Origin of the sequence: Rhizobium sp. SRDI969, assembly GCF_025152725.1 — a bacterium.
Taxonomy (GTDB): domain Bacteria; phylum Pseudomonadota; class Alphaproteobacteria; order Rhizobiales; family Rhizobiaceae; genus Rhizobium; species Rhizobium leguminosarum_I.
Map to the genome: position 1 here is coordinate 228,618 of NZ_CP104037.1, position 230,686 is coordinate 459,303.

The 230,686-nt window shown below is 57.9% G+C and carries 192 protein-coding genes and 14 pseudogenes (2 of these 206 only partly in view); 78 read left to right on the top strand and 128 right to left on the bottom strand.

Annotated features, from left to right (window positions below):
- From N2A41_RS28220 to N2A41_RS28235, 4 genes are all read right to left on the bottom strand, one after another.
- Nucleotides 1–1,253: the 5' portion of a peptidase domain-containing ABC transporter gene (locus tag N2A41_RS28220; protein WP_018067995.1), read on the bottom strand. The gene continues 892 nt to the left of window position 1, outside the view; 1,253 of the gene's 2,145 nt are visible here — the first part of the coding sequence; its start codon is at nucleotides 1,251–1,253; the stop codon falls past the left edge of the window.
- A gap of 42 nt (nucleotides 1,254–1,295) precedes the next feature.
- Nucleotides 1,296–1,604 (bottom strand): hypothetical protein, encoded by a 309-nt coding sequence (locus tag N2A41_RS28225; protein ID WP_018067994.1) that lies wholly within the window; start codon nucleotides 1,602–1,604, stop codon nucleotides 1,296–1,298.
- Between the two features lie 68 nt (nucleotides 1,605–1,672).
- A complete protein-coding gene (locus tag N2A41_RS28230; protein WP_260111783.1) occupies nucleotides 1,673–2,893 on the bottom strand; it encodes a GTP-binding protein in 1,221 nt (406 codons plus the stop codon).
- A 22-nt stretch (nucleotides 2,894–2,915) separates the two neighbouring features.
- Nucleotides 2,916–7,850, bottom strand: coding sequence for a DUF4082 domain-containing protein (locus N2A41_RS28235; RefSeq protein WP_260111784.1), 4,935 nt, complete (start codon nucleotides 7,848–7,850; stop codon nucleotides 2,916–2,918).
- A gap of 1 nt (nucleotide 7,851) precedes the next feature.
- Here N2A41_RS28235 and N2A41_RS28240 point away from each other — a divergent pair, with 1 nt between their 5' ends.
- On the top strand, nucleotides 7,852–8,052 hold the full coding sequence (locus tag N2A41_RS28240) for a hypothetical protein (protein WP_260111785.1): 201 nt from the start codon (nucleotides 7,852–7,854) through the stop codon (nucleotides 8,050–8,052).
- 356 nt (nucleotides 8,053–8,408) lie between these two features.
- Here N2A41_RS28240 and N2A41_RS28245 read toward each other — a convergent pair.
- From N2A41_RS28245 to N2A41_RS28260, 3 genes and pseudogenes are all read right to left on the bottom strand, one after another.
- Nucleotides 8,409–9,345: pseudogene (locus N2A41_RS28245) on the bottom strand (IS481 family transposase).
- A gap of 176 nt (nucleotides 9,346–9,521) precedes the next feature.
- The gene (locus tag N2A41_RS28250) at nucleotides 9,522–10,706 is read right to left on the bottom strand and encodes a GTP-binding protein (protein WP_260111786.1); all 1,185 of its coding nucleotides are present in this window, start codon (nucleotides 10,704–10,706) and stop codon (nucleotides 9,522–9,524) included.
- A 102-nt stretch (nucleotides 10,707–10,808) separates the two neighbouring features.
- Nucleotides 10,809–17,822: a DUF4082 domain-containing protein gene (locus N2A41_RS28260; protein WP_311202893.1), complete on the bottom strand. Its 7,014-nt coding sequence runs from the start codon at nucleotides 17,820–17,822 to the stop codon at nucleotides 10,809–10,811.
- A gap of 645 nt (nucleotides 17,823–18,467) precedes the next feature.
- On the opposite strand from N2A41_RS28260, the gene N2A41_RS28265 reads away from it, so the two are divergent.
- The gene (locus tag N2A41_RS28265; RefSeq protein WP_260111805.1) at nucleotides 18,468–19,778 is read left to right on the top strand and encodes a polysaccharide biosynthesis/export family protein; all 1,311 of its coding nucleotides are present in this window, start codon (nucleotides 18,468–18,470) and stop codon (nucleotides 19,776–19,778) included.
- 148 nt (nucleotides 19,779–19,926) lie between these two features.
- Nucleotides 19,927–21,420 (top strand): O-antigen translocase, encoded by a 1,494-nt coding sequence (locus tag N2A41_RS28270; protein WP_260111787.1) that lies wholly within the window; start codon nucleotides 19,927–19,929, stop codon nucleotides 21,418–21,420.
- A 72-nt stretch (nucleotides 21,421–21,492) separates the two neighbouring features.
- Here N2A41_RS28270 and N2A41_RS28275 read toward each other — a convergent pair whose 3' ends face one another.
- Genes N2A41_RS28275 through N2A41_RS28300 form a run of 6 tightly spaced genes read right to left on the bottom strand, consistent with a single transcriptional unit; the run spans nucleotide 21,493 to nucleotide 27,024 of the window.
- Nucleotides 21,493–22,710: a DegT/DnrJ/EryC1/StrS family aminotransferase gene (locus tag N2A41_RS28275; protein ID WP_260111788.1), complete on the bottom strand. Its 1,218-nt coding sequence runs from the start codon at nucleotides 22,708–22,710 to the stop codon at nucleotides 21,493–21,495.
- Nucleotides 22,707–23,678 carry an NAD-dependent epimerase/dehydratase family protein gene (locus N2A41_RS28280; protein WP_260111789.1) on the bottom strand — a complete coding sequence of 324 codons (972 nt, stop codon included), beginning with the start codon at nucleotides 23,676–23,678 and terminating at the stop codon, nucleotides 22,707–22,709. Before N2A41_RS28280 ends, N2A41_RS28275 begins: the two co-directional genes overlap by 4 nt.
- Nucleotides 23,675–24,394 (bottom strand): acyltransferase, encoded by a 720-nt coding sequence (locus tag N2A41_RS28285; RefSeq protein WP_260111790.1) that lies wholly within the window; start codon nucleotides 24,392–24,394, stop codon nucleotides 23,675–23,677. Before N2A41_RS28285 ends, N2A41_RS28280 begins: the two co-directional genes overlap by 4 nt.
- On the bottom strand, nucleotides 24,384–25,487 hold the full coding sequence (locus N2A41_RS28290) for a DegT/DnrJ/EryC1/StrS family aminotransferase (protein ID WP_222304428.1): 1,104 nt from the start codon (nucleotides 25,485–25,487) through the stop codon (nucleotides 24,384–24,386). Before N2A41_RS28290 ends, N2A41_RS28285 begins: the two co-directional genes overlap by 11 nt.
- A complete protein-coding gene (locus tag N2A41_RS28295; protein WP_164575420.1) occupies nucleotides 25,484–26,521 on the bottom strand; it encodes a Gfo/Idh/MocA family protein in 1,038 nt (345 codons plus the stop codon). The genes N2A41_RS28290 and N2A41_RS28295 overlap by 4 nt, the downstream gene beginning before the upstream one ends.
- Nucleotides 26,518–27,024 carry an acyltransferase gene (locus N2A41_RS28300; protein WP_222252531.1) on the bottom strand — a complete coding sequence of 169 codons (507 nt, stop codon included), beginning with the start codon at nucleotides 27,022–27,024 and terminating at the stop codon, nucleotides 26,518–26,520. Before N2A41_RS28300 ends, N2A41_RS28295 begins: the two co-directional genes overlap by 4 nt.
- Nucleotides 27,025–27,561: 537 nt before the next feature.
- On the opposite strand from N2A41_RS28300, the gene N2A41_RS28305 reads away from it, so the two are divergent.
- A complete protein-coding gene (locus N2A41_RS28305) occupies nucleotides 27,562–28,341 on the top strand; it encodes a response regulator transcription factor (protein ID WP_260111791.1) in 780 nt (259 codons plus the stop codon).
- A gap of 202 nt (nucleotides 28,342–28,543) precedes the next feature.
- On the opposite strand, the gene N2A41_RS28310 is transcribed toward N2A41_RS28305, so the two are convergent.
- The 6 genes from N2A41_RS28310 to N2A41_RS28335 all read right to left on the bottom strand — a co-directional run bounded on the left by N2A41_RS28310 (nucleotide 28,544) and on the right by N2A41_RS28335 (nucleotide 38,007).
- Nucleotides 28,544–30,385 (bottom strand): glycosyltransferase family protein, encoded by a 1,842-nt coding sequence (locus N2A41_RS28310; protein ID WP_260111792.1) that lies wholly within the window; start codon nucleotides 30,383–30,385, stop codon nucleotides 28,544–28,546.
- Between the two features lie 4 nt (nucleotides 30,386–30,389).
- Nucleotides 30,390–31,433 (bottom strand): UDP-glucuronic acid decarboxylase family protein, encoded by a 1,044-nt coding sequence (locus N2A41_RS28315; RefSeq protein ID WP_260111793.1) that lies wholly within the window; start codon nucleotides 31,431–31,433, stop codon nucleotides 30,390–30,392.
- Nucleotides 31,434–31,477: 44 nt separating this feature from the next.
- Nucleotides 31,478–32,971: a sugar transferase gene (locus N2A41_RS28320; RefSeq protein WP_260111794.1), complete on the bottom strand. Its 1,494-nt coding sequence runs from the start codon at nucleotides 32,969–32,971 to the stop codon at nucleotides 31,478–31,480.
- Between the two features lie 7 nt (nucleotides 32,972–32,978).
- Nucleotides 32,979–33,845 (bottom strand): WecB/TagA/CpsF family glycosyltransferase, encoded by an 867-nt coding sequence (locus N2A41_RS28325; protein ID WP_260111795.1) that lies wholly within the window; start codon nucleotides 33,843–33,845, stop codon nucleotides 32,979–32,981.
- 719 nt (nucleotides 33,846–34,564) lie between these two features.
- On the bottom strand, nucleotides 34,565–36,691 hold the full coding sequence (locus tag N2A41_RS28330; RefSeq protein ID WP_260111796.1) for a right-handed parallel beta-helix repeat-containing protein: 2,127 nt from the start codon (nucleotides 36,689–36,691) through the stop codon (nucleotides 34,565–34,567).
- The gene (locus N2A41_RS28335) at nucleotides 36,688–38,007 is read right to left on the bottom strand and encodes an O-antigen ligase family protein (protein ID WP_260111797.1); all 1,320 of its coding nucleotides are present in this window, start codon (nucleotides 38,005–38,007) and stop codon (nucleotides 36,688–36,690) included. The genes N2A41_RS28330 and N2A41_RS28335 overlap by 4 nt, the downstream gene beginning before the upstream one ends.
- A gap of 619 nt (nucleotides 38,008–38,626) precedes the next feature.
- Here N2A41_RS28335 and N2A41_RS28340 point away from each other — a divergent pair.
- The 6 genes from N2A41_RS28340 to fcl all read left to right on the top strand — a co-directional run bounded on the left by N2A41_RS28340 (nucleotide 38,627) and on the right by fcl (nucleotide 46,298).
- Entirely contained in the window at nucleotides 38,627–39,580 is a 954-nt protein-coding gene (locus tag N2A41_RS28340; protein ID WP_260111798.1) for a glycosyltransferase family 2 protein, read from the top strand.
- Entirely contained in the window at nucleotides 39,577–40,677 is a 1,101-nt protein-coding gene (locus N2A41_RS28345; protein ID WP_260111799.1) for a glycosyltransferase family 4 protein, read from the top strand. The genes N2A41_RS28340 and N2A41_RS28345 overlap by 4 nt, the downstream gene beginning before the upstream one ends.
- The gene (locus N2A41_RS28350; protein WP_260111800.1) at nucleotides 40,671–41,813 is read left to right on the top strand and encodes a glycosyltransferase family 4 protein; all 1,143 of its coding nucleotides are present in this window, start codon (nucleotides 40,671–40,673) and stop codon (nucleotides 41,811–41,813) included. The genes N2A41_RS28345 and N2A41_RS28350 overlap by 7 nt, the downstream gene beginning before the upstream one ends.
- Nucleotides 41,810–44,011: a GumC family protein gene (locus N2A41_RS28355; protein ID WP_260111801.1), complete on the top strand. Its 2,202-nt coding sequence runs from the start codon at nucleotides 41,810–41,812 to the stop codon at nucleotides 44,009–44,011. Before N2A41_RS28350 ends, N2A41_RS28355 begins: the two co-directional genes overlap by 4 nt.
- Before the next feature lie 99 nt (nucleotides 44,012–44,110).
- Nucleotides 44,111–45,214 carry a GDP-mannose 4,6-dehydratase gene (gmd, locus tag N2A41_RS28360; RefSeq protein ID WP_260111802.1) on the top strand — a complete coding sequence of 368 codons (1,104 nt, stop codon included), beginning with the start codon at nucleotides 44,111–44,113 and terminating at the stop codon, nucleotides 45,212–45,214.
- Entirely contained in the window at nucleotides 45,207–46,298 is a 1,092-nt protein-coding gene (gene fcl, locus N2A41_RS28365; protein ID WP_260111803.1) for a GDP-L-fucose synthase, read from the top strand. The genes gmd and fcl overlap by 8 nt, the downstream gene beginning before the upstream one ends.
- A 600-nt stretch (nucleotides 46,299–46,898) precedes the next feature.
- Here the strand turns inward: fcl and N2A41_RS28370 are convergent.
- The 3 genes and pseudogenes from N2A41_RS28370 to N2A41_RS28380 form a co-directional block, all read right to left on the bottom strand.
- Nucleotides 46,899–47,165, bottom strand: coding sequence for a DUF2277 domain-containing protein (locus tag N2A41_RS28370; protein WP_260111455.1), 267 nt, complete (start codon nucleotides 47,163–47,165; stop codon nucleotides 46,899–46,901).
- Nucleotides 47,166–47,403: 238 nt separating this feature from the next.
- Nucleotides 47,404–47,632 (bottom strand): annotated as a pseudogene (locus tag N2A41_RS28375) (helix-turn-helix domain-containing protein); the annotation flags it as partial.
- Nucleotides 47,633–47,716: 84 nt separating this feature from the next.
- A pseudogene (locus tag N2A41_RS28380) lies at nucleotides 47,717–48,696 on the bottom strand (NAD-dependent epimerase/dehydratase family protein).
- Between the two features lie 82 nt (nucleotides 48,697–48,778).
- On the opposite strand from N2A41_RS28380, the gene N2A41_RS28385 reads away from it, so the two are divergent.
- A complete protein-coding gene (locus N2A41_RS28385; protein WP_260111456.1) occupies nucleotides 48,779–49,174 on the top strand; it encodes a hypothetical protein in 396 nt (131 codons plus the stop codon).
- On the opposite strand, the gene N2A41_RS28390 is transcribed toward N2A41_RS28385, so the two are convergent.
- The 12 genes from N2A41_RS28390 to N2A41_RS28445 all read right to left on the bottom strand — a co-directional run bounded on the left by N2A41_RS28390 (nucleotide 49,156) and on the right by N2A41_RS28445 (nucleotide 61,913).
- Nucleotides 49,156–49,803 (bottom strand): hypothetical protein, encoded by a 648-nt coding sequence (locus N2A41_RS28390; RefSeq protein ID WP_260111457.1) that lies wholly within the window; start codon nucleotides 49,801–49,803, stop codon nucleotides 49,156–49,158. The genes N2A41_RS28385 and N2A41_RS28390 overlap by 19 nt on opposite strands.
- Before the next feature lie 117 nt (nucleotides 49,804–49,920).
- Nucleotides 49,921–50,712: a hypothetical protein gene (locus N2A41_RS28395; RefSeq protein ID WP_260111458.1), complete on the bottom strand. Its 792-nt coding sequence runs from the start codon at nucleotides 50,710–50,712 to the stop codon at nucleotides 49,921–49,923.
- 17 nt (nucleotides 50,713–50,729) lie between these two features.
- Nucleotides 50,730–52,289, bottom strand: coding sequence for a hypothetical protein (locus N2A41_RS28400; protein ID WP_260111459.1), 1,560 nt, complete (start codon nucleotides 52,287–52,289; stop codon nucleotides 50,730–50,732).
- Nucleotides 52,290–52,416: 127 nt separating this feature from the next.
- Nucleotides 52,417–53,166, bottom strand: a complete 750-nt coding sequence (locus N2A41_RS28405) for an SDR family oxidoreductase (RefSeq protein WP_017967220.1) — start codon at nucleotides 53,164–53,166, stop codon at nucleotides 52,417–52,419.
- On the bottom strand, nucleotides 53,163–54,485 hold the full coding sequence (locus N2A41_RS28410) for an FAD-binding oxidoreductase (protein ID WP_017967219.1): 1,323 nt from the start codon (nucleotides 54,483–54,485) through the stop codon (nucleotides 53,163–53,165). The genes N2A41_RS28405 and N2A41_RS28410 overlap by 4 nt, the downstream gene beginning before the upstream one ends.
- Before the next feature lie 7 nt (nucleotides 54,486–54,492).
- A complete protein-coding gene (locus N2A41_RS28415) occupies nucleotides 54,493–54,924 on the bottom strand; it encodes a GtrA family protein (protein WP_017967218.1) in 432 nt (143 codons plus the stop codon).
- Between the two features lie 10 nt (nucleotides 54,925–54,934).
- The gene (locus tag N2A41_RS28420; protein WP_432416653.1) at nucleotides 54,935–56,389 is read right to left on the bottom strand and encodes a UbiA family prenyltransferase; all 1,455 of its coding nucleotides are present in this window, start codon (nucleotides 56,387–56,389) and stop codon (nucleotides 54,935–54,937) included.
- Between the two features lie 734 nt (nucleotides 56,390–57,123).
- Nucleotides 57,124–57,465, bottom strand: coding sequence for a hypothetical protein (locus N2A41_RS28425; protein WP_170258906.1), 342 nt, complete (start codon nucleotides 57,463–57,465; stop codon nucleotides 57,124–57,126).
- Nucleotides 57,466–58,095: 630 nt separating this feature from the next.
- A complete protein-coding gene (locus tag N2A41_RS28430) occupies nucleotides 58,096–59,622 on the bottom strand; it encodes a SulP family inorganic anion transporter (RefSeq protein WP_260111460.1) in 1,527 nt (508 codons plus the stop codon).
- Between the two features lie 4 nt (nucleotides 59,623–59,626).
- On the bottom strand, nucleotides 59,627–60,331 hold the full coding sequence (locus N2A41_RS28435) for a carbonic anhydrase (RefSeq protein WP_260111806.1): 705 nt from the start codon (nucleotides 60,329–60,331) through the stop codon (nucleotides 59,627–59,629).
- Nucleotides 60,332–60,521: 190 nt separating this feature from the next.
- A complete protein-coding gene (locus N2A41_RS28440; protein WP_162116181.1) occupies nucleotides 60,522–60,824 on the bottom strand; it encodes a putative quinol monooxygenase in 303 nt (100 codons plus the stop codon).
- A gap of 72 nt (nucleotides 60,825–60,896) precedes the next feature.
- Nucleotides 60,897–61,913, bottom strand: coding sequence for an NADP-dependent oxidoreductase (locus N2A41_RS28445; protein WP_260111807.1), 1,017 nt, complete (start codon nucleotides 61,911–61,913; stop codon nucleotides 60,897–60,899).
- A gap of 91 nt (nucleotides 61,914–62,004) precedes the next feature.
- Between N2A41_RS28445 and N2A41_RS28450 the strand changes: the two genes are divergently transcribed.
- Together N2A41_RS28450 and N2A41_RS28455 are read left to right on the top strand one after the other, a co-directional pair.
- Nucleotides 62,005–62,907 (top strand): LysR family transcriptional regulator, encoded by a 903-nt coding sequence (locus tag N2A41_RS28450; RefSeq protein ID WP_170258912.1) that lies wholly within the window; start codon nucleotides 62,005–62,007, stop codon nucleotides 62,905–62,907.
- 437 nt (nucleotides 62,908–63,344) lie between these two features.
- A pseudogene (locus N2A41_RS28455) lies at nucleotides 63,345–63,648 on the top strand (DUF982 domain-containing protein).
- Between the two features lie 503 nt (nucleotides 63,649–64,151).
- Here the strand turns inward: N2A41_RS28455 and N2A41_RS28460 are convergent.
- Nucleotides 64,152–64,430: a hypothetical protein gene (locus N2A41_RS28460; RefSeq protein WP_260111824.1), complete on the bottom strand. Its 279-nt coding sequence runs from the start codon at nucleotides 64,428–64,430 to the stop codon at nucleotides 64,152–64,154.
- A gap of 714 nt (nucleotides 64,431–65,144) precedes the next feature.
- Here N2A41_RS28460 and N2A41_RS28465 point away from each other — a divergent pair.
- The 5 genes from N2A41_RS28465 to N2A41_RS28485 all read left to right on the top strand — a co-directional run bounded on the left by N2A41_RS28465 (nucleotide 65,145) and on the right by N2A41_RS28485 (nucleotide 69,762).
- A complete protein-coding gene (locus N2A41_RS28465; protein WP_260111461.1) occupies nucleotides 65,145–66,092 on the top strand; it encodes an N-acetylglucosamine kinase in 948 nt (315 codons plus the stop codon).
- On the top strand, nucleotides 66,089–66,952 hold the full coding sequence (locus N2A41_RS28470; RefSeq protein WP_222275571.1) for an amino acid ABC transporter permease: 864 nt from the start codon (nucleotides 66,089–66,091) through the stop codon (nucleotides 66,950–66,952). Before N2A41_RS28465 ends, N2A41_RS28470 begins: the two co-directional genes overlap by 4 nt.
- Complete coding sequence (locus N2A41_RS28475) at nucleotides 66,949–67,737, top strand: amino acid ABC transporter ATP-binding protein (RefSeq protein ID WP_261316396.1); 789 nt, start codon at nucleotides 66,949–66,951, stop codon at nucleotides 67,735–67,737. The genes N2A41_RS28470 and N2A41_RS28475 overlap by 4 nt, the downstream gene beginning before the upstream one ends.
- Before the next feature lie 60 nt (nucleotides 67,738–67,797).
- Nucleotides 67,798–68,691, top strand: a complete 894-nt coding sequence (locus tag N2A41_RS28480) for an ABC transporter substrate-binding protein (RefSeq protein WP_260111462.1) — start codon at nucleotides 67,798–67,800, stop codon at nucleotides 68,689–68,691.
- Nucleotides 68,692–68,754: 63 nt separating this feature from the next.
- Nucleotides 68,755–69,762: an SIS domain-containing protein gene (locus tag N2A41_RS28485; protein WP_260111463.1), complete on the top strand. Its 1,008-nt coding sequence runs from the start codon at nucleotides 68,755–68,757 to the stop codon at nucleotides 69,760–69,762.
- Nucleotides 69,763–69,769: 7 nt separating this feature from the next.
- Here the strand turns inward: N2A41_RS28485 and N2A41_RS28490 are convergent, their stop codons facing one another.
- The 6 genes and pseudogenes from N2A41_RS28490 to N2A41_RS28515 form a co-directional block, all read right to left on the bottom strand.
- Nucleotides 69,770–70,831 (bottom strand): ROK family protein, encoded by a 1,062-nt coding sequence (locus N2A41_RS28490; protein ID WP_260111464.1) that lies wholly within the window; start codon nucleotides 70,829–70,831, stop codon nucleotides 69,770–69,772.
- 15 nt (nucleotides 70,832–70,846) lie between these two features.
- A pseudogene (locus N2A41_RS33510) lies at nucleotides 70,847–70,969 on the bottom strand (hypothetical protein); the annotation flags it as partial.
- 861 nt (nucleotides 70,970–71,830) lie between these two features.
- Nucleotides 71,831–72,769 carry an ornithine cyclodeaminase gene (locus N2A41_RS28500; RefSeq protein ID WP_260111465.1) on the bottom strand — a complete coding sequence of 313 codons (939 nt, stop codon included), beginning with the start codon at nucleotides 72,767–72,769 and terminating at the stop codon, nucleotides 71,831–71,833.
- A 12-nt stretch (nucleotides 72,770–72,781) separates the two neighbouring features.
- Complete coding sequence (locus N2A41_RS28505) at nucleotides 72,782–73,558, bottom strand: amino acid ABC transporter ATP-binding protein (RefSeq protein ID WP_311202889.1); 777 nt, start codon at nucleotides 73,556–73,558, stop codon at nucleotides 72,782–72,784.
- Nucleotides 73,555–74,496, bottom strand: a complete 942-nt coding sequence (locus tag N2A41_RS28510; protein WP_260111466.1) for an amino acid ABC transporter permease — start codon at nucleotides 74,494–74,496, stop codon at nucleotides 73,555–73,557. Before N2A41_RS28510 ends, N2A41_RS28505 begins: the two co-directional genes overlap by 4 nt.
- A 58-nt stretch (nucleotides 74,497–74,554) precedes the next feature.
- Entirely contained in the window at nucleotides 74,555–75,436 is an 882-nt protein-coding gene (locus N2A41_RS28515; RefSeq protein ID WP_260111467.1) for an ABC transporter substrate-binding protein, read from the bottom strand.
- A 197-nt stretch (nucleotides 75,437–75,633) separates the two neighbouring features.
- On the opposite strand from N2A41_RS28515, the gene N2A41_RS28520 reads away from it, so the two are divergent.
- The gene (locus N2A41_RS28520) at nucleotides 75,634–76,734 is read left to right on the top strand and encodes a LacI family DNA-binding transcriptional regulator (protein ID WP_260111468.1); all 1,101 of its coding nucleotides are present in this window, start codon (nucleotides 75,634–75,636) and stop codon (nucleotides 76,732–76,734) included.
- Here the strand turns inward: N2A41_RS28520 and N2A41_RS28525 are convergent.
- Nucleotides 76,729–77,577, bottom strand: a complete 849-nt coding sequence (locus tag N2A41_RS28525) for a PfkB family carbohydrate kinase (RefSeq protein ID WP_222341211.1) — start codon at nucleotides 77,575–77,577, stop codon at nucleotides 76,729–76,731. The genes N2A41_RS28520 and N2A41_RS28525 overlap by 6 nt on opposite strands.
- An 84-nt stretch (nucleotides 77,578–77,661) precedes the next feature.
- On the opposite strand from N2A41_RS28525, the gene N2A41_RS28530 reads away from it, so the two are divergent.
- From N2A41_RS28530 to N2A41_RS28560, 6 genes and pseudogenes are all read left to right on the top strand, one after another.
- A complete protein-coding gene (locus N2A41_RS28530) occupies nucleotides 77,662–78,663 on the top strand; it encodes an SIS domain-containing protein (RefSeq protein WP_260111469.1) in 1,002 nt (333 codons plus the stop codon).
- Between the two features lie 64 nt (nucleotides 78,664–78,727).
- Nucleotides 78,728–78,889: pseudogene (locus N2A41_RS28535) on the top strand (EAL domain-containing protein); the annotation flags it as partial.
- A 519-nt stretch (nucleotides 78,890–79,408) separates the two neighbouring features.
- A pseudogene (locus N2A41_RS28545) lies at nucleotides 79,409–79,608 on the top strand (cupin); the annotation flags it as partial.
- Between the two features lie 191 nt (nucleotides 79,609–79,799).
- Complete coding sequence (locus N2A41_RS28550; RefSeq protein ID WP_260111470.1) at nucleotides 79,800–80,147, top strand: RT0821/Lpp0805 family surface protein; 348 nt, start codon at nucleotides 79,800–79,802, stop codon at nucleotides 80,145–80,147.
- Nucleotides 80,148–80,473: 326 nt separating this feature from the next.
- Nucleotides 80,474–80,920: a DNA-binding protein gene (locus N2A41_RS28555; RefSeq protein WP_260111471.1), complete on the top strand. Its 447-nt coding sequence runs from the start codon at nucleotides 80,474–80,476 to the stop codon at nucleotides 80,918–80,920.
- Nucleotides 80,910–81,491 carry a PIN domain-containing protein gene (locus N2A41_RS28560; RefSeq protein WP_260111472.1) on the top strand — a complete coding sequence of 194 codons (582 nt, stop codon included), beginning with the start codon at nucleotides 80,910–80,912 and terminating at the stop codon, nucleotides 81,489–81,491. The genes N2A41_RS28555 and N2A41_RS28560 overlap by 11 nt, the downstream gene beginning before the upstream one ends.
- Nucleotides 81,492–81,667: 176 nt before the next feature.
- Here the strand turns inward: N2A41_RS28560 and acs are convergent, their stop codons facing one another.
- From acs to N2A41_RS28590, 6 genes are all read right to left on the bottom strand, one after another.
- Nucleotides 81,668–83,614, bottom strand: a complete 1,947-nt coding sequence (gene acs, locus N2A41_RS28565; RefSeq protein WP_260111473.1) for an acetate--CoA ligase — start codon at nucleotides 83,612–83,614, stop codon at nucleotides 81,668–81,670.
- Nucleotides 83,615–83,761: 147 nt separating this feature from the next.
- Nucleotides 83,762–85,096: an NAD(P)/FAD-dependent oxidoreductase gene (locus N2A41_RS28570; RefSeq protein WP_260111474.1), complete on the bottom strand. Its 1,335-nt coding sequence runs from the start codon at nucleotides 85,094–85,096 to the stop codon at nucleotides 83,762–83,764.
- 225 nt (nucleotides 85,097–85,321) lie between these two features.
- Complete coding sequence (locus tag N2A41_RS28575) at nucleotides 85,322–86,200, bottom strand: ABC transporter permease (RefSeq protein ID WP_024323559.1); 879 nt, start codon at nucleotides 86,198–86,200, stop codon at nucleotides 85,322–85,324.
- Between the two features lie 32 nt (nucleotides 86,201–86,232).
- The gene (locus N2A41_RS28580; protein ID WP_260111475.1) at nucleotides 86,233–87,183 is read right to left on the bottom strand and encodes an ABC transporter permease; all 951 of its coding nucleotides are present in this window, start codon (nucleotides 87,181–87,183) and stop codon (nucleotides 86,233–86,235) included.
- A gap of 69 nt (nucleotides 87,184–87,252) precedes the next feature.
- On the bottom strand, nucleotides 87,253–88,923 hold the full coding sequence (locus N2A41_RS28585) for a peptide ABC transporter substrate-binding protein (RefSeq protein ID WP_260111476.1): 1,671 nt from the start codon (nucleotides 88,921–88,923) through the stop codon (nucleotides 87,253–87,255).
- A gap of 57 nt (nucleotides 88,924–88,980) precedes the next feature.
- Entirely contained in the window at nucleotides 88,981–90,624 is a 1,644-nt protein-coding gene (locus N2A41_RS28590) for an ABC transporter ATP-binding protein (protein ID WP_260111477.1), read from the bottom strand.
- Between the two features lie 212 nt (nucleotides 90,625–90,836).
- On the opposite strand from N2A41_RS28590, the gene N2A41_RS28595 reads away from it, so the two are divergent.
- Nucleotides 90,837–91,505, top strand: coding sequence for a FadR/GntR family transcriptional regulator (locus N2A41_RS28595; RefSeq protein ID WP_222281999.1), 669 nt, complete (start codon nucleotides 90,837–90,839; stop codon nucleotides 91,503–91,505).
- Nucleotides 91,506–91,652: 147 nt separating this feature from the next.
- On the opposite strand, the gene N2A41_RS28600 is transcribed toward N2A41_RS28595, so the two are convergent.
- Nucleotides 91,653–92,522, bottom strand: a complete 870-nt coding sequence (locus N2A41_RS28600) for a LysR substrate-binding domain-containing protein (RefSeq protein ID WP_168293054.1) — start codon at nucleotides 92,520–92,522, stop codon at nucleotides 91,653–91,655.
- Between the two features lie 107 nt (nucleotides 92,523–92,629).
- Here N2A41_RS28600 and N2A41_RS28605 point away from each other — a divergent pair, with 107 nt between their 5' ends.
- The 6 genes from N2A41_RS28605 (at nucleotide 92,630) to N2A41_RS28630 (ending at nucleotide 98,576) form a co-directional block, all read left to right on the top strand.
- The gene (locus N2A41_RS28605) at nucleotides 92,630–93,841 is read left to right on the top strand and encodes a four-carbon acid sugar kinase family protein (RefSeq protein ID WP_260111478.1); all 1,212 of its coding nucleotides are present in this window, start codon (nucleotides 92,630–92,632) and stop codon (nucleotides 93,839–93,841) included.
- On the top strand, nucleotides 93,838–94,812 hold the full coding sequence (gene pdxA, locus N2A41_RS28610) for a 4-hydroxythreonine-4-phosphate dehydrogenase PdxA (protein ID WP_260111479.1): 975 nt from the start codon (nucleotides 93,838–93,840) through the stop codon (nucleotides 94,810–94,812). Before N2A41_RS28605 ends, pdxA begins: the two co-directional genes overlap by 4 nt.
- Nucleotides 94,813–94,823: 11 nt before the next feature.
- Nucleotides 94,824–95,552, top strand: a complete 729-nt coding sequence (locus N2A41_RS28615) for a 4-hydroxythreonine-4-phosphate dehydrogenase (RefSeq protein WP_260111480.1) — start codon at nucleotides 94,824–94,826, stop codon at nucleotides 95,550–95,552.
- A gap of 78 nt (nucleotides 95,553–95,630) precedes the next feature.
- Nucleotides 95,631–96,809, top strand: a complete 1,179-nt coding sequence (locus tag N2A41_RS28620) for an alanine racemase (protein ID WP_260111809.1) — start codon at nucleotides 95,631–95,633, stop codon at nucleotides 96,807–96,809.
- Complete coding sequence (locus tag N2A41_RS28625; protein WP_260111481.1) at nucleotides 96,809–97,234, top strand: RidA family protein; 426 nt, start codon at nucleotides 96,809–96,811, stop codon at nucleotides 97,232–97,234. The genes N2A41_RS28620 and N2A41_RS28625 overlap by 1 nt, the downstream gene beginning before the upstream one ends.
- A gap of 19 nt (nucleotides 97,235–97,253) precedes the next feature.
- Entirely contained in the window at nucleotides 97,254–98,576 is a 1,323-nt protein-coding gene (locus N2A41_RS28630; RefSeq protein ID WP_260111810.1) for an NAD(P)/FAD-dependent oxidoreductase, read from the top strand.
- A 34-nt stretch (nucleotides 98,577–98,610) separates the two neighbouring features.
- Here N2A41_RS28630 and N2A41_RS28635 read toward each other — a convergent pair whose 3' ends face one another.
- From N2A41_RS28635 to N2A41_RS28655, 5 genes are all read right to left on the bottom strand, one after another.
- Nucleotides 98,611–99,885, bottom strand: coding sequence for an NAD(P)/FAD-dependent oxidoreductase (locus tag N2A41_RS28635; protein WP_260111482.1), 1,275 nt, complete (start codon nucleotides 99,883–99,885; stop codon nucleotides 98,611–98,613).
- 63 nt (nucleotides 99,886–99,948) lie between these two features.
- On the bottom strand, nucleotides 99,949–100,425 hold the full coding sequence (locus N2A41_RS28640; RefSeq protein WP_260111483.1) for an Lrp/AsnC family transcriptional regulator: 477 nt from the start codon (nucleotides 100,423–100,425) through the stop codon (nucleotides 99,949–99,951).
- A 64-nt stretch (nucleotides 100,426–100,489) separates the two neighbouring features.
- Nucleotides 100,490–101,818, bottom strand: coding sequence for an aspartate aminotransferase family protein (locus N2A41_RS28645; protein WP_260111484.1), 1,329 nt, complete (start codon nucleotides 101,816–101,818; stop codon nucleotides 100,490–100,492).
- 94 nt (nucleotides 101,819–101,912) lie between these two features.
- Complete coding sequence (locus N2A41_RS28650; RefSeq protein ID WP_260111485.1) at nucleotides 101,913–103,154, bottom strand: phosphotransferase enzyme family protein; 1,242 nt, start codon at nucleotides 103,152–103,154, stop codon at nucleotides 101,913–101,915.
- A gap of 160 nt (nucleotides 103,155–103,314) precedes the next feature.
- Nucleotides 103,315–103,983: a haloacid dehalogenase type II gene (locus tag N2A41_RS28655; protein WP_260111486.1), complete on the bottom strand. Its 669-nt coding sequence runs from the start codon at nucleotides 103,981–103,983 to the stop codon at nucleotides 103,315–103,317.
- Between the two features lie 358 nt (nucleotides 103,984–104,341).
- Here N2A41_RS28655 and N2A41_RS28660 point away from each other — a divergent pair, with 358 nt between their 5' ends.
- Both N2A41_RS28660 and N2A41_RS28665 read left to right on the top strand, forming a co-directional pair.
- Nucleotides 104,342–105,334, top strand: coding sequence for an ornithine cyclodeaminase family protein (locus N2A41_RS28660; protein ID WP_260111487.1), 993 nt, complete (start codon nucleotides 104,342–104,344; stop codon nucleotides 105,332–105,334).
- On the top strand, nucleotides 105,334–106,311 hold the full coding sequence (locus N2A41_RS28665; RefSeq protein ID WP_260111488.1) for a threonine/serine dehydratase: 978 nt from the start codon (nucleotides 105,334–105,336) through the stop codon (nucleotides 106,309–106,311). Before N2A41_RS28660 ends, N2A41_RS28665 begins: the two co-directional genes overlap by 1 nt.
- Before the next feature lie 95 nt (nucleotides 106,312–106,406).
- On the opposite strand, the gene N2A41_RS28670 is transcribed toward N2A41_RS28665, so the two are convergent.
- The 11 genes from N2A41_RS28670 to N2A41_RS28720 form a co-directional block, all read right to left on the bottom strand.
- Nucleotides 106,407–107,243, bottom strand: coding sequence for a GNAT family N-acetyltransferase (locus N2A41_RS28670; RefSeq protein WP_441005727.1), 837 nt, complete (start codon nucleotides 107,241–107,243; stop codon nucleotides 106,407–106,409).
- A gap of 235 nt (nucleotides 107,244–107,478) precedes the next feature.
- The gene (locus tag N2A41_RS28675) at nucleotides 107,479–107,832 is read right to left on the bottom strand and encodes a cupin domain-containing protein (protein WP_260111490.1); all 354 of its coding nucleotides are present in this window, start codon (nucleotides 107,830–107,832) and stop codon (nucleotides 107,479–107,481) included.
- Nucleotides 107,833–107,948: 116 nt separating this feature from the next.
- On the bottom strand, nucleotides 107,949–109,457 hold the full coding sequence (locus tag N2A41_RS28680; protein WP_260111491.1) for an NAD-dependent succinate-semialdehyde dehydrogenase: 1,509 nt from the start codon (nucleotides 109,455–109,457) through the stop codon (nucleotides 107,949–107,951).
- Nucleotides 109,458–109,941: 484 nt separating this feature from the next.
- Nucleotides 109,942–110,937: an ectoine utilization protein EutC gene (gene eutC / locus N2A41_RS28685; RefSeq protein ID WP_260111492.1), complete on the bottom strand. Its 996-nt coding sequence runs from the start codon at nucleotides 110,935–110,937 to the stop codon at nucleotides 109,942–109,944.
- Nucleotides 110,937–111,920 (bottom strand): hydroxyectoine utilization dehydratase EutB, encoded by a 984-nt coding sequence (eutB, locus tag N2A41_RS28690; RefSeq protein WP_260111493.1) that lies wholly within the window; start codon nucleotides 111,918–111,920, stop codon nucleotides 110,937–110,939. The genes eutC and eutB overlap by 1 nt, the downstream gene beginning before the upstream one ends.
- 59 nt (nucleotides 111,921–111,979) lie before the next feature.
- Entirely contained in the window at nucleotides 111,980–113,197 is a 1,218-nt protein-coding gene (locus tag N2A41_RS28695; RefSeq protein WP_260111494.1) for an NAD(P)/FAD-dependent oxidoreductase, read from the bottom strand.
- A 144-nt stretch (nucleotides 113,198–113,341) separates the two neighbouring features.
- Nucleotides 113,342–113,695, bottom strand: a complete 354-nt coding sequence (locus N2A41_RS28700) for a cupin domain-containing protein (RefSeq protein ID WP_221964651.1) — start codon at nucleotides 113,693–113,695, stop codon at nucleotides 113,342–113,344.
- 22 nt (nucleotides 113,696–113,717) lie between these two features.
- A complete protein-coding gene (locus tag N2A41_RS28705) occupies nucleotides 113,718–114,398 on the bottom strand; it encodes an ABC transporter permease (protein ID WP_260111495.1) in 681 nt (226 codons plus the stop codon).
- Between the two features lies 1 nt (nucleotide 114,399).
- Nucleotides 114,400–115,113, bottom strand: coding sequence for an ABC transporter permease subunit (locus N2A41_RS28710; protein ID WP_260111496.1), 714 nt, complete (start codon nucleotides 115,111–115,113; stop codon nucleotides 114,400–114,402).
- Nucleotides 115,114–115,171: 58 nt separating this feature from the next.
- Nucleotides 115,172–115,990, bottom strand: a complete 819-nt coding sequence (locus tag N2A41_RS28715; RefSeq protein WP_260111497.1) for a transporter substrate-binding domain-containing protein — start codon at nucleotides 115,988–115,990, stop codon at nucleotides 115,172–115,174.
- Nucleotides 115,991–116,032: 42 nt separating this feature from the next.
- Nucleotides 116,033–116,809 carry an amino acid ABC transporter ATP-binding protein gene (locus N2A41_RS28720; RefSeq protein ID WP_260111498.1) on the bottom strand — a complete coding sequence of 259 codons (777 nt, stop codon included), beginning with the start codon at nucleotides 116,807–116,809 and terminating at the stop codon, nucleotides 116,033–116,035.
- 1,075 nt (nucleotides 116,810–117,884) lie between these two features.
- Between N2A41_RS28720 and N2A41_RS28725 the strand changes: the two genes are divergently transcribed.
- The 6 genes from N2A41_RS28725 to N2A41_RS28750 are packed head-to-tail and all read left to right on the top strand — an operon-like array spanning nucleotide 117,885 to nucleotide 123,980.
- Nucleotides 117,885–118,946 carry a homoserine dehydrogenase gene (locus tag N2A41_RS28725; protein WP_260111499.1) on the top strand — a complete coding sequence of 354 codons (1,062 nt, stop codon included), beginning with the start codon at nucleotides 117,885–117,887 and terminating at the stop codon, nucleotides 118,944–118,946.
- Complete coding sequence (locus N2A41_RS28730) at nucleotides 118,946–120,361, top strand: aldehyde dehydrogenase family protein (RefSeq protein ID WP_260111500.1); 1,416 nt, start codon at nucleotides 118,946–118,948, stop codon at nucleotides 120,359–120,361. Before N2A41_RS28725 ends, N2A41_RS28730 begins: the two co-directional genes overlap by 1 nt.
- 51 nt (nucleotides 120,362–120,412) lie before the next feature.
- Nucleotides 120,413–121,315, top strand: coding sequence for a 4-hydroxy-tetrahydrodipicolinate synthase (dapA, locus tag N2A41_RS28735; RefSeq protein ID WP_260111501.1), 903 nt, complete (start codon nucleotides 120,413–120,415; stop codon nucleotides 121,313–121,315).
- The gene (locus N2A41_RS28740) at nucleotides 121,305–122,702 is read left to right on the top strand and encodes an aspartate ammonia-lyase (protein WP_260111502.1); all 1,398 of its coding nucleotides are present in this window, start codon (nucleotides 121,305–121,307) and stop codon (nucleotides 122,700–122,702) included. Before dapA ends, N2A41_RS28740 begins: the two co-directional genes overlap by 11 nt.
- 30 nt (nucleotides 122,703–122,732) lie before the next feature.
- Nucleotides 122,733–123,518 (top strand): homoserine kinase, encoded by a 786-nt coding sequence (locus tag N2A41_RS28745; RefSeq protein ID WP_260111503.1) that lies wholly within the window; start codon nucleotides 122,733–122,735, stop codon nucleotides 123,516–123,518.
- 18 nt (nucleotides 123,519–123,536) lie between these two features.
- Nucleotides 123,537–123,980 (top strand): Lrp/AsnC family transcriptional regulator, encoded by a 444-nt coding sequence (locus N2A41_RS28750; protein ID WP_260111504.1) that lies wholly within the window; start codon nucleotides 123,537–123,539, stop codon nucleotides 123,978–123,980.
- A gap of 344 nt (nucleotides 123,981–124,324) precedes the next feature.
- On the opposite strand, the gene N2A41_RS28755 is transcribed toward N2A41_RS28750, so the two are convergent.
- From N2A41_RS28755 to argE, 3 genes are read right to left on the bottom strand one after another with little or no spacing between them, the layout of a single operon-like run.
- Nucleotides 124,325–124,678: a cupin domain-containing protein gene (locus tag N2A41_RS28755; protein ID WP_260111505.1), complete on the bottom strand. Its 354-nt coding sequence runs from the start codon at nucleotides 124,676–124,678 to the stop codon at nucleotides 124,325–124,327.
- A gap of 28 nt (nucleotides 124,679–124,706) precedes the next feature.
- Nucleotides 124,707–125,630 (bottom strand): 2-hydroxyacid dehydrogenase, encoded by a 924-nt coding sequence (locus N2A41_RS28760; protein ID WP_260111506.1) that lies wholly within the window; start codon nucleotides 125,628–125,630, stop codon nucleotides 124,707–124,709.
- Nucleotides 125,631–125,639: 9 nt separating this feature from the next.
- Nucleotides 125,640–126,764, bottom strand: coding sequence for an acetylornithine deacetylase (argE, locus tag N2A41_RS28765; protein ID WP_260111507.1), 1,125 nt, complete (start codon nucleotides 126,762–126,764; stop codon nucleotides 125,640–125,642).
- Between the two features lie 304 nt (nucleotides 126,765–127,068).
- Here argE and N2A41_RS28770 point away from each other — a divergent pair, with 304 nt between their 5' ends.
- Complete coding sequence (locus N2A41_RS28770) at nucleotides 127,069–127,998, top strand: LysR family transcriptional regulator (RefSeq protein ID WP_260111508.1); 930 nt, start codon at nucleotides 127,069–127,071, stop codon at nucleotides 127,996–127,998.
- Here N2A41_RS28770 and N2A41_RS28775 read toward each other — a convergent pair.
- Nucleotides 127,992–129,419, bottom strand: coding sequence for an aldehyde dehydrogenase family protein (locus tag N2A41_RS28775; protein ID WP_260111509.1), 1,428 nt, complete (start codon nucleotides 129,417–129,419; stop codon nucleotides 127,992–127,994). The genes N2A41_RS28770 and N2A41_RS28775 overlap by 7 nt on opposite strands.
- A 418-nt stretch (nucleotides 129,420–129,837) precedes the next feature.
- Between N2A41_RS28775 and N2A41_RS28780 the strand changes: the two genes are divergently transcribed.
- Nucleotides 129,838–131,118: a DUF3422 domain-containing protein gene (locus tag N2A41_RS28780; RefSeq protein WP_260111510.1), complete on the top strand. Its 1,281-nt coding sequence runs from the start codon at nucleotides 129,838–129,840 to the stop codon at nucleotides 131,116–131,118.
- Between the two features lie 541 nt (nucleotides 131,119–131,659).
- Here the strand turns inward: N2A41_RS28780 and N2A41_RS28790 are convergent.
- From N2A41_RS28790 to N2A41_RS28825, 8 genes and pseudogenes are all read right to left on the bottom strand, one after another.
- Nucleotides 131,660–131,903, bottom strand: a pseudogene (locus N2A41_RS28790) (Glu/Leu/Phe/Val dehydrogenase dimerization domain-containing protein); the annotation flags it as partial.
- Between the two features lie 113 nt (nucleotides 131,904–132,016).
- On the bottom strand, nucleotides 132,017–132,682 hold the full coding sequence (locus N2A41_RS28795) for an SDR family NAD(P)-dependent oxidoreductase (RefSeq protein ID WP_260111512.1): 666 nt from the start codon (nucleotides 132,680–132,682) through the stop codon (nucleotides 132,017–132,019).
- Nucleotides 132,683–132,743: 61 nt separating this feature from the next.
- Nucleotides 132,744–134,441: a hydantoinase B/oxoprolinase family protein gene (locus N2A41_RS28800; protein ID WP_245521165.1), complete on the bottom strand. Its 1,698-nt coding sequence runs from the start codon at nucleotides 134,439–134,441 to the stop codon at nucleotides 132,744–132,746.
- Nucleotide 134,442: 1 nt separating this feature from the next.
- On the bottom strand, nucleotides 134,443–134,646 hold the full coding sequence (locus tag N2A41_RS28805) for a hypothetical protein (protein WP_113541613.1): 204 nt from the start codon (nucleotides 134,644–134,646) through the stop codon (nucleotides 134,443–134,445).
- On the bottom strand, nucleotides 134,643–136,679 hold the full coding sequence (locus N2A41_RS28810; protein WP_113541614.1) for a hydantoinase/oxoprolinase family protein: 2,037 nt from the start codon (nucleotides 136,677–136,679) through the stop codon (nucleotides 134,643–134,645). The genes N2A41_RS28805 and N2A41_RS28810 overlap by 4 nt, the downstream gene beginning before the upstream one ends.
- 61 nt (nucleotides 136,680–136,740) lie before the next feature.
- Nucleotides 136,741–137,511 (bottom strand): ATP-binding cassette domain-containing protein, encoded by a 771-nt coding sequence (locus N2A41_RS28815; RefSeq protein ID WP_260111513.1) that lies wholly within the window; start codon nucleotides 137,509–137,511, stop codon nucleotides 136,741–136,743.
- Between the two features lies 1 nt (nucleotide 137,512).
- Nucleotides 137,513–138,706 carry a sugar ABC transporter permease gene (locus tag N2A41_RS28820; protein WP_260111514.1) on the bottom strand — a complete coding sequence of 398 codons (1,194 nt, stop codon included), beginning with the start codon at nucleotides 138,704–138,706 and terminating at the stop codon, nucleotides 137,513–137,515.
- A gap of 374 nt (nucleotides 138,707–139,080) precedes the next feature.
- Nucleotides 139,081–140,172: a sugar ABC transporter substrate-binding protein gene (locus N2A41_RS28825; protein WP_260111515.1), complete on the bottom strand. Its 1,092-nt coding sequence runs from the start codon at nucleotides 140,170–140,172 to the stop codon at nucleotides 139,081–139,083.
- 304 nt (nucleotides 140,173–140,476) lie between these two features.
- On the opposite strand from N2A41_RS28825, the gene N2A41_RS28830 reads away from it, so the two are divergent.
- Nucleotides 140,477–141,502: a LacI family DNA-binding transcriptional regulator gene (locus tag N2A41_RS28830; RefSeq protein ID WP_260111516.1), complete on the top strand. Its 1,026-nt coding sequence runs from the start codon at nucleotides 140,477–140,479 to the stop codon at nucleotides 141,500–141,502.
- Between the two features lie 40 nt (nucleotides 141,503–141,542).
- Here N2A41_RS28830 and N2A41_RS28835 read toward each other — a convergent pair whose 3' ends face one another.
- Both N2A41_RS28835 and N2A41_RS28840 read right to left on the bottom strand, forming a co-directional pair.
- Entirely contained in the window at nucleotides 141,543–142,511 is a 969-nt protein-coding gene (locus N2A41_RS28835) for a GntR family transcriptional regulator (RefSeq protein WP_260111517.1), read from the bottom strand.
- A gap of 15 nt (nucleotides 142,512–142,526) precedes the next feature.
- On the bottom strand, nucleotides 142,527–144,056 hold the full coding sequence (locus N2A41_RS28840) for a UxaA family hydrolase (protein ID WP_260111518.1): 1,530 nt from the start codon (nucleotides 144,054–144,056) through the stop codon (nucleotides 142,527–142,529).
- A gap of 114 nt (nucleotides 144,057–144,170) precedes the next feature.
- Between N2A41_RS28840 and N2A41_RS28845 the strand changes: the two genes are divergently transcribed.
- The 5 genes and pseudogenes from N2A41_RS28845 to N2A41_RS28870 all read left to right on the top strand — a co-directional run bounded on the left by N2A41_RS28845 (nucleotide 144,171) and on the right by N2A41_RS28870 (nucleotide 150,187).
- Complete coding sequence (locus N2A41_RS28845; protein ID WP_260111519.1) at nucleotides 144,171–145,094, top strand: dihydrodipicolinate synthase family protein; 924 nt, start codon at nucleotides 144,171–144,173, stop codon at nucleotides 145,092–145,094.
- Nucleotides 145,095–145,104: 10 nt separating this feature from the next.
- The gene (locus N2A41_RS28850; protein WP_260111520.1) at nucleotides 145,105–145,920 is read left to right on the top strand and encodes a shikimate dehydrogenase family protein; all 816 of its coding nucleotides are present in this window, start codon (nucleotides 145,105–145,107) and stop codon (nucleotides 145,918–145,920) included.
- 40 nt (nucleotides 145,921–145,960) lie between these two features.
- Complete coding sequence (locus N2A41_RS28855; protein ID WP_260111521.1) at nucleotides 145,961–147,220, top strand: DegT/DnrJ/EryC1/StrS family aminotransferase; 1,260 nt, start codon at nucleotides 145,961–145,963, stop codon at nucleotides 147,218–147,220.
- Between the two features lie 4 nt (nucleotides 147,221–147,224).
- The gene (locus tag N2A41_RS28860; protein WP_260111811.1) at nucleotides 147,225–148,661 is read left to right on the top strand and encodes an aldehyde dehydrogenase family protein; all 1,437 of its coding nucleotides are present in this window, start codon (nucleotides 147,225–147,227) and stop codon (nucleotides 148,659–148,661) included.
- Nucleotides 148,662–148,991: 330 nt separating this feature from the next.
- Nucleotides 148,992–150,187: pseudogene (locus tag N2A41_RS28870) on the top strand (IS256 family transposase).
- A 253-nt stretch (nucleotides 150,188–150,440) separates the two neighbouring features.
- On the opposite strand, the gene N2A41_RS28875 reads toward N2A41_RS28870, so the two are convergent.
- The 6 genes from N2A41_RS28875 to N2A41_RS28905 form a co-directional block, all read right to left on the bottom strand.
- The gene (locus N2A41_RS28875) at nucleotides 150,441–151,499 is read right to left on the bottom strand and encodes a shikimate dehydrogenase family protein (protein WP_311202890.1); all 1,059 of its coding nucleotides are present in this window, start codon (nucleotides 151,497–151,499) and stop codon (nucleotides 150,441–150,443) included.
- A 229-nt stretch (nucleotides 151,500–151,728) separates the two neighbouring features.
- Nucleotides 151,729–152,391, bottom strand: a complete 663-nt coding sequence (locus N2A41_RS28885; protein ID WP_260111522.1) for a helix-turn-helix domain-containing protein — start codon at nucleotides 152,389–152,391, stop codon at nucleotides 151,729–151,731.
- 46 nt (nucleotides 152,392–152,437) lie between these two features.
- On the bottom strand, nucleotides 152,438–153,232 hold the full coding sequence (locus tag N2A41_RS28890) for an ABC transporter permease (protein ID WP_260111523.1): 795 nt from the start codon (nucleotides 153,230–153,232) through the stop codon (nucleotides 152,438–152,440).
- The gene (locus tag N2A41_RS28895; RefSeq protein ID WP_260111524.1) at nucleotides 153,229–154,200 is read right to left on the bottom strand and encodes an ABC transporter permease; all 972 of its coding nucleotides are present in this window, start codon (nucleotides 154,198–154,200) and stop codon (nucleotides 153,229–153,231) included. Before N2A41_RS28895 ends, N2A41_RS28890 begins: the two co-directional genes overlap by 4 nt.
- Nucleotides 154,133–155,236 carry an ABC transporter ATP-binding protein gene (locus N2A41_RS28900; protein WP_260111525.1) on the bottom strand — a complete coding sequence of 368 codons (1,104 nt, stop codon included), beginning with the start codon at nucleotides 155,234–155,236 and terminating at the stop codon, nucleotides 154,133–154,135. Before N2A41_RS28900 ends, N2A41_RS28895 begins: the two co-directional genes overlap by 68 nt.
- Nucleotides 155,233–156,270 carry an ABC transporter substrate-binding protein gene (locus N2A41_RS28905; RefSeq protein ID WP_260111526.1) on the bottom strand — a complete coding sequence of 346 codons (1,038 nt, stop codon included), beginning with the start codon at nucleotides 156,268–156,270 and terminating at the stop codon, nucleotides 155,233–155,235. The genes N2A41_RS28900 and N2A41_RS28905 overlap by 4 nt, the downstream gene beginning before the upstream one ends.
- Nucleotides 156,271–156,560: 290 nt before the next feature.
- Here N2A41_RS28905 and N2A41_RS28910 point away from each other — a divergent pair, with 290 nt between their 5' ends.
- From N2A41_RS28910 to N2A41_RS28930, 5 genes are all read left to right on the top strand, one after another.
- The gene (locus N2A41_RS28910; protein WP_260111527.1) at nucleotides 156,561–157,547 is read left to right on the top strand and encodes an aldo/keto reductase; all 987 of its coding nucleotides are present in this window, start codon (nucleotides 156,561–156,563) and stop codon (nucleotides 157,545–157,547) included.
- Nucleotides 157,544–158,404, top strand: coding sequence for an amidohydrolase family protein (locus N2A41_RS28915; protein ID WP_260111528.1), 861 nt, complete (start codon nucleotides 157,544–157,546; stop codon nucleotides 158,402–158,404). Before N2A41_RS28910 ends, N2A41_RS28915 begins: the two co-directional genes overlap by 4 nt.
- Nucleotides 158,404–158,988: a DUF1349 domain-containing protein gene (locus N2A41_RS28920; RefSeq protein WP_260111529.1), complete on the top strand. Its 585-nt coding sequence runs from the start codon at nucleotides 158,404–158,406 to the stop codon at nucleotides 158,986–158,988. Before N2A41_RS28915 ends, N2A41_RS28920 begins: the two co-directional genes overlap by 1 nt.
- 9 nt (nucleotides 158,989–158,997) lie before the next feature.
- Nucleotides 158,998–159,438: an RbsD/FucU family protein gene (locus N2A41_RS28925; RefSeq protein WP_260111530.1), complete on the top strand. Its 441-nt coding sequence runs from the start codon at nucleotides 158,998–159,000 to the stop codon at nucleotides 159,436–159,438.
- Nucleotides 159,439–160,074: 636 nt separating this feature from the next.
- Nucleotides 160,075–160,521, top strand: a complete 447-nt coding sequence (locus N2A41_RS28930; protein WP_260111531.1) for a DoxX family protein — start codon at nucleotides 160,075–160,077, stop codon at nucleotides 160,519–160,521.
- A 179-nt stretch (nucleotides 160,522–160,700) separates the two neighbouring features.
- On the opposite strand, the gene N2A41_RS28935 is transcribed toward N2A41_RS28930, so the two are convergent.
- The 8 genes and pseudogenes from N2A41_RS28935 to N2A41_RS28970 form a co-directional block, all read right to left on the bottom strand.
- Nucleotides 160,701–161,897, bottom strand: a complete 1,197-nt coding sequence (locus tag N2A41_RS28935) for an MFS transporter (RefSeq protein WP_260111532.1) — start codon at nucleotides 161,895–161,897, stop codon at nucleotides 160,701–160,703.
- A 322-nt stretch (nucleotides 161,898–162,219) separates the two neighbouring features.
- Nucleotides 162,220–162,714: pseudogene (locus tag N2A41_RS28940) on the bottom strand (IS6 family transposase); the annotation flags it as partial.
- 472 nt (nucleotides 162,715–163,186) lie between these two features.
- Nucleotides 163,187–163,456: a hypothetical protein gene (locus tag N2A41_RS28945; protein ID WP_260111533.1), complete on the bottom strand. Its 270-nt coding sequence runs from the start codon at nucleotides 163,454–163,456 to the stop codon at nucleotides 163,187–163,189.
- Between the two features lie 273 nt (nucleotides 163,457–163,729).
- Nucleotides 163,730–164,518 (bottom strand): enoyl-CoA hydratase-related protein, encoded by a 789-nt coding sequence (locus N2A41_RS28950; protein WP_260111534.1) that lies wholly within the window; start codon nucleotides 164,516–164,518, stop codon nucleotides 163,730–163,732.
- Between the two features lie 56 nt (nucleotides 164,519–164,574).
- The gene (locus tag N2A41_RS28955; protein WP_260111535.1) at nucleotides 164,575–166,233 is read right to left on the bottom strand and encodes an FAD-dependent oxidoreductase; all 1,659 of its coding nucleotides are present in this window, start codon (nucleotides 166,231–166,233) and stop codon (nucleotides 164,575–164,577) included.
- 26 nt (nucleotides 166,234–166,259) lie between these two features.
- Nucleotides 166,260–167,027, bottom strand: a complete 768-nt coding sequence (locus N2A41_RS28960) for an alpha/beta fold hydrolase (RefSeq protein ID WP_260111536.1) — start codon at nucleotides 167,025–167,027, stop codon at nucleotides 166,260–166,262.
- A 46-nt stretch (nucleotides 167,028–167,073) separates the two neighbouring features.
- Complete coding sequence (locus N2A41_RS28965; RefSeq protein WP_260111537.1) at nucleotides 167,074–168,261, bottom strand: CaiB/BaiF CoA transferase family protein; 1,188 nt, start codon at nucleotides 168,259–168,261, stop codon at nucleotides 167,074–167,076.
- 45 nt (nucleotides 168,262–168,306) lie between these two features.
- A complete protein-coding gene (locus N2A41_RS28970; protein ID WP_260111538.1) occupies nucleotides 168,307–169,275 on the bottom strand; it encodes a cupin domain-containing protein in 969 nt (322 codons plus the stop codon).
- Between the two features lie 233 nt (nucleotides 169,276–169,508).
- Here N2A41_RS28970 and N2A41_RS28975 point away from each other — a divergent pair, with 233 nt between their 5' ends.
- Nucleotides 169,509–170,483, top strand: coding sequence for a helix-turn-helix transcriptional regulator (locus N2A41_RS28975; protein WP_260111539.1), 975 nt, complete (start codon nucleotides 169,509–169,511; stop codon nucleotides 170,481–170,483).
- Nucleotides 170,484–170,528: 45 nt separating this feature from the next.
- On the opposite strand, the gene N2A41_RS28980 is transcribed toward N2A41_RS28975, so the two are convergent.
- The 13 genes from N2A41_RS28980 to N2A41_RS29040 all read right to left on the bottom strand — a co-directional run bounded on the left by N2A41_RS28980 (nucleotide 170,529) and on the right by N2A41_RS29040 (nucleotide 186,477).
- Nucleotides 170,529–172,169 (bottom strand): electron transfer flavoprotein-ubiquinone oxidoreductase, encoded by a 1,641-nt coding sequence (locus N2A41_RS28980; protein ID WP_260111540.1) that lies wholly within the window; start codon nucleotides 172,167–172,169, stop codon nucleotides 170,529–170,531.
- 72 nt (nucleotides 172,170–172,241) lie between these two features.
- Nucleotides 172,242–172,736 carry a hypothetical protein gene (locus tag N2A41_RS28985; RefSeq protein ID WP_113544607.1) on the bottom strand — a complete coding sequence of 165 codons (495 nt, stop codon included), beginning with the start codon at nucleotides 172,734–172,736 and terminating at the stop codon, nucleotides 172,242–172,244.
- A gap of 3 nt (nucleotides 172,737–172,739) precedes the next feature.
- Nucleotides 172,740–174,359 (bottom strand): GMC family oxidoreductase, encoded by a 1,620-nt coding sequence (locus tag N2A41_RS28990; protein ID WP_260111541.1) that lies wholly within the window; start codon nucleotides 174,357–174,359, stop codon nucleotides 172,740–172,742.
- A gap of 80 nt (nucleotides 174,360–174,439) precedes the next feature.
- Nucleotides 174,440–175,372 carry an electron transfer flavoprotein subunit alpha/FixB family protein gene (locus N2A41_RS28995; RefSeq protein ID WP_260111542.1) on the bottom strand — a complete coding sequence of 311 codons (933 nt, stop codon included), beginning with the start codon at nucleotides 175,370–175,372 and terminating at the stop codon, nucleotides 174,440–174,442.
- 25 nt (nucleotides 175,373–175,397) lie between these two features.
- On the bottom strand, nucleotides 175,398–176,159 hold the full coding sequence (locus tag N2A41_RS29000; protein ID WP_260111543.1) for an electron transfer flavoprotein subunit beta/FixA family protein: 762 nt from the start codon (nucleotides 176,157–176,159) through the stop codon (nucleotides 175,398–175,400).
- 77 nt (nucleotides 176,160–176,236) lie between these two features.
- On the bottom strand, nucleotides 176,237–177,046 hold the full coding sequence (locus N2A41_RS29005) for an aspartate dehydrogenase (RefSeq protein WP_260111544.1): 810 nt from the start codon (nucleotides 177,044–177,046) through the stop codon (nucleotides 176,237–176,239).
- 18 nt (nucleotides 177,047–177,064) lie between these two features.
- Complete coding sequence (locus N2A41_RS29010; protein ID WP_260111545.1) at nucleotides 177,065–178,582, bottom strand: aldehyde dehydrogenase family protein; 1,518 nt, start codon at nucleotides 178,580–178,582, stop codon at nucleotides 177,065–177,067.
- An 88-nt stretch (nucleotides 178,583–178,670) separates the two neighbouring features.
- A complete protein-coding gene (locus tag N2A41_RS29015) occupies nucleotides 178,671–179,735 on the bottom strand; it encodes an ABC transporter ATP-binding protein (RefSeq protein WP_311202891.1) in 1,065 nt (354 codons plus the stop codon).
- An 11-nt stretch (nucleotides 179,736–179,746) separates the two neighbouring features.
- On the bottom strand, nucleotides 179,747–180,592 hold the full coding sequence (locus N2A41_RS29020) for a carbohydrate ABC transporter permease (RefSeq protein ID WP_260111546.1): 846 nt from the start codon (nucleotides 180,590–180,592) through the stop codon (nucleotides 179,747–179,749).
- Nucleotides 180,593–180,601: 9 nt separating this feature from the next.
- Nucleotides 180,602–181,546: a carbohydrate ABC transporter permease gene (locus N2A41_RS29025; protein WP_260111547.1), complete on the bottom strand. Its 945-nt coding sequence runs from the start codon at nucleotides 181,544–181,546 to the stop codon at nucleotides 180,602–180,604.
- Nucleotides 181,547–181,611: 65 nt separating this feature from the next.
- Nucleotides 181,612–182,913, bottom strand: coding sequence for an ABC transporter substrate-binding protein (locus N2A41_RS29030; protein ID WP_260111548.1), 1,302 nt, complete (start codon nucleotides 182,911–182,913; stop codon nucleotides 181,612–181,614).
- 310 nt (nucleotides 182,914–183,223) lie between these two features.
- Nucleotides 183,224–184,549 (bottom strand): NAD(P)/FAD-dependent oxidoreductase, encoded by a 1,326-nt coding sequence (locus N2A41_RS29035; protein WP_260111549.1) that lies wholly within the window; start codon nucleotides 184,547–184,549, stop codon nucleotides 183,224–183,226.
- Nucleotides 184,550–184,860: 311 nt separating this feature from the next.
- On the bottom strand, nucleotides 184,861–186,477 hold the full coding sequence (locus N2A41_RS29040) for a GMC family oxidoreductase (RefSeq protein ID WP_260111550.1): 1,617 nt from the start codon (nucleotides 186,475–186,477) through the stop codon (nucleotides 184,861–184,863).
- Nucleotides 186,478–187,308: 831 nt separating this feature from the next.
- Here N2A41_RS29040 and N2A41_RS29045 point away from each other — a divergent pair.
- The 4 genes and pseudogenes from N2A41_RS29045 to gtdA form a co-directional block, all read left to right on the top strand.
- Nucleotides 187,309–188,216, top strand: a pseudogene (locus N2A41_RS29045) (zinc-binding dehydrogenase); the annotation flags it as partial.
- Nucleotides 188,217–188,554: 338 nt separating this feature from the next.
- Nucleotides 188,555–189,292 carry a GntR family transcriptional regulator gene (locus tag N2A41_RS29050; RefSeq protein WP_260111551.1) on the top strand — a complete coding sequence of 246 codons (738 nt, stop codon included), beginning with the start codon at nucleotides 188,555–188,557 and terminating at the stop codon, nucleotides 189,290–189,292.
- A gap of 9 nt (nucleotides 189,293–189,301) precedes the next feature.
- Nucleotides 189,302–190,159 (top strand): fumarylacetoacetate hydrolase family protein, encoded by an 858-nt coding sequence (locus N2A41_RS29055; RefSeq protein WP_260111814.1) that lies wholly within the window; start codon nucleotides 189,302–189,304, stop codon nucleotides 190,157–190,159.
- A gap of 119 nt (nucleotides 190,160–190,278) precedes the next feature.
- Nucleotides 190,279–191,313 carry a gentisate 1,2-dioxygenase gene (gtdA, locus tag N2A41_RS29060; protein WP_260111552.1) on the top strand — a complete coding sequence of 345 codons (1,035 nt, stop codon included), beginning with the start codon at nucleotides 190,279–190,281 and terminating at the stop codon, nucleotides 191,311–191,313.
- 416 nt (nucleotides 191,314–191,729) lie between these two features.
- Here gtdA and N2A41_RS33515 read toward each other — a convergent pair.
- From N2A41_RS33515 to N2A41_RS29075, 4 genes and pseudogenes are all read right to left on the bottom strand, one after another.
- Nucleotides 191,730–191,822, bottom strand: a pseudogene (locus N2A41_RS33515) (hypothetical protein); the annotation flags it as partial.
- Nucleotides 191,823–192,064: 242 nt separating this feature from the next.
- Complete coding sequence (locus N2A41_RS29065) at nucleotides 192,065–193,213, bottom strand: NAD(P)/FAD-dependent oxidoreductase (protein ID WP_260111553.1); 1,149 nt, start codon at nucleotides 193,211–193,213, stop codon at nucleotides 192,065–192,067.
- A gap of 4 nt (nucleotides 193,214–193,217) precedes the next feature.
- Nucleotides 193,218–193,538 carry a 2Fe-2S iron-sulfur cluster-binding protein gene (locus N2A41_RS29070; protein ID WP_113543188.1) on the bottom strand — a complete coding sequence of 107 codons (321 nt, stop codon included), beginning with the start codon at nucleotides 193,536–193,538 and terminating at the stop codon, nucleotides 193,218–193,220.
- Nucleotides 193,539–193,550: 12 nt separating this feature from the next.
- The gene (locus N2A41_RS29075; protein WP_260111554.1) at nucleotides 193,551–194,759 is read right to left on the bottom strand and encodes a cytochrome P450; all 1,209 of its coding nucleotides are present in this window, start codon (nucleotides 194,757–194,759) and stop codon (nucleotides 193,551–193,553) included.
- 112 nt (nucleotides 194,760–194,871) lie between these two features.
- Here N2A41_RS29075 and N2A41_RS29080 point away from each other — a divergent pair, with 112 nt between their 5' ends.
- A complete protein-coding gene (locus N2A41_RS29080) occupies nucleotides 194,872–195,816 on the top strand; it encodes a LysR family transcriptional regulator (protein WP_260111555.1) in 945 nt (314 codons plus the stop codon).
- 76 nt (nucleotides 195,817–195,892) lie between these two features.
- On the opposite strand, the gene N2A41_RS29085 is transcribed toward N2A41_RS29080, so the two are convergent.
- From N2A41_RS29085 to N2A41_RS29095, 3 genes are all read right to left on the bottom strand, one after another.
- A complete protein-coding gene (locus tag N2A41_RS29085; protein WP_260111556.1) occupies nucleotides 195,893–196,432 on the bottom strand; it encodes a cupin domain-containing protein in 540 nt (179 codons plus the stop codon).
- A gap of 73 nt (nucleotides 196,433–196,505) precedes the next feature.
- Nucleotides 196,506–197,621: an alcohol dehydrogenase catalytic domain-containing protein gene (locus N2A41_RS29090; protein ID WP_260111557.1), complete on the bottom strand. Its 1,116-nt coding sequence runs from the start codon at nucleotides 197,619–197,621 to the stop codon at nucleotides 196,506–196,508.
- Between the two features lie 264 nt (nucleotides 197,622–197,885).
- Nucleotides 197,886–198,566: an FCD domain-containing protein gene (locus N2A41_RS29095; RefSeq protein ID WP_441005728.1), complete on the bottom strand. Its 681-nt coding sequence runs from the start codon at nucleotides 198,564–198,566 to the stop codon at nucleotides 197,886–197,888.
- A 249-nt stretch (nucleotides 198,567–198,815) separates the two neighbouring features.
- Here N2A41_RS29095 and N2A41_RS29100 point away from each other — a divergent pair, with 249 nt between their 5' ends.
- From N2A41_RS29100 to N2A41_RS29115, 4 genes are all read left to right on the top strand, one after another.
- Nucleotides 198,816–199,658 (top strand): fumarylacetoacetate hydrolase family protein, encoded by an 843-nt coding sequence (locus N2A41_RS29100; RefSeq protein ID WP_260111816.1) that lies wholly within the window; start codon nucleotides 198,816–198,818, stop codon nucleotides 199,656–199,658.
- 110 nt (nucleotides 199,659–199,768) lie between these two features.
- Nucleotides 199,769–200,674 (top strand): VOC family protein, encoded by a 906-nt coding sequence (locus N2A41_RS29105; protein ID WP_260111558.1) that lies wholly within the window; start codon nucleotides 199,769–199,771, stop codon nucleotides 200,672–200,674.
- 20 nt (nucleotides 200,675–200,694) lie between these two features.
- Nucleotides 200,695–201,582, top strand: coding sequence for an alpha/beta hydrolase (locus tag N2A41_RS29110; protein WP_260111559.1), 888 nt, complete (start codon nucleotides 200,695–200,697; stop codon nucleotides 201,580–201,582).
- Nucleotides 201,579–202,634 carry an Ldh family oxidoreductase gene (locus N2A41_RS29115; protein WP_260111560.1) on the top strand — a complete coding sequence of 352 codons (1,056 nt, stop codon included), beginning with the start codon at nucleotides 201,579–201,581 and terminating at the stop codon, nucleotides 202,632–202,634. Before N2A41_RS29110 ends, N2A41_RS29115 begins: the two co-directional genes overlap by 4 nt.
- Before the next feature lie 143 nt (nucleotides 202,635–202,777).
- Here N2A41_RS29115 and N2A41_RS29120 read toward each other — a convergent pair whose 3' ends face one another.
- Complete coding sequence (locus tag N2A41_RS29120) at nucleotides 202,778–203,653, bottom strand: LysR family transcriptional regulator (RefSeq protein ID WP_260111561.1); 876 nt, start codon at nucleotides 203,651–203,653, stop codon at nucleotides 202,778–202,780.
- A gap of 218 nt (nucleotides 203,654–203,871) precedes the next feature.
- On the opposite strand from N2A41_RS29120, the gene N2A41_RS29125 reads away from it, so the two are divergent.
- The 6 genes from N2A41_RS29125 to N2A41_RS29150 all read left to right on the top strand — a co-directional run bounded on the left by N2A41_RS29125 (nucleotide 203,872) and on the right by N2A41_RS29150 (nucleotide 209,531).
- Nucleotides 203,872–204,987: an acyl-CoA dehydrogenase gene (locus N2A41_RS29125; RefSeq protein WP_260111817.1), complete on the top strand. Its 1,116-nt coding sequence runs from the start codon at nucleotides 203,872–203,874 to the stop codon at nucleotides 204,985–204,987.
- Nucleotides 204,987–206,162 (top strand): CaiB/BaiF CoA transferase family protein, encoded by a 1,176-nt coding sequence (locus tag N2A41_RS29130; RefSeq protein ID WP_260111562.1) that lies wholly within the window; start codon nucleotides 204,987–204,989, stop codon nucleotides 206,160–206,162. The genes N2A41_RS29125 and N2A41_RS29130 overlap by 1 nt, the downstream gene beginning before the upstream one ends.
- Complete coding sequence (locus tag N2A41_RS29135; RefSeq protein ID WP_260111563.1) at nucleotides 206,156–207,031, top strand: 3-hydroxybutyryl-CoA dehydrogenase; 876 nt, start codon at nucleotides 206,156–206,158, stop codon at nucleotides 207,029–207,031. Before N2A41_RS29130 ends, N2A41_RS29135 begins: the two co-directional genes overlap by 7 nt.
- Nucleotides 207,032–207,062: 31 nt before the next feature.
- Nucleotides 207,063–207,824, top strand: a complete 762-nt coding sequence (locus tag N2A41_RS29140; RefSeq protein ID WP_260111564.1) for an electron transfer flavoprotein subunit beta/FixA family protein — start codon at nucleotides 207,063–207,065, stop codon at nucleotides 207,822–207,824.
- Between the two features lie 25 nt (nucleotides 207,825–207,849).
- Nucleotides 207,850–208,794, top strand: a complete 945-nt coding sequence (locus N2A41_RS29145) for an electron transfer flavoprotein subunit alpha/FixB family protein (protein WP_260111565.1) — start codon at nucleotides 207,850–207,852, stop codon at nucleotides 208,792–208,794.
- A gap of 431 nt (nucleotides 208,795–209,225) precedes the next feature.
- Nucleotides 209,226–209,531, top strand: coding sequence for a DUF982 domain-containing protein (locus tag N2A41_RS29150; protein WP_162116178.1), 306 nt, complete (start codon nucleotides 209,226–209,228; stop codon nucleotides 209,529–209,531).
- A 468-nt stretch (nucleotides 209,532–209,999) separates the two neighbouring features.
- Here the strand turns inward: N2A41_RS29150 and N2A41_RS29155 are convergent, their stop codons facing one another.
- Entirely contained in the window at nucleotides 210,000–210,404 is a 405-nt protein-coding gene (locus N2A41_RS29155) for a hypothetical protein (RefSeq protein WP_260111825.1), read from the bottom strand.
- 78 nt (nucleotides 210,405–210,482) lie between these two features.
- Here N2A41_RS29155 and N2A41_RS29160 point away from each other — a divergent pair, with 78 nt between their 5' ends.
- Entirely contained in the window at nucleotides 210,483–211,184 is a 702-nt protein-coding gene (locus tag N2A41_RS29160) for an acid phosphatase (protein ID WP_222387173.1), read from the top strand.
- A 334-nt stretch (nucleotides 211,185–211,518) separates the two neighbouring features.
- On the opposite strand, the gene N2A41_RS29165 is transcribed toward N2A41_RS29160, so the two are convergent.
- The 3 genes and pseudogenes from N2A41_RS29165 to N2A41_RS29175 form a co-directional block, all read right to left on the bottom strand.
- Entirely contained in the window at nucleotides 211,519–212,073 is a 555-nt protein-coding gene (locus tag N2A41_RS29165) for a hypothetical protein (protein ID WP_260111566.1), read from the bottom strand.
- Nucleotides 212,074–212,202: 129 nt separating this feature from the next.
- Nucleotides 212,203–212,877 (bottom strand): transcriptional regulator, encoded by a 675-nt coding sequence (locus tag N2A41_RS29170; RefSeq protein WP_260111567.1) that lies wholly within the window; start codon nucleotides 212,875–212,877, stop codon nucleotides 212,203–212,205.
- Between the two features lie 432 nt (nucleotides 212,878–213,309).
- A pseudogene (locus N2A41_RS29175) lies at nucleotides 213,310–213,489 on the bottom strand (cytochrome-c oxidase, cbb3-type subunit I); the annotation flags it as partial.
- A gap of 234 nt (nucleotides 213,490–213,723) precedes the next feature.
- Between N2A41_RS29175 and N2A41_RS29180 the strand changes: the two are divergent.
- From N2A41_RS29180 to N2A41_RS29205, 6 genes are all read left to right on the top strand, one after another.
- Nucleotides 213,724–214,452 carry a Crp/Fnr family transcriptional regulator gene (locus tag N2A41_RS29180; protein WP_113548489.1) on the top strand — a complete coding sequence of 243 codons (729 nt, stop codon included), beginning with the start codon at nucleotides 213,724–213,726 and terminating at the stop codon, nucleotides 214,450–214,452.
- A gap of 24 nt (nucleotides 214,453–214,476) precedes the next feature.
- Nucleotides 214,477–216,402, top strand: a complete 1,926-nt coding sequence (locus N2A41_RS29185; protein WP_260111568.1) for a hybrid sensor histidine kinase/response regulator — start codon at nucleotides 214,477–214,479, stop codon at nucleotides 216,400–216,402.
- A gap of 600 nt (nucleotides 216,403–217,002) precedes the next feature.
- The gene (locus tag N2A41_RS29190) at nucleotides 217,003–217,446 is read left to right on the top strand and encodes a pseudoazurin (RefSeq protein WP_260111569.1); all 444 of its coding nucleotides are present in this window, start codon (nucleotides 217,003–217,005) and stop codon (nucleotides 217,444–217,446) included.
- Between the two features lie 55 nt (nucleotides 217,447–217,501).
- Nucleotides 217,502–218,029, top strand: coding sequence for a YcnI family copper-binding membrane protein (locus tag N2A41_RS29195; RefSeq protein ID WP_260111570.1), 528 nt, complete (start codon nucleotides 217,502–217,504; stop codon nucleotides 218,027–218,029).
- 15 nt (nucleotides 218,030–218,044) lie between these two features.
- Entirely contained in the window at nucleotides 218,045–219,691 is a 1,647-nt protein-coding gene (locus N2A41_RS29200) for a copper resistance CopC/CopD family protein (protein WP_260111571.1), read from the top strand.
- Nucleotides 219,692–219,903: 212 nt separating this feature from the next.
- The gene (locus N2A41_RS29205) at nucleotides 219,904–220,605 is read left to right on the top strand and encodes a YoaK family protein (RefSeq protein ID WP_260111572.1); all 702 of its coding nucleotides are present in this window, start codon (nucleotides 219,904–219,906) and stop codon (nucleotides 220,603–220,605) included.
- 236 nt (nucleotides 220,606–220,841) lie between these two features.
- On the opposite strand, the gene N2A41_RS29210 is transcribed toward N2A41_RS29205, so the two are convergent.
- The 6 genes from N2A41_RS29210 to napE are packed head-to-tail and all read right to left on the bottom strand — an operon-like array spanning nucleotide 220,842 to nucleotide 225,482.
- On the bottom strand, nucleotides 220,842–221,549 hold the full coding sequence (locus N2A41_RS29210; protein ID WP_260111573.1) for a NapC/NirT family cytochrome c: 708 nt from the start codon (nucleotides 221,547–221,549) through the stop codon (nucleotides 220,842–220,844).
- Nucleotides 221,546–221,968, bottom strand: a complete 423-nt coding sequence (locus N2A41_RS29215) for a nitrate reductase cytochrome c-type subunit (RefSeq protein ID WP_113548485.1) — start codon at nucleotides 221,966–221,968, stop codon at nucleotides 221,546–221,548. The genes N2A41_RS29210 and N2A41_RS29215 overlap by 4 nt, the downstream gene beginning before the upstream one ends.
- Before the next feature lie 41 nt (nucleotides 221,969–222,009).
- Nucleotides 222,010–224,514, bottom strand: coding sequence for a periplasmic nitrate reductase subunit alpha (napA, locus tag N2A41_RS29220; RefSeq protein WP_260111574.1), 2,505 nt, complete (start codon nucleotides 224,512–224,514; stop codon nucleotides 222,010–222,012).
- Nucleotides 224,489–224,770, bottom strand: a complete 282-nt coding sequence (locus N2A41_RS29225) for a chaperone NapD (protein WP_064683066.1) — start codon at nucleotides 224,768–224,770, stop codon at nucleotides 224,489–224,491. Before N2A41_RS29225 ends, napA begins: the two co-directional genes overlap by 26 nt.
- The gene (gene napF / locus N2A41_RS29230; RefSeq protein ID WP_260111575.1) at nucleotides 224,763–225,263 is read right to left on the bottom strand and encodes a ferredoxin-type protein NapF; all 501 of its coding nucleotides are present in this window, start codon (nucleotides 225,261–225,263) and stop codon (nucleotides 224,763–224,765) included. The genes N2A41_RS29225 and napF overlap by 8 nt, the downstream gene beginning before the upstream one ends.
- A gap of 9 nt (nucleotides 225,264–225,272) precedes the next feature.
- A complete protein-coding gene (napE, locus tag N2A41_RS29235) occupies nucleotides 225,273–225,482 on the bottom strand; it encodes a periplasmic nitrate reductase, NapE protein (protein WP_064697124.1) in 210 nt (69 codons plus the stop codon).
- An 876-nt stretch (nucleotides 225,483–226,358) separates the two neighbouring features.
- On the opposite strand from napE, the gene N2A41_RS29240 reads away from it, so the two are divergent.
- Nucleotides 226,359–226,586 (top strand): DUF6894 family protein, encoded by a 228-nt coding sequence (locus tag N2A41_RS29240; RefSeq protein ID WP_260111576.1) that lies wholly within the window; start codon nucleotides 226,359–226,361, stop codon nucleotides 226,584–226,586.
- Nucleotides 226,587–226,673: 87 nt separating this feature from the next.
- Here the strand turns inward: N2A41_RS29240 and N2A41_RS29245 are convergent, their stop codons facing one another.
- From N2A41_RS29245 to N2A41_RS29260, 4 genes and pseudogenes are all read right to left on the bottom strand, one after another.
- A complete protein-coding gene (locus tag N2A41_RS29245) occupies nucleotides 226,674–227,132 on the bottom strand; it encodes a pyridoxamine 5'-phosphate oxidase family protein (RefSeq protein ID WP_260111577.1) in 459 nt (152 codons plus the stop codon).
- Between the two features lie 252 nt (nucleotides 227,133–227,384).
- A pseudogene (locus N2A41_RS29250) lies at nucleotides 227,385–228,176 on the bottom strand (c-type cytochrome).
- 96 nt (nucleotides 228,177–228,272) lie between these two features.
- Complete coding sequence (locus N2A41_RS29255; protein WP_311202892.1) at nucleotides 228,273–228,857, bottom strand: BON domain-containing protein; 585 nt, start codon at nucleotides 228,855–228,857, stop codon at nucleotides 228,273–228,275.
- A gap of 201 nt (nucleotides 228,858–229,058) precedes the next feature.
- Nucleotides 229,059–229,931 carry a ferritin-like domain-containing protein gene (locus N2A41_RS29260; protein ID WP_260111579.1) on the bottom strand — a complete coding sequence of 291 codons (873 nt, stop codon included), beginning with the start codon at nucleotides 229,929–229,931 and terminating at the stop codon, nucleotides 229,059–229,061.
- 165 nt (nucleotides 229,932–230,096) lie between these two features.
- On the opposite strand from N2A41_RS29260, the gene N2A41_RS29265 reads away from it, so the two are divergent.
- Nucleotides 230,097–230,686 carry the 5' portion of a NosR/NirI family protein gene (locus tag N2A41_RS29265; protein WP_260111580.1) on the top strand. Its footprint extends 1,648 nt past the window's final position, so 590 of the gene's 2,238 nt are visible here — the first part of the coding sequence; its start codon is at nucleotides 230,097–230,099; its stop codon lies beyond the right edge, outside the window.

The window sequence follows — 230,686 nt, forward strand, 5'->3', positions numbered from 1 at the left end:
TTGAAGGCAACCAGCGCGCCGATCGTCATCGCGCCGCTGAAGACATCGAGCGCGCCGAGGCCGATGATCGCGACGCTCATCAGCTTCTCCAGCAGTCCGGTCATCGCCTGGGCGATGGTCGAGATCTTGTCGACCCGGAAACGCACGGAGATCGACTGGGCCGAATAATCGTCCCACACCTTGCGCTGGCGCGGCTCCAGCGCCAGAGATTTGACGGTGCGCATGCCGTGCACGGTTTCCACCAGCAATGCCTGCCGGTCGCCTTCGGCCTGATAGAGCGCCTGCAACCGGCGCTGGAACGGCCCGACGAGCATCATCACCACGAGCCCGACGAGGGCGGCAAAACCGAGCACGACAAGCGTCAGCTTGACGCTGTAGAGAAGAAGGATCGGCACGAAGACCAGGAGCGAAACGCCGTCCAACAGTGTGAGAAACAGCCGGCCGGTCAGGAATTCGCGGATGCGCCCCGTCTGCTGCATATGCTTGACGAGAACGCCGGCCGAGGCCTGCTCGAAGAGCGCGATCGGCAGGTTGAGCAGATGGCCGAAGGTGCGGGTCGCGACACGGATGTCGATCCTGTTCGTTGCATAGAGCAGCAGATAGCGGCGCAGGAAGGTGAAGGTCGCGTCGAAGACGAGCGCGATCGCAATGCCCACTGTCAGAACCGTCAGCGTCGCATAGCTCTGATGCACCAGCACCTTGTCGATGACGAGCTGAAAGAAGATCGGCGTCGTTAGCCCCAGCCCGTAGAGCACGAAGGCGGCGAGCGCGACATCGCGGAAGAAGCTGCGCTGCTTGATGATCTCGGGGACGAACCAGCGGAAGCCGAAGGGCCGGTCCTCATCGGACATGCGATAGTTGCGCTTCAGCAGGATCACCGATCCGAGCCAGGCCTTGGTGAACTGCTCTTCGCTGAGCATCATCACTTCGGCGCGTGATGCCAGCGGGTCGAGAACGCGGATTCTCTCATCCTCCCCGCTCCCGATAGCGCCGGCGATGACCACCCAGTTGCCGTTCGTCAGCTCGGCGAGCACCGGGAATGCCTCGCCAAGTTGGAACAGGGATCGCCAGTCGAGCGTCAGATGCCTTGCCCTAAGGCCGGCATCCTTGGCCATGCGCAGCAGCTGCCGCACGGCAACAGGATCGTTGCCGACGGCATAATCATGCTGCAATCGTTCAGGAGCAAGATCGACGCCGTGATGACGCGCGACCAGCGCAAGACAGTGCAGGTTGGTATGCAGAAAACCACTCATGGCCCACCCGAAACAGTACGAGACCGAGGCAATATTTGTTTATCAGTTGAAGTTCGGCGAGGCGTTCGAAGCGCCGGCCTGCACCGACTGGATATCGGCAGCCGCCGCAGTCGACATATCGCCGATGCGACGGACCGCACCCGCTTCGACCAAACCGCCAAGCGCCTTCTGCATGAGATCGACCGCATTGGCGAAGGCATCGACCGGCATGATGATGCGCTGGCGGAAAACCGGCTTCGGATTGTTGTTGGCGTCACGATCGGTTGCCGAGAGCGACATCAGGTCGATCCGCACAATGGTTCCCGTGATGGTGATTTCGCCGATGCCATCTGCGTAAAGTTCGTTGCTCATTGTTCTCTCCTCCGGTTGATAATCAAAACGTCTTCATCTCAGGGCGTCTTACGTCCATTAGGGATGCCCTAACTATTTGAATGTGCGTGCTGCCAGACCGGGAACGGGTCCCGAAGCCCGGCGGCGGTCTGCGGATCGAAGCCCGTCTCCTCACCGGTCAGGCAGTCGTCGAGCGCGGTGCGGATTGCGTCTTCGTCGAGGTCGGCGCCGATGAAAACGAGTTCCTGGCGGCGGTCGCCCCAGACCTCATCCCAATGCCGGTTCATGAGCTGGTGGAACTGCGGATAACGCGGCCATTGCGCCTTCGGCACGGATGCCCACCAGAAGCCCTTGGTGTCGATGCGGCACTGCGTCCCGGTAATCGACAGCAGGCCGATCTCGTCGGGCCTTGTCGCCAGCCAGAAATGGCCTTTCGCGCGGATGAGGCCCGACCATTTCCTGTCGAGAAAATCCCGCAGCCTGGAGGGATCGAACGGCCGGCGGCTGCGGTAGACGAAGCTCGAAATGCCGAATTCTTCCGTCTCCGGCACATGGTCGCCCCAACCGAAGAGTTCCTTGTGCCACAGCGGATGGCGGGCAGCTCTCGCCTCGCTGAAGAGGCCGGTATTCAGGATGGCATCGAGCTTCAGCCGGCCGAAACCGGTCTCGATGACGCGGGCATCAGGGTTGAGTGCGGCAACGATGCGGCGAACCTCGGCAAGCGCTGCAGGCGGCACATCCTGCGCCTTGTTGATGACCAAGACATCGGCAAATTCGATCTGCTCGACGAGCAGTTCCACCAGCTTGCGCTCGTCGTCTCCGTCCCGGCTCTCGCCGCGATCCCTCAGGAACTCCGCGCTCGCATAATCGGCCAGAAGATTGACCGCATCGACGACGGAAACCATCGTGTCGAGCCGCGCGACGTCGCAGAGGGCAGCCCCGCTCTCGTCGCGGAAGGAGAAGGTCGCTGCGACCGGCAGCGGTTCGGCGATCCCGGTGCCCTCGATCAGCAGATAGTCGAAACGGTCGGCAGCGGCGAGGCGGCGCACTTCGCTCAGGAGATCGTCGCGCAATGTGCAGCAGATGCAGCCATTGGTGAGCTCCACCAGTGTCTCGTCCGTCCGCGACAGGTTTGCTCCCCCGTCGCGCACGAGATCGGCATCGATATTCACCTCGCTCATGTCGTTGACGATGACGGCAACCCGGCGCCCCTCGCGGTTGCGCAGGACATGGTTGAGGATCGTCGTCTTGCCGGCGCCGAGAAAACCGGCAAGGACCGTCACCGGAAGTCTGTTGTCTGCACTCATCATCGGTACTCCCCGCTCGCTTATTTTACGCCGCGAGCTGCGGTCTGAATGCTACGTCCACATAGTAGTTTGTGCTGTTATAGCTGGCACTTGGGAACAAGCCGCTCGACCCATAGGCATAGACGCCGTTGGTGCCGCTGAGCGCCGTCAGGTCGCCGTTCGTCACATCGGTGCTGAAGTAATTGCCGGTCGCCGAATAATTGCCGTTGGTGCTGTAGGAAACGACATAGGTCGTATCCGCGGCGACCGCGACCTGCTGGGTGAGCGTTGCGGTCTGCCAGCCGCTTGCCGTTTCGTTGCTGAAGCTGACACCGCCGAGCAATGTGCCCGAGGCGGTCCAGAGATAGCCGTTGTGCGGGCCTGTATTGTCTGTCCCCTTGTAGAAGCGGATGCCGGTGACCCAGCCTGCCGTATCGGCCTGGAATTTCATGCCGAGATTGACCGGCTGGTTATCGTTGACGGAGATGATTGAAGGCGTCGCAATGGCGGCAAAGAGATTCTGCTCCGGCCCTGCCGTCTGGCCGCCGTTGATCGTGAGTGCCACCTGCGCCGACGCCGTGCCGCCCTTGCCGTCTGCAACTGCGTAGCTGAAGCTCGCCGGTCCCGAATAGCCTGCCGTCGGGGTGAAGGTCACCGTCTGGGCCTGGGCATTGTAGGCGACCGAGCCGTTGACCGCACCGCTGACGCCAGTGATCGTAAGCGAATCGCCATCGCCATCGCTATCGTTCGAAAGCAGCGCCGAGGCCTGGATGGTGATCGGCGTGCCTGTGTTGGTCGAGAAGCCGCTGTCATTCGCCGGAATGGGAACCGTATTCTGCGCGACGCCCTGCTGATAGAGGACATCCACCCAGTAATTCGTGGCATTGTAGGAGGCGGTTGGGAAGAGGCTGCCGGTGCCATAAGCATAGACGCCGTTGCCGCCGCTGAGAGAACTTGCCGGCGCTGTCAGCGCCCCGCTCGTATGGTCCGTCGTGAAGTAGTTCGCCGTCGCGGAATAGAAGCCGCTCGAATGGTAGCTCGCCACATAGGTGACGCCGGCCGTAACATTGATAGGCTGGATGAAGGAAACCGTCTGCCAGCCGCTCGCCGTCTCGTTGATGAAGGTCGCCTGGGTCAGAACCTGGCCGCTCGCCGTCCAGAGCGAGCCGACATGAGTGCCGGTGTCCTGGGCGCTCCTGTAATAGGTGAGCCCGGTGATCTGGCCGCTGGCGGAAGCGATGAACTTGACGCCGAGTTCGACCGAGTTGGCGTCATTAGCGGCGGTAACGCCCGAGGTGTCGGCGCCGGCGAACAGGCTCGACGTCGTGCCTCCCGGCGTGCCGACAGTGAGGCTGACCGTGGCCGAGGCGGTTCCGCCGTACCCATCCGAGATCGAATAGGAGAAGCTTGCCGCACCCGTATAACCCGCCGTTGGTGTGAAAGTGACAGACTTGGTCTGGCTGTTGAAGGTCACCGTTCCGTTGATCGCACCGTTGACGCCGGTGATGCTGAGCGGGTCGCCATCGGCATCGGTGTCGTTTGCAAGCAGGCTGGCTGCGGCAATCGACAGTGCGGTGTTGGAATAGGTCGTGTAGCCGTTGTCATTGGCAGCGACCGGCACCGCGTTGCCCGTCGACTGATTGTAGACGACATCCACCCAGTAGTTCGACGACTGGTAACTGGAGGTCGGGAATGCTGAGCCCCCGACCGCGTACACGCCATTGCTGCCGGCCAGCGCCGTCAGCGCGCCGTTGGTATGGGCTGTCGTGAAATAGTTTGCCGTCGCCGCATAAGAGCCTGTCGTGTGGTAGGAGGCGACATAGGTCGTGCCGGCCGCGATATGCACCGGGTTGGTGAATGTCGCAGTCTGCCAGCCGTTCACCGATCCGCTGTCGGCGAAGCTGACGGTCGCGACTAGAGTGCCGTCGGCCGTCCACAGGGAGCCGGTATGGGCGCCGGTATCGCCGGCCGCCTTGTAGTAGCGGATACCTGTAATCATGCCGCCGGACGAAGCGACGAACTTTATGCCGAGTTCCATCGACTGGCCGTCGTTGAAGCTTGCGCCCGTCGGCCCTTCGCTCGATGTAAAAAGCGTTTCCCCGGCGGGACCCGGATTTACGGTGAGGCTGACGCTGCCCTGATCCGTGCCGCCGCGCCCGTCCGACAGCGTATAGGTGAAGCTTGCCGGCCCCGAATAGTTGTGGGTCGGCGTGAAGATGACGGTGCCGTTTTGCCTATTCAGGCTCACCGTACCGTTGACGGCATTGCCGACGGCCGAAATCGTCAGCGCGTCGCCATTGGGGTCCGTATCGTTTCCGACAAGCGAGGCGATCGAGATGACGACGGTATCGTTGCTGGTGATCGTTAGCCCCGTATCATCGGTCGCAACGGGGACGCTGTTCAGGCCGGCATCGAAGACCACGTCGACCCAGTAATTGGTGCCGGTGCCGGGGCTTTGGCCGGGGAACGTCCCGGCAGCGGTGCCGTAGGCGAAGACACCGCCGCCATCGACAGCCTTTACCGCGCCGCTGGCATAGGTGCCGCCGGTGAAATAATTGTTCGTCACCGAGTAGAAACCGCTGCTGTGATAGGAGGCCACATAGGTCGTGCCCGCCGCGATCTGGATCGGGCTGGAGAACATCACCGTCTGCCAGCCGGAGAGCGACTCGCCGACCGACACGCCGGTCGCCAGCAACGTTCCGTCGGCCTTCCAGAGGCTGACGACATGGTCGCCGATGTTATAGAAGCCCTTGTAGAAGCGGATGCCCTCCACGGAGCCTGCGGTGGTCGCCTGGAAGCGCAGGCCGAGCTCGACCGGATCGCGATCGATCGCCACTTCGGTCGCCGGCTTTTCCGCCAGCGTCCAGAGGCCTGTTGTGCCCGGCAGGGTGACGGTCACCTGCTTGCCCGTTGATGGCGCCTCCATATTGACGCTGTCGTCGACGGCCCGTGACGTGATCGTGTAGGTTCCGCTCGCCTGGACGACCCAGTTATAGCTCCAGCTCTCGCGGCCGGTGGCCTTGAACCAGTGCTGGCCGCCATCGGTCGAGACTTCCACGCCGGCAATGATGCCGCCGCCGAAATCCTGCGCCGTACCCGTGATCGTCACGTGCTGGCCTTCGAAGAAGCTTGCTCCAATGATTGGCGATGTGATCGACGAGGTCGGCTTCAGTATGTCGGTCGATTTGGTCGCGAGGATCAGGCTGGCATCGAGCGTGTTCGGCTGGATACCCATGTCCGCGAACATGTTGACCATCGCCTGCTGCACGTTGCGATCGGTTGAGGTCGCGGGGCCAAGATGGTTGTCGCTCAGGCCCCAGGACCAGAAGACGGTGCCGGCGCCGAAGACGAGCGCGCCGCTTTCGGCCCGATACATGGTGAGACTATGGGTGGCGGCGGCCGAACCAATCGTTGCTCCGTAATCGCGCAGATAGGTATCGACCGAGATCGAGGAGAGCGATAGGTCGATGAGACCATCCGGGCGGAAGCCGTTCTCGACATCGGAATCCCATTCGTAGCCGAGCAAGTTCTGCACCAGATTGTAGGTGCCGCCCTCCTGGGTCTGCGAGACATCCGTGTTGCGCCAGAAGCGCAGTTGCGAATAGTCGTAGGGGATGGAGATCGTGTCCTGGCGGTAGCTGTCCACCTGGAACATCGTGCCCGTCAGCGCATTTTCCGGCTGCTGGCCCGGATCGGCATAACGCGGATCGCGCCATGTGCCGGTGCCGACATTGCTCGGGTCCGTGCTCGTGCCCCAGGTCTCCTTGTAGCAGACCATAGTGCGGTAGGCCTGGCCGCTGCCGTCGATGCTGCTTTCCCAGCGCACCTTCCAGTAGCACTCGTTGCCGCTCCAGAAGGCGAGGTTGACGCCGGCATCGCGCGCCGCCTCGACATTGGCGCGCTGTTCGGCTGACCAGTATTCGTCATGGCCGACGGAGAGATAGGCATCGTGGTTGAGCAGCAGCGCGCCGCTGCGCGTCGCATCGACTCCGGAAATATAGGAAACGTCGTAGCCGTTCTGCTCCAGCCACGAGATGGCGGAGGATTCGACGCCGAAGATGTAATCGTGCGAACCGCCGACCGGGCTCGTATTGGTGATGATCGGGCGGTTATAGCTGACCGCCGAGGCCCGGCCGATGGCCTGCAGGCCGCAGCTGCAGTTTGGCGGCAGGTAGCCGATCATGTTTGCGGGATCGACCGGCACTTCGCCGTAATAGAGGCTGGCGCCGCCCCAGGCATTATAGGCCTGCCAGGTCGTATCCGACGTCTGGAAGACGATATTGCTGGTCGAGGCGTCGTCGCGCACGACGAAGGGGACGATGCTTGCATCCTCGGTGCCGTCTTCGCGCACCAGCTTGGCGAAATAGACGCCCGAGACGGCGTCAGCAGGGATCTGCCAGCTGGCCGACACCGACCAATTGCCGCAATCGATGAGACCGAGCGACATGTCGACGATCGGATGCGGCTGGATCTGCGCCGTGGTCAGCGATTTCTCAATCGAGTCGACCTTGCGCGCGCCGGCCCCGCCATAATAGCCCATACGGTAGATATCGATGCGGTAATGGGTGGAATCCGTGGCGATCTTGAAATCGACCGTCTGGCCTATATTGGTGCTGATTTCGGTAGCGAAGCCCTGGATGGTGCCGCCGCCGTCGCCCTGCAGACCCCACTCGCTGATCGGGTTGCCCTGCTTCATATTCTCGACCGCGATCTTGTTGGGCGTCGCCGCAGCCGTAACCGCCGTCACCGGTGCCGTCAGCGCCGTCGGGGCCGCAGCCGTCTCAGCCGAGCCGTCCTGGCTCGGCTCCAGCGAGATCGATGCTATCGATGGCTGAAGGCGCAACGAAGCCGTATCGAGACTGCTGGAAGAGCTGGCCGCCGCCGTCTTGGCGCTGCCGGCATCGGCGTCGCTGGTAACACCCGTAAGCGTGGGAGCGGCAGGCAGTGTCGCAGCCTCCTCGGACGGATCTGGACCAAGCACGGTGCGTTGCGATGTCGATGAAGGTGTCTGCAAAACCATCGCAGCCGACGCCGTCTTCGTGGACGTGTCCTGCGCGCCGCCATCGGCCGCAGGCGCCGGCATCGCGGTTGACGATGCAGGGGACGATTGCATGTCGCCTGATGACATCAAGGAAGATGTGACCGGGCCGGTGAAGGAGGATTGGATGGTTGCGCTGCTCTGATTGGCAAAGCTTGGGGAACCATCGGTACTCGTCGAAGATGCGACCGTCGCGGATCCAAGGACTGCGCTCCATGCAGAGGATACTCGACAGATACTCAACGCTCCACCAAATGTACTCAGATACTCACGATTACTGACATGAATTCTCCGCATCAGCGGCGCCCCCTTCCCATCGGCCGGCCCTCGACCGCATTAGCAAGAGCTTCATTCTGGCACCTTTACTACGCGAGTGTACGTCAGCAATCCGGGGTATATGGGTGGTACCCTCATACGCCGATATGATGACCCTAAGCGCAACCACCCAAGGAGCCCCAAAGCTGCCTACGGCTACTGCCGGCGCATGGTGTTGGAGCGTCCTTAGCTGTTTAGTCCCGGCATTTGATGGATAGGATCGATGATCTGGCTCGGAAGTCCACCTTTGGCAGATGAACTCGTAGGGGGTGAGTCCCTTTAATGTCTTGAGCCTGCGCCCAAAATTGTAGGCGTCGATGAAGTCGGCGAGATGCTTTTCCAGTTGTGCGTGATCGTCGTAGTGGGAGCGCTTGACAGTAGCTTCCTTGATCGTTCGGTTCATCCGCTCGACCTGCCCATTGGTCCATGGGTGCTTAACCTTTGTCAGGCGATGCTCGATCTCGTATTCCTCACAGACCCGGTCGAAGATGTGCTGGAAAGCATTTTGGTCACACGCCCGGTTGGTGAACTGGATGCCGTTATCGGTCAGGATAGTATGGATGGTGTAGGGCACCGCCGCGATCAGGTTGCGCAGGAACTGGGCAGCATTCATCTTGCCAGCTTTGGCATAGAGCTCAGCGAAAGCGAACTTGGAAGTGCGGTCAATTGCCACGAAGAGATAAAGCTTGCCCTCAGCCGTCTGCACCTCGGCAATATCGACGTGGAAGTAGCCGATCGGGTAGCTTTTGAACTTTTTCTTCGGTTCTTTGTCGCCTTCCACTTCCGGCAGGCGTGAAATGCCGTGGCGCTGCAGACATCTGTGCAGGGACGAACGCGTCAGATGCGGGATCGTCGGTTGAAGGGCATAGAGGCAGTCATCAAGAGGCAGCAATGTATGCCTGCGAAAGGCGACAATAACAGCCTCTTAGGAAAGGATTGTCGAGTGTGGGTCCTTCGGGCCTGTCGGGAGGTCGGCCAATGACGTCCGCTTTTTCCATTTGGCGACCGTCTTCTGGTTGATCCCATACCGCTTCGAAAGCGCTCTCAGGCTCTCTTCACTATTTTGTGTTGCTCGACGGACTGCCTCTGTCGTCGTGGCGCTCCCATGTAAAACCTGGCCCATAGTGCTTCCCTCCATTCTAAGGAAAATAATGCACCATCAAATGCCGGGACTAAACACTTTAGCGTCTGAAAGACGCGCGGCGATCTAAAGTGGCTGACGCTGGTAGAAAAGGAATTTATGGTCCGGTCTGGCTGGTCGAGCCGGTTAACGCGAGGGTTGCCCTGCGCCGCCCCGTGCTACCACCCCGGAAACGGATCTTCGAGGGTGGCCCAGTCGCCCGGATCGGCGCTGGCGAGGCATCCGTCCAGTGCGGTCCGCACACCTGCCTCGTCCATGTCCACGCCGATAAAGACGAGTTCCTGCCGACGATCGCCCCAAGCGTTATCCCATCGGCTCTCGAGCTGCTGACGAAATTGCTGATGGCTCGGCCAGTCTTGTCGAGGAACGGCCGCCCACCAAAGCCCCATGGGCTCACAGCGCCTTTGGATGCCGGCAGCCGACATCAGGCCCACATGACGCGGGCGCGTGGCAATCCAGAAATGGCCTTTGGCGCGGATTACCCCCGGCCAGGGCTCGTCCAGGAATGATCGAAACCGCATGGGGTCGAAGGGGCGCCTGGTGCGATAGACAAAGCTCGATACCCCGTATTCCTCCGTTTCCGGAACATGCTCATCCGGGCTGTACAATTCCTTGTGCCACAGGGGATGCGCCGCGGCCTTTGCTTCATCGAAGAGGCCCGTATTGAGGACAGCTGAAAGAGAAATCTTGCCGAAATCCGTCTCCACCTGGCGCGCATCCGGATTGAGCGCAGCAACTATCTTGCGGACATCCGCGCGGATCTCTTCGGTAGCGTCCGAGATCTTGTTGATCACGACAACATCGGCAAACTCGATCTGATCCACCAGCAGGTCGATGAGTGTGCGCCGGTCCTCACCGTCGCGTTGCAGGCCGCGGTCGGCAAGCAGATCGGCACTGCTGTAGTCGGCTAACAGGTTTGCAGCGTCGACCACGGTGACCATTGTGTCGAGCCTAGCAAAGTCTGAGAGCGAAACACCATTCTCATCGCGGAAGGAAAAGGTTGCCGCAATGGGGCGTGGCTCGGCAATACCGGTACCTTCGATCAACAGATAGTCGTATCGCCGCTCTTCGGCCAGTCGCCGCACTTCCGTCAGGAGGTCGTTGCGCAGGGTGCAGCATATGCAGCCATTGCTGAGTTCGATCAATGTCTCCGTCGTATGCGACAGGTTGTAACCGCCCTCTCGAATGAGACTGGCGTCTATGTTCACTTCGCTCATATCGTTGACAATGACGGCGACCCGCAGGCCCTGACGGTTATTCAAGACGTGGCTGAGGAGCGTCGTCTTGCCAGCGCCGAGGAAGCCAGCCAGCACGGTTACCGGGAGCCGCTCGATCCTGTTCATCGGCATTCCTTGAATGCGGGCGGTCGAAGCGCCCTTCGCCGCGACCAGCATTTGTGTCGTATAAGCCTCATTCGAAATCGATCCCTAACCTTATACTTTGCGTCACGCGACGAGCTGCGGCCGGAAGACGACGTCAGCGTAGTAATTGGTTGAATTGAAGGTGTTGGTCGGGAAAAGACCTGTGGTGGCGGAACCTCCATAGGCAAAGACGCCGTTGCCGGTGGCTGGCGCTGTCAGCGGACCGTTGGTGACGGCGGTCGTATAGAAATTGCCGGTCGCCACGTAGGCGCCGGTCGTGTGATAGGACGCGACATAGGTGGTATTGGCGGCGATGGTGAAGGGTGTTGTGAAGTTCGCCGTCTGCCAACCGCTTGCCGTGGTGTTGGTGAAGGTTGCGGTGGCAAGTTTGGTGCCCGTGGAATTCCACAGGTCGACGACGTTCTGGCCATTGTCGTTGGCGCTGCGGTAGAACCTGATGCCGGTAATGTCGCCGGCGACGTTCGACGTGAACTTGACGCCGAGTTCGAGCTGCTGGCCGTCGTTGAGGTTGGTCTGCGCCGGCGTGCTGGAGGCAGAAAACAGGCTGTAGGTCGTTGCCCCTGCTGCGGCAGCAATGTTGAAGGTCTCGTTGGCGGCAAGGCCGCCGAGATCGGTTGCCGTCACCTTGACACCATAGGTTCCTGCTGTCGTCGGCGTGCCGGAGAAGGTCCTCGTCGAGGCGTTGAAGCTCAGCCAGGAAGGCAGTGCCGTGCCGTCGGCTGCCGTTGCCGCGTAAGTCAGCGTTTCGCCGCTGTCGACATCGGTAAAGGTCGTCGTCGGCAGCACGAAGGAGAAGGCGGAGCCGGTGGTGGCATTCTGGGTCGCCGTCTGGACGGCGAGCACCGGCGCATCGTTGGCGCCATGGATGGTGACCGTCAGGTTTGCCGTGGCCGTGGCGCCGGCGCTATCGCGCATCGTGTAGCTGAAGACATCGCTCAGCGTGTTGGTCGACTGCCGCAGTCCCTGGACGGCGGTATTGCTCTCGTTGATCGCATAGCTATAGGCGCCAGATGCATTGAGAACGAGACTGCCATAGGTGCCGTTCAGCGCCGAGCCGAGCGTGCCTGATGTCGCACCAAAGACCACTGCCGTGACCGTCTTGGTATCACCGGCATCCGGATCGGTGTCGTTGGTCAGCACGTTGCCGCTCGCAACCACGCCACCCGAACCATTGGCCACCCCGCCCTTCTCCGTCGCATCCCCCGTATCGGCAACCGCCGTCGGCGTCGTGTTTCCGGGAACCGATACGGCAATGTTGAAGCTCTCGTTGGCGGCAAGGCCGCCGAGATCGGTTGCCGTCACCTTGACACCGTAGGTGCCGCCTGCCGTCGGCGTGCCGGAGAAGGTCCTCGTCGAGGCGTTGAAGCTCAGCCAGGAAGGCAGTGCCGTGCCGTCGGCTGCCGTTGCCGCGTAAGTCAGCGTTTCGCCGCTGTCGACATCGGTAAAGGTCGTCGTCGGCAGCACGAAGGAGAAGGCGGAGCCGGTGGTGGCATTCTGGGTCGCCGTCTGGACGGCGAGCACCGGCGCATCGTTGGCGCCATGGATGGTGACCGTCAGGTTTGCCGTGGCCGTGGCGCCGGCGCTATCGCGCATCGTGTAGCTGAAGACATCGCTCAGCGTGTTGGTCGACTGCCGCAGTCCCTGGACGGCGGTATTGCTCTCGTTGATCGCATAGCTATAGGCGCCAGATGCATTGAGAACGAGACTGCCATAGGTGCCGTTCAGCGCCGAGCCGAGCGTGCCTGATGTCGCACCAAAGACCACTGCCGTGACCGTCTTGGTATCACCGGCATCCGGATCGGTGTCGTTGGTCAGCACGTTGCCGCTCGCAACCACGCCACCCGAACCATTGGCCACCCCGCCCTTCTCCGTCGCATCCCCCGTATCGGCAACCGCCGTCGGCGTCGTGTTGTTCGCATTCGAGGGGCGGAAGACCACATCGGCCCAATAATTGGCAGCACCGAAAGTGGCATTTGGGAAAATGCCGGCGGTGGCAGAGCCCCCATAGCGGTAGACGCCGTTGCCGGTGGCTGGCGCTGTCAGCGGACCGTTGGTGACGGCGGTCGTATAGAAATTGCCGGTCGCCACGTAGGCGCCGGTCGTGTGATAGGACGCGACATAGGTGGTATTGGCGGCGATGGTGAAGGGTGTTGTGAAGTTCGCCGTCTGCCAACCGCTTGCCGTGGTGTTGGTGAAGGTTGCGGTGGCAAGTTTGGTGCCCGTGGAATTCCACAGGTCGACGACGTTCTGGCCATTGTCGTTGGCGCTGCGGTAGAACCTGATGCCGGTAATGTCGCCGGCGACGTTCGACGTGAACTTGACGCCGAGTTCGAGCTGCTGGCCGTCGTTGAGGTTGGTCTGCGCCGGCGTGCTGGAGGCGGAAAACAGGCTGTAGGTCGTTGCCCCTGCTGCGGCAGCAATGTTGAAGGTCTCGTTGGCGGCAAGGCCGCCGAGATCGGTTGCCGTCACCTTGACACCATAGGTTCCTGCTGTCGTCGGCGTGCCGGAGAAGGTCCTCGTCGAGGCGTTGAAGCTCAGCCAGGAAGGCAGTGCCGTGCCGTCGGCTGCCGTTGCCGCGTAAGTCAGCGTTTCGCCGCTGTCGACATCGGTAAAGGTCGTCGTCGGCAGCACGAAGGAGAAGGCGGAGCCGGTGGTGGCATTCTGGGTCGCCGTCTGGACGGCGAGCACCGGCGCATCGTTGGCGCCATGGATGGTGACCGTCAGGTTTGCCGTGGCCGTGGCGCCGGCGCTATCGCGCATCGTGTAGCTGAAGACATCGCTCAGCGTGTTGGTCGACTGCCGCAGTCCCTGGACGGCGGTATTGCTCTCGTTGATCGCATAGCTATAGGCGCCAGATGCATTGAGAACGAGACTGCCATAGGTGCCGTTCAGCGCCGAGCCGAGCGTGCCTGATGTCGCACCAAAGACCACTGCCGTGACCGTCTTGGTATCACCGGCATCCGGATCGGTGTCGTTGGTCAGCACGTTGCCGCTCGCAACCACGCCACCCGAACCATTGGCCACCCCGCCCTTCTCCGTCGCATCCCCCGTATCGGCAACCGCCGTCGGCGTCGTGTTTCCGGGAACCGATACGGCAATGTTGAAGCTCTCGTTGGCGGCAAGGCCGCCGAGATCGGTTGCCGTCACCTTGACACCGTAGGTGCCGCCTGCCGTCGGCGTGCCGGAGAAGGTCCTCGTCGAGGCGTTGAAGCTCAGCCAGGAAGGCAGTGCCGTGCCGTCGGCTGCCGTTGCCGCGTAAGTCAGCGTTTCGCCGCTGTCGACATCGGTAAAGGTCGTCGTCGGCAGCACGAAGGAGAAGGCGGAGCCGGTGGTGGCATTCTGGGTCGCCGTCTGGACGGCGAGCACCGGCGCATCGTTGGCGCCATGGATGGTGACCGTCAGGTTTGCCGTGGCCGTGGCGCCGGCGCTATCGCGCATCGTGTAGCTGAAGACATCGCTCAGCGTGTTGGTCGACTGCCGCAGTCCCTGGACGGCGGTATTGCTCTCGTTGATCGCATAGCTATAGGCGCCAGATGCATTGAGAACGAGACTGCCATAGGTGCCGTTCAGCGCCGAGCCGAGCGTGCCTGATGTCGCACCAAAGACCACTGCCGTGACCGTCTTGGTATCACCGGCATCCGGATCGGTGTCGTTGGTCAGCACGTTGCCGCTCGCAACCACGCCACCCGAACCATTGGCCACCCCGCCCTTCTCCGTCGCATCCCCCGTATCGGCAACCGCCGTCGGCGTCGTGTTGTTCGCATTCGAGGGGTTGAACATCACATCGACCCAATAGTTTGTCTGGTCGAAGCTGCTCGCCGGGAATACGCTTGCGCCATAGTTATAGACGCCGTTGCCGCTTGCCGGCGCCGTCAGCGGGCCACTCGTCACATTGGAGAGGAAGTAGTTGGCGGTCGTCGAATAGTTGCCGACATTCGTATGATAAGATGCGGTATAGGTCTGTCCGGGTGTCAACGTCACCGGGCTCGAGAAAGAAGCGGACTGCCAGCCGCTGGCAGTCTCGTTGGAGAAGGTGAGGGTCGCAAGTCGCGTACCTGTGCTCGACCAAAGTGACCCGGTATGTGTGCCCGTATCCAGGCTGCTCTTGTAAAACCGGATACCGCTCACCGTGCCCGCCGCGGAGGATTGGAATTTGACCCCGAGTTCGACGGCTGCAGTATCGTTGGTGTTGACGACCGCGGGCGTCGCGCCACCAAAGAGTGATGTAAAAGTCGGCCCGGTGACGGTGACAGTGCGCCCCGCCGAGGGTGTCTCGAGGTTGATGTTGTCATCCACTGCCCGCGACCGGATCGTATAGGTGCCGGCGATCGACGGCGTCCAGGTGTAGGTCCAGTTCTCATCGCCCGTGGCCGGATGCCAGCTCGCACCATTGTCGGTCGAAACCTCGACGCTGGCGATGACCCCGCCGCCCGTATCGGCAGCGGTGCCTGAAATCGTCACGGTTGAATTCGCGGCCACCGTAGCGGGTACCGTGATGACGGAGGTCGGCGCAGTATGGTCCGACGAAGCAGTCGCGGCGGTAAGCCCGGATTGCAGCGTGCCTGGCTGAACGCCCATGTCGGCAAGCAGATTGACCATTGCCTGCTGCACGCGAGGATCGGTGGGGGTCGCCTCGTTATCGTGATTGTTGCTCAGACCCCATGTCCAATAAACCGTGCCGGCGCCGAAAACGAGAGCACCGCTGGGCGCGCGATAGAGGGTCAGATTGTGGGTCGCGGTCGCATCGCCGGTCGTATTTCCGTAGTCTAGCAAGTAAGTGCTGACTGGCAGGGTCGTCGACGAGAGTTTTACCAGCCCGGCCGGGTCGAAGCCATTGTCGGGCGCTTCATCCCATTCGTAACCAAGATAATTCTTGGTGAGCGTTGCCGTCTGGCCTGGCTGGAGGTTTGCGACAGTCGTATTCCGCCAGAAGCGCAGGTTGGCATCATCATAGCCGACCGTGATCGCGCCAAGATTGCCGCCGACATCGTCGACCTTGAAGAGCTGGCCGGTCAGCGAGTTCTCAGGGTTGCCGCCGCCGATAGCAGGCGGGCTGAGGCGCGGGTCGCGAAAGGTGCCTGTCCATTCGTTGGAAGGATCAAGGCTCGTACCGGGCGGTCCCCATGTCTCCTTGTAGGAGATCAGGGTGCGATATGGCGTTCCGTCGGCGCTGTATGCATTACCCCAACGGGTACGCCAGTAGACCTCGTTGCCACTCCAGAACATAAGGTTGACGCCCGCATCGCGTGCGGCTTCGACATTGGTCCTCTGCTGTCCCGACCAGTATTCGTCGTGGCCGGCATCGATATAGGTCTTGTGATTGAGCAGTAGACTGCCATAGCGGTCGGCGTCGACGCCCGACATATAGGAGACGTCATAACCGTTCTGTTCCAGCCAGTAGATGCCTGCATATTCGGCGCCGAACAGATAGTCCTGCGGTCCGGCATAGGTGCCGACCCCACCGCGGGTCGCAATTGGCCTGTTGTAACTGACCGCATAAGCGCGACCAGCGCCCTGGCCCGTCGCGGGGCCGTTGCCGCCATAGAAGTTTGCGCCACCCCAGCCGTTGTAAGCTTGCCAAGTCTCGTCTGCGGTCTGGAAGACGACGTCGCTGTGGCTGGCATCGTCGCGCACGATGAACGGGATTTGATTTTCGCCAGCGGTGCCATCCTGACGCACGAGCTTGGCAATATAGACGCCTGAGACGGCATCATCAGGTACGGTCCACGAAGCCGAGACCGCCCAGTTGCCAGCATCAACCGTGCCGGTGGTAGCGTTGCGCAACGGGTTGGGCTGGGTCTGCAATCCGGTATGCTGCATTGTCGCGACCTTGCGCGCGCCCATGCCGCCATAATAGCCGAGCCGATAGATATCGATCCGGTAGTTGGTGGAATTCGTGTTGATTTTGAAGCTCACCGTGTTGCCGTTGTCGACGCTGATGTCGGTCGCAAACCCTTCGATGTTGGTGCTGCCGGCACCGTCGATGCCCCACTCGCTCTCCGGATTGCCCTGCTTCTGGTTTTCCAGCACGATCGCGTTGCTGGCCGCCGCAGCGGCCGCCAGATTTTGCGTGGTCAACGAGCGCTGGGCAGAAGGTTGAGGCGGCGTCGTCACCGCGCCGGAAAGGATGCCGACACCCTTGGTGGTGGTGCCCTTTCCAGTTTCGCCGCCGCCGGGCAACGATCCGTTCAAGATTGTCGAATCTGTCCACGTTGCGGTCCCGCGCCAGCCCGAGAGCGGGGACAAGTCGCGATCGACAAGCGGGTCGCTGATCGAGGCGCCGATGGCCTTCTTGATCGTCGCCACATAATCCGGCCCTTCAGTCAGCCTTGTTCCCGGCAACTGACCATCTTGCTGAAGCAAGGCACCGCCATGGGCCCAATCGAGAATCCGTGTGGGGGACGTATAATAGCCGCACCCGCACACACCAAAGGGCATGCCAACCGCCAGCGCATTTGCTCCAGCATGCTGCCCGGTCGACTGCGCCGACGGCGTCGATTCGAGAATGACGACTTTGCCCGAGGGCGTGCGCTCAGCCGCCACCGCAGCAGAACCTTGCCCCGAAGTTGTCGGTGCAGGGCTTTGCGGCAGATACGGAGCCAAAGGATCATCGCCGATGAGGCTCATTCCAGCGTAGGTGCGATTGAGGGACGATTGAGCCCCGAACGCAATTCCTTTCGCGTTCCGCTGGAAGCTTGCAAAACCGGGCGTGTGGGCGGGCAACACAGACGCGGCAGTATCATCGTTTCGCCGCCCCGCCTGGCGACTTGTTGCCAAAGCTTCGAGCAACGGCGGCGATTCGCGAGTAATATTGGCTCGACCGTCCGGGTCGTCGATCACGCTCACTCTATGTTCAGAATCACGTTCGATGAGCGCCCCGTTCTTGTCTGGATTGTCGACAAGCGTACCATACTTGAACCCGTCCGCGATTTGCACCGATGCCGCGAGTTGAGCACTGTCCTCGTGCATTTCGTCAGGCTTGCGCTGCCTTCCCTTGCCACCGATGGTCAGCCACCCGGGAATCAGCGAATCCAACAGAAGTGAGCGCGAGGTCCACCGACGAGCGTTGCGATACATGGCAGGCACCTCCCGCGAATTATCAAGATCGAATCTATGAGAACCGCTCAATGGGCGGCCCTGAATTGTAGTCGAAAAATGAGTGAGTATATGCTACGCCTTTCGCTCTACAGGCGGCATCCTTTGGGCAATCAGCCGTGCTGCACGCTCACGTGATGAGTGAGACGCGCGAAGATTCGCCGCTTGCTGTGCAAGGCTTGACGACGCATAGGCGGCTGAGATGGCGGCATCTCCCGTAGTCAAGATGTGGCCCGAGAACAGCATTGTGCGGCACCGCTCGCGCTGCGTCGAGCTGTCGAATGACAGGCGACGCCGCCGGTCAATATCGTCATTTGGCAAAATTGGCGAGGCGAGCAAAAAGGCTCTGCCACGGGCGATTGCGGTTCTTCGAGGCAAGCGCGCCCGGCGATGCCTATGTGTCGTGCCTAAGAGCCGAAGATATGTGTTTTTGCTCGATTTAGGGCTTAAACACTCTCCCCACCTCATCAATTGTGATTAGGCAAAGTAACCCGCCTCCACCTTCCTCAAGGCTTCGTCGGACTGCACACTAACAATCTGGTTTGGGGCTTGGCGTCCGGCGTTTGAACAGCGCTTAGGCATTGGACCAGCGTCCGTTGAAGGATGTTTTGAAGGCGAGACATGTATATGAAACTATCGCACCGTGCCCCTCACCTGTTCTTTCGCGCCACGTTTGTGATCAGCGCACTCGTTTTTCTTGCCGGAGCCGTGTCGCCGGCTCTCGCCGATAGCGCCCCATTGGCCCCACATACGAAAATCCGCCTGACGGTCGTCCAATGGATGCCGTCCAAGGGCCAGTTTGAGAGATGGGATGCGATTGGCGGCGAATATACGGTTTCAGATGCAGGTGAAGTCTCCTTACCCTTTATGGGGTCGCAGTCTGTTGGAAGTCTGGATAATACGAGCCTCACCAACGAGATTGCCAAGCGCCTTCAGGCAAAGATGGGTTTGGCCCAGACACCTGCGGTGACCATCGAAGTTCTCGAATACCCACCAATCTATGTCGTGGGAGACGTAACCACGCCTGGACAATACAGTTTCCGCCCCGGAGTGACCGTCCTGCAATCCCTGGCAATGAGCGGCGGGCCGCGGCGCGCCAAAGACCAGCAGCAAACGCATTCGACCCAATTGGTAGGAGAATTGCGCGAAATCAATCACTCGATTCTGCGCAGCACCGCGAGATTGGCGCGGCTCCAGGCGGAGATGGATGGAGCAAAGGAGATTACCTTCGATCAGATGACCGGCGCCGATCAGCAATTTGCTGCCGGGATATACAATGAGGAAAGGATTATCTTTCGGGCTCGCGCCAATGCGTTGGAGAGGCAGGCAAGGGCGTTCACCGAATTACGCGATCTTTTGACCACTGAGATATCGACGTTGGAAGAAAAACTGACGGGCGCAGACGACAATATCAAATCCGTTAATGACCAATTGGTCAGCGTCAAGTCCCTGGTCCAGAAAGGCCTCACGATCTCTTCAAGGCAGATGGATCTAGAACGGTTGCTCACGACTTACCGCTCCGACAAGCTCGACCTTGTCACCGCCGTCATGCGGGGCCGTCAGGCGATCAGTGAGACGACGCGCAACCTTGAGGGACTTTACGACGCACGCCGGAGCGAAGTGGCGACCGAAGCGCAGTCCGAACGGGCAAGTCTCGATCAAATGAAGATGAAGCGCGAGACAACACAGAAACTCCTCATCGAAGACCTTGGGAGCAACGACGGCATCAAAAGCCTCGCCGAGGACCTCCCGCTTACCTATAGCGTGACCCGTCGGAGTGGAGGAAAAATCGATCAGTTTCAAGCCTCGGAAACGACGACGCTGGAGCCGGGCGATGTGGTGAGAGTGGTTCAGCCTCGCGTTTTGGATAGTTCGCTTCAGACCGACTCAGGCCGATCTTTCGAGGCCCAAACGCTCGCAGATGGAGCCGACCAGTGACCCGCAACGTGCACCTATTCTCAGCACAGCTGGAGCGGACGTTTGAGCGCCACCAAGGCGCTAAGGCCGCCTGCCTGGAAGAAATCGCTTTTGATCTGGACCGCCCACAAACCAGCCTGACGGCTAGGGTCGCGCTGAGACTTTGCGTATGATCCCACCCAGCGGTCAGACTTATACCCAAATCCTGAAGTCGACGATGCTGATGGGCGGCTCCTCGCTGGTAAATGTCGCCCTTAGCATCATTCGCAATAAGGCGCTCGCCCTTCTGCTCGGTCCCGAAGGCGTGGGGCTTCTCGGCCTTTACGGGGCAATTCTCGATATCGCACAAGCGATAGCTGGTCTTGGCGTCAGCAGCAGCGCTGTGCGCCGCGTCGCTGAGGCGGCGGGCGCCGGCGACGGAGAGAGGATCGCGCGGTCGGCGACAGCGCTCAGACGCATCTCGCTGGTGCTCGGGTTGCTTGGCGGGCTTTTGCTTGCGGCCCTGGCGTTTCCGGTCTCAAAATTCACCTTCGGCGACTACCAGCACGCCGGTGGCATTGTGCTGCTCTCCCTAGCCGTATTCTTTCGGCTCGTGTCTGCCGGACAAGCTGCCTTGATCCAGGGCTTGCGGGGCATCGCAAATCTTGCCCGCATCAATGTGCTTTCAGGGCTCTTCGGCACGATAGTCAGCATCCCGCTCATCTATCTGTTCGGCGAGCAGGCGATTGTACCCTCTCTCGTGGCGATCGCGGCCGTCTCAGTCCTTCCCACGTGGTGGTACAGCAAACAGATACCCACGCGCCCACCGCCAATGTCGGCGCGCCAGTTCGGCCGGGAAGCGAAATCCCTGTTCAGGCTCGGTGTTGCTTTTATGGCAAGCGGACTCCTGACCTTCGGCGCGGCCTATGCCATTCGCATTATCGTGCTGAATGATGGAGGCGTCGTAGCGGCGGGATTGTATCAGGCGGCCTGGGCGCTTGGCGGTCTCTACGCCGGCTTCATCCTGCAGGCGATGGGAACGGACTTCTATCCGCGCTTGACTGCAATTGCGCACAATAATGCCGAGTGCAACCGACTGGTCAATGAGCAGGCGGAAATCAGCTTGTTGCTGGCCGGCCCTGGTCTGCTCGCCACTCTGACCCTGGCACCGCTCGTGATGAGTTTGTTCTATTCGGCGGAGTTTCACGGGGCCGTGGAGCTTCTGCGCTGGATCTGCCTTGGAATGATGCTCAGGATCGTCGCCTGGCCGATGGGTTTCATCGTCCTGGCGAAGGGTGCCCAGACGATCTTCTTTTGGACGGAGGTCGCAGCAACGCTGGTGCATGTGGGGCTGGCTTGGCTCTTAGTATCGGAATTCGGCACGCCAGGGGCCGGCATGGCATTCTTCGGCCTCTACGTCTGGCATAGTATTCTGATTTACGTGATCGTGCGTCGACTGACTGGCTTTCGCTGGTCGCCAGCCAATCGCAGGCACGCACTTCTGTTCCTGCCTGCATCGGGATTGGTCGTCTCAGTCTTTTTGCTTTTGCCGCTATGGCCGGCGACTGTGATTGGCCTCGCTGCCGTCGCTCTCTGCGGGCTCTATTCGCTGCGCATGCTGATCGACCTGCTTCCGGAGTCCGTGCAAGCAACCATGCGTGGATGGATCACGAAATCAGCATGATGAACAATGCGCGCATCCGGAGATACGCGCATCGTTTCGTTATGCAGATTGTTCCATCAGGCAAATGCGGGTTCAGGCGACAGCAACATCCATGGCACGTTGCACGCTGGAGGCTCCAGCGGTTGCGTCTGCAAGGGCGGCGCGAAGTGCCTCGACGACCCGGTCCATGTCAGACACGGTCATCTGGGCATAAAGCGGCAGGATTATCGTTTGCTGCTGCGCAGATACGCTTCGCATCAGGCTCGTGGCAGCGCGGTGGGAGCTCTCATCAGAATAGGCTTTCTCCAGATGAATGTTCATCACCCCGCGCCTGGTCGAGATCCCCTGATCGAGCAGGGTCTGCATGACGGCGCGCTGGTTGATCGTATCGCACAGTCTCACACAGAAGCTCTGCCAGTTGCTGCGAGCCCAACCTGGTTCGACCGGCAGCGACAATCCGGGAATCGTCGACAGACGTTCGCAATATTGCTCGGCAAGCAGCCTGCGCTGAGCAATCAGCTCCGGCAGGCGCCGCAACTGCTCGCGTCCGACGGCCGCCTGAAGATCGGTCATCCGGTAATTGTAACCCAACTCGTCATAGTCTTCAAAGATGACCTGTTTCGAGCCGTGACGAACGGCATCGGTGACGCTCATGCCATGCTGGCGCCAGAGCCGGAACTTCCGGTCATATTCGGGATTGGCCGTCGTCAACATGCCGCCATCGCCTGTCGTGACGACCTTCCTGGGGTGGAAGGAGAAGCAGGCAATGTCACCATGCGCTTTGCCGATCTTTTCCCAACGGCCGTCCCATTGGATTTCGCTTCCCGTCGCACAGGCTGCATCCTCGATGACCGGTATCCGGTGGCGCTTGCCGATCTCCACGACGGCGCGGAGATCGCAGGGCATGCCGAGTTGATGCACGCAAAGAATTGCCTTGGTGCGGGGCGTGATTGCCCTTTCGATAAGACTGGCGTCGATGTTGTAACCATATTCTTCAATATCGACGAAAACAGGCACCGCGTCGCAGTAGCGAACCGAGTTTGCGGTCGCGATGAAAGAATGGCTGACCGTAACGACTTCGTCACCGGCGGATACGCCGACAGCCTTCAGGGCCAGATGCAACGCGGTCGTGCAATTGGACATGGCGCAAGCATGCGCCGCGCCCACAAAGGCAGCGAATTCACGCTCGAAAGCTGCGACTTCCGGCCCTTGCGTCACCCATCCCGACAGAATGACGCGGCGCGCAGCCTCAGCCTCCTCCTCCCCGAGGACGGGTTTGGCGACCGGAATTGTCAATTGAGATGAGCTCATGCAGCCGCCCCCCCTGCGTTGGTCTGCATTTGCCACCAGGCAACGAGATCACGAAGCCCTTGCTCCATAGAGATCTCCGCCTTGAATCCAAGGAGTCGTTCGGCCTTGCTGATGTCGGCAAGGCGACGGGTCACACCGTTGACCGTGCGGGCCTCTTTGTGCTGCGGTTCGAGTGAGGAGCCCATAATGTCGCTCAGCATCTTCGCCAGTTCCAGCAGGCTTATTTCCTTGCCGCTCGCGACGTTGAACACTTCGTCCGTCACATCGCTTTTGGCGGCCAGAATGTTTGCGCGGGCGATGTCGCGTGCATCGACGAAATCCATCGTCTGGCTACCATCCCCATAGATGAGGGGTGGCATCCCGGCCATCAGGCGTTCCATCCAACGGATCAGAACTTCCGTATAGGCGCCGTAAACGTCCATGCGCGGCCCATAGACGTTGAAATAACGAAGCGCGACATAGCGCAGGCCGTACATCTCAGCAAAGCTACGCATCAGCCCTTCATTGAACGTTTTCGCCGCGCCGTAGATCGTCCGGTTATTGTACGGATGATGCTCTTCGGTCGTTGGAAAATTCTCGGCAAGCCCCAGAACGGAGGCGGAAGAGGCAGCAACTACCTTCGATACGCCCGCCGTGACGGCGGCTTCGAGAACGTTGAACGTGCCCTCCGCAAGGACATCGAAAGCCAATCGTGGCTCTTCGGCGCATTGCGTGATGCGGATCGCGGCCTGATGAAAGACGATGTCGACGCCTTCGAAGACTTTTGCCAGAAGCGCTCTGTCGCGGATATCTCCGTCGATGATCTTAAGCGGCGCGCCTGATATCGCCGAGCTGAGATTGTCCCGGCGCCCGCGCACGAAATTGTCGAGGACGATGATCTCGCGAGGTTTTTCCAAAGCGACAAGATCGGCAATATGCGAGCCAATCAGACCGGCACCGCCGGTAATGAGCACCCGTTTGTCTCTCATGATCTTCCCTCACGCGACATGTTCGTCATCCGATCATTATCCGAACGCCAACGTATGAATTTCGCAGGGACACCTGCGGCGACCGAGAAAGGCTCGACGTCGGAAACGACGACTGCCCCCGCTCCAACGATCGCCCCCTTCCCGATGGTCACGCCGGGAAGAATGGTCGCATTCGTTCCGATATCGGCCTCTGCACAGATTCGTACCGGCTTGATTTCAAGATCCGTGCGAATGATCGGCACATCCAAGGGCAGTGCCGTGTGGGTCGAGCCAAGCACCTTGGCGCCAGGTCCCCACCCGACAGAATCCTCGATCACGAGATCGCGAGCGTCGAAATAGGCCATCGGTCCGATCCAGACATTATCGCCGATCTTGCATCGGCCGTCGAAGCGGCCCTGGATATAGGCCTGCGCCCCGACGAACACCCCATTACCGATGTCGAACGTCTCGGGATGTTTGAAGCCGGCGCCGCCTGCAACCTGCAATCCTGTGCCACAACTCCGCGTGATGGCTTGCCAGATGGCTTTTCGCATCAGAGTATCGATGGCACCGTCACCGATCGCGAAACGACCGTATAGTTCGATCAGGCCAGCGCGCCCGTATGACTGCCTGAGTTCTTCGGCCAGCCCGGCCTGGTAGGCAGGGTCCGCCGGCCTTTCATGACGGCCATGGACCGCTTGCACGATCCGGGCCTCGCCCGCACGATCAGCTGACATAGGTGTTCTCCAGCGCGGCGGCCACCTGGTCGACGTGCCACGCCGGCATCTCGGGATAGATCGGCAGCGAGAGGACCTCCCGTGCGGCAGCTTCCGATATTGGGAAATCGCCAGTCTTGTAACCAAGGTCGGCATGGGCCTTCTGCAGATGAACTGGGATCGGATAGTGCAGCCCGGACTGAATGCCCTCTTCGCTCAGTACGCGCTGAAGCTGGTCGCGATCGCGGCTTCTGATGGCATAGACGTGATAGACGTGGCGCCGGTCGGCGATTTCGACAGGCGTCCTGAGATTCGCCGAACCGCCAAGCAGCAACGAGTAGCGGCGTCCGTGGGCGCGCCGCGCTTCGGTCCAGACTTCGAGATGCCGGAGCTTGATGCTCAGGATCGCACCCTGAATGGCATCCATGCGGTAGTTGAAGCCCTTCAGCAGATGGTGATAACGCTGTTCCTGACCCCAGTCGCGCAACATGCGCATCGTCTTGGCCTGATCGTCGCTGTTCGTGACGACGATACCCCCCTCGCCGCAGGCGCCAAGATTTTTGCCGGGGTAGAAGCTGAAGCAACCGGATGTGCCGATGCTGCCGGCGCGCGCGCCTTTGTATTGCGCTCCGTGCGCCTGGCAGGCGTCCTCGATGACCGGTATCCGGTAGTGGTCAGCAATCGCTTTGATCGCGTCCATATCGGCCATCTGACCGTAGAGATGGACGGGAACAATGGCCTTGGTTCGGGGTGTAATCTTTGCCTCGAGTTTCGCCGGATCCATCGTCAGCGTCACGGGCTCGACATCGACGAATACCGGTCGCGCACCGGCGTAGCAGATCGCCGATACGGTTGCGACGAAGGTAAACGGCACGGTGATGACTTCATCGCCGGGGCCGACGCCTGCCGCGAGCAGCGACAGATGCAGGGCACTCGTCCCGGTATTGACCGCTATCGCATGTTTGACTTTGCAATAATCCGCGAATTCCTGCTCGAGGCGGGCGACTTCCTCGCCGAGTATGTATTGCCCCGAGGCGAGCACACCGAGCACGGCTGCGTCGATTTCGCTCTTGATCGATTGATATTGGGCTTTGAGGTCCAGGAACGGGATCATGCAATGCGCCTCGCCTCTTCGAGCTCGATGATACGACCGCGCTGGGCGAGCGACCGGCTTGCGGCTTCCAGAATGCGAACGACACGGAGCCCGGCTTGGCCATCCGTAATGGGCCGCAAATTTTGCTCAATGCAATCGACGAACTGATCCAGTTCGCGTTTCAACGCCTCGGTCATATCGAGCTTGGGCGCCCACATGTCGCCGCTGCGGTAGCCGACCATCATCTGATGCACCTTCTCGCCATATGCATCGGAATTGGGGCACATGGTGATGCCCTTGTCATAGACCTTGATCTTTTCGCTGGGCTCCAGATCGTCATAGACGATCATCTTGCTGCTGCCGCCGATCAGCGTGCGGCGGACCTTGACCGGGGCCAGCCAATTGACGTGGATATGTGCGATGAGCTTGCTCTCGAAGAAAAGCGTCAGATAGGCGATGTTCTCCGGCTCGCCGAGCACATGGCTCATGCCCGTCGCAGAAACTGCGACCGGCCTTTCCTGCACAACATGGTCCAAGATGGAGAGATCATGCACCGCGAGGTCCCAGATGACGCTGACATCGTGCTGGAAGAGCCCCAGATTGACCCGAACCGAGTCGTAGTAATACATGTCGCCGAGGCCGCTTTCGACTAGTTCGCGCATCTTGCGGACGGCGCCGGTATGCACGAAAGTATGATCCACGGCCAGCACGAGGCGTCTGCGCGCGGCTTCTTCGACCATCCGCGAGGCTTCGTCCGTCGTCGAAGCCATCGGCTTTTCGACGAAGACATGCTTTCCGGCCATCATAGCCTGCATAGCGAGCTTGAAATGGGTGAAGACCGGCGTCGCGATAGCGATGGCATCCACTCTCGGATCGCGCAGGACTTCCTCGAAATCATCGGTGATCGTCACTGCGGGGTAGCGGCTTTTGACAGCCGCCAACCGTTCGACATTGAGATCACAGACTGAAATGAGCTGCGCGCCGGCCGCTTCCGAGATGTTACGAACCAGATTCGGACCCCAATACCCATACCCAACAACGGCGATACCGATCATTGCACTTCTCCCAACGCTTGCATGTTGACTGATCGGTCATGAACGCGACCGATGATCCTGGCCGGAACGCCGACAACAATGGCGCCGTCGGGCACATCCTTGGTTACAACCGAGCCGGCGCCGACCTGTGCGGCTTCTCCGATGATGACGCCAGGCAGAATGGTGGCGTTGCTGCCAATCGACGCGTGGCGCTTGACCAGAGTAGGGATGACCGCCCAGTCGGTTTCGGTCTGCAGGCTGCCATCCGGATTGACGGCGCGCGGGTACATGTCGTTCGTAAACATGACCCCGTGGCCTATGAACACGCCGTCTTCCAGCGTCACGCCCTCACAGAGGAAGGAATGGCTAGAGATCTTACAGTCTTCTCCGACGATGACATTCTTCTGAATCTCGACGAAGGTGCCGATGCGGGTTCCTGCGCCGATCGTGCAGCCGTAGAGATTCACAAGATCTCGATGGTGAATGACACTGCCGTCACCCAGCTTGACGTTTGATGCAATCATCCCTGCAAACTCCTAACTCATAACAGGCCCGATTTTCAGTTAAACAAAGGTCGATTGCGCCCAATGTTACCCAGGACAAATACTTCCCTCCATTCCAAAGAGAATTGTTTTCTTCATCTGAGTAAAGAAACAAATCGTTTAAGCTTATCCGCCGAAAGGCGTACCTACTTACGACGACTTACGCCCTGGTTTATGCCCCTGTCCAACATTGGTGGCGGGGCACCTCTCGCACTCGTCGGCTGGCGTACGCCGGAGACAGCGATTGTTTCCATGCATTTAGGGGTTCATTGCCAAACGGCGGCGCAGCAACAGAGACTATCTCGCAATCGTTCTAGTAAGACCTAGGTCTATACTCAGGCTTATCTTCAATTTCTTATCAATTATAGAAGTCGTGTAGTACTTAACCTATATTAGCTACTGCAACGCCCGTCGAATTGTGGTAATCGATTCCTACTTTAGAGTTTTCTAAACCCCCGTATTGAGAGGGGTTGGTACTCGGGCCGTAGTGGCGTAATGTGTTAAAGGGAGGGTGAAGCTGTGAATTCAGCACTTATACCGAATCTAGACTGCAGGCAGGAAAACATCTCTCTTCCCCTTAAGATAGACAATAACGCGCACACGCCTGTCTTGTCGGCAAGGCAAACGCATTCGCTTCTCATTCTCGACAATCGTGAACTCGATAGGCAATGCCTGGCGCAGTGCATGGCTGCTCAAAAGGCGGATTTGCAGATACTGGCATTTGGATCGATTGATGAGTGGAAGCCGAAGCGCGACGAACATCCGCCGCTTTCGGCAATACTCTTGAACGTCGGCGGCAAAAAGATCGATGAACCGGCCGTTTCAGAGCAAATCCGGAAGCTTTCGTCGGAATTCGCATCAACGCCACTCATCGTATTGGCCGATAGCGACGATTTCGGCCAAATCGTCAGGGCACTTGAGTACGGCGCCAAAGGGTTTATACCCGCCTCAGTCAGCGTCAGTGTGTGTATGGAGCTGATCGCACTGTCAGTGGCAGGAGGAATTTTTGTGCCTGCAAGCGCCCTGTTCGCCATGCGTCACTTGCTGGACTCGAGCAATTCGACCGCACGCCCGCTCGCCGGGATATTCACGGATCGTCAGGTCGAAGTCGTGGAGGCGCTCCGTCGCGGAAAGGCGAATAAAATTATCGCTTATGAGCTCAACCTGCGCGAAAGCACGGTAAAGGTGCATGTTCGCAATATAATGAAAAAGGTCAAGGCGACGAACAGAACGGAAGTCGTGTTCAAGCTTAACGATCTTTTTCTTTCGGGCGGCTCAGCGGTGAACAGCCTTTGCTGATACGCTCCGCCGATCAAATCATGCATCCCATGACGAGCACATTATCGCTCCAAACATCATCGGTGGCGGCGCGGCAAATACGCCACCGATTCCGCAATTTGACGCCAGAATCCTTCGGTGGGAGACCTTCAGTCTCAGCTGGCACGTTCGTCATCCGCGCCTCTCCAGATGAGGCTGTCTGAAACGTGTAATACCCCCACAGCTAATTGCCGCTGCCCTCAGGAGGCCTGGACAGCGCCATTCGGATCCTTCGCAACGGGGCTCTCTGCGAATGGGGGACCAGCCTCCGCGCAAGATGCCAGAGATACTGAAACTCCGGCAGAGGCGGTACATTCGGCCTCAGGCCATTCAGGCGCAGCTTGACTATGAGGCCATCGACGCCTGAATAAAGTCGCAAGCGCCAACCAGCATCAGATTTGAGATATGGAGATGCTACTTTCTTGCCAGTCGCGGTCCCGCCAACAACAGCGTGGCGAAGAACATTTGCAAGATCTGGCTGCTGACACCGCTCAAGAATATCGGAGAACCATGCAAGCCACTCGGAATCGCTCCGATCGGGAATCTGGTGAATGCTTTTTCGATCCCTGCTATACCGTCCCGAGACGACCCCATCGGCTGAGCGACCGAGTTGCGCGATGACGAGGCGCGCGCGCCTGAATTCGTCGTGGGATAGAGATGGATAGAAATCTTGCAGCCTCCGCGCCCGCTCAAACTGGCCTCTGCAGATCAAAGAGAGAAGAAAATACGCCCACTCCACCGGATCCGGTTTGAGTGCCCCATATTCGGTCATGGTCACCTTAACCAAGCCCACCAGAAGGTCATAGGCGCGATCGGCGTCGCCCTCCTGCAACGCACAGATGGCCAGGCGGAATTTCGCTTCGGGCAGGTAGGATACATAGTCAAGGCAGCGGGCGTAACACTGCTTGGCTTCCTTCACCCTGCCCTGCTCGAGAAGCAAGTCGCCCTGCTTCAGCAAAACGCGATCGCTCGCTTCCCCCACGATATGAACGCTCTCTTGCTTGGAGATACGCTTGACCTTTGTAAGATCCCCAAAGGGGCCGGACTGGATGATCTTTTCGCCGAACTGCAGGTCCTTGTTCAGCATAAACCACTGATAAATTTGCGGCCTGTGGCTTAGTGTATGACACGAATGGATCAAACTGTAACCGGCTGACGTAATACGCTCTATTTCGTCGGGATGGGCAAAAAGGTAATCCAGTCGCTCGACCACATTGTGGCCGTCAACAAAGACACAGTTCTCCATGTCGACAAAGCCGGCTGCTTCTACTGCTGCCGTGCGTTCGGTCACGAGACAGGCCTTTGCGCCCGGAATCTCGAAGTGCTTGCGTACGACCTCGCCGCCCATAGTGCCGCATGTGGGGACGACGAGGCTCGCGTTGAGTGCGCGCGCATAAGCCTCGCCAGACAGGAGCTGGGAAGCTAGCTTGCTCTCATAGGCGTGTTGCGGTGAGACCAGGCAGGGGTAACGGTCGCGGATGATCGGAAAGACTGTCTGTCGCCAGGGATAAAGGCCGTAGGCTTGACCTGTGAGCGTGGCCGGGATGACCTTTTGCTGACCATGGTCGTGGTAGACTTCGGGATCGATGAAATTGGGCCAGACGAACAGATTCTCCTTCACGGCTGGCATATATTCCGGAGTCATAGTTGCGATCGCGAAATACGTCTCGATGCCCCACTGTTCCATATCGGAAAGGAAGCCCGAGCGTCGATCGCACCATGGGTCGGCGTTATGAAGGCCAAGCTTTGGAACGGCGATATGAGTATTGGTGTTGGTAATTTTTATCCGATGTGAGCCGTGCGACCGATAACCACTTTCAAACAGCGTCAGATCCGGCTCGTACCTGCCGCATATCTCTGCATAATCGCAGTCGCGGTTAATGACGACGACATCGAATTGTGTTGCGAGGCATTTGACCTGCTGCTGCATATGCAGCAGCAGGTAACCGGCCGCGTTCGCATTGGGCTGATGGTCCCATTGAAAAAAAACCAGCCGCGGTTTTCGATGATCAACGTTGCTATTCATGTCCCTATCGAATGGCTTCAGGAGCAGTGAGCTCGACGTTGGCAGACGCCAGATGCGGATAAGGCTCTTGCGAGGACTTAACGCTAAACCTGTTCTTTACCCCGCCGGAAAGCTTCCACTCGAAATAAGCAATCGTTCTCTCAAGCCCCTCACGAAGGTTCACCTTCGGCTGCCAGCCCAGGTCGTGCTTTGCGCGGCTGATATCGGGCTTGCGCTGCGTCGGATCGTCAATCGGCAGAGGCTTGTAAACGATGCTTGATTTCGATCCCGTCATCTCGACGACCATTTCGGCAAGCTCCCGGACCTGGAATTCTCCTGGATTACCGAGATTGATCGGCCCCGTAACACCAGCCGGCGCCCCCATTAGGCGGATGAAGCCCTCAATCAGATCGTCTACATAGCAGAAGGAGCGCGTTTGCGTGCCATTGCCGAAGATGGTGATCGGCTCGTTTTGAAGCGCCTGAACGATGAAATTGGAGACGACGCGGCCGTCATTGGCCTGCATGCGCGGCCCGTAAGTATTGAAGATACGCGCTACCCGGATTTCCACGCCATATTGACGATGGTAATCGAAGAACAATGTTTCGGCACACCGCTTGCCTTCGTCATAACATGCCCGCGGCCCGATGGGATTGACGCTGCCTCGATATTCCTCGGGCTGAGGGTGGACTGCCGGATCGCCATAAACTTCACTCGTCGACGCCTGGAAGATCTTCGCCCTGGTGCGTTTTGCCAAGCCGAGCATATTAATGGCTCCGTGCACATTGGTCTTCACGGTCTGTACGGGGTCGTGCTGATAGTGGACCGGAGACGCCGGACAGGCGAGGTTGTAGATCTCGTCGACCTCCACATAGAGCGGGAAGGTAATGTCATGGCGGAGCACCTCAAAGCGAGGATCGTCAAGAAGATGCAGCACATTGTCGCGCGAACCGGTGTAGTAATTGTCCACGCAGAGGACGTCATTGCCCTCGCGCAAAAGCCTTTCGCACAGGAATGATCCCAGAAAGCCGGTGCCGCCGGTTACCATAATTCGCTTTTGTCCGTGCATTGGTGTGCTCCGTTGTTGACGGTTGCCTCGCGAAAGCGAGGTGGTCAGTAGGCTCCCCTGCGCTTGAAAACCGCAGGGATTGTGCTGAGAAGAATTTGGCAGTCAAACCACAGCGACCGGTTGTCGATGTAGAACTCGTCGAGTTGCTGCTGCAGCTCGATATCCGCATTGCTTCGTTCGGATATTTGCCAAAGGCCCGTGAGCCCCGGCGTGACGGAACGGCGCTTGTTTCGAAATTCGCCGTCCATAGCCAGGAGGTGATATTCCGGGAACGGACGCGGCCCGACGATGGCCATCTGCCCGGAAATGATGTTTGCCAATTGCGGGAGCTCGTCGATGCTCGAAGAGCGCAGCATATGTCCTATAACCGGAAGGATACGCGGATCGTCCTTGAGCTTGAAGTGGCTCAACCACTCGGCGCGCATAGTAGGATTGTCTCGGAACAGTGCTTCTAGGCGCTGTTCTGCATCTTGGTACATCGTCCTCAATTTCAGAACGTGCACCGGCTTGCCGGATCGCCCTTCCCTAGTATGCCGGAAGAAGACGGGACCTGGATCGATGGCATAGATTGCGGCCGCTGCAAAAGCGATGAATGGCGCGACCACGATCATTGCAGGGATGGCGATTGCGAGGTCGAGGATTCGGCGAACCGGATCCGAGTTGACCCAACTCCCACCGGTGGTGAGGCGAATGCCGATCTCTCCGCCGACATCCGCAGGTCGCAATCCACTTACCTTGAGGTTCGGCGTGTCGGACAGCAAAATGACTTCGGCGAACTTCCGACGCAGCGCCGCCAAGTCGGGTACAAGCGAGCCTGTGTCACCCGCAATCACGGCAATGGATGGCGCGCCATCGGGCAATGCTTCCAAAGTATCAGGGGAAAAGGGCTCCGGCCTGATGCCATACTGCCAGTGGTTCTCGAAATGGGCCACGAGTGCGGGAGTAAGGTTGCACCCCCCCATGACAACCGCACGCTCGCCCCACATTCCAAGTTTCCAGCACAGGCCTCGTGCCAGCCAATGCACAAATGGCTGAACAATCAGCCCGAGAGCGAGGAACCCAATAACGGCAAGCAGCAGTCGTTCCCCCTCGGGCAGGACAATTGCTCCGAATGCCGCCAGAACAGCCACCTTGGCGGCAGCCATGGTGCGCCGCCGTAGATGTTCGTGATCATGTACCCGATATCCAGGATAGAGGCCGGCCGATGCGTAGAGAACAATCGCAGCAAGTGCCGCGATCGTGAAGGTGCGCTCCACTATCGCACCCTGCGAACCACTAGGAAGAAAGGACAGGAGAGCAAAATAGGCAATCAAATAGCTTGCGATGTCGCCGCCGATCAGGAAGGACGAGGTTGCAAACCGAGGAACCCCGCGCCATAGTGCGACGGGCATACTCGGCCCTGCCCGTACAAAGGGATCGGTGGGCTTAGCTGCTATGGGTGGCACGGAACCTGCCGGAATCGCCCGCGCCGCCATGTCATTCGATGTGGCTGCCTTCGACGGACCCGGTCTCATTGCTGGCGACGCAAATAAGGACATGATGGCTTTACACCTTTGCAGCTGCTGCTTTTGGCGCGCTTGATCCAGAAACTCCGTATTCGATCGGAAACTTCCGAAGCCCCAGTCTCTGGAATGCCGTCAGTGAGATGAAGGTCGGCACGACGAGCGCATAACGCCGCCATAGCCGTCGCGGCTCGCATAAAAGACGAAACACCCATTCGAAGCCGCTTCTTTGAATGAACCTTGGAGCCTGCCGCTTGAGCCCGGCGTGGAAGTCGAATGCGGCTCCGACACCGATGAGCATCGATGCTTCCAGACTATCGCGCATGCGCGCCATCCAGAGTTCCTGCTTGGGACTGCTCAGCCCGACCCAGATGATATCGGCGCCCGACCGATTAAGCCGGTCAGCAATATCCGTTTCCTCCTGCGTCGACAGTTTGCGAAAAGGCGGTGCATAGGAGCCGACGATCCGTGCTTGCGGAAATTTTGCCAGAAGGCGAGCCTGCAGTTGTTCGAGCGTTTCGGCCGTTGCGCCATAGAGGAAGTGGCGCAAGCCCCTGGAGCTGCCGGAATCGAAAACGGATAACATGAGATCCGGTCCATAGACCCTGTCGCTTTCGGCATAACCAGCACGCTTCAATGCCCAAACAAGCGGCATGCCGTCGGGAGTTACGAGGAAAGCCCGGTTATGTATCGACCGAAGCTCCGGATCATCTTGGCAGCGGACGATGCCGTGTGCGTCTCGAACGCACACATACTCCTTCCTGCCGTCTTCGATCGCTTTTTGAATAAATCCAGTCGCGCTTTTGAGATTGACTGCCGAAATGCGAACACCAAGGACATTCGTCCATTCTAAGGGACCCTTTGAATGAAGAGCTGAAGTTTGGCTGATGCCTGCTGTTTGCTTTCCCATGACCTACGCTTTCGCGATCGAAACTGTCATTAGAATATCCCGGCAGGCCGATTGCCTCCATACTTGCATCTCCAGCTATTGGACGTAGAAGAGATTTCATATTTACGTCTTATGCCGCGATGACGTACAATATTCGAAGTAAGTCTATGTACCCCACAGCTTACCCTGTTGCTCTTTTTGATGACCGTTGGCCCGAAATGGCGCTTCGACCAGTGCAGAGCCGCAGAAGCTACTCATTCTAGTGCGATCAAAGCTGGTGAGGTTTGAGTGCGAACAAAGCCGGGGAGATCGACATGGCCGATCCAATAGGCGAGATGAAGGCCCCGGCTGGCGAGCGTTCACATATGTCCGACAGAACCAACCACCTGCGGAACGAACGTTCCAGCGGCTATGTGTCATATAGTCATCAGGGCTGAGCAAGTGAAACGCCTGAGCCTGGCAGGATCTGCGAACGGATCTGGCCGCGGCTTCACCTGGACGCTCAAAGGGCCTTCACCTTGACCCGATCGATCATCCGACGGCTCGGCTCCTCGCGCAGGATGCGAGTTGGGCAAGGGTTGGAATTTCGCTTTGAAATCGGCGCGCCACACTCATCTCGTCACTATCCGCGCGTGCGGCAGTTACCAGCAGCGCGTGTACGCCATGATTGAAGGGCGTTATGAGTCGCCATAGCTGCGGACCTTATCGCAGCAGAACACCCTTCGTCGCGGCGCCTTTTGTTACTCGGGCGGCGTGACTACGCTTCCGGTGTCCTCCCCAGACTTCTGAAGATCTGCTAGACTGCCAAATTCTCCCGGACCCATGATCTCCGGATGTACCCTGAAGCTCTTGTCGTTCAAGTTGCCGCTGTAGCGGTTGCGCGCGAATTGCACAAATCCAAGCCCAAGATCGGGAGCGTTGACATACGCTACAACGCCGCTGTCACTGTCAACCGATACAACATTCTCCTCAATACGATTAGGGCGTGCCCATGGCGGACGCCAACCCCTGCCGGTACCGTCATCAACGCGAAAAGCCGCGCCCGATCCGTGTGTGATGACGTTTCCTGCCACCAAGTTGCTCCAACCGCCGTTGATACCGATCGCCGCGACATTGCCCGAGAGCGTATTTCCCTCGATACGCAGCCCGCTCGCCTTCCCATCCGTATAGATCGCCCAGCTGATAGGCGACGGCCATTCACTGGTATTCTCATATCCGGGAGGCCAGAACGTCCCATCGACCCTGTTCATGAGATGACCGGTCCCGGTCACCAGATTGGAGCGGATGGTGCTGTTGAGAGGATCGGCCTGCTCGCCCATCATCTTGATGGCGCCGCCGTCTGCGGTCTGCTGATTGGCGTTATGGATCTCGTTATGCTCGATGACAGCGTTATAGACGGCGTCGTTAGAACCCCATAGCGAACCGCCGGCGATTCCGAACTGCGCCGTGTTTTCGATCAGGTTGTCGGCGATCCTGACATTGTCCGCCGCCTGGAACCATATTCCTGCGGTTTCAATGTAAACCTTTCCGATGTCATGAATATGGTTTGAAAGGATCCTGGAGCCGCTTGACTTGCCGAACGTGCCATAATTTGTGCCGACGTAAATCCCGTTGCCAGCGACGTCGGCAACCACATTGCCGGCAATCAACGAATCCTTGCTTTCCGTCACATGGACCCCGACGCCGACATTTTCGATGCTGTTGCCGAGAATCTTAACGCCATCAGCGTGTTCAATCCGTATGGCGCCAAAGCCTCTGGTTTCCGTATAGAACTTGCCGCTGCCTTCAGGAGCTCCATCTCTAAACTCGACCCCTGATATGACCATCCTATCGGCCCCATCCAATTTGAAGAATGTCGGCAGAATGCCAGCAACGACGACGGAATTGGGTAACGACTGATCGACAGGGATATACTGAAGCTGGCCCGCGACAAGGTCGTACCACCACTCTCCGGGAGTATCGAGCAAGGCCTTGGCTCCGGTTAGGAAATAGCGGCTGCCTTCTGCGGTAAAGAAATAGCCTGTGCCTTTCGTATGGACAGTCCGGCCTGCGCCATCGATGGATACAACTGGGAGCGTGTCATTGCCCCACTGGCTTCCCGGTTGAAACCCCCCGACGATGTCCACGACCAGCCCACTTGTATCAGCCATTGCCGGAAGATCGCTGGCATGGAAACAAAAGCGCGTGTTTCCTTCCCACACGTCGATGGCAGGCTCGCACTTTGCGGCAAACAACCATCCCTTGCGTGAATCGCCATCAGCAGGAGCGTTGGGATATCGTGCCCGAGTTTGGCGTTTCCCATTGACGAAAAGGTCGCCGATTCCTTCATCCGGTGGCAATTTCAGCGGGGCCGTCCAGCGACCGTCGGCCTGCTGCGCCCAGTTACGCACGCGCAGCCCCCCGTGCAAAATCGGCGCTTCATTGCACCTTGCCGTGAGCATCAAGCCTGTATCGCGGGAGTCAAAGACGATTGGCTGAGTAAGGTAGTAATCGCCTTCACCCAGCGCGATTGTGTTGGTGCCGCCCTTCTCACGGGCAGCATCACGGGCTCTTTCAATGCTGGCGAAAGGGCCGTCGCCGCCCTGCTGATTTGCTGTCGGAAGGAGGCCACTCCAGGTGTCTTTGCCATCGGGAGAAACGTAGAATATCGTCCGCGCCCCAGCGCTGCTGCTCAATATGTCGCTTAAAGAAGTCCCATTCAACTTGGCTGAGACAGTCGCGGGAGCTTCCGCACAAGTCGCCTCCCTGACGAGCATCTGCAAGCGCTCAGGCGCATCTATCTCTGTCCCGACTGGAGCCGGATTGCCGGACTGCGGATAGAGCATGACAGGCAAAATGCTCAGGATCAGTCCAAAATGCCGCCTCATGATATCTGCAACCCGTTCGCAAGGCCACGCGAGGGCGCCTGCCGAGGTGGCGAACGGCTGAGCGAAACGACGGGCGCGTACAGCGAAAACATGATGATGGCTGCGGTAAACAGGATGAAGATGGCGTCATTCTGAACGAAAAAAATGCTTTCGGTCAGGTTCATCACCAGAACCATGATCGTAAGGACATTGAGCCAGAGCCAACCGTATTGCGGATCATGACATTGAAGGAACGCGCCCTGACGGATTGCATAAGGAAGCATCATAACGAACGGAACCACTCCCATGATGCCAAAGCTCAACAAGATATCGCGGTACCCATTGTGCGCGTGGGGCGCCGCCCATCCGAGCATTAACCAGATATGAGTCGCTTCTGGGTTCGCGACTGTCCAAAAAGCCTGGTAACCATAGCCTAACATCCAACGGTCGGATATTTCGCGATCAACCAGTTCCCACAATGGCACCCGCCCCGTCAAAGTCGCATCCTTTCCGAGCGCTTCAAGGGCCGGAACCAGGAATTCGTGAAGGGAAATTAGGATACCGAGAGACAGCTGAACGAAAAACAGGACTATGACGACGCGGCCAATGCTGCTGCTTTTTTGCAGCAGGGAATAAAAACCGATCAGGCAATATGCCACTGATGTTGCAATAATCGCAGTCATCGATCCCGAGCTTGCAAGACAGATCACACCCGCCGCCAACAAGATGAACGCTGTTCGCCGCAGGCCGAGCGTCCCGTCGATCAGCACGGCCGTCGCCACCAAGATCATCAACGACGCGTACCAGCCCAGGACGTTCTTGTGAATGAAGACGCCCCGCATTGCACCATCCGGCATACTGGCGAGGCTAGGTGACACGACTGACATTACCACACTGAGGGAGATACAGGCTCCAAGGGTTACAAACAGCAGGAACAGCAGCTGCTTAGGCGTGAAACGTATCGCCAGGACATAGGAAAGAAGCAAGCAAAACAAAAGGCCGGTTGCCCGCCTCAAGGTCGTTGAAGGTCCTATTGACCAAAGTGCAGACAGGAACGGCAGGACAAGGATCAGGGGAACAATCAGATTTCGCCTGAGCGCCACTAAAAATTGCGGAAAATTGCGCACCAGAATCACGATTGTAAATGCATACACAGGAAAGCAAGGAAGACGCAGTATAGACTTGGCAGATTCGCTGAGCGTTCCGTCCGCATCGGCCAGGATCAGTGGCAGAAAGGCGCCTGCCTGAATGAAAAGGGATATGCCGGCGCCCCAGCATTCTATGGCCCGCCAACTGATAGTAGGTCCGCTGGCACTTCCGAGGCTATCCACTCTCATTATCCGTTCCGACTGACTTGAAAAGACAAGCGACTTTGATCGCGGCAGATCAAAAAAACAGGTGTCGGCCTTCGTGCTGCGCTGCTCTCAAGCAATCATCCGGCCACATCCTCAGTCAACCTGTCCTAGCGAAGGGCGGGCTACGCCTAATGCACCTTCGCTCCACCCAAAGACGGTGTTGTGCGTAAGCTTTCAGCCGGTATTTACCCAAAAGGCGGGTCTTCATGTCCGCCGATTGCCCATAAGAGCAGATGTTGCGCATGTCCGTTCACCGCTACCGTGGCGATGAGTGTCTTGTGAAGCGTGGTGGGTAAGCCGCGGTTCCACTGGAATGAGGCAACAATTCTGACAGAGGCTCTCTCTGCAGGCGAAGCCTGGAAGGTTTAGGATTATTATGTTTCTGCGTCACGATCCTAGTTCTCTATGCAAGACGACGGGCGCTCTCCTTGTCGTGGCGATCTCATGGGCTCTGCGTGAGATGCTGTTTGGCCGACAAGGTCTTTTGGATATCGCCGTCACCGAGGCTCCGAACCTCGATGGCTGCGTAGAGGTCGACGTCCTAAGCAACTTTGCGCTGCTGTACAGCGGTGCATCGCCGCAACTCGCCTGAGAGCGCGTCATGGAGCAGCAGCCGGCCCTCAGTGTTCTCGTCAATAATTACAACTACGCTCGCTTCGTCGGGCGGGCCATAGACAGCGTGTTGAGCCAAGACGCGCCCAACGTCGAGATAATCGTCGTCGATGACGGCTCGACTGACCAGTCGCCGTCCGTTCTGGAAGCGTATAACAGCCGAGTGAAGGTGATCTTTCAGGAGAACGCAGGACAGGCCGCTGCGATCAACACCGCTGTGGGTTCAAGCGTGGGCGAGATCCTCTGTTTTCTGGATGCCGACGACTGGTGGGCGCCGAGCAAGCTGTCGGCGACGGCTGCAGCGTTCCGCGCAAACCCCCAAGCATCCCTCGTCTATCACCGACTGCAGCCAACGCTTGTCGATGGCAGGCCGACCTCCAAGCCGATCCCGCGAAGCCTTTGTTCGGGCGCTTTGTCGCCGCTACTCACCAGATCGGCTGGTTGGTGGCCTTTTCCGATGACGTCAGCCATCGCGGTACGACGTAGCGCGTGGAATGCCGCGGGCAGCATTCCCGAACAATTCCGCATATCAGCCGACGCCTGGCTCGTGGGGATCTATCCGTTTCTGGGGGACGTCATTGCGATGCCGGATCCGCTTGGATTCTACCGCATCCACAATAACAACTGGTATCGCGCGACCGAGGATGCGACCACACTAAGGAGGCGGATGAAACACTGGCAGCAAACCGTTGAAGCAACGAACCTGTTTCTTTCAGCCCATAAGCTGCCGGCAAGACTACATCTGACGGATCACTATCCCTATCGCATCGCGTCGGCAAAGCTGCAGGGAGCTGATGCACGCACCCGGTTCAAGCTTGCCCTCGAAGGCCTCTTCTTTGCCGGCGAGCCGAACCTGCTCAGGCGGACGCGCGATAGTTTGCGCTCGGCGCGCGGCCTGTCGCGGCTCGGTCTGGACGTCGGCTTGTCGGAGGCAACGAAATGAAGGCGCTGTTATTGGTTTCCGAACTGGAAGACTATACCATCTCATTTGCCAGCGGCGTTGCCCAACACCTGAACGTTGTGCTTGCCGTGCCACGCCGGCGCTATGCACATCTCGCCTCTTCCATCGATCCGGCTGTCGATCTGCACCTTCTGGACTGGCCGAGACACCGTTCTCTCTCCAATCCCTGGTTTCTGTACCAGCTTACGCGTCTGATCCGGCGGGAACGGCCGAACCTCATTCATCTCCTCAGCAATTCTACACTTTGGCTGAACCTCGCCGTGCCGTTCTGGCGCCCGATCCCGCTTGTGACGACCATTCATGACGTGGAAATCCATCCCGGCGATTCCGACACGCGTACGCTGCCCGGCTGGGCCCCCGAATTGATGGTGAAGCAATCCGGACATCTGGTCGTCCATGGCGAGGGACTGAAGCGGCTGGTCCTAAATCGATATGCAAAATCGGCGGACTGTGTCCATGTCCTGTCGCATCCCTCCATCCTTCGCTATGCGGAGCTCGCCCGGCGACAGAAGATGGCGCCGCGCGGAGCGGATGGAACCATACGCGTCCTGCTCTTCGGACGGATTTTTGCCTATAAGGGCCTGGAACAACTGGTCCGGGCCGAGGCCATGCTCAAGGACGTACTTCCTAACCTGCGCATCACGGTCGCAGGCCGCGGCGACAATCCGCTCATCTTCCAGCCGCTCATGGGGGATGCGGGCCGCTACGATATTCGTAATCGTTTTATCGCCGATGCAGAGGTCGCCCAGCTTTTCCTGGATACCGACATCGTCGTGCTTCCCTATATGGAAGCATCCCAAAGCGGTGTGCTCAACCTTGCCGCCGCATTTGGCAAACCTGTTATCGTTACTGATGTCGGCGAGTTGCGGGGCACCGTTCAGCCCAACGGGTTGGGAATGGTGGTCCCTCCCGGAGATGCCAACGAGCTCGCGGCGGCGATCAGGACATTGGCAGACAACGTCGAGCTTAGAAAACATTTCGGTGCCAATGCGCTCGAATGGGCCAAAGGACCGAATTCGCCTGAACGGGTCGGCGCCCAGGCCGCGGCCGTTTATCGGGAGGTGGTCGGGTCATGCTGACGGAGGCCCTCACGGACAGAAGTCAAATGGCAGCACGGAGCGCGGCCAGCGTCCGCCACTATGTTCCGGGGGGCTGCGAGAACGGCGGCGGCATTGGCAGGCTGGTCGGCTATATAACAGAGACAGCGAAAGAGACCGGCACGAAACACTTCGTCACCGATACCAGAGGGGCTCGATGGTCCAAGGTGACGTCACCCGCACGCCTGCTCGGCGCCATTCTGACGATGGCAAAGGATCGGATTGTCGCGCCAGCCCGCATTCACCATTTCCATATCGCTGGCCGCGGCAGCACCTACCGAAAACTGATCCTGACCGAGGCTGCCCGAATGTTCGGGTGCTGCCACATATTGCACCTGCACGACTACGACTACGCCGGCGACTTTGCGAAACGCTCGCCGCACCAACAACGGCTCATACGTCGGATGTTTCAGAATGCCGATCGCGTTGTGGCGCTCGGCCGGCGTGATTGCATGACGCTGACGACACTTTTGGCTGTAGACGAGCGCCGCACGGTCGTTGCCCATAATTGCGTCCCCGATCCTGGGGCGCACAATATTCGTGTCGGTCAGACACCGTTGATCGTATTCCTTGGCCGGTTGAGCGAACGCAAGGGGGTCACGGAGCTTCTGTTGGCCCTCAGCCACCCGCTCATGAAACAACTCCAATGGCGGGCCGTGCTGGCAGGCGATGGGCCTGTCGAGGATTATCGCCGCCAAGCTGACTCCATGGCGCTTTCAAATCTTGTAGAGATGCCCGGCTGGCTTGACGCCGTTGAGGCGCGAGCTCTGTGTGCGCGTGCAGATATCCTGGTCTTGCCTTCGCACGCCGAAGGTCTGGCCATGGCGGTGCTCGAAGGGCTGTCCCACGGCCTCGCCGTCGTCACCACGCGTGTCGGGGCGCATGACGAAGTCATTACCGATGGTGAAACCGGCATCTTCGTCCCAGTCGGAGACCAGGATGCCTTGGCTGCAGCCTTGGCGAAGCTGGTGTCCGATCCAGAAATCTGCATCCGCCTTTCGGTCCAGGGGCGCGCACACTATCTCAACCATTTCAGTATGACGGCCTATACGCGGTCGCTCGACAAACTTTACGAAACCATTTCCGCGAAACCCCAAGCAATGGTTGACGCCCGATGACGATTTCCACTGTTCCGCCGGACCGCAACCTTCCCATTTCACAGATGCGCTACGATCCTCGCTTTCAGGTGGAGACCAAGGCAGACAACTTTGATTTGGCAGCCGCCTTCCGTCTCCTCCGGCGAAGAATGATCATGATCATCGCGATAACCGCGCTTTTGATGGCGCCCACAGTACTTATTATCTCAGGGTTGAAGCCCGCCTATCAGGCCTGGGCCCGAATAATTGTCCACCAGCCTCTCGCAACATCACTTGGTGCCGACGATAGCCACAGTGATCTACTTGACGCGAAATCGGAGACTGAGCGGCTTCTATCCAGAACCATCGCAGAGCGGGTCGTCCATGAACTGCGGTTCAACCTGCGGCCGGAATTCAATCCAGCGCTGCGCGACATCTCATTCATTGAGAGGATCCGGGCAAAATTGCGCGGCCTGCTCGACACAGAAAAACCCACCTCGCCTGTACGCGACAACATCGACGCCATCATTCCGGAATATTTTAGGGCTCTCGGCGTATGGCACGAAGACAAGAGTGACGTTATCCAGATCAGCTTCACGTCGAATGATCCTGAACTCGCAGCCGCGGTCCCGAACCGGATCATCAGCCTCTACCTCGATGAACGGAAGGACAATCTCGGTGGCCGCCTGGATTCAGCGCAAAAATGGATCCGACAGCGCATTACCGAACAGCAGGCGCGCGCGGATGCTGCTCGCGACGCTGCCCGCAATTATCAAGAATCGATGGACGTCGTCTCGAAAGAAGATGCTCAGGATGAACGGATCAAATCAATCATAGAAGTCACTGGCCGTGAAGGGAAAATCGAAGAAAGTCGCCTCGAAGTCAAGGCCACGATATCCACGTTGGAAGCAACGGATAACGCTTCGGTCGCTGCGGAGAATATCGCCGTCCCCGACAACATTGCCACAAAGCAACGCGATCTTCGCGCACAGGAGCAAGATCTCGGCCGCCTTCTTCAGACATATGATGGCAATGCCGAGGCCGTGGTGGATTTACGTGGGAAGATCAAGGAGTCCCGTGCCGATCTCAACCTTGCGACCAAACAATATCTCCAAACAATGCGCGCCAAGCTCGCCGCACTTGATCACGAAGCTAATTCAATACAATCCATCTTGGCTGAAGCTCATGAAAAACGCACACGCGATGCGGTGGTGCAGACGGAATTGACCCGACTGCAGCATATCGCCGACTTAGAACAAGCGGCACTGGACAAGCTTGAGGATCAGCGCCGTGACCTTGCCGCCAAGGCCATGCTGCCAGGGGCGGAATTGGAAGTTTTATCACCTGCTTCAGTGCCTATCGCGTCACAGGGACGTGGACGGCTTTTCTATCTGATGGGTGCGCTCCTGGCTGCAATCTCGGGAGCCGTAACGGCTGCTTTCGTGATCGAAATGTCGGACCGGACTGTCCGGAGTTTCGACCAAATAGCTGCAATGGCGCGCACGATCCCGGCTGGACTTATCCCGCGTCTGGCGCGGTGGGAAAATTCGAAAACGATGTTCGAACATATGCCGGTCCCCATGTTTGACGAAGCAATCCGTACTGTGGTGCTTTCACTCAAACAGTCCAATGGCGGCAAATTACCGAACAGTATCGTCGTTACCTCGGCCCACAGCGGGGAAGGCAAGTCGCTTGTCGCGAGATCGCTGGCTATCGAACTTGCCGCCGCCGCAATTCCGGTGCTGCTGGTCGATGGCGATCTTCGGCGGGGAAGACTCAATTCGTTTTTCAGGTCGGGTTTAATGCACGGATTGAACGAATTCCTGAATGGTCACGCCGATCTCCGCGACATCGTCTACCGCCATCCAAGCGGTATCGACTTCATTCCGTCTGGAAAATTCAGTCTCCAGCGGCGCACCCGTTCGAACGGCCTGTCAGAAATCATCGAGATGGCGAGCGCGGGCGGCCAGATTGTCATCTTCGACAGCGCGCCGGTGCTCGCCTCGGCGGATACCGTACATTTGACTGCCCTGGCGGAAAGAACACTGGCAGTTGTCAGGTGGGGAAAGACGAGCCGCCGCGCGGTCGAGTTCAGCTTGCAGCAAATGAAAACCTCGCGAAATTCGGAAATTGTTGTGGCGATCAACAATGTAAATCCGGAAAGGCATGCGTTGTATAATTTCAGTGACTCGGAGTTATTTTCGAAATCCTTGATGAAATACTACAAGTTAAAATCGTAGATACACCTAATATAAGCCGCAATAAGTCACGTTTATGAAACTGTACGCACTAAACATGAGAATATACTGCTGCATTAGTATTCGAGTTAGAGGGCAATCATGGATGCGGGAATGACAAAGAACGGAAAAGTCGCGCTGATTACGGGTATAACAGGTCAGGACGGTGCGTATTTGGCCGAATTGCTCCTGGAGAAGGGCTATATTGTTCATGGCCTCAAGCGACGCTCATCATCCTTCAACACCAGTCGCATCGAACATCTATACGAGGATCCCCATGTCGAAAATCCTCGCTTTATTCTGCATTACGGGGACATGACCGATTCAACGAACCTCATCCGCGTCGTTCAGGAAACGCAGCCGGACGAGATCTACAATCTCGCCGCACAGAGCCACGTTCAAGTCTCTTTCGAAACGCCGGAATATACGGCTAACGCCGATGGAACCGGCACCCTTCGGCTCCTTGAAGCAATTCGCCTCCTGGGGCTGACCAGGAAGACCCGCTTCTATCAAGCCTCCACTTCAGAGCTCTACGGCAAAGTTCAGGAAGTCCCGCAGAACGAAACGACGCCGTTCTACCCCCGATCCCCCTATGCGGCGGCCAAGCTCTACGCTTATTGGATTGTGGTCAATTATCGCGAGGCATATGGCATGCACGCCTCGAACGGCATTTTGTTCAATCATGAAAGCCCGATCCGCGGCGAGACATTCGTGACACGTAAAATCACCCGGGCGGCGGCTGCGATCCATCTTGGGCTGCAGGAAAGGCTCTATCTCGGCAATTTGGATGCCAAGCGCGACTGGGGACATGCACGAGAATATGTCCGCGGCATGTGGCTGATGCTGCAACAGGACGAACCGGAGGACTATGTCCTTGCGACCGGCGAAACGCACTCGGTTCGTTCCTTTGTTGACAAGGCCTTTGCCAACGTGGGCATGCCGATTGATTGGCGCGGGAACGGGGTTGAGGAAAAGGGATACGATAAGACATCCGGTCAGTGTGTGGTGGAAATCGATCCAGCTTACTTCCGTCCGACTGAAGTTGATCTCCTGATTGGCGATCCGGCGAAGGCGCACACGAAGCTTGGCTGGAAACATGAGACCAGTCTCGATCAGCTGGTTGCGGAGATGGTTCGCGAGGATCTGAAAGTCATGGAACGAAGTGTTCCGTCGGTCGGTGTAACCAGAGGTTTTGCCCATGCCTGAGGTGATCTACAGCCTTGCCGGAAAAAGGGTCTATGTTGCGGGCCACCGCGGCATGGTGGGCTCTGCGATCGTGCGGCGTCTCGCTTCCGAGGGCTGCGAGATTTTGACGGCCACTCGCGCCGAGGTCGATCTCAGACGGCAGGACCAGGTGGAGGCCTGGATGATTAGGAATCGTCCCGACGCTGTCTTCCTAGCTGCTGCGAGGGTCGGTGGTATTCTCGCGAACGCTACCTATCCAGCCGACTTCCTTTACGACAACTTGATTCTGCAAGCGAACGTCATACACGCGGCCCATAGAGCTCACGTCGAAAAACTGATGTTTCTGGGCTCGTCCTGCATCTATCCGAAATTCGCCGATCAGCCGATCATCGAGGACTCACTTCTGACTGGATCACTTGAGCCCACGAACGAATGGTATGCGATCGCCAAAATTGCCGGATTAAAGCTCTGCCATGCCTACCGCAAACAGCACGGTAGAGATTTCATCTCGGCCATGCCTACCAATCTTTATGGTCCAGGGGATAATTTTGACCTCGGGTCGAGCCATGTCATGCCGGCGCTCATACGCAAGGCGCATGAGGCCAAGATCAATCAGCAGCAAGAGATATGCATCTGGGGGACTGGCACGCCGCGGCGCGAATTCCTGCATGTTGACGATTGCGCCGACGCCTGCCTCCATCTCATGAAGACCTATTCCGCCGAAAATCATGTGAACGTAGGTTCGGGCGAAGACATTACCATCCTTGATTTGGGATACCTCGTCTCCAAGGTCGTAGGTTTCGAAGGCAAGATCACGCGCGACCTCACCAAGCCAGATGGCACGCCACGTAAACTCTTGAGCGTCGACAAGCTTCGCACTCTCGGCTGGGCGCCTAAGATAGGTCTGAAGGAGGGTATCGCGGACGCCTACCGCTCCTTCCTGGATGGGCATTATCTCGAACGCAGCAACAAGGCTTTGTCGGGCGACTTGATCGGTCAAAGCGATATCAATTTTGAAAGAGCCAAAACTTCGGCGCTGCACACGCCCACGCTCTCCGCGGTCGCACATCATCCCTTGCGCACAGCGAATTTGCACGAGGGATAATCGGGTTTTGTCTCGGCGGGCCGCATATGGGGGGGAGCAAATAATGCAACGAGTTGAAATTAAGTTGCAGCACTAATTTTCCGATAACCGTGTGGGTGATGATTATCAGAGCGGCAATGGATTTTTTCACAGTCCAGATCCCGATATCGCTTGTCGCGTTCTTACACGGATAGTCCAATCCATGTCGGATGGCTCCGCGAGATTACCTTCGAGCCGCGGTGGGCACTCTTTCCTGAAGCAGGCATTCAGTTTCTGCTCGCCGATCTTTTGGTGCCCGTGGGTCATCGACGAGCCGGTGAACCCGCTCAATCTGCTGAGCGATCTATCCTCCTGGCGCAGTCCGCCCGGCCTTGATGCCGACTGTCGGCAGGTAAAGCCTCAAGAACGCGGTACACCTAATTGACGGTAAGCGCGAAAAGCAAGATGCGTGTGCTCGAGCCAATCTTGCCGACGGTCGAACGGGTCGACGTCTCCTTGAGACGCCTCAGCCCGCTACACCTTGTCCAAGGCGGGCAAAGCGGCGACATCAGGTACGGTCTTCGGCAGATCATAACTCTCTGAAGCTATGGTAACTGTTTCAGTGACGCGACGCCCTACAAATCATGCGAACCTGGCCAGGTTTTTCGCGCGCGCTTTTGCAGCTTCTTCCTCGCGACTGTGCGGCGGATGTGAAGTCTCAAGCGAATTGAGCAGTTCGCGCGCGCATGCCGCGATGGAAACGATTGCGTGTTCGAACGCTGCCTCATTGCGTTTCGAAGGTTTGGTCGTTCCACTCAGCTTTCTTACGAACTGCAATGCGGCATCATGGATTTCCTGATCGGTCGCCGGCGGATCGAAATTGAATAGCGTCTTTATGTTTCGGCACATGACTCGCTCCTAGTCATCTTCATCTCCTTTCGACCTTAAGACGACCTGCCCACTCACCGGGCAGCGCAGGTGCTGCGGTCCTTTGCAAGATCTTATGGCCATCCATCAGACCGTATCCTAGGCCGCTCCACCTCGGTTGTGAACAAAGATACCGTTACCGCCGTTGTCGGACCGGATGAAGCCAACCTTTGTTGCATTAATCACCTCACGGTACCCGTCGCCGTAGCGGCTACCCTTGATAATCCCGAACACCATCGCTGATTCGGTTGTTCGAGGGCCGGCCGATCGCCTTATGCCGGATCGACGCCGCACCGGCCGTTCTGATCCGCTCAAACGGCCGTCGCGCTTGGCGCTCGCTGAGATCAAGCACATGCGCCGCCGACACCAGCGTCATGCGGCCGGCGATCACCTTCTATCGAGTCTCGATCCCGTTGCAGGTCGCGCTCGCTCATCGCTATCGGTCCCATCCGCAATCGCCACTGTCATCAAACCCGGGACGATCTGAGGATGCGCTCCGGCAAAGGACCCGACCGGACTCCAAGCTGCCCGAATCAGCGCCGCGCGGTCCGCAGTTGCGGTGATTGCTTGTCCGTCTTCAGCTTGTCCCTGAACCAGTCGAGCGTTAGGGCCACACCCTGTTCGTAACTGATCTTGCACAACCACTCGGGCATGACGTAATGCGCATTGGTCAGGTCCGGCCGCCGGTTGGTGGGGTCCTGCGGTGGTGACGGCTCGAAGACGATCGGTACGCCGCCGACAAGCTTAGAGACATATTGCGCGACCTCGAGAACGGTAATCTCGCGATCATTGCCGACGTTCAGAGGGCCCTTGTAGTCGGTTTCGTTGATCCAGAAATAGCGCGAGAAACCGTCGACGATGTCATCGACATAGCCCCAGCTGCGGGACCGCTTGCCGTCGCCGAATACGGTAATCGGGCGACCCGAGAGCGTCTGGGTGACGAAGTTGGAAACGGCGCGTCCATCGTCGGGCCGCGTTCGCGGGCCGTATATATTGAAGGGTCGGACAACCTTGACGTTCAGTCCCAGGGTGCGCTGCATTTCGAACAACAGCGATTCCGTGCAGCGCTTGCTCTCGTCGTAGGACGAGCGTGGCCCGGTACAGTCGACCTGGCCTTTGTAGGATTCCGGCTGCGGCGAGACCAGCGGGTCGCCATAAACCTCTGAAGACGAGGTGAACCCGAAACGACCGCCCTTCTTCAGGAGATCGAGAAGCCGCATTGCCCCGAGAAGATTGGCAGAAATCGTCCGCTTCGGCTCCTTCATGTACCAGGGCGGCGACGCGGAGAGGCAAGATGGTAGATTTCATCGAATTTGTCGGAGGTCTGCAGCGTTTCGACATCCGATTTCACGAAGTGGAAACGCGGGTCCTTGATGTGCTCGATATTCTCGAGAAGTCCGGTCCAGAGGCTATCGACGACGACAAGTTTCTGAATGTCCGTCCTGAGCAGAAGGCGGTCGCACAGATGCGATCCGATGAAACCAGCTCCGCCGGAAACCAATACGGTTTTCATTTGCATTGCCCCTCGTGATATCAAGAAAGGTAATTGTTTATTGGCGGTCCCTGCATGACTGTAATTGCTGCAAAATTCTACGATGTACTCGTACGACAAACTTGCGGCAAGGCGAATAGTCCTGCTATCGATCCTTGGCAATTGCGGCTACAGCATGGCGTTCGATGAGGAAAGCATCTTGGCGGTGGCCACGCTCGAATCCTCCGAGAGCCGGGCAATGGCGTCGCCGCTTGGCTGGATCCACTATACGCTCTTCCTCCTGCCGGTTCTTTTGCATCATTGGCAGCGGCCGTGGGCATGGCTGACGGCCGCAGCTCTGGTGATACCCGTCCCAGTCATACTTGGTTACTTCGGTGCTCCCCGTCTAGCGCAATTAGGGCCCGGTTCGGTCTACGCCTGGGCCCTCTTACTGCTCCTCATCGGCCTGATCGCTGCTGAGCGGAAAAGGCAATCTGCTGCTCATGCTTTCCTGCGGTAGATGCGCCAATTCGTTGTCTCCCGCACCTTCTCGTAATGGCGGGCGATATAGTGAGCAAAAACGTCGCGCATGCCATTTGCCGTCCAGATTTCTATCGGCCATTTGGGATCGAGGATCAGGTCGATGTCTGAAAACATCTCCTCCGCGGGTGGATGATATTCGGGACCGAGAGTCCGTCCCCAGTGATACCAGGCGCTGTCGCCAACGGGCGGTGGGAGCGCCAGGCCGGCCGAGAACGGGTTGACGAAGTCCAGTACGGCGACAGTCTCTTGGCCTGCGCTTAACTGAGACAGCACGTCCGATGCCTCAGCCAGAGTGAGATTATACCGCACAAAATAGTCGTACTGACCAACACTCCACGTCTCGACAAGCCGAATCCTGGAAAACGCCGGCAGCGGCATGGGCTCGCCGCGCCCGGCAAAGGCGTAACGGGCATGAATGGCGACAGCCGCGGCATTGCTTATCGCCGCCGGCACAAGCAGAAAGGCCAGCAGGAGCGGCAAGACGAGGCGAGCCTTCCGGTGCAGTCGGGAAAGCTCGGCCTTCAGAAGAGATTGAGTGATGACAGCTGCGCTCGGCCCCAGCGTCAGGATGCCCGCGCGTTGAAAGTTTTGTTCAATCAGCAGCACACCGGTTAAGACGCAAAAAACGATAAAAAAAAGATGGCGGTAGCTTGGTGCGAGGACAAGAAAGATGCCGGCGGCAATCGCGTAGACAGTGAGGCCAGCGAAATTGTTCAGGAAAACTTACCCCAGAGCGCCGAGGGCCGGCAGCCCGCCGCTATTCTCGCCCGCAAGGCGCAGATCGGCGAGGTAATTGAGGCTGCCGCGCCAGAGAAGTTCGATTGCCAGGACGCTTATCGCGATCATCCCGAACGCCAGCGCCGTCCACCCGATTTGACGTCGGTCGGTTGCCAGGAAGACCAGAAATGCGAGCTCTACAACGCTATAGGTGATCTTCGTGTAGAGCATGAACAATACGAGGAAGCTTGCACAGGCGGCATCCATGGCCCTGCTCTCAGCGCTGGATAAGCGGGGCAGGTACATGACCAAAAGAAGACCGAGCGAAGCCCAGCCCAGCCGATTGTAGAACATCGCAAATGTGAGATCGCCGATCCGTTCTCCAGGATTGGCAGGAGCCGCGACGAGCAAAAGCAGAAAAGCTGCCAACGGCAAACCGAGCGCCTTGTGCATGCGGCTGCCGAGGATCGCCGCGGCAACGGCCGCGAACAGAAGGATGACTATGGCCATTCCCACTGGCATCGCACCACCCATACTTCCCGAAAGGCCATAGCCGACAGCGGGAATATAGAAGGTGAGCGCTCCAAGCGACGTATGGAAATCCACGTTCGGAACTTGTCCCGACCAGATGCGATGCGCACCATCGAGAAAAACAAACAGATCGTTGACGTATTTGGAGGTGATCGTCTGGTTAGGCAGAGCGAGAAGACCTGAAAGCACCAGAGCAAATGGGACGATGGCGGTCCACCAGACGTATTGGCAGCCCGCCCCTGGCGATGCGCATTCCCTCTCCGGCATCGACCTCACCGCCTGCGTCACCGCGCCTCGCTTTCCAACGCGGCCTGGCGTCGCTGATAAATCGTCCACTCCGGCGTTTTCTGCACCATGTCGAAATTCTTAGAAATGAACGGCCCATACAGCTCCTGTAACGGCAGACTATTGATGCCGGTCTTCGGCACCATCACAATCTTCACGTCGGCGAACAGTGCTTCTGGTGGAATATAGGCCTTCTCATTGATATTGCGGTTCCAGTGGAACCAGGCGGTGTCACCTGTCGGAGGGCGTATCCCGAGTCCCGCGGAAAAGGGATTGACGAAATCGAGTACGAAAACCCGCTCGGGCGGAATTGGCAGGGCTTGAAGTAAAGCCCCACCGCTTTCGATACTGTCGAGGTAGCGCCGAATAAAATCTGGCTCCCCACCGGGCGGGTCGATTTCCCGGACGTCCTCAAATTGCGGAGGACCGAGAGGTTTGCCCACATTCTCCGCGGCAAGTGCGGTGTGGAGAGCGATCGCCGCTCCGTGATGGACGATGGGCGGCAACAGAAAGAAGATTAGAAGCAGTGGCAGCGCAGCTGCAAGACGAGCGGACCGCTCCATCTTCGCGCTTTGGTCGACAGATCGGAAGCGCCGTGCTTTTTCCGCCAGGACGGCCGCTCCGCAATAAAGGGTAATAATACCCCAGCTGTGGGCGTTCTGGTTGATAATTGCCAATCCTGCGACCGCGCAAAACCCACAGTAGAGGAGGTCTCGAAGACTGCGGGTCTGCCACAAGGCAATCAATGAAAAGGCAGTGAAGACGACCAGATCCGAGGAATTCTCACGGATATTTTTCAGTACGCTGAAGACGTCATGATCACCACTGACCCGTGCGGCCGCCCGCAGATCCTCTAAGTGCTGAAGCGTGCCGCGCCAGAAGAACTCGATGATGATCATTGCGAGCGCGGTCAGAAGCAGGCTGAGCAGGATCCAGAAACGCTGCTGCCGGTCCAACAACAGGAAGATCAGAAACATTACGCCGCAGAGACCATAGGTCGCCTTCGTATAGAATTGGACAAGCAGAAGAAAGGCCGTCGCCAGACTGTCTGCAACGTCGTTGCGGGCGGCTTTCGATCTCGGCTCCACGTACATCACCAGGATGAGGCCGAGAGCGACCCACCCGATGCGATTATAGAACATCGCGAAAGAAAGAAGCCGGACTGGACTTCCGAGATTGATCGGGACAGCCAGAATCAGGATCAGGAATATGCCCAAAGCGATGGCTAACGGCGAGCTGAGGCGCGAAAGAAGGATACGTATCATTGCAGGCATGAACGCGACGATCAGGAGCGCCATTCCCATCGGTATCGCGGCGCCGAAATTTCCGGACAGGAAGTAGCCCAGGGCAGGGATATAGAAGACCAACGGTCCGAGCGCCGTATGAAAATCACGGTTCGGCACCTGTCCAACAGCGATACGATGCGCTCCATCGATGAATATCAAAACGTCGTTGATGAAGGCTGTGTTGATGGTCCGTCCAGGCAGGGCAAGCATGGCGGCACAGATTGCCGCGACCACCAGGAGCGTAACTTTTGCAGAAAAAAGGCGGCGCCTCATCTAAACCCCGCCCTTTCCCAGGACAGATCTTGATCCGCATCGGCGCGAGGAAAAAGCCGTTTAAAACAATGGAACATGCCGACGAAACGGACAAGGCAATCTCTAGCTCTTATTCCCCAGGTATCGATCACAGCCGCAACCTCTTGAAGATCGGTTCCGGGATGCCTCGGACTAACGTCATGAGCGGATACCAAATCCGCCTGACATAGACGACGTCCCCTCCCTTGCCGCCCTCGGCAACGGCGAAAATCCTGTCAGCGACCTCTGCAGGCTCGGCTGTCAGCAGTGGCGGAAGCTTCATTCCGTCAGTCATTCGCGTTCGGACAAAGCCGGGTTTAACGGTGAGGACGCGTACACCGGCGTTAGATAGTCTGTTTCTGAGGCCGGACAGAAACGCCGTCAGGCCAGCTTTCGCGGCGCCATAGACATAGTTTGATCCTCTCCCGCGATCACCGGCGACCGAACTTATGCCGACGATGGTGCCAGACCCGCGCGCGGCAAAGCGGCTAGCCAGGAGGCCGAGCATCAAAGCCGGTCCTTCGAAGTTTGTCCGCATTACCATGGCGGCGTGTTCGAGGTCCCTTTCGGCGCGGGCCTGCTCGCCGAGTTCGCCGACGACGCAAATGGCCGTGTCAAGCAATGGCGATACGGTGCTCAGAAATTCTTCGAAGCGGCCGGTATCAAGGATATCCAGCTCATGGACTGCGACGGCGGCGCCGGTGCGCGTGACGATGTCATCGGCTTCTCGTTGGACAAGCTCACGCCTGCGTCCGGCCAAATGAACATCCCAGCCCGCCTCAGCATAGACCAGGGCAGTCGCACGGCCAATATCCGACGTCGCGCCAATCAGGAGCAGTGTCTTGCCGATGGCTTTCATATGCCAAGCCTTTTTCCCAGCTGGGAACTAAAGTGACCGTCGGCTCCCGTTGTTCGCCGCACCTCTTTGAACGCCTGTAGTCGGGGGTAACCGGCTTCGAACGTATGACGGGATTGCCTTGCATCTTTGGCGAGATAGAGCCGCCCTCCCGCCGCGACAACCAGCTTATCAATTTCGTCTAACAACTGGAACACGTCGGGCGCGACCGGCAGGTCGAGCGCGAGGGTATACCCTGGCGCCGGAAATGACAGAAGGCCTGCGCCGCCCTTCAGCCTTTTCAGAACGGCCAGGAATGAGGCTTTTCCAGAACGAGCGAAACGATCCAGTATGCTGCTCAAAACCGGGAGCGCGTTTTCGTCAGGCACCACGCATTGATGCTGCAGGAAGCCGCGCTTGCCGTAGAGCCGATTCCATTCGAGAAAACCGTCAAGGGGGAAGAAGTAGCTGTCCCAGTGGACCAACGAGGTTCGGGCTGCTTTGCGGGCACCCGCCCGATAGTAAAGATGGTTGAATGCAGAAACGCTGGCTCGGTTGAGCGTCCAACCAGGCAGGTCGACCGGTACTGAAAAACGAGCCGCCTTGAAGGGAGGCAATAGCGCTGCTTTCGGCATTTGAGCAATGTCACTCGGACTGGCGTGCTCGCCGGCAAAAATCAGCGAGCGGCCGAGCGAAGGGCCCCGCGAGAGGCAATCAATCCAGGCAACGGAATAGGTCGCGTCGTCAGTTTGCTTCAAGGCTTTTAGTGTATCGCCGAGATTTTCTGTAGAGACGGTCTTTTGAACAATCCACCCGGTACTGATGTGCCTCAGCTTAAAAGTAGCTTCAGCGATGATGCCCGTCAGACCCATACCGCCGAGCGTCGCGAAAAAAAGCTCAGAATTCTGGCTTCTGCTGCAGATGAGGATCTCACCACTGGCAATAACCAGCTTGATTTCGCTAACGTGTTCGCCGAACCCACCGTCGCGATGATGGTTCTTCCCGTGCACGTCGGAGGCGATCATTCCCCCGACAGTGACGAACTTCGTTCCTGGGACCACGGGGGGAAAATAGCCTCGGGGGATGAACGACCTGAGAATGTCCGACAGCATGACGCCACCTTCGACCGTCAGGGAGGCGTTCACCTCGTCGAACCTTTTCATCCGGCTCAATGCACCGCAGTTCAAAGTGAGATGCTCACCGATCGCGGCATCGCCATACGAGCGGCCGCTGCCGCGAGCAATCAGACCCGCGCACGATGACACCGTTCCAGGCAAAGCTTCCGGCAGCTTGCAATCAAGCACTTCAATATCGTGGCGCGGATAACGTCCCCATCCCTCCATCAGCCTGTCACGCCCCCTGCAACTTGAAAACGAATTTTCGGTCGAGCGCGAATTTCGAGACGTAGCCAATCGCCAGGCCGATTGCCCCGCCTGCGTACTTCGCAAGATCCGTTCTCCAGACTGCCCAGAAGGCAGTTTCGAACCCCCAGAATATGATCGTCGTCACGACGCTGAACAGGCCGTAGAGGACGATCTTGAGCAATTCGTCACCATGCGAGTCGTATCGGTCAAAGAAGATCCACCTTTTGTCGAGGAAGTACTTGAGCCCGAACCCAGCGGCGGTGCCTGCCAGCATTGACGGCACCAGGCTCTGCGACGGGTATATCTTCACGACGGCCGCCTGCACCGCAAAATTTGTCAAAGTCGAGAGGATCGCGAACGCGATGTAGCGAACTGCGATACGGGTCGACTTCCCTTCACGCGCGTAATGGGAACGCATCTCGCTCACCTCATAACGCGGCGATCACAAAGGCGCCGGCAACGAGCAGGGTTGCGAGACTCACTTTGTCTTTGATCGCAAATACGATCGGATCGTCGTGCATCAGTCCCCGATGGGCCAGCAACAGGATACGCGCAATCCAGCAAGCCAGGATTGGTCCCACCAACCATAAAATCCCTGGCCGGGTGTAGAGATCCTGCACGCCGTCGCTTGCAGCGTAGAGAGCATACAATGTGAGCGCGTTCATCCCGGCCCCCGCCGCCAATGCGCCGATCATGCCCACGTCTCCATTCTTGTAATCGCGGCTCTTGGAGTCGGGTAGATTCGCGGCTCGGCGAGAAATGAGCTCCGTATATCGCTTGACGAGTGCAAGCGAGAGGAACCAGCTCATCATGAAGGCGAGCAGCCAAGGAGAGGGCCAAACTGAAATCGCCGCCGACCCTCCTACCACGCGTGCTGTATAAAGGGCTGCAAGGGTCACAACGTCGAGGATCATTTTTCGCTTCAGAAAGAACGAATAGGCGGTGGTCAACGCAAAGTATCCGGCGAGCACCAAAATGAAGGCGGGTGAAATCGTGAGGGCAACCATAAACGACAACAGAAGGAGAATGGGGATTACCACGAGCGCGTGTGAGAGCGGGATATCGCCGCAACCCAGCGGCCTGCGGCATTTGCTGCGATGTGCGCGATCGTCCTGAAGGTCGACCAGGTCATTCAGCACATAGACGCTCGAAGCGCAAAGCGAGAAGGCGGCAAAAGCTAGAGCGGCATTGGCGAGACTTTGAACATCGAAGAGCTGATTTGTCAGCAGCGGGATAAAGACCAGTGCATTCTTGACGTATTGATGCACCCTCAGCAACCGCGCCCAAGTCCGCCAGGTCGGCTTGTCGTGCGCAAGATGCTCGACATTGTCGCATTGGCGCGATAGTTGCCGAGCAACCCTGGCCGACGTCCGAATCGCGTATGATTTTCCAGCGTGACGCCATACAGGCAGATCTGCGGCGTCGTTGCCAACATAGTCGAAGCCACCATGGCCAAAGGCCGCAACGAGCTTTTCCGCCTTCACCTCGGCGGCGCAGTTAGTCATCTCGTCCGTTGCAAACCAACCGTTGAGTACACCTAAATGGTCGGAAACGCGGGAGACGAGGCGCTCGTGCGTCGCGGATGCGAGATAGACCTGACGTCCCTCTTCCCGCGCCGTCCGGATCAAGTTCAGAACCTCGAGATCAAAGGGCAGGATAGCCGGATCGAAATCCGCCGGTGCGGAAAGACGGTGCTTGAGGCATGCCTTTCCCCGGCACGTTGCCAGGAAAAGGTCAACGATGGAAAAAGGGCGGCGCCTGAGTTCAGAGAACGCGGCCTCAATCAGGAGGTCGGATCGGACCAAGGTGCCATCGAGGTCGATGACCAGCGGTCGCGACGACTCCGAATATTGCGGCGTCGACGAGCCGCCGAGCGATGATATCGTTCGACGAGGTGCAATCCACTCGTTCTCCTGGCCCGTCGGCAGAAAATCTCTTCGAAGCTCAAACTCCTGGCGCAATTCGCTCAAAGGATTTCCCTTTTTACTGCGGGTCGGTGGAAATCGCCGAACAACGGCCACGCCACTTAGTTCCATGACGCCCCAAACGCTGGCGTCCTAACGGTGCTCGACGTTCCTGCACCTCCAGTTTCATACAGGCTGCGGATCTTCCTGCGCGAAAGGAATTATCAATGCTCAACCTCGCACCTGCTCGTTGCCGTGGTATGACCTGGTTGCGCTGAGCGACGTACTCTGCCGGACGGAGTTTCGACGGCAGGAACAAACCGCTGATGTGCCGGTTTGGTGCCCTATACGCAAAGACCGGACGAACGAAGCGATGAACTTGGCACTTGTTCTTGGGACATTGACACTGACCTGCTGGATGGTCGGCGGGGCTATTGCCGTCTTCGGAAATGCCGAGCAATGTCACCCCCACCGTCAGCGGATCAGCGAGTTCGTCACTCTCGGCTTGAACATCCTTGGACTCGTTTGCGCAATCCTTATGGGAGCCGTTCTGGTCGCGTAGAAATGCCGAAACAGTTGAACGCTTGTTAGGTTACTGGAAGCTTCTCTTGGCGCAGCCAGCTTTGCCCACTGTGTCGTTAAGCTTGGTGCCTGTGGGGTCGCCTTCGCCATCTTTGAGACTACGTGCGTTGGCACATCCTACATCTAGGTTGTCAGCTGTAGATCCAGCTGGCGATCGCCACTGCCAGCGCAACAAGAGCCAGCGTGGTGATGAAGATGCGCAAAGGGTTAGAGCGCGTCGTCTGGGGTATGGTCCCTGCACTCCCGGGTTCACGCATGGCGACATCGTAGTTGCTTTGGCGATCGGCCGCTCCCCAGTTCTGAGTATGCAGCGCCGTCTCGATCTCTTCGTGGCTCATCGGCTGACCTGCGGCCTCAGCATCTGTTTCCAGGGGTGCGGCTGCAGGGTCAAATCCCGATCTGATGTCTCCACTGTCTCCTGATTGGATTCGACCGCGTACTTCGGCAGCGGTCTTGCCATCCTTCTTGATCATCGCGGTTCTCCGAGTTCGCTTGAAGTTGGTGCCGCGCCGTCGCCCCCGCTCAACCTCCAGATCGAGATCGAGCCCGCGGTGATGATGAGGCCGACAATGATGACAGCAGCCACATAGGACGAAAGCAGCCATCTGGGTGAACCTTGGTCCATTGTCGATTCTGCGCTTCCTACTGCTTGTAAGCTTTCAAAGCGTCCGCTCGCTGGGCGCCTGTCCGCCAAGACCTGGGTGACAGCACTCCCATGGATGACGGGCGCTGCGTTGGCTTGCGTGCTGTGACATCGCCGTTCCGATCCACTCCGCCAACATCAGGATGCCTGCGAGGCAAATCAGCGGCAGTGGAGCACTCTTGCCGTGCAGATGCCGCTAACATTCAAGCTCGGCAAAGGTTCCACTTGTTTCGGCTCCGGAGGCCAATTCGAGTGTTGCGGCCTCCGCGGATCGGCTCCGAGACTCGGCAACACATATCGAGTCGAGGACGAGGTAGGGGAATTCGAGGACTGAGCAAAGACGCTCGTGGCCATTCCAGCTGCAAGCAACCGTCTAATTACCCTCCAATTCGTCCGGCTGACGACGTCTGCGTTTAGAGACGAGCGACGGGAGAGCAATGGAGCTGCTCTCCCTTGCAGGTCAGGCGGCTTCGGCTGAGAATCGGTCAAACAGCGGCTTAAGGCGGGGATGACGGGCGGTCCGGGGCGGATGGATCTCAACGATTCGCCCAGATTTCGTCTCGCGCCGGAGCCATTCGCTAATCGTCTCAGCGCTGGTGTGATCCATGTAAAACAGATGTTTGCCGATGATATTGACTTTGCGGCCGTCGGGTAGCCCTTCGAAAGTGCTGAGTAGCGCCGGCACGTCTTTGCAGGTGACCGCTCCGCGCAAACGGACGTGAATTTCGTCGTCGATCTCAGCATGCCTGATTACAAGCTTTCGGCGCAGATAAGGGAGAATTTCCAGTATCGACAGCGCAAGGCCGAGCGCCACGCCAACCAGCAAATCCTGAAGGACAACCATTGCCACCGTCACTGCCCAGATTCCGACCGGTACAAAACCATGGTGCTGGAACAAGTGACGCACATGGTGTAGACTGATCAGCCTCCAGCCAGTGACGAGGAGTACGGCGGCAAGCGCCGTCAATGGCACCATTCCCAACACTCCCGGCAAAAGCGCCACCAACGCCAGAATCCAAAGTCCATGTAAAATCGCCGAGGTGCGCGTGCGAGCTCCGGCCTGGATATTGGCCGATGATCGAACAATGACACCCGTGATCGGCAATGCCCCGAGCAATCCACAAAGGCCATTACCGACGCCTTGGGCGAATAGTTCCTTGTTGAAACGGGTACGTTCTCCATCGTGCATTCGGTCGACGGCGGCCGCGGAAAGAAGCGTTTCGGCGCTTGCAATGACGGCAATCATCAACGTCGCTAAAATAATGCCGGGCTGCACTAGCTGGGCGAAATTCCCGGCCGTCGGAAAGGATATGCTGTCAATCAGAGAGGCGGGCACGTCCACGCGGGCGATCGGGAGTTCAAGCGTGATTGTCAAGATTGTAGCGGCAGCAACACCGACAAGAGCTCCCGGGACGAGCGACAGTGATTTCGGGCGGAATTTCTCCCAACACACCATTGCAAGGAGAGCGATAAGGCCGACCAACAGTGCAATGGCCTCGTTGGTGACACTGGTGCCCGTTAACCGGCTGACGCTCTCGTCGATGGCGGTGACATTCTCTATGCCGTCTGCGGCGGGTTTGGCACCCATGAGAACATGGATCTGTCCCAGGATGATCAAAATGCCGATGCCGGCGAGCATGCCATGAACCACCGCCGGAGAAATCGCTCTGAACCACGAGCCAATTCTCAGGAAACCCGCCACGATCTGCAGAAGTCCGACAACGAGGAGCACAGGACCGAGCATGGCAATGCCATGCTGTTCGACGAAGCCGAAGACGATCACGGCAAGACCGGCGGCAGGCCCGGAGACCTGTAGAGGCGACCCCGCGAGCAGGCCGACAACGATGCCACCTACGATACCGGAGATCAGCCCCATGGCCGCGGGCACCCCCGATGCGATCGCAATGCCGAGGCAAAGTGGAATAGCAACAAGGAAAACCACGAGAGACGAAGCGAGGTCGCGTGAAACAGAGCCGGTGTTTGTCATGGCACTACTCCCCTGCAAGCGCTGCGGCAATCCGCGGCATGACATGGGGATGGCCTCGTCCTGTGAAGGCCACCGGCAGCGGCTCCCCCTCCTGTACCTCCGTAAACCTTGCCAGAACCCCGTCATACACCTGGACCTCACCCGTCTCGATGTCGAAGAACCAGCCGTTGAGTGTGATTTCGTTGGTCGCGAGCTTTGCCGCCACTGATGGATGGGTCTTCAGGTGGTCAATCTGCACGACAACATTTTCCATCGCTACCGCACGTACACGCTCAGCGTCGGAAAGGTCGTCGGGATAGGCTTGGCAAACAATCGAATAGGCCGCGTGGCTGTGCCGCAACCAGGCCGAGACGTTTGGCATTGGTTCCAGCATTTGTGGGTGGCACAGCCCTTTCATCGCCCCGCAATCGGAGTGACCGCAGACGACAATGTCACTGACGCCGAGCGCCAGGATGGCGTATTCGATTGCGGACGAGACGCCGCCGTTGAGGGTCGAGAAGGGGGGAACGATATTGCCCGCATTGCGGCAAACGAAGAGATCGCCGGGGCCGGACTGCGTTATCGTTTCCGGCATCACGCGGCTGTCGGCGCAAGATATCATCAGCGCATGGGGCTGCTGGCCTTCGCGCGCGAGTTTGCGGTAGAGCGCCGAGTGGGTCGGGAACACGGCGCCGCGAAAACTGGAGATGCCTTTCAGGAGATCACCCATATCTGGATCCTCTTTCTGGCCGGACTTTGGAATATCTCTCGTCCGGCGGGTTGCAGAAGCGATCTGTTCGCACGTGCACAATAAGGGTTGGTGAGAACCCAATGAAAGAGGCTCTGCCATTTTTGCACCGCAACAATTTTTGAATGAGAAGTGATCCGGTTGCCCGCTAGGGTGACTATAGAAGCGAGGCTTAACTGTCCATCAGCCCACGTTCGTTCGAAGCGTCGAACTTGCGGACATCCCCTTGCATGCGGCCCTGCCACCGACCAACAAACGAGACGGTATCGGCGGCATCGAGATGAGCGCTGAGCGCTGTCTGGTCTGCCCATCGTTCCGATATGAGCAACGTTCCGGCCTGTAGATCGTCCACCGCGGCGTCATAAGCAATGTTGCCGGGACGCTTTCGCGTGGTAATCGCAAGCTGCTTTAGGTCGGCGAGAAATTGCACCACGTCAGCGGGATCGACGTGTATGTGTCCGGCTATAATGAGCATGACGCCTCCTTCTGCTGCCGCCGCCCTCCGACAGCCGACTGATGTGGATTTGACCGGCGGGACTTGCGGTCGTTAAACAACCGAGAGCACAATTTTTCCCTGAATTCTTCCGTGAGACGCGCGCTGATGCGCAGCTGACGCTTCCGCTAACGGATAGACGCTGTCGATCACGACGCGAATGGTGCCGTCGTCGAGCAATCGACCGGCCTCGGCCAGATGCGCGCCGTTCGAGCGAACCTGTGTCGACGACACCGTTATCTCGCGCCTTGCCGCTTCCTCATGACCGGAAAAGCCCAGAGGGTTGACGAGATATAGCGCTCCGCCCCGCTTCAGGACCCTCAAAAAGCGCTCCATGTTAGGGCCGCCGACAGCGTCGATCACGAGATCCACATCCTGTACGGCCGCCTCAACGGACGTCGTGGTGTAGTCGATGAACTGATCAGCGCCCAGCTCGCGCAGAAGCGCCTCGTGCTTGCCGGAGGCGACAGCGATCACGCGCGCCCCTTTCCACTTCGCGACCTGAACCGCCAGGTGCCCGACGCCGCCACCGGCACCGTTGATCACAACGATCTTGCGATCGAGCGGGATTGGCGCATGAGGGAACGACTGGAACGGGTTCGGGGCATCGTGACCGAGTTCGACCAGAAACTGCCAGGCGGTGAGCAGGGACATCGGCGCACCGGCTGCCTGGATGTGTTCGATGCCCGACGGCTTGATTGCCACTTCCGATGCGGACACGCGGACATACTCAGCATAGGCGCCGCTGCCTTTCATGACGTCTTCCGGGAAACGCACCATCGCAAAGACCTCGTCGCCGACTTTGAATCCCGAGACGTCTTCGCCAACTGCCGCGACCACCCCTGACACATCGGTACCAAGGATCAAAGGAAACACAGGATCGGGTTGCCATTCAGGCGGCAGCGCGCGATACCCTTCACGCAGGTAGAGATCCGGTGGATTGAGGCTTGCCGCATGAACACGAACCAGGACCTCACCCCTTGCCGGTGTGGGTCGCGGCGCATTCTGGTAGCGCAAGACTTCCGGGCCACCAAACTCGTGCAGCTGAATTGCTTTCATCGTCTCGGTCATCATAGCCTCACTTTAGGGTTCACTGTTCAATCAGAAGATAACCCCGCCCCGCACTGTTGATAATCGCGGTGTTATTCGCTTTAATAGTGCCATGAAGGAACAAATGGGTTTGGAGAGGCTGGCCGGCCTTATTGCGTTCGCGAAAGCAGGGTCTCTGGGAAGCTACACAGCGGCCGCTCGATCGCTTTCTATCTCTCCCTCGGCGATCAGCAAGAGCGTTCAGCGGCTTGAGCAGCATCTCGGCGTCTCGCTGTTCATGCGGACGACGCGCTCGCTGACCTTGACCGCCGAGGGGCGCGACCTGCATGAGCGCGCCTTGCGCCTGTTGCGCGATGCGGAAGAGATCGAGCAGGTGGCCAAGGCGGCGCGGGCAGAGCCCTCCGGCACACTGCGAATTGCAGCGTCGCTGCCGATCGGCCTGCATGTCATTGCGCCTGCGCTTGCCGCATTCCGGAAGCTGCACCCCAAGGTGATGATCGATTTGCGGCTGAGCGACCAAATGGTCGACCTCACCGAAGAGGGTATCGATCTGGCTGTCCGTATCGGTGAGCTCGGTGACTCGCGCCTTCTGTCACGCCGGCTTTCGCCGCATCGGCTCTGTTGCTACGCGTCGCCCGAGTATCTCGCTACGCGCGGCACCCCGGAGCATCCCGATGACCTTGAGGGGCACGAGACGGTCAATATGCGCTACCAAAGCACGGGCCAACTGTTTCGGTGGCCTTTCCGGATTGGCGAACGGGAGATCGAGATCGTGCCTTCTTCCGGTGTTGTCGTCGATGCAAGCGAAGCTGTTATTGCTGCAATTGCCGCTGGCGCAGGCGTCGGAATGGGCACGAGTTTTACGGCTACGCCGTGGATCAAGCGCGGCGAGTTGATCCCGGTTCTGTCCGAGTTTGCAGTGGACCGCCATAACATTACGGCCGTCTGGCCGGAGAGCCGCCGAACCAACCCGTCCGTTCGCGCCTTCCTGAACATGTTGATCGAACTGGCCTAGCTGCGGGTGCTCGTCTGAAGCCCCTACCCTTCAGGACTGGTCCATCGCCTTTCGACGGCGAGCAGCATTGTACCAACTCACTGGGGCCTTGTGTCCGATATAGGACAATTTCGGGAGGACGGCGTTAGCGATTGCGGGCAATGCCTTTCGTCGCCGCACGCGGCCGTCTTAGCCGTATGCCCGCTGCACGGCGTCAGATGCAGGACATAATCACGGCGACCACCCACGAGCAATGGGGGCGTTGGCATCGCTGCTCCGCTGAATTTGCGATAGCGGAGGCAGATATTATGGCGATCTCGCGTGAGACGCAGTCATCCCCCGGCGCCTACCTTCACATCCGGTCACGCCGGGTAACCAATCGTCAATTACGGTTTTGGAATACACGCGTATATTAGAACTTCGACGATTACGATCGCTGCCCGGAGGGATCGAGGACAATGGATTGGGACGCAACCTCTGCTTTCACACCCGTCGGGCTCTCTGCGCGGCCAGCCAGTTCACAGGATCATCCGAACCCTCGGCGACGCTGCATATATGCTGCTCAAGGACTGGCCTTCCGATGACGGCGAAGAATATGTCACTGCGGTGAAGGCTTGCGTCGATGCGATCAGCGGTCAGATCGCTCCGGAGCAATTTCGGGATGCGTTTCTGCGTGCGGCCGATGAAGCGGGCATCGCAGCGATAACTATCGTCACCAAGACAACAATGAAAACCGACTCGCAACTACATATTAGTGCATAATTTTTGCATGGCACGCACACGCAGGCAGATCGACATCCCGGAATCAGATCATTGTCCGCATGCGAGCTGAATGGAGGTTGCCGCTCGCCCACAGTAACCGGAGGTTCACCATCTAACCAAAGTATCTGTGAAGCAGCATTCCCTCCCTGTTGATTTCAAAGAGATTTCAGGCTGATGTAGGCGCATCCAAATCTATGGCTTGAGAATGCAGCGCTACCAGATACAAGCACTCGAGAACGGGTCGTGGGCGGTCATAGATCACCAGACCGGCAAGCCAATAGTTGACCAGCAATGGTCAAGCGAGAGAACGAGGCTGGAGGCTCAGGCCTTGGCTGATTTTCGCAATGGAATATCTGCCCCTCCACCGCAGCAGATTTCCTCGCGGCTTCAGAAGATACGTCGTGCTTGGGCACTCCTCTCTGCGAAGCGGTAGACGAGATAGCCGCTTCGCGCTTCCTTGTGGGCAAGGTCAAGGGCGATCGAGAAAGCAATCGTCGTAGCCATCAGTGGCACATGGAAGTTGTCGACCAGACCAGTGCGACCGCCAGAATGAAGCGCAGCCGGGAATGCCCGTCGAGGCTTTCGTCAAACCAGAAGAGCGTACGCCGCCGTCCTTTCTCGTCAAGCCGTTTACAGACCAGGTCATGCGCATATTCCGCCCAGAGTAATGTCCGCATTGCGAGATGAATCAGGGCTCCGTTGACCGGAATGAGGAAATGCAGCGCGCAGTGGCGTGAGAGCGAGAAGGCTCGGAGGTTTGCGCCACCCTGTATCCATTTCATACGACTAGAAATCCGGCGGTTCTATGCTTTCAGGCGTGGTCGCCCTTGGATGACCTCGCGTTAGGGTTTACTGCCGTCAATTAACGTTTCCGGCAATTTATGCCGAACGGCAGCTAGACCCCGCGGAGGTTACCTTTGGTGGCTTCAGCGCAGTCGTCGTTGGGTACCTAGCGACTTTGATACATTTCAGTCGCTGCCGACCATTGTCGGCATCCCTCGCCTTGAACGGACTCGAACCGACAACCACGTGGTTCGATGACTTCAAAGTATCGAATAATTGTTCCGATTCCTGGGTGTAATGAATCTGATGCGTACGCTACCAGCCGTCGTAACAACTTCGACGCGCACGGCCTTTTGTCGATTTGACTGACACGCTTGCTGTTCTCGCCTCGTAGTTCCTTCTGCCTCAGCATCGCGCTGTCGACAGGACATTCGCCAAACGCAACCTCCCCGACGGTCGCGCCTCCCAGCTGAAAATCGAATATCGTGTCCTCGACCGAGTCAGACGACGATCGCGCAAAATCTATTGTCCTCGAGCGCGTGGAGGAAAAACAATCGTTCCATGAAGCTGCTTGTGTCCACATACGGATATGTCAACCGCGGGGGGCCGGCGGCCGCCGCCGTCCAACAGCGACCACGTCAAAAAATTCCTATGATGCGCCCCTTGCATGTTGCGATTAATTAGGTAGGTTACCTAACAAATGGATGTGGGATATGATCGCAGGCATCGATATTGGCGGTACAAAAACGCATGTGCGTTTTGAGTTGGATGGTCGCGCGGTATTCGACCGAACCATCCTGACGAACGAATGGCGCGGACGCAACGACGTGTTGCAGGACGTACGCAACCTCGCGTCGCTCATCCTCAACGATGTGTGCCCGACGATAACGGTCATCGGTGCGCACGGATGCGATAGCGATGACGATCGTTTGGCGCTGCAGGTCCGGCTCTCGGCCTTGCTGCCCGGCACACTGCTGGTGTTAAACGACTCAGAACTTCTCCTGCCGGCATGCGGCAAGGAAACTGGTATCGCGGTGATCAGCGGGACAGGATCAATCGCCGTTTCGCGCGACGTCGACCGTTCTATGATCGCTGCGGGAGGCTGGGGCTGGTTTCTCGGCGACGAAGGCAGCGCAAGCGGCCTGGTGCGCGATGCAGCTCGGGCCGTGCGGCTGGCGCTCGACGGCGGAGAAGCGATCGACATCCTCGGGCTCCGGCTGTTGGAGGGGCTCGGCATCGCCTCTCCGATCGATCTGGGACGGGCTATTGCCGCGATCGGAACGGCTGCCGGAATAGGACAATTGGCTCCTCTCGTTTTTCACTCGGCCGACGACGGGTCTGCCATTGCTCGGAACGTGATTGAGAAAGCCGGGACTTCGCTGTCGTTCCTAACAGAACAACTCATCAAGCGGGGAGCCTTCGGTGCTGATGTCGTCACCGGCGGCGGCGTGATCACTAGACAACCGCGTCTCTTCGACGCTTTCCGTTTGGCCCTCGCCAGACGCGCCCCCGCGGCGACTTTGACTTTGGTGGAGCAGCCACCCGTTCTCGGCGCATTGGAATTGGCTCGTAGCATCGGCGCTGGAAATTATCCGCCGCGTCTGCCGATGCCGCACGTAAATGGCCGACCTTCGCCAAGCAAGGACGGGAGGGCCGCATGACCCAAAAAATCATTCCGGCACGAAATTGGGGACAGCGATTTGCCGCAGCTTTGCTTGTCCTTGGCGTCGCCGGACTTCTCTTCATGGTCGGCACAAGCCGCCACATCGCCTGGTCTGCAATCCCGCAATATCTCTTCGACGAGACGATCATCGACGGCATCCGATTGACCATCTTGTTCACCGTCCTGTCGATGGTGATCAGCATCGTTGCCGGAGCGGTGCTGGCGTCGATGCGCCTTGCTTCGAACCCGGTTCTTTCGGGCTTTGCAAGTCTTTATATCTGGTTTTTTCGCGGCACTCCGCTCCTCGTTCAGATCATTTTCTGGTTCAACATCCAGCTCTTCATTCCAAGCATCGACATCGGGTCCTTCCATCTCGATACCAACGCCATAGTCACCGCCTTTATCGCCGCTCTGCTGGCGTTGAGCCTCAATGAGGCAGCCTACATGGCAGAGATCATTCGTGGCGGCCTGTTGGCCGTCGACAACGGTCAGCACGAAGCAGCAAGGGCGCTTGGTTACACCCCGGTCCAATCGATGCTTCGCATCATCTTCCCGCAGGCGCTCCGTGTCATCATTCCGCCAATTGGCAACCAGACGATCTCGATGCTGAAGACAACCTCCCTGGTGTCGGTCGTTGCCGCACAGGATCTGTTGACCCGCGCCCAGAACATCTATGCCAGGAACTTCCTCATCATCGAGCTGCTGATCGTCGCAAGCATTTGGTATCTCGTGATGACGACCATCGCCTCGGGCGCTCAGTATCTGATCGAGCGGCGCCTCGGAAAATCAACCCAGCAGTCGGCCGGCCTCTTTCGCAACGTCTTGCGTCTGATGCGCGCCGAAGGGAGAAACGGATGAGTTCCTCCGCCCTGTCGTCCACCACGCCGCTGATCGTCGAGGCCGTCGAGGTGCACAAGTCCTTCGGCCCGCTCGACGTACTCAAAGGCATCAATCTTACGGTCAGAAAGGGGGAGGTTGTTTGCCTCCTTGGGCCTTCGGGGAGTGGAAAGTCGACATTCCTGCGCTGCATCAACCATCTCGAACGGATGACGAGCGGACGCATTCTGGTCGATGGCCAACTCATCGGTTATCACCAGCACGACGGGGTGCTGCATGAGATGAGCGGCAAGGAGCTTGCACTGCAACGCCGCGACATCGGCATGGTGTTCCAGCGCTTCAATCTCTTTGCCCATCAGGATGTCCTAACAAACATTTCCCAAGCACCAATCCTCAATCGCGGCAAAACCCGCGACGAGGCGAGAGCCCGCGCTCGCGAACTGCTGAAGATGGTCGATCTCGAGGGCCGCGAGCAATCCTACCCTTACCAGCTGTCCGGAGGCCAGCAGCAGAGGGTCGCAATCGCCCGGGCACTCGCCATGGATCCGAAGCTCATGCTCTTCGACGAGCCCACCTCCGCACTCGACCCGGAGCTCGTCGGCGAGGTCCTCGCCGTCATGCGCAAGCTCGCATCTGGCGGTATGACCATGATCGTCGTCACCCATGAACTCTCCTTTGCGCGCGAGGTTGCCGATCGCGTGATGTTCATGGACCAGGGCGTCGTGGTCGAAGAGGGGCCTGCACGCGAGGTCCTCGACAATCCGAGACAGGAACGAACGCAAGCATTCTTGCGGCGGATGCACTGAGGCAGGCACCGGAGCAAAAGGCCGCACGTCCTCCACGTGCATCAAGAAAAGGGGAATGACATGATAGGGAAGACCAATGTGACGAGCATGCTCGCGCTCGCAGCCATGCTTGCCAGCAGCAGCGCTGCCTTTGCAGCCGGCGTCGATCAAAAACTGTATGATATGTTGCCGGAGAAGATCAAATCGGCAGGCGAGATCAAAAACGGCACCGAGCCGCAGACGCCGCCCTATGACTTTTACGGCGAGGACAACAAAACCATCATCGGTCTGGAGCGTGAGCTTCGCGACGAGATGGGCTCACGGCTCGGCGTCAAGTTCACCGATGTGCCGGCCCAGTTCGCCAGCATCATTCCGGGCATCCAGGCAGGTCGCTTCGACATGGGCATGTCGGCTTTCGGTGATTTCGTCGAACGCGAAAAGATTGTCGATGTCGTCAATTATATGCTCGAAGGCACCAGCATCATCGTTCTGGACGGCAATCCCAAGGGCGTGCACCAGTTGAAGGACGCCTGTGGCCTCAATGCCGGCGCCGTTCAGGGCTCCATCCCGCTGCAGCTTCTCGACAAGCAGAAGGGCCTGTGCCCTGCCGACAAGCCGCTCAACGTCATGCAGTTCCCGTCGAACGACCAGATCAAGATCGCGCTCCAAAGCGGCCGCGTCGATCTTTCCATGGATACGACGGGTGTGGCTGCCTACAGCCTGCAACATCAGCCGGAAGGCAATAAGAAGCTGAAACTCGTCACCGGCGCTCAATACGCCGTCGGCTATCAGGCCATGCTGGTCAGCAAGGAAAGCCCGCAGCTTCGCGATGCGCTTGCCGCAACCATGCAGTCGATGATCGACGATGGAACCTACGCAAAGATCTTCGAGAAGTGGGGCCTCGGCGAGAACAAGCTCGACAAGGTCACCATCAACGATGCGGCTCGCTTTGCCGATTACATGAAGCTCGACTGAGACACGCATAACCAAGGTGACCGGCCAGCTTCCGGTCACCTCTTTCAAACATATGGAATGACAATGACAGACAGAGTGCCCTATCGCGAGGCGATCGCGCTGCAGCCGGATGCCTTGAATACTTGCTTCAAGGCCGTCTCCAAACGCCTGGAAACGCTAGATGTCGAGCCGATCAAGACCGGACCGTCAGTTCTGGTCGGCATCGGCGCAAGCCTTTATGCCGCTGTCGCGGCCGCCGCTCAGATGCGTTCACAAGGCCTGCGGGCTTTCGCCCTGCCGGGCACCGATCTCTACGATCGGTCGATTGACGCAGGCGGCGCTTATATTGCGTTTTCCGCCTCCGGTCGCAGCGAGGAACCCGCGCGCGCGATGGAGCTTCGCCCTTCTGCTCATACCTATGGGATCGCCAAGGCGGACGGCACGCCGATCTCGCGCGTGGTTAAGCATATGATCGCGACGGAAAGTGGCAATGACAGCGGCCCCAACACGACGAGCTATCTTGGCTCATTGCTGAGCGCGGCGCTCCTCGCCGACAAGGCTGGCAATTTCTCAGGTACCCAGTGGAGCGAGATCTCCGCCCGAGCAGCGGCAGTTATCGCTGGAAGCCGTGCCCAGGCCGATAAGGCGGCGAGATTGCTGGCGGGCAAAACGTCGATTGATTGTGTGGGCGCCGGCACTGCACTCGGCACCGCAGGATATGCAGCGCTTCTCATCCGCGAGGCGGCGCGCGTCGCTGCCCAGGATTGGGATACCTTGAACTTCCTGCATGGACCGATGGAACCCAACGACAGAAGCACCGGTGTTTTCCTCTTCGGCAACGGACGTGAGGTGAAGCTCGCACGGGATTTGGCGGACCTTGGCATCCCTTCCGTCCTGATCACGGGACGGAATGATGTCGATGATGCCGATAATCTGGTGGTAATCCACGTCGCACCGTTCTCGGACGGAATTGGGGACGCCATTCTTCAGGCCATCCCTGCGCAGCTTCTGATCGCGACGCTATCGGAGGAGGCGGGGCTGCCCATCTGCGAATTCCGGTACCGTCAGACCGACACCAAGCGCGACGTCTGAGCGCGGTTCAAGGATCAGTGGAAGAGCTGGTCTGGTAAAGGAAGGCCGACTTGCCTTCCTCGCCAAGCAGTCTTGCCATCGCAAAGTCGATGGCAAGACGCACGGCACCGCGCACGGTCGCCTGATTGGCCAATTGGCCATTTACCACGTGAACTGGCCAGCAGAGTTTTTCAACAACGCTTCTTACCCCGGACAGAAGCCTGGGATTCTGACCGACGCCGCCGCCGAGGATGATGAGCTCAGGATCGAGCACGCTGACACAGGCAGCGGCGAGGTTGCCGATGTCTTGAGCATGCTGCTCGACGATCTTAAGGGCGACCGGCGAGTGATCGGCGCGCGCAAATAATTCGCTGGCGCTCTCAGGAGGCTTTCCTTCGCTTGGCGGCCAGATTGCTGCCGCACGTTCCAGCAAAGCGGCAGATCCCATATAGGTTTCAACATGCTGCCAGGTCGGCTGCGCGGTCTCGGACCAGGGAAAGGGAAGATGGCCAATCTCGCCCGCTCCGCCCCTGAAGCCGCGGAACAATTTGCCATCAAGGACGATCCCCATCCCCGTCTTGACCCCAATCTGCATGTACATCGCAAAGGAATAATCCTTTGCCGCGCCTTCGTGATACTCTGCGAGGGCCGCGCAATTGACGTTGTTCTCGAGCAGAAGCGGAGCGCCGTAGACCGAGTCCAGGCGGGCCAGTACGGCAAGCAGGACATCGCGACCGAGCATTCGATCGAGTGATTGAGAGATGATGTTGGGAAGCGCGACGACCACTGCGCGCAATGGCGCCGCAAGCGCGTCGAACTGACCAAGCAGGTCCGCCACGAGCTGCTCAATCATCAGAAAGCGGTTTTCCGCTGATGTATCGGGAAGCGCGCGCTCAAGGGTTGCGTGCGACTCCCCGTCGAGGCCCTCAACGACACCACTGATATGAGTGGTGCCGCAGTCGACCCCAATGACGTATCCCGCTGCCCGCCCCAATCCGTAGGTGACGGATGTTCTCCCGACGGAGCCGCGGTTGACCCCTGCGGGAGCGAGAAGTCCGAGACGCTCGAGTTCGTTCACGGCAGCGGACATGGTTGGTTTGGAAAACGCCAATGCTGCGCTGAGCTGTGGCCTGGTCGCCGGCCCGCCGCCGGCAATAGTTCTAAGGACAGCGCGCGCGCTTTCGGTGAGCGCCGGCGTCTCCGTGGCCTTCGACCATAAGGTGTTCAATACGCCCTCAAACTCATTCGCTCCATTCGTCAGCCTGCTTTACCATTGCGCTTGGAGCTGCAAAAGCCCTAAAGTTTGAAGGCGCTAGCAGCGACTGGGAGGCGCTCCCGGCGACCATAGTCTCGTCTAGCTGCGCGTGTTGTGGTTCACTTCTGAGGCAGCCGTCCGTTCAGGAACGCATCGAAGGCTGTCCGCCGTGATTGAGGTTCATCAACTAACTCGGAGAATACAGTGGCAAGCGGGACAGTTGAGAGATCTGCTCCATCTGGCGGCTCAGTAAATATCCCCACCTTCAAGCAAGGCTCTTATCAACCCATTGCCCTGAACCCAATGTTATTGACGCAGCGCCATCCTTCGCCATTGAGGATCGCACCGCTATTCCAGAAGGTCAGGACGCCCTGAGGATCCTGAAGCCATCGATTTCCTTGACGAGCGGCAAATGCGACCAACGATCATTGTCGGGCATCATGATTAATCGCGACATGTCCCCTGCGATTTCGTCTTTGATGCGATCCATGATCACCAACTGTTTCCAGATGCTGGCAATCCCGTTGTTCAAGGGCGCAAAGACCCCCGTTGTGCCTATGTCCGGTCAGGCTGAGCTTCGAATCATCCTGAACTGGTTGGTCTCGGCCGGATCACGCTGTGGCAGAGCTTTCGCTGCGTAGGCTCACGCTCTGGGATGAGAGAAATGCTCAGCTTGTCTCGTTCAAGGAAGCAGCGCAGCGGTGATCGTCGGCCCTGAGGATTTGCTCGGGGCTCAAAGATTGTCGCCTGAAAAAGATTCACGCAGCAATCTTCAGATCGTTAATCTCGTATGGCTTTGTCCCGATAAGCAAGACCACCTTCGGGAGAGACGTTTTAGGAACGCATCAGATGGCGCGCCGTGAACATGTCGAGATGACCCCCGCCGACATTCTTGTACATGGTGATCTGATCGGCACTTTCACGTCCGGCGTGGCGGCCGGAGCAGAGATCGAATAGATCGGCGACGATATCCTCGCGCGTCACGACGCCAGCGGCCAGCGGCCCGGCAATGTCGCCCGAGCCTTCCTCATTGTTGTGGGTATCGACAAAGATCCTGCCGGCGCGCCGGGCAACGTCGTCGTCGGCTTCGCGCATACTGGGCATATAGGCGCCGATCAGGTCGACATGGGTGCCGCGCTTCAGCAGCGCGCCGCGGACCATCGCCTCGGTCGCCATGGTCACGCAGGAGACGATGTCGGCCTGCGGCAGGGCCTCGTCCAATGAGGTGATCGCCTCGACGGATGCGGAAACGTGGTTCATCCTCGCCGCCAGCGCCCTGGCTTTTTCAGGGTTGCGGTTCCAGATCAGCACTCGCTTGATCGATGGGCGCACGCTGGTATGCGCCTCAATCACATGCGGTGCCAGACCGCCGGCGCCGACCACCAGCAAGGTCTCGGCATCCTTGCGCGCGAGCAGATCGACCCCGAGGGCGGAATCCGCCGCTGTCTTGCGGAACGTCAGCGCCGCGCCGTCGCAGGTGGCGATCGGGGCGCCCGTCGTAGCGTCCAGCAGCGCGACCAGTCCCTGCACGGAGGGCTGTGGTGGCATGAGCGCAGTATTGCCCGGAAAGACGCCGACAAGCTTGACGGCGATCACATCACCGGACGCCCAGGCAATCAGGGAGACGAACATGTTGGCGGCATTGCCACGGTCGCTGAGCACGGTGACATCGAGCTGCGGCATGGTGCCGGAGGCGTGGGCGGTGCGCAGCGCTTCGACAAGGCTTGGATAATCCAGCAGCGTGTTGACCTGTTCGGCATCGTAATGGCGCATGGTGGAAGTCTTTCAGAGGACGCGGGCGAGGAACGAGCGGGTGCGGGCGTGTTGCGGATTTGAGAGGACATCGCCCGGATTGCCAGCCTCGACGACGACACCGCCATCCATGAAGACCAGGTGGTCGGCGACATCGTGGGCGAAATTCATTTCGTGGGTGACGACGACCATGGTCATGCCCTCCTCGGCCAGCTGTCGCATCACCGAAAGAACTTCTCCGACCAGTTCCGGATCGAGCGCCGAGGTCGGTTCGTCAAACAGCATCAGCGCCGGCTGCATGGCCAGCGAACGGGCAATGGCGACGCGCTGCTGCTGGCCGCCTGAAAGCTGCCTGGGGTAGTGATTGGCGTGGTCGCCGAGCCCGACCTTGTGCAGCAGCGCCATGGCCTGTTCGATCGCATCGGCTTTCCGCATGCCCTTGACGACGATCGGCGCCTCGGTGACGTTTTCCAGTGCCGTCTTGTGGGGAAACAGGTGGAAGCCCTGGAAGACCATGCCCATGCGCTGGCGTTGCACGGCCAGTTCGTTGAAGGACATGCGGTAGAGCCGGTCACCCTTCCAGCGCATGCCCACCGGCTCGCCCTCGAGGTAGACGACGCCGGAGGTCGGCACTTCGAGATAGTTCAGACAACGCAGCAATGTGCTCTTGCCGGAGCCGGACGGGCCGACGATGCAGGTCACGTCGCCGGCTTCGACCGTCAGGTCGATCGATTTCAGCACCTGATGAGTGCCGAAGCTCTTGGAGATGCGCTCGGCATTCAGAAGAGGCATGGCTGAAGTCTGGCTCATTGCATCGCCTCGCCGCGGCGCAGGCCCCAGAACTTGCTTTTGAACAGCGAGGCGAGGATCTTGCGATAATCCACCGGCGTCTCCTCTTTGAGGCGATGCTCGATATGGTGCTCGATCAGGGTGAGGATGGTGGACAGCACGAGATACCAGATAGTGGCGACGATCAGCAGCGGAATGGTCTGGTAGGTGCGCGAATAGATCATCTGGGCGGAATAGAGCAGATCGGGCAAAGCCAGCACACTGACCAGCGAGGTGAATTTCAGCATCGAGATCGTATCATTGCCGATCGGCGGAATGATGATCCGCAGCGCCTGCGGCAGCACGATGCGGCGCAGCGTTTGCGCCTGTGTCATGCCGAGCGTGGCTGCGGCTTCGGTCTGGCCTGTGCTGACCGCCTGGATGCCGGCGCGGATCATCTCTGCCGCATAAGCGCTTTCGGTAAAGGCAAGGCCCAGCAGCGCCGCACTCATCGGCGTGATCAGCTGGTTGGTCGATGCCGACCAGAGTTCCGGGCCGAACGGGATGCCGATCGAAACGGTCGGGATCAACAGTCCGAGATTATACCAGAACACCAGTTGTACCAGCGGCGGCACGCCACGGAAGAACCAGATCCATGCCCAGCTCGTGGCCTGGAACACCGGATTGCGCGACAGCCGCATGATGGCCACGACAGTGCCGATGGCTAGGCCGAGGATCATCGACACGAAGGTCAGGAACAGCGTGCGGCCAAGGCCAGCGAGGATTTCGGCGCTCAACAGATATTGCCAGACCACTCCCCATTGGAGATTTTCATTGGTGATCAGCAGCCGGACGAAAAGCAGGACCAGGACCAGAAGCACGGCGCCGCCGATCCACCATGAGGGGTGAAAGAGGTCGGCGGGCTTGGTGGCGTGGATATCGGGTCGATCGGCTGGCGTCTTGGATGGGGAGTCAGCCATATGTCAGTCTTTCGAGAAGAGTGCCCGGCGCACCCTTTGCTCCGGGCCATTGTCACTATCAGGGGTTCGGATCGGCCTTGGTCGCCAGCACAGCCTTGTCGAGCGTGCCGGTGCTGCCGACGCCCCACTTGTCCAAGATTTCCTTGTAGGAGCCGTCCGCCATCATCGCCTGCAGGGCACCCTTCAACGCCGGTCCGAGCGGGTCGCCCTTGCGGACACCGATGCCGTTGTAGACCGCATTGCTGACTAGGCTCGCCATGTCGTACTTGCCGGTCTGCTTGGCAACATAGGCGAGCTTGGCCGAACCTGCAGCAACAATTTCGACCCGGCCGGAGGAAACCGCCAGTTCAGCGGCGTTCTGGGTGGTGAACTGCTGCAGATCGATCGGCTTGAGGCCGGCCTTGTCGCACTGTTCGGCGCTGACCTTGGTCAGGTACTGGAAGTCCCAGGCGCCGGTAAGCAAGGCGACGCTATGGCCGCACAGATCCTTTTCAGCTTCGATCTTGAAGCCCTTGCCCTTGAGGAAGGCGTAACCGGTGCCTTCCTTACGCTGTGGAATGAAGTCGAGCACTTCCAGGCGTTCCGCCGTCACACCGAAAGACGAGAAACCTGCATCGAAACGCTTGCTGGCGAGGCCCGGAATGATGATCTCGAAGCTCGTCGGCTCGAACTTAAAGGGCACGCCGAGGCGCTCGGACATGGCCTTGGCCATATCGACGCTCCAGCCCTTGAGCTCGCCATTCTCGACGAATTCATCCGGCGGCCAATCGTTGAACACGGCGACGTTGACGCCGTCCTTCTGGTAATTCTCCGGCAGCGCATTGTGCAGCGCCTTGTCGACGCCGGCGGCGCCTGCCGTCACCGTCGCCAGTGCCGTCATGACTGCGGTGCCCGCGAGCATCGCCGCCAGGCGGACAGTCCTTCCCAATGTTGTGGTCATTGCCATTTCCTTCCCCGTTCTCGGAACGATTTCATTCCCGGCGCTCGACCTCAGCTTTCACGGTTCTTGACTACCGGATAAATTGTGCGAACGTTCTCACATTATAGGCATTGCTTTTTCCTGTTCGTCAAGTGAGAAATTCCGCATAGAGATCTGGCCGCCTGAAATGCCGGCCTGCATGCAAAGTGAATGAGAAAATGGCCGACAAGCGACCGGACAAAATCACCATTGCCGAGGTGGCAAAGCTCGCCGGCGTCAGCACCGCCACGGCCGGTCGCGTTCTCGGCGGTTACGGCTATTCCCGGCAGGAGATCAAGGACAAGGTCCGCCAAGCCTCCGAACAGTTGGGCTACCGGCCCAATCTGCTGGCGCGCGGGCTGATCACCGGCAAGACCATGACCATCGGCGTCGTCGCGGGCGATATCCAGAGCCCGTTCTATGCCAGCATCCTGCGCGGCGTTGCCGACGTCGCCCGTGCCTCGGGTTTCGGCGTGCTGCTGACCAATAGCGACGAACGGCTGGACCGGGAACTTGAGGCAGTGCAGCTGCTGCGTGAGAAACAGGTCGATGGGCTGATCATCGCCCCCTCGGATATTCTCGGTTCACTGCATCTGCATTCGGCAATCAGAGATGGTTGCCCGGTCGTAACGATCGACCGCGCCGTCATCAACCTTGCGGCGGATTCGGTTACCGTCGACAACCGCGCTGCCTCCCGCGAATGCATCTCCCGGCTCATCGATGCCGGCCATCGACGCATCGGCATGGTCGCCGAGCTGGAGCGCTGGGAACATGGCGATGTCGATGCCTTCATCCGCTCGGTAGAGCGGAATGCCGTCGACCCTACCAACCTGTTTCCGAGCTGGCAGCGCCTGTTTGGCTATATGGAAGCGCATCGATCCGCTGGTCTCTCGGTTGATCGCGTGCTGGTCGGCCGAGTCGGGGTTTACTCGGCCGAGGGTGCGCGCAAGGAAACCCAGAGACTGCTGCATTTGCCCGACCGGCCGACGGCGCTGTTTACCACCGACGGCCTGATGTCGGCTGCGGCGATGGAAGTGATCACCACGCTTGATCTCCGCATTCCCACCGACCTGTCGCTGATCTGCTTCGACGACCTGGACTGGATGAGCTTTTTGAAGCCAGGCATTTCCGCCGTCGTCCAGCCGCTGATCGACATGGGCGAGGCCGCTGCACGGCTGATCCTTGCCCGCATCAACGGCGAAGACGGCGAGCCACAGCGGGTAGCGTTGAAGCCCGCATTTGCCGAACGCGGCTCGATTGCCCCGCCGCGGTCGCTATAGGTCTGGATAGGCTATTCTCAGCGCCTCGACATCGACAGAGATATCGATCGGTGCGCCATGTCCGACCGCGCCATAATAGCCGCAGGTCTCCGCCGCCGCCTTTGCCGCCGCTTCCAGCAGGGCATTGGGCGTCTCGCCCTTGATTAGTCCATAGAGCGTGCGGGCGATGAACGTATCGCCGGCGCCGAGCGTATCGACCACTGTGGTGCGGTAGGCCGGCACTTCAAAGATGTCATCGCCGTGACCGAGAATGGCGCCCTGTGCGCCGCGCGTCACCAGCACCCATTCGGCGCCGGCTGCGAGAACCTGGTGCATCAGCGCAAGAGCGTTGTCGTTGGCGTCATCCTTGGCCGAGACCGACGCTAGGAAGCAGAGCGGAGCGATCTCGGCTATCCGCTGGTCGGTGAATTTGTCGGAGAAATCATAGGAGAGCCTGTTTTCCCCTGCGACCCGGGCAAGCCTCGAATCGAGACCGCTCGATTGGCCGATATGCACCGCATCGTATCCCCCGATGAAGGCATGATCGGCCTCGGCCGGCTCGAACATCGAGATGCCGAGATCGTAGTTGACGAACACCCGGTCGGCGTTGCGGTGCCCGATCACGCAATAGGCTGTGGGACCGTCGAGACGACGCAAATGGGTGATATCCACGCCCTCGTCGGCAAGGGCGGTGGCGATGATATCGCTCGCCCTATCCCTGCCGATCGCGCCGACATAGGCGGACTCACCGCCGAATTTTCGAATGAAAACAGAGACATTGAGACAGCTGCCGCCGGGGAACATGGTATTCTTGGACAGGTAGCAATCCACGACGTTATCGCCCATCGCGGCAATCTTCACCATCGGGAATCTTTCTGATTGACAAGATGTGAGAACGTTCGCACATTGGGGAAAACCTGTCAACGCTCTCTTGAAAAGACCTCGACCATGAAGACTGAACTGAATGTCGATATCGCAACCGCCCTCGCAGCCATGGCTGGCAAGACAATCACTAACGTCTTCCTGGTGGCCTGCGGCGGCTCGCTGTCGATCATGCATCCCGGTAAATATTTCCTCGACCGGTACGCCGATACGCTGAATTCGGATGTTTACAACGGCGACGAATTCGTCACCCGCGACCCCCGCCGTCTCGGCGCCGAATCGCTGGTCATTCTCTGCTCGCAGACCGGCACGACCAAGGAAACGGTGGGCGCCGCCAAGCATGCGCGCGAACGCGGCGCGACCACGATCGGCATGACACTCGATCCGAAATCGCCGCTCGCCGAAGCCGTCGATCACATCGTCGCCTACCAGGCCCCCTATACCACAGGCATCCCGATCGACGCAGCCGACAGCAATTATGGCGTGCTCTACATGATCCTCGCCGGCTTGTTGAAACAGGTCGAAAAAAACGACGTCGTGCCTTCGCTGCTCAAAAGCCTCAACTGCCTGCAGCCAGCAATCGAGAAGGCACATGTGCAGTATGCGTCGATGTTCGACGCGTTTGCAGAACGTTTCAAGGATCGCAGCGTTATCTATACGACAGCCAGCGGCGCCAATTACGGTGCGTCCTATTCGTTCTCGATCTGCGTGCTGATGGAAATGCTGTGGATCAATTCACAGGCGATCCACGCCGACGAATTCTTCCACGGACCGTTTGAAGTGGTCGACCAAAATGCCAGCTTCATCAGCTTCATCGGCATGGACGAAACCCGCCGGCTGGAGGAGCGCACCCGCGACTTCCTGTTCACCTATTGCGACGAGAAGAACGTTTTGGTGCTCGACGCCAAGAATCTCGATCTCGATGGTATCGACGCGGCATTCCAGGGCTATCTCGTGCCGCTGATCTTCTTCGACGCGCTGTGGAAGTTTGCCTACAAGCTGGCCGCTAAACGCGAGACCGTGATGCTCGACGGCCGGCGTTATATGAAGAAGATTACTAATTATTGAGACACAAAAGTGTTCAGTCCCGGCATTCGATGGATTGGATCGATGATTATCGGATATCATTTCGATGCTGAAGGAGCTCGAGTTCGATCCCAGGCGCCTGAACCTCGAGATTACTGAAGGGGTATTGATGTCGAATCCAGATCAAGCACGTCGTGCGATGGACGCACTGAAGGCGGTCGGCATTGGTTTCGCTTTGGATGACTTTGGCTGCGGCTATGCGAGTATAAGACCGATGACCACCGCCTTCGCGGCGTGTTCATTGATCACGAAGACGACGGCGGGTCATCGCGACCTTTCGGATCGAGCACGGGCATACCGTGAAAAAGAGCGGCCAGTGAATGGTCATTAGCCGCAGCGGAAGTTTACAACCGGTTATGCCTTTTAGGATACCAATTCTAGTTGTGACGGGACGAAGCAGCTCCACGTTGTGTTCTGTCATCTAACCGGGTGAATCCTGAATGTGGCAACCAAACGACCGGACTTCACTTATTGCCTATAACGAGTTCCGGCCACATAGCGCGATTGGCAACAAGGTACCGATTTCGCTTATGAACGGCTCATCGGCACCCCCGCCGAGCTGAGCCATAACCACGGAAAATTCCAGCTCCTGCTGGCCCAAAATCGGGGAGCACCTCAAAAACCGCTGGAGCGAACTCAAAACTGGATAAAACTTGGGGCAAGGTCACGCGCATGCGCTGGCGCGGGTAAGAGCGCGCGATACTGTATAATGGGCCGCCTGATGCTATTTCCAGCCGGGACAGGGCACCGAAATCTCGGCTGCACGTCGGACTTCCAAGTGATAGGCGCCTATCCTAAGGAACAGCGTGCCGACATTCAGACGTCCGCTCCTTCAAGCGAAATGCTGGCAAAAATCTCGTCAATGCCCCTGCCCCACACGACCCCGTCCACGGATCGTCAGGATTTCTCACGGAGAAATGGCGGTAGTCATTGGCGCACCGCGACCGGTTTCTTGAAGATGCGCAATTTGCGAGCCCAGCCTATTGGGTCTTTGAGAATCCCACGGCATTTTTCTTAAGAGTTTCGTTGTTGTCCGGCGAAATGAGCAGTCCACGGTGCCCGCATCTGGTCACAATGCGATGTCATATGCAGCGTCCGAAAGGCTGGCTTGTCACTCTATGCTTTCAAAGCTGATCGTGATTGCCATCGTGGCCCCTGCGCTGGTGCTCACCTCTTGCTCGCATCCCGAGCCGCTTCAGACGTCCACAGTTGCTCCGGTCGCTGCGACGGCAGTTCCGATCACTGACCAAACGGTGATTGCGGAAACCGTGGGACGGGCCACGGTCGGTTCTGATCCGCTAGCGTGGGCCAACCCGTCAACTGGCAGCGCCGGGGTGATCGAGCAGGTCCGGCCGGGTACAAACAATCCAAACGGATGCCGCGACTTCGTCACAAGCAGGCAAAGTCTTGAGGGCGTGACTCGGTTCAATGCGTCGCTTGTCCAGCAGATGGGTCTTGGAAGATAAACGGCTCGTCGGGCTTGCACTAGGTATTGCTACCTGCCCACTGAAGCGGCTCTTCCACTTCGCCGGTGAGATCGACCCGACGGTCCGGAAGGGTCTGCCAATCAGTCGTCCACCAATCAGCAAGGGCCCGGGCCTGTATCGCGCTTTTGGCTGCGTACAGCTAACCTGTGGCGACGCGGTCCATAGATTAGAGATCTGATTTAGAGAGGAATTCTCAGCGGCTTCGATCAGACGCCAAATCCACTAACTCAATCTCATTTCGCAAACTTTCAGTTATTGCAGTTAACGGCGAGGGGTACTATGTTGGCGATCCAGGAGATATTGCCATGGCCAGCCAAATCGTTCACTTCGCCGGGCTGTCCGATCGCGATCGTAAGGCAGCTTCACCTCTGCCGAAACTGGGCGCGGGCGACAGGCTGGAACTTCATGTTCGCCATGAAGGCGGGAAGGACCAGACGCTCTCGATACCGCCGTCGGCCGCCGCAGCAGTTCAGGTGCTTTTGGCGCACATGCTACGCGGCGAACGTGTTGCCGTGCTGGCCGAAGACCAAGAACTGAGCCCGACCAAGGTGGCGGCTATTCTCGGCATCTCTCGTCCCCTTGTTGTGCTTCGCATGGATCGGGGCGATCTGCCATTCCGCTACGTGGGCAAACATCGCCGAGCTCTTCTAAAGGATGTACTCGGGCTGAAATCCAGGCTCGACGTGCGTCAAGCGGCGGTCGACGCGCTTGCCGAAGATACCGAGGACTTGATCCAGACCCATGGCCTCTAAACCGCCTGTCGCGGTCTATGATGCCTGCGTCCTTTATCCATTTCATCTTCGGAATGTCCTGATCCAGTGCGCCTTTGATGGCCTTGTCGAGGCGCGGTGGACCGACGATATCCATGGCGAATGGATGCGGAATCTCGCTGCCAACACGCCGGGTTTGTCCACGGAACGCCTGGAACTCACGCGTGACCGCATGAAGGCGGTCCCCCCGGAGGCGGACGTGGTGAACTATCGTCCGTTGATCGAAGATCTTAAACTGCCTGACCGCGACGATCGGCATGTACTCGCCGCTGCCATTGCGGGAAAAGCTTTTGTCATCGTCACCTTGAACCTCAAGGATTTCCCGAGACGAGACCTGCGTCCTTACGGCATAACGAGCAAGTCGCCAGATGATTTCCTGGCTGACCTTAATATCGCGTTTCCCGAGGCGCTTCTTTCGAGTGCCAGACTTGCGCGGCTTAATCTGCGCAAGACAACTCCGACGATTGAGGGGTTCATCAACGTGCTTCAGCAAAATGGGCTGAAGAAATTCGCAACGTTACTCCGCCAGAACGTCAACGGGCTGGACCGATAAGGATGAACCCGATCAACTTGCCGCAGTCGTCGCTTTCAGTGCTTGAAGCAGTTCTCTCGATGCCATAGCAGGAACTGGGAATGCGGCCGATCATGCGAACCGCACCCATAATGTCGTCGTGTCGGTGCGGCGTAACCCTTATTTATGGAACTAGCGGCGCTATACCTAAACATAGGCTACGTATTCTGGCGGCTAGCGATCAAGCCCTCCACCACGGCCGGATCGGCAAGTGTCGAAGTGTCGCCGAGCGCACCGAAATCATCTTCGGCGATCTTGCGCAGGATGCGGCGCATGATCTTGCCGGAGCGGGTCTTCGGCAGGCCGGGCGCAAACTGGATTTTGTCGGGTGCGGCGATCGGGCCGATTTCGCCCCGCACGTGTTTTACCAGTTCCTGGCGAAGCGTATCCGATCCCTCGTGACCGGCCATCAGCGTCACGTAGCAATAAATGCCCTGGCCCTTGATCGGATGCGGATAACCGACGACCGCGGCTTCCGAAACCAGGTTGTGCGAGACGAGCGCGGATTCCACCTCCGCCGTGCCGAGCCGGTGGCCGGAGACGTTCAGCACATCGTCGACGCGGCCGGTGATCCAATAATAACCGTCCGCATCGCGCCGGCAGCCATCGCCGGTGAAATACTTGCCCTTGTAGGTGGCGAAATAGGTCTGGATGAAGCGCTCGTGATCGCCATAGACCGTGCGCATCTGGCCCGGCCAGCTGTCGGTGATGCAGAGATTGCCGTCGGCCGGGCCTTCGAGCACCGTGCCTTCATTGTCGACGATCTCAGGCTTGACGCCGAAGAACGGCGTCGTCGCCGAACCGGGCTTCAGATCGGTGGCGCCGGGCAGCGGCGTGATCATATGGCCGCCGGTTTCCGTCTGCCACCACGTATCGATGACCGGGCAGCGCTTGTCGCCGACGACATTGTAATACCACTCCCAGGCTTCCGGATTGATCGTTTCGCCGACCGTGCCGAGCAGCCGCAGCGAAGAGCGCGAGGAGCGCGTGACGAAGTCGTCGCCGGCACCCATCAGCGAGCGGATCGCCGTCGGCGCCGTATAGAAGATGTTGACCTTGTGCTTGTCGATGACTTCCCAGAAACGGCCCTGATCCGGGAAGTTCGGCACGCCCTCGAACATCAGCGTCGTCGCGCAATTCGCAAGCGGCCCATAGACGATATAGGAGTGGCCGGTGACCCAGCCGACATCGGCCGTACACCAGTAGACGTCGCCGTCGTGATAATCGAAGACATATTCATGCGTCATCGCGGCATAGACGAGGTAACCGCCGGTCGTATGCAGCACGCCCTTCGGCTTGCCGGTCGAGCCTGACGTATAAAGAATGAAGAGCGGGTCCTCCGCCTTCATCTTCACCGGCGGGCATTCCGCCTTCACTGTGGCAATTTCCTGGTGATACCAGAGATCGCGGCCGGACGCCCAACCGGTCTTGCCACCGGTGCGGCGAACGACCAGCACCTTGCTGACATTGACATGCTGGCGGGCGGCGATATGGATCGCCGTATCGGTATTGTCCTTCAGCGGCACCGGCTTGCCGCCACGCAGGCCTTCGTCGCAGGTGATGACGAAGGTGGATTCGCAGTCGACGATGCGCCCGGCCAGCGCCTCGGGCGAGAAACCGCCGAAGACGACCGAATGCACCGCGCCAATACGGGCGCAGGCGAGCATCGCATAGGCGGCTTCGGGGATCATCGGCATATAGATGGTGACGCGATCGCCCTTCTTGACGCCGTGCTTCTTCAACACGTTCGCCATCCGGCAGACATGCTCGTAAAGCTCGTTATAGGTGACCTTCTTGTCGATATAGGGGTTGTCGCCCTCCCAGATGATCGCCACCTGGTCGCCATTCGTTTTCAGATGACGGTCGATGCAGTTGTAGGAGACGTTTGTCTGACCGTCCTCGAACCACTTGATCGACACCTTGCCGGTAAAGGAGGTGTTCTTGACCTTGGTATAGGGCTTGAACCAGTCGATCCGCTTGCCGTGCTTGCCCCAGAACTTGTTCGGGTTCTCGACGCTTTCCTCGTACCATTTCAGGTACTTTTCCCGATCTATGAATGCTCGCTGCCGGACAAGGCGCGGCACGGTGTAGCGCTCGAGGACCACTGTTTTGCTCCCTATGACTGGCTCCCAAAAACGATCCTGCTCGACAAGAATCTGGAACCTGTTTTGTCTGACTGATGTTTCGCCCCATGTCGGTCCGCGGCCCGTTTTGGCACACGGACAGCAGCAGTTTGGACTGCAAATCAACCGTTACATCATTTCCGGTCGTCTGATCGCCGAGCCGTCGCTGAACCGGCTCAACCTGTAGGGTGAGATGTCGGTGATCGGGGTTTCGTTCATCACGATCTCGCTGACCAACCGACCGGCACCCGGTCCTATGGCAAAACCGTGCCCGCTGAACCCCGCAGCAATCACGTAACCCGGCAATTGCTCCACTCGTGAAATAACGGGGACGAGATCTGGCGAAGTATCGATGAGCCCTCCCCACGCGCGTTCGACCCCGATTCCCTTAAGTGCAGGGTATTCGCTTTCAAGGTTCTTCAACGCGAGCTTCACGAGTTCCCCGTCGGGGGCAGGATCCAAAATGCGGTTTTTTTCAAAAGGCGAGATTTCATCGTTCTCCCAGCTACTGAAAGCATCGGGCCCATTCCAGAAGCTGCTGTTCAGACGGTATTTCAGCTTCTTCCCAATCTTGCTGCGGTACATCTGATAGAATTTGAACGCGTATCGCATCCCCCTCGGAGTGAGGTCGAGCGTACCACGTCCGGGTACGGCGATCGTGTAGGCGCCGTCTGTCCGACGTCGCAACACGAAGTTTGAAGTCGAGAGGCACCCCGCTTGAATGATTTCGGGCGCGGGAGTCGTCTTAATTGCGGTGCCGGAGATGTTTGCTACCGGTAGCTCGATCCCGTATCGATGAGAAAACCGGGAGGCCCATGCGCCACCAGCGCAAACGACGGTGCCGGCATTCACAAGTCCTCGCTCTGTCCACACACCGGTTACCCGGCCCTGGGTAATGTCAAGGCCCCGAACGGCGCAGTTTTGATGGAGCGATACGCCGATTTCCTTGGCGGCCTCCGCGATTGCAGGCACAGCAAGACTTGGCTCAGCTCTCCCATCGGTCGGAGACCAAACGCCGCCAACCCACGAGGAGGTGCCACCCGAAGCACGATTGTTGGCCTCGGACGCACTCAGTATTTGGCTGTGGAATCCTTGAACGCGCGCAGTCTTACCCCACGTTTCCCACCGAGCAACATCAGCCTCGTTCTTCGTGCAGTAAAGTATCCCGCTTCGACGAAACCCAAGATCGCGACCGATCTCGGTGCTCAGTTCCTCCCAACGGCGCAGACTATACATGGCAAGCGCAAGTTCATGAAGGTCGCGGTTCTGCTGTCGGACCCATCCCCAATTGCGGCTTGACTGCTCGCCGCCAACGATGCCCTTTTCGAGCAGAGCAACGGACACCCCCTTGCGGGCGAGCTCATAGGCCGTGCAGGTACCGACGATCCCCGCCCCGATGACAACGACGTCGACCTCGGTTGGAAACGAAAAGCTGTCACTTACTTTCTGAACTTCGACTGGCATAGACCTATTCCTCTGGCATCGTGCGCGGCATCTCCGACAGGCACGTTTGACGCCTCAACAATCATCCGTGGCAACACGCAAGGTTTCCAACCCATCAGCGATAGCGATGAGGTGAATTCTGTTGCGCCGTCCTTACGCCTATGTGATCGGCAGAAGCCTATTCGGCATCCTAGTGCCGATGGCTTTGCGTTCGACCCTCGTCATCTCTCCCGAGATGGTGTTCGCTCAGCTGTGATCACCGCGAACATCGAGCGCGTCGCGCAGCCCGTCGCCGATGAAATTGAAGCTGGTTACAGCGATCGTGATGGCGGCTCCGGGAATGATCGCCAGCCACGGTGCGGTCCCCAGATACTGCTGCGCACCATTCAGCATGTTGCCCCAACTGGGAAGAGGCGGCTGAATTCCATAACCGAGGAAGCTGATATAGGCCTCCATCAGGATCGCCCGGGCGATGGTCAGGGTGGCCGCGACGATGATCGGACCTATGGCATTGGGAAGGATTTCTCGGAACATGATGTGCGTTGCGCTCAGTCCCAGCATGCGGCCAGCCAGTACGAATTCGCGCTCGCGCAGGGAGCGCACTTCGGCCTCGACAATGCGGGCAACTTCCATCCAGCTCGTAGCAGCAATAACGACGGTAATCATGATCGGGCTTGGCTTCAGCGCAGCTGCAAGAGCAAGCACGAGGAAGATGGATGGGAAGGAAAGGAAGCCATCCACGGCACGCATCAGCACCGTGCCGACCAGGCCACCCCTATATCCCGCCACCACGCCGACAAGGGTCCCGATCAGCGTCGACAGCAGCATTGCCGAGAAACCGACCAGCAGCGAAATCCGGCCCGCCATGAACAACCGGGCGGCCAGATCCCTTCCTAGCGGGTCGGTGCCGAGATAATGCCGGCCGGTCAGCGGCGGAGCGAAGCGGGCGCGCAGATCGATATAGAGTGAATCGTACGGCAACAAGTGTGGTCCCAAGACGCATGCCAGCGTCAGGAGGGCGATCATCACCATGCCTATGAGGGCCAGATGGTGGTTCATGAAACGGTGCGCAGATCGGCTGTTCCACCAGCGCTCCCGGGGCGAATTTGCGGCAATGGCAGTCATGATGGCTGACTCCTGATGAGCGTTCAAGGCGCTTAACTCAGACGGATCCGGGGATCGATGATGGCGACAACGATGTCGGCGGCGAGGTTGCTCACCACGACAAGGATCGCCGAGAACATGAGCAATCCCATTACCACCGGGTAGTCACTGTAGCCGAGGCTGTCGAGGAACAGGCGGCCCATTCCCGGCCAGGTGAATACCGTCTCCGTGACCAAAGCACCTGTCAGGACGCTGGGAAGCTGCATTCCCGCGAGCGTGATCATCGGCAGAAGCGCGTTTCCGATGACGTGTTTCATCAGGATGCGGCGCTCGCTCAGTCCTTTGGCGCGGGCCGTCTTGATGAATTCCTGATTGATCACGTCGAGAGTAGCCGCTCGCATGTAGCGGCTCCAGATGGCCACATGCACCAGCGCAAGCACGACGCTGGGCAGGATGAGATGGTGGAGATAGTTCAGAACGGATTCGTCGCCGATCGTGTACATGTTGCCGGCTGGAAGCCAGCCAAGTTTGAGCGAGAAGACGTAGATCCCGATCAGGCCGAACCAGAAAGTCGGGATCGAAAGGGCCACCATCGCACCGACGGTCGCCATGTAGTCGAAAACCGAATAGCGCTTTACGGCGCCGCGAACGCCGATCCACGTACCGATAGCGATCGCGATCACCGTGGACGATCCCATCAGCAACAACGTTGCCATGAGGTGTCGTCCAATCACCTCGAGAACTGGCGCCCCGTCGCGGAAGGAGTGGCCCCAGTCTCCTGTCAACAGGCGCCAGGCCCAATCCAGATACTGCACCCACAGAGGACGGTTCAGGCCCAACTGCTCCGCCAGTCGCTTCAAGTCGTCCTGAGTCATGCTCGCATCGAGCCCGAATTGTGCCAGCGGGCCGCCCGGAATCAGATTGAGGACCACGAAGCCGATGACGGAAACGATCAGGAGCAGTACGAGGCTCTGAGCGAACCGGTTAAGTAGGAAGCTACGCATTCAGGCTCTCCCTTTGCTAGCGCCAATAGAGGTCGCCGCCGCGACGCGCGGCGGCGACGGGAGGTTAACTCAGCTCTTCCAGTGCCAGCCGGCAGCATGCCAGGATGCCGTGCGAGTGTTCGTATTCGGTTCCCAGCCTTCAAGGCCTTCCTTGGTGCCAACCACATAGGTGGCGGCAAACAGCGGAAGAAAGGGAAGGTCCTGACGCACGATTTCCTGGATACGGTGGTAGATTTCACGACGTGATTCCGGATCGAAGGTCTGGGCACCCTTCTTGAGCAGCGCGTCCACTTCCGGATTGGAATACTGGCCGACGTTCGATCCCTTTCCACCCTTCGCGGCAATCGCGCTGCTGGCAAGACGGTTGGTGGCGTCGGGATCCGCGGCAATCAGATGCGTAACGCCCGAGATCGCCGTGTCGAACTGTGACTTCAGCCAGAATTCGCCAAACATCACGGCAGCCGGCAAATTAGAAATGGTCATCTGGACGCCAATTTCGGCGAATGTCTGCTGCAGGAACTGCTGCACCTGCTCACGGAGATTGTTGCCGGATGTCGTCGAGTTGTTGAACGCCAGCTTCACTCCATTCTTCTCACGGATCCCATCCGACCCGGGCACCCAGCCGGCGTCGTCGAGGAGCTTGCGTGCGGCGTCGGGATTGTATTCCTGCGCAGGAAGGTTCGGATTGAAATAATACGACTCCTTCGGCATGAAGGTTTCCGTCGTTGTCACCACGCCGAAATAGAGGGCGTCGATGATCGCCTTTCTGTCCATTGCAGCATAGAGTGCCTGACGCACCGCAAGTTCCTTGAACTGCGGCCGCTCAAGATTGAGATAGAACGACTCGACAGAGGCACCAGGCACCAGGCTCACCACCCGACCCGGCAACTTGCTGGCCTCGTCGTAGTGGTCGGACGTGATGTACGCCTGGTCTGTGAGGTCGATATCGCCGCTCTTGAACTGGGTGTAGAGCACCGTCTGGTCAGGAATGTATTTGAATATGACCTGTTCGACATACGGACCGTCCCCAAAATAATCCGGGTTCGCCGCCAGTTCGAGGTGGTCCCCAGCGACACGCTGGCTCCACTTGAAGGCGCCGGTGCCAACGGGTGCCTGATTGAAGGCTGCTGCGTTCGGATCAGGCTCCTTCTCGAGAAGGTGCTTCGGCACGATGAAGGTTTCGGTGAGAAACGACAGGTAGGGAGCGAAAACCTGCTCCATGCGCCAGGTGATTTCAGTTGGCGAGACCACAGTGAGGTCGCGCACCAGCGAATGGCCGCCCGTACGCCAGGCGCGGAATTTCGGATTGGTGATCAGTTCAAGGGTAAACTTCACGTCCTCAGCCGTGAAGGGATTACCGTCATGCCAGTGCACATCGTCACGTAGCCGGACGCGCCAGTTCAGGCCATCCGCCGAGATGCCGCCGTTCTTTTGCGTGGGAACTTCTAGCGCAAGATTGGGCTGGAGAACACCGGCTGGATCGATGCGGAAGAGGGCGTCGAAAAGTGAGAAGTGGACCGCATCGTCCGTTTCGATATGGGCCATCAGCGGATTGAAGACGGTCGGTTCCTGCGAAAGCCCGACCACGACGCGACCCGCAGGCTTCTTGTCGGCGGCCCGGGCAATGTCAGGCTTGCCGATCAGGTTGGGAGCGGCAAAGCATGCAATGCCGCCGGCTGCCATCAGACGCAGTGCGTCGCGCCGAGAAATGTTGCTTTTGGTCGTAGAGTCTTTTGTCATTTTATTCCCTCTCTTTTGCTCATTAGGCAGCGATTGCCAGCGGTGAATTGAACCTTCTCAAGTGCCTCTCCGTCGTTCTCCCGGAATTGCAGCGACAAGTTCACGGGTGTAGTCCGATTGCGGTTTCAGGAAGATCTGAGACGGCGGGCCGCGCTCGACAACCCTGCCCTTCTGCATCACTGCGATTTCGTCACAGATCTGACTGGCGACACGAAGGTCATGGGTGATGAAGATCATTGATACGCCCGTCTCGCGCTGGATTTGGTCAAGCAGCTTGAGGATCTGGGCTTGGATCGACACGTCAAGCGCGGAGACGGCTTCGTCGGCAATCAGTAGCTTAGGCTTGAACATGAGGGCCCTGGCGATGCCGATGCGCTGGCGCTGCCCACCCGAGAATTCGTGCGGGTAGCGGCCGAAGGCGCCGGCATCGAGACCGACGTGGGAAAGCAACGCCCGGGCCTCTTCGCGCGCCTGCGCGTAGGACATACCATGTGCGACAGGCCCGACGGTCAGTATTTGACCAATCGTGGATCGCGGGTTGAGCGAGGCAAAAGGATCCTGAAAGATCATCTGAATCCGAGGGCGCAACGGCCGGAACTCGGATTCCGAAAGCTTGACAATGTCCTTGCCCTCGAACAAGATCTGACCGCTATCGCTGTCCTGAAGCTTGATCAGAAGCCGGCCCAACGACGATTTTCCGGAGCCGCTTTCGCCAACAATGCCGAGGGTGCGGCCCGCAGCCAACGTGAATGAGGCGTCCCTCACCGCAGGCACGACACGCTGGCTGCCGAACAGCGCGCTGCCGCTGCGATAGGTCTTGCACAAGCCATTGACAGTCAGGATTGTCTCGTCGCCCGTCTGCGCCTTGAGCTTTCTATCCTCGCCGGTGAGGCGCGGAACCGCTGCGATCAAGCGTTTGGTGTAGGGGTGGCTGGGTGATTTGAGAACCTGATCGGCGGTGCCCTGCTCGACAATCCGCCCTTTCTCCATAACCACGACGCTGTCGGCAATTTCTGCGACGACGCCGAAGTCGTGGGTGATGAACATGACGCTCATATCCTTGCGGCGCTGAATGTCACGGATGAGCTTCAGGATCTGCGCCTGGGTGGTGACGTCGAGGGCTGTCGTTGGTTCGTCTGCGATCAGAATGGTCGGCTCGAGGGCCAGCGCCATCGCGATCATGACGCGCTGGCGCTGACCACCAGAAAGCCGGAACGGATACTGGTGGTACATCAGATGCGGATCGGGTAGGCCCACCTCGGTCAGCAACTCGAGTGCGCGGTCACGCCGCGAGGCCTTGGTGCCCACGCCATGGGCCGCCATCACTTCAGCAACCTGCTCGCCGACCGTCATCAACGGATTGAGCGCCGAAAGCGGATCCTGAAAGATCATGGACACGACACGGCCACGCAGCTGCCGCAGCCTTTTTGCCGGTGCGCCGACTATGGTGGCTCCATCGAGATTGATCGCGCCCGACGAGACTGGAATGATCTTGGGCAACAGCCCCATGATCGTGTTTGCCGTAACCGACTTGCCGGAACCAGACTCACCGATAATGCAAAGGATCTGACCACGCTTGAGGTCGAACGAGACATTTTCGACGGCATGAGCCCGTTCCATGCCTTTCGGCAGGTCGACTGTGAGGCCGCGCACCGAAAGCGCTGCGTCGCCCGCTGTAACAGCCTCTGTCATAACGGCCATCGGTCTAACTCCTCTGCGCAGCTTCTCGTTTGAAGTTTTTCGCCGATTTATGCATGCTGCCGCATAATCTGTTCGAGCAGGTGCACAGCTCCTGAACTTGGCACCATTCGCTACCAATCGGCCTTGGTTCGATGATCAATATAAGATTGGTATTGCCATTGGTGTCAATATAGATCAAATTGGTTTCGCAAAATAATTGTTGTGGAGGTCACATGAGCGTGGTTTTGAAGGATTTCATTGAGGCGGAAGGTCTGGAACCAGGCGATCGCCTGCCCCCCGAGCGTGACTTGGCGCTGAAACTCGGGCTGCCGCGTACCGCCCTCAGAAGGATGCTCAGTTCATTGGAGAAGGAAGGCCGCCTGATCAGGCACGTCGGCAGAGGCACCTTTATCGCCGGCAGCGGCGTAGGCTCCAGCGCCCTTCGCCGGCCGGCAACCAATGAAGGGGACACATTGCGCACCTATCCGGCGGAAGTTTTCGAGGCGCGGCTGATCATTGAACCCAAGATCGCTGCCTTGGCAGCGTTGCGGGCGACAAGGCAGGAAGTCGAAGAAATGCAGAAATCAATCGCGCGAGGCAGCACGTCGGAATCCCTAGTTGAATTCGAGAAATGGGACGCCGTCTTTCATCGCATCATCGTCCAAGCCGCTCGTAACGGTCTTCTTGCCTCGCTCTATGAAGGCATTCACGCGGTACGGGCGGGAAACCTCTGGGGAAAAATGAAAGAACAGTCGCTGACCTCTGAGCGCATGGCGACCTATATCGTCAGCCATCAGGCGATTCTCGACGCAATCAAAGACCGCGACAGCAGAGAGGCTGAGCGAAACATGTACGACCATATTATCGAAGCCAGAGCAAACATACTGGGCCCCAGCATCTGAACTTGGGCTGAGCGATTGGTATGTTAAGCACGCCGTCGCGTTGTCCGCTGCGGCCGTCCGCGGCTGCGATCTCCACGATTCGCTCATTAGCCCCACTATCTCTCGTAGCGGAACATCAGCCTCAAGGTTCTGACTAGACTGCGCGCTTCAGGGACCAAACTGCCGCCGAAGCCAGGAGAGGAAGTTTCGTTTCCTAGCATCGCCTTCGAACGGGAGGCGGCTCAAAAGAATGTAGCTGTATCCGTTGCCGGAGTATCCCCGCGGCGCCACCAGTTGCCCGCTTTCTACAGCATCGGCTACCAACGGCTCTGGGCCGATTGCTGCACCTAAGCCAGCGATTGCCGCCTCAATGCTCAGATAAAAATGTTCGAATACCTGGTTCCCGGTTGGATTTGGATCTGCGAGTTGATTATCGGCGATGTATCGCGCCCACGCATCTCGCCGGGTGGCCGAATGAATGCGAGGCAAGGAAAGAATATCATCGCTGCCGGAAGCCAACAGACGTGGCGCGCATACGGGGCCGACACGTTCTTCGACGACCGTTTCCACAAAGAGCTCCGGCGACCAGCTGAAATCGCTTCTCCGTAGCGCTAAATCAATATGATTCCTGTCGAAGCTCACCGGACCACCAGCGGCCAATACATGAACCTCGACATCCGGATGAAGTGCATTGAATTGTGGGAGGCGAGGGATCAGCCACCGCTGCGTGAATGTCGGCTCGCATGAGACCACCAGCGGCGCCGAACCGCCAACTCTTATTTCCTCGCAACAATCGCTGATCTGGCGAAGCACCTCACTCATCGTGACAAGGAGGCGACGCCCCGCGTCGGTGAGGAAAACGGCCCTGTTTCTTCGTTCGAAAAGATCTACGCCAAGGTCTTCCTCAAGCAAGCGGACTTGCTTGCTGATGGCGCTGTGCGTCACAAACAATTCATCGCCGGCGCGTCCGAAATTCAAGTGACGTGCAGCGGATTCAAAGGCTCTCAGTGCGGATAATGCAGGGACTCGCGCGGCCATATCTGTGACTTGAAGTTACGGATTTCTGTCAGAATTCATCGTTTTTTTGGCAGAAGCAATAGCGCTAATAGTATCTCGTCACATTGATCACCGACGGGAGAGAAATTTTGAAGGTAGGAATTCTCGCCGACGATCTGACGAGCGCAACGGATGGCGCCGCACCATTCGTGAGCATGGGGCACAGATGCTTGGTCTTCAACAACTATCAGCGATCGTCTCTGGAAAATGCTGCGGTCATCTCGGTGAACAAGGCAAGCCGCGCAGTATCCATTGAGGACGCTGTCGATCGGGCGACGCTGGCGGCAAAAAGCCTGGCGTCGGCGGAGATCCTTTACAACACTGTCGATTCCACCATTCGAGGCCACGTTGGAGCTGAAGTATCTGCTGCACGTGCGTCATCCGGTCGGGCCGTTGCAATCGTCGCTCCGGCCTTCCCAGCGGGCGGGCGAACGACTGAAGGAGGGCGTCAGCTTCTGCGTGGCGTGCCGTTGGAAAAGACCGAATTTGCGAGGGACCCGCTCCATCCTATAACAGACTCTCATCTTCGGGCGCTGTTCCGGGATATTCCGGACGCGGAAGTGCGTTTTCTTGGGCTTGCGGAAGTTCGTGCATTAAAGTCCGGCGAACTTGTCGCGGATGACAGCAAGTTACTGATAGCCGATGCAGAAACTCAGGACGACCTGGCCGTGCTGGTGAAATCGGCGGCCGATCCTAGGTCCATTCTTTGGTGTGGTTCTCCGGGATTGGCGACTGCCTTGGCGGACTATGTTGGCCCCGCTGACCACATCGCACCGTCGACCACCAAGGCGGCGCTCAATCTCTTCGTCATCGGCAGCGTCAACCCTCTGAGCCGCGAGCAATGCTTAAGGCTGATGAGGACTGGCAACGTGCGGCAGATCGTGGTCGACGCCGAGCAGGCGTCTCACTCCCCCGTTCTCGCCGCCGAAAGCGCCGTTGCGCAATATAGCCAATCTGGGTCTACCGGAGATGTCATTCTAACAACGTCTGAGCGCGGCACCTCGGCCGAGCCTCGGTTCATCGCAATCGCTCTTGGCCAGGCGGTGCGCATGCTCCTGGAGCGTAATCCCGTGACCGGGCTCTTCGTGACCGGCGGCGACACTGCCGAATCCGTGTTGGGCGTACTTGAGATTGGTTCGCTCGAACTTTTGGGCGAGATCGAGCCAGGAATTCCGGTTGGGCGCACGAGCGGATCGCATCCCATTCACATCATCACAAAAGCGGGCGGCTTCGGTTCGTCGAATGTCCTGCTGAAATCAGCGGAATTGCTTCGGGGCCTCTGGCTTGGAGATAAGAAATGAAGAAGCCTATCGGAATAACCATGGGTGATCCTTGCGGGATCGGCCCGGAAATCGTCGCACGCATTTTTGCGGATGGACTGCCTGAGCACGCGGTGGTGATCGGCGATTCCAAGGTGATGAAGCGTGCTGTCCGACTCCTCGGTCTCCCGCTCCAGGTGCAACCCGTCACTTCGGTCGATGAGGCTGTTCCAGACGGCAAGCTCATGGCCGTACTCAACGTTTCGGATCTACCTGACGATTTGCCGATCGGTCAGGTGGACGCGCGCGCTGGCCGCGCCAGCTACGAGTATGTTGTGAGGGCTATCGACGAAGCGCTGGCAGGCAACATCAAGGGCATCGTCACCGCGCCGATCAACAAGGAAGCGATGAAAATGGGGGGGCTCAATTATCCCGGCCATACTGAAATCCTTGCAGAACGGTCGGGGACCGGCAAGTTCGCGATGATGCTGGCAAACGACGAGCTGCGTGTCATCCTGGTCACGATCCACGTCTCGTTGCGCGACGCCATCGACCTTGTGACGAAGGATTCTGTGCTCAGAACGATCGAATTGGCGCACCGGGCAGGCAAGGCTTATGGCATTTCGTCGCCACGCGTTGCCGTCGCCGGCCTCAATCCCCATGCCGGTGAAAACGGCATGTTCGGACGCGAAGATCTCGACGTTATCGCGCCGGCAATCAGCCGGGCTCAGGAACTTGGAATAAACGCGTCTGGTCCATGGCCAGGAGACACGATTTTCATGCGGGCCCGCAGGGGCGAGTTCGATATCGTCGTTGCGCAATATCACGACCAGGGCCTCATTCCGGTCAAGTATCTCGGCATCGACAAAGGCGTCAACGTCACCATCGGCTTGCCCTTCATCCGGACCAGCGTCGATCACGGCACTGCATTCGACATCGCCGGCCAAGGTACAGCCGACCATTCCTCACTACGCTACGCCTTCGATCAGGCGCTGCTTCTCAACGCAATCTAGGAGCGCTTTCGATGCCCCAGACTTCTCTCGACTTCATATTTATGTTGACCAACCAGGACCGCACCGTTGCCGACGCGGCCGAGCGCCTCCAGGATGTGCTTGCCGCCGGCATCAGACATGTGGGGTTCAAGGATATTGGCCTGCCATTCGATAAACTCTTGGGCCTTGCTTCGGCAATCAAGACGGCGGGTGCCACGCTCTACCTCGAAGTGGTCAGCCTCGATGAGGAGAGCGAGCGACGATCCGCGCAGGCCGCGGTCGACCTTGGCGTCGATATCTTGATGGGTGGCACCCGACCACATGTCGTTCTCCCAGTTATTGCTGGGCGAAACATCCGATACTATCCGTTCCCCGGCAAGATCGTCGGTCATCCGAGCAAGCTCGAAGGGACGATCGACACAATTGTGGAAAGTGCCCGGCATTTGACGGCGATCAACGGCGTCAGCGGTCTCGATCTGCTCGCCTATCGCTTCGGCGGCGATGTCGAAGCGCTGATGACGCGGGTGTGCGAGGCCGTGGCCAAGCCTGTGGTTGTTGCCGGATCGATAGACAGCCCTGAAAGGATGGCGGCGGTCGTACGGTCTGGTGCTGCAGGCTTTACCATCGGAACGGCGGCTTTCAATGGCGCTTTTTCCGGCAGTGCCGATCTGCGATTGGAGATCGAGGCGGAGATCAACGTTCTCGAGCGGATTCAAGCTGACGCGGATGGTATTGCACCATCGGTATTAAGGCGCACCTGAATCGCAGCTTCACCGATCATTAATTGCCGTCTTTACGATTTGGCGACAAGGTGAGTTTCGAATTTGGAGACCCGACAAATGGATCTAGCGACGTTCGCCCCCTCCCCTGGCTTGGCAGCCACGACCACGCTTGAGACGTTGGAAACGCCCTGTCTGGTTCTGGATGCGGACCGGATGGACCGCAATATCAAGCGGCTCAGGAACCCGCTCGATGACCTCGGCGTGTCGCTGCGACCGCATCTGAAGACGGCGAAGTCGATTGACGTTGCCCGGCGGTTCATGAGTGCGCCAGAGGGACCGGCGACCGTCTCGACGCTGAAGGAAGCGGAGCAGTTCGCGGCCGCTGGCGTTCGCGACATGATCTATGCCGTCGGCATCGCTCCTTCAAAGCTCGCGCGTGTCGCCGAGCTGCGCGCCAAGGGCGTCGATCTCGTGGTGGTACTGGATACCGTCGAACAGGCGCAGGCGGTTGCCGAGGCGTCCCGAGACGCCGGAATGCGGATCCCAGCCATGATCGAGATCGATTGCGATGGCCACCGCTCGGGTGTAGTGCCTGGCAATCACGCGCAGTTGCTGGAGATTGGGCAGACGCTGGCGGCAGGCGCGGAGCTGCGTGGCGTTTTGACCCATGCCGGCGATAGCTACAAAGGTGGAGGCGACCACGCGCAGCAGCGCTATGCGGAGGCGGAGCGGTTGGCCGTTGTTAAAGCCGCGCAGCTTCTTCGTGGCGCGGGTCTGCCGTGCCCGGTCGTCAGCGTCGGTTCGACGCCGACGGCCCATCATGCGAAGGATCTAACAGGCGTGACCGAAGTCCGCGCCGGGGTGTTCGTGTTCTTCGATCTGGTGATGGCAGGCATCGGAATTTGCCAGGTCGATGACATCGCGCTCAGCGTTCTTGCGACGGTTATCGGACACCAGCGCGAGAAGGGTTGGATCATAACCGATGGCGGATGGATGTCTTTGTCGCGGGACCGCGGCACAAGCAGGCAGGCCATCGACCAGGGATATGGCCTCGTCAGTGACATCGACGGCAATGCCTACCAGGACATCATCGTTGCCGATGCGAACCAGGAGCATGGCATCATCGCGGTGCGGCCCGGCTCGGACGCTCGACTTCCCGATCTGGCGATCGGAGACCGGGTGCGGATCCTGCCGAACCACGCATGCGCAACCGCTGCGCAGCACCCCGTCTATCATGTTGTCCGCAGTGGCTCGCATGCCGTTGAGGCTTGTTGGCCGCGTTTCGGAGGCTGGTGATGTCGAACCTCATAACCGTAAATACCGATCGCGCGCCCAGCCCGGCCGGTCATTATGTCCAGGCAAAACTGGCGGGCCAGCACCTTTATGTATCAGGGCAGCTCCCGATCCGGCCGGATGGGGCGCCGCTTTCCGACGATAGCTTCGAGACGCAGGCGGGGCAGGCCATCGACAACATGCTGGCGGTCCTGGAAGCCTCAGGCGGAACCCCGGACGATCTCATCAGGGTGACTGCCTACATCGTCGGCGTCAGCAACTGGCCGCGCTTCAACCAGGTTTATGCAGCGCGGCTGGGAGAGGCGCGCCCGGCGCGCACCGTGGTTCCGGTGCCCGAACTCCACTACGGCTATCTCGTCGAGATCGACGCGATCGCCGTGCTCGCGCAAGACGCTCCTGCGCGGCAGGCAGAAAACAGCTCCGACTAATCAATTCAGGTCAGCCACGATGTCACCACTCCTCAAATGCATACAGAGCGATCAAGAGCTTCCCGCGAAGGCCGACGTCGTCGTCATCGGTGGCGGCATTATCGGTGCGTCGGCGACATTTTTTCTCGCAGAGCGAGGGCTCTCCGTTGCCCTGGTCGAGAAGGGTTATATCGGCGGTGAGCAGTCCAGCCGAAACTGGGGCTGGTGCCGCCGGCAGAACCGTGATGAGCGCGAACTGCCGCTCTCGGGAATTTCCATGCAGGCGTGGGATCAGTTTGCAACCAAAATCGAGGAAGACGTCGGGTTCCGCCAATGCGGTCTGTTCTATGCGACAGACAACCCACAGCAACTGGCGGAATGGGAACAATGGCTTGATCTTGCACGGCAATTCAACGTCAATACCAAGATGCTAACTGCCCGGGAGGCGCATGACAGAATTCCCGCGCAAGGCCGCCGCTGGCTCGGCGGCGTCCATTCAGTCGATGATGGCAAGGGAGAACCCGCCATTGCGGCGCCGACCATCGCGAATGGTGCCCGTAAATTCGGAGCGACTATCCACCAGGAATGCGCGGCACGGGGTCTCGATATCGTCAATGGTGCAGTTGCTGGCATCATCACCGAAAAAGGGATCATCAGGTCGCAGGCCGTTCTGAACGCCGGCGGTGCGTGGACCTCCTTGTTCTGTCGCCAGTACGGCGTGCAGTTTCCGCAGGCAAGCGTGCGCCAGACTGCAATTCGTACACGACCCACAATCAATCTCGGCGAGGCGATCTATACGCCTGAGTGCTCGCTGACCCGCAGGTTGGACGGCAGTTACACGCTCGCTATCAGCGGTAGAGCGACCTTGGATATTACGCCACAGGGCCTGCGCTACGCGCGCTGGTTCATGCCGATGTTTCTGAAGCGACTGAAAGCGGTCCAGATTGGTGTTGGCAAGTCCATGTTCCATGGACCGGAAGCATTGGCGAGCTGGACCAACGATACGCTTTCGCCTTTCGAGCAAATCCGTGTTCTCGATCCAAGACCGAGCCGCCGGACGATCGCCGCTATCCTGAAGGGCGTCACCGAGCAGTTCCCGGCGCTTGCGGGTATCGAAATCGCTGACAGTTGGGGCGCCTATGTGGATTGCACACCGGACGCGGTGCCCGTTATCTCGGCGTCTGATCATGTGAAAGGCCTTTATTTGGCCGCTGGCGGTTCCGGCCATGGCTTCGGCATTGGCCCGGGCATCGGCCGCCTCGCCGCTGATCTGATTGCTAACGATAGGCCTTGCGTTGATCCCACGCCCTTCCGGCTGTCGCGCTTCTTTGACGGCTCCAGAGTCGAGGTCGGCGGGCTCTGATCATGGCGGACGACGAGGCTAGGACAAGAAGTCCCTAGCCGACGCTGTCCAGCATCTTGTAATACATGCCGACCAGCGGCAGGAACCAGGGGGTTCCGAAGTGCCCCGGGACGGCTGGCCATTGGAGCCCCTTCATCGGATTGCAGTCGGGCCGGCCGAGGATCGCGTCGGCGATCAGCATTCCGAGATGGGTCGAAAGCTGGGCGCCATGGCCGGAGTAACCCATGGCGTACCAGACGCCGTCATGACAGCCGGCGCGCGGGAACCGGTCCTTGGTTATGTCGACGAGCCCGCCCCAGCAATAGTCGATCTCGACACTGGCGAGTTGCGGGAAGATCTCAGCGAGGCTTGCCTTTAGGGTCGCGCCGATCTTGGGGTCCGACCCGTGGTCGGAAGTTGCCGAGAAGCGCGCGCGGCCTCCGAAGATCAGCCGGTTATCGGGCGAGAGCCGAAAATAGTTGCCGATATTCTTCGACGTGACGCAGGTGCGGTTGCCGGGCATCGTCGCCGCGATCTCCGCTTCGGTCAGCGGCCGCGTGGCAATGATGAAGCTGCCTACCGCAATGATCCGGCGCCGAAAATAGCCGAAGGTCGAGGGGGTATAGGCGCCGGTGGCAACAAGCACCGCATCGGCGGTGACGCTGCCGCGGCCGGTTTTCAGATGATGACGGCGGTCCGCCTGCCGATGGCCCGTGACGGCCGCGTTCTCGAAGATCGTCGCGCCGTGACGCTTCGCTGCCTCGGCGAGCCCTATGACGTAGCGACCCATATGCATCATCGCGCTCTTCTTCGATAGCATCGCTCCGTGGAAGGGCGAGCCGATTTCCTGCTTCAGGTCGTCTGCGCTAAGCAACGCCGTGTCCGGATCGACTTCGGCGTGCACGGCTTCGAAGTTGCGGGCGATCGCTTGGAAATGCTGGGGCTTTGAAGCGAGCTTCAGCTTACCGGTGCGGCGGAAGCTGCAATCAATTCTCTCCTCTTCGATTAGAGCCTCGATGGTGTCGATCGAGTCGTCCAGCGCCTTGTAAAGCGCAATCGCGCGCTCCTTGCCAAGCTCCGCCTTTGCCGCCAGATAGCTATGCGCAAGCCCGTTGTTCAAGTGACCGCCATTGCGGCCGGAGGCGCCCCAGCCCACCGTCTCGGCTTCCAGCACGACGACTTTGGCACCCGCCTTTGCGAGTTGCCGGGCGGCGCCAAGACCGGTGAAGCCTCCGCCGACCACCGCGACGTCGTAATGGCCATCGATCGGACCCTCTTCGGCCTCGGCAAAAGCCGGAGCAGTGTCGTGCCAGTAGGATAAAAACTTCATGGTGGCGCGCCTTGTCTCTAGAGATTGGATCGCCCGGAGAAAGGGCGAGGAGTTTATCGGAGCCTATGGTTGAAACAGTTTCGTCAGCGGCAGTTGCGCCCTGCGGATCGGCGATTTCAGCACCACGTAGCTGAAATACTTGTCGATACCGACGTCCAACTCGACCAACCGCTCCATGATCTCCTGATATTCGCCTATGCCGGTAGCCACGAATTTCAAGAGATAGTCGTAGCCGCCCGAGATCACATGGCACTCGATGAGTTGCTCGATCTTTTCGATAGCAGTGAGGAAGCGTGCAAAGTCGGTCTGCCGGTGGTTCTTCAGCGTGACCTCAGTAAACACCAATAGCGCCGGCCCCAACTTGGCGACATTGATCTGCGCCGTGTAGCCTTCGATATAGCCCTCCGACTGCAGCTTCTTGACGCGCATGAGGCAGGGGCTCGGCGATAGGTTGACAACCTCAGCAAGCTCCACATTGGTCATTCGACCATTCTGCTGCAGCACGTGCAGGATCTTGATGTCTGTCCGATCGAGTTTCATGGCCTTAGCTTTCGGTGATAAATGGCACGATCCTGGTCGGCTGCCGAGGCAGCCGATGTTACACCTACGCAACGGCCTTCCTGAGCGCGGACGCCATGGCTTCGAGAAACCGATCCACATGCTCCGCCTGGCAAATAAGTGGGGGCCGAACTTTCAGCGTATCCTCGTTGGCGCCAGTCGTGCTGATAAGAACGCCATCGTCACGCACCAGGTTTACAATCTCCAATGCCATGGCACGCCGGCTGGCCTCTCCCGTTCCATCCAGCCCGATGTCGATGCCGAAGAACAGACCGGCATTTCGAATGCCGCGGATACCGCCGTGCAGCTTAGCAAGATGCTCCAACCCCATTTTCAGGCGTTCACCCATGGCATGCGCATGCTCGGGGATGCGATCTCTGTGCAAAATGGTCAGGACGGCGTCAGCGGCCGCGATCCCGACGGTATTGCCGCCGAAAGTGTTTGAGTACCGGGCAGTTGCTCCAAAGCGATCCATCGGTGCCTTGCGGCCAACAACCGCGCCGATTGGAAATCCATTGCCCATAGGCTTGCCGAGAGTGACGAGGTCAGGCACAACTTCGTGACGCCCAAAACCCCACATGTGTGTGCCCGTCCGTCCAAATCCTGGTTGAACTTCATCGGCAATCACGAGGCCACCTGCTTCCCGCACCGCTTTAACTCCACCGGCGATGAAGCCAGGAGGGTCAACCCAGACGCCGTCGCTGGAGAAAATCGTGTCGATGAGAAGGGCCGCGATGCCAATCCCACGCCGGTTCAAATCAGCGATTGCGGAGCGAACCTGTTCTTCAAAGAATGCCGCAGCTTGCCGCTCGGGTATGCCCGAGGGACCGTGCAACGACACCATGCGCACGGCAGGGCTGAGCTTGATGGCATCGCCCAGATTGGGCGACACCATCGCGGTGGCCGCACTGGTGCCGTGATAGGCATGGGAAGAGACGATCACACCTTCGCTGCCGCTGGCCAGCCTTGCAATCCGGAGCGCCAGGTCGTTCGATTCGCTACCCGTGCAGGTAAAGACAACGCGATTCAGTTCCTGGGGAAAGGTGGCCACGAGCCGTTCGGCATAATCGACCAGCCTCGGTTCAAGATAGCGCGTGTTTGCGCTAATCCGGCTGGCTTGTTCTGCCATGGCAGCGTTGATCTCTGGGTGACAATGCCCGAGAGAGGGCACGTTGTTATAGAAATCGAGATAGGGATGTCCGTCCGGATCGAAGAGCCACATGCCCTCGCCCCGAACGAAATGAACCGGCCGGCGGTATTGGAGCCTGTAGGACGCTCCCAATACGCTGTCGCGCCGGGCGATCAGCTCAGACTCCCGGGGGGAAATTGTGGCTTCCCCGGGTGTGAAGCGGTTGGGCATGAGATCTGTGGACATAGCTTTGATCCTGCTTAGATTTCCATCCGCGAGTAGGTCGCGGCTTACCGTCCTGATACCAAGGCGAGCGACGCGACGTTTAAGTGCGGCCGGGCTAAGCACCTGCGCGACGCACAGCCATATCGGCCTCCCCCACGCTTAACGCCGATAGGATAGAGAGCCCGCGTTCGGCCCTGGCCACGTTTTTCTTGATATATGCCGCCTCGGCCGGAAACAGCTCGGCTCGCCAGTAGTTGATGAGGATGAGGGCGCTTTGGCGCGCCTTCATCAATCCGACCAGCAGTTTCGCCTCAAGCGTGGAAAGCGGAGTCACCGAAGCATAACCGGCGATGAGATTTTCTGAGCCGCCGAGAGCCAAAGATGGGTCAGTTACCAAGTGGCTTGCAGCAACCACGAGATCCTGAATCCGAGGACCCCAGCAGCCATCGCCGAAATCGATGAACGCGATACCCTGACCGGCCAGGAGCGTGTTAAAGGGGCTGGGGTCATTGTGCGTGACCTGCCATGCTACCTCGCGCAGTTGCGGCTTGATGAGCTCGACATAATTGCTCATGGCAAGACGCACTGAAGTCGCGACAGGCTCTGATTGCAGATGCTCCTCCAGTTCCATTAGCCTCGGCCAGCATCCGACATGCCAAAGTACCGGGCGATGCATGGCGGGCAGCTTCAGAGGCTCTAGCGCCAAACTGAGCCTGCCAAGCGCCTGGCCGACCCGGTAGCGGACGTCCGGAGTTGCGTTCACCTGGTGCAGCGGCACCCCTGAAAGTCGGGTCTGCAGGTAGCCGCAAATCTCCTCCTCTTCGAACATCAGCGCACCGGCGCCGGTTCGCACCAGATGAGGTGCTGCGAAACCGGAAGCGTCTTCCAGCCCTGCAAGGGCCGCAACCTGGAAGCGGAAACTGTCTCGTCCTTCCGGCCGCGCTGACGTTTTGAGGATCAACCGATCGCCGCTCAACAAAGTGACCTCGGCGGTACACTCCACTTCCGAGGACAGAACCCTGATCGCTCCCGTCAAACCGTAGTGGCGCAGCAGCAGCTCACCGGACACCTGCGCCTCGGCAGGGCTCGGCTTAGTCGCCAGAATAGCGGCAGCGCCCCTGAAATATGCTTCGGTGAATGGCTCGCCGACCGACTGGTTGCCGTCGAGATGACCCGCGCCGTCGTCTGGAAACGCATCGTTACAAGCACCCACGATTGAGACCCTCGCACTGTTTGGAGCCGGACGGCAATGGTCAAAAACGACCGTCGTTATGGCATCCAGTCCGCTGCGGCCAACCTCCGCGAAGGATGGCGATGTTACTGAAGGCGCTTGAACCACTGTCCCCACCTTCAGCACGATTGTCCTGGCCCCAGCATTGTTACCTCGCCCGTGCCGGGATCCATGATCGCGCCGCCGAACACGGCGGCACCGCAATCCCCTCGGCCCTTTACCTCCGGCAACCGAGGTTCGCAGTCGGACCGGTGGAAGAGAGATTTTCAGATGTATTCGGGCTTCCTTAAAGCCCGACAACGCCCGGCAAGTCCGAGATGCCGGCTATCTCGGTGTAGCCGTAATAGGAATTGGCCGGCTCGTGACCGCGATTGACCCAGACCTTGTTCTTGATCCCAAGGTCGTGCGCGGACATAAGATCGTAACGGAACGAAGAAGAGCAATGCAGTATGTCCTCCGGTCCGCAGCCAAGCATATCGAGCATATATTCGAAGGCCCGGAAGTGCGGCTTATAGGCCTGAGCCTCTTCGGCGGTGTAAACCGCGTGGAAAGGCGCGCCGAGCTTCTCGACGTTAGACATGATCTGGGAGTTCATTGCATTCGACAGGATGACCAACGGAATTTCCTTTGCCACCTTGGCAAGACCGGCCGGAACGTCTGGATGCGGCCCCCAAGTGGGAACGCGTTCGTAAACCATCTGCGCGTCTTCGTTCTTGAACTGGATGCCATTGCGTTTGCAGGTCCTCGCCAATGCGTTATGCACGACCTCCGCATAGGGTTTCCAGTCGGCCATGACTTCATCAAGCCGGTACGCAGAGAAGTCGGCGATGAACTGCAGCATTTTCTGCTCGCTCATGCGCTCGGCGTAGAGATCGCGTGCCGCCTCCGCCATCTGAAAGTTGATCAGCGTGCCGTGGCAATCGAACGTGATGTATTTCGGGCGGAAAATGGTCATGCGCTTCGTCCTTGCTTTGCGGGGAGCTGTTTAAGTTATGACCAATCATAGCCCGGCGCTCGCATCCGAATTGCCCGGAGATTTCGGAACATCAGCACAAAATGCTGGAGAGAAACATCATTTCCCCTTGTGAGTGCCGGGTCACAGTGATCCGCGGTGGCGGGTTAGTTCCAACACACCGCCCAAGCTTCGAAAGCGCCTGCCGGTACTCTCTGCCAAAATCGCCATGCGATATAAAACAATCTGCTTGAGGCCCGGCGGATACGGCCAATAGAAATACAGCGGGCCCAATATGATTAGTGCGGGTCAAGTCGTGATGCGCCGATGCATCCGATGAATTGAAATAGAGAGGTCACGCATGAAAACGCTGCTACTCAAGAAGAATGACGTAGGACGGCTTATCGGCATGACAGAGGTCATTGGCGCGGTCGAAGAGGCTTACAAGGCCTTCAGCAGCGCTCAGGTGGAACAGCCCGACTATATCGGGATTCATCTGCCCTCCCGGCGTGGCGAGATCGACTTCAAGCTTGGCTATTATAAGGTCGCTGAAATCATCTCTATGAAGGCGCATTCCGGAGGGTTCACCAACAACCCGGTAGAACACGGCGTGCCGAACAGCATGGGCACCATTCTCCTGTTTGATGCCAGGAGCTGTGCGTTGATTTGTATCATGGATGGTAGCTTGATCACTGGCCTCAGAACCGGGGCGGCGGGAGCCGTCTCCGTCAAAGCACTGGCGAGAAAGAACGCCAGGACGATCGCGTCGATCGGCACAGGCAATCAGGCAAGAATGCAAATCCGTGCGATCAACGAGATCCTGAAGATCGAAGAGATCCACGCCTGGGACAGCACCTACGAAACAAGTTCCAAATACAAGGCGGACATCGAGCGCGAATTCGGCATTCCCGTCACCGTCGCAAGCTCGAAGAAGGAGGCGGTCGAGCGGGCCGACATCTTGATCACAACGACCCGAGGGAAAGGGTCGCTTGTGGAAGCGGAATGGGTAAAACCCGGTACACACATCGTTGCGATCGGCACGGATCAACGCGGCAAACAGGAGCTGGATCCGGAGCTTTTCCGAAATGCCAAAATAATCGTCGACTCGCTTTCGCAATGCACGGAAAAGGGCGAGACTTGGCACCCGCTGAATAAAAACATCATTACCAAGGACGACATCCACGGCGAAATCGGCGAGGTATTGTTGGGGAGGAAGCCGGGACGAGAGAGTGATGACGAAATCACCATTTTCGACTCCACCGGGATGGCCATACAAGACAATACGACAGCCAACAAAATCTATCAGAACGCAATAGCCAACAACGTCGGCGCTTTCTTTCAGTTTTTTGAGTGATGACCATGCGCAACTACCCCACCATTCAAGACATTCGTGAAGCTCAGGAGCGGCTGAAACCGTACATCAGGCACACGCCGCTATTGCGCGCGGAAAAAATGGAAAGCGCCGCTGGTTGTCAGCTCTATCTCAAGCCGGAAACCCTGCAGATTACGGGTGCATTCAAAATTCGCGGCGCCCTGAACAAGGCTCTCTCGCTATCGCGGGAAGAGATCGCGAACGGTATCATCGCAACGTCGTCGGGCAATCATGCCCAAGGGATTGCCTATGCTGCCAGGTTGCTCGGCGTAAAAGCAATTTTGGTGCTTCCGGTCACCACGCCCAAAATCAAAATTGAAAACACAAAGGCACTTGGGGCAGAGGTTATTCTTTTCGATGGCGACACCGCCGCCAGGTGGAAAAGGGTGTATGAAATCGCTGGAGAAAACAAATACGCAGCTGTTCACGCTTTTGAGGACCCTGTCGTGATGGCCGGTCAGGGCACAATTGGCTGTGAAATTCTGCAGGATCTCGCCGATGTAGATTCAGTCATTGTTCCCATCGGCGGCGGCGGGCTAATCTCGGGAATCGCGACTGCCATCAAAGAATCAAAGCCATCAGTGCGCGTCATTGGGGCGGAACCTGCCCTGACGCCGAAGTATTTTCAGAGCCGCATAAACAAGGAGCGCACATCGCTTCCCTTGAAGAACACTATTGCGGATGGCTTGAGGATAAGCGTTCCGGGTCAAAACCCCTACCCGATTATCGAAAAGTATGTGGACGAAATTATTCTTGTTGAAGACGAGCATATCATTGCCGGGATGCGCGCTCTTGCCAAGGACGCGAAACTCATTGCTGAACCCGCTGCATCCATCGGTGTGGGAGCGCTGTTGGCGGGCGCCATAGATGTCGAGCCCGACGAAAAAGTTTGTGTCGTGTTGTCTGGCGGAAACTGGGATCTATGCGACCTTGCCGAGATATACCATGCGGAGAGGTGATCGCCACTCGCGATCACCTCAGAGTACAGACATGATTATTAATGTTTCGCCCAGAGACAATGGACGTGCAATCAACGGACTTCCGCCCGACCAAGTCAGCCGATAGCCTGGCTGGCCAGGCAGAAAGTCTGAACCGCTGGTGTTTGAGGGTGGCCCGCAGCACCTCGAACCATCGCAACGACTCCACCCTCTTGAGGCAGCCCCCAGCCTTTGAGCGACGACGAAAGGCCCGTCTCTTCAGGAATGTCGATCCGGACGAAATGACCTTCCTTGCCGGAGAGGATGAATGCGAACAAGTCCCTCGCCTGTTCAAAGTTTTCCGCAACGACCGGCCCGACCACTTCGCCCTTTCCGAACAACCGCGTCGACGCGAATGCGACGATACGATCATCGTTCCGAATGACCGCGAACCTTCCCTCCTTCGACAGGACATCGTTTAATGCCTCGCGGGAGGCGCCGAACGCCGCACGATCGAGCGCTTTGATTGCCGGCAGGGCGTCGGGCCCGACCCACTCAACATTTTCAGAAGCATTGATGCGATTGACGATGCCTTGGTGGCGGACGATCTGATGTGTCGCAACAAAGCCCAGCTTTTCGTAAAGCGGCAAGCCGTCATTCGTCGCCGTCAAACGGCATTGGCGATCGCCGGCGAGTTCCAACACGGCGGTGGTCAATTTTCTTCCCAATCCCCGGCCGCGCTGGCTTTCGTCGACAATGATCATGTTGATGGCTGAGCAAGTGTCGCCGAAGGGAGTCATGAGAGCTGTTCCCACGACCCGGTCGCCAACGAGTGCAACGCGCCCCTGGCTCAGCGACCATATCATTTCCCAGTCTTCTCTCCTGTGAGCCCAGCCCGCCGCACGCGAAAGCGCCACCGCATCATCCAGATGGTGAGCCTCGAAAGGCGCAAGAACGACGGATTCCGTTTGCATGAGTTCATCCATTTCGTGGGTCTCTGCGCTCACCTCGAAACAACAGCGGCGGGTTTTGGTGAAAGAGGGGCATAAGATTGATGTCTAGGCCGAACCGCGACAAGCTTGGTTTATAAGCCTTCGAGTTTGGAAGTCGGATGGGCGGATAACCGCCCATCCAGTTTCGGGTGGAAGCATCTGAAGGCCTTGCCTGCCGGATTGCTCCGTTTCCGCCCCGTCGTCGAGAGTCCCGTGATCAGGTTACGGTGACGAAGATTTTTCGCACCGTCTCTATGGTCTTCCAAACGCCGACATAGCCGGGCTTCATCACGAAGCTGTCGCCCGCACGATAAGTGATAGGCTCCTTTCCCTTCTCGGTCAGTTCGATGACACCGTGGACGAGATGGCAAAACTCAAAAGTCTCACCCTTGATGGAGTGCGTTTCGCCGGGCGTGGCCTCGAAGACGCCGGTATTGACTGTGCCGTCCTTGGCGGTGTCCTGCAACCATGTCTTGAAGGCGGGGCTGCCCGCGATGAGGCGATCCGGCTCCGCAGTTTTATGCTTCGGCTCGAACAATGGATTCGGGTCGATGGTTTTTAGTAGCGACATTTATCTCTCCTGGTTCTGGCTTCAGCCACCCGCGTCACCTTTGGACGGCTTGAGCCGGCTTGACTTCCCCACGCCATTACGTGGCATAGCGAAACGCACCTGCGTTGATCGCGCCCCTACCAAGCGGCGGCGATGTATTTCGTTTCGAGATATTCGAGCATGCCGTGGTGGCTGCCTTCGCGTCCGAGGCCGCTCTGTTTCATGCCGCCGAACGGCGCAGCAGCGTCGGAAACGACACCTCGGTTGATTCCCACCATGCCGCTTTCCAGCCTGCCCGCGACTGCGAGCGCGCGCTTGAGGTCCCGGCTAAAGACATAGGATACCAATCCATACTCGGTGTCGTTGGCTAGTTCGACGACCTCGTCTTCAGTATCGAACGCGATGATCGGCGCGACCGGACCGAAGATTTCCTCTCGAAGTATCTCAGCATCGGCAGAGACATTGGCGAGGACGGTCGGTAGATAATAGAAGCCCTCGCCGCTCAATCTGCTGCCACCGGTAACCAGGTTGGCTCCCTTGGCGACAGCGTCTTCTACCAGGCGCTCGACCTTGGCCACCGCGGCTTCGGTGATCAGTGGGCCAAGCTGCTTATCCGCGGCCAGGCCTGGTCCTACTTCGAGTGCGGCCATCTCTTGCGCGAAACGACGCGTGAAGTCAGCCAGAATGCTCTTTTGCACGTAGAAGCGGTTCGCGGCTGTACAAGCCTCACCGCCGTTGCGCATCTTGGCGACCATTGCGCCGGCGACAGCGGTTTCCAGATCGGCATCATCGAAAACGATGAAAGGCGCATTGCCGCCCAGTTCCATTGAACAACTGACGACTTGGTCCGCCGCCTCGCGCAGCAGGATCCTGCCAACGCCTGTCGAGCCGGTGAACGACAGCTTCCGTACCCGCTTGTCATGCAGCATCGCGCTGACCACAGGGCCTGCTTTCTTCGTGGTAACGATGTTGACCACTCCGGCGGGAACACCTGCCTGTCGCATGAGTTCTCCGATCGCCAGCGCCGTAAGAGGGGTCTCGGCTGCGGGTTTCAGGATGCAGGTGCAGCCCGCGGCCAAAGCGGGAGCAATTTTGCGCGTAGCCATTGCTGCCGGAAAGTTCCAAGGCGTTACCAATACGGCAATACCAATCGGCTCATGGCTCACGATGATCTGGTTCGCGCCGGAAGGTGCAGGTCCGAATTCACCGGGAGATCTTACCGCCTCTTCGGCATACCAGCGGAAAAACTCGGCCGCGTAGGCGACTTCCGATCTTGCGTCGGCAAGTGCCTTGCCATTTTCAACTGTGATCAGTCGTGCCAGCCATTCTGCCTGTTCGAGAAGAAGGTGAAAACACTTCATCAGAACATCCGAGCGCCGGCGCGGCGGAGTTGCTTTCCAGGCCGCAGCCGCCTTTTCTGCCGCGTCGACGGCCGCCATTGCGTCCGGGATGTCGGCGTCACAGACGGTGGCGATTGCATCAGCGGTCGAGGGATCGATCACATCAAAGGTCCGGCCGCCTTTTGCGGCGACCCATTGGCCGCCGATGAACAGTTGGCTGGGAGCATCGCATGCTATAGCAGCCGCCTGCGAAGGAGCAACACGGGTTGTTTCAAGTGTTGGAGTTGTTTTCACGTTCACCACCATTCGCTACCAATCAAGATCGTCATGCGATCAATATACAATTGGTTTCGCGATTGGTGTCAATATAGATCAAATTGGTTGCGCAGATTATTTTCGATGCTCCAAGACTGGGGATGCGGTGATAGGACTAGGTTCGTTGACGGAACCGCGAGCGCACCAGCATTTCATGGTCGGTGGCAGCATTAATGCGACAAAGCCACAGCTGTTATAGGTCGGTGACAACACAGACGTCATGCCGACATTGTTTTGCAGTCGGTTGATAATTCCAATGTCAGTAAGGGCCGGGCCGCATACAGAGACGCTAGTAACGCGTTGCATCAATTTTGCGAGCCGACATCCTCAAGCGTATCCAACCGAGAAACTGCGGATGCCGCTCGAAAAAAACGGCCGGGCACGAACAAAGAACGCTCGCCAACACGTTGTGTCGCCGGACTGCATTTCTCAACGCACCCATCAGGGGCGCTCGGCTGGCAAAGATCGCCTGCCATCAACTTTCGAAAAGCGTCCCCGCGCCGTGCGCTTCGGCGCGCGCAAACGCAAGCGTGGCAATGGCCGTGTCTTGAACACCGGTTCCCGTAAGATCGGCAATCGTGATCTCCGAGACACTTTTGCGACCCTTCTTGGTGCCTGTGACAATCTGGCCCAGTTCCGCAAACTCCGCATCGCGCGAGACTAGGCCGGCTTCAATGGCATGGTGGAGTTCACCCAGTCTCCGCGTTTGTTTGAGGCTGTCGGCCACATAAACATCTGCGCGGGCGATGGCCATTGGGTCGATTTCATTCTTATGTTCCGCATCCGAACCCATAGCTGTCAGATGCTGCCCGGGTTCAAGCCAAGAAGCATCAACAATTGGCCGGTTGGCTGGTGTGGTCGTGACGATGATCTGGGACCCGGCGATTGCCTTTTTAGGATCGTCAAACGCGGAAATTGAAAGGTTTCGTTTGCCGGCGAATTGTTCGACGAGTGACTGCGCCTTGCGAGGATCACGCGCCCAAACACGGATCTCTCGAACCGGCCGAACCAACGTGAGGGCTTCAAGTTGCAGCCTCGCCTGAACGCCTGCTCCGAAGACCGTCACGATCGACGCATCCTTCTGCGCCAGATGGTTTGCCGCAACAGCGCCGGCGGCAGCCGTGCGAACATCGGTGAGATAGCCATTATCCAGCAAAAGAGCCTGTACCAGGCCGGTTTTACTTGAAAGCAAAACCATCATCCCATTGGTGCTCGGCAGCCCGATCTTTGGATTGTCGAAGAAGCCGGGACTGATCTTGATGGCAAAGCCGCTTACGCCGCGAATATACGCAGTCTTCACATCGACTTCGCCCCTGCTGTCAGGGACGTCGAGACGCAAAATCGCTGGCATTTTAACTGCATTCTCAGTCGCCAGAGCGCGGAAGGCATTTTCAACACAATTCACCGCATCGATGCCGAGCGGTACGATCGACCTGAGCTCCGACTCAGTCAATATTCTTATTGTCGGCATTAGCTTCCCTCACCAATCGTATTGAGCCCGTTGACGACGTTCCTGTGCAACGCCATGTCGATGTTTCCGCCCGAAACGACTGCCGCGATCGGGCCTTCAACGTGCGCCAATTTCCCTGAGAGCAGCGCAGCAATACCGACCGCACCCGCACCCTCGACTATCTGGCGCTCATATTCATAAGCGTGGCGGATGCCGGCCGCTATTTCACCCTCGTCGACCAGCACCACGTCATCGAGAAGGATTTTGCACATCTGGAATGTCCAGGCGTTAGCCAATCCGATGCCGCCACCGAGCGAATCGGCGAAGCTTCGATGCTCTTCGACCTGGACCGGGTGGCCCGCGTCGATGCTGGCCTTCATCGCCGCTCCCCGCTCCATGGTAATGCCGATCACCTTGGCCTCCGGCCGCAACGCCTTGACGGCCGCCGCGACACCTGCTGCCAAACCGCCGCCCGATAGGGGAACAAGAACCGCCGCGACTTGAGGCATCGCCTGGACGATTTCAAGACCGAGGGTACCCTGGCCGGCGATGATCCGGGGGTGGTCGAAGGGCGGGATCATGCTGAGGCCTTCCTCCGCGACCAGCCGATCAGCCTCCTCTTGTGCATCATCTTGTGAAGACCCGACGATCCGCACGGATGCCCCTAGCTGGCTGATTTCAGACACCTTGTTTTCAGGCACAAGTCGCGACATGCAAATGGTCGCGCGGGAGCCCATCGCCCGAGCGGCGTAGGACAGCGCACGTCCGTGATTGCCCGTGGAAGCCGCGATAACGCCTCGATCCCGCTCGGATTGGCTAAGCTGCAGAACGGCATTGGTCGCCCCTCGAAGCTTGAAGCTTCCGGTCAGCTGGTGATGCTCCAGCTTCAGGCTGACCTGCGTCCCGACCAGTTCGGACAGCGCCGCCGAACTCACAAAGGGCGTACTGCGGATGTGCTTGGCAATGCGCTCACGCGCTTGCTCGATTGCTTCCAGGCTAATCATGTTTTTTCACTTGAAACACGGCCTCACTATCCGTGATCCGTTGGGCTACGCTCTGCACCTCAACTTTTCTGGCGACGGCGCAGCGTCTTTCTGTCGTGCCGCTCATACATCGAGTAAACAATGGGAATGAACCAGGGTTTGCCGTTAAAGAATGGCACCGCCCTGGGAGCCGCGTCGAAATCGAATGCGGAGCGCGACTGTTCCGCGTCGCCCAGGATCTTGAACGCCGCCTTCTTGCCTAGCCATCTGGCCCATACGACGCCGGAGCCGCAATAGCCGGTCGCATAGACCGTATTCCCCCGCGAGAACATGCGAGGGATCATGTCGCGGTTCATGGCCACATAGCCGAACCAGCTATGCGTAATGCTTATCCCGGCGAGTTCCGGGAAAAGCCTTGCAAGTTCGGTTTGCAGATGCCTGGTCGGAGCCGCCGGATCTCCCTCGGTCGTGCCATCGCGTCCGCCAAACAAGATTCGGGAACCATCGTGCGACGGCCGATAATAGTAGCTGAGCTTACGCAGATCGCCATACATCATGCGTGGCGGCATCAGCAGATCCATCATCTCTTTATCCAGCGCTTCAGTTGCAATGATCCTGCTGCGGACAGGAACAAGGCGTCGACGCAGCCACGGGTCGAAACCGTCGGTGTAGCCGTCGGTGCAGACAAGAAGCTTGCTGGCGAAGACATCGCCACGCTCGGTTTGAACTCGCACGCCACCAGCCTCGTTGACCGAGCCAAGGACTGCGGTATTTTCATGAATGACCGCGTTCGATGAGCTTACCAGGGCGATCATGGCCGCGAGCAGTTTTGCCGGCTGCAGACCACCGACATCCTTACGTACAAGCCCTCCGATATAAAGGTCTGTCCCGATGAACTTCCGGACGTCGGCCCTTTCCACCGGATATGCCTCGACACCGAGGTTCTGTTGCAGGAAGTCTGCCTGACGACGGAGTTCTTCGGCCTCGTCAGTCGTCATAGCGCCGCTGAAGACCCCAGACAGGGAGAAATCGCATTCTATATTTTCCTCTCTCAGGAAGCGCCAAAGATCCTCTCGCGCCGCCTTGCCTTCCCGGAGAATGGCTTGTGCTCTCTCCTGCCCGAACCGCTTGATGAGATCCTTGCGCCCCGGGCGGATACTTCCGCTGGCCATGCCTCCATTTCGGCTGGATGCCGCCTGGCCAAGAGCCTGGCGGTCGAACAGCTGGACATGCTTGCCGGCACGGGCAAGTTCGAGTGCGGCCGACAAACCGGTATACCCGCCGCCAACGATCGCCACATCGCATGTCTTTTCCACGTCTCGAGCTGGTAGGGACGGCAAGCGGCAGTCCTCCCACCAGTAGGGCGTTGACTTGATTGGATGTCGTTGAGCTTGGGTCATGAGCGGGCAGGTTCCGGAAAGATGACTTGAGTTGATGATGACTTAGTCTCGGGAGACCCAGAGCTTGCGCGTCGTTTCGATGACCCGCCAGGTTCCGACGAAACCCGGATGCATGGCGAAAGCGTCGCCGGCCACGATGCGCCGCGGCTCAAAGCCGTCCTCGATCAGTTCGGAAACACCCGAAAGAATGACGCAAAATTCGAAGGTTTCGCCCTTGATCGACCGGTAGGCGCCGGGTGTTGCTTCCCATACGCCGGAGCGAACAACACCATCAGTTGTCTGTGCGATGTCCCAGCTCAGGAACTGCGGGTTGCCCTCGACAAGTCTGTCAGGCGCTGGCTGACCCTTGCGCGGTTCAGGAAGATTGTTCTGATCGACGAAGGTGAGATTGGACATGCTATTTCCTTTCTGAAGGTGATTATCGGACGAGCAACAAGCGTCGTTCGAGAAGTTTCAATGCGGTGAGAGCAACGACGTTCATGGCGAGATAGAGGGCAGCGGTGATGATGAAGATGTCCATGATCGCGAAGGTCTCGCTCATCAATCTCTTGGCATATCCAGTGACTTCCAGGACAGTGATCGTCGATGCGAGGCTCGATTCCTTGACAATAATGGCCGCCTCGCTGCTGTAGGCAGGCAAAGCCTGGCGCAATGCCAACGGAAATTTCACTCGTGTGAAGACATGCCAGGGGGACATGCCGCAGGCTTCGGCCGCCTCGATAAGCCCCTTGGGAAGAGAGAGGAAACCCGTGCGGAAAATTTCACCGGTGTAGGCGCCGGTATTCAGCACGACGGCAAGGATCGCCGCGTGCAATCCATCACCAATCATCCACCACAGCACCGGGTTGTGACGGATGAAGCTTACCTGCGCCAGTCCGTAGTAAATGACGAATATCTGCACCAGCATCGGCGTCCCGCGGAAGATCGCGCAGTAGGTGTCGCAGCTGTTGCGTAACATCCTGTTCTTCGAGCCGCGGCCAAGACCGACAGCGATACCAAACGGGAATCCGAAGCCAATTCCGCAAAGGGCGATCAGCAATGTCGTCTTGGCGCCGACAAGCAGAAAGGGCACGGCATATTTGACAATCTCGAGATCCATGTCATCGCCCTCCGAAGCCGCGGTTCAGCGCACGTTCCGCCCTGGAGAACAGGCTTTGGCTGACCGCTGTCATACCGAAGAACAACGCCGCGGCGATGCAATAAAAGAGGAGGGGAGAGCGCGTGATCCCGGCCGCGATCGCCGCCGTTCTCATCAGTTCCTGCAGCCCGACAACCGAGATCAGCGACGTGTCCTTGATCGTCATCTGCCAGACGTTGTTGATCCCTCCGAGCGCCAGACGCAAAGCCAATGGAAACGTGATGTGGAAGAACGTGACCGTGCCTGGCAAGGCAAGCGACCGCGCGGCTTCAAGCAGACCATGCGGCACCGCCTGAAGTGCACCGCGGATCACCTCGATGGAATAGGCACACGAGATTGCGGCTATGGCGATCACGCCGATGATATACGGGTAGGCATTGTCAACCGAGTCCTGATAGCCGAAAGCGGTCGTGATGGTTTTGACCCAGTCGACGGAGCCGAAAAACAGCAGGTAGATGACGAGCAGCCCCGGCACACCACGAACGACGATGCTATATGCATCGACCAATTGCGAAACCACGGTGACTTTCTGCCAGCGCAAGACAGCCAATGGGGTGGCAATAACGAAACCCAAAGACATTCCGAGAAGGCCGATCACGATCGTGATGGCACTTCCCCGCAGCAGAGCAAGCGCCCAGCCTCGCTCCACCATCAATATCCAGAAATCAGCTAGCATGGACACCATCCCAACGACCTGCCTTGGACCAAGCCAAGACAGGTCTCATCGTCAAAGATCACTTCTTGCAGGGAATGGTGTAGTCGTCCTGGAACCAGTGCATCGAGGCTTCCTTGACTTTGCCATCATTGACCATCTTGCAAAGTGCGGTGTCCACCTTCGCCTTAAGATCGGCGTTGCCCTTGCGCATGCCAACGCCCATGCCATGCCCAAGGACGTCAGGGTCATCCAAGGACATGATCTTCACGTCGATCTTCGTGAAATTGGCGCCGTCGGGCGTTGCAAAGAAGTCCATCCAGGTCGGCGAGTCGCCAAAAGCAACATCGATCCGACCGCTGGCCAGGTCGGCGGTCTGTTGGGTGGTCGCGTCGTATGTCTTCAGATCGACGCCGGGCATCCGCTTCTCGATGAACTTGGCGTAGGTCGTGCCGGTGACGACGCCGACACTTTTGCCTTCAATAGCCTTTTCAATTTCCGCCAAGCTCTTGAGACCGGCGAGTGGAGAATCCTTCGCAACGACGAAATAGAGAGGGGTTGTTGCGTAGGGGATGGAGTAGTCGATCTTTTTCTGGCGCTCGGCGGTAATCCCGAGGCCGGAGATAATGACGTCGAACCGATCGCTGTCCATCGACGGGACAAGCGAACTGAACGTCTGCACAACAAACTCACACTTTAACTTGAGCTCGGCGCAGATGCCATTGGCGATGTCTGCATCAAAACCGGTGACGTTTCCGTTCGGATCAGCCATGCTGAATTTCGGCGCATCGCCCTCCGTGCCGATACGCAGGACCCCGTCCTTAGCCGAAGCGGCCGTGGCCAGCGCGGAGACGAGCAGGCTGGTTGCCAGCGCTGACTTGATGATTTTGCTGATGGTCATGTCTGTTACCCTTTTATCGTTGTTGTTGTGGCCTGATGCCCTCTAGGCGCAGGCCGGCATGACGCCTGACAGGAACCGCTTGACCCCTTCTGTCGCAGGATTGCGAAGCAGTTCTGTCGGCGTGTCGTCCTGCTCAAGGCGGCCCTCTTGCAGGAATATCATCCGGTTCGACACGTCGCGTGCAAACCGCATCTCGTGTGTGACGAGGAGGATCGTGGCACCCTCTTCGGCTAGTGTTCTGATAACCTTCAGTACTTCCCCGACGAGTTCGGGGTCGAGGGCGGAGGTTGGCTCATCGCACAACATCAATTTCGGTCGCATCGCCAGCACTCGTGCGAAAGCGACCCGTTGCTGCTGCCCACCAGATAACTGATGTGGGTAGCGCTCGCGGAAATTGGCCATGCCAACCTTCGACAAAGCGGACAACGCAACCTCTTCGGCCTCCTTTTTGCTCAACATCAGCACATAGACCAGGGCCTCTGTCACGTTGCCGAGCACGGTACGGTGGGGCCAGAGGTTGAAGTTCTGAAACACCATGCCGATCCGCTGGCGAAACGCTCTGATATTGGAAGCGTTGACGATCTCGCTTTCGCCACCTTTTTTGCGATTGACAGAGATCGCCTGACCCATGAACTCGATCTGCCCGGAGGTCGGCGTCTCCAGGAAGTTGATGCAGCGAAGGGCGGTGCTTTTTCCACACCCAGATGATCCGATCAGAGAAATGACCTCACCTTCGCACATGCGGAAGCTGATGCCATCCAACACCTTCGTGGATCCGAATGTCTTGGTGAGTTCGTGGACCTTCAGAACCTCGCTCATGCGTGAAAACTTTCCAGCCAAATGATCATCCACTATCCCGCCACTGCGCCTTGAGCGTCCAATTCCTTCGTCATCAGGCCGCAGCCGCCTTTTGCGGCGACCCATTGGCCGCCGATGAACAGTTGGCTGGGAGATCGCATGCGACGGCAACCGCCTGCGAAGGAGCAACACGGGTTGTTTCAAGCGTTGGAGTTGTTTTCACGTTCACCACCGTTCGCTACCAATCAGGATCGTCGTGCGATCAATATACAATTGGTTTCACGATTGGTGTCAATATAGATCAAATTGGTTGCGCAGATTATTTTCCATACTCCAAGACTGGGGGATGCGGTGATAGGGCTAGGTTCATTGACGGAACCGCGAGCGCAACAGCAATTCATGGTCGATGGCAGCATTAATGCGACAAAGCCACGGTGTTCTCGGTCGGTGACAACAGCCGGACGCAGACGTCATCCCGACATTGGTTTGCAGTCGGTTGATAGTTCCGGTGTCAGTAAGGGGTCGGGCCGCATACAGCGACGCTAGCAACGCGTTGCATCATTCTCCGAGCCGACACCCTCAAGCGTATCCAACCGAGAAACTGCCGATGCCGCTCGAAAAAACGGCCCGGGACGAACAAAGGACGCTCGGCCAAAACGTTCCTGTCGCCGGACTGCATTTGTCAACGCCCCCAATCAGGCGCGTTCGGCTGGCAAAGAGCGCCTGCCATCAACTTTCGAAAAACGTCCCAGCGCCGCGTGTACAATGGTGGTCATGGACGGGGTCAAGGCGGGCTTTTCAGTTCCGATCGACTTTGATCAATTCTCCTGATGTTGTTTGATTCGCACGGAGATCGGGCCCAGATGCGTCACTCTGGCTGAAACACGATAGCCATTTTAACGGATTGCGCCTGAATCAAATCGGCGTTCCTCGGATCATGTTATCCGTTCGAGTTCTCGAGCGGGATGGGACGGCACACGGCAAGACGGCGGCTGAATGAGCGAAATGCACGGCAGATTGGTCTGTTTGTGCCGTTCCGACTGAGCGATCCGCATCTGATGATGTGCGCACAGATCGCTTCACCGGAGGGTACCACATGAAAATCTACAACATTGCTCTGATCGGATTTGGTGGCGTCAACCGCGCGTTGGCCGAACTCATCGCGACGAAGAACACACTATGGGAACGGGATCTCGGTTTCCGCCTGAACATCGTTGCTGTCAGCGACCTTTATCTCGGTTCCGTAATTTCGCCGAACGGACTTGACGCCAAGACACTCGTTGAAGCGAATTTCGCAAAGGGCGGTTTTGGCCGGCTTTCTGGGGGCAGCGCGGAAGCCAACAATGAGATCATCATCAAGACAGCGCCCGTCGACATCGTCGTGGAAGCGACATTTACAAACCCTACGGACGGTGAGCCGGCTGTTTCGCACTGCCGCTGGGCTCTCAATTCCGGCAAGCACGTCGTCACCACCAACAAGGGGCCCGTCGCAATCGCCGCTCAGGAACTAAAGGCACTTGCCAAGGCAAACGGCGTTCATTTCGAATATGAGGGCTCCGTCATGAGCGGAACCCCTGTCATACGTATGGCAGAGAAGACCCTTTCAGGCGCAGAGATAAAAGGGTTCGAAGGAATCCTGAATGGCACATCAAACTTCGTCCTCGGCCGCATGGAGAATGGTCTCGACTTCGCCAGCGCCGTCGCGGAAGCGCAGGCACTCGGCTTTGCCGAAGCCGATCCGACCGCGGACGTCGAAGGTTTCGATGTTCGCCTCAAGGTGGTGATCCTCGCAAACGAGCTGCTGGGAGCAAACCTCAAGCCGGAGGAAGTCTGCTGTGAAGGCATTTCCAAGCTTTCTCCTTCCGACATCGAAGCAGCGGCAAAGGCCAACAGCCGTTGGAAGTTGATCGGATCGGCGCTTCGCAATGCCGACGGGACGATAACCGGCAGCGTGGCTCCCAAGCAGCTGCCGCTCGAGCATCCGCTCGCGGGGGTCAACGGCGCTACAAATGCAGTCTCCCTGAACACCGAACTGCTGGGCTCTGTCACTGTCACAGGTCCAGGCGCCGGCCGGACCGAGACCGCCTATGCGCTGCTGTCCGACATTGTCGCCATCCATAATGCCCGGTCTGGCAGCCTCGCGAAGGAGGCTGCGTGATGGCAAGCTTCGCCCTGAGCAAAAAGACATCTTCAGCCGAGATCATGGTCAGCAATCCATTCGATGGCAGCTTGGTCGGTGTGGTCTCCGAGACGAGTGCGAGCGCGATGAACGTGCTGCTTGAGCGCGCCAATCGAGGCGCGCAGATCGCCCGATTGCTTCCCCGCCACCAGCGCTCCGCAATTCTCGAAAAGGCTGCAGCGACAGTTGAAGCCCGCAATGAGGAATTTGCGCTCCTGATCGTGCGGGAAGCCGGGAAGACAATCATTCAGGCGCACAAGGAGGTGACACGCTGTGTCAACACTTTGAAGCTCTCGGCGGAGGAGGCCAAGCGAAACGCCGGCGAAGTCATTCCATTTGACGCCTATGCCGGATCGGAATCGCGTCAAGGCTGGTATACCCGAGAGCCACTGGGCATCATCGCGGCGATCACGCCCTACAATGATCCGCTTAATCTCGTTGCCCACAAGCTTGGCCCCGCCATCGCCGGCGGCAACGCGATACTTCTGAAGCCCTCCGAGCTTACCCCTCTCTCGGCCATCAAGCTGGCGGACGTGCTGATCGAAAGCGGTCTGCCGGGCGAAGTCATAACGGTTGCTGTCGGCGGTGCGGACTTGGGCAGGGCGCTCGTTTCGGCAAATGACGTTCGAATGATCTCCTTCACAGGCGGTTTTGCGACTGGCGAGGCAATCGCAAAATCCGCCGGCATCAAGAAACTCGCGATGGATCTCGGTGGTAATGCACCAGTTATTGTGATGGAAAACAGCGATGTTGACGCTGCCGTGAAAGATTGCGTTTCAGGCGCCTTCTGGGCGGCTGGCCAGAACTGCATCGGAACGCAGCGTATACTGGTCCAGCGCCCTATCTATGAACGGTTCAAGACCGAGTTTGTTGCTCAGACCATCAAGATGAAAATCGGCGACCCGATGAACGCTGACACGGACATGGGCCCGATGATCTCCGAACACGCGGTGAAACGCGCCGCCACTATGGTGGAGCGCGCAATCGCTGCTGGTGCGACGGTGCTTTGCGGTCACAAGCCGTCAGGCGCACTCTATCCCCCGACCGTCCTGGAAAATGTGCCGGCGACTTGCGATCTGTTGAACGACGAGGTCTTCGCCCCGGTCGTCATCCTGCAGCCGTTCGATGGACTTGATGAGGCCATACGGCTGGCTAACAAGCCGGAATACAGCCTCCATGCCGGGATATTTACCAACGATCTTGCCGATGCCCTCGAGGCCGCCAGGCGGATCGATGCCGGCGGAGTCATGATCAACCAGTCGTCCGACTATCGGTTCGACGCAATGCCGTTTGGGGGGTTCAAATATGGCAGCATGGGACGCGAAGGCGTTCGCTTTGCTTATGAGGACATGACCCAGCCGAAGGTCGTTTGCATCACCTCGCTGCAGCGCTGATCGGCGCCGCCGGCGCCCATCTGAACCCTTCGCCGCTATTTGGAAGTTGAGATGTTCAAAGGATCCATCACCGCGCTTGTCACCCCATTTGCCCGTGGGAAAGTCGATGAGGCTGCACTTCGTAGCCTGATTGAATGGCAGATTGCCGAGGGTACGTCAGGGTTTGTCCCCTGCGGAACAACGGGGGAAAGCCCGACCCTCAGCCATCGCGAACACAATCGGGTCGTGGAAATCGCGATTGAGGCCGCGAATGGTCGCGTTCCGGTGATTGCCGGCGCAGGCTCCAATAGCACCGAGGAAGCAATCGGCTTCGTGCGGCACGCTCAGCAGGTCGGCGCGGATGGTGTTCTGATCGTCGCACCGTACTACAATAAACCCACGCAAGAGGGGATCTATCAGCATTTTAAGGCCATCGACGCGGAAGCTTCAGTTCCAATAATCGTCTACAATATCCCGGGTCGGAGCGTGATCGATATTCAAGTCGAAACGCTCGCCCGCATTTTCACGGATTGCCCGAACGTCAAGGGCGTCAAGGACGCGACGGGCAACCTCTTGCGCCCGTCGCTGGAGCGGATGGCCTGCGGCAACGAGTTCAATCTTCTCACCGGCGAAGACGGCACTGCGCTGGGTTACATGGCCCATGGCGGCCACGGTTGCATTTCGGTGACCGCGAATGTTGCTCCCCGGCTGTGTGCAGACTTCCAGCGGGCATGCCTGAAACTTGACTTCACGGCGGCACTGGCTCTTCAAGATAGACTGATGCCCCTACACCGCGCGCTGTTCCTCGAGACCAGTCCCGCTGGCGTGAAATTCGCATTGGCGCAACTCTCAAAGATCAGCGGCGACCTGCGTCTTCCTCTCGTGGAGGTGAGCCCGCCGGTTAAGGAGGCAATCGCTCATGCGATGCGCTACGCCGGAATTCTGGACCGGGGGAGCGGAGAGAATGGCAATTGAACGCGTAGAGTCCGACTTGATCGGCGCCCTTCCTATCCCCGGTGACGTTCTGTACGGCGTCCATACGCGTCGCGCTGAGCTCAATTTCAACGTTTCGGGCCTTCGCCTGAAAGACTTTCCCGAGCTCATTCAATCTATGGCTATGGTCAAGAAAGCAGCCGCTTGCGCAAACGCTGACCTTGGGCTTCTTCCCGCGGAAAAAGCCTCTGCGATCTCAGAGGCTTGCGATAATCTCATCGAGCTGAAGGGCGTTGATGAAAACTTCCCCATCGATATGATGCAGGGTGGCGCGGGCACGTCTACCAACATGAACTTGAATGAGGTTGTCGCAAACCTGGCGCTCCTGAAGCTTGGGGCGAATGTCGGCGACTACGACAAGGTTCATCCAAATGATGATGTGAACCTTTCCCAATCGACAAACGATGTTTATCCGACCGCTCTGCGTCTGACCATTCTTCGCTCTTGCGAAGGGCTACTAGCGTCCCAGGAAGGGCTGCGTGATGCATTCCGTGCGAAGGCGCGCGAGTATGCGACCGCGCTGAAGGTCGGACGTACTCAGTTGCAGGATGCCGTCCCAATGACAGCCGGGCAGGAATTTGATGCTTTCGCCGAACTGATCGATGAAGATATCAACCAGCTGCAGTCCGCTTCCAGATTGTTGCGAGAGGTTAATCTCGGCGGATCTGCAATCGGAACCTCAATTAACGTTCCGCGCGGCTTTCCCAGCGCGGCCTGCGGCTACCTCATCCAGATTTCCGGCATCCAGCTAATCCCCGCTCGAGATTTCATTGAGGCGACATCCGACACCGGCGGCTTCGTTTCGTTCTCCAGCGTTCTTAAGCGAATTGCCGTGAAACTGACAAAAATCTGCAACGATCTGCGGCTCTTGAGCAGCGGACCGAGGGGCGGCCTGGGTGAAATCCGACTTCCGCCGGTGCAAGCTGGATCATCAATCATGCCCGGTAAAGTCAATGCCGTCATTCCGGAAATGATGAACCAGGTCGGATTCCAGGTTGTTGGAAATGATCTCACTGTCACGCTGGCGGCAAGCGCGGGGCAGTTGCAGCTCAATGCGATGGAGCCAGTGATCATTCTCAACATCCTTCAGTCCATGCGGATGTTGACGCGGGGAATGGAGATTTTCAAGCAGCGCTGCGTCGACGGAATTGAAGTTGATGTCGACCGGTGCAAGGAACTCCTCGACCAGTCTCTCGTCCTCGCGACGCCGTTGGCAATGCTTATAGGGTACAGCAAGGCAGCGCACCTTTCCAAGAAGGCGCTGGCCGAGAAGAGGGGGCTGCGGCAGGTCGTGGAAGAGGAAGGCGTATTAGCGCCCTTTCAAATTGAACAGCTCTTTGAAGGCAGCGCCGAGTTTGCAAATTTCTGATGAGTTTATCGGTCTGATAGGGGTAGGAAAATGGCTGTTTTTACCGAGCTTTCTGACGAAGATCGCAGAATCATTACCGCAGCCTACGGCTTGACGTCGCTTCTTTCAGTGATTGGGATTGCGGACGGCGATTCCGAGACGACCTACCTGTTTCGGACCAGGCAAGGCGAATACATCGTTACGCTTTTCGAGAACGGAGCCCAGCCTTTAGATCTGGAAAGGGCCTTCGAGACCATGGAGGCGCTCTATCGACATGGCGTCCCCTGCCCCAAACCGCTGCGCACCATAGATGGCCAAGCCACGTCTCTGGCCGCAGGTCGACTGGTTGCCGTCGTCAGTTTCGTGCCAGGCGCCTCACCCACGTTGGCGGGCCCGGCAAAATGCCTAAGCCTAGGTCGTGTGATGGCTCAAATTCACACTATTTTGGAACGAAGGGTGAAGTGCGCGTCAAGGGATCTTCCCACTGGAGCAATTCATGGCGCATTGGTCCAGGCGAACGTCTTTTTCCTCGGCGAGGAAGTGAGCGGCGTCATCAACTTCAGACTAAGGCACGAGGATGCGCTCGTGTCGGAGCTTGCTGACGTGCTTGTCGGTTGGGCGGGCGAAACCAACGGCGAGCTAAACAAAGAGCGGGCGCAAGCGCTACTGCAGGGTTATCAGGGAATTCGGTGCCTGACGGATGCGGAAAAGGAGGCGCTGCCAGGTTTCATAATGGCTTCGACATCGAAGCGATTTGCGAGCCGGAAGGAAAGAGCCTTACTACCGGAGATCGCCGTGTTAGCCTATCAGTCGGTAACGCCCGACATTTTAGGCTAGCGACCCGGCTCAAGTCCCATGAAATATCTTCTCGATCGAACTGACGAACAAATACTTGCGGAATTGAGGGCCAATGCCCGAGTCTCGCATGCGGAGTTGTCGGCGAAGGTGAACCTTTCTCGCAATGCCGTGCGAGTGCGGGTCGAACGGCTCGAGCGAGAAGGCTTCATCAAGGGATATACGATCGTCACCGGCGACGGAGGGAACGGCCAACACGTCACAACCGCACTGATTTTCGTCTATCGTCACGATCGCATGAGGGGTAGTGACGTCATTCAAGCATTGCGGAAGATCCCGGAAGTCGTGGCGTGCGACGTAATGACGGGTGATTTCGACCTCCTCGTTAGGGTCGAGTCGACGGAGGCTGACCGCATCCGGCAGATTTGGCAGCTGATTGCGGAGATGCCCAGTGTGCGCGATACACTGACTGCGTTCGCTCTCTCCTCCGTTATCCGAAAATAGTACAGTGTGATCAGTCCGGGCGTGTAGTCGAGCAGTCACCCTGGGGGCCAAGCTTGATTGCTGGGGCAAGCGGGCACCTCCACGACTGGCCGCATTGTCGCGAAGTTACTCAGCGCTACCATGTTTGGATGAGCGGATTTGACCATTCCGAAGGCATTCTGAAGCGGGCTCGAGGCTCGTTAAGCTGACCTGTTCTTGCGGAGCCTATGTCCAGGGCTACATGGTTGTCTCCGAGTTTGCGTCGTCACGCTCTCAACGGCGGAGAAAAGACATTTCCCCGCCGTTTTGTGGCTCACTGTTTGTCCAGGCCCATCCGTCCTGCCCACGCATGCTGCCGCGGCTGGCTACATGACGGTGACGTAGATCTTCCGGACAGTTTCCACGGTCCGCCAGGTGCCGATAAATCCGGGTTTCATCACGAAACTATCGCCTGCTTTGTAGGTAACCGCTTCACCACCGTCGGGGGTGACTTCGACAACACCTTCGATGATGTGGCAGAATTCGAATGTCTCGCCCTTGACGGAGCGCGTGAGGCCAGGAGTCGCTTCCCAGACGCCGGTATGAATCAATTCGTCTCGCGCCACGTCCTGGGCCCAGGTCTTGAACGAAGGATCGCCGGAGATCAGGCGTTCCGGCCCGGGCCTCGACTCACGCGGCGCTTCGGTGCTGTTGGGTACGATGGTCTTGAGGAGGGACATGTTTTCTCCTTGCTCTCCTGGTTGCAGCTCAATAACCGCGGTCGCGATCGACGAGCCCGATCGGGTCGAGGCCGTCACGATAGCGCTTGATGTTGTCGATGACGGCGCGGGCCGCCGTTTCTGGTTGCGTAACGCTTGCGATATGCGGCGTCAGAATAATCTTTGGATGTCGCCAGAAACCATGTTCGGGAGGCAAGGGCTCAGGTTCGGTAACGTCGATGACCGCTCCCGACAGATGCCCCGCATCGAGAGCCGCAACGAGCGCGTCGTGATCGAGTTGGGCGCCGCGTCCCACGTGGATGAGCGCCGCGCCGGCTGGAAGCTTCGCTAACAGCGAGGCGTCGAGCAGTCCTTCCGTGTCTTGCGTCAGCGGCAAGAGACAGATCAGGATGTCGGTACGCGCCAGAAATGGCGTGAGGCCGTCCGGATCGTGATAGCAGTCAACATCCTCCACCTGTCGCTCCGAGCGGCTCCAGGCGGCAAGCGGAAAGCCGAAGGGTTTCAGTCGCTCGATGACGGCCGCGGCGAGCGTGCCGAGGCCTAGGATGCCGATCCGCTGCTGGGTCGCCTGGCGCACCGGAAGCGAAAGCCAGGTGGCCCCGGCCTGCTGTTCAATATATGCCTTCAGCTTTCGGTGCACAGCCAGCACGGCGAGCGTCACATATTCTTGCATCATCCGGACGATGCCGTCCTCGACCATGCGGACGAGCATGACGTTTGGGGGGAGCGTTTGCGGCTTGAATTGGTCGACGCCGGCGCCGATTGAGAAGACGACCTCCAGGTTCTTGAAGCGATGAAGATCGGGCGGCGCCGTCCAGGTCAGGATGTAGCGGATGTCGTCTGGATTGCGTTCCGAGATATCCATGACGAAAGGCAGATCGGGCAGATCGCGCGCGAAAGCATCCGCGAAGACGCGACCTCTTTCTCGATCCGAATTGAACCAGAAAACCATAATTCCCTCTCAGTCTCGCAGGGTTTCGGCAAGCCGCAAGATCATTTCCTCGCAGGCAATAAGTTCGTCGAGGCGGATGAATTCGTCGGCGCAATGGGCCCGGGCAATGTCCCCCGGCCCGCAGATGATCGCGTCGATGCCAGCGGCCTGATAGAGGCCGGCTTCCGTGCCGTAGCTGACGGCGGCCAAGGCCGGCGTGCGGGTCACCCCCTCGACCAGCCGGGCGAGCGGCGCGTCGGCATCAAGCGAGAGTGCGGGGTAGGTGCTGCTGGTCTCCCAGGTGGTGCGGAAGCCGTCTTTCTCCAACGCCTCGGCAGCTGCCTTGATAGGTTCCAGCAGAACCGTTGGCGACACGCCGGGCACGGCGCGGGCTTCCAGCTCAACGATGCAGAGATCCGGGATGATGTTGACGCTGCGTCCGCCTGAGATCGTTCCGATCTGCAGCGTAGAATAAGGCGGCTCAAAGTTATGATCTAAGGCGCAGTTGCGGAGGGCATCAACCGTTTGCAGCGCCACATTCATCACCGCAGTCATGGCATGAATGGCGTTGAGGCCCCTGTCGGGACTCGACGAATGGCCGGTCGTGCCATTGATCTCGACGCGGGCAGCCGCCTTTCCCTTGTGGCCGCGGATCGCCACCATGCTGCTCGGCTCGCCGATAATTGCGCCCAAGGGCGGGGCGCATAGGTTCCCGATCTGCCGTAGCATGTGCGGCACGCCGCGGCATCCGGCTTCCTCATCATAGGAAAAGGCGAAGTGGATCGGACGGCTCAATGGCATCTTTGCCATGGCTGGAAGCCCGGCAAGCGCAGCGGCAAGAAAGCCCTTCATGTCGCACGCCCCCCTGCCGAAGAGCCGATCGCCCTCTGCCCGCAGGCGGAAGGGATCCGACGTCCAGGTGGGTTCGGACGCGGAAACCACATCCATATGCCCGGAAAGAATGTAGCCGGGCTTGTCTTTAGGGCCGATGGTGGCAAAAAGATTTGCTCGATCTCCTTCCGGTCCCGGCAAGACAGTCACGGTGGCGCCATGGCTTTCGAGGTAGCCCTTGACCCATGTCACGATGTCGCCGTTCGGAGTCCCGACGACGGATGGAAAGCCGACAAGCTGCTCGAGTATGTCTTTAGCATTCATCCCAGGTTCTCCTTCGTGTCTTGGGTACAACACGGTATTGGCGACCACTGACCCCATGGCAGGCTCTGAGCAGCGATCGCGCATTCACCATTGGAGGATCCGTCCCCGCGTTCCTGCCCATCCAGTTTCCACATCCAGAAACGCCGGTTTGCAGCACCTCAAACCGCTCGGGCCAGCCAATCACATGGATAAATCAAAATCCGCTGGATACATGAATCCGATATCCGACTTGAATCTGACCTTGTAGCCATATGCTAAAGATGACAATTAATGCTGAGTGAATGATCGCTTCAGGTGCCGCTTAATGCTTACGTCCGACGATCTTGCCTTCTTTACGGTCCTCACGGGCTCGAAATCTCTCGCGGAAAGCGCGAGAAAGCTGAACGTGACGCCTCCTGCGGTGACCCAGCGCCTGCGCGCGCTTGAAGAGAAGGTAGGGGTAAGGCTGATCGACCGGTCCGGACGCCACCTGCGCCTTACCGAAGAGGGCTCGTTGGTCGCTTCTCACAGCGTCATTGTCAGCGATGCCATAGACTCGCTTGCCGAAGCCTTGGCTGATCGCGAGGGTGCGGTTCGCGGGCACCTCAGGGTCGCAGCGCCCCACGGATTTGGAAGGATCTACGTAGCTCCGGTCGTGGAGGCGTTTGCTCGAGAGCATCGTAGTGCCACCGCCACCCTGCAACTGTCCGACCATCCCACGGCCCTGGTCGTTGATAGCTATGAGGTCGTTGTACACATCGGGGCATCAGCGCATCTGGATCAAGTCGTGACGACACTGGCGCCGAACCGTCGTATTCTTTGCGCAAGTCCAGAATACCTGGCTTCGGCTGAACCCATTTCTACGCCGGCCGATCTGGCGCGACATCGCTGCCTCGTCGTTCGCGAGAACGAGGAGGACGTAACGCTCTGGCGGTTCAAGGGATCACGGCAGGAAAGCGCGACAGTGCGGGTAAATCCCGCTATGTCGAGTAACGATGGTGGCGTCATTCGGGATTGGGCGTTGGCGGGTCAGGGCATCATGATGCGCTCTGAATGGGCCGTTGCAGAAGACCTCGCCGAGGGACGGTTGAGGCAGGTACTTCCCCATTGGCTGTTGCCGTCGGCTGATATAGTCGCCATCCTCGGATCGCGGCACGGGCGAAGTGCCCGGACTGCCGCTTTCCTGACGATGCTTCGTCTGTCGCTGAAACCACTGCCCTGGCGAGCCCGACTCGCGCAGACGCCTGGTCAATAGCCAAGGATCGACTTCGTCTCGAGATACTCTTCGAGCCCGTATACCCCATACTCGCGGCCGTTACCTGATCGCTTGTAGCCACCGAAGGCTGCCGCTCCGTCCCAAGCGGGATAGTTGATATGAACTTGGCCGGCACGGATGCGCAGTGCGACACGCCGTGCCCGCTCCGGATCTGAAGACTGGACATGGGCGCCCAATCCATAGACGGTGTCATTAGCAATGGCGATTGCCTCTTCCTCGTTCTTGTAGGGCATAATCGAAAGTACGGGACCGAAGATCTCCTCACGAGCAATCCGCATGTCGGACTTCACCTCGGAAAAGATCGTTGGCTGCGTGAAAAAGCCCCGCTCGATGCCGGCCGGCCGGCCCAGACCGCCACACAGCAGCTTGGCGCCATCGTCGATACCGGCTTGGATCATGGCTTGTATCCGCTCGAACTGGGGAAGATTAGCGATGGGACCCATGTCCGTCGCAGGATCAAGCGGAGCGCCGACTCGGATCGCACGCGCAGTGGCGCTTGCCAATTCCTCCACTTCGCCGAGGCGGTGTGCGGGTACCAGCATACGCGTCGGGGCGCTGCACGACTGGCCGACATTGCGCATTCCGGCGAGCACGCCCTTGGATATGGCCTCGCTGAAGTCGGCATCATCGAGCAAAATGTTCGGCGACTTGCCGCCGAGTTCCTGAACCACTCGCTTCACCGTCGGTGCGGCCGCCTGCGCGACGAGTACTCCCGCGCGGGTAGAACCTGTGATCGAGATCATGTCGACCTCGGGATGACTGGCGAGCGCTGCGCCAACGCTCTCGCCAGTTCCGTTGACCAGATTGAATACGCCGGCCGGAACCCCGGCATCGTGCATCAACTGGGCGAAGAGCAAAGCGCTGTAAGGTGACAGTTCACTGGGCTTGAGGACGACGGTACAGCCTGCCGCGATCGCGGGAGCGACTTTGGCGGTGATCTGGTAAAGTGGCCAGTTCCAGGGGGTGATCAGCGCACAAACCCCGATCGCCTCCTTGGCGGTCGCGGTACGCCCATCAATCGTTACGAAGCGGTACTTCTCAAGAGTTTCCATCTGGACACGGATGTGCTCGGAAGCAAAGGGAACCTGGGAAGCCCGCGCGAAGCTGATCGCCGCTCCCATCTCTATTGCGAGCGCCTCCGCGAACGTCTCCGCTCTTTCTTTCAGGAGAGAATGCATCCTGCCGAGCAGACCGATCCGTTCAGCCACAGTTGTTTGAGAGAAGGCCGGGAACGCGTTGCGCGCAGCGGCAACCGCGAGAGCGACGTGATGAGCACCGCCCGCAGCAATATGCCCGACAACACGTTCCGACGCGGGATTCACAACAGGCAGACGGTTTACGTCCCCGGATTCCTGCCATTTCCCACCAATATAAAACTGGTCCTCGCGTTCGGTCAGCATAAATTCACCTCGCAACGTTGCGGCCATTCTGAGCTGCTTGAGCAAGATGCCTGGAAAGACTGGAAGATGACAATTCACGTCGTGTGAATGGTTGCTTAAGAAGCGCGTTAACAAAGAACACGCATCGTCGGGACCTGACATAGGTGATACGGCCTTACCTCCTGTATGTCCGTCCAGAAGCTCCTGATGGGAGGTGGTCATCGGCGGCACACTCGGCGTTGACGTCAGCCGACCGTGTCTCGATAGTCCTCTCATCAGGAAAGCAACACCCTGGCTTGACGCACAAATCGACCGCAGCCGCTCGGACCTCGACGAGGTCGCCAAATTCTTTGCACCCAGGCGGGGCTTTTCAAGTTGACTGCATTGGCTTCATATAGGCTTGCCGATTGGTGTGCTTTCGGAAATGGGGAAGACAGACATGATTTCAAAGGGCGCAGAGGAAGCATTCTTCCCAACGGTGTCTCCTTCCGCACAACAGGTCTCTCGTCCAGCTGCTTTTGAACAGAAGACCGTAGACTTCAACTCGGAGCTTCACGCTCGACCGTCGATTTATTTCACCGGTCCGGCGATCGTCGAACACTTTGCTTTCATGCCGTCGGATGGCGTGATCAAGGAGTTCCACGATAGTCTCCAAGCTGATGGTGGAATTTCCGTCAGAGTGGAACGGCACACTGAGTTCGTGACTGTCACGCGGGTCCGAAAATTGGCCAGCGAGCCCGAGGGTTGGCCGGAAACTGACCTTTGTGAAGGTGATTTTGCGCGGCTAGCAGGGTTGAGCTCTCCTCTGCTCGTTTGCCACGTGAGTATCCTTGTCCTCGGAAACCCTCCTGACCAACTGGGAACGGTTCTAAAATCGCTCGACTTCGGCGATACCGCCGCGTCATCAATCGGCGGCGGGGCGGCGCAGATTTGCTCCGATTTTCGCGTGAGAGGGGACAATTCAAGCAGGATCATCCTGTTCAACAAGGACCTGAATGCACATCGGCTGGGGCGCATGGTACGGCGGATCTTTGAGATCGAAACCTATAGGTCAATGGCGCTGCTCGGATTGCCGGAGGCGCGTCGTCTTGCCCCGCTTCTGGGCGGATATGACGCGGAACTCGTTCGGCTGACCAATCGCAACCTGAGTACGCCTGCACATCAGCACAAGCAATTGCTTGAGGAGATTACGGTTCTCTCCTCGCATATCATTTCAGCCACCGCGGAGATCAGAAACAGGTTTGGCGCAACCGCTGCCTATGCCAAAATCGTTGAAGAGAGGATCGCCCTTTTACGAGAAACCCATGTCCCCGGCTTTCAACGTTTCGGTACGTTCGTGGAGCGCCGGTTCAAGCCTGCGGTGCGTACCTGCGAAGCAACCGCGTTGAGGCTTGAGCACCTGTCAAGGGCTGCGATGCACCTGCTCGACCTGCTACAAACCCGCATCCAGGTCGAGATTGAGTTCCAGAACTCTACACAGATCCAGGCGATGGCTGATCGGGCCGCGACGCAGGTCAAGATCCAACGCGCGGTCGAAGGCTTTTCGATGATCGCGATTAGCTACTACTTGCTGAGCTTGCTGAAACTTATATATGAGACAGCAGACCACGCAGGCTTCCATTTCGATCCGATGATTATGCTTGTCGCTGTTCCGGTGGTTGTGGGATCTGTTGTGATCACCATACTCCGCGTCAAGCATGCCCTAAAAACAGAGAGCTAGAGGTAGCGCAGCTCGACCCGGGAATGCTTGATCAATCAACGCGAATCTACCGTCTCTCCAGCCAGCGCTTCGGCAGGCGGTAGCGCGGGATCCGCGGACGCCGACCTTGATGCGCGGATCGTTGATCGCCTTGGCGTAGGAATAATGGTTTCTTGCACCTATGCCTTTCGAGCACATATGGGCCTATTCACAGATCAATGGCCGTGCCCCAGCCGAGGCAGACTTCCAGCGATACTTCAAAGTCACCCCACCCTCGGTCCACCAGATGCTAGGGACACTTGAGAAAATCGGATTGATCCAAAAGCAACCAGGTGTCGCGCGCAGCATCCAACTGCTCGTCCCTCCCCCCGCAAGACCTGCTAATTCTGGGCATAGAACAACCCGTCATAATCTCTGAGACGTCACACTAGCCACCCACCTAACAGTACTGATCAAGCGCCCGCGATGGTCTTATTGCTCTTGAGGCGATAGTAACTGCGGAATCCGATTTGAAGCCGGCCACCGTTCCGATCAAAGACCGGCCGGTTACGGGGCAAGGTCAGGCCAATGCCGCCACTTCCCCGATATCGACGTTGGCGCAAATCGCGTCCCACCCTTTGTGGGGCCGAGCGTCAAATGATGTTGGACGCGGTAGCCCTGAAACACCGCGACTTCGCCGCTGTCGAGATGGATAGGACAAGAGATCGCTATCGCCCTTTTCGGATAGAGAAGGCGATTGCGCTGACCGTCTGGGAGATCCAGACATCCAGACGGTCAGTAATACGATTGAACTGGGTCCTCGCCATCTAAAAGACGGGACCGGAATAGATGTCTGTCATTCTGAAAACCCAACAGCGGGCGGTCGTGGGTGGATGAAGGGCCAGGGGCTCGCTTCGGATCCCTCGAAAGTGCCGAATTGCTAATACGGGATCGTCTCACCCAGGTAGTTGCAGAAGGTGAAGGAAGAACCTGGGGATTTTGAACCGATCAGCGCACTCAGCCCTGCCGCGGAGACCTCGACTTCAATATCGGCCTCTTCTCCACCCATATCGGTCTTCACCCACCCTGGATGAGCGACGGTAACTCTTACGTTCGGGTTTCGAACGGACAGGCTGCGCGCGGCCGAGGTCAATGCTGCCTTGCTCGCCCGGTAGAGCCAGTGATCGCCAACCGAGTTTAGCTCGACCGATCCCATGACCGAACCCAAAAACATGAGATGCTTGAGTGAAAAATGATGCATACCGGCCAGCTCTTGCCCCAAGGCGACAGGCGACGCGGTGTTGGTTAAAAATAAATCGACAATCGCCTGCTTGTTGAGCTTCTCGTCGACATCTTTGGGCATTACACCCGCGGATACGACGACACTCTCCACGCCAGCTAAGTGGACGCTCGATACGAGTGATTGGCGCGACTGAGGATCATTGAGCTCGAGCGGAAGCCACAAGGCATCACCGCTACGTTGGGTACCATCGCGGCTAGTCGCTATAACGTTGTAACCCTGCGTTGAGAGTGCGTGAACGAGAGCCAAGCCAATACCTCTGGACGCCCCGACAACCAAAACTGTGGGAGATGTCAGACTATTCATGAATTATTTCCGCGCTACGCTGGCTCTGAAGACATCGTCAGAGGCCAGCGGGTTCAGTTTTCTAACGATAGGCTGCAGCACCTTTTTCGGTGACCCAACCAGCGGCAATATCTTTTGCCAGTGCTTGGCGGTCGCGCTTGCGCGCATCACCGTAGCCCCCGCCACCTGGGGCGACTACGATAACTTGGTCCCCTTCATAAACTACCGCATTGGAGAATTTCGAAGGAGAGACCTTGCCGCTATCTTCCCCAAAATCCTTCCAGGCCTCTGAGCCACTGCGGCGAATATGCAGACTACCGCAACCTCCAGATTGGCCTTTGAATAGCCCCCAAGGCGCAAGCTCCTGTCGATCGGACATGAAGGACAGTTTGAGTTCATCAGCAAGGCACGTCATCTTCTTGCGTAAGGCAAGTCCGCCACGAAACTCACCGGGACCACCCGTGTCCGGGACAAACTCATGTGCATCAATGCGCCAGGGAAAACGAGTTTCAAATACCTCGACCGGATTGAGTCGCGAGTTGCCATTAATGGCGTTGCAAGCACTATTCCCGTCCGCATGGCTACGCCCTCCCCAACCGGGTGTCGACAAATCATAGCAGACGACGTACTCATCCGTCCGGGAGTTTTGACCCCCAAACAGGAAGTTCGAATGCGTGCCGCCATCCGTTGCAAACGCCCGCTCCGGAACAGCGACCGCCAAAGCACCAATAACAGTGTAGCAGATCCGGATATGCGTCTCGGTGTTACCTCCAACTTCAGGTGCCGGGTAGTTGGCATTGACCACGAGGCCAGGAGGAGCGACGACTCGTATAGGTCTGAAGCAGCCGGAATTCTTCGGGATGCTTGGATCTGTTAGGTGTAGGATCGCGTTATAGGACGCCGATAGCGCAACAGACAGCACGCCGTTGATTGGCCCTTTCGCCTGCTTGTCGGATCGACGAAAGTCCACCACGATTTCATCGTCCTGGACAAAGACATCGACCGCGATTTTGTATCGGCGCTTCTCGATCCCGTCGTCTTCCATATAGTCTTCGAAGCTGTAGACACCATTGGGAAACTCACGCAGTTCAGCGCGCATCCGGGCCTCCGAATAGTCCAGAAGGCTGTCAGTCAGCTCGGTAAACCGTTCGAGGCCAAACTCTTCGACAAGGCCCCTCAGACGCTGTTCACCCAGTTCGACGGCGCTGATCATAGCCCGGAAATCGCCGAAGTTCTGGCGCGGAGTGCGGTAGTTCGCGAGCATCAGGCGCCATACATCCTCAACGTCCTTTCCCTTGCGCCGAATTTTGATCGGCGGTACGCGTAAACCCTCGTGGAAAATCTCAGTAGCTTCGCCTGCGAACGCACCGGGAACCATGCCTCCGACTTCCGCAACGTGACCGATCGCGACGGAGTAACCGACAAAAACCTTGTCGACAAATACCGGCTGGATGAAGGTGTGCTCGGGAGTATGCATGCCGCCGCGGTAGGGGTCGTTATGCACGATCACGTCCCCTTCCTCGAGGGTTTCGACCGGAATTTCCTGCGTTATCGTTTGAATAACGAGAGGTAGTCCACCGATCATGGACGGCTGAAAGTCGCCGGTTCCAATCAGGTTACCCTTGGCATCAGCAAGACCGCAAGTGAAGTCGAGGCCTTCGTTGAAAATCGTCGAATACGACGTCATCATCAGCGTAATGCCCATTTCCTTCGCGATCTGCACGAGACGCCCATCCAGGATACTCATTTGAACCATATGCTTGGCAGCGTTCTTTTCCATATTACTTCCCCCCGCTTTCTGCCTGGCGCTTGTGCGACGCGACTTCCGATTCCCGCTTCATGTCCCAATCGACGCACCAGTCGGAGCAATACCGTTTGTTCGCGCCGTCGGTGGTAATACTGATAGGGGAGCGATAAAGCAGAACACCGCAGTTATCGCATTTGATGTATTCTTCGAGATAATAACCATTGTCGGAGAATTTCATCGCGCTTGCCTTTCTGAAACATGGAGATTGCCGTAGTCGTCTACGTGCATTTCTTGATCTGGATGGAGCACAACAACGGAGACGGCTTCTTCAATTACAGCCGGTCCCTGAATAGCGTCGCCCGCGAAAAGCTCTTCCCGTCGGTAGACTGGTGTATCGTGACGACCTTCATCATAACCAACCGAACGCATCGATACAGGCTTTGGGGCACTCGTGCTTTGAGTGAGCTTCGGCACCTGCGGTTTCCCGAGCGTCTCATATGCGGTTACATTGAAGTTGACGATTTCTATGAACTCACCGGGAATGCTAAAACCAAAGCGGTCTTCGTGGGCTTTGTCAAAACTTGCCCAAAGCTCCTTCGCTGTCGCCTCGTCAAACGATGTAAAGCGCAGCGGAAGGGAGAGCTCGTAGTTCTGGCCGTGATACCGCATTTCCACACGACGTTCGATATCGATACTGCCTGTAAAGCCCTGGGCGTGCATCTGCGCGAGGCAATCGTCCTCGAGCTCCTTGAGCAGTTGAGTTGCACGTGCGAAATCCATGCGGTTTGATGTCATTTGAACCGTACGTTGCCGATCCACGCGCGCGTCCGTCGCGGTGAACCCGAACGCGGAGAACTGACCGGGATGGACTGGAACAATCGCCCTGGACATCGACAAATCTTTCAACAAGTCACAGGCATGGACCGGACCCGCTCCGCCGAAGAACATCAGTGAGAACTTATCGGGAGATTCACCCTTCTCGATCAAGACGCTTCGAACGGCGCCGACCATATTGTTGTTGACGATCTTGATCACCGCCAAAGCCGCCTCGTCGACGGTCATGCGTAGTTTCTCGGCAAGCCGGGCGATACCTGCGAGTGCACCGTCCATGTCAAGGTTGACCGTGCCGCCGAGGAAGTTGTCCGGGTTGATACGGCCAAGCACAAGGTTGGCATCGGTGACAGTCGGTTCAGTGCCACCACGGCCGTAGCATATGGGACCAGGACGGGAACGCGCACTCTCTGGTCCTACGCGCAAGAGACCACCTTTGTCGATCCAAGCGATCGAGCCGCCGCCGGCACCAATCGTGCGGACATCGAGCATCGGCACCTGGATCGGAATGCCCCATTCGACTTCGAAATCTGTCGTGATCGAAGCAGCCCCGTTCACAATCAGTGAGCAATCGGTAGATGTACCGCCCATATCAATAGTAACGAAATTCTTCTCGCCAATGAGGCTGCCGATGAACTGGGCGGCAACGACACCACCCGTCGGCCCGGACAGAGTCATCTGCACTGGCGCGTCACAGGCCCCTTTTACGGTCGTCTGCCCCCCGTTTGACTTGGTAACAACAACGCGCGCGGCGCCAACGGCATCCGCGATGCGGCTTTCAAGCTCCCCTAGCTGATCCGTCACGATTGGCTTCACGTACGCATCGGCGATCGTTGTCGATGCACGCTCGTACTCCTTCCATTTGGGAAGGACGTCATAAGAAATCGAGATCGGGAGATGGGGGAAACGCGATGCGAGATAGTCGCGCGCGGCGATTTCATGCTCTGGATTTATGTAGGAAAAAAGAAAGCAAAGGGAGATCGCCTTAATTTCCGGTTTCGCCGCAATCGCATCGGCGACGTTAGCGACGCTGGCCATATCGAGAGGAGTAACGACATTACCGTCACAATCAATCCGCTCAAGCACCTCGAATGCATTCGACCGCTCAATCAGTGGCTCGGGTTTGACCCAGCGCGAATTGAAGTGGAAGCGGCGATTGCCTCGTTGAATGAAGGGCACATCGCGAAAACCCTGGGTCGTTACGAAGGCAACTTTCGCTCCATTTCTTTCAAGAATTGCGTTGGTTGCGATGGTGGTTCCAAGCCGGATCCCGGAGATCTCTTTACCTGCTGGAAACTGCTTGAGGCCATTGAGAATCCCGTCAGACGGGTCACCGGGCGTAGAAAAGTCTTTCCATACCGTTACTTCACGACTTTGCTCGTTATAAGCTACGAAGTCAGTGAAGGTACCACCGACGTCAATTCCAAGAATATATGTCATTGCTCTTCCTACTTTCTAGGTCTTGGCGATGCTCTTTCGAGCCTGCGCGCTGGTGCGTGGATCAGTCCTCATTCGGTGAGTTGATCCCAGCCATGAGATGAAGAAGTTCGCCTTCGCTGGTGTCACTTGCCTTGACGGTGGCCCCGATCTTCCCGCGCCGAAGCACGAGAATTCGGTCGGCCGTGGTCAACACGTCGCTCAGACGGTGACTGATCAAGAGAACCGCAACACCTTGCTCGGGTAAGCGCCGGATAAGATCAAGAACCGGTTGGCCCGCCGACACTGAAAGTGCCGCGGTCGGCTCGTCCATGATCACAAGCTTGGGATCGTAAGCGACGGACCGAGCTATCGCGACCATCTGTCTTTGCCCGCCCGAGAGCGCGGTGACAGGCTCCCTCAAGTTCGGCAACTTGACGTCGAGCATCTTCAGCAGGCTCTCGGCCTTTCGATGCATTTCGTCGTGCGCCAGGCGCCGAAAGCCCAAAGGCGATCGCTGGACGATTTCCCTTCCAAGGAAAATATTGGCACAGATATCAAGATTGTCGCAAAGGGCGAGATCCTGGTAAACCATCTCGACCCCGTGATCGCGCGCCCACGTCGTTGACGAGCTTTGTACCTGGGAACCCCCAATCCGGATTTCGCCGGAGGATGGCGCGACGTCACCCGCAATCATCTTCGTCAATGTTGACTTGCCCGCGCCGTTGTCACCGACAAGTCCAATGATTTCGCCTGGCATGATGTCGAAACTGACCCCACGCGTGGCCTCGACTGCGTCGTAATTTTTGCGCAGGTCTTTTACCGAAACTGCGGGATTGTTTGGTGTCTGGATCATCTCACTTCGCCTTCTTTTGTGCGGCATGGTCGGCGGTGACCGCGACGATGAGCAATGCGCCGGTGATGATCATCTGGTAGAACGTATCGACGCCCGCCAGGCTGAGCCCGTTCGTGATGCTTGCCATCAGAAGGGCCCCCAGAACTGCGCCAACGACGCGACCTTCACCCCCGAACAGGCTCGTGCCTCCGATGATCGCCGCACTGATGGCGCTCATGTTCACGAAGAGGCCGACGCCAGGAGGGCCGGCATCAAGCCTGGAAGTTTGGACGATGGCTGCTAGCGCAGACAGTGCACCCATCAGGCCAAAGAGCGCCAAAATCATGGTGTTCACTTTGATACCGGCGCGCTTTGCCGAAACCGGGTTTCCGCCAATGGCATACACATATCGGCCGAAGCGAGTATTCTTTGCGGAAAATTCCATACAGAAGACGATGATCAGCAGCAGTGCCAATGGATAGGGGATCCCTTGGTTCCACGCAAATACCCAGATGGACATGCCGGCCGCGGAAAGCGTCAAGCAGAGAACCGCTATGCTAACCGGGCGCAAAGTGCGCCTCTGCGGCCCAAGGAAACTTGTGTATGTCCGCAGCCAGATGAATAGATAAAGCGCGCTAAGTGCTAAGATGGCGGTCAGACTGATCCAGCTGGGAAATTCGCCATTACCGATCTCATAAAAAGTGTCGCCGGCGCCTGACCTGGTTTCTGCCCCTGAGACAACGTAGGCCAAGCCCCTCAGCCAAGAGAACCCGGCCAATGTGATAATGAACGACGGAATGCCAAGTTTTACGCGCAAGGAACCCTGAAGAAGGCCAATGGCGATACCTACAAAGATAACCAGCAAGATGGTTGTGATCGCATCTAGTCCGTAAGTCTGCATCAATTGCATGGACAAGACACCACATAGAGCGAGCAATGACCCGACAGACAGATCAATCTCCCGCGCGACAAGAAGCCATGTCAGGCCTGCGGCCATCAAAGCGGTGATCGTAGCCTGGACGGCTAGATTAGAAAGATTACGCGGGCTTATGAAGACACCGGTCCACGCGTGGAAACCAATCCAAATCGCCACGGTGGCAGCGACAAGGACGATAAGCCGCCACTCAGCGCGCTCGGCTTCTCTGGATTGCTTTTGTACTTCGGGTAGAGCCGATGAGGGCGCGACGACCACGCCAGCTTTAGAATTCGTTCCCATATGATCCTGTCTCCGGTCAAAGTACAGGCAAACAGCCGCCATCGCCGCAAGCGAAGGCTATGCAGCAGCACGATTGATTGCGATTTCCAGTCGGAAAGGTCGAAACGGCTTATGCCGCGTTCCCTTTATTTTTTTTGTAACGTTAAAGTAAATGACAATACGTCGGTTTGTCAATATGCGACAGAGGAATTGCCACTAGGTATAGTGATTATGAATCAATGACTTAGATAAATCCTTTGGTTTTTCCAGCAAAACAGGCTTACGGCGAAAGCAAAATACTTTAACGTTACAAGTTTTTCAGTCTCTAGCGATCCCCATGACAAAAAAGCCACCTCGTTTTTCAACGGGTGGCTTTTTCGGGGAGGCAACTTTCGTTAAAGAAGAGACTCTGCGCCCTGGGGCCATTTTTCCTTGGGAACGCCTTCCAAGACGGACTTGGCGTCCACATAGACCGGACTGTACTGCTTCAAGTACTCAACGATATTTTCGCGAGTGATGTCGCGGTCCTCGACCGGCATATAAGGGATAGCTAATCCATTGCCGGCGTCGTAGGTCTGGGTAATCCCTAGATCCTCGCCCTTGGCTAGTTTGACGGCAAGTTCGCCGGCGATCGTGCCCATCTTGTCGAAAAGAGTAAAGCTCGATAGCGCCATGTTACCCAGTAGAATATGTCGGCAACCCTCGACGGTGGCATCCTGGCCGGTCACAAAGACCTTCCCTGCTAGTCCCGCCTTCTGCAGCGCACCAATAACACCTCCCGCCATGCCGTCATTGTTGCAAAGGAAACCTGCGACATTATTGTTGGTTGACGTAAGAGAATCTTCCGCCTGACGGCGCGCAGCATCCGGATCCCACCCATCGTGGAAAAGGTGGCTGACAATCTTCAGCTCACCCTTGTCGATCAGGGGCTGCATGATATCGTAGTAACCCTTGGTGATTTCCTCTGCCACCGTGTTACCAGCCTGGCCGGATGCAATGATCCAGTTGCCCTTCAGCACGCCGGCCGCCAACGCGGCATTAGCAGCTTTCTGACCTACTCCACGGTTGTTTCTGGCTACATACACATCGACATCCTTCGATGGAATCGCGGTGTTATAAGCGATCACAGGTACCCCAGCGCGCTTTGCTTTGCGCGCCATGTTGACGCCCGCTTCAGCCACAACGGCAACAATCGCAAGTGCGTCTACGCCCACGGTTAAAAGGTTTTCAACATCGGATAGCTGCTGTTCGACTTTGAAATCCGCCTGATTGGTGATCGGTTTGAAGCCACCAGCTGACACCGCTTTTTCAAAGCTCGGGCGGTCCAGATTCTTCCACCGCGGAACCGTATATGTCTCCATGGCAAAACCGATGTTTCCGCTTCCCTTGGCGAAAACGACGCCGGCGCTTCCAAATGCCGTTACAGCAGCAATTCCCGCAGTAACTCCCATAAACCCACGCCTAGTTGTCTTAAATTTGTTTTCCATGCTCGTTCCCCTTTCTTGAGTTATATGTAACGTTAAAATTAAGATCGGCAAAGGCAATCTGTCAAGAGCAGCAGTGGATTTCTGCTGAAGATATTTATTAGTTGTGTTATTTCAATACGATAATGACTTATTGCCCATCCAATACGGACGACACGACGGTTGCATCAACGCAAACAGACCATTTAACGTTACAATTGCTTGGAGGGTTGACTCCGGCACGATCTTCTTAATGCCAAGCGTTGCATTGCAGCGCGCCCGGATTTTTGTGTAAAGATAAATGTAGAAAACCATTCAGGATCCAGCAGTGCCCCGTCGCAAAAAACAAGAAGTAACGCTGAAGGATGTAGCGGCCGCGGCCGGTGTTTCCGTGATGAGCGTCTCAAACGTCGTGAACGAGCGCTGGGATCTTGTGAGCGATCGAACGCGTGCAGTGATAGAAAAGGAGATCAAGCGCCTCCAATATCAGCCCCAAATGGCAGGCCGCTCCCTCAGAACCGGAAAAACCAACACATTTGGCTTGGTTGTTCTTCAAGGAGCAGACGGCGTGCGACCCAACCGGCGAGCGCAAGCGATCATCGCTGGTTTTTTAGAATCGACGGCAGGGCACGGATACACCGTAAGCCATATCTTCAGACGGCACAGCACAATTGAGACGGCTATCGGATCCCTATCCCAACGGGTCGATGGAATCGCGATGCTGATCGACGAGAGTATCGAAGTGCGCAAGAAGGATGTGGCGATACTTTCATCCTTTGGCATTCCAATCGTCGAATTGGAGGGCTTAAGACTAGTGGAATTGGAGGATGCTTGCTCCGTTCATGAACGGGCGGATATGCAGATAAATGCATTGGCAACATCGCTCTCTAAATCATTGCCAGGCAATGTGTACTTTCTAAATGGCAAAGAGCACAACGAGCACGCCGTGCGCCGTTATAGGTTGTTGAAAGCGAACCCGAGTTTACGCCACTTCCATTTTCATAATAAGACGGAGCTCAGATCCCATTCTGATGTTGATTTGGACAAAACGGCAGCGATTTTCGTCTCGAACGAAACAGATTACTGCGACCTTGTCGTGGCGTTCTCGTCAAGCGCACAACGCCGACTGATATCAAAGATAATATGTCTCGATGCAGACGAAAATTCAGCTGGCGCCGATCGCCAGTCAACCATTCCCGGCTTTCACAGTGTGGCATTTCGCGTCGGAAACGTTGGGGGGAACGCCCTAATCGCGCGGCTACCATCGACGACATTCACATATCGCCAAATCGGTGTCGATTGCGGGGTCATCTTGCCCGCCCCTAACAAACGTGACAATCAGACCAGTACTTGATCGAGCGCCATCGACGCTTGAAAGTGAGGACGTTAAGGCATCAATCTAAGACATATTCAATTGGAGAAACCTGGTGGGACTGAATGTAGGCTGCCAATCTCTCGTTTGCTTTCCGGCTAGAGATCGCCAAATGGTCTATAAGCGCGGCCTCAGCGGTCTTGAAATCCAGCGCGGCCGCAGCGTCCATGATCTCGAGATGTTCGTGCATAAAAGCATCGATGGGCATAGCGCCCCGCACTGCTCGCTGAATGTGCTTGCCGGCAACCAATACGCAGCGTGTGCGCTTTAATGCCTCGAGAATTTCGCTGTTGGCGCTAAATTGCATAAGCCCGATGTGGAGATCTTCTTCAAGAGCATCGAGTTCCGCCGGTTCAATCCTCGGGAAATGATTACTCGTCTCAATCAAACGATTTCTCATGACATCAAGAGACGTCGGTAGGATACGAGTAATGGCAGTCTTCAGCGCAGCGGGTTCGAGTAGGATTCGCAACTCGTACAGATTATGAAATCGTTCTTCGTCGAGTGAGTTGATCCACCACCGAGATTTTTCATCTTTTATAACGATACCGGTTTTGGCCGCATAATTGAGAATGTCGCCGGCAACCGTGCGACCAACATTATAGTATCTGGCAAGTGCAAGCTCGTTTATCCGTGCCGGACCGAAAACAGCACGCAGGATAACAGTCTTTTCAAAGTCATAGTAGAAGTTCTGCCACGCAAAAACTTTCGGATTTCCAGTTGGGTCAGCCTCCAAAGATAGCATTTCTGGGGTAACCTTCAGACGCAGTGGTCCACCCGTTATCCCGACAAGAACGCCTCTTCCGTCGAACCTGCGCACCAAACCTTCCGATTCAAGCTTCGCCAGTGCCTGTTTGACCGGTGACCGGCTCGAATCGAAAATCGCCGCTATGGGCCCCTCGAGCAAAACTGTGCCCTCCGGCAGAGTCTTCATTTCGATTGCCTTGCGCAGGGTCTCGCAGATCGCTTCGTAGGCCAGGGTTCGCCGCATTCTCTGCCTTTTTGATCAGGTCACAGCACCTATTTGCCAAGGTACGAACTCGTTGTCACCATAATTGTAACCCTCGCTCAAAGTACGGTCGCCGGATGCGATGGCAATAATCTTCTCAAAGATGCGTGTCCCAGCCGCTTCAATGCTGTCCGATCCGTCGATTATCTTGCCGCAATTGATATCCATGTCCTCGATCATGTGTTCATACATTTCATTATTCGTGGCGACCTTAATACATGGCGCAGGCTTGAAGCCTGAGACGGAGCCACGTCCCGTCGTGAACACGATCATGTTGCAGCCGCCCGCGACTTGCCCGGTCACAGCTACGGGATCGTAGCCAGGCGTATCCATGAACACAAAGCCAGGCGTTGTGACCAGTTCCGCATATTCATAGACCTCCATCAACGGCATGGAGCCGCCCTTTGCGACAGCTCCGAGCGACTTTTCGAGAATCGTCGTCAGCCCCCCCTCTTTGTTGCCGTGGGAAGGATTGTTGTTCAGCTCTGCGTCATTCCTCGTTGTATAATTTCGCCACCACTCGATGCGCGCCATCAACTTTTCTGCGATTGCTGGGGTCGTGGCACGACGGGTAAGGAGGTGTTCGGCACCATAAATCTCGGGCGTCTCACTCAGGACCGCGGTACCGCCATGCCGAACGACTAAATCAGCGGCAAAGCCGAGGGCTGGGTTTGCCGTAATTCCGGAATAAGCGTCGGACCCCCCACACTGCAAAGCTACCTTGAGACCCGAAAGCGGTTGAGGCGTACGCTTTATCGCGTTTATTTCGGGAAGCAGATCTTCAATAATGGATATTGCTTCCTCAATCGTCTTGCGGGTGCCACCAAGTTTTTGAATGGTCATCGTCCGCAAAAGAGGGCCCTCCTCAAGCTCAAAGGCTTTCACGAGATCGCTCACTTGGTTTGTCTCGCAACCAAGGCCAATCATCAGCACAGCAGCGAAATTGGGATTCTTGGCATAGCCGCTCAATACGCGTCTAAGATACTGATACCCTTCCGTGTTCATCGGGATTGCGCAGCCGGTGCCATGAGTGAGCGCCACGACCCCATCGATATTGGAATAGTTGCCAAAACCATTTGTTTTGAAGTGATCCGCTACGGCGCGCGATACAGTCGCCGAACAGTTAACGGAAGTGATGATTCCGATGTAGTTGCGCGTTCCAACGAGCCCATCAGGGCGCAAATATCCCTGGAACATACGTCGCTCATTTTCCGGGAGGAGCGGGGTTGGTCCACCATCGACCGCGAATTCATGTGAGACGGCGCTGTCCAACATTGCCAAGTTCTGCAGATGCACATGTTCGCCAGCCTGAATGTCGCAGCTCGCCGTACCAATGACCTGCCCGTACTTCAGAACGGCATCGCCCTTTTTGATGGGCCGAACAGCGATCTTATGGCCGCTTGGTATGAAGTGTGCCGTTAGAACCTCACCCACATCCTGGCCAGCCTCAATTGCTCGTGTGGCGACCACGACATTGTCAAGTGGATGAAGCCTGATGACCGCGGGCGCGGCGGAATGGTCAGACATTGAAGTCACTCCCGAGATTGCGAATGGCTATTGCGTGCAAAAATCATTCATGATATCGCTCAACAAGTCAAGAGCTGACTTCAGTTAAGCCTGAAACGTTGGGGAAATTTTCTAATGGCAAACAAACAACGGTATTCCGGACTCTACCCCGTGGCGCCAACGCCTTTCACGTCGACCGGCGAAATTGACTTCGACGGGCAGCGCCGAGTCCTCGACTGCATGATCGACCAAGGCGTCGATGGCATTTGCGTTCTTGCCAACTACTCCGAGCAGTTCCTGCTATCGGACGAAGAACGCCGACAGTTGACGGAACTCAGCCTCGTACATGTTGCGGGCCGTGTTCCTGTCATGGTGACCTGTAGCCACTTCAGCACTCAAGTGGCTGTATCGCGAGCACGCCACGCAGCCGAGCACGGCGCGAAGCTGCTCATGTTGATGCCGCCTTATCATGGCGCGGGCATTAAGCTCGATGAAGCTTCAATTTACGAACACTTTGCCCGCGTGGCGGATGCTGCCGGCATACCGATCATGATCCAGGACGCTCCCCTCAGCGGAGTTACCCTCTCTACCGATTTTATGGTGCGAATAGCCCGGCAATTGCCACTCGTTCGTTACTTCAAGATCGAGGTGGCGGGCACAGCAGCGAAGCTGCGCAAATTGATCGAACTCGGCGGCGAGGCAATTGAGGGGCCTTTTGATGGCGAAGAGGCCATTACCTTGATGGCAGACCTTGATGCCGGCGCGACTGGTGTCATGTCGAGCGCAATGCTGCCCGACTTAATTTATCCCGTCATCGAACATCACAAGGCCGGCGACCGGCAGCAAGCCGCAAAAGCCTATGAACAGATTCTGCCGCTCATCAACTACGAGAACCGGCAATGCGGCCTTCGCGCGGCTAAAACCGTGATGATGAAGGGCGGCGTCATCAAATCCGACCATGTTCGTCATCCATTGGAGCCGCTGCACCCAGCCACACGCACGGGACTGCTGGAGCTCGCCAAAAGCGTCAATCCCTTGGCACTTTCCTGGGGTATATGAGGCCGTGAGCGTGTCCATTTCTCAAGAGCCACAGAGAACCGAGATTACTGGAAAAACCCGTGTTCTCGGAATCCTTGCTCACCCGACGGAACATGTGAAAGCCCCACCCGGAATAAACCGCATTGCCAGACAACGTGGCAAAGATGCCGTGATGGTCCCACTCAACGTGGCACCAGATGATCTTAGTGCTGTCGTCAGTGCCTTGCGTTCGGTGCGAAGTTTCGATGGCTCAATAATAACGGTGCCTCATAAACAGGCTATCCTCTCACTCTGCGATGAAATTAGCGCGCAAGCCCGTGCGGTCGGTGCGGCAAACGTCATTAGACGAGAATCTGACGGTCGTCTTGTAGCAGCGCAGCTAGACGGGATTGGTTTTGTTGCCGGTCTGCGTGGTCAGGCCATCACCGTCAGCGACCGCAGTGTCCATTTAACGGGTGCCGGGGGCGCAGCAAGTGCAATCGCTTTCGCATTGGCTGAGGAAAAAGTCGCCGCACTTACGCTAAACAACAGATCACGGGAGAAAGCGCGTGCCCTGCGGGATCAGCTTATTGAAGCCTATCCGTCGCTGGACGTGCGCCTCGGCGGTCGCGATCCTTCAGGTCACGACATCGTCATCAACGGGACAACCCTCGGGATGGAGCCCGGGGACGCACTTCCCGTGGACGTGACCACGCTTCGCCCCGGCATGGTGGTCGCGGAGGTAATCATGGAACCCGAGATCACCCCCCTCTTGGCCGCGGCCGAAGCCGCTGGCTGCAGAACCCATCTCGGCCACCACATGTTGGATCATCAACTGCAACTCATGGCAGACTTTATTGGTCTCTGAAGCACATCATTGAAACTCATTTCTATAGGGAGCGAACACAATGCAAAATCTAGCAATCAATGGCGGGCCGCGGTCAATAGAAGGCACCCTGCCAAGTTTCCGCGATGCTTCCGGGCGAACATTCGGTCAAGAGGAGCTCGACGCACTCAACGAAGTCATAAAATCGGGGAAACTGTCGTTCCTGACGGGAACTAAAACCGCAGAGTTCGAGCGGGCCTTCGCCGAGCGATACGGTGTCAAGCACGCGGTTGCGGTAGCGAATGGAACCGCAGCATTGCATACTGCGGTAACCTACCTTAATCCCGAACCGGGCGACGAGATCATCCTCTCACCTGTCACGGATGTTGGCACGGTTATCCCAATCATTGCTCAACTTGCCATCCCCGTCTTTGCCGATGTCGATCCAATCACTCAAAATATCGACGCTGCGTCGATTGAAATGAACATTACGTCGCGTACCAGGGCAATTATGGTCACCCATGTCTATGGTCATCCGGCCGATATGGATGCGATTATGGCTGTGGCGCGCAAGCACGACCTTTTTGTTATCGAAGACTGTGCGCAGGCGCATCTGGCGTGCTACAAGGGGAAGCTCTGCGGTACGATTGGCGACATTGCCTGCTTTAGTTTTCAGCAATCTAAACACATGACAACCGGCGACGGTGGCATGGTCATCAGCAATGAAGATGGGCGGTTCGGGCGCGGCATTCGACATTGCAGCGACAAGGGATGGCCCCGGGAACGTGGTGGGCGTGATCATCTCTTTCTTGCCACGAATTATCACATGACAGAACTGCAAGCCGCTGTCGGTGTCGAGCAGTTGAAAAAGCTCGATCAGTTTGTTTCCGACCGTATCACTGCGGCAGACCGTCTAACCGACTTACTCTCAGATGTTGCCATTTCACCTGTCCTACCGCTCGCCGATACGGTGGGTGTTTATTTCTTTTACAGCTTTCGTCTCGACCCCTCGAAGTTGAGTGTCCCAATCAACGATGTTATGAAAGCGCTTGTCGCCGAAGGGATCGACGGTTTCATCGGATATCCCGGGCAAACCCCACTCTATAGATATCCCGTCGTTCGCGAACACAAGACGTTTGGCCAATCAGGTTACCCCTTCACGCTTCCGAACGTTCGTCAAATCGACTACTCAAGCAATCTTTGCCCGGACGCAGAGCAAGCATGCCGCGAAACTGTTTGCATGTGGTGGACGGATCGAATGAAGGAGCACCATCTTCAACAAATTGCTTCGGCCATTCGCAAGGTTGTATCCGCGTATCTGAAATCGCCGGTCGTAGGTTGAGGAGATCACAGTGTTTAAAAACCTCATCGGCGGAGAATGGGTCGGCGTTGATGGTGCGGATAATATTAATCCGTCCGACACCAACGAGATTGTAGGGACATATGCACGAGCAACGAGCCCGGACGTCCTGAATGCAATTGCAGCGGCCAAGGCCGCTTTCCCGGCCTGGTCGCGGTCGGGCATCTGGGAGCGCCACGTCATCCTGAAGAAGGCCGGCGACGAGATCATGGCGCGCAAAGACGAGCTCGGTGCGTTGCTTGCCCGCGAAGAGGGCAAGACGCTGCCGGAAGCCACCGGTGAGGTGATTCGCGCGTCGCAGATTTTCGAATTCTTCGCCGGTGAGGCGCTGAGGCTGGCCGGCGAGGTCCTCCCGTCGGTTCGTCCGAATATCGGCATCGAGATCACTCGCGAGGCTCTCGGCGTCATCGGCATCATCACACCGTGGAACTTCCCGATCGCCATTCCCGCCTGGAAGATCGCGCCGGCGCTCTGCTACGGCAACACCGTCGTTTTCAAGCCGGCCGAACTGGTGCCCGCCTGTTCCTGGGCGATTGTCGATATCCTGCACCGCGCCGGCCTGCCGAAGGGCGTGCTGAACCTCGTCATGGGCAAGGGCTCGGTGGTCGGTCAGGCCATGCTCGAAAGCCCCGACGTTCACGGCATCACCTTCACCGGTTCCACCGGCACCGGCAGGCGTGTCGCCGCCGCCTCCATCGAGCATAACCGCAAGTTCCAGCTGGAAATGGGCGGCAAGAACCCGATGGTCGTGCTTGACGATGCCGATCTCAACGTCGCCGTCGAGGCGGCCGCCAATTCCGGCTTCTTCTCGACCGGCCAGCGCTGCACCGCCTCCTCGCGGCTGATCGTCACCGAAGGCATTCACGACAAGTTCGTCGCAGCACTCACCGACAAGCTGAAGACGCTGGTGGTCGACAACGCCCTGAAGGCCGGCACTCATATCGGCCCCGTCGTCGATGAGCGGCAGTTGAAGACCGATACCGACTATATCGAGATCGGCAAGTCGGAAGGCGCCAAACTCGCCTTTGGCGGCGAGGTGATCTCCCGCGACACGCCCGGCTTCTATCTGCAGCCGACGCTGTTCACCGAAGCGACCAACCAGATGCGGATTTCGCGCGAGGAGATCTTCGGGCCTGTGGTCTCGGTGATCCGGGCGAAGGATTACGACGAGGCGCTTGCTATCGCCAACGACACGCCGTTTGGGCTCTCCGCCGGCATCGCCACGACCAGCCTGAAACATGCGACGCACTTCAAGCGCAATTCCGAGGCCGGCATGGTGATGGTCAACCTGCCGACGGCAGGCGTCGATTTCCACGTGCCGTTCGGCGGCCGCAAGGGTTCGTCCTACGGCCCGCGAGAGCAGGGCAAGTACGCCGCCGAGTTCTTTACGACGATCAAGACAAGCTACGCCTTTGCGGGCTGAAGAGAGAGGTCTGACGGTTCATAAGCCAAAGACCTATTGGTCCGCCAGATGACGATGTCAATCGATGCGCTGCGAGCATATCTTGCCGAGTTCGGAACTTTAGCTGCCCGAGGTCCCAGCGGCATTAACTCGGCACGCGAGATCTTGCACGCGATACAGGACGATCTGCCCGTGCGGCCGCCCAAGTTCTGAAAAGCCTGGTAGGTCGCCCGGCTATAGAATAGGGCTGCTGTGGTAGTGTGCGGAAGGTTCTGCAAATTCACTAAGAGGGGCGGTCATGGCAGGCTGGTGATGTTCAACGTCACCTGATTCCCTGGAAGGAACGCCACCATGACCAAGACTGAAGATAAGACTGCTGTTGCCGCCGTCAAAGATATTCTGCTTTCGAATCCCGATGGGCTGCACGAGGTGCTGCGCGCGGTGATGCAGGAGGTCCTTGAAGCCGAGATGGACGAGGCTTTAGGAGCCGCGAAAGGCGAACGAACACCCGAACGGCTCGGCTACCGCTCCGGCCATTACGGCCGCACGCTGATGACGCGGGTGGGTAAATTGGAGCTCAGGGTGCCGCAGGACCGCTCGGGGCACTTCTCCACCGAGCTGTTCGAACGCTACCAGCGCTCGGAGCGGGCGCTGGTCGCCACGCTGGCCGAGATGTATGTGCAGGGGGTGTCGACGCGCAAGGTCAAGGCGATCACCGAAGAACTGTGTGGGCATGCGTTCTCGGCCTCATCGATCTCGGCGATCAACAAGCGGCTCGATGAAAGCCTGAAGGCCTTTGCCTGCCGCCCGCTTCAAGAGCCCTTTCCCTACCTCATCCTCGATGCCCGTTATGAGAAGGTCAGAGAGGCCGGCGTCGTCAGGAGCCAGGCGGTGCTGATCGCCGTCGGCATCGATTGGGATGGCCGGCGGCAAATCCTGTCCGTCGAGATGGCCAGCCGCGAGAGCCGCTCGGCCTGGAAGGACTTCCTGCTGGGATTGAAAGCCCGCGGCCTCAAGGGTGTCGAATTCGTCGTCTCCGACGATCATGCCGGCCTCGTCGCGGCCATCGGCGAGGTCATTCCGGAAGCCGCCTGGCAGCGCTGCTATGTGCACTTCCTGCGCAATGCGCTCGACCATCTGCCGCGCAAGCACGGCGACGATTGCCTGCAGGAACTGCGATGGATCTACGACCGGCGCGACCTCGCAGAGGCGAAGGCCGATCTGTCCGCCTGGCTTGGTAAATGGTCGGGAAATATCCACGGCTGACCGGCTGGGTCGAGGAAGCCATCGAGCAGACGCTGACCTTCTTCCGCCTGCCGCGCACCCACCACAAGCATCTCAAGAGCACCAACATGCTCGAGCGCCTCAACGAGGAGATTCGCCGCAGAACCTACGTCGTGCGGATCTTTCCCAACACCGAAAGCTGCCTGCGCCTGGTCAGGGCGCTGGCCGTCGAAACCCACGAAAACTGGATGGAGGCCAATCGATACATCAACATGGACGATCTCAGAGAGCATAAGAAACTCGCTCTCCGCAACGCCGCATGACCAGTCTCATGACCGCCCATTTTGCTGAACTTGACGCACATAACCGCTGCTGTGCCATTAGCAACGGCAGCCGCCCTCTTGACGCCGTAACGTTCGGCGGAAGGAAAGGCTGCCAACTCCATTACCTGGACCACCTCCTCTCCAGCCAGCGCACGGCCGGAGGCGCTACGGAAGCTCGCCGTCGATCGCCGGTGGTCCACCGTCGATTGCCAGTTTTTGCATGTCGTGCTTCTCAAAAAAATGCGGTGTCGGGCTAGAGGCCCAGGAAATCGGCCATGAGTTGAAGCTGGTGCTCCAGCATAGGATGGCCTAGGTGAATGCTGCAGCCTTTTGCCTGTGCGATGGCGAGCAGTGGTGTTATTTCCGGCTCCATGACCACTTCGGCCACGACCATGCCAGGCATCAATTTCGAGGCATCGAAGGGTAGCGGATCAGACGGGTTCATCCCAAGAGTCGTCGCATTTACGACCAGGTGATGGCCGGACGGATTGGAATTACCCAGCGTGACCGTAACGTTTGGATAGCTTGTACATAGTTTATTGCGCAAGACTTCGATTTTCTCACGCGTTCGATTGTAAAGCGTCAGCCGCAACACGCCGGCCTCCGCCAACGCAAAGGCGATGGCATTGGCCGCTCCGCCGGCACCGGCTAAATACACCGCCTTATCGGAAACCGTAATCCCCGCCTGGGTTACGCCGGCCAGAAAGCCAATGCCATCGAGCTGGTCGCCGACCAATTGTCCATCCGGCTCGCGGCGCAGCACATTGGCTGCTCCGACCGCCCGGGCGCGGGCGCTGACTCTATCGCAAAGCGGCAAGATTGCCTGCTTGTGCGGCACGGTGACGATGGCTCCGTCAAAGCTTTCAAGCACACGAAGGGCGCCAATCACGCAGGCAAGATCGGCGGGTGCAACGTTCATCGGCACCATCACCGCGTCTCGACCGCGATAGCGTGCGATCCGGTTAATGGCTGGAGGCGCCTTCACGTGTTCGGTCGGATGAGCAAGAATTCCGAGTACGCGCGTGCGGCCTGTTATGTCGGAGGCGCCGGGTTGAACAAGGTTCATTTCATTTACCCCAGCGCAGCGCCAGCGGAGCGAGGTCCCCGCTCCGTGATAGGGCGGCATCATCATGACCAGTTTTGCACCGCGTTCTGCGGCGTGGTCTGCGCGCGCACTTGCTATCTGCGTGCTGATATGACTGCAGCTCACCATCATGGGCACGGATTCGGCGCCATGATGGAGGCGGCGCTCGGTCAGCTCGCGACGTGTCGGAAAGCATGAACTGTTCCGAATAGTTGGCAAGGATGCCATCGACACCCTGATCGATAATGCAATCGAGCACGCGGCGCTCACCGTCGAAATCGACGTCGCCGTTGTCCGTAAATGCTGTGGGCGCCACAGGAAATAGTCCGGAATAAGGTCTCGTCATTGTCATGTCGTGAATTGCTCCCTTAAATTCTGCTTATCAAAAAGACACAGCTGTCCCGCCGTCCCAGTCGCCTCGGACAACCAGTCTCCCTCTGTCTCAGTGTCGAATGCGCTAGCCGGCTGTCTCGTCCGGGTCCCGTTTTTCCGAAATGATTTGTTCCTTGATGATTTCGCGCAGCGTCTGGGCGAGGTTCGGCGTCGCGCTCGAGCAGCAAACCATGATCGAACTGCTTGGAACTTCGAGAGACATGTAACCGTGCTTCATCGTGCTATCCAGATAGACGCTGTCGCCTTCGTCAAGATCTGTGGGCTCGTAATACTCGCTGTAAAGCCTGACCTTGCCCTTCAGCACGAGAATGAACTCCTCGCCCACATGCGCCGTCAGCGGTCCCATCTGATCCGGCGTCAACGCCCTGACCTCGATGTGGATCGGAATAATGCGCTTATGAGCCACGTCGGACGAAAGATAGCTGTAGCTGTAATATTGCCTGTCAAGCGCCTGACCTTCAAAATTGCGGCTGATGCTGCGGCGCGCGACGACCAACGGAGGCGTCGGCTCGCTCGGAGACGAGTTCAATAGATCACCAATCTCAACGCCCAACCCGTGGGACAACTTCAGGATCGTGTCGAAGTTCGGCGAAATATGTCCGTTTTCGACCTTCGACAATGTCGACATCGCGATGCCTGTCATCGAACTCACTTCAGAAAGGGTCCAGCCATGGTAGGCACGGCGCTCTCGCAGGAGCTTTCCGAGGTTTTTTGCTTTCTCGTTCATGCCTTGCTGTCGTTCCAATTGGGTCTGCTAGATTCTGGTTGAATAGTCATTTCCGTTCGATACTCCCGCGCAGCGACATCGCACCGGCTGCCGCGAATACCAGTGTAACGCAAAGCACGACAGAGACGAGTGCATTAATTTCGGGGGTGAAACCCGTCCGCATCATCGCCCAAAGCCGCATGGGGAGTGTCGTTTCGCCGCCGACGAGAAAGAATGTTACTAACGTTTCATCAAACGAAAGCGCGAATGCAAGCAGCGAACTCGTCACCAGCGCCGATCTGATTTGTGGAAGCACCACATACAAGAAAGTTTCGAAGCCGTTGGCGCCGAGATCGAGCGATGCCTCGATTTGCGAGTTCTCCAGGCTGTTTAGCCTGATCATCACCATGCGGTAGATCACGGCGAGGATCAGGACAACGTGTCCAGCCGTCACGGTGATCAGGCTACGCTCGATGCCAACCTCTCGGAAAGCAATTAGCAGCGAAATGCCGGTAATGATGGCGGGCAATACGAAGGGAAGGAAAATCACAAACTCGACATAAGCCTGACCGCTTCGCGCCCCGGTCTTCATGTAATAGGCAAGACCGAGCGAGATGACGGTGGCGATTACCACAGCGAAAGCGCCGACGATCAAGGAGTTTGACAAAGCGTCTATGAGCTGGGCATTCGCCGTGAACTTGCCGTACCATTCGAGGCTTGCATGCGACCAGTCGATCTTGCGCCCTTTCATGCCGAAGAACGAGAGCAGGATGATGATGGCTGCCGGCGCGTAGAGCACGACAAAGACGAGGGTGCCGATGAGCCACAGGAAGGCGATTGTGATCCTCTCGGAGCGGGTCATTTGATCCTCCCGGCCTTGGAAATCAGGGAGGCGATTCCAATCAATGTCACGACGGCGATCAGCAGAACGACGGCGAGCGCCGCGCCAAACGGCCAGTTGAATGCCATGCCGAACTGGCTCCAGACCGCCCGTCCGAACGTGAAGCCTTCGCTGCCGCCGACCATCTGCGGTGTAAGGTAGTCTCCAAGGGCGATGACCATGACGAACAGCGCACCGGCGATCGAGCCCGGCAGGCTGAGCGGCAGCACGACGGTGAAAAAGATCTGTCCGGGCCTCGCGCCGAGATCAGCCGCCGCGCTGACCAAGGATTGCGGAATACGTTCAAGCGCCAGGAAAATCGGCAATATGCCAAATGGCAGGTAGATCACCGCCATCGCAATCATCACGGCAGTCTGGTTGAAGATGAAGAGCTTGCTTGGCTGCTCCAGGATACCGGCGGACATCAGGATCGAATTGAGAAAACCGTTGAAACCCAGAATGCTGCGGATAGCATAGATCTTGACGACGTAATTCATGACAAGCGGAAGAGCGCTGAGCAACAGCAGGAAATACCGGAGGGAGCCTTCCATTCGCCAGATCAGGTAAGAGATGATGTAGCCAAAAATCAGAGCAACAAGCGCTACGACGAAGGCAAGCTTCAGGGTTCCGAAGAACACGTAGAGATAACTGCTGCTCGCGAAGAAGGCGGAATAGTTCTGCAGGGTGAGGCTTCCCGTGATCTTGCCATTATCCTGCTCCAGGAAACTGTACGCCAGGAAAGACAGGAGCGGGACCATGATCATGACCGTCGGCAGGCCGTAAACCAGCAGGCGAGCGATGACACCCCACATCGCCGGACGAGAGCCGCCTTCCGCGCGAGGAATGATTCCTAATGTTGTCATCGACGCTACAGCCATCATCTTAACCCTTTGGAAGGAAGCTGACATCTGCCTCCCGCCATTGCAGCAGCACATCGCTACCGGGATCAAGATTGACGCCGGTCAATGCAGTTGGAATGCGCACCCTCAGCCGGCTTTCGCCCGGCAGCGATAGCGAAAGCTGGGTGGTTGCGCCGAGGAAAGTGACGCTGTCCAGTCGGGCTTTGGAGCTCTGACGATCCTGCCGAAGATCGCCGCCGTCGTGCAGGCTGAAGCTTTCGGGCCGAATTGCGATAAGGCAGTCACGGCTCTCGCCTGTGGCGGCGTGCCTTCCGAGCGGGCTTTCGACGATCGACGCATCGCCGGGACTTCTTACCGCCGGCAGCAGGTTGTTCTCTCCGAAGAACTTCGCGACGAATTCCGTTTTCGGACGATAGTAAATATCCTGCGGCGTGCCGACCTGAACCAGTTCTCCATGATCCATGACCGCAATGCGATCGGACATGGAGATGGCCTCTTCCTGATCATGGGTAATGAATACGAATGTCGTTTGAATCCGGCGCTGCAAATCTTTTAAGAATTCCTGCATGGAGCGGCGCAGTCCGGCATCGAGCGCTGCGAGCGGCTCGTCGAGCAGGATGACCTGTGGTTCGCAAACGATAGCGCGCGCCAGGGCAACCCGCTGACGCTGGCCGCCCGACAACTCCGCCGGATATCGGCCGGCCTTGTCGGATAGGTTGACGGTTTCCAATACCGCAGCGACCTTGCGATCGATCTCGGCCCTCGGTGCACGGCGGATGCGCAAGCCATAACCGACATTCTTCGCCACCGTCATGTGCGGGAAGAGCGCATAGTCCTGGAACACGGTGTTGAAGGGACGCTTGAAGATCGGCACCCGGGCAATATCGGTGCCTCGTAGCAGAATGCGTCCGGTGGAGGGAGGCGTGAAGCCCCCGATCATCCTCAGGATCGTCGTTTTTCCTGACCCCGAAGGACCAAGGATGGTGAGGAATTCGCCATCCTTGATATCCAGGTTCACCGGTTTTAGGACATTCACCGCCCGGTAGGACTTTGTCACCTCTACCAGGCGGATGACGTCGGAGCGCCCTCCGCCCATCCTCTCGCTATCGCCAGGTTTCATCGTCATTGTTGAACCGGTGTCGCCTTGATCTCGTTCCAGACTTCGATACGACGCGCGAAATCCTCGGGGGCCCGCAGGAAGACCAGTTTGTCGGAATAGGTAAGCCCGATCTTCTCGTTGGCAACAGCATCGGTGGTGTTGCCGTAGCCCGTCTTCTCGCTGATGTAGGTGCCGACTTCCTTCTCCAGCATGGCGTCGATCCAGGCATGGGCGAGATCGATATCGCGGGCACCCTTGCTGATGGTCCAGCAGTCGATCCATCCGATCGCACCTTCCTTGGGAACTGTCAGGCCGACATTGACGCCCTGTTTCGTCAGCATCGGCGCCTGCGGTTCGCCCATTGACATCATCAAATCGATGCCGCCTTGGGCAAAGATGCTGACGCCATCGTCGAAGCCCGCATAATAGCTGGCGACATTGGCCTTCTGTGCCAGAAGCTTCGCCTTGATTGCAGCGAAATCAGCCTCGCTCAGATTGAAGGGATCCTTGATACCGAGCGTCAGCGCCGCGGTGACAATGGCGTTGTTGGCATCGTCCATTACGATGATCTTACCCTTGTAGCGCGGATCCCAGAGGATCTCCCAACTGTCTGGCGCCGCCTTGAATGTGTCGGCATTGTAAATCAGCGGGATCGAGCCCCAGGCGAACGGCGCAGCATAGGTCTTGCCATCGAAAACAATCGCCGCGACGGATTTGAACGCGGGCATCAGATTGCTGGCGGATGGAAGCTTGGCAAGGTCGAGCGGCTGAATCAGCGCTTCCTGCGTCAGGCGCTTGTAGGAAGACGTCTCTATCGCGACCACGTCGAAGTCCGCACCATCGGAAGCGGTCATCTTCGCGAATATCTCATCGACACTTCCGGTATAGCTGACGCTCACCGTCGATCCTGTCTTGGCTTCGAAAGCCTTGACCCACTGTTCGTCGGCATAGCCTTCCCAGGTCAACAGCCTGAGTTCCTTGCTGGCGGCGCTGGCATTTCTGATAAAGGCCGGTGCGGCGAGCGTGCCTGCGGCCAGGGCGATAAACTCACGTCTTTTCATGGCGAACCCCTTTTATGTTGTGTGTTGACTATCTGCCGCGACCGGTTTTCCCGAACAGGGCGCATTCTCCCACCGGTCCTTACAGTGCATTGTACATCCCTGAAGCCGCGCTTTCGGCCTCGTTCACCGGCGTGGCCGGTTGGGTTACTCTCTACAACTCGACTTTCCGAAGCTTGCAAGAATTTCACCAAAGCGCAAGATAATTTTCCTAAAAGAAATTTATTGACTTAAATGAAACGCCGTGAAAATTAATTGGGAGCCAAAGCGGGCCATTTTTGGGGCAGAACATCATGACAGCAATCCACGAACAGCGGCGGCTTGGCCGGACTTCCCTGAGTGCGACGACCTTGGGTCTCGGCACGACTGCTATCGGCGGGCTGTATACGGCGACGAGCGAGGAATCGGCGGCGGAGACGATGCAGACCGCCTGGGATCTCGGTGTTCGCTTCTTCGACACCGCGCCCCAATATGGGAACGGCATGGCCGAACAGCGTCTTGGTGACTTTCTGCGAAAAAAGCCGCGCGATCGTTACGTTCTGTGCACGAAAGTTGGCCGACTGCTCCGCCTCCCCGAAAACCCGCAAGGCGAAGACGCATATTACAAAGGCACGCCACCGGAGCGGCCGGTGTTTGACTTCAGCTATGACGGTGTCATGCGCTCCGTCGAGGACAGCTTGACGCGTCTCGGTCTCGAGCGGATCGATGTGCTGCATATCCACGATCCCGACATGCATTACGGGGAGGCGCTCGACGGTGCCTATAAGGCACTCGACACATTGAGGCGTGAAAAATCGATCGGCGCGGTCGGCGTCGGCATGAACCAGTCGGAAATGCTGGCCGAATTCGCCCGCAACGGCAATTTCGACTGCTTCCTTCTCGCTGGGCGGTATACTCTGCTTGAACAGGGTGCGCTCAAGGAATTGCTGCCGCTCTGCGTCGAGAAAAACATCTCGATCATAATCGGCGGCGTCTACAACAGCGGCCTGCTTGCCGATCCGCGCGCCGGTGCCAAATTCAACTACGAGGATGCCGACAAGGCGCTGGTCGATCGGGCAATCGAGCTTGAGACCGTCTGCCTTCGCCACGGCGTGCCGCTCAAGGCCGCAGCGATCCAGTTTCCGCTGGCCCACCCTGCCGTCACCAGCATCCTGACCGGCGCGCGCAGCCACGAGGAAATGATCGAGAACGACGCGCTGTTCCGCCAACCGATCCCATCGTCTCTTTGGGAGGAACTGCGCGCCAAGGGCATGATCGCCGAAGGGGCGCCGACGACATGATCATCGACGCGCACCAGCATTTCTGGGATCTGGAGACCGGCAAATATGACTGGATGACCGGCACCGCCATGGCACCCATTCGCCGCAACTTCGGACCCCACGATCTGCAGCCGCTCATGGCCGAGGCCGACGTCGACAAGACCATCGTCGTCCAGTGCCGCCACGACCTCGAAGAAACGCGGGATTTCCTTGCCATCGCTGCGAAATATGATTTCGTGGTGGGTGTAGTCGGCTGGGTCGACCTACAGGCGGACGATGTCGCCCAAGAGATTGCCGCCCTGCGCGCGCTGCCGGGTGGCGAGTATCTCGTCGGTATCCGTCATATCGTTCATGATGAACCGGATGCGAGTTGGCTGCTTCGGCCCGCCGTCCAGCGCGGCATCGGGGCCGTCATCGAGGCCGGGCTCACCTACGACCTGCTCGCCCGAACACGGGAACTAGCCGCAGCAACCGCGCTGGCCAAGACCTTTCCGAAGGGGCGTTTTGTCCTCGACCATCTCGCCAAGCCGCCGATCGCCTCCGGTTCAACCGATGCCTGGCAGGCGGAATTCGAAAAGATCGCCGCACTCGACAACGTCTGGTGCAAGATTTCCGGCATGGTGACCGAAGCCGATTGGGCCAGTTGGCGGCCGGCAGTTTTTGACACCTATACCCAGCTGGCGCTGGAGATGTTCGGGCCAGATCGCATCATCTTCGGCTCCGACTGGCCGGTCTGCAACCTGGCAGCAGCCTACAAAGATGTGAAGGCGATTGCACATCGGCTGGCGGAGATCGATCCCGGCATCGCAGAGCGCTTCTATCACTTCAACGCCGTCGCCGCCTACAGATTGAGCGACCAGAAAACGGGAACACCCTGATGAGCATCGATTTTAATGATGGTATCTGGCTCAACGAACCGCAAGCTTGGAAGGCCGACGAAAGCGGCTTGACCATGACGACGGACGCCAAAACCGACTTCTGGCGCGAGACCTATTACGGTTTCAAACGCGACAGCGGGCATTTCCTCGGCTTTACCGCTGGCGCCAGCTTCACCGCCACGATGCGTATTCGCGGTGAATTTCGCACGCTTTACGATCAGGCCGGTCTGATGGTTCGGATCGACGACACGAAGTGGGTCAAGACCGGTGTGGAGTTCACTGACGGCGAGCTTTTCCTCTCGACCGTCATCACCGATGGAAAGTCAGACTGGTCGGTATCTCAGCCTTTCAGGGAACTTGAGGATTTCTATATCCGTGTCACCGTCAACAATGGCGCCATGCGCATCCAGGCGTCGCGAGACGGAAAATTTTGGCCGCTGCTGCGTTTGGCGCCATTTCCGATTGCGGCAGAATACCAAGTGGGGCCGACCGCCTGCACGCCGGAGCGCAGCGGGCTGTCGGTCAATTTCTCCGAGTTTTCGATCGGGCCGGCAATAACCACCGATCTCCACGATCTGAGCTGAGGTTTCCCGATGTTGATAGGTATCGACCCCATTTTGAACGCCGATATCCTTTTTATCCTGCGAGCCATGGGCCATGGTGACGAGATCGTCATCGCCGATGGCAGCTTTCCCGCCCAGACGGTCGCAAAACGACTCGTCCGCATGGAGGCCGCCGACCTGCAGCGCATGCTGAAAGCCGTGCTCTCGGTGATGCCGGTCGACGAATCCGAGCCCGATCCGGTCATCGGTATGGAAGTCATCGCCGAGCCTGACACCATCGTACCGGCGCATACCCTGATTCAAAAGGAACTCGATATGTTGGAGGGGGAAAAGGTGACCCTAAAGCGCGTTGAACGATTTTCGTTCTACGAACGCACCAAGGAAGCCTTTGCGGTGATCGCCACCGGTGAAACGCTCTTCTACGGCAATGTCATCATCCGCAAGGGCACGGTGAACCTCGGCAATAATTGACCAAGCGATTGACCGGAGCCCCTTAATTTCCTCGAGAATTTGGTAGAACGCATCATCAAAAAACTGAAGGAAAGTTGGGGCTCAGGTCGATCAGGCTGTTATGGCGGGCGCTGGCGTATCTTATCTCGAGTGGCTGATCTTGCCACTCAATTCCATGACGTGTAGGCCGTACTCATGCGTTCCTCGATTTCCGTGCTTCTGCTTGTAGTTATTTCTCTTGGCCTAGTCGTCACTGTGGAAGGCGTGTTTAAAGCCACCAGTAGCACCGAGGTAACAACAGGATTCTGTCCCGAACAGGTAATAATTAACGCATGTATCTATAACACACAGCCTGATGCTGTCGTTGCGAGAGGTACAGCTTCGATCGATACGATCTGCCTCGCGAAGGCAATAGTGGGCGAATCGACGTCACTTAGCGTTCCAACAACTTGCCGTGCCATTGTCTTCGAATCCGCTTCGTTGTACTGGTCCAGTTGGACGCCGCCCCTCCCTGTTCGCCCTCCGAGATCTTTAGGCTAAACGCGCGCCGCGCGGAAGAATACCTAAAAACCCAGCCCATTTGGTCGTAACCCGCGCCAGAAGCAATTGGCGGGCCGGTCTGTGCGCCTGAAAGGCGCTTTATTATCAGGATTATCAATGTGCAACCTCACCCCCCGCAACTCGCTTTTTCTTCCGATGCTCGGAGGTCTCTACTCTCGCCTTGATGCAAGCGCCGAGACGTTACTGCGTATCATCTGCGGCCTCTTACTCGTCACCCATGGCTTTCCCAAGATAATGAACCCGTTCGGTACCATCGGCATGGTCGAAAGCTTAGGCTTTTACCCAGGTGCCCTATGTTCGCCTCTGCTCGCCGCCACCGAGTTCTTCGGCGGCTTGTTCCTAGCGCTGGGTCTTCTCACCCGCCCTGCCGCATTGGCCACTACCACAGTCCTTCTCGTCACCGTCTGGTTTAACTGGGTGGCTCAAAGCGGAGGATACTCCAACTCCGAGACATCGATTCTTTGGGCCGCTATGACTCTGTTTTTTGTAATCCGTGGCGGCAATAAATACTCGGTGGATGCCTGGATCGGCCGCAGTTTCTAGACCAAGGTAACTTTCCACCGCCGTCCTACGTCTTTCCGGCGGCGGTGGAATGAGTATTTAGGCGGATCCTGGCTGAGCAGAAGGTTACTCTGTCGGGTGTGTCATGCGACGATCCTATGGGTGGACCGCTCGAAACCGATGAACATGGCGAATCTATAAATGGACCGATGCTGCATGGTCTAAAGATTCTTGCGACCAAGTTCAGCATCTCCAACGACCCGCTTTCTCGTGAAAAGTTGATAAAGCACGAACAACAGCAACGTTGCTGCAAACACCACGACGCCGATGATTTCGAGGCCGAAAGAGCGGGTCATTAGGCCCGTGAGTGCTGTGATCACAGCGCCGCCGAGGCCGGCGGCTGCGATCTGGAAGCCGATAGCGCTGTTGGCATGTTCGCGCCCGACGCGTTCGGGCGTTAAACTGATCAGCGAGGCGAAGACGGGCGCGAGGAAGAAGCCGATCATCATCAGGCCGAGCACGCCGAGCGCAGGGTGAGGAGCGAGCCATAACAGGAGCGCGCCGAGCGCCGCCATGAGAATGCAGATCCGCAGCGTCTTGAGAAGCGGCACCCGGTTTGCCATGAAGCCGAAGCCGATGCGCCCGATGGTGAGGCTGCCCCAGAATAGCCCAACCACCAGCGCGGCATTCGTTTCCGAAAAGCCACGCCCGAGCGTCAGCAGCGTATAGCTCCATTGCGCCGCCGTCACCTCGATGCCGGAATAGAAAAAGAAAACGAGCATGCCGAACCAGACGACCGGCTTGCACAGTGTTTCGGACACAGGTGCCGCGGCCAGTTCCTCCTCGACGTCATGGCCGATCTCGGGCACCTCCTCCCACCGCGAGCGGGTGAGGAAGAACGTCGCGGCCAGCGCCAGCTGCGCGCTGGCGACGATGGCATAGCTCATCTGCCAGACGAGCCCCGACCCCAGCACGCCGGAAACGAGCAGTGGACCGATGGTGGTGCCGAGGCCGAAGAAGGCATGCAGCCAGTTGAGGATCTGCGGGCTGAAGTGCCGCGCGCCATAGGCGTTCAGGCCCGCATCGACAGCCCCGCCGCCAAGCCCGGCGAGAAAACCGAGCGCGATCATCAGCGGCCAGACCGGCGTCAGTGCGAAACCGATGAGGCCGATGGCGGCGGCGAGCGTCGACAGCGCCAGCACCATGCCGATCGGCACGCGCCGCAGAACCGCGCCGCTCATGAAACTTGCCGCCAGATAACCGGCCGTCGTAGCCGCGACGAGCAGGCCGAGCCTGTCCAGCGGCAGCGAGAAATCCGCGCGGATGGACGGCCAGGATACGCCGAGAAGCCCGTCTGGAAGCCCGAGGCTGATGAAGGCAAGGAAGGCGAGCGTCGTGAGGATAGTTCGTTTCGACATTTTGAGAAACTTGCTGATGTTCAAAGCGCGCGGATGACGCGCGCGGGGTTGCCGAAAGCGAGAACATTGCTGGCAGATCTTTTGCCGTGAGGCTTTCTGCGCCTACCACAGTGTTCTTGCCGATGGTGATGCCTGGACAATTGGTACCTCTGCCACCAAGCCAGACTCCGACCTCCACACGGACCGGCAAAGCTCGTTCCGCCCCAGAGCGGCTCGTTTGAGCATCGAGAGGATGACTTTCGTGTAGATGTGCACGCCCCGGCCAATTTGGGAGTTGTCACGTTGCCCAGTGTTAAACGGCCGCCGCGCTTTTTCATTTAGATCAGGCAATTGCGCCGGTGACGGCCTTCCAATGAGCCATAGCGCGGATGCCATGAACATGAGTTGGCAGCGCGGATCGTTTGCGGCGTGGGGTGACGAAGATATTTCGAAGTGCCGAGAAGATCGGGATGAACCGCTGCAAGCCTCCGATTGATCGGGAAGCTCGCATGGTCCTCTCCAGTTTCCGCAGAGAGGCAAATGGGAATTTTCGCTCGATCGTTAAGGCCCTCATGGGATCATATCCGGCTACGTCCCGCTTGGCGGCGCCATACGAGCGCGGCTTGTTGATAATGATCCTCTTGGGCGGCATGTCTGCTTTCCTCAGCAGCCTGATGAGCAACCGCTTAGCGGCCTTGGTGTCGCGTCGGCTCTACACAATCTCGTCGAGTACATAATCATCTTGATCGACGGCACGCCATAGCAAGTGTTTTCCGCCCGCGGTGGAGATCACGGCCTCATCGAGGTGCCAGACATCCTGGCCCGAAGGTCGCTTGCGGGCGAAACAGCATGCTGTGTCAAATCAGTCCTCAAGCCGAGCGCTCTCGCTCCTTCGGATATCGCGCAAATAGCTCTGTAAGCTCTGCAAAAGGGAAAGAATGACGTTTGCGATATCGGTTGTATAAATTAACGTATTCATGAGAGACTGTCCTCAAGCAAGTTCCTACAACGAGATTGATAGGACAGTCCAACCGAGACAATGGACAGAAATGCCAGGTTGCTGGACTTTCTTTGCCAGAAGTTTGGCGAGTGCGGACCTCCGGAGGCTTCCAGGTTGTGTTGTGCACGCTTAACTTCTCCCGGGGACGCAGTGTCTTCCAGGTATAGATTCTAGCAATTTCTTGACGTTAGGCGTTTGTCGATGGGGAACACCGCGGATATTGCATCAGTTTCTATTATTTTCAGCCCATCGTGCGACGAATTCCAATCCGCCGCGAGTATGCCCACGTAACCATCGTAGGTTCGATCAATCAGAGGTTCGACGATTTGCCGCTGATTGCGTAGACGGCGATGGATGCGCGCAGAGCTGGCTTGAATACCCGCTGCTCTGTCATCATATGGATTATTGCCGTGCCGCCGCGCTTGGGCTCTTCGGCTCGCGCCGTAAACGCCGCAGACATACCAAGTGCTGACAAGGTGGTGAGCCGATGGCGAATACACTGTCTGTGAGTTTCAACATTTCCCTGTTTTTGTGTTGCAAGAAGCCGCCCCAAAGCCAAACGATGTGTTGATTTTTTCAACTGGTTATGTGGTTATGTGTCGTTTCGTACCCGCCGGATCATATGGCTTGGCTGGCGAGTCCCATTCATTGCTGCGAGTTGTTAGTGCGACCTGAACGAAATTGCGTTCGCTCTTGATGCTCGCAAGCATCAGAGGCTGTGCAACTAAACGGAAGGGAAAACGGGGCCGCGCTAATTGTTAACAGCGCTTCGAAGCCACCAGTCTGCTCGACACCCTCTCAAATGGAGCCTCGATGCTGGCGACGGAGACGCAGACGAGATCGTCGATTATCATCAACGGCCCTTGAAGACTGGGGCTCGTTTCTCACTGAATGCGAGCATTCCCTCACGTGAATCTTCGGTCAAGGCAAGTTTGCTGATCGCCTCACGTTCAAACGTCAAGCCGTTCTCAACCGTTGCCGCGATCGCCACGGCCACACATGCCTTTAGCGCTTGTATGGCGGCGGGCGCACGCTGTGCGATTTTGCTGGCAATTTCCAGCGCTCGTCCTACCGCCGCGGAAGGCTCGCATATTTCGGCAATCATTCCGAGTTCCTTCGCGCGATACGCATCGATCGGCTCGCCGGTCATTAACATGAAAGTTGCGACGTTCGGCCCCAGCTTTCGCGGCAGACGTTGAGTGCCACCATCACCTGGAATGCCCCCCAGTAAGATCTCCGGTTGGCCAAATTTTGCGTCGGCTCCGCCGATGATAAAGTCACATAGCATGGCCAATTCACATCCGCCTCCAAACGCCATGCCATTAACGGCGGCAATGAGCGGTTTTTTGAACGACTCGATGACCTTCCAAGCCCGAATACGCTTAGGATTGTTAGCGACATTCACGGGACCAAATGTGACCATTTCCTTGATGTCGGCGCCGGCCGAGAAGTACTGATCTGTACCTGTCAACACAACGCAGCGTACCTCGTTATTGCCTTCCAATTCTACCAGAATACGGCCGAGTTCAATAACCATCGAACTGTGCAGGGCGTTCTTTTTGTCTGGACGGATAATCCGGATCAAGGCCACATGCAGTTCAGGAAACTCCACCCGCAGCTTGTCTGAAAGATTTTCATCCATGATCAATCCTTACTCGGGCTCGAACACCCATTCATCTGGTTGTTGATTTGGTCTTCTTAGCGCCTGTTGTCACGCAGGATACTTTGCGCGCAGATATATCCCCATGTCATATAAGGACCAATTGTCGTGCCGACTTGGCTAGGTGCGCGTGCCCCAATGGGACCTGCCATTACATTGCCGGCGCAATACAGCCCTACAATAACGCTTCCGTCGCTTCGCAGAGCCTGTCCGAGTTCGTTGGTTCGAACTCCACCTTTGGTTCCAAGTAGCGAAGGACGGAACCTGTATGCTACGAAGGGCGCTCGGTTGATCTCTTTCATGAGGCCTAGGCTGGCAGCCAGTTTCTTCTCGTAGAAGCTCGAGGTTCCGCGGGCGAAATCGAGATCCTTGCCTTCTCGAGCAAACCCATTGAACCGCTGGACCGTCGATTTCAGGTTTTCGGCGGGCAGCTTCGTCAATGCCGCGAGTTCATCCAATGACGAAGCTTTTAAAAGCCAACCTGGCTTGTACCTGCGGTACCACCAAATCAGGGGCGTCCGCTTGACCATCGGCCAATGGCTGATCACCCATGCCGGTTGATGGATCAGTTGACCGTCTTCCCCACGATCCATCGTGCGAGCATAGATCCAGTACTCGTACTCACTTGCGAATCGTTTAGCGGAGTGGTCGACGATGATTGCATCGGGCTCCGCATGGATCCTCAGAGGTAGCCCGTGTAGTTCTCCCTCATACTCTATTGGCGGCTGAATGACGATATTGCCCTCGTCCATGTGGGCAAACGCCGCCCCTAACGCCTGCGCCATTTTATGGCCGTCGCCCTCGTTACTGCTGGGGCCGCTTTTAAAGTCCACTTCGCTCGGAAAATATTTGCGCAGCATGTCGGGGTCCCATTCGAACCCACCCGATGCAAGAACCACACCGTTACGCGCTTTGAACGTAACTTGAGATCCGCCTCGTTCAACCTTGACACCGTCTACGACGCCCTCTTCGCTTACGGTGAATTCGACAGCACGGCTTTCCAGCTCAATTAGGCATCCTAGGCTTAGACACCCTTTGAGCAAACCAACAATGAGCCCATTACCCTGTGTAACGGAATCCGTCAGCCAACGCCCAATAATTGTAGGCGCAAACTTCAGGGTGCCTCGGATCGGCTGTCGATCGAGCTTCGCTGCAACGGTTTCATGGTAAGTCAGCCTTTGTGGGATCGTCGATCGTCTAATTTTTTTTCTGAACGGCCCCAGGATTCTACGACTGATTGGTTCGACGGAAAGAATTCGACTTGATTTGGCTCCTTCAGCTTCCTGGAATGGATCGGGCACACCGGTGAGCTTGAAGCGGACGGGAGAATGCGTTTCAACAAGCTTCAGCATGGCCGGGCCGTTTTCGACTTGGGTTTTCCAGAGAGCGTCCTCCGTTTCCCGCCACCCGGCGGGAGCGGTTTCACGGATATATTGAAGTGCCTCCGCCGGAGTATCGAAGAAGCCGGCTGCTTGCGCATAGTGGTTTGCCGGAAGCCATGTCATCCCTCCAGACATGGCGCTCGTTCCACCGATCTTCGCAGTCTTCTCGATTATCCTCACGGTTCTACCGTTAGATGCCGCCGTTAAAGCAGCCGTCAATGCCGCAGCGCCGGACCCGACAACAATGAAATCTGTGATATAGCCATCATCGACGACGTATTGCTCGACGTCGGGCACTTTTCCGATGCGGTCCACCCATGCCTCCTATCGCTAAGCCACCTCTAGACCTGAACTTGCTCGGCTAGAAAGGGCTGGATCACTTCGAAATAGCGCTCAGGCCGTGTCACCGGGAAAAAATGGCCCCCGTCCAGCATTTCCAGCCGCGCACCTGGAATTAGCTCGGCGATGTTGCGAGATTGATATGGAGGAGCAAGCATGTCATCCGTGGCTCCCACGACCAAGCTCGGCAAACTCACCTGGCGGAGCTCGTCACGGCGATCGAATGAGTAAACCGCTTTCTGCCGCAACTGCATCACATGGTCCGTGGCTTTTGGCCCACCGTCCAACCGCGCCTTCAGATCATAACTTGGATCGAGGACATTCGCCCCGGGCATAGCCAAGAGGGCGGAGAGATGGCCAAAGGCAGCGGATCCGGCGGTCTCTAGTACCTTCTGGCGTAGATTGCCGATGGTCATCATGTACCAATCAAACGCACAGAACGTTCCGCTGAATACTGCCGATCTCACGCGTGACGGATGGTCGAGGACAATGCATTGAGTGATGACGCCGCCCATGGAATGCCCGATGATACTTGCTTTCGCTACGCCTGCGTCGTCTAGTATGCTGATCGCATCGCTCACGATCTCATCAAGCGTATGCCGCCCGGTAACCTCTCGATTGGCACCCATTCCTCGTTGGTCGAAGCTTAAAACGGTGAACTGTTCTGCTAGGCGTGGCCGCTGCTTGTCCCAAAAGTTTGCGTGACCGCCCAGTCCAGTAATGAGCAGCAATGCGCGCTCGCCGGATCCTTCTTTATTATATGCCAGCATTTTCGTAGCCTTTCTGGAAACGGTTGTGGATCGGCAATTCACGTGGTCATTTGTTGATGACATTACTCTGTTTGAACACTTCGATCTCACCCGTCGAATATCCAAACTCGAGGAGAACTTCTTCGGAATGCTGGCCGAGCAACGGCGGAGGCACGAGTGAAATTTGGTCCACTTCCGAAGATTTGATTGCGTTACCTACCGTTCGGAACTTTCCTTGTTTCGGATGGGAAATTTCGACGAGAATTCCATTCTCTTCCACCTGAGGATGCTTGAGTGTCTCGCCGAGAGGCAGGACGGGACTACAGAGAATATCAACTGCGTCTAGACGACGCTCACACTCTGCTGTCGTAAATTTCGCGAATCCCTCAGCCATCCGCCGCCGATACTCCTCCCGGTTCGCCATCTGCTTTGCCAGCGTCGAAAGCGCAGGGTCCGCTGTGATGTCCGGAATTTCCAAAGCGTTGCAAATATCTGAAATTGGATTGGCCCGAAGGACGGCAATGACGGCAATGTGACCATCGGCAGTGGCAAAAACATCCATTGGATCTTGTTGAAGTGGATTGAAATCTTTGCCGGTAAGAAGCTTTTGCGTAACCTCTTGCTGCTGCATCACAAGAAATACATCGAGAAGATTGATCTCGATTTTTTGGCCACGGCCTGTGCGCTCTCGATGGAAAAGAGCAAGCAGAACGCCTTGTGCCAATATCATTCCCGACGAAAAATCTGATGCTGAAATCGGAAAAAGCTGAGGCTTGCCGCTTGGATCCTTGTTTCCATGGGCGACCCCGGCAATCGCCTGGGCAACAAAATCCATACCGCCCTTTCCAGCCAGTGGCCCTTTCACGCCAAAGCCCGAGCCTTCCACATAGATGAGTTTCTCGTTCTCGGCGCGAAGGTCGTCATACCCAAGCCCAAGCCGTTCAATTACTCCAGGACGGTAGTTATGGACGAAGACGTCCGAATTTTTCGCAATGCGCTTCACGATCGCGAGGCCCTCGGGGCTTTTGACGTCCAAGGCAAGGCTGCGCTTGTTCCGATTCATGCCCAGGAAGTTTGCGCTTTCGTCATTTCGATCGGCACGATACCTGTCGATCGTCCGGCTGATATCGCCGATTCCGGGCCGCTCGATCTTGATCACATCCGCGCCAAAATCGCCAAGAACCTGGGTGCCGCACGGTCCAAACATAATTTGTGACAGATCGCAAATGCGAATTCCTTCTAACGGCAGAGCCATCGGTTTCTCCCAATTGTTTGTCTGAATTGAAAAGCAGGAAATCCATCATGAGATGCCGTTGATGATGAATCCATATCTTTCGACAAGCATTCGCTCCGTCTCAGGATTCCTTGGGATATCGGTGGGACGGGGAACACCGGGCAGTTTCCGAACGCCGGTCGCGCGAAGGGCGCTTTCTACGCTCGGCGGCAAAAATACGCCGCCATACCGGAATGGTTCGTCTGTGTTGTTCTCGAAATGGTGCATGACTTTCGGGGGAAGCACGATGAGGTCGCCTTCGGCGATGTTATGTCGCTCTTCCTCGATGACAACCACTCCGCTCCCCTGAGTAACGATTACAATTTCCTCGGAGACCTGATGCCCGTGGCTTCGAACCTTTGCACCAGCCTCAAGGAGCTGCGAAGCAGCGCAAAAATAATTGAGCGGAATTGTCGGCGGCGCTAGCTTAATGCTGACAAAACCGACGCTCGGGGCTGCCTGCCAATATTCCTCCCCCTCGTCGTCCTGAACGACAATAAAGTCATCCTGTGATGGCTCCGCAGGCCTTTCGTCCAACTTGACGCCGAGTATGGCAGCGATATTTGCTGGAAATTCCTGCGCGGCGCCAGCGGGAAAGAGATCGAAGCGCGCTTCCGGTCCGGGAGGAAACGAGATTATTGACAGTCGAAGATTTTCATCCCCCTGCTGCTCGAACTGGACTTCGACACCACGTCCGCAAAAGACAAACGTTCCTCGCGAGACAGGATGCCTCCGTCCGGCACTCTGTACCGTTCCGCTGCCGCCAAAACATATAATCACTCTCTCATTTAGTTCATGGATGTGTGATCTCACGCGGCCGCGAGCGTGTAGGTCTACCCCGACAATCGAAAAATTCGAGTGGGCGTGGCTCAGTGGCGAGACTTTCACCCGAGCTGTGCACGCGACCCCCGCCGAAAGGTTCGTCGTTATCCCATCGTCCGCCGAAATGACGATTGCTTCGCGCAGATCTTGCTCGCGCTTAAATTCTTTATGCATGGCGTATCAACCTCAACTCTTCGATTAGAACTCTTGGAATGTTGACATCGGTATCGATCGCTCCTCACAGCAAAAAATGCCCTTGAGAGGCTGAGGGATAACGTCGTCCCCGGATCCATGCCCCGAGTGAAAGAAATCACTTTCGCTGTGAGCGGACAATGGTAATATCCAACAATAAACTGGACATTCTACTCATCTCTGCAGTGCGAGCGTGGGGAATTGGGAGGCGGTCTGTGACGCAGAAAACAACCAAGCGACTTGTTAAGAGCCCGACTCGAGCGCCAGCTTACTCGCTTTACGGGGAGAGTCCGGAATTTGGTCAATCGATCTTTTCGAACGCCGAGTCGATTCTCGTTCGAAGTAATAATTTGACGTCAAATATCGATCTTCACGTACATCTGGATTTGTATCAGTTTGTCTACATTTCCGAGGGAAGGTCCACTTTGATATCCCCAAGCGGGAAGTATAATTTTGGCACAAATAGCCTGGTTATGATTCCACCGAACATCGAGCATGGTTTTTATTCTTACATTGAAACAAAAACGTTCGGCCACGTGATAACGATCAGTGACGCATATTTTGATCGTCTTGCACAGAGGGGCGTTCTGGCCAGCGACCTGGTCAAATACATAACAATCATCGAGCAACTCGACAGAGACAGAAACCCAGAGGTTTTCACGGCAATAGAGCGAGTAATATACGAGCACAATTCAGAACATTATCCGTTCATTCTCGCAAGAGAGGCTGCTGTTCTTTCTTTCATCGTCGAATTTCTTAGAATTGTTGCGGAACGAAACGTTCTGCAATTTGGTGTTAAAACCAGTGATATCGGTGATCTGTCGGGAAAAAGTAAAATTGAAATATTGTCTCAGCTTATCGAGAGATATTACAAGACAGAGAAGAATGTACAATTTTACGCCGACAGAATGAACATGTCGATATCAAACCTTAATAAGATCTCTGTAAAGGCTACCGGAAAGACCTTGCACAGCAATATAAAGGCTCGGAACCTGGAGCAAGCTCGATCCTACCTGGCAAATACGAATTTGAGCGTAAAGGAAATTTCATTTTCACTTGGCTACGATGACGCTGCCTACTTCACTCGGTTTTTCACGACTAACACGGGTCTATCGCCAATCGCGTTTCGTCGGCTGTCCGTAAGAGCTACGCGCGATGGTGAGCATGTGCTCCCTCTTGATCCAGCCTAGCGTCGCATGCGGGCGGAAGTTCGTCGTCATTTTGTGTTTGAGAATTTACATATTCGGATAGACCGGCCCCTCGCCGCCCTGCGGCGGCACCCAGTTGATGTTCTGGTTGGGGTCCTTGATGTCGCAGGTCTTGCAGTGCACGCAGTTCTGGGCGTTGATGACGAAGACGTCCTTGCCGTCCTTTTCCACCCATTCATAGACGCCGGCCGGACAGTAACGCGTCGACGGGCCGGCATAGATGTCGTGTTCCGAACTCTTCTGCAGCGCCATGTCCTTGACCTGCAGATGAACCGGCTGGTTTTCCTCGTGATTGGTGTTCGACAGGAACACCGAGGACAGGCGATCGAAGGTCAAGACGCCATCGGGCTTCGGATAGGCGATCGGCTTGTGCTGCGAGGCCGGCTCAAGCGATTGGGCATCGGTCTTGCCGTGCTTCAGCGTGCCGAAGAAGGAGAAACCGAGGAGCTGGTTCGTCCACATGTCGAGCCCGCCGAGCGCTACGCCGAGTGCCGTGCCGAACTTCGACCACAGCGGCTTGACGTTGCGTACACGCTTCAAATCCTTGCCGATGTCGCCCTTGCGCCATTCATTCTCGATCTCGATCACTTCGTCATGGCTGCGGCCTGATACGATCGCCGCGGCGATCTTTTCGGCCGCCAGCATGCCCGACAGCACCGCATTGTGGCTGCCCTTGATGCGCGGCACGTTGACCAGACCGGCCGAACAGCCGATCAGCGCCCCGCCGGGGAAGGAGAGCTTCGGCACCGACTGGTAGCCGCCCTCGGTGATGGCACGCGACCCATAGGACAGCCGCTTGCCGCCCTCGAAGGTGGTGCGGATCGCCGGATGGGTCTTGAAGCGCTGGAATTCCTCGAAGGGATAGAGATAGGGGTTCTTGTAATTGAGGTGGACGACGAAGCCGACGGCCACCAGATTGTCTTCCAGGTGATAGAGGAAGGAGCCGCCGCCGGTCTTCATGCCGAGCGGCCAGCCGAAGGAGTGTTGCACCAGGCCCGGCCTGTGGTTCTCCGGCTTGACCTGCCAGAGCTCCTTGATGCCGATGCCGAATTTTTGCGGCTCACGGTCTTTCTGCAGATCGAACTTGGCAATCAACTGCTTGGCGAGCGAGCCGCGCACCCCCTCACCGATCAGCACGTACTTGCCGAGCAGTTCCATGCCGCGGGTATAGTTCGGGCCGGGCTCGCCGTTCTTCTCGATGCCCATGTCGCCGGTGGCGACACCGATGACGGCGCCCTCGTCGTTGTAGAGCACTTCGGTTGCAGCAAAGCCCGGATAGATCTCGACGCCGAGTTCTTCGGCCTTGGTCGCCAGCCAGCGACAGACGAGCCCAAGCGAGACGATGTAGTTGCCGTGATTGTTCATCAGCGGCGGCATCAGCACATTCGGCAGGCGAACGGAGCCGGCCGGGCCGAGCAGCAGGAAGTGATCGGCGCTTACCTCGGTCTTAAAGGGATGATCGGCCTCGTCGCGCCAGCCGGGCAGCAGCCGATCGATACCGATCGGATCGACGACGGCGCCAGAAAGGATATGCGCGCCGACTTCCGCGCCCTTCTCCAGCACGACGACGGAGAGCTCCGGATTGACCTGCTTCAGCCGGATCGCCGCCGCAAGACCGGCAGGACCGGCGCCGACGATCACAACGTCGAATTCCATGCTCTCGCGCATCGTTTACTCAAAGCTCGGTGGGCAGACGGGTTAGAAGAGTGACGCAGTTGATCACGCTGCGATCACAACGCATCACTCTACAGCTAGATAAATCGGCCCGCGCTCTATCACCGGATCTAGAATTCCGCTCGAAAGCTCGTCGGCCGCATCAAACAATCCGGGAGGATTGCGATGAGGCGTAGGATAATTTAGCTCTGATTTCATCTCATCGGAGTAAATGTACGCGCCGACGATCAGCGTCGACAGAATGTAAAACGCTTCCCCATTCTCTGCCTCAAGTTTTTTGAGCCTGTCCCACATTTCCGTCCCGGGGGTGACGCGCAACTCCTCAAGAACACCGGTCAGGAGGTCGAAATGCTTATCAAGGATTGCGGCAGCATTTGTAACAAGCTGATCGAACTTCGAAACCGCGCTGCCGGATCGAAAATCGTCCTGAGGCGGGATCAGGGCATCGGCTACGGTGCGTAGCGTTTGCAACTCCATGTCCGTGAAAGGCCGCGGCGGAGCTGCGCTGGGCCTCGAGACGGACAAGCGCTTCTCGCCGGATACTCTCAAATTGTTCGTCATCTCTTAAGCGCCTTTCTTCAGGGTTCGGGTAAGCTCTTTCGCATTTCGAAGCGCGAGCGCGGTTATCGTGCTGGTCGGATTTGCGGAACCTCCTGTAACAAAAATGCTGCCGTCGGAAATAATCAGATTGGGTACGTCGTGCGCACGACCGAATTCATCGACTACCGAACTATTGGCATCTTTTCCCATTCTTGCAGTACCCAACAAATGTCCCGGTTCGCCCTGTAAATCAGTGATTTCGATGATTTTCCTTGCTCCACCGGCCTTATGAATTTCCACCATGCGGGCAACAGTGAAATCACGGATTTTCAACGTGTTTTCGCTATAGCGATAACGAATTTTAGGGGCCGCAATCCCGTCTGCGTCCGTCAGATGTGGATCGAGGGTGACGCAGTTGCTCTCTTCCGGCAGATCGTCGATGTTCGCGGCCCACATGAGTGAATTGCGTGCCTCTCTAACGACCTTGTGAAAGTTTTGTCCCCACAGAGCATCAAATTTCAGGAGTCGATGAGGGTCGATACCAGTCATAATGAGTCCAGGGGTCGGGCAAGCGTGAAGTTTGGCACCACGGACAAAGCCTCGGCGTCGATCGGTTTCGAAAAATTGCATCGAGCTTACGGCAGATCCTGCGGGTCCGCGCCAGGACTCAAGATCTTCATCGTAGTAGCCAAAGACAGCACAATTCGGATGAAGCATCAGGTTTTTGCCAACCAAGCCTGACGAATTTGCGAGGCCGTGGGGATGCTTTTCCGAAGCCGATAGAAGAAGAAGCCGCGGCGTCCCAATGCCGTTAGCGCAGAGAACCACAGTTCGTGCTCGGCTATGATATTCAGTGCCTTCCTTAATCCAAGCTGCACCCGTTGCTGCACCCTTTTCATCGACTGTGATTTTCGAAACGCGAGCACCGGTGATTAGTTTTGCGCCTGCCTTGATCGCTGCTGGCCAATAAGCCAGGTCAAATGAAGCCTTTGCTCCTTCTGGACAGCCTTGAGTACATGTAGCCCATCGTGCGCATGCTGCGAGCGAACCGATCTTTTGGCTCGGTATCGCATTCGAGTGGGGCCACCAATGCCACCCAAGGACGTTCATCGTTTGCGCGGCCTTCATGCCATGCTTGCCGAGAGGCATCGGAGGCATTTTTGGGGCATATCCCTCAGGGTAGGCTGGATCACCTTCTAAACCGGACACACCGATGAAGTCATCGATCTCGTCATAAAAGGAGGACAGTTCCGCGTAATTGAGCGGCCAGTCGTCAGCAACTCCATCCAAAGTTCGCACCCGAAAATCGGATGGCGCTAACCGAGACCACAGAGCACTGAAATGTATCGTTGATCCTCCGACCGCGCTGTACATCGAAGGCGCCAGATCAGTCTCCGAGACCTCCAATGGGTAATCCGCAGGATTGCGCCTGTGATTGGGTTCAGCTTGCCAGTGACCTCGTGCTACCAACTCCCACATGTCGAAATTCGCTGCGTAGTCCGATGGAAGTGCGTAGTCGCCTTGTTCTAAGCACAAGACGCGAAGTCCGGCCAGCGCAAGGGTATGGGCAGTGACGGCCCCTGACGGACCCGAACCTATAATCACCGCATCGTAGATATCTTCGTGTCCTGTGTTGCCATCCATGTCCTGTGATCCATTCAATTTGTGTAGAGTCTGGCGGTTTGGCTTGGCTCTCGAATTTCGTTTGGCTCTATGCGTGACGATCAAACAGCGTTTTGAAGTTGGGGGAGGACTTCGAAGAGATCGGCGACCAATCCGTAGTCGGCGACCTGGAAGATCGGCGCCTCTTCGTCCTTGTTGATGGCGACGATCACCTTCGAATCCTTCATGCCGGCCAGATGCTGGATGGCGCCCGAAATGCCGCAGGCGATATAGAGCTGCGGCGCCACCACCTTGCCGGTCTGGCCGACCTGCCAGTCGTTTGGCGCATAGCCGGCATCGACGGCGGCTCTGGATGCACCGACGGCAGCTCCCAGCTTGTCGGCGAGCGGCAGGATGACTTCCCTGAATTTCTCGGCCGAGCCGAGTGCCCGGCCGCCGGAGATGACAATCTTGGCCGAGGTCAATTCCGGACGATCTGACTTTGAGACATGGTCCGACACAAACGAAGACAGCTGAGACGAAAGAGCTGCCGTTGAGATACCCTCAACGGCAGCAAAGGGGCCTTGGGAGGCCGCGGAAAAGGATGCGGTGCGCACGGTGATCACCTTCTTCGCGTCGCTCGCCTGCACCGTCTGGATGGCATTGCCGGCATAGATCGGCCGCTTGAAGGTATCTGACGAGATCACCTCGATGATCTCGGAGACCTGGGCGACATCGAGAAGAGCCGCCACCCGCGGCAGAACATTCTTGCCGACCGAGGTCGCGGCAGACAGGATCGTGTCGTAGCTGCCCGCCAGCGAAACGATCAGGTCGCCGAGCGGTTCGGCAAGGTTGTTGGCGAATTCGTCGCTTTCGGCGAGCAGCACTTTCGAGACGCCGGCAAGCTTGGCAGCGGCATCGGCAGCGGGCTTGGCAGCCTTGCCGGCAACGAGAATATGAATATCGCCGCCGATCTCGGTGGCGGCCGTCACCGCCTTGGCGGTCTGATCGGACAGGCTGGCATTGTCGTGGTCAGCCAGAAGAAGAATGGTCATGATGATGGCTCCTGTTCCCAGCTGATTACAGCACGCCGGCTTCGTTTTTGAGCTTGTCGATCAGTTCGGCGACCGACTTGACCTTGACGCCGGCCTTGCGGCCCGACGGCTCCTCGGTTTTCAAGACCCTGAGGCGCGGCGTGGTGTCGACGCCGAAGTCAGAGGGGCTCTTCTTGTCGAGCGGCTTCTTCTTCGCCTTCATGATGTTCGGCAGCGAGGCATAACGCGGTTCGTTCAAACGCAGGTCTGATGTGACGACCGCCGGCAGTTTGATCTCGATCGTCTGCAGGCCGCCATCGACTTCGCGGGTGACGGTTGCTTTGCCCCCAGAACCAAAGGCTTCGATCTCGATCTTCGAGGCGAAGGTCGCTTGGGCAATTCCCATCAGTGCCGCCAGCATCTGGCCGGTCTGGTTCGAATCGTCGTCGATCGCCTGCTTGCCGACGATGATCAGCCCCGGCTGTTCGGCATCGGCGACAGCCTTCAAGATCTTGGCCACCGTGAGCGGCTCTACAGCATCGTCGGTCTCGACCAGGATCGCCCGGTCGGCGCCCATCGCAAGTGCGGTCCGCAGCGTCTCCTCGGCCTTGGCAGGACCGATCGACACCACCACCACTTCCTCGCACCTGCCGGCTTCCTTCAGCCGCAGCGCCTCTTCCACCGAGATCTCGTCGAACGGGTTCATCGACATCTTCACATTGGCAAGCTCGACACCCGTGCCGTCCGGCTTCACCCGGATCTTCACGTTGTAGTCGACAACCCGTTTGACTGGGACGAGAATTTTCAATCGATTTCCCTCGATTCTTCCTGTGGACAGCGTCTGTTTGGTGGAATTGCCAGCCCATTGCCGATCAACTGAAACGGCTACACATCAATGGCCCGAAAGTGTCGAACAATGGCTTCTTCGACGCTTAATGCCGCCAACCATGACGTTTTTGGATTGTCGGGCAAAGGTTTGTTCTGGAGCTCAATCTTGAAACTGCCAAAAGCTCCTTGTGCCTCCACCCGATGACTATTTGCAGTCGCACTAGGGTCCGCAATCAACACGACTTGAGTAGCCTCAAAACCGATACCTGCGAGCGCTACTGCGGCGGTTACATTGGCATTTTTTGGATAAAGTCGTGCGGCCTGCTCTGCATTGCCTTGAAATATTGCAGTCGCCTGGCTGAGGGACGCAAGGTCCACGATGTCTGCCGCCGGCGTTCCCGTCCAAGCACTGGGCGGTTTCGTTCCGGTATATGCGACAGAGCTTAGTCCTGCACTTCTTGCCGATCTTAGGACGTCGAGCCCCCCAATGGCGCCTGACACTGCGGTTAGGCGACTACGGCCCTCTGTCGCCGCAGCTTCGAGGCTGTCAAGCAGCCTCTTTTCACTCAAACTGCCCACAGAAACGATGATTGTGTCGATACCCTTTCGCAACAATGCGGGAACGTAGTCACGGACCGCGTCGTGGCTTGCACATTCAACGACGAGTGAAGGACGCCAGTCGATCAGGTCCGAAACGTCGTTGAAGAGTTTCACGGCACCCAGTTCGCTCGGCGTCGGCGCGAACTCCTCAGGGACCAACGTCGCTGCAACTCCGAACTGGTCTCCAGCTCGACGAAACGACGCTTGCAAGCTCCGCGCCATCGCTCCAAATCCTATAACCGCAATGCGCTGTTTATCGTTCTGCAAAACAGTTCCCCCGAAGAATCAGCCGATTGTGTGAGCAAGGATTGGACGACGGGTACCCAGCTTCACGTAAGTTTGCTTGGTCTCCATGTATTCATGAAGGGCATCCAAACCGTTCTCCCGGCCGAATCCGCTTTGTTTGACACCGCCCTGTGGCAGCTGCACAGCTGCCTCTAGATAAGTGTTGGCAAAAACAGTCCCGGATCTCAGCCTGCGCGCGGTCAGAAGAATCCTGTCGATGTCCTTGCTCCAAACGCCGTTTGCCAACCCGTATTCCGTAAGATTAGCGAGAAGTATCGCCTCTTCCTGGCTTTTGAATCTAGTGACGCATAGAACTGGTCCGAATATTTCCTCTTGGAATACCCTCATTTCCATTGTGACTTCAGTTAAGATCGTCGGAGCAACGAAATAGCCATCGTCGTATTCCTGACCGCGAAGACGCTGCCCGCCACAAATTAGGACCGCTCCTTCTTTTTCGCCTTCTGCGACATAAGCAAGAACCTTATTCATGTGTTCTTCATGAATAAGCGCGCTCATGTCCGCCTGCTCGTCGGTCGGATTGCCGACATTGACGCGCTTCGCACGTTCGGCGAGTTTCGACACGAACTCATCCGCTATACTGTCCTCAATAATCAAACGCGCTCCGGCCGCGCATACCTCGCCTTGATTAAATACAAAACCAAAGAGGATTCCATCGAGTGCAGCATCGAGGTCTGCATCGGCAAACACGATGTTCGCACCTTTTCCTCCCAGTTCTAACGCCACACGCTTTATGCTCTCGCCGCATTTAGCACCGATCCGCCGACCGACTGCGGTGGATCCCGTGAACGAGATCATCGAAACATCTGGGTGGCCGGTAAGAGCTTCGCCAACGACGGAGCCTTTGCCTGTTACGACGTTGATGACACCCGCAGGAATACCAGCTTTCGCTCCCAGTCTCGCAATCTCAAGGGTAGTACTGGAAGTGAGTTCCGATGGTTTGATAACAACGGTACAGCCTGCGGCGAGGGCGTAGGGGAGTTTCTGGAAAAGGCAGACTAGCGGAAAGTTCCATGGCACGATCAAGCCAACGACCCCGCATGGTTCCTTCGTGACGAGACCCAGTGCATCGGGACCCAGCTGCGTGTGCGCTTCGCCTTTCGCAGTGAGGGCAAGTGAAGCCGCAAAACGGGTCATTTCAACGACCATTGTCAGTTCGTGAGCAGACATCTTCATTGCCTTAGAAGCCTCTTCCGCTTCCAGCCGCACCAGATGTTCTGCATGATCAGCAATCAGGTCGGCAAATTTATTCAGCAATTTTGCCCGCGCGGCGCCCGTGAGGTTTGCCCAGTCCTCGCGATGGAATGCTCTGACTGCTGCCGTCACAGCCTCATCCACATCTTCCGATGTGCCGGCCGAAAAGCGTGCAAGCAGTGATCCATTCACCGGCGAATGCCGATCAATCAAATCATGCGCCGGATCGGACAGGACGCCGTCGATAAAGTGGCCGTAAACACGGGGCGATATGTAGGATTGGGACTGTAACAAATTGGCCTCCATCGGAAATTCTGCCGTTCAGTCGCCATCAATGTCCGGCGGTCTCGGCTACGTGGTTCAGGTGCGTCCTGTAAAGGACGCAAACAGTCTGCTAATTTGCAACCACACGTACGAATTCCGGCGGAGCGTATACTCCAACCGCATCGCCAACATGGTAATGGCACCGATCAGTGACCGCGATGAAACTGGTTTCTCCGGCTGTCAGATATACGTTGGTTGTCTGGCCCAATGGTTCGACAAAATCCACGACCGCACGCGCGGAGCCGGCAGAACCGACCTCTACAAGCTTCAAATGTTCAGGTCGAATGCCGGCGCTGAACTGCCCAGTCGAATCTAGCCTATCGGCAATCAAAGCCCGCTCCTCGTCAGGAATTGAGTCTATGAATTCCTGCACCTCACAGGTCGGGCGAGCAGGCGTCTTCAGACATGCAGGAAAAAGGTTCATGGGCGGCGAGCCCATGAAGTCAGCCACGAAGCGTGTGAGAGGCCTATCGTATATTTCTAGCGGCGACGCGACCTGCACCATGTCGCCTCGTCGCATAACTGCTATTCGATCGGCCATGGACATAGCCTCTATCTGGTCATGGGTAACATAAATCGTCGTGATCCCCAGGTCGGAGACGAGCTTCTTGATCTCTGTCCTCATGACCGCACGAAGCTTGGCGTCGAGGTTCGATAGGGGCTCATCCATTAAGAAGACTTTGGGGTTTCTCACGAGTGCTCGCGCAAGCGACACACGCTGCCGCTGACCACCGGATAGTTGAAAGGGCTTGCGGCCAAGGTAATCGGCGATTCCGAGTTTGCCAGCCGTTTCCTCGACCTTCCTGCGGCGGTCGGTCGGAGACACCTTGCGAATCTTCAACGGAAACGCAATGTTCTCGAAAACCGTCATGTTTGGGTAGAGACCATAGTCTTGAAATGCCATCGCGATGTCGCGATGTCTGGGCTCGGCAAAAGTTACGTCTTTGCCATTTATATGGATGGAGCCCGATGTTGGTAATTCCAGCCCCGCCACCATTCGCAGGGTGGTCGTCTTGCCGCAGCCTGACTCTCCGAGCATCACGAAAAACTCGCCCTCGGCAATGTCAACCGATACTCCGTTGACGACGGTAATTGCGCCAAAACGCTTCTGTACGTTTCTGATCTGAATGCCCACGATAGCCTCCTTTAGCCCTTTACCGCGCCCAACGTCAGGCCGCGAACAAGATAGCGTTGCATAAGTAGAACAAGCACAACGACGGGCAGTGACATCACCACCCCCGCCGCTGAGGCCATGCCCCAGGCAATGGATTTTGCGTTCAGGGTGTTTGCCGCGATGACCGGCAACGTTTTTGCGGCATTTGATGTTAGCATCGACGCCAAGAGAAATTCGTTCCAAGCAAACATAAAAACAATGACCATCGTCGCGGCTAGTCCGGGCATCAGCAGAGGCAACGTCACCCGCCAAAAGGTTTCCAATCTTGAACAGCCATCAATCAGCGCGGCCTCTTCGATTGACTGCGGGATGTCCTGAATAAAGACGCGCATAACCCAAACCACGAACGGGAGACCTGAGAGAGCATACGCGGCTGTTAACAACCAATACGTGTCAAACACGCCTAGCCAACGGGCCAGGATGAACATCGGGACAACGCTGACGATCGGTGGCAACATGCGGATTGACAAGACCTCGAAGGCGATCAGCTGCTTGTTTTTTATATCAAATCGCGCGAGCGCATAGGCTGCAAGCGTACCGCAAGCCATTGCCAGACACGTGGACAAGCCCACAATAACCGCGCTGTTGATGAACATCTTGACGATGCCGAGTTCTTCGACCAGCTTGACGTAGTTTTGCAGGCTCGGAGTAAAGAAGATCCATACCGGCGGATAGGCTGTGATGTTGTGATCGCTCTTCAACGATGCAGTGACCATCCAAAAAATCGGAAAAGCAAAAAACGCTGTGGCGAGAAGCGCGAGGGCGTAAACGAAGACGATCTTGGAACCGCGTTGAACAGAGACATGATTCAGTGACATTGCCAGCTCCTATCGGTCTTCTTTTTCGGAAATGATGCGCGTGAAGCCAGAGAGCCTCGTGAAAATCAGAATAATAACCGACACGATCAAGAGTGTGATCCAGGACAACGCCGATCCATAGCCAAGATCAAAAAAGCGGAAGTTTACCCTCTGCAGATAAACGCTCACGAGATCGGTTGCGAAATCGGGACCTCCACGCGTCATGATGAATGCAGTATCGTATGTCCGGAAAGCATCCACGATGCGCAGGAGGGTCGCGATAACAATAACCGGCTTGAGGAGCGGCAAAGTGATCGAGAAAAAAACCCGTATTGGACCTGCCCCGTCGATTGCGGCAGCCTCAAAGGGACTCTTCGGCAACGACGAGATACCGGCAAAGACGATGAGGAACATAAAGGGCGTCCACTGCCAAATATCCACGAGAACAATCGACAACAGCGCGCTGCCTGCAGAGGAAGTCCACAGTTGCGGCTGCAAGCCGACCACGGTCAGGATGTAGTTGAGCACTCCAAGATCCGGCATCATCATGACGCGCCACACGATCCCGACCGCGATTGGGGTGATCAACATCGGGATCAATATAATTGTTCGTAAAAGGAAAAATCCCGGATAGCGCAAATTAAAGAGCAGCGACAGCAGCACGGCGAGAATGAGTGACGAGAGCACGCTCAGTGTAACAAAAAAACAGGTCAATCCGACAGCATGCCAAAACTGCAGATCGAGGAGTGCGGTAGCGTAGTTTTTCAGGCCCACAAAGCGAGCAATGCCGCCATGAGTGGGGTTGTAGTCCGTCAGCGAGATGTAAAGCGAATACACCATCGGGAAAAACCCGACGACGTTCATGAGAACGAAAGCTGGGGTGAGAAGCAACAGCCCAGTGCGGCGCTCTCCCGCCCTTTGCGCCTTGTCAGCGACACCAACTTTTGCGGTTGAAATCGAATGTGTCATGCTCATTATGATTCCCCGTACATGAGAGGAATGGCTTGAGAGGCCATTCTCCAAATGCGTTCCGTGCGGCGTTAGCGAATGACACCAGCGACACGAACTTCAGCGTCTTTCATTGCTTGTTCAGGTGTCTTCCGACTGAGGACAGCGGCCAAGATTTCTTCGTATAACACGCGCTGAACTTCGACCGAATTCGGTACACGGTACGGGGGCAACGCTATCGTCGTGGTCCCACGTTTTTTAAAATCCTCGTACACATTCAGAGAGGGAATTTTTGCCCGCACTGCCGCATCTTCAAGTTGCGACTTGAACACGAGGTTTGTCTCGCCGTTTTCCAGAAAGAGCTTGTAGCCCTCGCCATTGAGCATCCAATCCAGGAATTTGTAGGCCTCGCTTGGATTCTGCGAATAGCTGCTGACACCCATTGAGATGCCGCCTGTCATTTGCTGCTGGTATTTCTCGCTTGGAACGGCGGCATATCCAAATTCGCCCTTCAACGGGCCGCTTTCCAAGCCGGCGAATACATCCGACCAGCTGATAAACATCGCAGCTTTTCCCTGCGAGAAAAGTGAGACGCCATCAGGGTAGTCCAGACCTTCAGCTCCCTTCGGAGCAAACGGGAGCACTTCCTTGATCCGTTCGATCGCCCTCACACCCTGGCCTTCTGAATTGAAGACCGGCCGGTTCGCGCTGTCCAACACGCCGTCGTCGTCCGGGCCGAGCTTTGTCATGCCCATCAGTCGGGTCGCCCAGTCGCCTGACATGTGTGCGTCCTGGCCACCCAGTAGCAGGATATTGCCAGCGACTTCATCGGTATGGAGCGCCTCGGCACATTTTCGATAATCGTCCCAGTTCGTCGGAACCGAAAGCCCCTTTGCCTCGAACAGGTCCTTTCTGTAAACGAAGATCGGCGTCGAAAGCGTGAGCGGGATTCCGAAATGTTTTCCGTCGAATTGTACGAATTTCAGGGATTCCGGGATAACATTTTCATACTTCAACGGCGGCAGCGATGAATCGTCCGCCCTGATGTCATCGACCGCTTTCACCCATTGGTTGGCAAGAACCTGATGGATGAACAAAGCATCCAAAGCCAAAAGATCGTAGGTCGAGGAACCCTGCGACATCTCAACAAGGAGCTTTTCATAGTGCTCATTTTGCGGAATAGGGTCGGCGATGATTTCCGCCTCGGTATAAACCTTCGGAATCTTACTCGCCAACACTTCACCAAAGAGCAGGTTCATGCTGAGAATGTTAAGGCTTTTACCGCTAGCGGCACGTACGCCGAACGAACTGGAAGTATAGGCGGCGAGCAGTGCAGCAGCAGCTTTCAAGGCTGTTCGACGGCTCATTTCCCGGTGATTTATACCTTTGATCATGCTGGCCTCCATCATTATTCCCCTTAGTTTGTTGACTGCTGTTACTTGCTTTCGCGAGTCAGATGGCGCCGTCTTCCGCAGCTACCACTTGAACTGCAGCACCGCATTAGCGGTTTATTTCAGTCTCCTACGTACTGACTGTGTCAGACGCTTTTGCGCCGGATGGATGTCGAAGCTAACCATGTAACAAACTGCCCGACAATGGTAAAATCCAATGAAACATTGGACAAAATGCTCAAATCGGCGAGTTTGGAACGAGGTCCATCAATGGTCGCTGCCGATGGGGCCGATTCTCGTTGAGGAATGGGACCTAAGACAGGCCAAAACGATCTTGTGCTTGAAACCATGGAAACGCATACCGCGCAGCGCACGATTTAAAGAGCCAGAAAGCAATATCGCGCCGACCCTCCACGACCTCGACTGGCATGTCATCCAATGCTGCCTTGCCGGCTGCGAACTCGCCGAGAAGCCGACCCAAGTTTTGAGCAAGATTAAGACCACGGGTGGAAAATCCGCCGAGAGAAAATACATTGGCTCCAAGCCGCAATAGAATTGGTAGCTTCGATTTGGATACTGCGCAAAACCCCTCCCAGTAAGTCTCCAACGCGATGTCTTGCTCTGACAGTTGCGGGTACAGCAGTTTCAATCGCGCGCGAGAATGGTTCTCACCATAACGCCGGCTGTTGCCAAGAGCGAATACAGCCCCTCCGGTGATTAACCGCCCGTCGTTATCGAGCCTGCCGAAACCGCCAGACTTTCGGCAATCTGAAAAGCACATCTGTGTTTTTAGGATCGATGCCCGAAGCTCTTTACGCAGAGGCGTAGTCGCGACTTGGTAGAGATGAACCGGGATTGCCGAACGCTGTACGTCTTCGAAGGCACCATCGGTATAGCCGCCGGTGGTGACAAGGATAATGCGAGCCTTGATGCGCAGATCGCCGCAAACCAAGACTGGCGAGGTAGCCGTTCCTTCAATTTTCTGAACTGCGGTATTCTCGAAAATACGAACACCGGCCTTTTTCGCCACCCTGGCGAGCCCCAAGGCCAGACCGTAAGGGTTAAGAGATCCACCGGTCGGGTTCGACCACCCACCGACATAGCCAGCCGTGCCAAGGAGGTCGTGTGTGTCAGCAGCGGAGTGCCATTGGACCGGCGCGCCGAAAGCCTTCCATTCTTCAAAGGCTCTCCGGACGTTCAGGAGGGAGTGGCTCGAGTGCGCCGGCTGCATCCATCCACTTTGCATAGGGGAGCATTCAATTTGAAGTTCAGTGGCTTGGCGAAAAACTAGGTCCGAGCCAGCTACCACTAGTTCCGAAAGTAGACGTGCCTTCTTTTTCCCCAGAATCGAGGCGACATGTGAAGGTGTCATCGTTCCGGGAAAATGCGGTATGCTGTTACCGCCGTTTCTTCCGGATGCACCACTACCGACTGTTCGTGCATCGACAAGAACGACGCTTGCACCATGTCGAGCTGCATGGATGGCCGCGTTCAAACCAGAAAACCCAGCTCCGACCACCGCAACGTCGGCGGTTTCGTCTGCCTCTAGTTTGGCGAAGTGAATGACGGGCTCAAGGACGGTTTTGCTCCAAAGAACAGTAGGCCTCGGGGTATCTCGTAGGTGTGCGACGGCCATCATAAAATCCTCTAACCGTTTCATTACAGAACCTATCGCTTTGCACCGCTCGACAAACAGCGGAGACCACTCCATCGAGATCGTAGAGAGCAGCCAGCCATTTGAGCGATGAGTTGGGTCATTTCACAGCCGAAGAAGCCCTTGTTAGATGCGAAGCTTCTGTCTTGACGTCACTGCCCGGGTGACGAGTATCGATTTTGCCGGGCGAGACCGGAGTGATGTTCGTCAGTGGACATATCGACGCGTCGGCAACCCGCGGAGCTGGCGATACTACTCAAGTAAAGTCGCTAGGTGGCCGCGAAATAGTGACCACCTCAATTTGTCGTATGCAGCGTTTCGACAAGTTTTTTTGCATTGCGAAGCGCAAGCGCAGTTATGGTGCTAGTCGGGTTCGCAGCTCCGCCGGTCACGAATATGCTGCCGTCGGAAATAACCAGATTGGGTACATCATGCGCTCGGCCATGCTCGTCAACCACCGAGGTGTTCGGGTCATGCCCCATCCTGGCGGTTCCAAGCAAGTGCCCGGGTTCCCCTTTTAGGTCAGGAATCTCAACGAGCTTCTTTGCCCCTGCCGCCTTGTGGATGTCACAAAGCTTTTCCATGACGTAGCTTCGCATCCTCAAGGTATTTTCGCTGTACCGATACTTGATCTTGGGCGCGGGAATGCCGTCACTGTCGCGAAGATCGGAATCCAGGGTCACCCGATTGCTCTCTTCTGGCAGGTCGTCGATGTTTGCTCCCCAGAAGATTGCGTTCCGCGCAAGCCGGAGGACCCGATGGAAGTTCGCGCCCCAAAGCGCATCGAATGGCAATAGTCTGTGGGGATCGACGCCGTTAAAAAGCAGCCCTGGCGTGGGACAGGCATGCAATTTTGGCCCGCGCACGAAGCCGCGAGCACGATCGGTTTCAAAAAACTGCATTGAGCTGATTACGGATCCTACCGGACCCCGCCAGGATTCTAAATCTTCGTCGTAATAGCCGATAACAGTACAGTTCGGGTGCAACATCAAATTCTTGCCCATCAGACCGGATGAGTTCGCCAGACCGTGGGGATGCCGCTCGTTTGCGGAAAGCAGAAGCAATCTTGGCGTGCCGATGCCATTGGCGCAAACGACGACCTGTTTTGCCCGGGTGTGATACTTCCTCCCCTTGCTGATCCACTCGGCACCAGTTGCCGTTCCGTTCCCATCGACTGTGATCCGGGAAACGCGGGCGCCGGTAATTAACTTAGCACCCGCCTTAATAGCCGAGGGCCAATATGCCATGTCGAACGATGCTTTGGCACCTTCGGGACAACCTTGTATGCAAGTGCCCCAACGTGCGCATGCTGCAAGCGAGCCGATCTTCTGACTCGGGATCGCATTTGCGTGCGGCCACCAGTGCCAGCCCAGTTTGTTCATGGCCTCTGCGGCCTTGACGCCGACCCTGCCGAGAGGCATCGGCGGAAGCTTAGGCGAGAGGCCCTCAGGATAAGCTGGATCGCCTTCAACGCCCGATACACCAATAAAATCGTCGATCTCATCATAGAACGGAGCAAGCTTGTCGTAGCTAATTGGCCAATCGTCAGCTACGCCATCAAGAGTACGCACTCGAAAATCAGATGGTGCAAGGCGGGACCAAAGCGCGCTATAGTGAATGGTGGAACCGCCAACAGCATTGTACATCGATGGCGCTAGGTCGGTCTCAGACACATTTAAGGGATAGTCAGCCGGATTTCCTCGGCGATTGGGCTCAGTCTGCCAATGACCACGGGCAACGAGTTCCCACATGTCGTGGTTCGCCGCGTAGTCCGACGATAGCGCGTAGTCGCCCTGCTCCAGACAGATGACCCTAAAACCTGCGACCGCGAGTGTATGTGCGGTTATAGCACCGGAAGGCCCTGAGCCGACAATTACCGCATCATAGACGTCTTCTTCTGGAGCAGCGTCCATTTTTTCCTGCCTGTATACTGTTCACGGCCGCCCGTGGCTGTGCTTTCCAGCAGCGCCAAGATGGGACGGGCGAATTGCAACTTGGTGTCATTCAGAGCGTGTTTGAGCTTCATGAGAAACAGACGGCAGCACTTGAGACAATGGGAAATTCCATTTATCTCTTGGACATTTCTGCGCGGCAACGCTTTTGCGTCGAATTGTTCTGCGTCACTGCCGATGAGCGCACTCGTAATGGAAGCCTGCGGCCACCTTCAAACTCTGGGTATTAACTTGTCTTGTGCAACGCTGCCTTGCCCCAATAACGTGTCAATGTTCCATGCTTTCGGGGATTCTTGAACTGCCACCCGACCCTCTGCAAAGAATTTTGAGAATCTCTCAATTGGATTCAGCCGCACCCCGTGTGATGCCATTTTGCTCTTGCGAGCGGAAGCCGATGTCGATCACAGCAAAGTCGGCCGTGGCAATTCCCAGGCGGAAATGGCCGACGTTTGACAATTGTTATTCAGAGCCCCGTATTTGGCCCCGTTCGTGTGGGGCTAGACTTTCCTCTGATGTCGCAAACAAGTATCGAGGCGTTACCGAGAGCCCTGGGCCATCTGTCTTTGCATCGAGCCCGCGGCAATTATTCCCAGTCTTGCCACGCCATCAGATGACACTCCGATTTTGTTAAATCAAACCGGCCCAAACAGGGGCGAAAATGGATCGGATGTGGGATCGCGGTTCAAAACGTGTGCCGCGACCTGACCTCGAAACCAAATGACTGCCAGGTCGTTATTCGCTCGTCGATGCCAAAATTGTTTGAGCTCGATGGGCGGTATTTCGAAGGGTGGCTCCAGCACCTCGCTGAAGAAGGGCGACCACGTCATTCCGCTCTACAACCCGGAATGCCGCGAATGCTATTCCTGCCTGTCGCGCAAGACCAATCTCTGCACCTCGGCCCGCGACACGCCGGGGCAGGGCTTGATGCCGGGCGGAACGAGCCGCTTTTCCAGTGGCAAGGACAAGATCTTCCACTACATGAGCTGCTCGACCTTTGCCAATTTCACGGTCCTGCCTGAGATCGCGCTTGCCAAGGTCAATCCCGAGCTCCCTTCGACAAGATCGGCTACATCGGCTGCGGCGTGACGACCGGCATCGGCGCGGTTATCAGTAGGGCCAAGGTGGAAGTCGGCTCGACGGCGATCGTCTTCGGTCTCGGCGGCATCGGCCTCAACGTGCTGCAGGGCCTGCGCCTTGCCGGTGCCGACATGATCATCGGCGTCGATATCAACAACGACCGCAAGGCTTGGGGCGAAAAGTTCGGCATGACGCACTTCGTCAATCCGAAGGAGGTCGGCGCCGACATCGTGCCTTACCTCGTCAACCTGACCAAGCGCCACGGCGACCTGATCGGTGGCGCCGACTACACGTTCGGCTGCACCGGCAACACCAAGGTGATGCGCCAGGCGCTGGAAGCATCGCACCGTGGCTGGGGCAAGTCCCCTATCATCGGCGTTTCCGGCGCCGGCCAGGAAATCTCCACCCGTCCGTTCCAGCTGGTCACCGGCCGCATCTGGATGGGCATCGCCTTTGGCGGCGCGCGGCCGCACGGATGTGCCGATGATCGTCGAATGGTATATGGAACGCAAGATCCAGATCGACCCGATGATCACCCACACCATGCCGCTCGAAGACATCACAAGGGTTTTGACCTGATGATGCATGCCGGCGAAAGTATTCGCAGCGTGGTATTGTACTGAACGAGAAAACGGTGGCCTGGTTGGGTGGATACCTGCGCTTATGACCTCGCGGGTAACTTTGGAACTTGACGCTGGATTCACCGCCGCTTTTCTCCGAGAGGCGCTGCGCGACCGTCCCATCCGCAGGACCTGCCGAGCGCGAGTACCCTGTCTTTCCCTCAGCTAAACGCGGTCAGGCACATGGTCGACGTTACCAAAAGTTCTCGTCGCCATATTCCATAATATCGATAATTACAGAGCACATCGTTTTATCGATAAAACATATTTTATCGATATTATGTTGACGGGTGCCAAAATTTTATGTTGAATGCTTTGACTCACGCGACGAAGGAAATGCCGTGCCTCAGACGTCAACGACTCAGAAGGAGAAGGGTAGGCCGGTTTCACAAACCACCGCCGTGGTTGAAGCAATTAGGAGCGATATCCTCCATGGCGTCTTAGCTCCCGGTTTGAAGCTCAAGATCGAACTTCTTCAAGAGCGCTACAATTCCGGAGCCACTCCTATCCGCGAAGCGCTATCGCTCTTATCGGCGACTGGACTTGTTGAACGCATCGAAAACCGTGGATTCCGAGTGGCTTTGATCAGTATCGAGCACTGTATGGAGGTAATCGGGACGCGATGCTTCGTCGAGGAGCGAGCAATTCGAGAGGCCATCCTTCATGGCAGTGTCGATTGGGAAGAAAAGATTGTCGTTGCCCAGTATCACTTATTACGCGAGTCGGATCGCCAAGACGCTGACGATGAGGCGTTCAGGCAGTGGGAAAAAGCGCATGAGGAATTTCATGTCGCATTGATATCCGCATGTCCATCGAAGTCTCTGCTCCGCTTCTGTGCGCAGCTCTACAACGAAAGCAATCGGTACCGCTATATCGGTCGTCTGGGACGTATGTCGCGCGCCGGAGCCTATGAAGAACATATGAAAATTGCAGATGCTGCGCTGAAACGGGATGGTGAACTTGCCGCCGCACTTCTTGTCGAGCACTACCGGCGCACCGGCGAACTGTTGAAGGCTCATCTCGAGGGGGCTGCCCAAAAACCTGCAGCGCGGCCGCCGGTGAACTCGATCAAGGCATGAGGATTGAAGATGCGAATTTGCCGTTTTAACGACAACCGGGTGGGGCTGGTCGAAGGAAATGAAATTGTCGATATATCAGGTGTCTTGGATCGCCTCGCCCCTGTTAAATGGCCATACCCGCGCGGCGACGCCTTCATTGCTGCCTTACCGGAACTTTTACCCGAAATAAAAACGCTTAGGAATACCGGAAAACGGTTCATGGTGGCAGATGTTAAATTGCTGAGCCCGGTGGCTCAGCCGGGAAAAATCATCGCCGCGCCTGTGAATTACAAACTTCATCTCGAGGAGGCGCGCGCCGATACCGGCATTCATTTCGGATCAAAGGTCAAGACTATTGAGGAATGTGGCTTGTTTCTCAAAGCGACCAGTTCAATGATCGGAGCCGGGGAGACAATGGTCTCTGATCGCAGCGATCGTCGTACCGATCACGAGATCGAGCTGTGTTTTGTGATTGGCGCCAAAGCCCGTCACGTAAAAGAAGACAATGCCCTCGGATACATTGCAGGCTTTATGATCGGCCTTGACATGACGATCCGCGGTCCAGAGGAACGAAGCTTCCGCAAATCTCGCGACACCTTTACGGTCTTTGGGCCATGGCTTGTTACCCCGGACGAGTTTGGGGATCCGTCTGCGGTTGATTTTGAGCTGAAGATAGCCGGCAAGACGCGCCAAAAGGCAAATACGCGCGACCTGATTTTCGATTGTAAGAAGTTGATCGCTTACGCATCGGAAGCCTACACGCTCGAACCGGGCGATGTCTTCATGACAGGGACGCCGGCTGGCGTGGCACCAGTAGAGCCGGGAGACATTCTGAACTGCCGCATCGACGGTATCGGTGAAATGAATGTCGCCGTGCGCGCGGCATAGCACGAAGTTTGCGAATCCTAAAATCTAAATCAACCCAATGGTCACTGCGAGATACGACGTGATCTCCCCGAATGCGCTGGTTGCAAAAAGGGGCCTGCGTCCGAGCGAAAGGAGCCACCATGACTGCCGCCGCTGCAAACAAACTCGAGGATTATTACGAAACCCTCAAGCCGTTGAACCTCGCCCCTTTGTGGGTCAGGCTGAAGGGCCTCGTGCCGAGCGAACCGATGCCGAAGGCCATCCCCTTCCGTTGGGCATGGTCGCCCACGCGTGGCGCTCTTATCACATCTGGGTCGTTGATCTCCGCAAAGGAGGCCGAGCGTCGCGTGCTGGTCCTAGAGAACCCAGGCTTGGCCGGCCAGTCGAGGATTACGGACACCCTCTATGCCGGTCTGCAATTGATCTTGCCTGGCGAGTTGGCACCGGCGCATCGTCACACGCAGTCGGCATTGCGGTTTTGTCTCGAAGGCGAGGGTGCGGTCACGTCTGTTGATGGCGAACGCACGACCATGCATCGAGGAGACTTCATCATAACACCATTTTGGACGTGGCATGATCACAAGCATGAAGGCGATGAGCCGGTGATTTGGCTCGACGGCCTCGACGTTCCGCTCGTAACGGCTTTATGCGCTGGATTTCGCGAAGAGCATACAGACGAAGATCAGGAAATTACTCGGCCGGAAGGCAACGCCCTCGCGCGGTACGGGAACAATCTTTTGCCGCTCGATCATCCGGTCAGCCGGACATCACCTGTGTTCAGCTATCCCTACGGCCGCACCCGCGAATCGCTTGACTCGCTCGCACGCACTGGGCCGGTCGATCCGCACCACGGGATCACGCTCCGCTACATCAATCCAACCAATGGTGATTGGGCGATTCCGACGATTGGTACAATGATGAGATTGATCCCGGCGGGTTTTGAAACGCGCCCGTATCGTGCGACAAACAGCGAGGTCGTTGTGGTCCTGGAAGGGGAACTTGATGTAGCTGTTGGCCAGGACCCCTACGTTCGCCTTTCGCGGAATGACATCATGTCCATCCCCGGTTGGTCGCGCGTCAGATATCGCGCTGTTGACGGTGATGCGATTGCCTTCTGCTTCTCCGACCGGCCAGTCCACGAAAAGCTCGGGCTTTTCCGCGAAGATCGAGGATGAGCTCCATCGTTGCCACCGCGCCTCACCCACGCCGACGCCCAGGTGTTCGTCGAGATCGAACGGATTAAGTCAGGTCCGATCAGAAGAGGACGATCTGCTCTATCCCAAGGTGTCTGCGTGAACTTTAACTGAAACGACCTATCCAGCTGTGCTAGGAAATTGTCGGATCTCCGAAAACCGGATGGGCTTATTGTGAAAGATGGTGCGGACCCACGGAGTTGTCGCGAGTCACGAGCGTAGGAGCTATGATGAAATGCTCGGATTGCGTACGGCCACCGATGCGATCCAGCAGAAGCTGCGTCGCTTTTTGACCAAGAAAGACTCCCGATTGATCCACGCTGGTCAGGGAGTGCTGCGGCAAGGCATGGTAGGGGAGTGTTGTCGTAGCTAATAACGGCAAGGTCTTCAGGAATGCGCAACCCCAAATCACGCGCCACTCCGATTACCTCGAAACCAACATAGTCCGTCCAGCAGAATATTGCCTCTGCACGACCTTTACCAGTCAGCAATCGGAGTGCCGTGTGACGTTGCCCCGTTGAAATAATCCATTTTGAAGTAAGCTCTGGCCCATTGAGAGGACCAGAGGATGAAGCGCAATCGTTTCACCTCCTCGGGGTGGTTGGGATGCGATGGTCGGCTGCTAACGCCTTTAGAACAATAATAGCGACAGCTCAACGCAATTTCGTAAATAATAGAGTTTGCGAAAATATCCTATTGGGCGGAGCTCCACCACTTGATCTGGGCTCGAGTATCAGAGGCCAAGCTGACGTTTTGCCAGCATGAAGCTGCGCGCATCGTTAAGGCAGTCGACCGCAATCAGCCGTTCTTCCCGAAAGTAGGAAACGGTCATGCTGCCTTCGGCTATGCCCTGCGAGACTGTCGCGCGATCATAGCCGCGGTTGAAGCCGGCAATCTGCAATTTGGTCGAATATTGATGCGACCAGAACCAGGGCCGGGGACGATAGGGCAGTTCGGCGCCGAGGATGTTGCGGGCGACATGTTCGGCCTGGTCGATGGCATGCGGCACGGATTCGATGCGGGTCATTTCGCCCTGATAGGAAAATGATGCGCAGTCGCCGGCGGCCCAGATCGAGGGATCGGAGGTCCTGCCAAATTCGTCCACGAGGATACCGCCGTCGGTTGCCAGCCCTACGGCCTCGGCAAGTCCCACATTCGGGCGGACGCCGATACCGACCACGACCGCATCGATCGTGAGCGTGGACTCATCCGCCAATGTGGCCGTGATGGCTGCACCGTCCGGCTTGAGCCCGGTCAGCCCGATGCCTTCGCGAATGTCGACGCCCTGGGAGCTATGCAATCGGCGAAAATACGACGCCGTCGGCTCGGCTGCGACGCGGTTCAGAATACGCGGGGCCATTTCGACAAGCGTCACTTGCGCTCCGACCTGCCGGGAGGCGGCTGCAACCTCAAGACCGATATAGCCGCCGCCGACCACAAGAAGCTGCGCGCCTTCTCTCAGGATTGGACGCAAGCGATCCGCATCGGCCTTGTTGCGGAGGTAGAAGATATTGTCGATACCCTCGGCCATAGAGGCAGGCAGCTTGATCGGGCCGGCACCTGTCGCGAGGATGAGGTGGTCGTAGAGATGCCGGCCATGTGCCGTCACAACGCCCTTTGTAACCCTGTCGATCTCCAACGCAGGCTCGTTCTGACAAATGCCAATGTTCCGCAGGTAGAAGAAATCGCTGTTGCGAAAAGACAGGCGCTCTGCCTCAAGCTTTCCCAGGAGATAGGCCTTGCTGAGCGGCGGGCGCTGATAAGGCATCGCACCCTCGTCGCCAAGCATGGTGATTGCGCCTTGAAAACCTTCCTGGCGCAACTTTGTCGCTGCGGCCAGGCCTGCCTGCCCTGCCCCGACAATGACTATCCTCTTGATCATCACCTTACATCTCGGCTGGAATGCGGATCGCAGCACCGTCCAGGCGCCCGTCCACCTTGATTTGACAGCTCAGACGGCTGCCGGGTGCACGTGGGGCGGCGGTGAAGTCCAGCATGTCGTTTTCGTGCTCGCTGATCGGATCAAGCGTGGATGCCAGTGCATCGTCGACGATGATGTGACAGGTGGCGCAGGCTGCCGAACCGTTGCATTCTGCAATGATGCCGGGCACCGCATTCTGGAGCGCGACTTCCATGAGGCTCAGGCCTTCTCTGGCCGTGCAGGTTTGTTCCTTCCCGGCGGGAAGGATGAACGTGATCTCGGGCATTATATCCTCCTGTTAGAAGTCCCAGACGACCGGGAGCGTGGTCGGGCCGCGGAAAACCCAGCCCTGGATACGCACATCGGTGCGGTCGCGTAGGCGCAGGTTCTTCAGCCGCTCGAACAATCTCGGCACGACGAGGCGGCCGACCATGTGGCGCGCGACCCATGTTCCGGCGCAAAAATGCGGCCCGGCCCCGAAGGCGAGATGCGACTTCTTTTCGCGGAAGACGTTGAAACGGTCCGGATCCTCGAAACGGCTGTCGTCGCGGTTGGCGGCACCAACGCAAAGGCCGATCTGGTCACCGGCCCGCAGTTGCACGCCGGACAAGACGACGTCACGCGTCACGCGGCGCGGATACATGCCGATCGGCGAGATCCAGCGAACGGATTCCTCGAACGCCACCGGCCAGAGATTGGGGTCGGCCTTGACCCTCTCGAGTTGGTCGGGATTTTCCAGCAGACCGAGAACAAGGGTCAGGATGGAATCGCGCGGCTCGTTCAGGCCGCCCCCGACCGCCACCTTGATGTTGGCGTAGATCTGATCGAGCGTATGCGGATCATCCGCATGGATCATCGACGAAAGAACCGACATGTTCGGATTTTCCCGATGATAGGCAAGAGCGAGGTCGATCGCTTCTTCTACACCTCTGGCGGCCTCGGTAGCCTTGCGGGAAATCTCCGGATCGCCGGAATAGTTGCCCGCGCCGTCGATAAGCGACTGCGACCAGAGCGCCATGGTCTGCCAATCGACATCGAGAAAACCTAGGACGTCCGCCAGCGCCCGGCCTGCCATGGGTGCTGCAAGCGCCGTGAACAGGTCGGCCTCTCCATTTGTCTCGAAGCCGGCCATCACGTCGTCAAAAATGGCGTCAAGCTTCGGTGCCCAGCAGGATTTGACTGCTCCGGGGCGCAAAGCCGGTTCGACCGCCTTGCGTTCGCGGGCATGCGCCTCGCCATCCTTGCGCATCATCGTATGGCCCATAACCCTGTTGACCAGCGACTGCGGATTGACCGAGGAGAATGTTTCTGCGTCGCGCTCCATCGCCATGATGTCCTCATAGCGGGTAGCGATTATGATATTGGCGGCCGCGATCCGGACGACTGCTGCCAATTCGCGTGCACGCTTGAAGGTGGGATAGGGGTCGCTCAACAACTCGGCAAACGTCACGTCCGAAATGACCGGTACGGCTGACGAGCTCTCTTCAATGGTGGCTTGCACTCCCATATTGCCCTCCCAAGCAATGAACTTTCATGAACCGTAATACCGCACTTCCATTCTGACAATTGGATGGATACGATTGAGGTCATCGATTATTTCGATAACCTAGGAGGGCAACGTGATCCCCGAAGAGCTGGCGCAGATTGATATCAGATCGCTGCAACTGCTTGTCACCGTGCACGACACGGGGTCCTTCTCCGCCGCAGCGTCGGCTCTCGGCGTTAGCCAGTCAACCGTCAGCTACACGATCGAGCGGCTGCGGAAGGCATTCGGCGACGCCTTGTTCGTGCGCCAGGGCAACCAGATCACAGGAACCGAAAAATGCGGCGAACTCGTTTCGCAGGCGCGTGAGATCGTCAACCGCATGCTGGCGATTGCCGTCCCTTCCGAATTCGATCCCAAGACGGCGGAAGGCTCGGTGACGCTGTCCTGCAATCACCATGAACGTTTTCTTCTGGTGCCGGTCTTCCTGAAAGCCATGCGCCAGGCGGCGCCCAACGTGCTTCTCAACATTCTGGAATCGGCCGTAAACGGAAAACAGCAGCTCAAGGAAAATATCGCCGATATCGTGCTCGGGCCTGTGCGCATCCTGGGCGAAGGCTATTTCCGTCGGCGGTTGTTTGTCGACCACTATTCCTGCGTCATGGACCGGAAGAATCCGTTGGCAAACGGAGAATTGACGCTCGCACGCTACCGGCAGGCCGCTCATGTGGCCATCACGCACAACGGCCAATGGCAGGCGCTCTATTTCGAAGCCCTGAGGGCTCGCGATATTGCGTTGAAACCGCAGTTGACGCTTCCGAGCCACGACAGTCTGGAACTGATGATTGTCGGAACGGATCTGGTTGCAACAATTCCGAACCGGCTCGCCAGCGCCTATCAGGATACGCTCGCCGTCCGCAGCTTCCCGATCCATACGCCGATCGAGATCGACATCTATTGGACGGAGCGCACCCACCGCTCCGGGCTGCATCGCTGGGCCCGGCAGCTTTTGGTCGACGTCGCCCGCGAAGTTGTGTCCGACCGGACCAATGACGCAGAAACGCTTCCTGACCGCGGTTGATCTTCGAGAAGGTTAGCCGTGCTGCATTGGCCGACATCCGGCTTGGCCCAGTGCCCTGCATGGCAAATGTGGGCGTTTACCCGGTCTGGGCGCCCATCAGCACAAAGGCGACCGTTGCGGACTCGCTGCTTGGATTGCGCCAGGCGTGGCGCGCGCCGTGCTGGACGAATGTATCTCCCGCATTCAGATGAACGGTCGCGCCATCATCGAGTTCCAGGGTCACCTTGCCACCGAGGACAATGCCGTAGTCCAAGGTCGGCGTGGTGTGCATGCCGGGATTTTCCATTTCGAACGTTTCCGCAATACCCGGAGCCGCGGCAAGATGTTCCGGGCCCGCAAGGTCAGGCCGGAAGTCTGTCGACATCATCACCGAGTCCGGCGGGAACGTGACGACGAAAAAGGTCGAGCCGCCGGCCGGCTGGAGCAAGGTTCCGTTGCTTGCCATCGGGTCCTTGCCGTCATACGGCAAGGACGGAACACCGGCAGTCGTCCAGATCGGCGCCGAAATAAAGCCAGGCGTGTGCTGGAGAGCCATCTCGCGGGGTGACACCCCATCGCTGATAACAATGGATTTTCCGGCAGAATTTTTTGCGGTTACCACGCGTCTGAAAGTCATGACATCCTCCCACGTCATCGGTCATTTGGATGGGGTTGCCCACCGAAGGCAACCCCGACGAGTTTATTGAAACTCAGGGGCAGATGACGTAGTTCGAGAAGCCGCCGTGACGCTGGGCGATACCAGAAATCGCCGTGTTGACATCTGAAAGCGGATAGCTCTGCGTTTCCAAAATCGACAGATCGACAATGCCGGAAGCAACCATGTCAGCCATCTCCTGGCCTTCAGCTGTGGTAAGCCAGGCCGAGCCGTAAAGGCGTTGATTGCGATCCATCAAGCGGTGAACGTCGATGCTCACGGGGCCAGCGATTGCGCCGATATCGACGGCGATACCGCCACGGCGCAGACTATGAAGGCCCTGCAGGAATGTTTCGTGCAGCCCACCCGGACCGAGGCAGTCAAGAAAGGCGTCAACGCCTTCGCCGTCCGTGTGCGCCATTCCGAAATCAGTGACACTACCGTCATCGATGGAGAAGACCTTGATGCGATTTGGCGCCAGTGCCCTGATCTCTTCCAGAAGCTTCCTGTCGCGCCCGGTACCAAGGATCTTGTTGACGCCCATGGCCAGGCCGAAGATTGCAGCCCCGATACCAAGTGTTCCGCTCAGGCCGTTGACAAGAATTGTATCCCCCGGTCCGGCATTGACCTTCCGGAGCGCCGAATAGGCGGTGCCGAGATAGCCGAGGCGTGCGGCCTGCTCGTAGGCCATGTTTTCCGGGATCTTCACGATCGCGGAAACGGGGGCGACCATATATTCGCTCAGACCGCCTATCGGATAGTCCGCAAAGGTCTGCATGGCATGTTCGGAGAAGCCGAAATATCCCTGAAACGCATAGTGCCTGCAGGAGATGGAGTCTCCACGACGGCAGTGACGGCATGATCCGCAGCTTCTGCCCGGGTTCACATAGACCCGGTCCCCGGGCTTCAGTCCGTGCACTTGCCGGCCGACGGCCGCAACTTCACCCGCCGGATCGAGGCCGAAGACGGCAGGAAGCGGCGGCAGCGGCATGTGCGGGAACCATGTCGTCCAGTTGGCCAGGATATTGCCGAGATTGGGCACGATGCCGCAGGCCTTAACCCGGACCAGCACATCCATGTCGCCGGGTTTCGGGGTCTCGAGCGTTTCGAGTTTCAACTCGCCGCCGACGCTGTGCATACGCGCAGCGGTCATTGTCTGCGGAATGAACATGAATTCCTCCTCCTATACGAAAACCAACCATGAGATTGGATCTGGCGCTCCTCCGCCGTTGCAATTTCGTAATCCCATATTTTCGAAATTTCAACTGTTTTCGTAAAAAATATCATTTGTCAGACGAAGTGGCTTCGCCGGATTTATCTCCGGCGAGCAATATTAAATAATTATTTCAATGGAATATGGCACAGAAAGAGACGGCGGATAAAGATGCTCCTTTACCCGCCGCATTTCCAATCATTCTCAGCACGCTTAACACCGTCATTCAGCGGCAGCGGTCAAAACTCTTTTCCGGCCCGAAGCAACCGTGTCCGTGGCCGGGAACAGGTGACCGGCATGCTCGATCACATTTTCGCTCGTCTCACGAATATGGCGGTCGATGAGCCGAAGCGCCTCTTCAGCGTTGCGCTCCACAGCTGCATCGCCAATCATCTTGTGTTCCGCGCCTTTTTCGCGCCACTGCGGACGAAATTGTGATGACATTCGGCGATAGCGGTGCGCCCGCTCGAACAATTTTCCGCGGATTTCGAGCAGGACTGGCGACCCGCATGCCGATACCAGCGCGGAATGAAACTCGCTATGGACGGCGCTCCACTCCTCCGACAGATAGTACTCGCGGCCGAGCCTTTGCTGCAGCTTGTCCATACGGTGGAAGGTCGAAAGGATATTGGCTTCCCACCGGTCGTCGCCGTTGCGAATCGCCATGCCAAGTGCCTCGCGTTCAATGAGGACACGGACATTGGTAAGATCGTTAAGGTCGGCGATCGAAACCGGGGCGACCACGAAGCCGCGCTGTCCTTCGGAAATGACGAGATTCTCCGCAGCGAGCCGGGACAAAGCCTCGCGCAAGGTCGAAAAGCTCACGGCATACAGAGTCTTGAGCGTTTCGAAACGCAGCTTCTCGCCAGGCTTCAACACGCAATTGATGATATCCAGCCGCATACGCTGCAGTACGTCACCGGCTCTGGTTTCCCCGCCCGCCTTTTGGTTTTCCAAGATATTTCTCCCGCTGCTCTTCCTCTGCCGCTGCGCAGGAGAGGAAAGTCAATCATCAATTGATACGAAAAATTTCGAAATAAATCAATGTTGTTGAAATTTTCGCAGCCCCTTTGGTTCTCCGGGGGGGTGCAAGCCGCTGGTCATCGATGTTTACGATATTCCATATATTTTCGAAAATACGTGGAGGAACCGATGCGGTACATCAGTTTTGGTTGCCAACGATATGCAAGTTACGGCTGCGTTATCGATGGGTCTGTCACCGATCTTGGCAAGGCGAGCGGTCTTCCGGATCTTGCCAGCTATATTGCGGCCAATTTTGAAAGCCTGGGCACCGAGACAGGTCTCGCGGCTGACCATGCGCTTTGCGACATTCACTATCTTCCCGTCATCCCCAATCCCGGCAAGGTGCTCTGCGTTGCGACCAACTACCGGGAGCCCGGTGACGACACGACAGAACGCCCGGACTATCCCCTGCTCTTTTCCCGGTTCGCCGGATCGCAGACCGGCCATAACGAACCACTTCCCAAGCCGAAGGTTTCGGACAAATTCGATTATGAGGGCGAGCTGGCGGTGATTATTGGCAAGGCCGGTCGCAGGATTGCCGAGGCGGATGCACTTGCCCATGTCGCAGGCTATACCTGCTTCAACGATGGAAGCGTGCGCGACTGGCAGAAACACTCCAGCCAATTTACGCCCGGAAAGAATTTCGCCAGAACCGCAGGCTTCGGGCCATGGATGGTTCCCAGGGACGAATTGCCCGACCCATTCAATCTCGCTCTGGAAACGAGGGTCAACGGTGAGCTCCGGCAACGCAACAACACGAGCCGGATGATTTTCACCATTCCCTGGCTGATCTCCTATGTCAGCCAGTTTGCCGTCTTGGAGCCCGGGGATGTTATCGTCACCGGCACACCGTCCGGCTTTGGCTCCTCTCGCAAACCACCAGTTTTCCTGCAAGTCGGGGACATTGTTGAAATCGAAATCGAAAAAATCGGCACCTTACGGAACATTGTCGCCACCGAACCCGACCATTGAGCATATTTTCGATATTTCATGGTATTTCGAAAAGTGTTGCGAACATCTGATAATTGGCGTATCAGAAACTCAATGGACGCAGGTTCAAGCGGATTTCAAGGGAGGAACTCATGACGCACATTGTGCATGCAGTCGGACACATGAAGGTCAACGTCACCGATCCGAAGGCTGTCATTCGCGATGCGACCGAAATACTTGGTCTTCATATCACCTATCAGGATGCCGGTCAGACCTGGCTGAGCTCCAATGGGCGTGCCGCCGAACTGGTGCTGGTACACGCGAGTGAGAACTCCGCTCATACGATCGGCCTTGAGGCGTTGACGCCGGACCTGGTCGATGAGGCAGCATCCCGCATCGAAGGCGCCGGTTGCCGAATAGTCTCCCGCGATCCGAGCCTCGATTGCATTGCTGCGGGTGTAACCTTCACGACGCCGGAAGGACTGCGCTTTGAGATCCACACCCCGATCCGCCAAAAAACCTATGGCCGGCGCTATCCGACCAAGGGCGTCGGGCCGAACCGGATCGACCACATCAATTTGATCACGCCGGATCCGGCAGCCACCCGCGCCCAACTCGATGCCATCGGCGGCATGAAGCTGTCGGAACGCATGGTCAACGATGCCTTGAGCTGGATGTATGGCGGCAACCGCCAGCACCATGTTCTGGGGCTCGTCAAGGGCGCCGCGCCCGGGCTCCATCACGTCTCGTTCGAATTTCTCGAATTCAACCAGTATCTGCGCCTCGGCGATATTCTTGACCAGTTCGACCGGCAACTGATGTGGGGGCCTGGCCGCCATCGCCCCGGGGACAACACCTATGCCTATTACACCGATGCCAGCGGCATGATGATCGAGTGCTCTGGCGTCATGGCCCATATCGCCGATGACGCCGATTTCACCCCGAACGTCATCACCAATCTCGATCGCCCAGGCAACGTGCGCGAGATGAATGTCTGGGGCACGCCCGCGCCGCTCGAATGGCGCGAATATTTCCATCCCTTCGCCAAGATCGCCTGATCCAGACCGAGGTTAAGACCATGCAAGAAAAACTGACCTTCATGTCCGACGGCCTGAAACTTTCGGCCGTTCTTCATGTTCCGGATCGACGCAAGCCAGGACAGAAGTTGCCGGCCTTCATCGTCTGCCACGGCTTCGTTGGTTCCAAAGACGAAAGCCACGCCCAGATCCAGGCCGAGATGATGGAAGCGTTCGGCTATGTCGCGCTGCGGTTCGATTTCCGCTCCTGCGGCGAAAGCGAGGGCGAACGCGCCCAGGTTCGCTGCTTCGACCAGGTGGCCGACGCCAAGAATGCGCTGACCTTCCTTGCCGAGCACGAGGAGGTCGATCCGAAGCGCATAGGCATCACGGGCCACAGCTTCGGCGCCGCGGTGTCGGTCTATGCCGCCGGGGTCGACGATCGTTTTGCTTGCTGCCTTTCCTCCTGCGGCTGGGGCAATGGAGAGCGCAAGTTCCGCGGCCAGCATCCCACCCAGGAATCCTGGGACAAGTTCATCCGGATCCTTGAGAATGGCCGCAAACACAAGCAGGAAACCGGTGAAAGCCTGTGGATGTCGCGCTTCGACGCCGTGCCGATTCCGGAACATCTGCGCAAGAACCTCTCGCCTAAGGCGATCATGGAAATTCCCGTGGACACAGCCTGGTCCATGTATAACTTCCGCGCAGACGATGTGGTGGCCAATATCGCGCCGCGCCCGCTGCTTCTTTTCCACACGGCAAATGACATCATCACGCCAACCGTCGAATCCATCCGGATGTTCGAGAAGGCGGGCCAGCCAAGCGAACTCATGCTTATCGACACGACCGCGCATTTCCCGCTCGCGCCTAACGACGCGCCGCGCACGAAAATGGTGGTCAAAGGCTGGCTCGACAAATTCTTCCCGTCACCGCTCGGTGGTGCGTCATGAATGCGGCCTCGGCAAGAAAATTGATCCCGCAACATGCACTTGAAGCCTTTTCCGCCTCTCTTCTCGAAGCGGGCGGCTTCAGGCAGGATTACGCGCGCCAGACTGCCGAACTCTTGGTCTGGGCCAATCTGCGCGGCGCCGATTCCCATGGCGTGCTGCGTATCCCGCGTTATATCGAAATGGCCGAACTCGGCCTTGTCAAGGGTGACGCCAAACCAGCGCTCGCACGCGAATTCGGCGCAATTGCCGTCATCGACGGCGATCTTGCACCGGGAGCCGCCGGCCTGTCCCTGGCGGCTGACAAAGCGGTGGCTCTTGCGGGGAAATTCGGAATCGGCCTTTGCTCGATCATGCGCACCAGCCATGCCGGCGCGATCGGCTATTTCGCCGAAAGAGTGGCAAAGGCCGGCATGGTCGGCATCGTCATGTCGGCGTCCAAACCTTTGATGGTCTATCACGGATCCCGCGGCGAAGGCGTTTCGACCAACCCCCTGTCGATTGCCGCGCCAGGCAGTAACCGGGATCGCCCGATCCTTCTCGACATGTCGACGGCTGCCGTGGCGCTCGGCAAGGTTATGGCCGCCAGGGATGCAGGTAAGCCCATCTCCCCGGATTGGGGCGTCGACTCCAATGGCGTTGCGACAACTGACCCGGCACGAGTTAAAGCCGTGCTGCCCATGGCTGGACCCAAGGGATCAGGTTTATCGCTGATGATTGAAGTGCTTGTCAGCGTTCTTGGCGGCAATCCGCTTATCTCCGTTGCCCTGAAGGAAAAGCGGGACGCAGGCTTCAACGGCCTCGTCATCGCAATCGATCCGAAAGCATTCGGATTGGACATCCCGTTCGAAGATGAAATCGAGTGTCTCGCAGGCGCCATCCGGTCCCTGCCGCCAGCAGAAGGCGCGGACCAAGTCCGATTGCCCGGAGAGCGCGGCTTCAACTTGGCGGAAAAACGGATTGCGGACGGAATTCCGATTGCCGCCGGCACCGTGACGCGTCTGGCCACGGAAGCGACAAAGCGCGGCATAGCGGTACCTCGACAGTTCCAATGATCCTTATCCCGAAGCCGGGGTTAGTTGCCCAACGGCGAGTCGGACCTGGAGGCTACGTGTGAACGTTCTCAGCGAACGATCATCGTAGCTCCGCGGCAGCCTAGGTTCGAGAGCCCCTGAAAGCTCAAGAACCCTTAAAGCGGTTACGCGCCGATCCAGGCCCGGAAAGCCTCCAGCGGGGGGTAATTGGCACGCGATTGCGGCCAGACCAGCCAGTAGGACCCCGGCCCCGGCACCGATCTCTCCAAGACCGGCACCAGCCGTCCTTCGGCTATTTCACTATCGGCGAGGTAATCAGGCAGAAGGGCCACACCGAGCCCTGAGATCGCGGCCTGCGTCATCGTCGCAAACTGATCGAAGAGCATGCCCGTCACATTTGCCGGTTCCGCGCCTTGGGCGGCAAACCAGAGTCTCCATGCAGTCGGCCTGGTTTCCAGCTGCAGAAGCGGCAGGCCGAGCATGTCGCCAGCCGAAGCGATCGGATGTTCGCCAAGCAGCGCCGGCGAGATACAGGCCGTCAGGCGCTCCTCGAACAGTTTCATGTGATCGGCATCACGCCAATCGTCCGCCCCGAAATGAATGGCGGCATCGAAAGCCTCGGCCTCGAAATTGAAGCGCTTGAGCCGCGTTGCCAGGTTGATCGTGATGCCGGGATGTTTGACGAGAAATTCGCCCAGCCGCGGCGCCAGCCAACGCGTGCCGAAGGCCGGCAGGATCGCGAGCGACAGGCCGCCGCCGCCCGGGTTGGCGGAAAACTCCATGCTGCTGCGTTGAATGAGATCGAGTGCCCGGCTGACGTCTCGCCCATAAGCATGCGCGGCTTGCGTGGGGATGAGCTTCTGCCTGTGCCGTTCGAACAGCGGACGGCCGAGTTGCTGCTCCAGATTCTGGACGAGACGGCTCACTGTACTCTGCGTCAGGTCGAGTTCGCGCGCCGCCGCCGCTGTCGAACCCGTCCTGAGGACGGCATCGAAAGCCGAGAGGAGGCTTATCGAGGGAAGGAACCGGCGCCGGCGCATCTTGCCTATGCATTTTGTGAATGATGTTACGTCTAAATAGGGTTTTTTCTCACTTTTTACAATCGCTATATGAATGGGAAAGCCACGTCGTCATTCCGAGGGGAAAATTCGTGACCGCCGATAGAACCGCAACCGCCTTTGAAGCTTCATCCCAAACGAGTGCCTTCGCCTGGGACGATCCCTTCCTTCTCGACGACCAGCTGTCCGAGGAAGAGCGCATGATCCGCGAAGCAGCCAGGGCTTTTTCCGAAGCCGAGTTGCTGCCGCGCGTTCAGGATGCTTATCTCCAGGAACACACCGATCCCGCTCTCTTCCGGCTGATGGGCAAGGCTGGGCTTCTTGGCGTGACCTTGCCGGAGAAATATGGTGCTGCCGGCGCCAACTATGTGGCCTATGGCCTGGTCGCCCGGGAAGTCGAGCGCATCGATTCCGGCTACCGCTCGATGATGAGCGTGCAGTCCTCGCTGGTGATCTATCCGATCTATGCCTATGGATCCGAAGAACAGCGGGACAAATACCTGACAGGTCTCGTTTCCGGTGACTTGATCGGCTGCTTCGGCCTGACCGAGCCGGATGCTGGTTCCGATCCGGGCGGCATGAAGACCCGCGCCGAGAAGATCGACGGCGGCTACCGCTTGCGCGGCTCTAAGACGTGGATCTCCAACGCGCCGATCGCCGACGTGTTCGTTATCTGGGCGAAATCGGAAGCGCATGGCGGGGACATCCGCGGCTTCATCCTCGAAAAGGGCATGAAAGGCCTTTCCGCTCCGAAGATCGGCGGCAAGCTGTCGCTGCGCGCTTCGATCACCGGCGAGATCGTGCTTGACGGCGTCGAGATCGGCGAGGATGCGCTGCTGCCGAATGTTTCCGGTCTCAAGGGACCGTTCGGCTGCCTCAACCGCGCGCGTTACGGCATCTCCTGGGGCGTGCTCGGCGCCGCCGAGGATTGTTGGTTCCGCTCGCGGCAATATGGGCTCGACCGGATCCAGTTCGGCAAGCCGCTCGCCGGCACCCAGCTTTTCCAGAAGAAGCTCGCCGACATGCAGACGGAGATCGCGCTCGGGCTGCAGGGCAGCCTGCGCGTCGGCCGGCTGATGGACGCGGGCCAGTTCGCGCCGGAAATGGTTTCGATCGTCAAGCGCAACAATTGCGGCAAGGCGCTTGAGATCGCCAGGGATGCGCGCGACATGCACGGCGGCAACGGCATCCAGATCGAATATCATGTCATGCGCCACACCCAGAACCTCGAAACGGTCAACACCTATGAGGGCACGCACGACGTCCACGCGCTGATCCTCGGCCGCGCCCAGACCGGCATCCAGGCGTTCTTCTGATGGCCGGCGTAAACGGCGCGCCGCTTGCCGGCCTGAAAGTGGTTGAACTCGCCCGCATTCTCGCCGGCCCGTGGATCGGCCAGACGCTTGCCGATCTCGGCGCCGACGTCATCAAGATCGAAAGTCCGCAAGGCGACGATACCCGCAGCTGGGGTCCCCCCTTCATCGAACGGCCGGACGGCAGGGGCAGCACCGAGAAAGTGGCCGCCTATTTTCACGCGGCAAACCGGGGCAAGACGTCACTTACCTGCGATTTCGCCGATCCGGAGGATCTTGCCCGCGTCCGGACCTTGATCGGAGGAGCGGATGTCCTCGTCGAAAACTTCAAGGTCGGTGGATTGAAGAAATTCGGCCTCGACTATGACAGCGTAACCGCGATCAATCCACGCATCGTCTACGCCTCCATCACCGGTTTCGGCCAGACCGGTCCGCGCGCGCAGCAACCGGGCTACGACTTCCTGATCCAGGGCATGTGCGGGATCATGGATCTGACCGGTGAGCCCGGCGGTGAACCGCAGAAGGTGGGCGTCGCCTGGATCGACGTCTTCACCGGACTTTACGGCGTGATTGGCATTCAGGCCGCACTCGCCGAGCGTGAACGTTCCGGCCTCGGCCAACAGGTCGATCTGGCGCTGTTCGATGTCGGCGTCGCAGCGCTCGCCAACCAAGCGATGAATTATCTTGCCGGCGGCAAGGTGCCCCGGCGTATGGGCAATGCGCATCCCAATATCGTGCCATACCAAGTTTTTCCGGCCTCCGATGGCCATGTCATCATCGCCTGCGGCAACGACCGGCAATTCACAGCGCTCTGCGCTCTTCTGGGCCTCGCCCGCATCGCCGACGATCCGGCCTTTGCCACCAATCCTGCACGCGTGGAGAACCGCGAGACGCTCTGCACCTTGATTGCGGAAAAGACCAGCCTCAGGCCAAAGGCGGAATTGATCGCCGACCTCGAGAGGATGGGTATACCAGGCGGACCGATCAACACCGTCGCCGAGGCGATCGACGAGCCGCAGATCAAGGCGCGCGGACTGAAGATCGCGCCGGAAGGCCTGCCGGGTTTGAGAACGCCGATCAACCTGTCGCGCAGCCCGCTAACGCTCGAAAGGGCCTCGCCGGTCTTGGGTGGCGGACACTGGAATTTTTCCTCCGAAAAGGCAGACGCAGAATGGTAATCGAGACCGTTGGAGTGGTCGGCGCCGGCCAGATGGGCAGCGGTATTGCCCATGTGCTTGCGCTCGCGGGATACGACGTCTCGCTGATGGATGTCGACGCGGAACGGCTTGGCGCCGCGATTGCCAAAATCGGCCGGGACATGGACCGGCAAGTGACCCGGGGCGCTTTAACCGAGGAAGAGCGCAGGCTGGCCCTTCCGCGCATCCGGACGACAGTGCGGCTGCCGGAACTCGGGAGGAGCGATCTCGTTATCGAGGCTGCGACCGAGAAGGAGGCGGTCAAGCAGAAGATTTTCGACGATCTGGCAAAGCACCTGCGGCCTGAAACGATCTTAACAACCAACACGTCTTCGCTGTCCATCACGCGGCTCGCCGGAGGGATTAGTCGACCCGAGCAGTTCATGGGCCTTCATTTCATGAACCCGGTTCCGGTCATGCAGCTCATCGAGCTCATCCGCGGAATTGCTACCAGCACGGAAACCTTCGAGGCGGTTCGCGGGGTCGTCGATAGGCTCGGCAAGTCGGCCGTCGTGGCTGCGGATTATCCGGGCTTCATTGTCAATCGGCTACTGATCCCAATGATCAACGAGGCGGTCTACGCCCTCTACGAGAGCGTCGGTTCGGTCGCCGACATCGACAGCAGCATGAAGCTTGGCGCAAACCATCCAATGGGTCCGCTGGAACTTGCCGACTTCATCGGCCTCGACACCTGCCTTGCCATCATGAATGTGCTCCATGACGGGCTCGCCGACACCAAGTACCGACCTTGTCCGCTGCTGGTCAAGTATGTCGAAGCCAGGTGGCTGGGGCGGAAGGTCGGCAAAGGTTTTTACGACTACCGTGGCCCCGAGCCCGTCCCTTCCCGCTGAACCCCGGCCCGCTGAAAAGAGGTGAATGCCCATGAAAATTCTCGTCCCAGTCAAACGGGTTGTCGACTACAACGTGAAGATCCGGGTGAAGCCGGATGGCACGGGTGTCGAGCTAACCAATGTGAAAATGTCGATGAACCCGTTCGACGAGATCTCGGTGGAAGAGGCGCTGCGGCTGAGGGAAGCCGGCAAGTGCGAGCAAGTGGTGGTCGTCTCGATCGGTCCGGCCAAGGCCGAGGAGACGCTGAGGACCGCCCTTGCGATGGGCGCCGACCGGGCGATCCTGGTTGAGACCGACGATCAAATCGAGCCGCTCACTGTCGCCAAGATCTTGAAGGCTGTTGCCGATGCCGAACAGCCGGGGCTGATCATCGTTGGCAAGCAGGCGATCGACGACGATTCGAACCAGACCGGCCAGATGCTGGCAGCACTGATGGGAATCGCCCAAGCGACCTTCGCCTCGAAGATCGAGATCGAAGCCTTTGGTTCTGGGGGCAAAGCAACTGTCACCCGCGAAGTCGATGGCGGCCTGCAGACGATCGAGATCAAGCTGCCGGCGGTTGTGACCACCGATCTGCGCTTGAACGAACCGCGTTATGCCTCGCTGCCGAACATCATGAAGGCGAAGAAGAAGCCGCTCGACAAGAAGACGCCCGGCGACTTCGGTGTCGACACCACGCCGCGCCTCAAGGTCTTGAAGACCGAGGAACCGTCGGGCCGCAAGGCCGGCGTCAAGGTCAAGTCGGTCGCCGAACTGATCGACAAGCTCAAGAACGAAGCCGGCGTGCTGTAATCAGCTGGGAACAGGAGCCATCATCATGACCATTCTTCTTTTGGCTGACCACGACAATGCCAGCCTGTCCGATCAGACCGCCAAGGCGCTGACGGCGGCGACAAAGATTGCCAAGGAACCGGCAAGCGATATCCACATTCTCGTCGCCGGCAAGGCTGCCAAGCCTGCTGCCGATGCCGCCGCCAAGCTTGCCGGCGTCTCCAAGGTGCTGCTGGCCGAAAGCGACGAACTCGCCAACAATCTGGCCGAACCGCTCGGCGACCTGATCGTCTCGCTCTCTGCCAGCTACGACACGATCATCTCGGCCGCGACCTCGGTTGGCAAGAACGTGCTGCCGCGCGTCGCCGCTCTTCTCGATGTCGCCCAAGTCTCCGAAATCATCGAGGTGATCTCGTCCGACACCTTCAAGCGGCCGATATATGCCGGCAATGCCATCCAGACGGTGGAGGCAACGGATGCCAAGAAAGTCATTACCGTACGTACGGTTTCGTTCTCTCCTGCGAAGGAGAGCGGATCGGCCGCTTCTGTTATAAGCGTCCCAGCGGCGGCCGATCCACGTGTGTCGCATTTTATCGCCGATGCCCTGTCGGTCTCAGACCGGCCGGAACTGACCTCGGCGAAGATCATCATCTCCGGCGGCCGGGCACTCGGCTCGGCGGAAAAGTTCAGAGAGGTCATCCTGCCGCTTGCCGACAAGCTGGGTGCTGCCGTCGGTGCATCCAGAGCCGCCGTCGATGCCGGTTATGCGCCGAACGACTGGCAGGTCGGCCAGACCGGCAAGGTGGTGGCGCCGCAGCTCTATATTGCCTGCGGCATTTCGGGCGCCATCCAGCATCTGGCCGGCATGAAGGATTCGAAGGTGATCGTCGCCATCAACAAGGACGAGGAGGCGCCAATCTTCCAGGTCGCCGACTACGGCCTCGTCGCCGATCTCTTCGACGCATTGCCGGAATTGCAAAAGGCACCATAAAGATGGGCTTCCTGCAGGCAGAATTCTCAATAAGCCCGATTAAGCCAACATCGACGGAAGGCTGACATTCTTCGCCCGTACGGCGGGGAAAAAAAGCCCTTTCCCTCGCCTGAATCGAACCGCCGCATTCTCTTTATCGAAGATGCCGGGTGAAATCCTGAACTTAGCTAGGAATGGCAGCCGATAAACGCCAACCGGCCCGGATTGGCAAATGCTGAAGATGGTGCGGTCCCGCTCGGGGCGGCAACGAGCCACCGTCGGGTCAACTTTGCGGAAGCAGCGTAGCCGCCACTGGCGAGCGCCCGCTCCTTTCCTGCGCCTACCTTCACATCCGGTCACGCCGGGTAACCAATCGTCAATTACGGTTTTGGAATACACGCGTATATTAGAACTTCAGGGATTACGATCGCTGCCCGGAGGGATCGAGGACAATGGATTGGGACGCAACCTCTGCATTCACACCCGTCGGGCTGGCTCTGCGCGGCCAGCCAGTTCACAGGATCATCCGAACCCTCGGCGACGCTGCATATATGCTGCTCAAGGACTGGCCTTCCGATGACGGCGAAGAATATGTCACTGCGGTGAAGGCTTGCGTCGATGCGATCAGCGGTCAGATCGCTCCGGAGCAATTTCGGGATGCGTTTCTGCGTGCGGCCGATGAAGCGGGCATCGCAGCGATAACTATCGTCACCAAGACAACAATGAAAACCGACTCGCAACTACATATTAGTGCATAATTTTGCATGGCACGCACACGCAGGCAGATCGACATCCCGGAATCAGGTCATTGTCCGCATGCGAGCTGAATGGAGGTTGCCGCTCGCCCACGGTAACCGGAGGTTCACCATCTAACCAAAGTATCTGTGAAGCAGCATTCCCTCCCTGTTGATTTCAAAGAGATTTCAGGCTGATGTAGGCGCATCCAAATCTATGGCTTGAGAATGCAGCGCTACCAGATACAAGCACTCGAGAACGGGTCGTGGGCGGTCATAGATCACCAGACCGGCAAGCCAATAGTTGACCAGCAATGGTCAAGCGAGAGAACGAGGCTGGAGGCTCAGGCCTTGGCTGATTTTTGCAATGGAATATCTGCCCCTCCACCGCAGCAGATTTCCTCACGGATTCAGAAGATACGTCGTGCTTGGGCACTCCTCTCTGCGAAGCGGTAGACGAGATAGCCGCTTCGCGCTTCCTTGTGGGCAAGGTCAAGGGCGATCGAGAAAGCAATCGTCGTAGCCATCAGTGGCACATGGAAGTTGTCGACCAGATTGTCGGTAATTCAATGTGCCAACAATGCTGATCAGCACCACGGAAAGCCAATAGGCGGCGGGAACATATTTCCTCTGCGCAAACTGCCAGACCAGTGCGACCGCCAGAATGAAGCGCAGCCGGGAATGCCCGTCGAGGTTTTCGTCAAACCAGAAGAGCGTACGCCGCCGTCCTTTCTCGTCAAGCCGTTTACAGACCAGGTCATGCGCATATTCCGCCAAGAGTAATGTCCGCATTGCGAGATGAATCAGGGCTTCCTTGACCGGAATGAGGAAATGCAGCGCGCGGTGGCGTGAGAGCGAGAAGGCTCGGAGGTTTGCGCCACACTGTATCCATTTCATACGGATTGGTGAAGTTACTGTCACACGAGCGGAATATCGGGGTGCTAGCGTCGGCATCGCTGTTCAAAAGGAGTTACCATGCGCAATCTAGCCCTGTCGCTCGCCCTCGTCATCGGCCTTGCTTCTTCCGTTTTAGCAGAAGATGCCAAGCCATTTTCCGATGCCAAGGAAATCGACCTCGTTTCGCTGTTGCCGACACCGCCCGGCAATAATTCGCCGCAGATGCAGGCTGAACTCGCTGAAATACTAACGATCCAGGTTACCCGCACACCTGAGATGGCCGCACGTGCCGTCGCCGATGCGGATGAAGATGTCTGGCGCTTCGCCGATGTGATCGACAATCCCAAGTTCACCAAGGAAAACCTGCCGAAGTTCGCCGCCTTCTTCGACCGCGTCGTCGCCACAGAAGGCGCTGTTGTCGATCCGGCCAAAGATTTCTGGAAGCGTCCGCGGCCTCACCTCTACAGCGACCTGGTCAAGCCGATTGTTCCCCTCTCGAAGTCGGGTGCTTATCCGTCGGGTCACACCACCGTCGGCACGCTGATGGGCATCGTCCTTTCCAACATGGTGCCGGAGAAAAGGACCGAGCTGATGGCACGTGCGTGGGAATATGGTCATAACCGTATTGTCGGCGGCATTCACTATGCTTCGGACGTCGAGGCTGGCCGCATCGCCGGCACCGTCATTGCCGAAACGATCCGCACCCATGACGACTACAAAGCTGAATTTGAAGCCGCCAAGGAGGAACTTCGATCCGTCCTTGGTCTGTCCCACGTCTGAGCCGATTGACCAAACATCCATTTGAACCGCCGGCGAGAAATCCGGCGGTTCTATGCTTTCAGGCATGGTCGCCCTTGGATGACCTCGCGTTAGAGTTTACTGCCTTCAATTAACGTTTCCGGCAATTTATGCCGAACGGCAGCTAGACCCCGCGGAGGTTACCTTTGGTGGCTTCAGCGCAGTCGTCGTTGAGTACCTAACGACTTGATACATTTCAGTCGCTGCCGACCCTTGTCGCCATCCCTCGCCTTGAAAGGACTCGAACCGGCGACACCTTATTCAAATCTGAGATTGTTCACCCGCAACAAGCTTAAAAGGGCAGGCAGCGCCCCGCTCATCGTTCAAACCGATCTAGCATTTTTTTCAACTGCGCGTTTTGCAACGTCAGCTTTTTGGCCAGCTGATCCCTGAGCACCCTGATCTCGTCATCGAGGCTCATCTCGTTTGCAGTGTGGATAACCTGGGGATCGTTCGCAATCGCCACCGCTTCCTTGCTGCGGCTCCTTTGCTCGCGCGGTGCGACCTCGGCAGTTCGCTTGATCCTCGCGGCATCATGTACAGCGGTGACGTCAATACCAGTACCACCGGATGTAGCGGGATCAGCGACCTCCACGATTTCGGCGACTTCGCCGTCGAGCTTGTCGTGGACGTCGTTTTCGGCTTCTTCGGAATGCACAGGCTTGAGAGAAATTGCACCGGGTTGACCGTGACGAGGTTGGTCCTCGCCTGCTGGCCGACCATCGCTATTCAGGCTGTCCTCGGCAGGCGTTTCAGTCGAACCAGAACTAGCCAAAGCGTCCGGCGTAACCTCCGCGGTCGAGCCGTCTTCTCGCTTTTGTTCGCGTCCCGGTGAGACCAGTCGGGCAAGAAATTTCCAGGGAGACGCCATCTATCCGACCTCGCGTTTTATCCCGCAAGCAGGCTGCAAGTTTCAGTTCCGGCAACAGCATTCACCGTTACCAAATTGTATCTCTTGATAAGCATGGAAATGCGGCCGGCGGTTGACCGGCTGCTTATATCAATCGAGCTTGAGCCGTTTGCGCAGATCGGCATTTTCAGCGCGAAGCTTTTCAGCCAGAAGCTTGCGCAGCCGCTGATTTTCCTCTTCCAACTGCAAAAGATCCGCCATCTCGTCGACCGCCGTCATCGGTGCGGCCGGCGCCGCCTGCACGGCCTTTGGAGCACGGCGCACAGGGGCGCGTTTGGCACTCGCCGCAGCTTCGACCACCTTTGTCTTGCGCCCTCTCCTCTTCACACCACCGGCGCCGGCCAGAGCAGCTGCTGGCTCTGCCGTAGCGTCAGCCGACGCGGTTTCGAGTGCCGCGGCTTTCTTGGCGCGGGGTTTGCGCTGTTTCTTCGGCGCAATAGGGGTTTCAACAACGATCGGCGCATCGGCACTGGTTGCCGTATCAGTCTCGTCGGCCATGCTCATCTCCTGTGTATCTGATGCTGTTGTTGACGCCCCGAGAGGCGGTGTCAACAACGCCTCGGCTTGATCTGGTTGCGGTAAAGACATCTCATTGTTGGATTTGCCACTCAGAGAGCTACCCGACAGAAACGGCAATGCCTCTTCCTCCAGGTCACGAGCGACGGACTTTAGATCCATGTTGCCCCAGATCGAGTTCGACCTGGTATCAAGCTTTCGTCTGCCGGTTTTGTACTCGACGGCAAAACTGCGTTGCACTTTTTTCAATATAGGAGGGCCTTTGAGGATCCGCGGGATGGTTTGGTGAAATGCTGGTATACCCGCAATAACGGTTAGCGGACTGCCAGTCTATAGACATGCTCATATCAGATCCACCGCACCATTCCGGGAGCAGAATTTGTGGCCAATCGAATGGGAGCTGAGGCGGTCTATACGCTCAACGCTCTTGAAGGAAACGGCTATCAGCAGTTCGTCCCGAGACGTTTTCACACGTTCCCGACGATCCATTATGCGATCTTTTTGGCCAAGAACATGAACATCCTAGCAACAAGCCGGGCGCTGGCTCGAAAGCGCCGTGCTAGAACCGCTGCCCCCGCTATATCAGTGGCAGTGGCGTAACAGGCATTTATGGAACTGGGTTCGTGTGAACCGGTGAGACAGTCAAACGGATCGAGGGAGGCACTGAGTGATGGTTTCACCTCGCTGCCGGCCGGCGGGCGAAAAGTCAACCTTCCTGATCAGCAGCGCAGCCCCTGCGAGCAGGCAGAAGCAAAGTATGCCCATATGAACCGCAAAGAGGTGGTCATGTGCGAATGCGGCTCCCAGCAGAGCCAGGAAGGCCGCGAACGTGATCGCCACCGTTTCCGTCGTGTAGTTCATGATGTCGTCCCCAGTGCACAGCGACCGCGCCGCGGCCGGCTTTCTTGTACCTGAGGCAGGACTGTCACGGAGCCCAAGCGCGCTCCTTGATCCAAATCAACGAAACAATCGTTTTTCCCCATGCGCCCGGCTGTTACGAACTGTTACACAGCCTCACCAATTCGGACGCTGCGATCATTCCGGCGTTACCGGATCTCTTTCTAATGCCCTCATCGACAAACGAGGGACACGAAGATGCTGATGCAGGGCAACGCCGCATTTCAAAAGACCGAAGCCGCAAGCGGTAGCCGGAGCGTTCAGACGCTCTCGTCGCTGTTCCACATGTCTGCCTGCGAGACCGTGGATGCCGGTAAGGCGATCTGTTGGGAGGGCGACGCCGTCAAGCATCTGTTCCAGGTCGTCGAGGGCGTCGTGCGTCTCCATCGCATCATCGGCGAAGGCCGCCGCGTCATCACAGGCTTCCATTTCCCAGGCGACGTCGTCGGAACCTTTCTGGAGGGCGACTTTCTGTTCACGGCCGAAGCCGTCACCAACTGCAAGATCAGACGGGTGCCGCGCAAGCACTTTCACGACGAAGTCGCCCGGTCGGATGCCCTTCACGCTGCATACATCTCCCTGCTCTGCCGTGAGACGGCTGCCGCTCACGACCAGATGGTGCTGCTGTCGAAGAAGAACGCCGAAGAACGTCTGTGCAGCTTCATCGTAAAGCTCGCAGCCCGACCCGATGCCCGGTCGCAGCCGAATCTGCTGCGCCTGCCGATGAACCGTCAGGACATCGCCGATTATCTTGGCCTGACGATCGAGACGGTCTCGCGCACGATCAGCAAGCTGGCGTCCAGAAACATCGTCGTCCCCGAGGGCAGGCACGACCTCAGAATCGTGAACGCGTTACGGCTGGCGCAGTTGTCCGGAAACGCTGATGATTTTTCCGCGAAAACCTGCCATAGGGTCAATTTCCACTGACACTCCTGAAGAGCCTATACGCCCATGCCTCATCGCCTCATATCGCCGCGCACGGCGTCGTCGCAGGAACTTGACGCTCTGGTGCACGTGCTCGATGGAGCAGACATCATCATCCATGGGCTGGAAGGAACCATCACGCACTGGTCGATCGGATGCGAAAACATGTACGGGTGGAGCCGTGAGGAGGCTGTGGGAGATAACGTCTACGAGCTGTTGGCAACCCGGTTCCCGCAGCCTGCGGAGAGCATCCACGAGCAGTTGAAGTCCCGCGGTTTCTGGCAGGGAGAGATCATCCATCGCCACAAGAACGGCCAGGACATTCACGTCACGAGCCGGTGCGTCCTGGTCAACCTTCCAGACGGCGATCTCGCGGTTATTCAGTCGAACAGCGACGTCAGCGCCCTCCGGAAGGCCGAGCAGGAAGTGAGATCGCGCGAGGCGCACCTTAGGTCGATTCTGGATACGGTGCCCGACGCGATGGTCGTCATCGATCAGAAGGGCATCGTGATATCCTTCAGCAAGGCCGCCGAAAGCTTGTTCGGCATGACTTCCGAGGAAATCTGCGGCCGGAACGTCAGCAACCTGATGCCCAATCCCTATCGCGACGAGCACGACGGCTACATCGGGAGATATCTCGGCACCGGCGAGAAGCGGATCATCGGCTACGGTCGCGTGGTGACCGGCCAGCGTGCGGACGGCTCGCTGTTCCCCATGGAGTTGCACGTCGGAGAGGCCACGGCCGATGGCGCGCGGATTTTTACAGGATTCGTACGAGACCTCACGAGCAGGGTTAAGATCGAGGAAGATCTGCGCCAGGCACAGAAGATGGAAGCGGTAGGGCAGTTGACAGGAGGCCTCGCGCACGACTTCAACAATCTCCTTACCGTCATCAGCGGCAACCTCGAAATGATCGAGGACAAGCTTCCGGCGGGACCTCTTCGCGATATGCTCCGGGAAGCGCAGGATGCTGCAGGAGATGGCGCAAAACTCACGGGCCAGTTGCTTGCCTTCGGCCGACGCCAACCGCTCAGTCCGAAGCAGGTCGATCTCGGTCAGCTCGTCATGGGATTCTCGGACCTGCTTCGCAGGACGCTGGGAGAGGACATCAAGCTTTCGACCGTGGTCTCCGGATCGGGCTTCAACGTGCTGGTGGACAGCTCGCAGCTTCAGAACGCAATTCTCAACATTGCCCTCAACGCCCGCGACGCCATGCCGAAGGGCGGCAGCCTGACCACCGAGGTTTCGCGCGTCCATCTGGATGCCGACTATGCCAGGATGTATCCAGAGGTCCGTAGCGGGCACTTCGCGCTCATATCGATGACCGATACCGGCAGCGGCATGAGCGAAGTGGTCAAGAAGCGGGCGATAGAACCGTTCTTCACCACCAAGGAAGTGGGCTCAGGAACTGGTCTCGGTCTGAGCATGGTGTACGGCTTTGTCAAACAGTCCGGCGGCCATCTTCAAATCTATAGCGAGGTCGGAAGAGGCACGACGATCCGCATTTACCTGCCCGCCCCTGATGTCGTCGGAGCAGACGCCTTCGTGCAACAAGCGGGAAAAACGGAATCACCACTTCCCAAGGGAACCGAACTTGTTCTCGTCGTCGAAGATGACGCGCGGGTGCGTCGCGTTGCGGTAGCTCGGCTCGTCGCCATGGGCTATTCAGTGCTGGAAGCTGAGAACGGTAATCGTGCGCTGGAGGTTCTCGAGGAAAACGAGAACATCGCCCTTCTGTTCACCGACATCGTGATGCCGGGAGGCCTTACTGGAGACGAAGTCGCAGGCGCAGCACGCAAGCTTCGTCCCGACCTTGCGGTACTCTTCACATCCGGATATTCGGAACCTTCTCTCGCGACGCATGAGGTGATCGCCGGAGCGCAGTGGCTGCGAAAGCCGTACAGCGCAAGAGAACTCGCAACGAAGATCCGAGAACTGCTAGACGAGCGATGAGCCGGCCGGGACGTTTGCGTCACCGCGGATCGTGACGATCTCGGGATCCGATTGTGTTGCGACTTGCCTGGCAAGGTTTCGGCGATTCAGTTTGCAACATTTCAGCTAGACCGAGGTCCCCGCGTCTATCGGCGGATCGCCGGGCCGAAACGCCTAACTTCAATCGTCTTGCGATCCTGACCCTTCGGGAGAACACGCCGCTCGGTCGCCGTCGCGAGCGATAGAAGCCTCGCTAGATCCTGCTGGCCTCTCGGCTCATTCCTTGCGCCGCGACGGGCCGTAGCGAAGGGCCAAAGTCTACGAGACACGTGCTTCGCACACTAAATAGACGACCCGCATGCAGCGGGGCACAATTCAGATAGCAGTCAATGATTTCCCAGTTCTATCGCGCCGTCCTGCGCGTCGGTGACGTAGTTCCTGCAGACGGGTGCCGGCGCCTTCCGCGGAGGTTCAAGATCGCGCCGTCCAAAGGACGGATACGAGGTGCTGAAGCCGGATTTGATCTACCAAATTTGACCAGCGTCAAAGAGGGCCGCTTTCGGATGGCATAGAAAGGCTCCCGAGGCCGACCATCGGTCCCGTTTCAAATGGAGATAATCAATGCACTTCAATATTGTCCCGGCCGCGGTGGCTGCGGTTCTCGTTGCGTCTGCCGCGCCGTCGATGGCCGCCGATCATCAGATTCAGTTGCTCAACAAGGGCGCCGACGGCGTCATGGTCTTCGAGCCTGGCTTCGTCAAGATCGCTCCCGGCGACACAGTCACCTTCGTACCAACCGACAAGAGCCACAATGTCGAAACGTACAAGGGTCTCATTCCGGACGGCGCGGCGCAATTCAAGTCGAAGCCGAACGAGGAATTCCAGACCAAGTTCGACGTGCCCGGCGCCTACGTCGTCAAATGCACTCCACATGCCGGCATGGGCATGGTCGCACTGATCCAAGTCGGGGACGCGCCGGCAAATCTCGACGCCATCAAAACGGCAAAGGTGCCGAACCCGGTACGCAAGCGCCTCGACGCCGACCTCACCCAGGTCACCCCGTAACCTAAATCAGCCGCAAGCTGGCGCTTCAAAGCGCTAGCCCGCAGGGAGTCGATCTATGATCAAGCAAGTCACCGCCGCCCTGTTCGCTGCCCTCTGCGCCGCCGGAGCGGCGCACGGACATGCCACGCTTGAACAAGCGCAGGCGGCGCCCGGCAAGGCCTACAAGGCCGTCGTCCGGATCGGTCACGGCTGCGAAGGAAAGCCGACCATCAGAGTTCGCGTGAAGGTTCCAGAAGGACTCATTTCCGCCAAGCCGATGCCAAAGTCGGGCTGGACCGTCGACAAGATCAAGGGCGCCTACGACAAGAGCTACAATCTCTATGGCTCGGCAGTGAAAGAGGGAACGACGGAAATCGTCTGGAGCGGAGGCAATCTCGCTGACGACGAGTATGACGAGTTCGTGTTCCGTGGAACGGTGGCCAAGGAAACGCCGTCCGGGACCCGCATATACGTCCCGATCGTGCAGGAGTGCACCGACGGAGCTTTCGAACGGTGGATCGAAATCCCAACGGTGGGCAAGTCATCCGACGACTATGAAAATCCGGCGCCGTTCTTCGACGTCGTAGAACAACCTCGTTCTTGAGAAGGAACACCGCCCATGTGGCTGATCTTCCGCACATGGGCGGCCGCCAACTGGCGGGCAGCCTTGCTTCTCCTCGCCCTGGCGGCGCTCGGATTCCTCTCGCCAGTGGGCGCGCAAGCTCACGCCGTGCTGAGAAGTTCCTCCCCCGCGAGCAACGCAACTCTGGATCGGCCGCCCAGCCGCGTCGAGCTTCGCTTTAACGAAGCAGTCAGGCTTGTCACCGCGAGCGCTATCGATTCCACCGGCGCCCGGACAGTCGTGCAAGGGGACACTCTCGGCCCCGTTGTCATGTTGAACCTCCCAAGTTCGATCGGTCGTGGCACCGCCATCGTAAGCTATCGAGTGGCATCGGAGGACGGGCATCCGGTGGGCGGCTCCCTCGTCTTCCACGTCGGCACGCAGACCGCCACGACCAGCGACGCTCCGCAAGGATATGTCTCGCCCCTGATGATCGCAATCTGGCTCGTGCATGCCGGCTCGATCGTCCTCCTTGCGGTCGTCGTCGGGGGTGCATTCTTCGCCCATCTGCTCGATGCTGGGGCGCTCCTTCCCTCGCGACAGGACATCACCGCGTCCCTCGCCGTCCTGCTGCTTATCGCGAACGTCTACCTCCAAGGGCTTGACGAGATTGGCGGCGAACTGACGCTCGCTGGCATGCGGCCGTTTCTCGCCGCAGCCCATGGCGGCTCGGCGATCGCCGCATCTCTTGCACTGTTCTCCATCGTGCTCGTTTCGATACCGATCAACGGCCGCAGAACTTCCTTGGCGGCCGTGGCACTCGCGATGATCGCCGCCTCCGTCTCCTTCACGTTCACCGGCCACTGCAACGTGGCGGAGCCTCGCTGGCTCGCCAGGACGTGCATGTTCCTACACGGTGGGGTGATGATCTTCTGGATCGGAAGCCTGATCCCGCTGTGGCGAATTGGCGAAAAGCAAGCGCGCTCGGGTCCGCTGCTCGGTTTCTCGCGGGTGATACCCTTGCCGTTCGTCGGGATGTTGCTGGCGGGCGGTGCGCTCGCATGGATTGAGTTGCCCTCCCGCGATACCGTTTTGCTATCGATCTATGGACGGGTGCTGCTTCTCAAAATCCTACTCGTCTCGTTGCTCTGCTTGCTCGCAGTCTACAACCGGTTCTGGCTCACGCAGCCTGCGCTGGCCGGAAGCCCGACCGCCAGATGGCGCCTGCGACGCAGCATCTCCGCAGAGATAGGCCTGGCCGTGGCCATCGTTGCCTCTGCGTCGCTTTGGCGCTTCGCAGGCCCCGATCAACTTGAGTTCGCGACAGCGGCGCCGATGCTTTCCATTCACCTGCATTCCGAGACGGCAATGGCGCAGTTCGAGCTTCAGCTCCAGCGCGACGGAACCTCCACGGCTCGAGTGAGCGTCATGACGCTCGACTTCGAGCCACTCGAACCGCGTACTGTCATGCTTCGCATGAGAAAGCCGAATGCCGGTGTTGAACCCATAAAATACGATCTGTTGAAATCACCGGACGGCGCCTGGGAGACCAGCGGCCTACCCATAAGCAATCCGACCGGCTGGGAGGCCGATGTGCAGATCCTGATCGATGATTTCACGACGGCTCATCTCCAAGGCGAACTCGCTCCATCAACCGGCGCAGCCGCCGCATCGGTTACGAAAAGGTCCGGTGCCGGTTCCTGACCGCCGCCATGGCCGCGCGCTAGAGAAGTCTCGGCGGAGCCGTAGATTTCACTAGCCATCCATCATTGACAATGATTGCAAGAGCGGTCGCCGCCACCCAATCGCCTGCCAATTCGACTTCGCAGCGACGTCGGGGCACACATGCCCGAGCAACGGTCGACGTCGGACACCACCGGAACGACATTCGCCGCCCTTGGGTACGGGAGAATACGATGCTTATCAAGGAAGGCGAGAGCCGCACTCTAAAGACGGACATTCTGCTCGCATCGTCGCTAGCGTTCGTTGCAGGGGGCGTCAACAGCGCGGGATATCTGGGATTCGGCTACTTTTCGGCCAACATGACCGGCAATGTCTCATTGATCTCTGATCATATCTCAGCGGGAGACATCTACCTCGGGGTCGCGTTCTTAGGTATTGTTGCGATGTTCATGGCGGGAGCGTTCTCTGCGTCATTGTTCATCCAAATTGGCAAACGCTATCGGTTGCGGGCGATATTTGCTCTCACCCTTTTCGTGGAGGCGGCTTTGCTGATGGGCATCGGCCTCTACTCTCTCATCGGAGGTTCAAGTGTCAGCGGTCTCGGAACCGTCGGTGTGATTAGCTTCTCGATGGGCATCCAGAATGCTGCATCCACGCGAATATCCGGCAGCAGGGTACGAACGACTCATGTATCTGGCGTCGCAACAGATATCGGAGTTGGCTTGGCGCAACTGATCGAGCCGTCTGATGCCCATGCGGGCCGGCATACTCGGGATCGCCTTCTGCTACACAGCGCGACCGTGGCGTCATTCCTTGTCGGTGGCATAGCCGGCGTGCTGTGTTATCAAGCTGCCGGCGGTGCAGTTTTCTGCGCGTTTTCAGTCGTTTTGCTGTTCCTTTCTGTCAGGCATCTGATTGGCGTCTCACATAACTGAGAATGCGTGCACCGCATAGACGTCCGGCGATAGCTGCGTGGCCGTCCAGATGGCCCGGCGTGCCCGATCGACGAGCAGTTCGAGCAGTCTCAACGCGGCGCGCCCTGATATTACCCATGCTGGACCGTTTTAAGCCGATCTGGAGGTTTACTTTGTCTTCCAAACTGGACAGATCGGCAGTTTCGCCTAGGACGGAAAAAATCGACGAGCCGAAGAATTTCAAAGGTAGAAAGCAGTCAGTCATCTAGGGCGACCGTGCCGGCCTTGCTCAGATAGGAGGCGAGTTTGGCCCGATCATGCCATTCATGATAGGCGGTCTTACCCAACAGATCCGCCGGCACCTTCCAGCCGGGATCGACGCCCTCCATATTCGGAAGATCATGCGCGATGCCCTTATGGCAATCGACGCAGGTCGCCTTGCCCGGCAGCAGGTATCGGGTGTGAATTTCGGCGGCGCGCTCTGTCTGCTTCGTCAGATCCATGGCTCCCATCGAGTGGCAGTTTCGGCATTCCAGGCTGTCGTTGGCCTTCAGCCGCGCCCATTCGTGCTGGGCGAGTTCCAGCCGTTTGTCGAGGAACTTCTCGCGCGTGTTGATCGTCCCGAATATCTTGCCCCAGACTTCCTTCGATGCCTGCATCTTGCGAGCGATCTTGTCGGTCCATTGGTGTGGCACATGGCAGTCGGGGCATGTGGCGCGAACGCCCGAGCGGTTCGAAAAATGAACCGTGCGGCTCAGCTCCTCGTAGACGTTCGTTCTCATTTCATGGCAGCCGGTGCAGAAGGCCTCGGTATTGGTCGTCTCCAGCGCAGTGTTGAACGCGCCCCAGAACATGACGCCGCCGACGAAGCCGCCAAGCGTCAGGAAACCCAGGCTCAATGTCGCTGCCGGCGAGCTCAGCAAGCGCCAGCACAATAGGATTATCGCCTTTATCCTGCCAATCATTGCTCGCTTCCCGCAGGTTTGAACCCCAGCTCGCTCATGTCTTTGAAGCTGTTAGGCACCAAAGGCTTCGCATCCGCCTGAGGCACGTGGCAGGCCGTGCAGAAGTATCGCCGGGGCGAAACGTCTGCCAGCATCTGCCCTTCGCGGGTCATGTAGTGCGTGACGCTGATCATCGGCGCGCCGGAGCCTTCGGTAAGCTCGCGCCGATGGCAGGAAAGACAGCGATTGGCGTTCACCGTCAGTTGGTAGCCTTCGATCGAATGTGGGATGATGGGCGGCTGGTCCGGATAATTTCGCATCTTGCGGACGTCATCGACCACCCACTTGGGAACCGGCTTCGGATCCTTGCTCTCCATTGGATTCTCGTTGCCCGACAACGACGGCACCATCTGCGCTAGGGTGACCGTGCCGGTGAGCATGAGGACGGCGATGGCCGCGATCGCCCAGACGCGCCTCGAAATCAGACGACCGGAAGAATCTTGACTGCGCATTTTTTGAAATCCGTCTGCTTGGAGATGGGGTCGGTGGCGTCGAGCGTGACCTTGTTGATCAACTGACTGGCGTCAAACCATGGGACAAAGATCACGCCATGCGGCATTCGGTTGCGCCCGCGAATTTCCACGCGGCTGATGATTTCTCCGCGCCGCGACTGTATCCGCACCTCCGCGCCCTGATTGAGGCCCATTTTCCTGGCGTCGTCGCCGTTCATGAAACACCGTGCACCTGGAAACGCCCGATAAAGTTCCGGAACACGCATCGTCATCGAGCCGGAATGCCAATGTTCGAGGACGCGGCCCGTCACGAGCCAGAAGTTGAACTCGTCATCGGGCGACTCGGCCGGCGGCTCATAGGGAACCGCCAGGATGACCGCCCGGCCGTCCTTCTGCCCGTAGAACTTCAGCCCCTCGCCTGGCTTGACGTAAGGATCGTAGCCTTCGCGGTACCGCCACCGCGTCTCCTTGCCGTCGACGACGGGCCAGCGCAGGCCACGCACCTGATGGTACGTGTCGTAGGTTGCTAGATCGTGTCCATGCCCGCGCCCGAAATGGGCATATTCTTCGAAGAGCCCCTTCTGGATGTAGAAGCCGAAGGCCTTGGCCTCCCGGTTCTCGTATTCAGGCGAGACGTCCGACAGCGGGAATTCGTTCACCGTCCCGTTCTGGTAGAGCACCTGATAGAGCGTCTTTCCCTTGTATTCGGGGGTCCTCTCGAGGATGTCGGCGGGCCAGACCTCGTCGGTGGTGAAGCGCTTGGAGAATTCCACCAACTGCCAGAGGTCCGAGCGGGCTTCGCCGGGAGCATCGACCAACTGGTGCCAGACATGCGTGCGCCGTTCGGCATTGCCATAGGCGCCCTCCTTCTCCACCCACATGGCCGCCGGCAATATCAGATCCGCGCTCATGGCAGTGACTGTCGGATAGGCGTCCGAGACGACGATGAAGTTGTCCGGGTTTCGATATCCCTTATAAGTTTCGTTGCTGGTGTTCGGCGCGGCCTGGACGTTGTTGTTGACCTGCACCCAGTAGAAATTCAGCTTTCCGTCGTTGAGCATGCGGTCCTGCTCGACGGCATGATAACCTGGCTTGTCCGGAAGGAGCCCGTCCGGAAGCTTCCATATCTCCTCCGCGTGCTTGCGATGGTCCGGATTGGTGACGACCATGTCGGCCGGCAGGCGGTGGGCGAAGGTGCCGACCTCGCGGGCCGTACCGCAGGCCGACGGCTGCCCCGTCAGCGAGAACGGACTGTTGCCCGGCTCGGAAATCTTGCCCGTGAGCAGATGGAGGTTATAGACCATCTGGTTGGCCCACACGCCCCGAACATGCTGGTTGAAGCCCATCGTCCATAGCGACATGACCTTGACTTTGGGGTCCGCGTATAGTTCCGCAAGCTGTTCGAGGAAGGCGCTGTCGACGCCCGAAAGCTCGACCGCCTTCTCGAGCGTATATTCGGAAACCATCGCCTTGAAGGCTTCGAAGTCGATCGGCTCCATCTTGGCGGCCTCGGCCACGCCCTTGGCCTTCATTTCCAGCGGGTTGTCGGGACGCAGGCCGTAGCCGATGTCGGTCGTGCCCTTCATGAACTTCGTATGCTTGTCGACGAAGTCCTGGTTGACGCTGCCGGTCTGGATGATGTGGTTGGCGATGTAGTTCAGGATCGCGAGGTCCGTCCCCGGCTTGAAGATCAGCGGGATGTCGGCGAGGTCCATGCTGCGATGCGTGAAGGTCGACAAGACCGCGACCTTGACATGCTCGTGCCCGAGCCGCCTGTCGGCGACCCGCGTCCAGAGGATTGGATGCATTTCGGCCATGTTGGAGCCCCAGAGCACGAAGGCGTCCGCGTTCTCGAAATCGTCGTAGCAACCCATCGGCTCGTCCATGCCGAAGGTGCGCATGAAAGCCACCGCTGCCGAAGCCATGCAGTGACGCGCGTTAGGATCGAGGTTGTTGGAACGGAAGCCCGCCCGCATCAGCTTCGTCGCGGCGTAGCCTTCGAAGATGGTCCATTGGCCGGAGCCGAACATCCCGACCGCCGTCGGCCCCTTTTCCTTCAGCACGCGCTTGGCCTGCGCCGCCATGACGTCGAAGGCCTCTTCCCAGGTGACGGGCTCGAACTCACCGTCCTTGGCATAGACGCCGTCCCGCTTGCGCAGAAGCGGGCTCGTCAGCCTGTCCTTGCCGTACATGATCTTGGAGAGGAAGTAGCCCTTGACGCAGTTGAGGCCCCGATTGACCTCCGCCTCCATGTCGCCATGGGTCGCGACGACCTGGTTCTCCTTCACGCCCACCATGACGCCGCAGCCGGTGCCGCAGAAGCGGCAAGGCGCCTTAGACCATTTTATCTCCAGTGCCGCCACCCCTCCAGGCACCGACTGCGCTGAAGCGGGGGCGGCAAGGCCGGCGGTCGCCGCCGCGATCGCCGCCGCCTGCGCCTTCAGGAGATCACGCCGCGTGAGTTCGGTCGTCATCGATCGTCTCCTCGATTTCCAGTGCCTGTTCGAAAACCATATGGGCGGCGAGCACGCCGTCCATCCCCGAAATGCCGATGAGCGTTTCCCCGAGCACGCCCGAATGCGGTCCCTCGATCACGACGACAATCTTGCCCGATCCCGTCGCGTGAACCTCGACCCCTTCGATCGCTGCGAGACGCGCTGCGACGTCTTCGGTCAGTTCCGGCCGGGTGACGACGACGGCGCTCGAGACGTGATGTCGGCGGTTAGACATGACCTGCCTCCCGATGGCGGGGTTTCATCGTGAATGAATCGACCGGACAGACCGCGATGCAAGCGCCGCATCCCGTACATGCCTGCTCATCGAGTTCAGGAACGAAGGGGCCGCCGACCCGCGGCCGAAAACGGATCGCGCCGGCCGGACAACCGTCGCGGCAGGCCTGACAATCGACGTAGTTGTTGGCGAGGCATCCATCGCCAATTGCTGCAAAATGGGCAAAGCCGCCCGCAGGACCAGTCGAAAAAACGCTCTCGGGACATCGCTCCGCACATTCGCCGCAAAACGTGCATTCTCCGTGCCCGAAATCAACGACCGGAATGCCTGAACGGATCGAAATGATCCCCGTCGGACAAGCGTCGACGCAGGCACCGCAGCCCGAACAGTTTTTGATGGATGCTTCGGTCGCTCCCGGAGGGAAGATTGTAGCCGGATCCTCAGATGACCTGCCGGTGAGAAAACCGCGCCGGGTGCGAGCTGGGAGAACCATGATCGATCCTCACTCTGCCGAGCCGGGAGGCGCAGGCTTGACGTCATGAGGTCCCGGCGGTCCATACACGATCTGATACATCCAGACCATGAAACCATAACCGCCGACAACGCCGACAGCGACCACAGGCCAAATCCCGAAAGCGAGTACAGCGAACGTCAACAGTTCGCGCCTGCGCTTCCTCCTGAACTCTCCCACTGAATCCGAGATTTGGGTCACAACATCCTCCCAGAGTTGTTGCCGAAAGCCTGCCATACCCCTTCAGATGTGTCCAGCTTGAACATTCGCTGCATTCTCCATCAGGGGCAGCTCTCCGAAGGCGGCGGCCAACGCGCCACTTTGAGAGCGATTTTCGCTCCCGCCGGACGACTACGAGGCCGTTTCGACCGTCATTGCCGAGTCAATTAATCTCAACCGCATCGAGCCTCGCCCCCATCAAGGGAGACGCGACGCGCGATATATGCCACGGTCGGGCGGTGTAGTTGGAATTGCTGCATTTTTGCGCATTTCGCGAGGTTAATGGCGGTGTGCCTCGCTTAGTGAAAACCTGCAGCGCGTACTCTGCGGCTGCAATTTCGTCCTCACTCGTCAGCTTCATCGAGGAGCACTCTTCCCTAAGCGTACGAAGGACTTTCCGATGCAGCTTGATCTTTCGAGCGAACCACCTCGCGCAGGCAGGCTATTGATACTATTTCCATGACGGCTAGCTTGCCTTCCACTTCTCCTTGCGAAGGGGTCGCGAAGCATTCGCCACCGCGCTTGAAGTCACGATCAATGAGTAGCATCTGCAGATCCTTTCCTCGACCAGTGCGTGTCGCTCCCGGAGATCATTCCGGCGCATCGAATGCGGGTCCGCGCGACTTTTCCGCTCCGCGCGACGGATGACAGCCTATAAAAGAAAGGGGTTCGGACATTGCGGAAGGTCAAAGACCGCCGACAGAACGGCCGGTAGCGTGACTGGGAAACTCGCCGATGTCATGGCTGACGTGTTCGGACTGCAAACGAAACTCGGACAGAGCCCTTCACTCATTGCCCGGTGGATGCGCTCCCCAACGCGGCGATGACCGAAACCGCCCAGCGCATGAGGAGCCGAACATGAACACCGCCGTCCCATCGAGATACTTCTTCAACGTGCGTAGGAGTGTGAGATACGAGCGGGACCCGCTGGATCTCCTGCTTCCGGACATCGACGCCGCCATTACGGCCGCTCTATATGGTGGCCATGTTTCCCTTCGCCAGGGAACCTCGGTCCGGCGACGGGCACGGCTTTGCGAGATTACTGACGCCGCTGGCCAAGTCCTTGCCGTGGTGCCCGCCGAGTGAAGCTTGTCGCGCGTCTTCCAGCGTCGCCGCAGCGACCGCAAGGGTCCGATCTCCCAGGTCTAAAAAGCATTGGGTAGCCTTCGACCGTCAATCGTCCCTTCCCGCGCTACGGCCCGATAGAGCCCCGATTGAAATTCCGTAGAAGACGTGCGGCGGCTCCGAAAGCACCGGGAGCTCGGCCGGCTTTAGCGATCCGATTTCCCACCAGTTGGAATGCCGCTGTAGCAATGACCAAGCGTGCACTCTTTCATCATGCCACAAACCGTTGTCCGGAAACTCTTGAAAACGGCCTTCGATGACGATGCTTGTCCACCCGCCCCCGCTCGGCAGGTGCTCGACATGGAGGCAAACCTTGTCGTTCGCCCTCATCCAATCCAGCTTCCGCCCCGGCATCGAGAAACTGTAAGCAACGTCTCCCGCAAAGGAGAAGTAGATTGCAGCGATATAGGGTTGCCCGTCCCGACAGCACGCTAGATGTCCGAAGCGCGCATGTTCGAGGATTCCGTAGCATTCCCCCTGGCTCAACTCCCGCAACTTGAGCGCCATGAAAGCATCCTCCTCTTTATGGTTGGCCCTGACCAAGAATACTCTTCAGGAAGGAGGCGTCTTTGATCGAGCGCAATACCGGGCGGTCGGGGTCGCTCATGCTGAAGCGATTGATGGCTATCTCCCGCGAAAACTGGCTCAGCAAACGCATGGCTTGAAGATTCGGATTTGAGGGGATGGACTGAGCAGCATCGTGCCCGAAAGCGACCAAGGACCAACGCGTCCACGAGAGAATGGGAGTCCCATCAAACCCTACTCGCCGGCCGGGTACGGCGGCGGCTTGTTTGCGTAGTACATTGCCGGCTGGTCGATCTCTTCCGGCGTCATCGCACGGGCGACGTTCCTCATCTGCTCGTTGATTCGTTCTGCCGGGAGCCGGACACGAACGCGGCTAGCTGCGTCTTTAAATAAAGCTCGGACTGGCCTTCGAGCCAGGGGCTGCCAAGTTTGTTTTCGACGCTGCCGTGGCAGGAGCCGCAGGGGGCGATTCCTCGCGTCGGCGCACCGCTGACGACGATCCTTGGAGTCGGATGGCTCTCAGGAGGATGGAAGCCTGGGAGTCGCGTCAGGCAGGAGTAGTAGGCAGCCAGATCCTGCATGTCCTGCTCGGAGAGCTTGACTGCAAACGGGCTCATGACGGCATTTGACGCGGACGCCGTCCTTGAAATCGCGAAGCTGCTTGTAGATCACGCTCGCATATTGCCCGGCGAGGTTCGGAGAGTCGGCGCGACTGACGCCGGTGGGGCTATGACAGATGGCGCATTGCTGGGCAAGCGTGGCTCCCCGGCCTATCGCCTCCTCGTTCCGTGCCCGTGGGACTGCCGTGGCGATCTTGACCAAGGAAGTCTTGTACTCTGGCCTGACCGCTTCCGGTTGTTCTCCTTTTTGCGGCAATCCGGCCGCCCGGCAGATCGAATCCCAGATGCCAGCTACCTGCTCCCCCGCCTCCAGCCGTGGCAGCAGCACCACGCCCAATCCCGCCGCCACCAGGAAAATCGCTGTGGTGACGCCAACGCTGAGGCGCGGGTTCGATGTTTCGCCGATCGTTTTGCCGGCGTCGGATTGATCTGGCCTCCCGATTGCCGGGACACCTGGCCTCGGATCGCAGGCGCCAACGCGCAGCGGACTAGCCGTGTCGAATCAAGCTCGATTCAGGGAACGCGGCGGCTCTGCGCGACCGTGGCCTGGTCGGCGACGAAAATGGCGGCAAGCTCGTCTCGTGGCAAGCTCTGGCGAGGCTGCAGCGCTGAGCGAGGTGGCCACGTCCCCCGAGCGACCGTGTTGACACGATGCGCAGCCTTCCTGCGAACGATCGGCGGGGCTTCCGGCCATGTAATATGCCGTCGAAATGTCGTTGAGTACCCGGCGCACGCCGCCCACGCTCTCCGCGGTGACCTTCGCTGCTTCCCTTTTCAACGGACACGCCATCCTTCCGCGCAAAGTCACCTCGCCATTGAGAACCGTAACCTTCACGACCTCGTGCGTCAGTCCGAGTTCAAGTTCCAAGCGCCTTCTTACCGCAGTGGAAAGGTCGAAGTCGCCGATAGGAATGACGGTGTTTGCGGGCATGGACTCTTCTCCGTTGCGACGGCGAGAACTTACGATCGATTTGCCCTTGCAGCGTTGATGCAGATCAACTGGCGGCCAGCCCGCAAGCCAAGCTCCGCAGCGGGAGGCAACCAAGGCGCACCTCGACGTTGCGCGCGGCGCCGTATGCTGCGTCATTCAGGAGCAGGTGCCAAGAGGGATCAATTTTGCGCAATTATGTAGCAACTGCCACCGAGTAGTTGATGATAGTCACATCGACCCGGTCAGCCTGTCGCGCATTGAGCAACGATAGGGGGAAGATTGTCTTCAAGAGGGGCGAGGGTCGCGAACCTACCCTCAGATGGGATTCCGTTTCGCCGAAGTGTCGCCACGACATTGTCAAACATCGTCGCCCGACAAGTAGGACGGTGGAAGGCTTCGCAGCACTCTCAGGCAGTCGATTAGCTGCCCGGCAAACGAGTTGGAGCGGTTGGCATCATCATCTCTGGTAGCCGTGGCGCCAACATCCAGATAGCACTCGACGAGCGTCTCGCACAACGGCATGACCCGTTCGGTTGCGGCCGGGGACGATCTCAGCGAAAGCGAAGCGCTTTCGAAGGGCGCATTGCGCAGCGACTCGGCGCGGTCGCTACATTGTTGCGCCAGGGATTGCAGCTCACTCCTTCCTCCACCGGTCGCATCTGCAGGTATCGACTGGATATGCAGCGCCAGCCTCCGTTCAAGTGCAGCGATGTCGACTACGCCGATGGTCAGCATCTTGTCGCGTTCGCTGTGGAATGCCAGTCTCCGCTCGCGTCTCAGTTTCGCGACGTGTCCCAACTCCTCGCGCGCCATCCGCTCGGACGCGCTTTTGATCTCGTCCGACTGCGCATGGGCGGAGACATAGGTCCAGAACACGAAGGCCCTTTCCTCATTCCGCACCGCCATGGAGAATGCTCGATATGCACTAAGCATGTCGGGAGCGACCGTGCCCGCCCCTTCGTCGTCAAAGAGCTCCTCTTGGTTCCCGACGACGACTTGGCGGTTTGGGCGTGGACCCGATTCTTGCCAGTCGACCACCTTGGCCAAGTGGCCTTTCTCCTCGACGACAAGTGATTCGAAAATTTCAGCGAGATCCGAACGCTTCATCTGCCGCATTCTGTCGGCTAGTGCGACGTAGCCGTCGATCGCTTCCTGCTCCATTTGGGCGGCAAGCGACAGCAGATCTTCCAGGGTGCTGAGTTCCCACGGTTCGCGGTTAACAGATGGCATTTCATACCCCTTTGATCGGTCGTTGCAGCGGCAGTTTTCTCGCGTCGCTTGCGCGTATCTTCACAAAAGTTAGCTCGCCCAAGATTGATCCTCGTCAAAGACCCGCTAGCTTTTCGACCTATACCTGTGCCGGCCCTCGTGGGAAACTTATGGAAGTCCAGTAGAATGGTATCACAAACGCTAAGCAGCGCCACGTGGCGCACTTTGGTGCTGTTGCTAACAGCGATCGGCGTCGCGATTGTCCTGCTGGCAACTCCTTCTTCCGCAGGCGATCTCCCGGCCTATCTACAGAAAGTTCAACCCAGCGAACTGTTCGATGGCGCCGAGCGATTCGGTGAACCGGTGGGCGAGCCGCCGATCGCACCGGTCTACCGGGGCACGGAGATGGTCGGCTACGCCTATCTGACCTCGGATTTCACCAGTTCCACCGGCTACTCAGGCAAGCCGATCCATATCGCCGTCGGCATCGACGCCTCGGGCGTGGTGCGTGGCATCAAGCTTATCGATCATCATGAGCCGATTGTCCTGATCGGCATCCCGCAGGCAAAAGTGGTTGCGGCGTTGAACACGATCATCGGGAAAGACCTTGGACGGGTAGCGGCCGGCGAAGAACGGCCTCCGCAGGTCGAAATCGTAAGTGGCGCTACCGTCACCGTGCTGGTCATGGGCGACAGCGTAATCCGCTCCGCAGTCAAGCTCATCCGCAGCAACAGGTTGCACCCAGAAGGCGCCGCAGACGCCAAACCTCTGGCCGA

Excerpts from the sequence above, each read along its gene's own strand:
- N2A41_RS28225 (WP_018067994.1), bottom strand. The coding sequence starts at position 1,604 with ATGAGCAACGAACTTTACGCAGATGGCATCGGCGAAATCACCATCACG.
- N2A41_RS28230 (WP_260111783.1), bottom strand. The coding sequence starts at position 2,893 with ATGATGAGTGCAGACAACAGACTTCCGGTGACGGTCCTTGCCGGTTTT.
- N2A41_RS28250 (WP_260111786.1), bottom strand. The coding sequence starts at position 10,706 with ATGAACAGGATCGAGCGGCTCCCGGTAACCGTGCTGGCTGGCTTCCTC.
- N2A41_RS28260 (WP_311202893.1), bottom strand. The coding sequence starts at position 17,822 with ATGTATCGCAACGCTCGTCGGTGGACCTCGCGCTCACTTCTGTTGGAT.
- N2A41_RS28265 (WP_260111805.1), top strand. The coding sequence starts at position 18,468 with ATGAAACTATCGCACCGTGCCCCTCACCTGTTCTTTCGCGCCACGTTT.
- N2A41_RS28270 (WP_260111787.1), top strand. The coding sequence starts at position 19,927 with ATGATCCCACCCAGCGGTCAGACTTATACCCAAATCCTGAAGTCGACG.
- N2A41_RS28275 (WP_260111788.1), bottom strand. The coding sequence starts at position 22,710 with ATGAGCTCATCTCAATTGACAATTCCGGTCGCCAAACCCGTCCTCGGG.
- N2A41_RS28280 (WP_260111789.1), bottom strand. The coding sequence starts at position 23,678 with ATGAGAGACAAACGGGTGCTCATTACCGGCGGTGCCGGTCTGATTGGC.
- N2A41_RS28285 (WP_260111790.1), bottom strand. The coding sequence starts at position 24,394 with ATGTCAGCTGATCGTGCGGGCGAGGCCCGGATCGTGCAAGCGGTCCAT.
- N2A41_RS28290 (WP_222304428.1), bottom strand. The coding sequence starts at position 25,487 with ATGATCCCGTTCCTGGACCTCAAAGCCCAATATCAATCGATCAAGAGC.
- N2A41_RS28295 (WP_164575420.1), bottom strand. The coding sequence starts at position 26,521 with ATGATCGGTATCGCCGTTGTTGGGTATGGGTATTGGGGTCCGAATCTG.
- N2A41_RS28300 (WP_222252531.1), bottom strand. The coding sequence starts at position 27,024 with ATGATTGCATCAAACGTCAAGCTGGGTGACGGCAGTGTCATTCACCAT.
- N2A41_RS28310 (WP_260111792.1), bottom strand. The coding sequence starts at position 30,385 with ATGAATAGCAACGTTGATCATCGAAAACCGCGGCTGGTTTTTTTTCAA.
- N2A41_RS28315 (WP_260111793.1), bottom strand. The coding sequence starts at position 31,433 with ATGCACGGACAAAAGCGAATTATGGTAACCGGCGGCACCGGCTTTCTG.
- N2A41_RS28320 (WP_260111794.1), bottom strand. The coding sequence starts at position 32,971 with ATGTCCTTATTTGCGTCGCCAGCAATGAGACCGGGTCCGTCGAAGGCA.
- N2A41_RS28325 (WP_260111795.1), bottom strand. The coding sequence starts at position 33,845 with ATGGGAAAGCAAACAGCAGGCATCAGCCAAACTTCAGCTCTTCATTCA.
- N2A41_RS28330 (WP_260111796.1), bottom strand. The coding sequence starts at position 36,691 with ATGAGGCGGCATTTTGGACTGATCCTGAGCATTTTGCCTGTCATGCTC.
- N2A41_RS28335 (WP_260111797.1), bottom strand. The coding sequence starts at position 38,007 with ATGAGAGTGGATAGCCTCGGAAGTGCCAGCGGACCTACTATCAGTTGG.
- N2A41_RS28340 (WP_260111798.1), top strand. The coding sequence starts at position 38,627 with ATGGAGCAGCAGCCGGCCCTCAGTGTTCTCGTCAATAATTACAACTAC.
- N2A41_RS28345 (WP_260111799.1), top strand. The coding sequence starts at position 39,577 with ATGAAGGCGCTGTTATTGGTTTCCGAACTGGAAGACTATACCATCTCA.
- N2A41_RS28350 (WP_260111800.1), top strand. The coding sequence starts at position 40,671 with ATGCTGACGGAGGCCCTCACGGACAGAAGTCAAATGGCAGCACGGAGC.
- N2A41_RS28355 (WP_260111801.1), top strand. The coding sequence starts at position 41,810 with ATGACGATTTCCACTGTTCCGCCGGACCGCAACCTTCCCATTTCACAG.
- gmd (WP_260111802.1), top strand. The coding sequence starts at position 44,111 with ATGGATGCGGGAATGACAAAGAACGGAAAAGTCGCGCTGATTACGGGT.
- fcl (WP_260111803.1), top strand. The coding sequence starts at position 45,207 with ATGCCTGAGGTGATCTACAGCCTTGCCGGAAAAAGGGTCTATGTTGCG.
- N2A41_RS28370 (WP_260111455.1), bottom strand. The coding sequence starts at position 47,165 with ATGTGCCGAAACATAAAGACGCTATTCAATTTCGATCCGCCGGCGACC.
- N2A41_RS28385 (WP_260111456.1), top strand. The coding sequence starts at position 48,779 with ATGTACTCGTACGACAAACTTGCGGCAAGGCGAATAGTCCTGCTATCG.
- N2A41_RS28395 (WP_260111458.1), bottom strand. The coding sequence starts at position 50,712 with ATGCCGGAGAGGGAATGCGCATCGCCAGGGGCGGGCTGCCAATACGTC.
- N2A41_RS28400 (WP_260111459.1), bottom strand. The coding sequence starts at position 52,289 with ATGAGGCGCCGCCTTTTTTCTGCAAAAGTTACGCTCCTGGTGGTCGCG.
- N2A41_RS28405 (WP_017967220.1), bottom strand. The coding sequence starts at position 53,166 with ATGAAAGCCATCGGCAAGACACTGCTCCTGATTGGCGCGACGTCGGAT.
- N2A41_RS28410 (WP_017967219.1), bottom strand. The coding sequence starts at position 54,485 with ATGGAGGGATGGGGACGTTATCCGCGCCACGATATTGAAGTGCTTGAT.
- N2A41_RS28415 (WP_017967218.1), bottom strand. The coding sequence starts at position 54,924 with ATGCGTTCCCATTACGCGCGTGAAGGGAAGTCGACCCGTATCGCAGTT.
- N2A41_RS28425 (WP_170258906.1), bottom strand. The coding sequence starts at position 57,465 with ATGATCAAGAAGGATGGCAAGACCGCTGCCGAAGTACGCGGTCGAATC.
- N2A41_RS28430 (WP_260111460.1), bottom strand. The coding sequence starts at position 59,622 with ATGACAAACACCGGCTCTGTTTCACGCGACCTCGCTTCGTCTCTCGTG.
- N2A41_RS28435 (WP_260111806.1), bottom strand. The coding sequence starts at position 60,331 with ATGGGTGATCTCCTGAAAGGCATCTCCAGTTTTCGCGGCGCCGTGTTC.
- N2A41_RS28440 (WP_162116181.1), bottom strand. The coding sequence starts at position 60,824 with ATGCTCATTATAGCCGGACACATACACGTCGATCCCGCTGACGTGGTG.
- N2A41_RS28445 (WP_260111807.1), bottom strand. The coding sequence starts at position 61,913 with ATGACCGAGACGATGAAAGCAATTCAGCTGCACGAGTTTGGTGGCCCG.
- N2A41_RS28450 (WP_170258912.1), top strand. The coding sequence starts at position 62,005 with ATGAAGGAACAAATGGGTTTGGAGAGGCTGGCCGGCCTTATTGCGTTC.
- N2A41_RS28460 (WP_260111824.1), bottom strand. The coding sequence starts at position 64,430 with ATGAAATGGATACAGGGTGGCGCAAACCTCCGAGCCTTCTCGCTCTCA.
- N2A41_RS28465 (WP_260111461.1), top strand. The coding sequence starts at position 65,145 with ATGATCGCAGGCATCGATATTGGCGGTACAAAAACGCATGTGCGTTTT.
- N2A41_RS28470 (WP_222275571.1), top strand. The coding sequence starts at position 66,089 with ATGACCCAAAAAATCATTCCGGCACGAAATTGGGGACAGCGATTTGCC.
- N2A41_RS28475 (WP_261316396.1), top strand. The coding sequence starts at position 66,949 with ATGAGTTCCTCCGCCCTGTCGTCCACCACGCCGCTGATCGTCGAGGCC.
- N2A41_RS28480 (WP_260111462.1), top strand. The coding sequence starts at position 67,798 with ATGATAGGGAAGACCAATGTGACGAGCATGCTCGCGCTCGCAGCCATG.
- N2A41_RS28485 (WP_260111463.1), top strand. The coding sequence starts at position 68,755 with ATGACAGACAGAGTGCCCTATCGCGAGGCGATCGCGCTGCAGCCGGAT.
- N2A41_RS28490 (WP_260111464.1), bottom strand. The coding sequence starts at position 70,831 with ATGTCCGCTGCCGTGAACGAACTCGAGCGTCTCGGACTTCTCGCTCCC.
- N2A41_RS28500 (WP_260111465.1), bottom strand. The coding sequence starts at position 72,769 with ATGCGCCATTACGATGCCGAACAGGTCAACACGCTGCTGGATTATCCA.
- N2A41_RS28505 (WP_311202889.1), bottom strand. The coding sequence starts at position 73,558 with ATGAGCCAGACTTCAGCCATGCCTCTTCTGAATGCCGAGCGCATCTCC.
- N2A41_RS28510 (WP_260111466.1), bottom strand. The coding sequence starts at position 74,496 with ATGGCTGACTCCCCATCCAAGACGCCAGCCGATCGACCCGATATCCAC.
- N2A41_RS28515 (WP_260111467.1), bottom strand. The coding sequence starts at position 75,436 with ATGACCACAACATTGGGAAGGACTGTCCGCCTGGCGGCGATGCTCGCG.
- N2A41_RS28520 (WP_260111468.1), top strand. The coding sequence starts at position 75,634 with ATGGCCGACAAGCGACCGGACAAAATCACCATTGCCGAGGTGGCAAAG.
- N2A41_RS28525 (WP_222341211.1), bottom strand. The coding sequence starts at position 77,577 with ATGGTGAAGATTGCCGCGATGGGCGATAACGTCGTGGATTGCTACCTG.
- N2A41_RS28530 (WP_260111469.1), top strand. The coding sequence starts at position 77,662 with ATGAAGACTGAACTGAATGTCGATATCGCAACCGCCCTCGCAGCCATG.
- N2A41_RS28550 (WP_260111470.1), top strand. The coding sequence starts at position 79,800 with ATGCTTTCAAAGCTGATCGTGATTGCCATCGTGGCCCCTGCGCTGGTG.
- N2A41_RS28555 (WP_260111471.1), top strand. The coding sequence starts at position 80,474 with ATGGCCAGCCAAATCGTTCACTTCGCCGGGCTGTCCGATCGCGATCGT.
- N2A41_RS28560 (WP_260111472.1), top strand. The coding sequence starts at position 80,910 with ATGGCCTCTAAACCGCCTGTCGCGGTCTATGATGCCTGCGTCCTTTAT.
- N2A41_RS28570 (WP_260111474.1), bottom strand. The coding sequence starts at position 85,096 with ATGCCAGTCGAAGTTCAGAAAGTAAGTGACAGCTTTTCGTTTCCAACC.
- N2A41_RS28575 (WP_024323559.1), bottom strand. The coding sequence starts at position 86,200 with ATGACTGCCATTGCCGCAAATTCGCCCCGGGAGCGCTGGTGGAACAGC.
- N2A41_RS28580 (WP_260111475.1), bottom strand. The coding sequence starts at position 87,183 with ATGCGTAGCTTCCTACTTAACCGGTTCGCTCAGAGCCTCGTACTGCTC.
- N2A41_RS28585 (WP_260111476.1), bottom strand. The coding sequence starts at position 88,923 with ATGACAAAAGACTCTACGACCAAAAGCAACATTTCTCGGCGCGACGCA.
- N2A41_RS28590 (WP_260111477.1), bottom strand. The coding sequence starts at position 90,624 with ATGGCCGTTATGACAGAGGCTGTTACAGCGGGCGACGCAGCGCTTTCG.
- N2A41_RS28595 (WP_222281999.1), top strand. The coding sequence starts at position 90,837 with ATGAGCGTGGTTTTGAAGGATTTCATTGAGGCGGAAGGTCTGGAACCA.
- N2A41_RS28600 (WP_168293054.1), bottom strand. The coding sequence starts at position 92,522 with ATGGCCGCGCGAGTCCCTGCATTATCCGCACTGAGAGCCTTTGAATCC.
- pdxA (WP_260111479.1), top strand. The coding sequence starts at position 93,838 with ATGAAGAAGCCTATCGGAATAACCATGGGTGATCCTTGCGGGATCGGC.
- N2A41_RS28615 (WP_260111480.1), top strand. The coding sequence starts at position 94,824 with ATGCCCCAGACTTCTCTCGACTTCATATTTATGTTGACCAACCAGGAC.
- N2A41_RS28620 (WP_260111809.1), top strand. The coding sequence starts at position 95,631 with ATGGATCTAGCGACGTTCGCCCCCTCCCCTGGCTTGGCAGCCACGACC.
- N2A41_RS28625 (WP_260111481.1), top strand. The coding sequence starts at position 96,809 with ATGTCGAACCTCATAACCGTAAATACCGATCGCGCGCCCAGCCCGGCC.
- N2A41_RS28630 (WP_260111810.1), top strand. The coding sequence starts at position 97,254 with ATGTCACCACTCCTCAAATGCATACAGAGCGATCAAGAGCTTCCCGCG.
- N2A41_RS28635 (WP_260111482.1), bottom strand. The coding sequence starts at position 99,885 with ATGAAGTTTTTATCCTACTGGCACGACACTGCTCCGGCTTTTGCCGAG.
- N2A41_RS28640 (WP_260111483.1), bottom strand. The coding sequence starts at position 100,425 with ATGAAACTCGATCGGACAGACATCAAGATCCTGCACGTGCTGCAGCAG.
- N2A41_RS28645 (WP_260111484.1), bottom strand. The coding sequence starts at position 101,818 with ATGTCCACAGATCTCATGCCCAACCGCTTCACACCCGGGGAAGCCACA.
- N2A41_RS28655 (WP_260111486.1), bottom strand. The coding sequence starts at position 103,983 with ATGACCATTTTCCGCCCGAAATACATCACGTTCGATTGCCACGGCACG.
- N2A41_RS28660 (WP_260111487.1), top strand. The coding sequence starts at position 104,342 with ATGAAAACGCTGCTACTCAAGAAGAATGACGTAGGACGGCTTATCGGC.
- N2A41_RS28665 (WP_260111488.1), top strand. The coding sequence starts at position 105,334 with ATGACCATGCGCAACTACCCCACCATTCAAGACATTCGTGAAGCTCAG.
- N2A41_RS28670 (WP_441005727.1), bottom strand. The coding sequence starts at position 107,243 with ATGCAAACGGAATCCGTCGTTCTTGCGCCTTTCGAGGCTCACCATCTG.
- N2A41_RS28675 (WP_260111490.1), bottom strand. The coding sequence starts at position 107,832 with ATGTCGCTACTAAAAACCATCGACCCGAATCCATTGTTCGAGCCGAAG.
- N2A41_RS28680 (WP_260111491.1), bottom strand. The coding sequence starts at position 109,457 with ATGGTGGTGAACGTGAAAACAACTCCAACACTTGAAACAACCCGTGTT.
- eutC (WP_260111492.1), bottom strand. The coding sequence starts at position 110,937 with ATGCCGACAATAAGAATATTGACTGAGTCGGAGCTCAGGTCGATCGTA.
- eutB (WP_260111493.1), bottom strand. The coding sequence starts at position 111,920 with ATGATTAGCCTGGAAGCAATCGAGCAAGCGCGTGAGCGCATTGCCAAG.
- N2A41_RS28700 (WP_221964651.1), bottom strand. The coding sequence starts at position 113,695 with ATGTCCAATCTCACCTTCGTCGATCAGAACAATCTTCCTGAACCGCGC.
- N2A41_RS28705 (WP_260111495.1), bottom strand. The coding sequence starts at position 114,398 with ATGGATCTCGAGATTGTCAAATATGCCGTGCCCTTTCTGCTTGTCGGC.
- N2A41_RS28710 (WP_260111496.1), bottom strand. The coding sequence starts at position 115,113 with ATGCTAGCTGATTTCTGGATATTGATGGTGGAGCGAGGCTGGGCGCTT.
- N2A41_RS28715 (WP_260111497.1), bottom strand. The coding sequence starts at position 115,990 with ATGACCATCAGCAAAATCATCAAGTCAGCGCTGGCAACCAGCCTGCTC.
- N2A41_RS28720 (WP_260111498.1), bottom strand. The coding sequence starts at position 116,809 with ATGAGCGAGGTTCTGAAGGTCCACGAACTCACCAAGACATTCGGATCC.
- N2A41_RS28725 (WP_260111499.1), top strand. The coding sequence starts at position 117,885 with ATGAAAATCTACAACATTGCTCTGATCGGATTTGGTGGCGTCAACCGC.
- N2A41_RS28730 (WP_260111500.1), top strand. The coding sequence starts at position 118,946 with ATGGCAAGCTTCGCCCTGAGCAAAAAGACATCTTCAGCCGAGATCATG.
- dapA (WP_260111501.1), top strand. The coding sequence starts at position 120,413 with ATGTTCAAAGGATCCATCACCGCGCTTGTCACCCCATTTGCCCGTGGG.
- N2A41_RS28740 (WP_260111502.1), top strand. The coding sequence starts at position 121,305 with ATGGCAATTGAACGCGTAGAGTCCGACTTGATCGGCGCCCTTCCTATC.
- N2A41_RS28745 (WP_260111503.1), top strand. The coding sequence starts at position 122,733 with ATGGCTGTTTTTACCGAGCTTTCTGACGAAGATCGCAGAATCATTACC.
- N2A41_RS28750 (WP_260111504.1), top strand. The coding sequence starts at position 123,537 with ATGAAATATCTTCTCGATCGAACTGACGAACAAATACTTGCGGAATTG.
- N2A41_RS28755 (WP_260111505.1), bottom strand. The coding sequence starts at position 124,678 with ATGTCCCTCCTCAAGACCATCGTACCCAACAGCACCGAAGCGCCGCGT.
- N2A41_RS28760 (WP_260111506.1), bottom strand. The coding sequence starts at position 125,630 with ATGGTTTTCTGGTTCAATTCGGATCGAGAAAGAGGTCGCGTCTTCGCG.
- argE (WP_260111507.1), bottom strand. The coding sequence starts at position 126,764 with ATGAATGCTAAAGACATACTCGAGCAGCTTGTCGGCTTTCCATCCGTC.
- N2A41_RS28770 (WP_260111508.1), top strand. The coding sequence starts at position 127,069 with ATGCTTACGTCCGACGATCTTGCCTTCTTTACGGTCCTCACGGGCTCG.
- N2A41_RS28775 (WP_260111509.1), bottom strand. The coding sequence starts at position 129,419 with ATGCTGACCGAACGCGAGGACCAGTTTTATATTGGTGGGAAATGGCAG.
- N2A41_RS28780 (WP_260111510.1), top strand. The coding sequence starts at position 129,838 with ATGATTTCAAAGGGCGCAGAGGAAGCATTCTTCCCAACGGTGTCTCCT.
- N2A41_RS28795 (WP_260111512.1), bottom strand. The coding sequence starts at position 132,682 with ATGAATAGTCTGACATCTCCCACAGTTTTGGTTGTCGGGGCGTCCAGA.
- N2A41_RS28800 (WP_245521165.1), bottom strand. The coding sequence starts at position 134,441 with ATGGAAAAGAACGCTGCCAAGCATATGGTTCAAATGAGTATCCTGGAT.
- N2A41_RS28805 (WP_113541613.1), bottom strand. The coding sequence starts at position 134,646 with ATGAAATTCTCCGACAATGGTTATTATCTCGAAGAATACATCAAATGC.
- N2A41_RS28810 (WP_113541614.1), bottom strand. The coding sequence starts at position 136,679 with ATGACATATATTCTTGGAATTGACGTCGGTGGTACCTTCACTGACTTC.
- N2A41_RS28815 (WP_260111513.1), bottom strand. The coding sequence starts at position 137,511 with ATGATCCAGACACCAAACAATCCCGCAGTTTCGGTAAAAGACCTGCGC.
- N2A41_RS28820 (WP_260111514.1), bottom strand. The coding sequence starts at position 138,706 with ATGGGAACGAATTCTAAAGCTGGCGTGGTCGTCGCGCCCTCATCGGCT.
- N2A41_RS28825 (WP_260111515.1), bottom strand. The coding sequence starts at position 140,172 with ATGGAAAACAAATTTAAGACAACTAGGCGTGGGTTTATGGGAGTTACT.
- N2A41_RS28835 (WP_260111517.1), bottom strand. The coding sequence starts at position 142,511 with ATGCGGCGAACCCTGGCCTACGAAGCGATCTGCGAGACCCTGCGCAAG.
- N2A41_RS28840 (WP_260111518.1), bottom strand. The coding sequence starts at position 144,056 with ATGTCTGACCATTCCGCCGCGCCCGCGGTCATCAGGCTTCATCCACTT.
- N2A41_RS28845 (WP_260111519.1), top strand. The coding sequence starts at position 144,171 with ATGGCAAACAAACAACGGTATTCCGGACTCTACCCCGTGGCGCCAACG.
- N2A41_RS28855 (WP_260111521.1), top strand. The coding sequence starts at position 145,961 with ATGCAAAATCTAGCAATCAATGGCGGGCCGCGGTCAATAGAAGGCACC.
- N2A41_RS28875 (WP_311202890.1), bottom strand. The coding sequence starts at position 151,499 with ATGGCATCCTTGCCAACTATTCGGAACAGTTCATGCTTTCCGACACGT.
- N2A41_RS28885 (WP_260111522.1), bottom strand. The coding sequence starts at position 152,391 with ATGAACGAGAAAGCAAAAAACCTCGGAAAGCTCCTGCGAGAGCGCCGT.
- N2A41_RS28890 (WP_260111523.1), bottom strand. The coding sequence starts at position 153,232 with ATGACCCGCTCCGAGAGGATCACAATCGCCTTCCTGTGGCTCATCGGC.
- N2A41_RS28900 (WP_260111525.1), bottom strand. The coding sequence starts at position 155,236 with ATGACGATGAAACCTGGCGATAGCGAGAGGATGGGCGGAGGGCGCTCC.
- N2A41_RS28905 (WP_260111526.1), bottom strand. The coding sequence starts at position 156,270 with ATGAAAAGACGTGAGTTTATCGCCCTGGCCGCAGGCACGCTCGCCGCA.
- N2A41_RS28910 (WP_260111527.1), top strand. The coding sequence starts at position 156,561 with ATGACAGCAATCCACGAACAGCGGCGGCTTGGCCGGACTTCCCTGAGT.
- N2A41_RS28915 (WP_260111528.1), top strand. The coding sequence starts at position 157,544 with ATGATCATCGACGCGCACCAGCATTTCTGGGATCTGGAGACCGGCAAA.
- N2A41_RS28920 (WP_260111529.1), top strand. The coding sequence starts at position 158,404 with ATGAGCATCGATTTTAATGATGGTATCTGGCTCAACGAACCGCAAGCT.
- N2A41_RS28925 (WP_260111530.1), top strand. The coding sequence starts at position 158,998 with ATGTTGATAGGTATCGACCCCATTTTGAACGCCGATATCCTTTTTATC.
- N2A41_RS28930 (WP_260111531.1), top strand. The coding sequence starts at position 160,075 with ATGTGCAACCTCACCCCCCGCAACTCGCTTTTTCTTCCGATGCTCGGA.
- N2A41_RS28935 (WP_260111532.1), bottom strand. The coding sequence starts at position 161,897 with ATGTCGAAACGAACTATCCTCACGACGCTCGCCTTCCTTGCCTTCATC.
- N2A41_RS28950 (WP_260111534.1), bottom strand. The coding sequence starts at position 164,518 with ATGGATGAAAATCTTTCAGACAAGCTGCGGGTGGAGTTTCCTGAACTG.
- N2A41_RS28960 (WP_260111536.1), bottom strand. The coding sequence starts at position 167,027 with ATGCTGGCATATAATAAAGAAGGATCCGGCGAGCGCGCATTGCTGCTC.
- N2A41_RS28965 (WP_260111537.1), bottom strand. The coding sequence starts at position 168,261 with ATGGCTCTGCCGTTAGAAGGAATTCGCATTTGCGATCTGTCACAAATT.
- N2A41_RS28970 (WP_260111538.1), bottom strand. The coding sequence starts at position 169,275 with ATGCATAAAGAATTTAAGCGCGAGCAAGATCTGCGCGAAGCAATCGTC.
- N2A41_RS28980 (WP_260111540.1), bottom strand. The coding sequence starts at position 172,169 with ATGCGCGAGAGCATGGAATTCGACGTTGTGATCGTCGGCGCCGGTCCT.
- N2A41_RS28985 (WP_113544607.1), bottom strand. The coding sequence starts at position 172,736 with ATGACGAACAATTTGAGAGTATCCGGCGAGAAGCGCTTGTCCGTCTCG.
- N2A41_RS28990 (WP_260111541.1), bottom strand. The coding sequence starts at position 174,359 with ATGGATGGCAACACAGGACACGAAGATATCTACGATGCGGTGATTATA.
- N2A41_RS28995 (WP_260111542.1), bottom strand. The coding sequence starts at position 175,372 with ATGACCATTCTTCTTCTGGCTGACCACGACAATGCCAGCCTGTCCGAT.
- N2A41_RS29010 (WP_260111545.1), bottom strand. The coding sequence starts at position 178,582 with ATGGAGGCCAATTTGTTACAGTCCCAATCCTACATATCGCCCCGTGTT.
- N2A41_RS29020 (WP_260111546.1), bottom strand. The coding sequence starts at position 180,592 with ATGTCACTGAATCATGTCTCTGTTCAACGCGGTTCCAAGATCGTCTTC.
- N2A41_RS29025 (WP_260111547.1), bottom strand. The coding sequence starts at position 181,546 with ATGAGCATGACACATTCGATTTCAACCGCAAAAGTTGGTGTCGCTGAC.
- N2A41_RS29030 (WP_260111548.1), bottom strand. The coding sequence starts at position 182,913 with ATGATCAAAGGTATAAATCACCGGGAAATGAGCCGTCGAACAGCCTTG.
- N2A41_RS29035 (WP_260111549.1), bottom strand. The coding sequence starts at position 184,549 with ATGATGGCCGTCGCACACCTACGAGATACCCCGAGGCCTACTGTTCTT.
- N2A41_RS29040 (WP_260111550.1), bottom strand. The coding sequence starts at position 186,477 with ATGGACGCTGCTCCAGAAGAAGACGTCTATGATGCGGTAATTGTCGGC.
- N2A41_RS29055 (WP_260111814.1), top strand. The coding sequence starts at position 189,302 with ATGCGAATTTGCCGTTTTAACGACAACCGGGTGGGGCTGGTCGAAGGA.
- gtdA (WP_260111552.1), top strand. The coding sequence starts at position 190,279 with ATGACTGCCGCCGCTGCAAACAAACTCGAGGATTATTACGAAACCCTC.
- N2A41_RS29065 (WP_260111553.1), bottom strand. The coding sequence starts at position 193,213 with ATGATCAAGAGGATAGTCATTGTCGGGGCAGGGCAGGCAGGCCTGGCC.
- N2A41_RS29070 (WP_113543188.1), bottom strand. The coding sequence starts at position 193,538 with ATGCCCGAGATCACGTTCATCCTTCCCGCCGGGAAGGAACAAACCTGC.
- N2A41_RS29075 (WP_260111554.1), bottom strand. The coding sequence starts at position 194,759 with ATGGGAGTGCAAGCCACCATTGAAGAGAGCTCGTCAGCCGTACCGGTC.
- N2A41_RS29085 (WP_260111556.1), bottom strand. The coding sequence starts at position 196,432 with ATGACTTTCAGACGCGTGGTAACCGCAAAAAATTCTGCCGGAAAATCC.
- N2A41_RS29090 (WP_260111557.1), bottom strand. The coding sequence starts at position 197,621 with ATGTTCATTCCGCAGACAATGACCGCTGCGCGTATGCACAGCGTCGGC.
- N2A41_RS29095 (WP_441005728.1), bottom strand. The coding sequence starts at position 198,566 with ATGCGGCTGGATATCATCAATTGCGTGTTGAAGCCTGGCGAGAAGCTG.
- N2A41_RS29100 (WP_260111816.1), top strand. The coding sequence starts at position 198,816 with ATGCGGTACATCAGTTTTGGTTGCCAACGATATGCAAGTTACGGCTGC.
- N2A41_RS29105 (WP_260111558.1), top strand. The coding sequence starts at position 199,769 with ATGACGCACATTGTGCATGCAGTCGGACACATGAAGGTCAACGTCACC.
- N2A41_RS29110 (WP_260111559.1), top strand. The coding sequence starts at position 200,695 with ATGCAAGAAAAACTGACCTTCATGTCCGACGGCCTGAAACTTTCGGCC.
- N2A41_RS29115 (WP_260111560.1), top strand. The coding sequence starts at position 201,579 with ATGAATGCGGCCTCGGCAAGAAAATTGATCCCGCAACATGCACTTGAA.
- N2A41_RS29120 (WP_260111561.1), bottom strand. The coding sequence starts at position 203,653 with ATGCGCCGGCGCCGGTTCCTTCCCTCGATAAGCCTCCTCTCGGCTTTC.
- N2A41_RS29125 (WP_260111817.1), top strand. The coding sequence starts at position 203,872 with ATGATCCGCGAAGCAGCCAGGGCTTTTTCCGAAGCCGAGTTGCTGCCG.
- N2A41_RS29130 (WP_260111562.1), top strand. The coding sequence starts at position 204,987 with ATGGCCGGCGTAAACGGCGCGCCGCTTGCCGGCCTGAAAGTGGTTGAA.
- N2A41_RS29135 (WP_260111563.1), top strand. The coding sequence starts at position 206,156 with ATGGTAATCGAGACCGTTGGAGTGGTCGGCGCCGGCCAGATGGGCAGC.
- N2A41_RS29140 (WP_260111564.1), top strand. The coding sequence starts at position 207,063 with ATGAAAATTCTCGTCCCAGTCAAACGGGTTGTCGACTACAACGTGAAG.
- N2A41_RS29145 (WP_260111565.1), top strand. The coding sequence starts at position 207,850 with ATGACCATTCTTCTTTTGGCTGACCACGACAATGCCAGCCTGTCCGAT.
- N2A41_RS29150 (WP_162116178.1), top strand. The coding sequence starts at position 209,226 with ATGGATTGGGACGCAACCTCTGCATTCACACCCGTCGGGCTGGCTCTG.
- N2A41_RS29155 (WP_260111825.1), bottom strand. The coding sequence starts at position 210,404 with ATGAAATGGATACAGTGTGGCGCAAACCTCCGAGCCTTCTCGCTCTCA.
- N2A41_RS29160 (WP_222387173.1), top strand. The coding sequence starts at position 210,483 with ATGCGCAATCTAGCCCTGTCGCTCGCCCTCGTCATCGGCCTTGCTTCT.
- N2A41_RS29165 (WP_260111566.1), bottom strand. The coding sequence starts at position 212,073 with ATGGCGTCTCCCTGGAAATTTCTTGCCCGACTGGTCTCACCGGGACGC.
- N2A41_RS29180 (WP_113548489.1), top strand. The coding sequence starts at position 213,724 with ATGCTGATGCAGGGCAACGCCGCATTTCAAAAGACCGAAGCCGCAAGC.
- N2A41_RS29185 (WP_260111568.1), top strand. The coding sequence starts at position 214,477 with ATGCCTCATCGCCTCATATCGCCGCGCACGGCGTCGTCGCAGGAACTT.
- N2A41_RS29190 (WP_260111569.1), top strand. The coding sequence starts at position 217,003 with ATGCACTTCAATATTGTCCCGGCCGCGGTGGCTGCGGTTCTCGTTGCG.
- N2A41_RS29195 (WP_260111570.1), top strand. The coding sequence starts at position 217,502 with ATGATCAAGCAAGTCACCGCCGCCCTGTTCGCTGCCCTCTGCGCCGCC.
- N2A41_RS29200 (WP_260111571.1), top strand. The coding sequence starts at position 218,045 with ATGTGGCTGATCTTCCGCACATGGGCGGCCGCCAACTGGCGGGCAGCC.
- N2A41_RS29205 (WP_260111572.1), top strand. The coding sequence starts at position 219,904 with ATGCTTATCAAGGAAGGCGAGAGCCGCACTCTAAAGACGGACATTCTG.
- N2A41_RS29210 (WP_260111573.1), bottom strand. The coding sequence starts at position 221,549 with ATGATTGGCAGGATAAAGGCGATAATCCTATTGTGCTGGCGCTTGCTG.
- N2A41_RS29215 (WP_113548485.1), bottom strand. The coding sequence starts at position 221,968 with ATGCTCACCGGCACGGTCACCCTAGCGCAGATGGTGCCGTCGTTGTCG.
- napA (WP_260111574.1), bottom strand. The coding sequence starts at position 224,514 with ATGACGACCGAACTCACGCGGCGTGATCTCCTGAAGGCGCAGGCGGCG.
- N2A41_RS29225 (WP_064683066.1), bottom strand. The coding sequence starts at position 224,770 with ATGTCTAACCGCCGACATCACGTCTCGAGCGCCGTCGTCGTCACCCGG.
- napF (WP_260111575.1), bottom strand. The coding sequence starts at position 225,263 with ATGGTTCTCCCAGCTCGCACCCGGCGCGGTTTTCTCACCGGCAGGTCA.
- N2A41_RS29240 (WP_260111576.1), top strand. The coding sequence starts at position 226,359 with ATGAACACCGCCGTCCCATCGAGATACTTCTTCAACGTGCGTAGGAGT.
- N2A41_RS29245 (WP_260111577.1), bottom strand. The coding sequence starts at position 227,132 with ATGGCGCTCAAGTTGCGGGAGTTGAGCCAGGGGGAATGCTACGGAATC.
- N2A41_RS29255 (WP_311202892.1), bottom strand. The coding sequence starts at position 228,857 with ATGACGCAGCATACGGCGCCGCGCGCAACGTCGAGGTGCGCCTTGGTT.
- N2A41_RS29260 (WP_260111579.1), bottom strand. The coding sequence starts at position 229,931 with ATGCCATCTGTTAACCGCGAACCGTGGGAACTCAGCACCCTGGAAGAT.